The sequence below is a fragment of the Streptomyces sp. R44 genome, from assembly GCF_041053105.1.
GTDB lineage: Bacteria > Actinomycetota > Actinomycetes > Streptomycetales > Streptomycetaceae > Streptomyces.
The window spans coordinates 338224-559125 of record NZ_CP163444.1; the positions used below are offsets into that span (position 1 = coordinate 338224).

General features: G+C 71.3%; 215 protein-coding genes, 14 pseudogenes and 1 riboswitch (2 of these 230 cut by a window edge). Of the genes and pseudogenes, 110 read left to right on the forward strand and 119 right to left on the reverse strand.

The features are described 5' to 3' along the window. From AB5J54_RS01690 to AB5J54_RS01740, 11 genes are all read right to left on the reverse strand, one after another. Positions 1 to 836, reverse strand: the 5' portion of a protein-coding gene (locus tag AB5J54_RS01690) for a 2-oxoacid:ferredoxin oxidoreductase subunit beta (protein ID WP_369142053.1). The gene continues 190 nt to the left of window position 1, outside the view; 836 of the gene's 1026 nt are visible here — the first part of the coding sequence; it begins with the start codon at positions 834 to 836; its stop codon lies off the left edge, out of view. Beyond that, entirely contained in the window at positions 826 to 2691 is a 1866-nt protein-coding gene (locus AB5J54_RS01695; RefSeq protein WP_369142054.1) for a 2-oxoacid:acceptor oxidoreductase subunit alpha, read from the reverse strand. The genes AB5J54_RS01690 and AB5J54_RS01695 overlap by 11 nt, the downstream gene beginning before the upstream one ends. After that, positions 2688 to 3551 carry a VOC family protein gene (locus AB5J54_RS01700; RefSeq protein ID WP_369142055.1) on the reverse strand — a complete coding sequence of 288 codons (864 nt, stop codon included), beginning with the start codon at positions 3549 to 3551 and terminating at the stop codon, positions 2688 to 2690. The genes AB5J54_RS01695 and AB5J54_RS01700 overlap by 4 nt, the downstream gene beginning before the upstream one ends. A gap of 4 nt (positions 3552 to 3555) precedes the next feature. Continuing rightward, complete coding sequence (locus AB5J54_RS01705; RefSeq protein ID WP_369142056.1) at positions 3556 to 4896, reverse strand: hypothetical protein; 1341 nt, start codon at positions 4894 to 4896, stop codon at positions 3556 to 3558. Beyond that, positions 4893 to 5978, reverse strand: a complete 1086-nt coding sequence (locus AB5J54_RS01710) for an NAD(P)/FAD-dependent oxidoreductase (protein WP_369142057.1) — start codon at positions 5976 to 5978, stop codon at positions 4893 to 4895. Before AB5J54_RS01710 ends, AB5J54_RS01705 begins: the two co-directional genes overlap by 4 nt. Then, on the reverse strand, positions 5975 to 7297 hold the full coding sequence (locus AB5J54_RS01715; protein ID WP_369142058.1) for a SidA/IucD/PvdA family monooxygenase: 1323 nt from the start codon (positions 7295 to 7297) through the stop codon (positions 5975 to 5977). The genes AB5J54_RS01710 and AB5J54_RS01715 overlap by 4 nt, the downstream gene beginning before the upstream one ends. A gap of 65 nt (positions 7298 to 7362) precedes the next feature. After that, entirely contained in the window at positions 7363 to 7731 is a 369-nt protein-coding gene (gene panD, locus AB5J54_RS01720; protein WP_030496153.1) for an aspartate 1-decarboxylase, read from the reverse strand. Between the two features lie 70 nt (positions 7732 to 7801). Beyond that, on the reverse strand, positions 7802 to 9397 hold the full coding sequence (locus AB5J54_RS01725) for a class I tRNA ligase family protein (protein WP_369142059.1): 1596 nt from the start codon (positions 9395 to 9397) through the stop codon (positions 7802 to 7804). After that, complete coding sequence (locus AB5J54_RS01730) at positions 9397 to 9750, reverse strand: cupin domain-containing protein (protein WP_369142060.1); 354 nt, start codon at positions 9748 to 9750, stop codon at positions 9397 to 9399. Before AB5J54_RS01730 ends, AB5J54_RS01725 begins: the two co-directional genes overlap by 1 nt. A 41-nt stretch (positions 9751 to 9791) precedes the next feature. Further along, positions 9792 to 11036, reverse strand: coding sequence for an FAD-dependent oxidoreductase (locus tag AB5J54_RS01735; protein ID WP_369142061.1), 1245 nt, complete (start codon positions 11034 to 11036; stop codon positions 9792 to 9794). A 638-nt stretch (positions 11037 to 11674) separates the two neighbouring features. Continuing rightward, the gene (locus AB5J54_RS01740) at positions 11675 to 12292 is read right to left on the reverse strand and encodes a TetR family transcriptional regulator (RefSeq protein WP_369142062.1); all 618 of its coding nucleotides are present in this window, start codon (positions 12290 to 12292) and stop codon (positions 11675 to 11677) included. Positions 12293 to 12728: 436 nt separating this feature from the next. Here AB5J54_RS01740 and AB5J54_RS01745 point away from each other — a divergent pair, with 436 nt between their 5' ends. Continuing rightward, a complete protein-coding gene (locus AB5J54_RS01745) occupies positions 12729 to 13967 on the forward strand; it encodes an IS701 family transposase (protein ID WP_369142064.1) in 1239 nt (412 codons plus the stop codon). Between the two features lie 245 nt (positions 13968 to 14212). Here AB5J54_RS01745 and AB5J54_RS01750 read toward each other — a convergent pair whose 3' ends face one another. Both AB5J54_RS01750 and AB5J54_RS01755 read right to left on the reverse strand, forming a co-directional pair. Beyond that, positions 14213 to 14986, reverse strand: coding sequence for an SDR family NAD(P)-dependent oxidoreductase (locus AB5J54_RS01750; RefSeq protein ID WP_369142065.1), 774 nt, complete (start codon positions 14984 to 14986; stop codon positions 14213 to 14215). Between the two features lie 50 nt (positions 14987 to 15036). After that, positions 15037 to 15681: a ScbR family autoregulator-binding transcription factor gene (locus AB5J54_RS01755; protein WP_369142066.1), complete on the reverse strand. Its 645-nt coding sequence runs from the start codon at positions 15679 to 15681 to the stop codon at positions 15037 to 15039. Between the two features lie 127 nt (positions 15682 to 15808). Between AB5J54_RS01755 and AB5J54_RS01760 the strand changes: the two genes are divergently transcribed. Beyond that, the gene (locus AB5J54_RS01760) at positions 15809 to 16744 is read left to right on the forward strand and encodes a ScbA/BarX family gamma-butyrolactone biosynthesis protein (protein WP_369142067.1); all 936 of its coding nucleotides are present in this window, start codon (positions 15809 to 15811) and stop codon (positions 16742 to 16744) included. Positions 16745 to 16851: 107 nt separating this feature from the next. On the opposite strand, the gene mmsB is transcribed toward AB5J54_RS01760, so the two are convergent. From mmsB to AB5J54_RS01790, 6 genes are all read right to left on the reverse strand, one after another. Continuing rightward, positions 16852 to 18072 carry a multiple monosaccharide ABC transporter permease gene (gene mmsB / locus AB5J54_RS01765; protein WP_369142068.1) on the reverse strand — a complete coding sequence of 407 codons (1221 nt, stop codon included), beginning with the start codon at positions 18070 to 18072 and terminating at the stop codon, positions 16852 to 16854. After that, entirely contained in the window at positions 18062 to 19660 is a 1599-nt protein-coding gene (gene mmsA, locus AB5J54_RS01770; RefSeq protein WP_369142069.1) for a multiple monosaccharide ABC transporter ATP-binding protein, read from the reverse strand. The genes mmsB and mmsA overlap by 11 nt, the downstream gene beginning before the upstream one ends. A gap of 16 nt (positions 19661 to 19676) precedes the next feature. Further along, positions 19677 to 20786, reverse strand: coding sequence for a multiple monosaccharide ABC transporter substrate-binding protein (gene chvE / locus AB5J54_RS01775; RefSeq protein WP_369142070.1), 1110 nt, complete (start codon positions 20784 to 20786; stop codon positions 19677 to 19679). Between the two features lie 5 nt (positions 20787 to 20791). Further along, on the reverse strand, positions 20792 to 21775 hold the full coding sequence (locus AB5J54_RS01780) for a hypothetical protein (RefSeq protein ID WP_369142071.1): 984 nt from the start codon (positions 21773 to 21775) through the stop codon (positions 20792 to 20794). A 305-nt stretch (positions 21776 to 22080) separates the two neighbouring features. Continuing rightward, positions 22081 to 23088 (reverse strand): zinc-binding dehydrogenase, encoded by a 1008-nt coding sequence (locus AB5J54_RS01785; protein ID WP_369142072.1) that lies wholly within the window; start codon positions 23086 to 23088, stop codon positions 22081 to 22083. Continuing rightward, a complete protein-coding gene (locus AB5J54_RS01790; RefSeq protein WP_369142073.1) occupies positions 23085 to 24248 on the reverse strand; it encodes a mandelate racemase/muconate lactonizing enzyme family protein in 1164 nt (387 codons plus the stop codon). Before AB5J54_RS01790 ends, AB5J54_RS01785 begins: the two co-directional genes overlap by 4 nt. A 266-nt stretch (positions 24249 to 24514) precedes the next feature. Between AB5J54_RS01790 and AB5J54_RS01795 the strand changes: the two genes are divergently transcribed. Then, complete coding sequence (locus AB5J54_RS01795) at positions 24515 to 25612, forward strand: hypothetical protein (RefSeq protein ID WP_369142074.1); 1098 nt, start codon at positions 24515 to 24517, stop codon at positions 25610 to 25612. Between the two features lie 98 nt (positions 25613 to 25710). Here AB5J54_RS01795 and AB5J54_RS01800 read toward each other — a convergent pair whose 3' ends face one another. Further along, complete coding sequence (locus AB5J54_RS01800) at positions 25711 to 26163, reverse strand: YbhB/YbcL family Raf kinase inhibitor-like protein (RefSeq protein WP_369142075.1); 453 nt, start codon at positions 26161 to 26163, stop codon at positions 25711 to 25713. Positions 26164 to 26272: 109 nt separating this feature from the next. On the opposite strand from AB5J54_RS01800, the gene AB5J54_RS01805 reads away from it, so the two are divergent. Further along, positions 26273 to 26806: a nucleoside-triphosphatase gene (locus tag AB5J54_RS01805; protein ID WP_369142076.1), complete on the forward strand. Its 534-nt coding sequence runs from the start codon at positions 26273 to 26275 to the stop codon at positions 26804 to 26806. An 81-nt stretch (positions 26807 to 26887) separates the two neighbouring features. On the opposite strand, the gene AB5J54_RS01810 is transcribed toward AB5J54_RS01805, so the two are convergent. Further along, positions 26888 to 27250, reverse strand: coding sequence for a nitroreductase family protein (locus AB5J54_RS01810; RefSeq protein WP_369142077.1), 363 nt, complete (start codon positions 27248 to 27250; stop codon positions 26888 to 26890). A 113-nt stretch (positions 27251 to 27363) separates the two neighbouring features. Here AB5J54_RS01810 and AB5J54_RS01815 point away from each other — a divergent pair, with 113 nt between their 5' ends. The 4 genes from AB5J54_RS01815 (at position 27364) to AB5J54_RS01830 (ending at position 29460) form a co-directional block, all read left to right on the forward strand. After that, positions 27364 to 27753: a helix-turn-helix domain-containing protein gene (locus AB5J54_RS01815; RefSeq protein WP_369142078.1), complete on the forward strand. Its 390-nt coding sequence runs from the start codon at positions 27364 to 27366 to the stop codon at positions 27751 to 27753. After that, entirely contained in the window at positions 27660 to 27902 is a 243-nt protein-coding gene (locus AB5J54_RS01820) for a hypothetical protein (RefSeq protein WP_369142079.1), read from the forward strand. The genes AB5J54_RS01815 and AB5J54_RS01820 overlap by 94 nt, the downstream gene beginning before the upstream one ends. Before the next feature lie 115 nt (positions 27903 to 28017). Beyond that, a complete protein-coding gene (locus AB5J54_RS01825) occupies positions 28018 to 28503 on the forward strand; it encodes an NUDIX domain-containing protein (RefSeq protein WP_369142080.1) in 486 nt (161 codons plus the stop codon). 186 nt (positions 28504 to 28689) lie between these two features. Then, positions 28690 to 29460, forward strand: coding sequence for a hypothetical protein (locus tag AB5J54_RS01830; RefSeq protein WP_369142081.1), 771 nt, complete (start codon positions 28690 to 28692; stop codon positions 29458 to 29460). Positions 29461 to 29671: 211 nt separating this feature from the next. Here AB5J54_RS01830 and AB5J54_RS01835 read toward each other — a convergent pair whose 3' ends face one another. Next, positions 29672 to 30361 (reverse strand): TetR/AcrR family transcriptional regulator, encoded by a 690-nt coding sequence (locus AB5J54_RS01835; protein WP_369142082.1) that lies wholly within the window; start codon positions 30359 to 30361, stop codon positions 29672 to 29674. 109 nt (positions 30362 to 30470) lie between these two features. On the opposite strand from AB5J54_RS01835, the gene AB5J54_RS01840 reads away from it, so the two are divergent. The 3 genes from AB5J54_RS01840 to AB5J54_RS01850 all read left to right on the forward strand — a co-directional run bounded on the left by AB5J54_RS01840 (position 30471) and on the right by AB5J54_RS01850 (position 33521). Continuing rightward, entirely contained in the window at positions 30471 to 31118 is a 648-nt protein-coding gene (locus tag AB5J54_RS01840) for a hypothetical protein (protein ID WP_369142083.1), read from the forward strand. After that, on the forward strand, positions 31115 to 32074 hold the full coding sequence (locus tag AB5J54_RS01845) for an NAD-dependent epimerase/dehydratase family protein (RefSeq protein ID WP_369142084.1): 960 nt from the start codon (positions 31115 to 31117) through the stop codon (positions 32072 to 32074). The genes AB5J54_RS01840 and AB5J54_RS01845 overlap by 4 nt, the downstream gene beginning before the upstream one ends. Positions 32075 to 32150: 76 nt before the next feature. Beyond that, positions 32151 to 33521: a HEAT repeat domain-containing protein gene (locus AB5J54_RS01850; RefSeq protein ID WP_369142085.1), complete on the forward strand. Its 1371-nt coding sequence runs from the start codon at positions 32151 to 32153 to the stop codon at positions 33519 to 33521. A gap of 209 nt (positions 33522 to 33730) precedes the next feature. Here AB5J54_RS01850 and AB5J54_RS01855 read toward each other — a convergent pair whose 3' ends face one another. Continuing rightward, a complete protein-coding gene (locus AB5J54_RS01855) occupies positions 33731 to 34108 on the reverse strand; it encodes a hypothetical protein (RefSeq protein ID WP_369142086.1) in 378 nt (125 codons plus the stop codon). Positions 34109 to 34226: 118 nt separating this feature from the next. On the opposite strand from AB5J54_RS01855, the pseudogene AB5J54_RS01860 reads away from it, so the two are divergent. Continuing rightward, positions 34227 to 34325: pseudogene (locus tag AB5J54_RS01860) on the forward strand (restriction endonuclease); the annotation flags it as partial. A gap of 143 nt (positions 34326 to 34468) precedes the next feature. Here AB5J54_RS01860 and AB5J54_RS01865 read toward each other — a convergent pair. Then, a complete protein-coding gene (locus tag AB5J54_RS01865) occupies positions 34469 to 34672 on the reverse strand; it encodes a cold-shock protein (protein WP_147981444.1) in 204 nt (67 codons plus the stop codon). A gap of 706 nt (positions 34673 to 35378) precedes the next feature. Then, entirely contained in the window at positions 35379 to 35831 is a 453-nt protein-coding gene (locus AB5J54_RS01870; RefSeq protein ID WP_369142087.1) for a hypothetical protein, read from the reverse strand. A gap of 118 nt (positions 35832 to 35949) precedes the next feature. Here AB5J54_RS01870 and AB5J54_RS01875 point away from each other — a divergent pair, with 118 nt between their 5' ends. After that, on the forward strand, positions 35950 to 36426 hold the full coding sequence (locus AB5J54_RS01875; RefSeq protein WP_369142088.1) for a 4-oxalocrotonate tautomerase family protein: 477 nt from the start codon (positions 35950 to 35952) through the stop codon (positions 36424 to 36426). Positions 36427 to 36488: 62 nt separating this feature from the next. On the opposite strand, the gene AB5J54_RS01880 is transcribed toward AB5J54_RS01875, so the two are convergent. Further along, positions 36489 to 37073 carry a TetR/AcrR family transcriptional regulator gene (locus AB5J54_RS01880; RefSeq protein WP_369142089.1) on the reverse strand — a complete coding sequence of 195 codons (585 nt, stop codon included), beginning with the start codon at positions 37071 to 37073 and terminating at the stop codon, positions 36489 to 36491. Positions 37074 to 37152: 79 nt separating this feature from the next. Between AB5J54_RS01880 and AB5J54_RS01885 the strand changes: the two genes are divergently transcribed. From AB5J54_RS01885 to AB5J54_RS01895, 3 genes and pseudogenes are all read left to right on the forward strand, one after another. Then, entirely contained in the window at positions 37153 to 37602 is a 450-nt protein-coding gene (locus AB5J54_RS01885) for a 4-oxalocrotonate tautomerase family protein (RefSeq protein ID WP_369142090.1), read from the forward strand. Further along, positions 37595 to 38623 carry a zinc-binding dehydrogenase gene (locus AB5J54_RS01890; protein WP_369142091.1) on the forward strand — a complete coding sequence of 343 codons (1029 nt, stop codon included), beginning with the start codon at positions 37595 to 37597 and terminating at the stop codon, positions 38621 to 38623. The genes AB5J54_RS01885 and AB5J54_RS01890 overlap by 8 nt, the downstream gene beginning before the upstream one ends. 722 nt (positions 38624 to 39345) lie before the next feature. After that, a pseudogene (locus AB5J54_RS01895) lies at positions 39346 to 40475 on the forward strand (IS630 family transposase). A 7-nt stretch (positions 40476 to 40482) separates the two neighbouring features. On the opposite strand, the gene AB5J54_RS01900 reads toward AB5J54_RS01895, so the two are convergent. Then, positions 40483 to 40995 carry a DinB family protein gene (locus tag AB5J54_RS01900; protein WP_369142092.1) on the reverse strand — a complete coding sequence of 171 codons (513 nt, stop codon included), beginning with the start codon at positions 40993 to 40995 and terminating at the stop codon, positions 40483 to 40485. Positions 40996 to 41150: 155 nt separating this feature from the next. On the opposite strand from AB5J54_RS01900, the gene AB5J54_RS01905 reads away from it, so the two are divergent. Next, positions 41151 to 41591, forward strand: a complete 441-nt coding sequence (locus AB5J54_RS01905; protein ID WP_369142093.1) for a hypothetical protein — start codon at positions 41151 to 41153, stop codon at positions 41589 to 41591. Between the two features lie 125 nt (positions 41592 to 41716). On the opposite strand, the gene AB5J54_RS01910 is transcribed toward AB5J54_RS01905, so the two are convergent. Continuing rightward, the gene (locus tag AB5J54_RS01910) at positions 41717 to 42421 is read right to left on the reverse strand and encodes a restriction endonuclease (RefSeq protein ID WP_369142094.1); all 705 of its coding nucleotides are present in this window, start codon (positions 42419 to 42421) and stop codon (positions 41717 to 41719) included. Positions 42422 to 42545: 124 nt separating this feature from the next. Between AB5J54_RS01910 and AB5J54_RS01915 the strand changes: the two are divergent. Then, positions 42546 to 42641: pseudogene (locus AB5J54_RS01915) on the forward strand (hypothetical protein); the annotation flags it as partial. A gap of 204 nt (positions 42642 to 42845) precedes the next feature. Continuing rightward, positions 42846 to 43904 carry a phosphotransferase gene (locus tag AB5J54_RS01920; protein WP_369142095.1) on the forward strand — a complete coding sequence of 353 codons (1059 nt, stop codon included), beginning with the start codon at positions 42846 to 42848 and terminating at the stop codon, positions 43902 to 43904. 92 nt (positions 43905 to 43996) lie between these two features. On the opposite strand, the gene AB5J54_RS01925 is transcribed toward AB5J54_RS01920, so the two are convergent. From AB5J54_RS01925 to AB5J54_RS01940, 4 genes are all read right to left on the reverse strand, one after another. Beyond that, positions 43997 to 44407 (reverse strand): SRPBCC domain-containing protein, encoded by a 411-nt coding sequence (locus AB5J54_RS01925; RefSeq protein WP_369142096.1) that lies wholly within the window; start codon positions 44405 to 44407, stop codon positions 43997 to 43999. Continuing rightward, a complete protein-coding gene (locus tag AB5J54_RS01930) occupies positions 44379 to 44717 on the reverse strand; it encodes an ArsR/SmtB family transcription factor (protein WP_369142097.1) in 339 nt (112 codons plus the stop codon). The genes AB5J54_RS01925 and AB5J54_RS01930 overlap by 29 nt, the downstream gene beginning before the upstream one ends. A gap of 254 nt (positions 44718 to 44971) precedes the next feature. Continuing rightward, positions 44972 to 45487, reverse strand: a complete 516-nt coding sequence (locus AB5J54_RS01935) for a hypothetical protein (RefSeq protein ID WP_369142099.1) — start codon at positions 45485 to 45487, stop codon at positions 44972 to 44974. Between the two features lie 561 nt (positions 45488 to 46048). Continuing rightward, on the reverse strand, positions 46049 to 46453 hold the full coding sequence (locus tag AB5J54_RS01940) for a hypothetical protein (RefSeq protein ID WP_369142100.1): 405 nt from the start codon (positions 46451 to 46453) through the stop codon (positions 46049 to 46051). An 87-nt stretch (positions 46454 to 46540) separates the two neighbouring features. Here AB5J54_RS01940 and AB5J54_RS01945 point away from each other — a divergent pair, with 87 nt between their 5' ends. Then, a complete protein-coding gene (locus AB5J54_RS01945) occupies positions 46541 to 47170 on the forward strand; it encodes a class I SAM-dependent methyltransferase (RefSeq protein ID WP_369142101.1) in 630 nt (209 codons plus the stop codon). A 391-nt stretch (positions 47171 to 47561) separates the two neighbouring features. Here AB5J54_RS01945 and AB5J54_RS01950 read toward each other — a convergent pair whose 3' ends face one another. From AB5J54_RS01950 to AB5J54_RS01965, 4 genes and pseudogenes are all read right to left on the reverse strand, one after another. After that, the gene (locus AB5J54_RS01950; RefSeq protein ID WP_369142102.1) at positions 47562 to 47855 is read right to left on the reverse strand and encodes a hypothetical protein; all 294 of its coding nucleotides are present in this window, start codon (positions 47853 to 47855) and stop codon (positions 47562 to 47564) included. A gap of 238 nt (positions 47856 to 48093) precedes the next feature. Beyond that, on the reverse strand, positions 48094 to 49212 hold the full coding sequence (locus AB5J54_RS01955) for an NADAR family protein (RefSeq protein WP_369142103.1): 1119 nt from the start codon (positions 49210 to 49212) through the stop codon (positions 48094 to 48096). Positions 49213 to 49226: 14 nt separating this feature from the next. Continuing rightward, positions 49227 to 49496: a cyclophilin-like fold protein gene (locus AB5J54_RS01960; protein WP_369142104.1), complete on the reverse strand. Its 270-nt coding sequence runs from the start codon at positions 49494 to 49496 to the stop codon at positions 49227 to 49229. Between the two features lie 105 nt (positions 49497 to 49601). Then, positions 49602 to 50168 (reverse strand): annotated as a pseudogene (locus tag AB5J54_RS01965) (zinc-binding dehydrogenase); the annotation flags it as partial. Between the two features lie 237 nt (positions 50169 to 50405). Here AB5J54_RS01965 and AB5J54_RS01970 point away from each other — a divergent pair. Both AB5J54_RS01970 and AB5J54_RS01975 read left to right on the forward strand, forming a co-directional pair. After that, entirely contained in the window at positions 50406 to 51527 is a 1122-nt protein-coding gene (locus AB5J54_RS01970; RefSeq protein ID WP_369142105.1) for a hypothetical protein, read from the forward strand. A gap of 112 nt (positions 51528 to 51639) precedes the next feature. Next, positions 51640 to 52407, forward strand: coding sequence for an SDR family NAD(P)-dependent oxidoreductase (locus AB5J54_RS01975; RefSeq protein WP_369142106.1), 768 nt, complete (start codon positions 51640 to 51642; stop codon positions 52405 to 52407). A 94-nt stretch (positions 52408 to 52501) separates the two neighbouring features. Here the strand turns inward: AB5J54_RS01975 and AB5J54_RS01980 are convergent, their stop codons facing one another. Then, a complete protein-coding gene (locus tag AB5J54_RS01980; protein WP_369142107.1) occupies positions 52502 to 53623 on the reverse strand; it encodes an alkene reductase in 1122 nt (373 codons plus the stop codon). A 69-nt stretch (positions 53624 to 53692) separates the two neighbouring features. Here AB5J54_RS01980 and AB5J54_RS01985 point away from each other — a divergent pair, with 69 nt between their 5' ends. Further along, the gene (locus tag AB5J54_RS01985; RefSeq protein ID WP_369149186.1) at positions 53693 to 54055 is read left to right on the forward strand and encodes a MerR family transcriptional regulator; all 363 of its coding nucleotides are present in this window, start codon (positions 53693 to 53695) and stop codon (positions 54053 to 54055) included. 229 nt (positions 54056 to 54284) lie between these two features. Here AB5J54_RS01985 and AB5J54_RS01990 read toward each other — a convergent pair whose 3' ends face one another. After that, positions 54285 to 55301, reverse strand: coding sequence for an alpha/beta hydrolase family protein (locus tag AB5J54_RS01990; RefSeq protein ID WP_369142108.1), 1017 nt, complete (start codon positions 55299 to 55301; stop codon positions 54285 to 54287). Between the two features lie 346 nt (positions 55302 to 55647). Here AB5J54_RS01990 and AB5J54_RS01995 point away from each other — a divergent pair. The 3 genes and pseudogenes from AB5J54_RS01995 to AB5J54_RS02005 all read left to right on the forward strand — a co-directional run. After that, a pseudogene (locus tag AB5J54_RS01995) lies at positions 55648 to 55788 on the forward strand (IS5/IS1182 family transposase); the annotation flags it as partial. A gap of 64 nt (positions 55789 to 55852) precedes the next feature. Further along, the gene (locus tag AB5J54_RS02000; protein ID WP_369142109.1) at positions 55853 to 56125 is read left to right on the forward strand and encodes a DUF6221 family protein; all 273 of its coding nucleotides are present in this window, start codon (positions 55853 to 55855) and stop codon (positions 56123 to 56125) included. A 59-nt stretch (positions 56126 to 56184) separates the two neighbouring features. Continuing rightward, positions 56185 to 56949, forward strand: a complete 765-nt coding sequence (locus AB5J54_RS02005) for a maleylpyruvate isomerase family mycothiol-dependent enzyme (protein ID WP_369142110.1) — start codon at positions 56185 to 56187, stop codon at positions 56947 to 56949. 22 nt (positions 56950 to 56971) lie between these two features. On the opposite strand, the pseudogene AB5J54_RS02010 reads toward AB5J54_RS02005, so the two are convergent. Further along, positions 56972 to 57394 (reverse strand): annotated as a pseudogene (locus AB5J54_RS02010) (IS5/IS1182 family transposase); the annotation flags it as partial. A 151-nt stretch (positions 57395 to 57545) separates the two neighbouring features. Here AB5J54_RS02010 and AB5J54_RS02015 point away from each other — a divergent pair. After that, the gene (locus AB5J54_RS02015) at positions 57546 to 58085 is read left to right on the forward strand and encodes a winged helix-turn-helix domain-containing protein (RefSeq protein WP_369142111.1); all 540 of its coding nucleotides are present in this window, start codon (positions 57546 to 57548) and stop codon (positions 58083 to 58085) included. Then, the gene (locus tag AB5J54_RS02020) at positions 58082 to 58612 is read left to right on the forward strand and encodes a transposase (protein ID WP_369142112.1); all 531 of its coding nucleotides are present in this window, start codon (positions 58082 to 58084) and stop codon (positions 58610 to 58612) included. Before AB5J54_RS02015 ends, AB5J54_RS02020 begins: the two co-directional genes overlap by 4 nt. 62 nt (positions 58613 to 58674) lie before the next feature. Here the strand turns inward: AB5J54_RS02020 and AB5J54_RS02025 are convergent, their stop codons facing one another. After that, positions 58675 to 59124 carry a hypothetical protein gene (locus tag AB5J54_RS02025; protein ID WP_198942295.1) on the reverse strand — a complete coding sequence of 150 codons (450 nt, stop codon included), beginning with the start codon at positions 59122 to 59124 and terminating at the stop codon, positions 58675 to 58677. Positions 59125 to 59260: 136 nt separating this feature from the next. Between AB5J54_RS02025 and AB5J54_RS02030 the strand changes: the two are divergent. Together AB5J54_RS02030 and AB5J54_RS02035 are read left to right on the forward strand one after the other, a co-directional pair. Then, positions 59261 to 59467: pseudogene (locus AB5J54_RS02030) on the forward strand (transposase); the annotation flags it as partial. A gap of 62 nt (positions 59468 to 59529) precedes the next feature. After that, positions 59530 to 60012 (forward strand): annotated as a pseudogene (locus tag AB5J54_RS02035) (IS5 family transposase); the annotation flags it as partial. A gap of 69 nt (positions 60013 to 60081) precedes the next feature. Here AB5J54_RS02035 and AB5J54_RS02040 read toward each other — a convergent pair. Then, the gene (locus AB5J54_RS02040; RefSeq protein WP_369142113.1) at positions 60082 to 60708 is read right to left on the reverse strand and encodes a class I SAM-dependent methyltransferase; all 627 of its coding nucleotides are present in this window, start codon (positions 60706 to 60708) and stop codon (positions 60082 to 60084) included. A gap of 119 nt (positions 60709 to 60827) precedes the next feature. Further along, positions 60828 to 61718: an IS5 family transposase gene (locus tag AB5J54_RS02045; RefSeq protein ID WP_369142114.1), complete on the reverse strand. Its 891-nt coding sequence runs from the start codon at positions 61716 to 61718 to the stop codon at positions 60828 to 60830. A 14-nt stretch (positions 61719 to 61732) separates the two neighbouring features. On the opposite strand from AB5J54_RS02045, the gene AB5J54_RS02050 reads away from it, so the two are divergent. Both AB5J54_RS02050 and AB5J54_RS02055 read left to right on the forward strand, forming a co-directional pair. Next, positions 61733 to 62047, forward strand: coding sequence for a hypothetical protein (locus tag AB5J54_RS02050; RefSeq protein WP_369142115.1), 315 nt, complete (start codon positions 61733 to 61735; stop codon positions 62045 to 62047). A gap of 454 nt (positions 62048 to 62501) precedes the next feature. After that, positions 62502 to 63539 carry a hypothetical protein gene (locus AB5J54_RS02055; RefSeq protein ID WP_369142116.1) on the forward strand — a complete coding sequence of 346 codons (1038 nt, stop codon included), beginning with the start codon at positions 62502 to 62504 and terminating at the stop codon, positions 63537 to 63539. Between the two features lie 178 nt (positions 63540 to 63717). Here AB5J54_RS02055 and AB5J54_RS02060 read toward each other — a convergent pair whose 3' ends face one another. The 3 genes and pseudogenes from AB5J54_RS02060 to AB5J54_RS02070 form a co-directional block, all read right to left on the reverse strand. Further along, positions 63718 to 64314, reverse strand: coding sequence for a GNAT family N-acetyltransferase (locus AB5J54_RS02060; RefSeq protein WP_369142117.1), 597 nt, complete (start codon positions 64312 to 64314; stop codon positions 63718 to 63720). Positions 64315 to 64354: 40 nt separating this feature from the next. Next, positions 64355 to 64739: pseudogene (locus tag AB5J54_RS02065) on the reverse strand (transposase); the annotation flags it as partial. An 86-nt stretch (positions 64740 to 64825) separates the two neighbouring features. Further along, positions 64826 to 65836 carry a hypothetical protein gene (locus tag AB5J54_RS02070; protein WP_369142118.1) on the reverse strand — a complete coding sequence of 337 codons (1011 nt, stop codon included), beginning with the start codon at positions 65834 to 65836 and terminating at the stop codon, positions 64826 to 64828. Positions 65837 to 66354: 518 nt separating this feature from the next. On the opposite strand from AB5J54_RS02070, the gene AB5J54_RS02075 reads away from it, so the two are divergent. The 4 genes and pseudogenes from AB5J54_RS02075 (at position 66355) to AB5J54_RS02090 (ending at position 68944) form a co-directional block, all read left to right on the forward strand. Beyond that, a complete protein-coding gene (locus AB5J54_RS02075) occupies positions 66355 to 66828 on the forward strand; it encodes a transposase (RefSeq protein ID WP_369142119.1) in 474 nt (157 codons plus the stop codon). Continuing rightward, positions 66825 to 67011, forward strand: a pseudogene (locus AB5J54_RS02080) (hypothetical protein); the annotation flags it as partial. The gene AB5J54_RS02075 and the pseudogene AB5J54_RS02080, both read left to right, overlap by 4 nt. A 101-nt stretch (positions 67012 to 67112) precedes the next feature. Further along, positions 67113 to 67547: a hypothetical protein gene (locus tag AB5J54_RS02085; protein WP_369142120.1), complete on the forward strand. Its 435-nt coding sequence runs from the start codon at positions 67113 to 67115 to the stop codon at positions 67545 to 67547. A gap of 284 nt (positions 67548 to 67831) precedes the next feature. Then, on the forward strand, positions 67832 to 68944 hold the full coding sequence (locus AB5J54_RS02090; RefSeq protein WP_369142121.1) for a DUF3103 family protein: 1113 nt from the start codon (positions 67832 to 67834) through the stop codon (positions 68942 to 68944). Between the two features lie 124 nt (positions 68945 to 69068). On the opposite strand, the gene AB5J54_RS02095 is transcribed toward AB5J54_RS02090, so the two are convergent. Further along, positions 69069 to 69692: a hypothetical protein gene (locus AB5J54_RS02095; protein ID WP_369142122.1), complete on the reverse strand. Its 624-nt coding sequence runs from the start codon at positions 69690 to 69692 to the stop codon at positions 69069 to 69071. A gap of 1068 nt (positions 69693 to 70760) precedes the next feature. Here AB5J54_RS02095 and AB5J54_RS02100 point away from each other — a divergent pair. Together AB5J54_RS02100 and AB5J54_RS02105 are read left to right on the forward strand one after the other, a co-directional pair. Continuing rightward, positions 70761 to 71312 (forward strand): hypothetical protein, encoded by a 552-nt coding sequence (locus AB5J54_RS02100; RefSeq protein ID WP_369142123.1) that lies wholly within the window; start codon positions 70761 to 70763, stop codon positions 71310 to 71312. A gap of 25 nt (positions 71313 to 71337) precedes the next feature. After that, on the forward strand, positions 71338 to 72402 hold the full coding sequence (locus AB5J54_RS02105) for a hypothetical protein (RefSeq protein WP_369142124.1): 1065 nt from the start codon (positions 71338 to 71340) through the stop codon (positions 72400 to 72402). A gap of 36 nt (positions 72403 to 72438) precedes the next feature. Here the strand turns inward: AB5J54_RS02105 and AB5J54_RS02110 are convergent, their stop codons facing one another. Genes AB5J54_RS02110 through AB5J54_RS02120 form a run of 3 tightly spaced genes read right to left on the reverse strand, consistent with a single transcriptional unit; the run spans position 72439 to position 73816 of the window. Then, the gene (locus AB5J54_RS02110) at positions 72439 to 72873 is read right to left on the reverse strand and encodes a protein phosphatase (RefSeq protein ID WP_369142125.1); all 435 of its coding nucleotides are present in this window, start codon (positions 72871 to 72873) and stop codon (positions 72439 to 72441) included. 21 nt (positions 72874 to 72894) lie between these two features. Next, the gene (locus tag AB5J54_RS02115; protein ID WP_369142126.1) at positions 72895 to 73326 is read right to left on the reverse strand and encodes a hypothetical protein; all 432 of its coding nucleotides are present in this window, start codon (positions 73324 to 73326) and stop codon (positions 72895 to 72897) included. Then, entirely contained in the window at positions 73316 to 73816 is a 501-nt protein-coding gene (locus AB5J54_RS02120) for a plastocyanin/azurin family copper-binding protein (RefSeq protein WP_369142127.1), read from the reverse strand. Before AB5J54_RS02120 ends, AB5J54_RS02115 begins: the two co-directional genes overlap by 11 nt. Before the next feature lie 259 nt (positions 73817 to 74075). Between AB5J54_RS02120 and AB5J54_RS02125 the strand changes: the two genes are divergently transcribed. Both AB5J54_RS02125 and AB5J54_RS02130 read left to right on the forward strand, forming a co-directional pair. Beyond that, the gene (locus AB5J54_RS02125) at positions 74076 to 74642 is read left to right on the forward strand and encodes a sigma-70 family RNA polymerase sigma factor (RefSeq protein WP_351190790.1); all 567 of its coding nucleotides are present in this window, start codon (positions 74076 to 74078) and stop codon (positions 74640 to 74642) included. A gap of 5 nt (positions 74643 to 74647) precedes the next feature. Further along, on the forward strand, positions 74648 to 75514 hold the full coding sequence (locus AB5J54_RS02130) for an anti-sigma factor (RefSeq protein ID WP_369149187.1): 867 nt from the start codon (positions 74648 to 74650) through the stop codon (positions 75512 to 75514). 41 nt (positions 75515 to 75555) lie between these two features. Here the strand turns inward: AB5J54_RS02130 and AB5J54_RS02135 are convergent, their stop codons facing one another. The 3 genes from AB5J54_RS02135 to AB5J54_RS02145 all read right to left on the reverse strand — a co-directional run bounded on the left by AB5J54_RS02135 (position 75556) and on the right by AB5J54_RS02145 (position 77244). After that, the gene (locus AB5J54_RS02135; protein WP_369142128.1) at positions 75556 to 76107 is read right to left on the reverse strand and encodes an SMI1/KNR4 family protein; all 552 of its coding nucleotides are present in this window, start codon (positions 76105 to 76107) and stop codon (positions 75556 to 75558) included. Positions 76108 to 76193: 86 nt separating this feature from the next. Next, a complete protein-coding gene (locus AB5J54_RS02140) occupies positions 76194 to 76592 on the reverse strand; it encodes a hypothetical protein (RefSeq protein ID WP_369142129.1) in 399 nt (132 codons plus the stop codon). A gap of 145 nt (positions 76593 to 76737) precedes the next feature. Then, positions 76738 to 77244 carry a DinB family protein gene (locus AB5J54_RS02145; RefSeq protein ID WP_369142130.1) on the reverse strand — a complete coding sequence of 169 codons (507 nt, stop codon included), beginning with the start codon at positions 77242 to 77244 and terminating at the stop codon, positions 76738 to 76740. Positions 77245 to 77416: 172 nt separating this feature from the next. Between AB5J54_RS02145 and AB5J54_RS02150 the strand changes: the two genes are divergently transcribed. Beyond that, entirely contained in the window at positions 77417 to 78007 is a 591-nt protein-coding gene (locus AB5J54_RS02150) for a YdcF family protein (protein ID WP_369142131.1), read from the forward strand. Positions 78008 to 78061: 54 nt separating this feature from the next. Here AB5J54_RS02150 and AB5J54_RS02155 read toward each other — a convergent pair whose 3' ends face one another. After that, positions 78062 to 78649, reverse strand: coding sequence for an SMI1/KNR4 family protein (locus AB5J54_RS02155; protein WP_369142132.1), 588 nt, complete (start codon positions 78647 to 78649; stop codon positions 78062 to 78064). 202 nt (positions 78650 to 78851) lie between these two features. Beyond that, positions 78852 to 78993: riboswitch (SAM riboswitch) on the forward strand. A 210-nt stretch (positions 78994 to 79203) separates the two neighbouring features. Here AB5J54_RS02155 and AB5J54_RS02160 point away from each other — a divergent pair. Genes AB5J54_RS02160 through AB5J54_RS02170 form a run of 3 tightly spaced genes read left to right on the forward strand, consistent with a single transcriptional unit; the run spans position 79204 to position 81156 of the window. Beyond that, positions 79204 to 79926 carry an IclR family transcriptional regulator gene (locus tag AB5J54_RS02160; RefSeq protein WP_369142133.1) on the forward strand — a complete coding sequence of 241 codons (723 nt, stop codon included), beginning with the start codon at positions 79204 to 79206 and terminating at the stop codon, positions 79924 to 79926. A 55-nt stretch (positions 79927 to 79981) separates the two neighbouring features. Beyond that, positions 79982 to 80374, forward strand: a complete 393-nt coding sequence (locus AB5J54_RS02165) for a thiol-disulfide oxidoreductase DCC family protein (protein ID WP_369142134.1) — start codon at positions 79982 to 79984, stop codon at positions 80372 to 80374. Between the two features lie 32 nt (positions 80375 to 80406). Next, on the forward strand, positions 80407 to 81156 hold the full coding sequence (locus AB5J54_RS02170) for an IS5 family transposase (RefSeq protein ID WP_369142135.1): 750 nt from the start codon (positions 80407 to 80409) through the stop codon (positions 81154 to 81156). Between the two features lie 28 nt (positions 81157 to 81184). On the opposite strand, the gene AB5J54_RS02175 is transcribed toward AB5J54_RS02170, so the two are convergent. Next, on the reverse strand, positions 81185 to 81643 hold the full coding sequence (locus AB5J54_RS02175) for an SUKH-3 domain-containing protein (protein ID WP_369142136.1): 459 nt from the start codon (positions 81641 to 81643) through the stop codon (positions 81185 to 81187). 331 nt (positions 81644 to 81974) lie between these two features. On the opposite strand from AB5J54_RS02175, the pseudogene AB5J54_RS02180 reads away from it, so the two are divergent. Then, positions 81975 to 83065: pseudogene (locus tag AB5J54_RS02180) on the forward strand (IS630 family transposase). A 6-nt stretch (positions 83066 to 83071) separates the two neighbouring features. Here AB5J54_RS02180 and AB5J54_RS02185 read toward each other — a convergent pair. The 4 genes from AB5J54_RS02185 to AB5J54_RS02200 all read right to left on the reverse strand — a co-directional run bounded on the left by AB5J54_RS02185 (position 83072) and on the right by AB5J54_RS02200 (position 86124). After that, positions 83072 to 83542: an N-acetyltransferase family protein gene (locus AB5J54_RS02185; RefSeq protein ID WP_369142137.1), complete on the reverse strand. Its 471-nt coding sequence runs from the start codon at positions 83540 to 83542 to the stop codon at positions 83072 to 83074. Between the two features lie 169 nt (positions 83543 to 83711). Next, positions 83712 to 84797 carry a LacI family DNA-binding transcriptional regulator gene (locus AB5J54_RS02190; RefSeq protein ID WP_369142138.1) on the reverse strand — a complete coding sequence of 362 codons (1086 nt, stop codon included), beginning with the start codon at positions 84795 to 84797 and terminating at the stop codon, positions 83712 to 83714. Positions 84798 to 84894: 97 nt separating this feature from the next. Continuing rightward, positions 84895 to 85521, reverse strand: coding sequence for a hypothetical protein (locus tag AB5J54_RS02195; RefSeq protein ID WP_369142139.1), 627 nt, complete (start codon positions 85519 to 85521; stop codon positions 84895 to 84897). Between the two features lie 201 nt (positions 85522 to 85722). Then, entirely contained in the window at positions 85723 to 86124 is a 402-nt protein-coding gene (locus AB5J54_RS02200; RefSeq protein ID WP_369142140.1) for a RidA family protein, read from the reverse strand. A 96-nt stretch (positions 86125 to 86220) separates the two neighbouring features. Between AB5J54_RS02200 and AB5J54_RS02205 the strand changes: the two genes are divergently transcribed. After that, positions 86221 to 87207, forward strand: a complete 987-nt coding sequence (locus AB5J54_RS02205; RefSeq protein WP_369142141.1) for a helix-turn-helix transcriptional regulator — start codon at positions 86221 to 86223, stop codon at positions 87205 to 87207. Positions 87208 to 87317: 110 nt separating this feature from the next. On the opposite strand, the gene AB5J54_RS02210 is transcribed toward AB5J54_RS02205, so the two are convergent. Further along, positions 87318 to 87932: a TetR/AcrR family transcriptional regulator gene (locus AB5J54_RS02210; RefSeq protein WP_369142142.1), complete on the reverse strand. Its 615-nt coding sequence runs from the start codon at positions 87930 to 87932 to the stop codon at positions 87318 to 87320. Positions 87933 to 88039: 107 nt separating this feature from the next. Here AB5J54_RS02210 and AB5J54_RS02215 point away from each other — a divergent pair, with 107 nt between their 5' ends. Next, positions 88040 to 88609, forward strand: coding sequence for an ester cyclase (locus tag AB5J54_RS02215; protein ID WP_369142143.1), 570 nt, complete (start codon positions 88040 to 88042; stop codon positions 88607 to 88609). A gap of 196 nt (positions 88610 to 88805) precedes the next feature. Further along, entirely contained in the window at positions 88806 to 89564 is a 759-nt protein-coding gene (locus tag AB5J54_RS02220; protein ID WP_369149188.1) for a hypothetical protein, read from the forward strand. Positions 89565 to 89630: 66 nt separating this feature from the next. On the opposite strand, the gene AB5J54_RS02225 is transcribed toward AB5J54_RS02220, so the two are convergent. Beyond that, entirely contained in the window at positions 89631 to 90110 is a 480-nt protein-coding gene (locus tag AB5J54_RS02225; protein ID WP_369142144.1) for a hypothetical protein, read from the reverse strand. Between the two features lie 119 nt (positions 90111 to 90229). Here AB5J54_RS02225 and AB5J54_RS02230 point away from each other — a divergent pair, with 119 nt between their 5' ends. Then, positions 90230 to 91675: an amidase gene (locus AB5J54_RS02230; protein ID WP_369142145.1), complete on the forward strand. Its 1446-nt coding sequence runs from the start codon at positions 90230 to 90232 to the stop codon at positions 91673 to 91675. A 163-nt stretch (positions 91676 to 91838) separates the two neighbouring features. Here the strand turns inward: AB5J54_RS02230 and AB5J54_RS02235 are convergent, their stop codons facing one another. The 14 genes from AB5J54_RS02235 to AB5J54_RS02300 form a co-directional block, all read right to left on the reverse strand. Beyond that, positions 91839 to 93008, reverse strand: coding sequence for an agmatine/peptidylarginine deiminase (locus AB5J54_RS02235; RefSeq protein WP_369142146.1), 1170 nt, complete (start codon positions 93006 to 93008; stop codon positions 91839 to 91841). A 58-nt stretch (positions 93009 to 93066) separates the two neighbouring features. After that, positions 93067 to 94542 (reverse strand): cytosine permease, encoded by a 1476-nt coding sequence (locus AB5J54_RS02240; protein ID WP_369142147.1) that lies wholly within the window; start codon positions 94540 to 94542, stop codon positions 93067 to 93069. A 146-nt stretch (positions 94543 to 94688) separates the two neighbouring features. Beyond that, positions 94689 to 95828: an agmatine/peptidylarginine deiminase gene (locus AB5J54_RS02245; protein WP_369142148.1), complete on the reverse strand. Its 1140-nt coding sequence runs from the start codon at positions 95826 to 95828 to the stop codon at positions 94689 to 94691. A gap of 42 nt (positions 95829 to 95870) precedes the next feature. After that, positions 95871 to 96668, reverse strand: coding sequence for an ABC transporter ATP-binding protein (locus AB5J54_RS02250; RefSeq protein ID WP_369142149.1), 798 nt, complete (start codon positions 96666 to 96668; stop codon positions 95871 to 95873). Then, positions 96661 to 97647, reverse strand: coding sequence for an ABC transporter ATP-binding protein (locus AB5J54_RS02255; protein WP_369142150.1), 987 nt, complete (start codon positions 97645 to 97647; stop codon positions 96661 to 96663). The genes AB5J54_RS02250 and AB5J54_RS02255 overlap by 8 nt, the downstream gene beginning before the upstream one ends. Further along, positions 97644 to 98498 carry an ABC transporter permease gene (locus AB5J54_RS02260; RefSeq protein ID WP_369142151.1) on the reverse strand — a complete coding sequence of 285 codons (855 nt, stop codon included), beginning with the start codon at positions 98496 to 98498 and terminating at the stop codon, positions 97644 to 97646. The genes AB5J54_RS02255 and AB5J54_RS02260 overlap by 4 nt, the downstream gene beginning before the upstream one ends. Beyond that, entirely contained in the window at positions 98495 to 99454 is a 960-nt protein-coding gene (locus AB5J54_RS02265; protein WP_369142152.1) for an ABC transporter permease, read from the reverse strand. The genes AB5J54_RS02260 and AB5J54_RS02265 overlap by 4 nt, the downstream gene beginning before the upstream one ends. Next, positions 99451 to 101127: an ABC transporter substrate-binding protein gene (locus AB5J54_RS02270; RefSeq protein WP_369142153.1), complete on the reverse strand. Its 1677-nt coding sequence runs from the start codon at positions 101125 to 101127 to the stop codon at positions 99451 to 99453. The genes AB5J54_RS02265 and AB5J54_RS02270 overlap by 4 nt, the downstream gene beginning before the upstream one ends. A 106-nt stretch (positions 101128 to 101233) precedes the next feature. After that, the gene (locus AB5J54_RS02275; RefSeq protein WP_369142154.1) at positions 101234 to 102247 is read right to left on the reverse strand and encodes an agmatine/peptidylarginine deiminase; all 1014 of its coding nucleotides are present in this window, start codon (positions 102245 to 102247) and stop codon (positions 101234 to 101236) included. Positions 102248 to 102460: 213 nt separating this feature from the next. After that, positions 102461 to 104197, reverse strand: coding sequence for an urease subunit alpha (locus AB5J54_RS02280; RefSeq protein WP_369142155.1), 1737 nt, complete (start codon positions 104195 to 104197; stop codon positions 102461 to 102463). After that, positions 104194 to 104889, reverse strand: a complete 696-nt coding sequence (gene ureA, locus AB5J54_RS02285; RefSeq protein WP_369142156.1) for an urease subunit gamma — start codon at positions 104887 to 104889, stop codon at positions 104194 to 104196. The genes AB5J54_RS02280 and ureA overlap by 4 nt, the downstream gene beginning before the upstream one ends. Positions 104890 to 105056: 167 nt before the next feature. Continuing rightward, complete coding sequence (locus AB5J54_RS02290) at positions 105057 to 105812, reverse strand: alpha-ketoglutarate-dependent dioxygenase AlkB (protein WP_369149189.1); 756 nt, start codon at positions 105810 to 105812, stop codon at positions 105057 to 105059. Then, positions 105799 to 107049: a hypothetical protein gene (locus AB5J54_RS02295; protein WP_369142157.1), complete on the reverse strand. Its 1251-nt coding sequence runs from the start codon at positions 107047 to 107049 to the stop codon at positions 105799 to 105801. The genes AB5J54_RS02290 and AB5J54_RS02295 overlap by 14 nt, the downstream gene beginning before the upstream one ends. Then, positions 107046 to 107627 carry a TetR/AcrR family transcriptional regulator gene (locus AB5J54_RS02300; protein WP_369142158.1) on the reverse strand — a complete coding sequence of 194 codons (582 nt, stop codon included), beginning with the start codon at positions 107625 to 107627 and terminating at the stop codon, positions 107046 to 107048. The genes AB5J54_RS02295 and AB5J54_RS02300 overlap by 4 nt, the downstream gene beginning before the upstream one ends. A 154-nt stretch (positions 107628 to 107781) precedes the next feature. Here AB5J54_RS02300 and AB5J54_RS02305 point away from each other — a divergent pair, with 154 nt between their 5' ends. From AB5J54_RS02305 to AB5J54_RS02315, 3 genes are read left to right on the forward strand one after another with little or no spacing between them, the layout of a single operon-like run. Continuing rightward, entirely contained in the window at positions 107782 to 108972 is a 1191-nt protein-coding gene (locus AB5J54_RS02305) for a 7TM domain-containing protein (protein WP_369142159.1), read from the forward strand. Beyond that, the gene (locus AB5J54_RS02310) at positions 108969 to 109832 is read left to right on the forward strand and encodes a sugar-transfer associated ATP-grasp domain-containing protein (protein ID WP_369142160.1); all 864 of its coding nucleotides are present in this window, start codon (positions 108969 to 108971) and stop codon (positions 109830 to 109832) included. The genes AB5J54_RS02305 and AB5J54_RS02310 overlap by 4 nt, the downstream gene beginning before the upstream one ends. Next, a complete protein-coding gene (locus AB5J54_RS02315; RefSeq protein ID WP_369142161.1) occupies positions 109832 to 110053 on the forward strand; it encodes a hypothetical protein in 222 nt (73 codons plus the stop codon). Before AB5J54_RS02310 ends, AB5J54_RS02315 begins: the two co-directional genes overlap by 1 nt. On the opposite strand, the gene AB5J54_RS02320 is transcribed toward AB5J54_RS02315, so the two are convergent. From AB5J54_RS02320 to AB5J54_RS02330, 3 genes are all read right to left on the reverse strand, one after another. Continuing rightward, entirely contained in the window at positions 110038 to 110697 is a 660-nt protein-coding gene (locus AB5J54_RS02320; RefSeq protein ID WP_369142162.1) for a response regulator, read from the reverse strand. The two genes, AB5J54_RS02315 and AB5J54_RS02320, sit on opposite strands and share 16 nt — an antisense overlap. A gap of 10 nt (positions 110698 to 110707) precedes the next feature. Further along, positions 110708 to 112114, reverse strand: coding sequence for a sensor histidine kinase (locus AB5J54_RS02325; protein ID WP_369142163.1), 1407 nt, complete (start codon positions 112112 to 112114; stop codon positions 110708 to 110710). Between the two features lie 79 nt (positions 112115 to 112193). Further along, complete coding sequence (locus tag AB5J54_RS02330; protein ID WP_369142164.1) at positions 112194 to 113360, reverse strand: agmatine deiminase family protein; 1167 nt, start codon at positions 113358 to 113360, stop codon at positions 112194 to 112196. A 263-nt stretch (positions 113361 to 113623) separates the two neighbouring features. Here AB5J54_RS02330 and AB5J54_RS02335 point away from each other — a divergent pair, with 263 nt between their 5' ends. Both AB5J54_RS02335 and AB5J54_RS02340 read left to right on the forward strand, forming a co-directional pair. Next, positions 113624 to 114127 carry a TetR/AcrR family transcriptional regulator gene (locus AB5J54_RS02335; protein ID WP_369149190.1) on the forward strand — a complete coding sequence of 168 codons (504 nt, stop codon included), beginning with the start codon at positions 113624 to 113626 and terminating at the stop codon, positions 114125 to 114127. Positions 114128 to 114301: 174 nt separating this feature from the next. After that, positions 114302 to 115168: a D-alanyl-D-alanine carboxypeptidase family protein gene (locus AB5J54_RS02340; RefSeq protein WP_369149191.1), complete on the forward strand. Its 867-nt coding sequence runs from the start codon at positions 114302 to 114304 to the stop codon at positions 115166 to 115168. A 108-nt stretch (positions 115169 to 115276) separates the two neighbouring features. Here the strand turns inward: AB5J54_RS02340 and AB5J54_RS02345 are convergent, their stop codons facing one another. Further along, on the reverse strand, positions 115277 to 115531 hold the full coding sequence (locus AB5J54_RS02345) for a DUF6332 family protein (RefSeq protein ID WP_369142165.1): 255 nt from the start codon (positions 115529 to 115531) through the stop codon (positions 115277 to 115279). 115 nt (positions 115532 to 115646) lie between these two features. On the opposite strand from AB5J54_RS02345, the gene AB5J54_RS02350 reads away from it, so the two are divergent. The 7 genes from AB5J54_RS02350 to AB5J54_RS02380 all read left to right on the forward strand — a co-directional run bounded on the left by AB5J54_RS02350 (position 115647) and on the right by AB5J54_RS02380 (position 124392). After that, positions 115647 to 116111, forward strand: coding sequence for an N-acetyltransferase family protein (locus tag AB5J54_RS02350; RefSeq protein ID WP_369142166.1), 465 nt, complete (start codon positions 115647 to 115649; stop codon positions 116109 to 116111). A 346-nt stretch (positions 116112 to 116457) separates the two neighbouring features. Beyond that, a complete protein-coding gene (locus AB5J54_RS02355) occupies positions 116458 to 116709 on the forward strand; it encodes a hypothetical protein (RefSeq protein WP_369142167.1) in 252 nt (83 codons plus the stop codon). Between the two features lie 122 nt (positions 116710 to 116831). Next, entirely contained in the window at positions 116832 to 117638 is an 807-nt protein-coding gene (locus AB5J54_RS02360; protein WP_369142168.1) for an HlyD family efflux transporter periplasmic adaptor subunit, read from the forward strand. An 83-nt stretch (positions 117639 to 117721) separates the two neighbouring features. Then, positions 117722 to 119941 (forward strand): NHLP family bacteriocin export ABC transporter peptidase/permease/ATPase subunit, encoded by a 2220-nt coding sequence (locus tag AB5J54_RS02365; RefSeq protein ID WP_369142169.1) that lies wholly within the window; start codon positions 117722 to 117724, stop codon positions 119939 to 119941. 1 nt (position 119942) lies between these two features. Further along, positions 119943 to 122930: an NHLP bacteriocin export ABC transporter permease/ATPase subunit gene (locus AB5J54_RS02370; RefSeq protein WP_369142170.1), complete on the forward strand. Its 2988-nt coding sequence runs from the start codon at positions 119943 to 119945 to the stop codon at positions 122928 to 122930. Positions 122931 to 122992: 62 nt separating this feature from the next. Continuing rightward, positions 122993 to 123937, forward strand: a complete 945-nt coding sequence (gene bla, locus AB5J54_RS02375) for a class A beta-lactamase (RefSeq protein WP_369142171.1) — start codon at positions 122993 to 122995, stop codon at positions 123935 to 123937. Between the two features lie 44 nt (positions 123938 to 123981). Then, a complete protein-coding gene (locus AB5J54_RS02380; RefSeq protein WP_369142172.1) occupies positions 123982 to 124392 on the forward strand; it encodes an SRPBCC family protein in 411 nt (136 codons plus the stop codon). Between the two features lie 40 nt (positions 124393 to 124432). On the opposite strand, the gene AB5J54_RS02385 is transcribed toward AB5J54_RS02380, so the two are convergent. After that, positions 124433 to 124942, reverse strand: a complete 510-nt coding sequence (locus AB5J54_RS02385) for a hypothetical protein (RefSeq protein ID WP_369142173.1) — start codon at positions 124940 to 124942, stop codon at positions 124433 to 124435. Beyond that, positions 124939 to 125853: an arginase family protein gene (locus tag AB5J54_RS02390; protein WP_369142174.1), complete on the reverse strand. Its 915-nt coding sequence runs from the start codon at positions 125851 to 125853 to the stop codon at positions 124939 to 124941. Before AB5J54_RS02390 ends, AB5J54_RS02385 begins: the two co-directional genes overlap by 4 nt. A gap of 106 nt (positions 125854 to 125959) precedes the next feature. On the opposite strand from AB5J54_RS02390, the gene AB5J54_RS02395 reads away from it, so the two are divergent. Beyond that, positions 125960 to 126601, forward strand: coding sequence for a CGNR zinc finger domain-containing protein (locus AB5J54_RS02395; RefSeq protein WP_369142175.1), 642 nt, complete (start codon positions 125960 to 125962; stop codon positions 126599 to 126601). A 22-nt stretch (positions 126602 to 126623) separates the two neighbouring features. On the opposite strand, the gene AB5J54_RS02400 is transcribed toward AB5J54_RS02395, so the two are convergent. Then, positions 126624 to 127229, reverse strand: coding sequence for a TetR/AcrR family transcriptional regulator (locus AB5J54_RS02400; protein WP_369142176.1), 606 nt, complete (start codon positions 127227 to 127229; stop codon positions 126624 to 126626). A gap of 94 nt (positions 127230 to 127323) precedes the next feature. After that, on the reverse strand, positions 127324 to 128646 hold the full coding sequence (locus tag AB5J54_RS02405; RefSeq protein WP_369142177.1) for an amino acid deaminase/aldolase: 1323 nt from the start codon (positions 128644 to 128646) through the stop codon (positions 127324 to 127326). 173 nt (positions 128647 to 128819) lie between these two features. Between AB5J54_RS02405 and AB5J54_RS02410 the strand changes: the two genes are divergently transcribed. After that, the gene (locus AB5J54_RS02410) at positions 128820 to 130181 is read left to right on the forward strand and encodes a D-arabinono-1,4-lactone oxidase (protein ID WP_369142178.1); all 1362 of its coding nucleotides are present in this window, start codon (positions 128820 to 128822) and stop codon (positions 130179 to 130181) included. Positions 130182 to 130353: 172 nt separating this feature from the next. On the opposite strand, the gene AB5J54_RS02415 is transcribed toward AB5J54_RS02410, so the two are convergent. Beyond that, positions 130354 to 131301, reverse strand: coding sequence for a LysR family transcriptional regulator (locus tag AB5J54_RS02415; RefSeq protein WP_369142179.1), 948 nt, complete (start codon positions 131299 to 131301; stop codon positions 130354 to 130356). A gap of 71 nt (positions 131302 to 131372) precedes the next feature. Here AB5J54_RS02415 and AB5J54_RS02420 point away from each other — a divergent pair, with 71 nt between their 5' ends. The 5 genes from AB5J54_RS02420 (at position 131373) to AB5J54_RS02440 (ending at position 138927) form a co-directional block, all read left to right on the forward strand. Beyond that, positions 131373 to 132107, forward strand: a complete 735-nt coding sequence (locus tag AB5J54_RS02420) for an SDR family oxidoreductase (protein ID WP_369142180.1) — start codon at positions 131373 to 131375, stop codon at positions 132105 to 132107. Between the two features lie 263 nt (positions 132108 to 132370). After that, positions 132371 to 133753, forward strand: a complete 1383-nt coding sequence (locus AB5J54_RS02425) for a rhodanese-like domain-containing protein (protein ID WP_369149192.1) — start codon at positions 132371 to 132373, stop codon at positions 133751 to 133753. A 110-nt stretch (positions 133754 to 133863) separates the two neighbouring features. Next, the gene (locus tag AB5J54_RS02430; RefSeq protein WP_369142181.1) at positions 133864 to 134448 is read left to right on the forward strand and encodes a rhodanese-like domain-containing protein; all 585 of its coding nucleotides are present in this window, start codon (positions 133864 to 133866) and stop codon (positions 134446 to 134448) included. Next, complete coding sequence (locus tag AB5J54_RS02435) at positions 134445 to 135293, forward strand: sulfite exporter TauE/SafE family protein (protein WP_369142182.1); 849 nt, start codon at positions 134445 to 134447, stop codon at positions 135291 to 135293. Before AB5J54_RS02430 ends, AB5J54_RS02435 begins: the two co-directional genes overlap by 4 nt. Positions 135294 to 135375: 82 nt before the next feature. Continuing rightward, the gene (locus AB5J54_RS02440) at positions 135376 to 138927 is read left to right on the forward strand and encodes a hypothetical protein (RefSeq protein ID WP_369142183.1); all 3552 of its coding nucleotides are present in this window, start codon (positions 135376 to 135378) and stop codon (positions 138925 to 138927) included. 107 nt (positions 138928 to 139034) lie between these two features. On the opposite strand, the gene AB5J54_RS02445 is transcribed toward AB5J54_RS02440, so the two are convergent. Then, positions 139035 to 139466 carry a hypothetical protein gene (locus AB5J54_RS02445; RefSeq protein WP_369142184.1) on the reverse strand — a complete coding sequence of 144 codons (432 nt, stop codon included), beginning with the start codon at positions 139464 to 139466 and terminating at the stop codon, positions 139035 to 139037. Between the two features lie 82 nt (positions 139467 to 139548). Here AB5J54_RS02445 and AB5J54_RS02450 point away from each other — a divergent pair, with 82 nt between their 5' ends. Next, positions 139549 to 140226 carry a helix-turn-helix transcriptional regulator gene (locus tag AB5J54_RS02450; RefSeq protein ID WP_369149193.1) on the forward strand — a complete coding sequence of 226 codons (678 nt, stop codon included), beginning with the start codon at positions 139549 to 139551 and terminating at the stop codon, positions 140224 to 140226. 66 nt (positions 140227 to 140292) lie between these two features. Here the strand turns inward: AB5J54_RS02450 and AB5J54_RS02455 are convergent, their stop codons facing one another. Then, entirely contained in the window at positions 140293 to 140967 is a 675-nt protein-coding gene (locus AB5J54_RS02455) for a DUF4232 domain-containing protein (RefSeq protein ID WP_369142185.1), read from the reverse strand. Positions 140968 to 141152: 185 nt separating this feature from the next. Between AB5J54_RS02455 and AB5J54_RS02460 the strand changes: the two genes are divergently transcribed. After that, positions 141153 to 141281 (forward strand): hypothetical protein, encoded by a 129-nt coding sequence (locus tag AB5J54_RS02460; protein ID WP_369142186.1) that lies wholly within the window; start codon positions 141153 to 141155, stop codon positions 141279 to 141281. A 1436-nt stretch (positions 141282 to 142717) separates the two neighbouring features. Here the strand turns inward: AB5J54_RS02460 and AB5J54_RS02465 are convergent. Further along, positions 142718 to 144781 (reverse strand): SpoIIE family protein phosphatase, encoded by a 2064-nt coding sequence (locus tag AB5J54_RS02465; RefSeq protein ID WP_369142187.1) that lies wholly within the window; start codon positions 144779 to 144781, stop codon positions 142718 to 142720. A 552-nt stretch (positions 144782 to 145333) separates the two neighbouring features. Here AB5J54_RS02465 and AB5J54_RS02470 point away from each other — a divergent pair. The 4 genes from AB5J54_RS02470 to AB5J54_RS02485 all read left to right on the forward strand — a co-directional run bounded on the left by AB5J54_RS02470 (position 145334) and on the right by AB5J54_RS02485 (position 150424). Next, positions 145334 to 148000 (forward strand): SpoIIE family protein phosphatase, encoded by a 2667-nt coding sequence (locus AB5J54_RS02470; RefSeq protein ID WP_369142188.1) that lies wholly within the window; start codon positions 145334 to 145336, stop codon positions 147998 to 148000. Positions 148001 to 148122: 122 nt separating this feature from the next. Next, positions 148123 to 149265, forward strand: coding sequence for an ABC transporter substrate-binding protein (locus AB5J54_RS02475; protein WP_369142189.1), 1143 nt, complete (start codon positions 148123 to 148125; stop codon positions 149263 to 149265). 56 nt (positions 149266 to 149321) lie between these two features. After that, a complete protein-coding gene (locus AB5J54_RS02480) occupies positions 149322 to 150299 on the forward strand; it encodes an AAA family ATPase (RefSeq protein ID WP_369142190.1) in 978 nt (325 codons plus the stop codon). Continuing rightward, positions 150188 to 150424: a Scr1 family TA system antitoxin-like transcriptional regulator gene (locus tag AB5J54_RS02485; RefSeq protein ID WP_369142191.1), complete on the forward strand. Its 237-nt coding sequence runs from the start codon at positions 150188 to 150190 to the stop codon at positions 150422 to 150424. Before AB5J54_RS02480 ends, AB5J54_RS02485 begins: the two co-directional genes overlap by 112 nt. 192 nt (positions 150425 to 150616) lie before the next feature. On the opposite strand, the gene AB5J54_RS02490 is transcribed toward AB5J54_RS02485, so the two are convergent. From AB5J54_RS02490 to AB5J54_RS02515, 6 genes are all read right to left on the reverse strand, one after another. Then, the gene (locus tag AB5J54_RS02490) at positions 150617 to 150970 is read right to left on the reverse strand and encodes a hypothetical protein (protein WP_369142192.1); all 354 of its coding nucleotides are present in this window, start codon (positions 150968 to 150970) and stop codon (positions 150617 to 150619) included. Then, a complete protein-coding gene (locus AB5J54_RS02495; protein WP_369142193.1) occupies positions 150937 to 151989 on the reverse strand; it encodes an endonuclease domain-containing protein in 1053 nt (350 codons plus the stop codon). Before AB5J54_RS02495 ends, AB5J54_RS02490 begins: the two co-directional genes overlap by 34 nt. A 161-nt stretch (positions 151990 to 152150) precedes the next feature. Continuing rightward, positions 152151 to 153893 (reverse strand): GTPase, encoded by a 1743-nt coding sequence (locus AB5J54_RS02500; RefSeq protein ID WP_369142194.1) that lies wholly within the window; start codon positions 153891 to 153893, stop codon positions 152151 to 152153. Continuing rightward, a complete protein-coding gene (locus tag AB5J54_RS02505; protein WP_369142195.1) occupies positions 153886 to 156849 on the reverse strand; it encodes a GTPase in 2964 nt (987 codons plus the stop codon). Before AB5J54_RS02505 ends, AB5J54_RS02500 begins: the two co-directional genes overlap by 8 nt. Before the next feature lie 2 nt (positions 156850 to 156851). Further along, on the reverse strand, positions 156852 to 157217 hold the full coding sequence (locus AB5J54_RS02510) for a hypothetical protein (RefSeq protein WP_369142196.1): 366 nt from the start codon (positions 157215 to 157217) through the stop codon (positions 156852 to 156854). Between the two features lie 172 nt (positions 157218 to 157389). Then, positions 157390 to 159057 (reverse strand): SWIM zinc finger domain-containing protein, encoded by a 1668-nt coding sequence (locus AB5J54_RS02515; RefSeq protein WP_369142197.1) that lies wholly within the window; start codon positions 159055 to 159057, stop codon positions 157390 to 157392. 174 nt (positions 159058 to 159231) lie between these two features. On the opposite strand from AB5J54_RS02515, the gene AB5J54_RS02520 reads away from it, so the two are divergent. The 10 genes and pseudogenes from AB5J54_RS02520 (at position 159232) to AB5J54_RS02565 (ending at position 167257) form a co-directional block, all read left to right on the forward strand. Beyond that, on the forward strand, positions 159232 to 159903 hold the full coding sequence (locus AB5J54_RS02520) for a hypothetical protein (protein WP_369142198.1): 672 nt from the start codon (positions 159232 to 159234) through the stop codon (positions 159901 to 159903). A gap of 27 nt (positions 159904 to 159930) precedes the next feature. After that, positions 159931 to 160533: pseudogene (locus tag AB5J54_RS02525) on the forward strand (IS5/IS1182 family transposase); the annotation flags it as partial. Beyond that, positions 160533 to 160958, forward strand: a pseudogene (locus AB5J54_RS02530) (ISAzo13 family transposase); the annotation flags it as partial. The pseudogenes AB5J54_RS02525 and AB5J54_RS02530, both read left to right, overlap by 1 nt. A 259-nt stretch (positions 160959 to 161217) precedes the next feature. After that, complete coding sequence (locus AB5J54_RS02535) at positions 161218 to 161658, forward strand: transposase family protein (protein ID WP_369142199.1); 441 nt, start codon at positions 161218 to 161220, stop codon at positions 161656 to 161658. A 376-nt stretch (positions 161659 to 162034) separates the two neighbouring features. Beyond that, complete coding sequence (locus AB5J54_RS02540) at positions 162035 to 163201, forward strand: sensor histidine kinase (protein ID WP_369142200.1); 1167 nt, start codon at positions 162035 to 162037, stop codon at positions 163199 to 163201. Beyond that, entirely contained in the window at positions 163198 to 163599 is a 402-nt protein-coding gene (locus AB5J54_RS02545) for a roadblock/LC7 domain-containing protein (RefSeq protein WP_369142201.1), read from the forward strand. Before AB5J54_RS02540 ends, AB5J54_RS02545 begins: the two co-directional genes overlap by 4 nt. Then, the gene (locus AB5J54_RS02550) at positions 163596 to 163973 is read left to right on the forward strand and encodes a DUF742 domain-containing protein (RefSeq protein WP_369142202.1); all 378 of its coding nucleotides are present in this window, start codon (positions 163596 to 163598) and stop codon (positions 163971 to 163973) included. The genes AB5J54_RS02545 and AB5J54_RS02550 overlap by 4 nt, the downstream gene beginning before the upstream one ends. Then, positions 163948 to 164550: an ATP/GTP-binding protein gene (locus AB5J54_RS02555; RefSeq protein ID WP_369142203.1), complete on the forward strand. Its 603-nt coding sequence runs from the start codon at positions 163948 to 163950 to the stop codon at positions 164548 to 164550. Before AB5J54_RS02550 ends, AB5J54_RS02555 begins: the two co-directional genes overlap by 26 nt. Positions 164551 to 164555: 5 nt before the next feature. Further along, positions 164556 to 165917 carry a cytochrome P450 gene (locus AB5J54_RS02560; protein WP_369142204.1) on the forward strand — a complete coding sequence of 454 codons (1362 nt, stop codon included), beginning with the start codon at positions 164556 to 164558 and terminating at the stop codon, positions 165915 to 165917. Between the two features lie 194 nt (positions 165918 to 166111). Then, on the forward strand, positions 166112 to 167257 hold the full coding sequence (locus AB5J54_RS02565) for a tryptophan dimethylallyltransferase family protein (RefSeq protein WP_369142205.1): 1146 nt from the start codon (positions 166112 to 166114) through the stop codon (positions 167255 to 167257). Between the two features lie 99 nt (positions 167258 to 167356). Here the strand turns inward: AB5J54_RS02565 and AB5J54_RS02570 are convergent, their stop codons facing one another. Together AB5J54_RS02570 and AB5J54_RS02575 are read right to left on the reverse strand one after the other, a co-directional pair. Continuing rightward, a complete protein-coding gene (locus AB5J54_RS02570; RefSeq protein WP_369142206.1) occupies positions 167357 to 168661 on the reverse strand; it encodes a flavin-containing monooxygenase in 1305 nt (434 codons plus the stop codon). 347 nt (positions 168662 to 169008) lie between these two features. After that, entirely contained in the window at positions 169009 to 169794 is a 786-nt protein-coding gene (locus tag AB5J54_RS02575) for an SDR family oxidoreductase (protein ID WP_369142208.1), read from the reverse strand. Between the two features lie 231 nt (positions 169795 to 170025). Between AB5J54_RS02575 and AB5J54_RS02580 the strand changes: the two genes are divergently transcribed. The 6 genes from AB5J54_RS02580 (at position 170026) to AB5J54_RS02605 (ending at position 177246) form a co-directional block, all read left to right on the forward strand. After that, complete coding sequence (locus tag AB5J54_RS02580) at positions 170026 to 170886, forward strand: helix-turn-helix transcriptional regulator (protein WP_369142209.1); 861 nt, start codon at positions 170026 to 170028, stop codon at positions 170884 to 170886. Between the two features lie 182 nt (positions 170887 to 171068). Further along, positions 171069 to 173756 (forward strand): class IV lanthionine synthetase LanL, encoded by a 2688-nt coding sequence (lanL, locus tag AB5J54_RS02585; RefSeq protein ID WP_369142210.1) that lies wholly within the window; start codon positions 171069 to 171071, stop codon positions 173754 to 173756. A gap of 106 nt (positions 173757 to 173862) precedes the next feature. Then, a complete protein-coding gene (locus AB5J54_RS02590; protein WP_167352188.1) occupies positions 173863 to 174018 on the forward strand; it encodes a VenA family class IV lanthipeptide in 156 nt (51 codons plus the stop codon). A gap of 121 nt (positions 174019 to 174139) precedes the next feature. Then, positions 174140 to 175249, forward strand: coding sequence for an ATP-binding cassette domain-containing protein (locus AB5J54_RS02595; protein WP_369142211.1), 1110 nt, complete (start codon positions 174140 to 174142; stop codon positions 175247 to 175249). Beyond that, the gene (locus AB5J54_RS02600; protein WP_369142212.1) at positions 175246 to 176100 is read left to right on the forward strand and encodes an ABC transporter permease; all 855 of its coding nucleotides are present in this window, start codon (positions 175246 to 175248) and stop codon (positions 176098 to 176100) included. Before AB5J54_RS02595 ends, AB5J54_RS02600 begins: the two co-directional genes overlap by 4 nt. A 105-nt stretch (positions 176101 to 176205) precedes the next feature. Beyond that, on the forward strand, positions 176206 to 177246 hold the full coding sequence (locus tag AB5J54_RS02605; protein WP_369142213.1) for a vWA domain-containing protein: 1041 nt from the start codon (positions 176206 to 176208) through the stop codon (positions 177244 to 177246). Positions 177247 to 177270: 24 nt separating this feature from the next. Here AB5J54_RS02605 and AB5J54_RS02610 read toward each other — a convergent pair whose 3' ends face one another. Next, positions 177271 to 177879: an HAD family hydrolase gene (locus AB5J54_RS02610; RefSeq protein WP_369149194.1), complete on the reverse strand. Its 609-nt coding sequence runs from the start codon at positions 177877 to 177879 to the stop codon at positions 177271 to 177273. 130 nt (positions 177880 to 178009) lie between these two features. Here AB5J54_RS02610 and AB5J54_RS02615 point away from each other — a divergent pair, with 130 nt between their 5' ends. Next, positions 178010 to 178912, forward strand: a complete 903-nt coding sequence (locus AB5J54_RS02615) for an NAD-dependent protein deacetylase (RefSeq protein ID WP_369142214.1) — start codon at positions 178010 to 178012, stop codon at positions 178910 to 178912. Between the two features lie 82 nt (positions 178913 to 178994). Here AB5J54_RS02615 and AB5J54_RS02620 read toward each other — a convergent pair whose 3' ends face one another. Further along, positions 178995 to 179138, reverse strand: a complete 144-nt coding sequence (locus tag AB5J54_RS02620) for a hypothetical protein (protein ID WP_369142215.1) — start codon at positions 179136 to 179138, stop codon at positions 178995 to 178997. Between the two features lie 235 nt (positions 179139 to 179373). Between AB5J54_RS02620 and AB5J54_RS02625 the strand changes: the two genes are divergently transcribed. Together AB5J54_RS02625 and AB5J54_RS02630 are read left to right on the forward strand one after the other, a co-directional pair. Continuing rightward, positions 179374 to 181680: a hypothetical protein gene (locus AB5J54_RS02625; protein WP_369142216.1), complete on the forward strand. Its 2307-nt coding sequence runs from the start codon at positions 179374 to 179376 to the stop codon at positions 181678 to 181680. Positions 181681 to 181701: 21 nt separating this feature from the next. After that, positions 181702 to 182250 carry a GNAT family N-acetyltransferase gene (locus AB5J54_RS02630; RefSeq protein WP_369142217.1) on the forward strand — a complete coding sequence of 183 codons (549 nt, stop codon included), beginning with the start codon at positions 181702 to 181704 and terminating at the stop codon, positions 182248 to 182250. 17 nt (positions 182251 to 182267) lie between these two features. Here AB5J54_RS02630 and AB5J54_RS02635 read toward each other — a convergent pair whose 3' ends face one another. Further along, complete coding sequence (locus AB5J54_RS02635) at positions 182268 to 183104, reverse strand: NAD(P)-dependent oxidoreductase (RefSeq protein ID WP_369142218.1); 837 nt, start codon at positions 183102 to 183104, stop codon at positions 182268 to 182270. 149 nt (positions 183105 to 183253) lie between these two features. Beyond that, on the reverse strand, positions 183254 to 184063 hold the full coding sequence (locus tag AB5J54_RS02640; RefSeq protein ID WP_369142219.1) for an alpha/beta fold hydrolase: 810 nt from the start codon (positions 184061 to 184063) through the stop codon (positions 183254 to 183256). Positions 184064 to 184316: 253 nt separating this feature from the next. On the opposite strand from AB5J54_RS02640, the gene AB5J54_RS02645 reads away from it, so the two are divergent. Further along, complete coding sequence (locus AB5J54_RS02645) at positions 184317 to 184796, forward strand: carboxymuconolactone decarboxylase family protein (protein WP_369142220.1); 480 nt, start codon at positions 184317 to 184319, stop codon at positions 184794 to 184796. 65 nt (positions 184797 to 184861) lie between these two features. Here the strand turns inward: AB5J54_RS02645 and AB5J54_RS02650 are convergent, their stop codons facing one another. The 5 genes from AB5J54_RS02650 to AB5J54_RS02670 are packed head-to-tail and all read right to left on the reverse strand — an operon-like array spanning position 184862 to position 189595. Further along, positions 184862 to 185560: an HAD family hydrolase gene (locus AB5J54_RS02650; RefSeq protein ID WP_369142221.1), complete on the reverse strand. Its 699-nt coding sequence runs from the start codon at positions 185558 to 185560 to the stop codon at positions 184862 to 184864. Continuing rightward, positions 185557 to 186642: an ABC transporter ATP-binding protein gene (locus tag AB5J54_RS02655; protein WP_369142222.1), complete on the reverse strand. Its 1086-nt coding sequence runs from the start codon at positions 186640 to 186642 to the stop codon at positions 185557 to 185559. The genes AB5J54_RS02650 and AB5J54_RS02655 overlap by 4 nt, the downstream gene beginning before the upstream one ends. A gap of 3 nt (positions 186643 to 186645) precedes the next feature. Further along, positions 186646 to 187569 carry an ABC transporter permease gene (locus AB5J54_RS02660; RefSeq protein ID WP_369142223.1) on the reverse strand — a complete coding sequence of 308 codons (924 nt, stop codon included), beginning with the start codon at positions 187567 to 187569 and terminating at the stop codon, positions 186646 to 186648. Next, on the reverse strand, positions 187557 to 188450 hold the full coding sequence (locus AB5J54_RS02665; protein WP_369142224.1) for an ABC transporter permease: 894 nt from the start codon (positions 188448 to 188450) through the stop codon (positions 187557 to 187559). The genes AB5J54_RS02660 and AB5J54_RS02665 overlap by 13 nt, the downstream gene beginning before the upstream one ends. Further along, positions 188450 to 189595 carry an ABC transporter substrate-binding protein gene (locus AB5J54_RS02670; RefSeq protein WP_369142225.1) on the reverse strand — a complete coding sequence of 382 codons (1146 nt, stop codon included), beginning with the start codon at positions 189593 to 189595 and terminating at the stop codon, positions 188450 to 188452. The genes AB5J54_RS02665 and AB5J54_RS02670 overlap by 1 nt, the downstream gene beginning before the upstream one ends. Positions 189596 to 189857: 262 nt before the next feature. Between AB5J54_RS02670 and AB5J54_RS02675 the strand changes: the two genes are divergently transcribed. After that, positions 189858 to 190610 (forward strand): GntR family transcriptional regulator, encoded by a 753-nt coding sequence (locus AB5J54_RS02675; protein ID WP_369149195.1) that lies wholly within the window; start codon positions 189858 to 189860, stop codon positions 190608 to 190610. Between the two features lie 230 nt (positions 190611 to 190840). On the opposite strand, the gene AB5J54_RS02680 is transcribed toward AB5J54_RS02675, so the two are convergent. Further along, positions 190841 to 191347, reverse strand: coding sequence for a hypothetical protein (locus AB5J54_RS02680; protein ID WP_369142226.1), 507 nt, complete (start codon positions 191345 to 191347; stop codon positions 190841 to 190843). 103 nt (positions 191348 to 191450) lie between these two features. On the opposite strand from AB5J54_RS02680, the pseudogene AB5J54_RS02685 reads away from it, so the two are divergent. The 5 genes and pseudogenes from AB5J54_RS02685 to AB5J54_RS02705 form a co-directional block, all read left to right on the forward strand. Next, positions 191451 to 191696, forward strand: a pseudogene (locus AB5J54_RS02685) (peptidoglycan-binding protein); the annotation flags it as partial. A 72-nt stretch (positions 191697 to 191768) separates the two neighbouring features. Continuing rightward, positions 191769 to 192152 (forward strand): VOC family protein, encoded by a 384-nt coding sequence (locus AB5J54_RS02690; RefSeq protein ID WP_369142227.1) that lies wholly within the window; start codon positions 191769 to 191771, stop codon positions 192150 to 192152. 111 nt (positions 192153 to 192263) lie between these two features. After that, positions 192264 to 192791, forward strand: a complete 528-nt coding sequence (locus AB5J54_RS02695) for an NUDIX hydrolase family protein (protein ID WP_369149196.1) — start codon at positions 192264 to 192266, stop codon at positions 192789 to 192791. Positions 192792 to 192879: 88 nt separating this feature from the next. Beyond that, a complete protein-coding gene (locus AB5J54_RS02700) occupies positions 192880 to 193548 on the forward strand; it encodes a HEAT repeat domain-containing protein (RefSeq protein WP_369142228.1) in 669 nt (222 codons plus the stop codon). Between the two features lie 6 nt (positions 193549 to 193554). Next, on the forward strand, positions 193555 to 194559 hold the full coding sequence (locus AB5J54_RS02705) for a HEAT repeat domain-containing protein (protein ID WP_369142229.1): 1005 nt from the start codon (positions 193555 to 193557) through the stop codon (positions 194557 to 194559). 25 nt (positions 194560 to 194584) lie between these two features. On the opposite strand, the gene AB5J54_RS02710 is transcribed toward AB5J54_RS02705, so the two are convergent. The 3 genes from AB5J54_RS02710 to AB5J54_RS02720 are packed head-to-tail and all read right to left on the reverse strand — an operon-like array spanning position 194585 to position 196896. Continuing rightward, positions 194585 to 195091: a dihydrofolate reductase gene (locus AB5J54_RS02710; RefSeq protein ID WP_369149197.1), complete on the reverse strand. Its 507-nt coding sequence runs from the start codon at positions 195089 to 195091 to the stop codon at positions 194585 to 194587. Between the two features lie 8 nt (positions 195092 to 195099). Next, positions 195100 to 195897 (reverse strand): thymidylate synthase, encoded by a 798-nt coding sequence (locus AB5J54_RS02715; RefSeq protein WP_369142230.1) that lies wholly within the window; start codon positions 195895 to 195897, stop codon positions 195100 to 195102. 51 nt (positions 195898 to 195948) lie between these two features. Next, positions 195949 to 196896 carry a nitrilase-related carbon-nitrogen hydrolase gene (locus AB5J54_RS02720; protein ID WP_369142231.1) on the reverse strand — a complete coding sequence of 316 codons (948 nt, stop codon included), beginning with the start codon at positions 196894 to 196896 and terminating at the stop codon, positions 195949 to 195951. A 107-nt stretch (positions 196897 to 197003) separates the two neighbouring features. Here AB5J54_RS02720 and AB5J54_RS02725 point away from each other — a divergent pair, with 107 nt between their 5' ends. After that, positions 197004 to 198551 (forward strand): serine hydrolase, encoded by a 1548-nt coding sequence (locus AB5J54_RS02725; RefSeq protein ID WP_369142232.1) that lies wholly within the window; start codon positions 197004 to 197006, stop codon positions 198549 to 198551. 55 nt (positions 198552 to 198606) lie between these two features. After that, positions 198607 to 199065, forward strand: coding sequence for a TIGR03618 family F420-dependent PPOX class oxidoreductase (locus tag AB5J54_RS02730; protein ID WP_369142233.1), 459 nt, complete (start codon positions 198607 to 198609; stop codon positions 199063 to 199065). 10 nt (positions 199066 to 199075) lie between these two features. On the opposite strand, the gene AB5J54_RS02735 is transcribed toward AB5J54_RS02730, so the two are convergent. Together AB5J54_RS02735 and AB5J54_RS02740 are read right to left on the reverse strand one after the other, a co-directional pair. After that, complete coding sequence (locus AB5J54_RS02735) at positions 199076 to 200692, reverse strand: TROVE domain-containing protein (RefSeq protein WP_369149198.1); 1617 nt, start codon at positions 200690 to 200692, stop codon at positions 199076 to 199078. A gap of 239 nt (positions 200693 to 200931) precedes the next feature. After that, positions 200932 to 202473: a hypothetical protein gene (locus tag AB5J54_RS02740; RefSeq protein ID WP_369142234.1), complete on the reverse strand. Its 1542-nt coding sequence runs from the start codon at positions 202471 to 202473 to the stop codon at positions 200932 to 200934. A 118-nt stretch (positions 202474 to 202591) separates the two neighbouring features. Between AB5J54_RS02740 and AB5J54_RS02745 the strand changes: the two genes are divergently transcribed. Both AB5J54_RS02745 and AB5J54_RS02750 read left to right on the forward strand, forming a co-directional pair. Continuing rightward, positions 202592 to 203764, forward strand: a complete 1173-nt coding sequence (locus AB5J54_RS02745) for a sensor histidine kinase (RefSeq protein WP_369142235.1) — start codon at positions 202592 to 202594, stop codon at positions 203762 to 203764. Continuing rightward, positions 203761 to 204438: a response regulator transcription factor gene (locus AB5J54_RS02750; RefSeq protein ID WP_369142236.1), complete on the forward strand. Its 678-nt coding sequence runs from the start codon at positions 203761 to 203763 to the stop codon at positions 204436 to 204438. Before AB5J54_RS02745 ends, AB5J54_RS02750 begins: the two co-directional genes overlap by 4 nt. A 2-nt stretch (positions 204439 to 204440) precedes the next feature. Here AB5J54_RS02750 and AB5J54_RS02755 read toward each other — a convergent pair whose 3' ends face one another. After that, positions 204441 to 204941, reverse strand: a complete 501-nt coding sequence (locus AB5J54_RS02755) for a MarR family winged helix-turn-helix transcriptional regulator (RefSeq protein WP_369142237.1) — start codon at positions 204939 to 204941, stop codon at positions 204441 to 204443. A gap of 39 nt (positions 204942 to 204980) precedes the next feature. Between AB5J54_RS02755 and AB5J54_RS02760 the strand changes: the two genes are divergently transcribed. The 3 genes from AB5J54_RS02760 to AB5J54_RS02770 are packed head-to-tail and all read left to right on the forward strand — an operon-like array spanning position 204981 to position 208528. After that, a complete protein-coding gene (locus AB5J54_RS02760) occupies positions 204981 to 206249 on the forward strand; it encodes an MFS transporter (protein ID WP_369142238.1) in 1269 nt (422 codons plus the stop codon). Between the two features lie 57 nt (positions 206250 to 206306). Continuing rightward, a complete protein-coding gene (locus AB5J54_RS02765; RefSeq protein ID WP_369142239.1) occupies positions 206307 to 207782 on the forward strand; it encodes a hypothetical protein in 1476 nt (491 codons plus the stop codon). Between the two features lie 14 nt (positions 207783 to 207796). Next, positions 207797 to 208528 carry a Type 1 glutamine amidotransferase-like domain-containing protein gene (locus AB5J54_RS02770; protein ID WP_369142240.1) on the forward strand — a complete coding sequence of 244 codons (732 nt, stop codon included), beginning with the start codon at positions 207797 to 207799 and terminating at the stop codon, positions 208526 to 208528. Here the strand turns inward: AB5J54_RS02770 and AB5J54_RS02775 are convergent. From AB5J54_RS02775 to AB5J54_RS02810, 8 genes are all read right to left on the reverse strand, one after another. Beyond that, positions 208509 to 209114, reverse strand: coding sequence for a hypothetical protein (locus AB5J54_RS02775; protein ID WP_369142241.1), 606 nt, complete (start codon positions 209112 to 209114; stop codon positions 208509 to 208511). The two genes, AB5J54_RS02770 and AB5J54_RS02775, sit on opposite strands and share 20 nt — an antisense overlap. Next, the gene (locus tag AB5J54_RS02780) at positions 209111 to 209338 is read right to left on the reverse strand and encodes a hypothetical protein (protein WP_369142242.1); all 228 of its coding nucleotides are present in this window, start codon (positions 209336 to 209338) and stop codon (positions 209111 to 209113) included. The genes AB5J54_RS02775 and AB5J54_RS02780 overlap by 4 nt, the downstream gene beginning before the upstream one ends. Then, on the reverse strand, positions 209335 to 210747 hold the full coding sequence (locus AB5J54_RS02785; RefSeq protein WP_369142243.1) for a serine/threonine-protein kinase: 1413 nt from the start codon (positions 210745 to 210747) through the stop codon (positions 209335 to 209337). Before AB5J54_RS02785 ends, AB5J54_RS02780 begins: the two co-directional genes overlap by 4 nt. Before the next feature lie 176 nt (positions 210748 to 210923). Further along, positions 210924 to 212123 (reverse strand): S8 family serine peptidase, encoded by a 1200-nt coding sequence (locus tag AB5J54_RS02790; RefSeq protein WP_369142244.1) that lies wholly within the window; start codon positions 212121 to 212123, stop codon positions 210924 to 210926. A 220-nt stretch (positions 212124 to 212343) separates the two neighbouring features. Then, on the reverse strand, positions 212344 to 213489 hold the full coding sequence (locus AB5J54_RS02795; protein ID WP_369149199.1) for an RNA polymerase sigma factor: 1146 nt from the start codon (positions 213487 to 213489) through the stop codon (positions 212344 to 212346). Between the two features lie 8 nt (positions 213490 to 213497). Continuing rightward, positions 213498 to 213905, reverse strand: coding sequence for a YciI family protein (locus AB5J54_RS02800; protein ID WP_369142245.1), 408 nt, complete (start codon positions 213903 to 213905; stop codon positions 213498 to 213500). 41 nt (positions 213906 to 213946) lie between these two features. After that, positions 213947 to 214621: an N-acetyltransferase family protein gene (locus AB5J54_RS02805; protein ID WP_369142246.1), complete on the reverse strand. Its 675-nt coding sequence runs from the start codon at positions 214619 to 214621 to the stop codon at positions 213947 to 213949. After that, complete coding sequence (locus tag AB5J54_RS02810) at positions 214618 to 215967, reverse strand: MFS transporter (RefSeq protein WP_369142247.1); 1350 nt, start codon at positions 215965 to 215967, stop codon at positions 214618 to 214620. The genes AB5J54_RS02805 and AB5J54_RS02810 overlap by 4 nt, the downstream gene beginning before the upstream one ends. Positions 215968 to 216059: 92 nt before the next feature. Between AB5J54_RS02810 and AB5J54_RS02815 the strand changes: the two genes are divergently transcribed. Both AB5J54_RS02815 and AB5J54_RS02820 read left to right on the forward strand, forming a co-directional pair. After that, on the forward strand, positions 216060 to 217028 hold the full coding sequence (locus tag AB5J54_RS02815) for a DUF5937 family protein (protein ID WP_369142248.1): 969 nt from the start codon (positions 216060 to 216062) through the stop codon (positions 217026 to 217028). Positions 217029 to 217130: 102 nt separating this feature from the next. Further along, positions 217131 to 217934: a MerR family transcriptional regulator gene (locus AB5J54_RS02820; RefSeq protein WP_369142249.1), complete on the forward strand. Its 804-nt coding sequence runs from the start codon at positions 217131 to 217133 to the stop codon at positions 217932 to 217934. A gap of 99 nt (positions 217935 to 218033) precedes the next feature. Here AB5J54_RS02820 and AB5J54_RS02825 read toward each other — a convergent pair whose 3' ends face one another. After that, positions 218034 to 220097 (reverse strand): AAA family ATPase, encoded by a 2064-nt coding sequence (locus AB5J54_RS02825; protein WP_369142250.1) that lies wholly within the window; start codon positions 220095 to 220097, stop codon positions 218034 to 218036. 454 nt (positions 220098 to 220551) lie between these two features. On the opposite strand from AB5J54_RS02825, the gene AB5J54_RS02830 reads away from it, so the two are divergent. Beyond that, on the forward strand, positions 220552 to 220902 hold the 5' end (the start) of the coding sequence (locus tag AB5J54_RS02830) for a hypothetical protein (RefSeq protein ID WP_369142251.1). The gene runs 603 nt beyond the window's last position; 351 of the gene's 954 nt are visible here — the first part of the coding sequence; it begins with the start codon at positions 220552 to 220554; its stop codon lies off the right edge, out of view.

Genomic DNA, 220902 nt, shown 5'->3' on the forward strand with positions numbered 1-220902 from the left:
GCGGTGGTGGGGGTGGCCGCGTGGGCGTCGTGGACGAGGATCCGGGCCTCGTTGTCGGGGGTGACGGTGACGACCTGGAGGTCGCCGGTGGCCGGGTCGCGGACGACGCCCTTCTCGTTGTCGGCGCCGAAGCGGATCGGCTGCCCGTGTTCGAGGCGGATGACCGCCTCCTTGGCCTGGTCCTTGTCCTTGAGGACCTCGAAGGCGCCGTCGTTGAAGATGTTGCAGTTCTGGTAGATCTCGACGAGAGCGGTGCCGTTGTGCTCGGAGGCCTGGCGGAGCACCTCGGTGAGGTGCTTGCGGTCGGAGTCGACCGTGCGGGCCACGAAGCTCGCCTCGGCGCCGAGTGCGAGGGAGACCGGGTTGAAGGGGGCGTCGAGGGAGCCCATCGGGGTCGACTTGGTGATCTTGCCGAGCTCGGAGGTGGGGCTGTACTGGCCCTTGGTGAGGCCGTAGATCCTGTTGTTGAAGAGCAGGATCTTCAGGTTGACGTTGCGGCGCAGGGCGTGGATGAGGTGGTTGCCGCCGATGGACAGCGCGTCGCCGTCGCCCGTGACCACCCAGACGGACAGGTCGCGCCGCGAGGTGGCGAGACCGGTCGCGATGGCCGGGGCGCGGCCGTGGATGGAGTGCATCCCGTAGGTGTTCATGTAGTACGGGAAGCGGGAGGAGCAGCCGATGCCGGAGACGAAGACGATGTTCTCCTTCGCCAGTCCGAGCTCGGGCATGAAGCCCTGCACGGCGGCGAGGACCGCGTAGTCACCGCAGCCCGGACACCAGCGGACCTCCTGGTCCGACTTGAAGTCCTTCGGAAGCAGACGGAGATCAGTTGCCACGGAGGGCCTCCTCGAGGACGCCGGCGAGCTGCTCGGCCTTGAACGGCATGCCGTTGACCTGGGTGAAGGGCTGGACGTCCACCAGGAACCGGGCGCGGAGCAACAGGGCCAACTGCCCGAGGTTCATCTCGGGGACGACGACCTTGTCGTAGCGCCGGAGGACTTCCCCGAGGTTCTTGGGGAAGGGGTTGAGGTGGCGGAGGTGGGCCTGGGCGATGGGGCCGTTCTCGCGGCGGATGCGGCGGACGGCCGCGGTGATCGGCCCGTAGGTGGAGCCCCAGCCCAGGACCAGGGTGCTCGCGCCGTCCGGGTCGTCGACCTCGATGTCCGGGACCTCGATGCCGTCGATCTTGGCCTGGCGGGTGCGGACCATGAACTCGTGGTTCGCGGGGTCGTACGAGATGTTGCCGGTGCCGTCCTGCTTCTCGATGCCGCCGATGCGGTGCTCCAGGCCGGGCGTGCCGGGCACCGCCCACGGGCGGGCGAGGGTCTCGGGATCGCGCTTGTACGGCCAGAAGACCTCGGTGCCGTCGGCGAGGGTGTGGTTCGGGCCGGTGGCGAACGGGGTCGTGAGGTCGGGCAGGTCCTCGGTCTCCGGGATCCGCCACGGCTCCGAGCCGTTGGCCAGATAGCCGTCGGACAGCAGGAACACCGGCGTGCGGTACGTGAGCGCGATCCGGGCGGCCTCCAGGGCCGCGTCGAAGCAGTCCGCCGGCGTCCTGGGGGCCACGACCGGGACCGGGGCCTCGCCATTGCGGCCGTACATCGCCTGGAGCAGGTCGGCCTGCTCGGTCTTGGTGGGCAGGCCGGTGGACGGGCCGCCGCGCTGGATGTCCACGACGAGGAGCGGCAGCTCCAGGGAGACGGCAAGTCCGATGGTCTCGGACTTCAGCGCCACACCGGGACCGGAGGTGGTCGTGACGGCGAGAGAGCCGCCGAAGGCCGCGCCCAGGGCGGCGCCGATGCCGGCGATCTCGTCCTCGGCCTGGAAGGTCCGCACGCCGAAGTTCTTGTGCTTGCTGAGCTCGTGCAGGATGTCCGAGGCCGGGGTGATCGGGTACGAGCCGAGGTAGAGCGGCAGGTCCGCCTGGCGGGCGGCCGCGATCAGGCCGTAGGACAGGGCCAGGTTCCCGGAGATGTTGCGGTACGTGCCGGTGGGGAAGGCCCGGGTCGCGGGGGCGACCTCGTAGGAGACGGCGAAGTCCTCGGTGGTCTCGCCGAAGTTCCAGCCGGCCCGGAAGGCGGCCACGTTGGCCTCGGCGATCTCCGGCTTCTTCGCGAACTTCTGCCGCAGGAAGGTCTCGGTGCCCTCGGTGGGGCGGTGGTACATCCAGGACAGCAGCCCGAGCGCGAACATGTTCTTGCTCCGCTCGGCCTCCTTGCGGGAGAGCCCGAACTCCTTGAGCGCCTCCAGGGTGAGCGTCGTCAGCGGCACGGGGTGGACCCGGTAGCCGTCGAGCGAGCCGTCCTCCAGGGGCGAGGAGTCGTAGCCGACCTTGGCCATGGCGCGCTTGGCGAACTCGTCGGTGTTGACGATGATCTCGCCGCCGCGCGGCACGTCCCCGATGTTCGCCTTCAGGGCGGCCGGGTTCATCGCGACCAGCACGTTCGGGGCGTCGCCCGGGGTCAGGATGTCGTGGTCGGCGAAGTGGAGCTGGAAGGACGAGACACCCGGCAGGGTCCCGGCAGGCGCCCGGATCTCGGCCGGGAAGTTCGGCAGCGTGGAGAGGTCGTTCCCGAAGGACGCCGTCTCCGAGGTGAAACGATCACCCGTCAGCTGCATGCCGTCACCCGAGTCACCCGCGAAACGGATGACCACCCGGTCGAGCCGGCGGACCTCGTGGTCGACGGTCATGTGGCATCGGTCCCGGCTGTGCCCCGCGCGGGAGCCGAAGGCGTGTCGTGGAACCCGGGGGCGCTCTCCCAGACTTCGGCCACGGAGCCGTCCTCCAGCTGGACGAGCCGGTGGCCGGCGGGGGCTCCCAGCGGCCGGGCACCCGGGATGTCCCGCGGTGCGGAGCTCACCAGGGCCAGCCGGACGTCCGACGCGCGGGTGAACTCCGGGCCGTCCGTGCCGACGACGAGCAGGTTCCCGACGGTGGCCAGCTCGACGCCGTCGGGGGCGTCCTTCTGGAGGCGGGTGTCGCGGTCGAGGCCGAGGGCCGTCTCGTAGAGGCGGACGAGGGAGGCGAACATGCTGCGGCTCACCGCCTTGCGGAGGAGCAGCCGCACCCCCGGGTGTCCTGATCCCCGGAGCTCCGGGGGACGAGGCCGCTCGCCCGGGTTCGGGCGGTGCTCCACGAGCTCGGCGATCGCACCGTCGGGGAAGCGGACGCGGGCGCGGGCGCCCGGCAGAATCCGCTCGGGGGGTTCCAGCACGGTGGCGCCGACCTGGTCCAGCCGGCTCAGCGCGCCGTCGAGCGAGGGCACGATGACGGAGTAGGCGGTCCGGCGCTGGATGTCGGTGAAAGGCCGGGCGCTGGCGATCAGGAGCATGTTCCCGACCGCCGCGAGCTCAAGGCCGCCGAAGTCGGGGATCGGCATCCTCAGATCCGCGGGGGTTCCGGTGAGCCGTTCGTAGGAGCGGATGCGCTCGTCGAGGACCGAGACGTCGATGAGGGAGCGGGCCAGCAGGCGCGGGCCCGGCAGCAGGGCGGAATCGGGCGTGGTGCGGAACCAGCGGTCCGGCAGCGCCGCCGCGGGAACAGTGGGCATCGCGTCAGGACTCCTTCACAAGGTGCGACGTGGGATCGCCCCACCATCGCTGGACGGTGAGTCCCCAGGACTCCAGCTCCTCGTGGACGAGGCGTCGCAGGGACGTGGCGTCGCCGAAACGGTCGGGGATGCCGGTCACGGTCACGGTCAGCCGGTCGCCGGTCCTGAGGAGGCAGAGCGAGGCGCGCAGGCGTGCCCGGTCCGGCAGGACGCCCGGCACGTTCATGGTGCGGACGGCGATGCCTGCGGCCTCCTGCCCGGTGAACCGGGCGATCGCCTCGGGGGTCCGGCCGAAGTTGGAGGCGACGACGGTGGTCTGCTGTGCCCCGGGGTTCTTGAGCAGGTGGGCGTGGCGCTCCGGGAGGAGGTGCCACAGGGGTTCCGGGACGAGGGTGCCGCTGTGCTCGCCCGTGGCGCGGAGCAGCTCCTTCGTCGCCTGTCGGGTCTGCCGGAGGCTCTGGTGCCGGGCGGGGCCGCCGGGCACGGTCAGCGGCATCACGACCAGGGCGTTGGCCCGGGCGTCCTGGTCGGACCGCCGCAGGCTCACGGGGATGCCGACGTCGAACGGTTCGGCCGGGTCGCCCGCCCCCGCCGTCCGGACGAGGTTGGCGGCGATCTCGACGAAGAGGCTGTTGGTGGTCCCGCCGAAGGCGTCCGCCTGGTGCTCCCACCGGGCGGCGTCCGTCTCGAAGATCGCCGAGGTGAAGAAGCGCGGTTCGGCCGGGGGTTCGGTGCGGGCCGGGGCCGGGGGCCGCAGTGCGGTCCTGATCCGGGCGAGCCGGTCCGGGTTCGCCAGCGTCGCCGGGAGCCAGCGCGCGGCGGCCAGGCTGCCGTGGAGCGTCTGCCGTGCCAGGTCGGCCAGGTCGTCGAGCAGCCCGGGGCCGGCGGACGGGCGGTGCGTGTCGTCACCGCCCGAGCCGATGGCGCGGAAGATGCCGAGCCCGTCGCAGCGGAAGTGGGGCACGGTCAGCGAGACGAGTGTGCCTTCACCGTACGGGGCGGCGGCGAGCCGCCACAGGGCGGAGCTTCCGGGCAGGAGCGGCGCCTTGACCTGGGTGTCGATCCAGTCGGTCAGGGTGGCGTCGGTCAGCGGCGTCGACGTGGTGCCGAGGGCTTCCTCGTTCCTGGCGGGCACCCAGCTGCTGCGTGCCACGGGGATGGGCGAGCTCCGGGCGCGGCGGCTGAGCCACCCCCGGTCGAGGCCGTCCCAGGCAGCTTGCAGCGCGGCGACGGGTACGGGATCCCGGAAGGTCCACAGCACCTGCACGATCCTGCTGGAGCCGAGGGTGTCGGCGGCGCGGTGGAGCATCTCGTCGGTGGGGTTGAGGCGGACGGTGGCCGTCATCGGGCGGCCACCTCCTGGAGGCGGGCGGCCGCGAGCTCGCCGATCGCCGGCGCCCGTTTGAATCCGCCGCCGTTCCAGCCGGTCGCGGTGACGAGACCGTCCAGTTCGGTCCGCACGGTGACCTCGCCGTTCCCGGTGGGTGCCATCGCGTCGTACGCGGTGACGCCGCCCGTGAGCGGGGCCGTGGCCAGCTGCGGGTAGCGGTGGCGGACGACCGCACGGACGCGCTCCTCCTCCTGCGCCGACACGCCCGGCCGGACGGTCTCGGGGACGTCGGTCTCCTGCGAGGAGACTCCCGCGAGGACCAGTGAGTCCGATCCCCAGGGGCGCAGCCAGGCGCCCGTGGTGGCGTCCACCACGGTGGGGAGCGTGGTGAGACCCGCCGGTTCGCCGACCCGGAACAGGCAGTAGCCGACGGCCCGGGTGCGCAGGGGCAGGTGGACGCCGACGCTCGCGGCCAGGGAGGTGCTGCCCGTCCCCGCCGCCAGCAGGACGGCCCGGGCGTGCACGGGTCCGGCGGTGGTGTGGACCCCGGTGGCGCGGGAGCCGGATGTGAGCAGGTGGGTGGCGCGGGCCGGGATCAGCCGGAGCCGGGGGCCCGCGTCGCGTGCCATGGCGTGGGCCACCGGTCCGACGGGGAGCCAGCCGGCGTTCGGTTCGTGGACCGCGACCAGGTCGTCGGGCACGTCGAGGGCCGGGAAGCGGGTGGCGAGGTCGTGCGCGGTGAGGATCTCCGCCTTGTGTCCTGCGGTGCCGAGATCCGCGACCGCCGCCGCGGCCTGTGGGAGGTCGCCGCGGGCCACGAGGCTCAGGCTGCCCTGCCGGCGTATCGCGGGCCAGGTTCCCTGGTGGCCCTGGCGCAGGTAGAGGTCGAGGCCGGCGGCGGCCGAACGCCGCCGGGACGCGGACAGGTCGAAGGCGCGGACCAGCCCGCCGGAGGCGCCCGTGGCGCCTCCGGCGATGCCTGCCGTGTCGATGACGGCGACGGCGAGACCCTGGGCGCTCAGCCTTTCGGCCGTGGCGAGCCCGATGATCCCGCCGCCGACGACGGCGACGTCGGCGGTGAGGGCGGACCGGGTCACGGTGCGATCCCGGCGGCCAGCAGCTTCTCGTGGTCGTCGCTCAGGATCGAGTCGACGATGTCGGTCGCCCGTACCGAGAGCATGGCCAGCGCGCCGGCGTCGCCCATGCCGTGGCTCGCCTCGCAGAGCCCGTTGAGATAGACCTTGAGGGGCCGCGGGGTGCCCGCCTCCGTCTTCAGCTCGATCGAGTAGTCCCGCGCGACGACGGGGGTGCCTTCCTCGTCGAGGGGCAGACGGTGGGCGATGCCTTCCAGGAGCGGGTGGTACGGCTCGTCGCCCGGTTCGCCGCCGAAGTCCCTGAAGCCGGTCGCCAGGATGACGACGTCGGTGTCGAGGGTCTCCTCGGTGAGGTGGTTGATGTCGCGCAGGACCATCCGGTGTCCCGGGCCGTGCGGCCTGCTGATGACGGCCTCCCGGAAGGGCTTCATCACGAGCCGCTCGGAGCCCGTCAGGTCGTACTCGCGCTGCACGCCGACGAGGCGGTCGATCACGTCCTGGTCGCAGGCCGCGTAGTTGATGGACCGCAGTTCGTCGCGCAGGCGGCGTTTCTTGGCGCTGGGCAGCGGGTGGAAGTAGTCCACGAACTCGGGGAGGAACACCTGCCTGCTGTAGGGGCTGGTGTCCTTGAGCCGGAACCCGATGCCGCGGTGGACCGCGGTCACCTGCCGCACGTTGGGGCGGCCCAGCAGGTCGAGGATGATCTCGATCGCGCTCTGGCTGGCCCCGACGACGGCGACCCGGATCGCCTTGTCCTTGAAGCGCTCCATGGACGAGAGGTACTGGGTGGAGTGGAAGACGCTCTCCCCCAGGCCCTTCTGGAACGCGTACGGGATCCGGGGCGAGCGCCCGGTGCCCACGGAGACGCTGCGGCCGAGGTAGCGGCCGCCGTCGTCGGTGTCGACGCAGAACAGCTCGCTGCCGTCGTCGCCCTCGACGAGGGAGAGGTTCACGGCCGACCGGCCGTAGTCCACCTGGTCGCGGAAGGCCTCGGCGACCCAGGCGAGGTAGCCCGAGTACTCCCTGCGCAGCGGGAACTTGGCGTTCAGGTGGAGGTAGTCCGTCAGGTCACCGCGCGCGGCGAGGTACTTGACGAAGGTGTGCGGGCTGTCCGGGTTGCGTTGCATGGCCAGGTCGCGGAAGGGGTTGTTCTGGATGTCCGCGCCCGGGAGGAGCTGTTCTTGCTGCCACTGGAACTCGGGGGCCCGTTCGATGAAGTGGGCGAGGCCGGCGCGGCCGCGCTCTTCGAGCGCGACCGCCAGGGAGAGGTTCGCGGGTCCGAACCCCACTCCCAGCACCGGGTGGATCTCATGGGTTGTCACGGTTCACGCATCCTCGACTCGTCGTGCATGCAGGAACGTCGTTGCGGGACGGACGCGTCCGGAGGTCACGCGCCGAGGAGCGCCGTCTCGGTGATCGCGTTGGTGTCGTCGACGTGGACCACGCGGGACTTGTGGTCGGCGACCTCGTCCGGGGTGAGCTGCGCGTAGCTGATGATGATGACCTTGTCACCGGTCTCCACGAGACGGGCGGCGGCGCCGTTGACGATGACCTGGTTGGCGGCCGGCTCGCCGAGGATCGTGTACGTCTCGAAGCGCGCGCCGTTGTTGACGTTGACGACGTGCACCAGCTCGTGGACGCCGATGTCGGCGGCGTCGAGCAGCTCCGGCGAGATGGTGATGGACCCGACGTAGTTCAGGTTGCTGTCGGTGACGGTGGCGCGGTGGATCTTCGCGTTCATGAAGGTGCGCAGCATGGTGGATCTCCTTGGGAGCTGAAGGTGTCGTCCGTGCGGGAGTGGTGTGCGGGGCGGGACGCCCCGCGGGTCACGCGGTCGGGGCGTGCGGGGCGGCCGGGATGACCAGGCCGCGGAAGGGGTTCTCCGGTGTGCTGGAGAGGTCGGCGAGCAGGGGTGCCTTGCCGACGGTGGTGGGGCCCGCGAAGGCGGTGGAGATGTTCTCGGCGAGGTCGGGGGTGATCGGCCAGGCCAGGGTGCGCAGGGCCCAGAGGAACCGCAGCGCGCCGGAGACCTCGCTCGCGTCGTCGGCCTGGATCCGGGCGGAGCGCAGCGCCAGCACCTCCAGGTGGAGGGCGACCGCCTCGGCGGCCTTGCGGACGCTGAAGTTCTCCAGCCGGTAGGCGTCCTCGAAGCGTCGCCGGGACGCCTGGAGGGCCGCGTCCCACCACGGCGAGGGCGTCGCGTCGATGTGGCGGCCGGTCAGGGCGCCGAGCTGGTCGACGATCGCCGTGAGGGGGGCGTCGTAGCGTGCGGCGATGGTGTCGGCCGCGATGGGCTCGCTGAACTCCGCCTGCTGCAGTTCGGGGCTGGTCAGGGCGAGGACGAACCGCGCCCGGTCACGGCCGACGGACTCCAGGTAGTCGCGCGCCCAGCGCACGTCGCCCTTGCTGGTGGAGAACTTGCGGCCCTCCAGCATGTAGTACTGGTTGGTGAGCGTGCGCGTCCTCGGGAGGGGCACCGGCATGCCGTGGCGTGCCGCGAGCAGCGCCAGGGTCACGTAGACGAAGGCGTTGTAGAAGCCGTTGTCGATGCCGATGAACTGGACGAGCTCGTCGGCCTGGGTGTCCAGGCGTGCCTGCTGCAGCCAGTACAGGTGGCCGACGTAGATCTCCGGCCAGGCGTTGATGGCCTGCGGCTGGATGTCGGGACCGTCCCACTCGACCGTGATGCCCCAGGTCGTGGGGTAGGTGACGGGGATGTAGGGGAGCCGTCCGGCGAGCGTGTCGGCGACGACCTTGGCCAGGTCCGGGCGCAGCCGCACCTCGGAGGTCCGGTACCAGTTGGTGATCATGGACCGGTGGCGTTCGAGGTCCAGGACCCAGATCGAGACGGGGCGCTGCGGCAGGGCGGAAGCCGTGTCGCTCACGGGCAGCAGGGCGCCGGGCAGGTTGTAGAGGCCGCAGGCTTCGCAGACGCCGGCCCTGGCGTGGGCGAGGCAGGTGGGGCACCGCCCCGTGACGAAGGCCTCGGCCTTGTACTCACCGGTGTCGGCGTCGAACGGCAGCTCGACCTCGCGCAGGTCGAACGCGCCGTGCTCCCAGAGCCGGGTGAAGAAGGAGCGGACGAACGTGGTGTAGTCCTCGTCCGGCCGTTCGAAGAGGTCGACGTCGACGCCGGCCAGTTCCAGCGACTTCGTCACGCTCTCCAGGGCGTGCTGGATGAGCGCCTCCGGCGTGGTCCCGAGCCGTTCGGCGGTGGTGACGACATAGGTCTGGTTGTCGTCGGTGCTGGTGGCGAAGGCCACGTCGTGCCCGAGGACCTTCTGGGACCGGGCGCACACGTCGCTGTTGAGGACGGGGCCGGCGAGGTGGCCCAGGTGCAGGTCGCCGTTGGGTGTGGGGGGCGAGAAGGTGACGTTGACGCGGCGCGGGGCGGGGGCGTCGGCGCCCGGGGAGTCGGTCATCACGCGTCCTTGCCGTGCTCGGTGGGCTGGAGCCAGTAGATGCTGACGAAGGTCAGCGGGTCGGACTCGCTGGTGTTCGTGACCTTGTGGTCGGTGCCGTGCGGGATGTAGATGACGTCGCCCGGGGTGATCCGGCGCTCCTCGGTGCCGACGCGCAGGTGGCCCTCACCGCTGATGAAGATGAAGGTCTCGTCGGTGGCGTGTCCGTGGGGCGTGCTGGACTCGGTCGGCCGGATGGAGCACAGGGTGCTGTTCCAGGGCGGGACGACGACGCCGTCCCAGGGGTAGAGCTCCCGGATGTCGCAGCCGTTCTTCCGGATCCGGGCGTCGTCGGCGTCGGTCTTCACGTGCATGGTGGAAGTCCCTTCGATGGGTGCGTCGGAGCCAGCCGGGGCTAGCGGAGGGAGAGCAGTCGCTGGATGGTGTCGGGGTGAAACGATTCGGCAGAGACGCCGTAGGCCCCCTTGAACGTGGCGAGCCGGGAGCCGGCCAGCGCCGGGTCGGTGGGCCACGCCTTGGCGTACGCCCTGCGACGGGCGGCGCCTTCGGGGGTGAAGGTCATGTTCATCGCGGTCCGGACGGATCCCGAGATGCGCAGGCGGCGCATCCGCTCCTCGCGCTCGTCGACGTACGGCTTGAGGATCCCCGGCGACCACGTGGTGCTGGACCGCAGCGCCTCCCAGACCAGGCGGGCGTCCCGTAGAGCGATGGACAGGCCCTGGCCGACCACCGGATCGGTCCAGCCGGCCGCGTCGCCGATCAGCACCGCGCCGGGGACGGCGGGACCGTCCGTCCAGGCGTCGTTCATCGGGTAGAAGGCGCAGGACTCCGAGGGGGTGACCGCGGCGAACATCTCGCTGTTGGGGATGCAGTCGAGCTGGAACGCCTTGAGGAAGTCGGCCTGCCGAGTCGGGCCGGAGAAGCGGCCCTTCTGGGCGACGTCGTGCAGCAGGTACAGCCGGGCCTTGGCGCCCGCGCGGGGGAAGACGAAGTAGAGGAGGTCCTTCTCGGTGCCGATCGAGGTGACGTGGGCGGGCCAGTCGTGGAGGTCCTCCACGAGCATGCCGCCGCCCAACGAGTTCGGCGGGGTCTGGGTCAGGGAGATGCCGAGCTGGCGCCGTACGGTCGAGGTGCGGCCGTCCGCTCCGACGACGAGTCGGCAGGACACCTCGTACTCGACGTCGTCGTACTCGTAGCGCACGCCGGGGTGGGTCCCGCCCGTCACCGTGACGTCGCCGATCCCCCGCACGACCGTGGCCCCGGCCTCGGCGGCGGCGGTGGCGAGCGCCTCGCACGCCTCGGGGTGACCGACGTCGAGCACGCCGCGGATGCCGGGCAGCATCTCGTCCAGGTGGAGGGCGTTGGCCCAGGCGGCCTCCGGGTCGGTGATCTCGTCGAATCCGACGAAGCGGTCGATGTAGGTGCCCCCCGCGGCGAGCAGCTGCTTCTCCAGGCCGAGTGCGAGGAGTTCGACCACGCCCCAGCAGTTGATCACCTCGCCGCGCACCTTGTCCCGGTAGACGGTCTGCCGTTCCAGGAGCAGGACGTCGTATCCGTCGCCCGCCAGCGCCGCCGCCAGGGCGGATCCGGCTATTCCGCCGCCGATCACCACTGCGTCCACACGCTCAACTGTCGCCATGGAACCCTCCACAGAAGCCCTTTCAAGGCATTGCCGTATTGACCGCCCCGGAAATGGGCAGCCGGAAGTCCGAGCTGGTCGAATCGATAGAGTTGCCGCGGGACGGGGAATGCGGCAATGCAAGGGGGAGTCACTGTCGGAAGAACCCCGGACCCACGCCCGATGGAGCGGAGCAGGCCCGCTGACGGCCTTGCGTCCGGGGGTTCTTCCGGTCACTAGGGGGGAAGCGCCGCCGCTCCGGATCGCCGCGCGGACACTTTCGGTCGCAGATGGAACAATCCTGAGGACCCGTGAAAGTCGACGGCACCCGCGCACTGATCACACACGCCGGCTCCGCCTCCCTCACTGGTCCGCCCTTGGTACGAGTGTCGGTTGCGGCATCCACGATCCGCGCCGAAGCGGGCAGCGGCAATGCCGACTTGCGAAAATCGCGACCCGATTCGGGCAAAGATGCGAATGTCGCACCTCCCGCAAAGACCGGGAACCGACGGGAGAGCGCTTTCCCCAGAGAGGGAAACTCGGTTGGACGTCGGTCAGGGCGGACGGGAAACTCGCCGACGCTCAGGGGAAGTTCATCGAGGCGTACCTCCCGATACGGCTACGGCTCCTACCCTGAGCGGCCGGCAGAACGGCCCACGTCACGAAGGCGCGAGGCTCGACGGACCACAGATGCCTCGCTGGATGATGTCCCACATCTGCCTGATCTCTTCCACCGCGCCCGGTTCGCGCGGCTCCTCGTCGCCCTGCTCACTCGCGGCGCGCGCCCGGTACTCGGCGCCGAGAATCAGAAACCGCGACAGCATCGCCAGATCCTCCGGACGGACCGCGGCGTGCAGCTGTCCGTCCCGATAGGCCTGGCTGAAGAGGTCCTGCACGGCGGTGACCCAGGACGTCGTCCAGGCGAGGTCTCCGTCCGGCCGCTCGCGGCTGAGCCGTGCCGCGGAGCGCACGGCCGGCTCCTCCTCGAGCAGCCGCGCCAGTTCGAGCGTCACGTCGATGGCCCGGTGCAGCGCGGGGGCCGGGCCCGACGGCAGGGCGTCGAGGGCCGCCCGGGTGACGGTCTGGCCCTTCGCCTGCACGGCGGCAGCCAGTTCGTCCTTGGTCGAGAAGTGGAACGTCAGGGCGCCGATCGTTATCCCGGCGGCCCGGCAGACGCGGTTCAGCGCGGCGCCGGCGTAGCCGCTCCGGTCGAACTCGGTCGCTGCGGCGTTCACCAGGGCCTGCCGGGTGCGTACCGCCCGTAACTGCCTCGTCATGCATGTCTCCGGTCCGCTGGTCGGTGGTCAACAGGACGGCCCCTTCCGGCGCCGGCAGCGAGGACGGCAGATGCGCGCACCACGCGTACGACAGGCGCCGCGAAGGCCGAGTGCACCGCCCTGTCCGTCCCCGGATCGGTCCGAAGGCGGAGCGCCGGACGGCCCTCCACGGGAGCGGAACCTACCTGCGGCCCCCTTTCTGCGGGCGCCGCCGAGGGGCCGACCTCGTTGTCCAGCGGTCGTGGCGGCAAGTGTGACGCCGCAGGTCAGCGTCGACAAGCCCGTCGATCACGGTTGGCCGGTTCACGCAGAGTCAGGCTTCCGGCCCCCAAGGCGCGGACTTCAAGGGTGGGTTGGCTGGTTCGCTCCGACAAAAAAATAGCAGCCCCTATTATTCTTTTGTCGTCGACCTCTGAGCCGCACCCCGGAGCCCCTCATGATCAACTTCGCGTACGGTGCCGACCGACTGCCCATCCAGGAAGACGGGCATCGAGTCGCCGGTTTCGCCGATCAGCTCTTCACTCACTTACCGCGGGCGGACCAGCGCCGCTGGGCCGCCGCGTATCTGCTGGGACTTCTGGCGGTCTCGGGCAGGAAGTCCATGCGCAGCCTGGCTGCCGCCATCACCGACTCCCCCACCGCCTCGCAGTCGCTGCACCGCTTCATCAACGCCAGCCCGTGGGACTGGCAGCCGGTCCGGGGCGAGCTGAGGCGCTGGGTCGAACAGCGGACGCGGCCGAAGGCCTGGACCATCGGCGTCGCCGTGGTGCCCAAGCGGGGTGACCAGTCGTGCGGGGTGCACCGCAGGTTCGTGCCGGCCCTGGGCCGCACCATCAACTGCCAAGTCGGCATCGGGCAGTTCCTGGCCACGAGCCGCGGTCAGATTCCCGTGGACTGGCGTCTGCACCTGCCGAGCGAATGGAGTGAGGAGAAGCTGCGCCACCGCACGCGCATCCCCGAGGCCGTCCACCCCCTGCCGGCCTGGGCGCAGGTGCTCGACCTGGCCGACACGCTGGCCGCCGACGCGTGCCCGGCGCTGCCGCTCGTGGCGGATCTCCGCGAGTACAAGGAGTCCGACCGGCTCCTCCTGGGACTGCGGCAGCGCGCCACCGACTTCGTCGTCGCCGTCCCCGACAGCCTGGCCGTCCAGCCTCCCGCGGCGGTCCGTCCCTCCGGTCCGGCCGCCGACGTTTCCGCTTCGCCGATCAGCGCGCGTCGTTTCCTGGAGACAGAAGGTGAACTGCTCCGCTCGGTCCTGGGGGCGAGCCACCTTCGCCCCTCGGGCCTGACCCGTGTGGTCACCGGACTGGTGCGCCTGCCCCGCGGCCCGCAGCCGCAGCGCTTCTACCGGCTGTTCGCCGAGGTCCCCCGCGAGGGCGAGCAGCCCACCGCACTGTGGCTCACGACCCTCGTCCACCTGTCGATGGAGGAGCTTCTGGAGCTGGCGTCCCTGCCGGCCACCATCCCCCGCACGATGCGCCGTCTGGAGGGCAGCTTCGGACTCCAGGACTTCGAAGGCAGGTCCTATCCCGGCTGGCATCGGCATGTGACGCTGGTGTCCGCGGCCTGCGCCTTCCAGGAACTGTCGGAAGTCGATCCGGCCGGCCTTCCCGGCGTCGTTCCCTCCGCCCGTCTGATCAGGGCCCCCCGACGACCGGCGCGGCTTCCGGTCTGACGCCGCGCGGCCCTGCGCGACAGGTCCCGTGGCACAAGTCCTCCTGTGCCACGGGACGGGGGGTTCGCTCTCACTACCTCTGGCGCCCACCTGACGGGCGCTCCGGTGTCGCGCAGGTCACCGGGGTTCTCCGGCGACGGAGGTCATCGGGGTTCGCCGGCGTCGCGGAGGTCACCGGGGGTTCTCCGACGTCGCGGAGGTCACCGGGGTTCGCCGGCGCGGCGCGAACCGCTGCCCGGCATCGTTCACACCGCGCTCCACCCGCCGTCCACCGCCACCGCTCCGCCGGTGACGAACGACGCCCGGCCGCTGCACAGCCACAGCGCGGCCTGCGCGATCTCCTCCGGGTCCGCCAGTCGCTTCTGCACCGCGCGTCCGGTCAGCCTCTCGACCGTCTCGGGGGTGCCGTCCAGGTACGGCTCCAGCTGAGGGGTGCGGGTGGCTCCCACCGTCAGCGCGTTCACCCGGATTCCAGCGGCCCCGTACTCCGCCGCCGCGGCTCGGGTGAGACCGAGAACCGCGTGCTTGGCCGCGATGTACGGGGCCGTGGCGCCCGTCGCCGAATGCCCGGCGACGCTGGACGTGTTGACGATCGCGCCACCGTGCTCCTGGCGCAGCATGACGGGGATCTGCTGGCGCATGCAGTTCCAGACGCCCCGCACGTTGACGTCCATGACCGTGTCGTAGGCGTCCTCGTCCAGTTCGTGCAGGACGGGGCCGAACGCCCCCGCCCCGGCGTTGTTGAAGGCGGCGTCCAGTGCGCCGAACTCCTCGACCGTCCGGGCGACGGCCTCCCCCACCTCTTCGGGGATCCGTACGTCGCCCGGCACGGCCAGCGCCCTCCCCCCGTCTCCGAGGATCGCCTCGGCCAGTTCGCGCAGGGTGTCCTTGCGCCGGGCCACCAGCACGACGGCCGCGCCCTCCCTGGCGAAGAGCTTCGCAGCAGCGGCCCCGATGCCGCTCGACGCTCCAGTGATCATGACTGTGCGGCCCTGTAACGCTCCCGTTATGTGTGACATAGCCAGATTCAACGCCATGCACAGCGGGCACGGCAGCCCCTATGGGGCGATCAGGTTCGATTCACGCCATCCGGAGGGGAACCGTCCTCGTCGAAGCGCACGGTCTCGATGACCCTGGCCGCGCACTCCTCGGCGGCGACGAGCGGCAGCAGAAGGACCCACATCTGCCGGATGCGGTCCGGCAGGTCCTTTCGACCGCTGTCGAGCTGGGCGTTCATCTGCGCCCCGGTGCAGGCGTTGACCACGAGCTGCGCCAGTGCCCGCACCTCCACGTCGGGCCGCAGCTCGCCGTTCTCGCTGGCCTCGCGCAGGAACGGCTGGAGCACGTCCGCCCACTGCCGGTAGGAGTTGCCCTCCTCGTCGCAGACGAAGTACTCCTGATCCATCACCAATCGGGCACCCGCCAGCAGTAAAGGGTCCTCCCTCAACTGCGTCGCCCACGCCACGGTGATGTCCACGGCACCCTGCAGGCCGGCTGCCGTGGACCTGGTCACCAGCTCCGGCTGGCTCCGGACGATCTCACGGGCGAGCTCCTCCTTGGATTCGAAGTGGAAGTAGAGCGCCCCCAGCGTCAGGTTCGCCCGTCTCGTGATCTTGCTGACGCTCGCCCCGGCGAACCCGAACTCGGCAAAGACCTCGGCGCCCGCCCTCAGGATGGCCGCTCGTGTCCGAGCACTCCGCTCTTGTTGAGCCATGCACCTGCCTCCCCAGTCCCTCGACAATAAACATAGTCATCTCTATGTTACTGCGCAGAGTTCACTTGCACCGTTGTCTGCAGTAGCCGCCTGCACCCAACTCGCATCGTTCCAGGGGGAACTACCGATGAACATCACAACTGGCTTAATCACGCCTCTCGAAGGCATCCAGCACGCCCCCAAGACTCTGACCCGCAAGACCGCGCCCGGTCAGGCGTTCCTGTCGGGATGGCGCAGCCACGACGACGGCGTCTCCCACACCGTCGTCGCCAACTGGCCTGCGCACCACCCCTTCTACACCGCCCACAAAGGGCACTACCACCCCCTCCTCCTCTCCGAGACGATCCGCCAGTCCCTCGCCCTGTTGTCGCACGTCGCCCACGACATACCCCTCGACTACCGCCTGGGCTGGGAGTCCTACGACAGTTCCGTCGTCCCGGCGGCCATGCGGACCCGATCGACCCCGGCCGTCGTGCACGTGACGGTCTCCCACACCGAGGTGACCCGTCACCGTCTCGGATCCGTCCGCCTCGCCACGCAGATCACGGCGACACGCGACGGAGAACCCCTCGGCATCGCCCGTGTCCGCTACACCGCCCACCCTCCCGCGATCTACGACAGACTGCGCGGGGCATACGCGGACGCGCAGGCCAGCACGGCGCGCGCCCTCCCCCTCGGGCCCGCCCTCGACGACGCCACCCGGGGCCGGCAGACCTCGCTGGAAGACGCCGTGCTGAGCCCGATCGGAGAGTCGCATCGCTGGCAGCTGCGCGTGAACACCGACAACCGCTCCTTCTTCGACCACGCGCACGACCACATACCGGGTCTTGTATTCCTCGAAGCCGCCGCCCAGGCCGCACAGGCCCTGTCCGGCGCCGCCCAGACCGTCCCCACGGAGTTCGACGCCCGGTTCCTCCGTTACGTCGAGCTGGACTCGCCCTGTTGGGTCGAGGCGACTCCGCTACGCCGGAGCAGGAGCGGAGTCGTCCGCACGGAGGTCACCGGGACCCAGACCGGCAAGGAGGTCTTCTCCGTGCAGGTCACCGCCCTCGAGCACGCCTGAGACCACGGCCTCGGGGCGGGCCGTGGTCCGTCCTAGGACCGAAAAGCCGAGCGGGACCGGAATTCCGATCCCGCTCGGCAGTCGCTTCGGGCCCGAAGGGCAAGGGGTCAAGCGCCGACCCGGCGCTTGTTCCACACGTCGAAGCCGACCGCGGCGAGCAGCACCAGACCCTTGATGACCTGCTGCCAGTCGGTGCCGATGCCGACGAGGTTCATGCCGTTGTTCAGCACGCCGAGCACCAGTCCACCGATGATGGCTCCGAGGACCGTGCCGACGCCGCCGCTCATCGAAGCGCCTCCGATGAACGAGGCGGCGATGGCCTCCAGTTCGAAGTTGAGCCCGGCCTTCGGGGAGGCCGCGTTGAAGCGGGCCGCGAAGACCAGACCGGCGAGCGCCGCCAGCATGCCCATGTTGAGGAAGACCAGGAAGGTGACCTTCCGGTCCCGGACGCCGGACAGCTTCGCCGCCGGCAGGTTGCCGCCGATGGCGTACACATGGCGGCCGATGACCGCGTTGCGCATCAGGTAGCCGAAGCCGACCAGGAGCACGGCCAGGATCAGCAGCACCACCGGCGCGCCCTTGTAGCTGGCGAGCAGCATCGTGAAGACCAGGATCGAGGCGGTCAGCGCGCCGAGTTTCACCGCGAAGAGGCCGGCCGGCAGCACCTCCAGCGCGTACTCGCTCTGCCGGCGCCGGTCGCGTACCTCCTGGCGGATCACCACGGCGATCAGCACGAGGCCGAGCACCAGGGTCAGGTTGTGGTAGTTCGTGCTGGGCCCGACCTCGGGGAGGAAGCCGTTGGCCAGCTTCTGCAGGCTCTCGGGGAACGGGCCGAGGGTCTGGCCCTTGAGGAAGACCTCGGTCAGGCCCCGGAAGACCAGCATCCCGGCGAGGGTGACGATGAACGACGGCATCCCGGCGTACGCGATGAGCAGCCCCTGAGCTGCGCCCGCGACGGCGCCGATGGCCAGGCAGAGGAGGGCCGCGACCGGCCATGGCAGATCGTGCTGGACCATCAGCACGGCCGCCACGCCGCCCACGAACGCGGTGATCGAGCCGACCGACAGGTCGATGTGCCCGGCCACGATGACGATCATCATGCCGATCGCGAGGATCAGGATGTAGCTGTTCTGCAGCACCAGGTTGGACACGTTGCGCGGCAGCAGCAGGTCGCCGCCGGTCCACACCGCGAACAGCGCCACGATGACGCCGAGGGCGATCAGCATGCCGTACTGGCGCATGTTGCGGCGCATGCCGTCGAGCAGTGGCCGGGCGGTGCTCGCGGCCGGCCGGGTCACCGGCTTCGCGGTCGTGACGTCAGCGCTCATCGTCGTTCTCCCTCGTGTCTTCCTCGGTCATGTGGCGCGTGAGCACGTCCGTGGCTTCCTCGGTCATGTGGCGCATGAGCACGTCCTGCGTCGCCTCCGAGCGGGGCACCTCGCCGGTGAGCCGTCCCGCGGCCATGGTGTAGATCCGGTCGCACATGCCCAGCAGTTCGGGCAGTTCGGAGGAGATGATGACCACCGCCTTGCCCTCGGCGGCCAGCCGGTCGATCACCGTGTAGATCTCGTACTTGGCGCCGACGTCGATGCCCCGGGTCGGCTCGTCGAGGATCAGCACGTCCGGACCGGCGAAGATCCACTTGCTGAGGACGACCTTCTGCTGGTTGCCGCCGGACAGCCGGCCCACCGGCTCGAACACCGTCGGTGCCTTGATGTTCATGGAGGTGCGGAACTCCTCGGCGACCCGCCGTTCCTCGTGGGCGTCGACGACACCCCGCCGGGCGACCTTGGCGAGGGCGCTCAGGGAGATGTTCCGGCCGATGGTGTCCAGGAGGTTGAGCCCGTAGTGCTTGCGGTCCTCGGTGACGTACGCGATGCCGTGCGCGACCGCCTCCGGGACGGTACGGGTACGGATCTCGCGCCCGTCCTTGAGGACCGTGCCGCCCGCGTACCGGCCGTACGAGCGCCCGAAGACGCTCATCGCGAGCTCGGTGCGTCCGGCGCCCATGAGGCCGGCGATCCCGACGATCTCGCCGCGCCGGGCGGACAGGGTGACGCCGTCGACGACCTTGCGCTGCTGGTCGATCGGGTGGCGGACGGTCCAGTCGCGGATCTCCAGGGCCGGGTGCGGGCCGGACTCCCCGGTGTACGGGGTGCGGTCGGGGAACCGGTGGTCGAGGTCCCGGCCGATCATGCCGCTGATGATCCGGTCCTCGTCGGTGGCCGGGTCGGCGACGTCCAGGGTCTCGACGGTCCGGCCGTCGCGCAGGATCGTCACCGAGTCGGCCACCCGCCGGATCTCGCCCAGCTTGTGCGAGATGATGATCGAGGTGACGCCCTGGTCCTTCAGATCCAGGATCAGGTCGAGGAGTTGATTGCTGTCCTCGTCGTTGAGCGCGGCGGTCGGCTCGTCCAGGACGAGCAGCTTCACCTCCTTCGCGAGCGCCTTCGCGATCTCCACGAGCTGCTGCTTGCCGACGCCGATGTCCGCGACGCGGGTCCCCGGGTGCTCGTCGAGGCCGACCCTGCGCATCAGCCGGGCCGCCTCCTTCAGCGTCTCGTTCCAGCTGACGATCCCGCGCGTCGCCCGTTCGTTGCCGAGGAAGATGTTCTCGGCGATGGACAGGTACGGCACGAGCGCCAGTTCCTGGTGGATGATCACGATGCCGTGCCGCTCGCTCGCCCGGATGTCGCGGAAGCGGCAGGCGGCACCCTCGAAGAGGATCTCCCCCTCGTAACTGCCGTGCGGGTGAACGCCGGAGAGGACCTTCATCAGGGTCGACTTGCCGGCGCCGTTCTCGCCGCAGAGGGCGTGGACCTCGCCCCGGCGGACCGTCAGCACGACGTCCGACAGCGCCCGGACTCCGGGGAAGGCCTTGCCGATCGAACGCATCTCCAGGACGGGTCCGTTCATGGTCGCCTCCTCCCGGCTACTTCAGGTCCGCGGCGGTGTAGTAGCCACCGCCGACCAGCACCTGCTCGTAGTTGCTCTTGTCGACGCTCACCGGCTGGAGCAGGTAGGCGGGCACGACCTTGCTGCCGTTGTCGTACGTCTTGTCGTCGTTGACCTCGGGCTTCTTGTCGTGCAGCACCGCGTCCACCATGTTCGCGGCGACCTTCGCGAGCTCCCGGAGGTCCTTGAAGACGGTCTGGGTCTGCTCGCCCGCGGCGATCGACTTCACCGAGGCGAGCTCGGCGTCCTGGCCGGTGACCACCGGCAGCGGCTTGGCCTTCGATCCGTAGTCGTCGGACTTGAGAGCGGAGAGGATGCCGATGGAGATGCCGTCGTACGGCGAGAGCACCGCGTCGACCCGCTCGGTCTTGTACGCGGACGTGAGGATGTCGTCCATGCGCTTCTGCGCGGTGCCACCGTCCCAGCGCAGGGTGGTGACCTGGTTGAGGGCCGTCTGGCCCGAGCCGACCACGAGTTGCTTCTTCTCGATGTAGGGGTTCAGCACGCTCATCGCGCCGCCGAAGAAGTACTTGGTGTTGTTGTCGTCGTTGGAGCCGGCGAACAGCTCGATGCGGAAGGGGCCCTTCTTCGAGCCGTCCTTGAGGCCGAGCTTCTCGACGATGTACGAGGCCTGGAGCTGTCCGACCTTCTCGTTGTCGAAGGAGGCGTAGTAGTCGACGTTCTTCGAGCCGAGGATCAGCCGGTCGTAGGCGATGACCGGGATGTGCGCGTCGGCGGCCTGCTGGAGGACGTTGTTCAGGGACTTGTTGTCGATGGCGGCGATGACGAGGGCCTTCACGCCCTGCGTGATCAGGTTCTCGATCTGGGCGACCTGCTGGTCCGGGTCGTCCTCGCCGAAGACCAGCTTGGTCTTGTACCCCTTCGCCTCCAGGTTCTTGACGACGTTCTTGCCGTCGGCGATCCACCGCTCGGAGGACTGGGTCGGCATCGCGATGCCGATGGTGGCACCCTCGGCACCGGCCGAGGTGTCCTTGCCTCCGCCCTCGGCGCTCTGCCCGCAGGCGGCGAGCACGAGGGAGGCGGTCAGGGCCAGGGCGCCGGTCACGGCGGCTCTGCGGTTGGGCATGGTCATCAGTCCTCGTTCTTCTCGTCGTTGAGATCGAAGCGATTCAGGAGCCCCGGCAGCCGGGAGCCGAGCGGCGCCATCGCGCCGTCCGCGCCGTGCCGGGCGAGCAGGTCGAGAGCGAGGCGGCCGCGCCGCACCCGCTCCCGGGCGGTGTCGAGGGCGAGGGTCCGCAGATGGGTGCCGTACGGATAGATCCCGGGCGCCTTCGAGAGGCCGAACTTCAGATAGATCGGTGCGCCGCGCCTGATCAGCTCGGCGACCTCGTACATCCGCACATAGCCGCCGAGGTCGTCGGGGGCCTCGATGTACATGTCCATGGGGGCGGCGGACACCCGCCGGATACCGGTGAGGTGATCGAGCGTCAGATCGCTCGGCACGTTGATCGAGTCGGCGCCGAGCCGCTCGTACACCGCGTACGAGGCGGGGTTGACCGGACCGATCAGCGCGGAGACCTTGAGCGTGGTATCGGCCGGGATGACACCCAGGCTCCGGGCCCGGTGCAGCGTCCACAGCACGCCCTCGTCGGCGACGAGCAGGCACTTCACGCCCAACTCCGTGGCGCGTACGGCGTCTTCGACGCACCCGGCGACGGCGTCGTGGCCGCGCGCCCGCAGTCCGGCCCCCCGCGAGTCGGTGCGCACGGAGCCACCGATGTCCCAGGTGCCGCGCGGGCCGGTGAACAGGCAGAGCTCGATGGCGCGTTCGTCGGTGACGGCGACCATCTCGGTGATCTCCGCGTCGGTCAGCATCCACACGCCGCTGCCCTGGCTGATCCGGTGCACCGGCACGTCGAGCCGGTCGGCCTCCTCCAGGACCACGGCAAGCGCCTCGGGCCCCTCGCAGGACGGGATCTCGGTGCGCCAGCGGCCCCCGCCGGGGAAGGAATGCGGCGAGGCGTCGGCGGGGTCAGGGGCGGGCGCGCCCAGGCCGAGCGCGGCGAGCGCCTGCTCGGCGGGCCGGCGGGCGGTCGGGGCGGAGGTGTCGGTCACAAGCTGTCCTTCGCGTTCGAAATTTCGGACATGGTTCGGAGCTGAGGGCGTGAGCGGGCCAGGGCGGCGCGCTGCCGGGCCGAGGCCGCTCGGGGCCGTGGTCTACGGCCGGCGGTGTGCGGTGTTGATGCATGGCCTACGGCCTACGGATTCGCGGTCTGCGGGCCGCCGGCTGCGGGTCCGCGGGCTGCGGTCCGCGGGCTGCTGTCCGCGGTGCGGTCCGTCGGGCTGCTGTCTGCGGTGCGGTCCGTCGGGCTGCTGTCTGCGGTCTGCGGTTCACGGCCTTCGTCTCACCCGCCTGCGGTTCACGGCCGCAGCAGCACCTTGCCGACCTTCGGGTCGCCGGCCCCCACGAGCGCCATGGCCTGCCCGAACTCGGACAGCGGCAGCTCGTGCGTGACCAGCGGCAGCGGGTCGAGCAGCCCGGCCGCGAACAGGCGCGTGGCGTGCGCCCAGGCGGCCGGCGGGGCGCCGAACACGGTGTGCACGGTCAGCTGCCGGACGACCAGGCCCGTGGGGTCGAGCCCCTCGGCGCCGGGCGCCGGGATACCGGTCAGGACCAGGCGCCCGCCGCGCCGCAGCAGACCGGCGGCGGTGCGGGCGGCGTCGGCGGAGCCGGCGGCCTCGATCACCACGTCGAGGTCGTCCGGGAGCTCCTGGTCACGGGTGCGGAACTCGGTGGCGCCGAGCCTCCGGGCGAGCTGCTCCCGCTCGGCCCCCACGCCGACGACGAGCAGCCGTGCGGGGGAGGCCGCCGCGAGGAACCGCACCGCGAGCAGGCCGAGGGTGCCGGTACCGACCACCGCGACCCGCTCACCGGGCCGGGCGCCCGCCCCGAGCACCGCCGCCGCCACGCAGGCCGCCGGCTCCAGGAGGGCGGCCGCGGTCAGGTCGGCGTCGTCCGGCAGGACGTGCAGCAGCCGGGCCGGGAGGGTGAGGGTGGGGGCCATGGCGCCGGGCAGGGTGAAGCCGGTCTCCTCGTACCCGGCGGTGCACAGGGTCGTCTCGCCCGCGTGGCAGCGGTCGCAGACCTGACAGTTCCGGAAGCCCTCCCCCACCACCTTGCGTCCGGCCAGTGTCCCGGGCACGCCCGCGCCGACCCGCTCGACGGTCCCGGACCATTCGTGGCCGGGGACCAGCGGGTAGCGGACGTAGCCCTCCGGTCGGCTGCCCTGGTAGACCTCGCGGTCGCTTCCGCACACGCCGACCGCGTGCACGGCCACGAGCGCCTCGCCGGGGCCGGGCTCGCGCGGTACGTGCGGGACGAGCCGGTACGCGCCCGGCGCGTCGACGACGAGGGCCTCGCCGCTCACCGGGTCTCCCGGGGCCGGCGCTGCTCCCAGCCCTCGGACCAGAGATCGAACCGGGCCTGCTGCTGCGGGAACTCGGCGACCGCGTCGACGTCGAGCTCGACGCCCAGGCCGGGCGCCTCGGAGAGGTGGAAGCAGCCCGTCTCCGGGTCCACCTGCGGCGCGCCCTTGACCACCTTCTTGATCTCGGCGTCCGCGAAGTCGTTGAAGTGTTCCAGGACCTTGAAGTTCGGGGTGGTGAAGCCCACTTGGAGGGAGGCGGCGGTGAGGACCGGGCCGCCGACGTTGTGCGGCGCGACCATCATGTAGTGGGTCTCGGCCGTGGCGGCGAGCTTGCGGGTCTCCCAGATGCCGCCGATGTGGCCGACGTCCGGCTGGAGGATGTCCGCGGCCTGGCTCTCGAACAGCTCGCGGAACTCGATCCGGTCGTGGATCCGCTCGCCGGTGGCGATCGGCATGTCCACCTTGTCGGCGACCTTCTTCAGGGCCTTGAGGTTCTCCGGCGGTACCGGCTCCTCCAACCAGGCCGGCCGGAAGGGCGCGAGTTCGTGGGCCAGGCGCACCGCGGTGGCGGGAGAGAAGCGGCCGTGCATCTCCAGCATCAGTTCGGCGTCGGGGCCGATGGCGTCCCGCACCGCCTCGACGAGCGAGACCGCGTACCGGCTCTCGGCGTGGCCGAGCTCGTAGTGGCCGTTGCCGAAGGGGTCGATCTTCAGCGCCCGGTAGCCGCGCTCGACCACTCCGCGGGCGGCCTTGTGGTACGCCTCCGGAGTGCGCTCGGTCGTGTACCAACCGTTCGCGTAGGCCTTCACCCGGTCGGTGACCTTTCCGCCGAGCAGCTGCCAGACCGGGACGCCGAGGGCCTTGCCCTTGATGTCCCAGCAGGCCATCTCCACGACCGCGATGCCGGACATCACGATCTCCCCGGCCCGGCCGTAGTCGCCGTACTTCATGCGCCGTACGAGATCCTCGACGGCGAACGGGTCCGAGCCGCGGACGTGGTTGACCTCGGCCTCGCGCAGATAGCCGAGGAGCGCGTCGGTGTGCCCCAGCATCCGGGTCTCGCCGACGCCGGTGAGTCCCTCGTCGGTGTGGACCTGGACATAGGTCAGATTGCGCCAAGGCGTTCCGACGACGTGTGTGCTGATTCCCGTGATCCGCACGGCGGTTGACTCCCTGCTGTTCGAGATTTCGTCATGCGTTCGAAATTCTGGCGTGACAGTAGGGAGGCCGGACGGGGGCCGTCAAGAGGTCGTACGGGACCGGTGTACGGGCGACCGGCGCAGGCGGGTCCGGGCACCCGAGGCGGTCACCGTCACCCCGTACGGCGCCCCGAGGCAGTCGGCCGCGCTCATCGGGCTCCGTCGCCCTCTCGGGCAGGCATCATCGAAGGTGGGGAGACCATCGGCACCGTCGACGAGGAGTGGCGATGAGGCTGTCGTTCCTTGAGCCCCTCTACGCAGAGCCGGGCCCGTACGTCTCCGTCTACCTGGACACCTCCCGGAACGTCGAGCATCCCGAGCGGGCGATCGCCCTGCGCTGGCGGCGGCTGCGCGAGAGCCTGGCCCGCCAGGGCGCGGACCGGGGGCTGCTGAACGTACTGGAAGAGGCGGTCGGCACCGACACCGAGGTCCCCGGCGTGCACGGGCAGACCCTCTTCGCCGCCCACGGCACGCTGGTCCTGAACGGGGAGCTGCCCTGGCCGCCCGAGCACGATTCCGCGCGCTACAGCACCCTGCCGGACGCGATGCCCCTCGTCACCCAGCACGTTCCGGAGATCCCCTACCTGGCTGTGGTCGTCCACTACGGCGGCCTGCCGACCGCCGAGACCCATGGCTGGGTGACGCTCGAGGCGGAGACCGGCACCTGGCCCGTGTCCACCGTCACCCCGGGTGAGCGCCTGCATCGCAGGGTCGCCGTGGCGACCTGGCACCGCACGGCCCTCCGGCTCGGGCACCGGCTGGACGAGCGGGCGCGGCGCGCCCATGCCGACGCGGTCGTCGTGGGCGGCGACGAGTGGGCGTGCAACGTACTGATCCGCCGTCTGCCGCACACCCTTCGGGAGAAGGTCGTGCGCGTGGGCGGCCGGACTCCCACCGACACCGGACGCGCCCTGCTCGAGCCGCAGCTCGACGGCGTCTTCCGCGGCCACATGGCCGCGCACGACCGGGAGCTCGTCGACATCTTCATCGGCCGCCGCGCCCTGGCCGGACCCATGACGGAAGGGCTGGCCGCCACCGTGGCCGCTCTCCAGCGCGGCCAGGTGTCGGCACTGCTCCTGAACCGCCGGCCCGCGTCCTCGCTGCGGCTCTGGACGGGCTCGCAGCCCACTCAGCTGGCCCTCGGCGAGGCGGAGCTGATCTCCTTCGGCGTGCGGGCCCCGCGTGAGGAACGCGCCGACGAGGCCCTGGTCAGGGCCCTCGTCGGCACTGGTGCCGAACTGGTCGTCGTACCGGAGGGCGAACTGGGACTGGAGGAGGGTGTGGGCGCCCTGCTGCGGTACACCGACCCCGGAACCCCGTCATGACGCCGACGTACGGATGACCTCCCAGGTCCTGGAGGCACCGCGGGAGCCGCTGCCAGTGGATGGGCACCCACGGCCACGACCAGCGATGGGGGGACGAGCTAGCGCTGATAGGTCCCGACCAGAGTGCCCGAGGCGAGCTCCCTGCCCTTCAGGGCACGGTGCACGTCCTCGACGCCCGGGTGTTCGTGCAGCGGCAGCGGCTCGGACAGGGCGTACAGGCGGAAGAAGTAGCGATGCTGCCCGTGTCCCGGTGGCGGCATCGGCCCTCCCCAGCCGGCCCGCCCGAATCCATTGGGCCAGGCCCGCCCGCCCTGGGGCGTCTGCCCCTCGGCCACCCCCGTGGTTCCCGGGTCGATGCCGGTCACGAGCCAGTGCAGGAAGGTCGTCCCCGGCGCGTCCGGGTCCTCGCAGAGGAGCACCAGCTCCGTCGCCTCATGGGGCACCCCCGACCAGGTCAGGGGCGGTGAAAGGTTCTCTCCCTCCCCGCTGTGGCGACGGGGGATCACCGTTCTGTCGTCGAACGCGGTGCTGCTGAGTTCAATTCCGCTCATGCGCGCCGCCATACCCGCGGGCGACGGCGCCGGCACCGATCCGGACCGAAACCCCCCTTTCGGCCGAGCACACCCTGCCCCCTCCCGCAGCAGGGGTGAAAATGACGGTGTGCCGACAAGGATCCTGCTGGAGGGACGCCCCGGCTCGGGCAAGACCACCGCCCTCCGTCGACTGGCCGCGCTGCTGCCCACCCGCCCGGCCACCGGCTTCACCACCGAGGAGATCCGCCAATCCGGAGCCCGGGTCGGCTTCGCCCTGGAGACGCTGGAGGGCCGGCGCGCGGTGCTCGCCCATGTCGACCTTCCCGGTCCGCCGCGGGTCGGGAAGTACGGCGTCGACCTGAGCGTCATGGAACGCCTGGCACTGCCGGCGCTGCGGCCGACGGAGTCGGGGGCGCGGCTGGTGCTCATCGACGAACTGGGGCGGATGGAACTGGCCTGTCCTGCGTTCCGGGACGCGGTCGATGCCCTGTTCGTGGCAGAGGTCGATGTCGTGGCCACGGTCCATGTGCACCGCGATCCCTTCACCGACGCCCTCAGACGACGTGCCGACATCGAGGTCGTCCCTCTCACCGCGGCAAACCGGGACGCCCTGCCCGGGGAGCTGGCGACCCGCCTGCGCCAGCGCCGAGCCGACCGGTGAGACACCCGGCGTGCGTGCTCACGGCTGGCGGCCCACAGTCCGGACCGCCGCCCTGGAGACCGTACGGTCGCCGTGCACCCCTCACCACTGGTCCCAGTGCAGGACCTGGTCGCGCGGAATCCGCCGGGCGGGGCGGAAGTCGGTGCCTACCGTGTACGCGACCGGGATGAAGGCCGCCTGCATGACCTCCGCGTACGGGATGCCGAGCACGTCTGCGAACTCCCGCTCCAACGGCAGGTTCCCGGTCGTCCACACGGTGCCGAGACCGCGCTCACGGGCGGCCGGCATGAAGCTCCACGCGGCGGGCAGGATCGACCCCCAGGTGCCGGCCTGGTGGGTGACGGAGAGGCCCTCGGTGCGACCTTCGACGCAGGGGATCACGTAGGCGGGCACCTCGTGCAGATGCCGGTACAGGTGCTCGACGCCCGTGTACACCCGCTCCATCACACCCGGCGCCGAGACCGAGCTTCATGCGTTGAGCCTCGTACGGCCCGTACGAGACCGGGAAGTCCGGGCTTTCACTGAGTGGAATCCGACAAGGAGACAGGGGCGGGGACTTGGGCGAGAGCGTGGCCGGACGGCTCTTCTCGGCGCTCGACGCTTTCGAGGGCGGCGGCCCGGCTGCCTTGCGCCTCACCGACATCGCGGCCCGCACGGGGCTCCCGGCGCCGACGGCGCTGCGTCTGCTGCGGGAGCTGGTGGCCTGGGGCGGTCTGGAACGCGGCGCTGACGGCACGTACCGGCTGGGGATCCGGCTGCGGGTGCTCGGCGCGGCGGCACCCTGCCCGCGCGGCCTCCTCGACGCGGCGCTCCCGGCGCTGCGGGCCTTGAGCGCCCGGACACCCGGCACACGGTGGTCTCCCCGGGCTTTCTCGCCGGCCGGCTCGCTCGGACCCGGGCAGCCGGTCTCGCGGCCTGTGCGGAGGAGTTCCGGTGGGGTGAGGTGACGGTGGCGGCTCCTGTGCGGGGCCCGGCGGGGACGGTCGCCGCACTGGGCGTGACCGTCCCCACCGGCGTTCCCCTGGAACGGGTGACGGCTGCGGTCCGCGCGGCGGCCGGGCGTGTACGGCCTCCGGAGCCGTCGCCGTCATCATGAGACCTGTTGCGAAGGCCGATCTCGGGGACATGAGGGTTCCCGCGTACCGGCTTTCGTGCAGTGCAGTGCAGAGCAGAGCACTGCCGTGTCGTGCATACGGGAGGGGGAGGGAAGCGTGGACGCTCATGTACGGACCCGCGTCTCGGTCTACGCGATCGCGGTGGAGGACGACCGGCTGCTGTTGATTCGGTTGTCGGAGGCCTCGCCCGTGTTCGCACCAGGGCTCTGGCACCTGCCAGGCGGTGGAATCGACCCGGGCGAACAGCCCGTGGCGGCCCTGGCCCGTGAACTCCTTGAGGAGACAGGACTTGAACTCACCGACGCCCGCCTGCTCGACGCGCGGACCTACGCGGCCCGGCGCCACGGGGTGAGCTGGAGCCTCACGGCCCTGTTCTACGCCGTTTCCCTCAAGGGCGGGCCGCCGGCGGTGACCGAGATCGACGGCTCCACCGACGCGGCGGCGTGGATCCCCCTGGCCGACCTGGGGGACGACGCCCTGCTGTCACCGCCGGCCGCCGACGCCCTCCGCATCCTTGAGAAGGTCGAAGTCCCCGGTCTCATGGGCTGGTTGAGGGATGCGATCCGCACAGCCGACGTGTAACCGACGACCTGCGACGTGAGCGTGGATTCGACCGGCCGCCCCGCGCTCCGGAGGCCCACGGCGCGCTCGTGATCACCGCCCGGCCCGAGCAGGAACCCGCCACCCCGTCCGCTCGTCATGTCCATGGGGGGGTCGCCAAAGACCCACCGCTCTTTCGCTCTTCACCACCCAGGTCCGAGGAGATCCATGGTCGACACCGTCAACTCACTGGCCGCCCGCCTTCACGAAGTGATGGTCGAGTTCCTGACCAAGGGCCCCGCCGCGGCGGGTACCGCGGGTTTCCACGACGTCGTCGCGCGCGCCACGGCGCTCGGACCCGACGGCACGTGGCTCGTCGCCGCGGGCCACGCGAGCCTCGGCAGCCTGGCGGGCGCACACGGACAGACGGAGCAGGCCATCTTCCATCTCGACGCCGCGGTGACAGCCGGCTACAACGACTGCGTGGCGCTCCACGTCGCCCACCTGCGCCCGCTGCATCACGATCGCCGCTTCCAGGCTCTGTACGGGCGGATGCGCATCACCCAGGCGGACCTCGACGAGTTCCGCTGGCTGCACCAGGAGATGCAGATCATGTCGCAGGACGCCCAGCAGGCGGCCGTCGACAACATCGGGCGCCTCGACACCGGGGTGTCGCCGCTCCCCCAGGCCCCCCTGCCGACCCGTGAACCCAACACCGTCGGCGTCCTGATCACCCGCATCGAGCTCGCCGCGGTCCAGACGGGACTCCAACGGGTCGTCATGAAGAACGAGTTCCAGCGCAGCGCCGGCAACACCAGCCTCAGTCTCATCGACGACACGTGGGACTACGCCCGCGCCAGGCGCGACGCATGGGACGCCGACGAACTGGACACCCGGCGCCTGCGGGCCGCCGAAGCCCGGGCTTTCGTCGCACGGCCCGGCGCCGGCACCACGCTCACCGCCTGCCCGCCGCTGGGCTCGATCACGTACCCGAGCTGAGGAAGGCCGCACCGGCGCGGTGGCCTGGTGGGACCACCGACCGAGGAGACGCGTCGTCGTCCCGGTCGGCGACCGCCACCGCGGCCCGAGGCGGTAGGCGGAAGGCGGTGGGCGGAAGACGGTGGGCGGAAGGCGGTAGTCGGCAGGCGGCAGGCGGTGGACCCAGCCGTGCGGACTCGGCACGCTCGTGCCAGTACGCCGGGAAGGAACGTCAGCCTTTCGCCCTCCCCGCGATGCCGTCCAGGACCCGGTCGAGTCCCCACGCGTACTGCTCGTCGGAGACGTACTGGGCGATCGTGTCCGCCGCTTCGGCCGTACGGGGGTAACGGTCGGCGGGGACGGCACGGAGCTGCTCCCGGCGGTTCGCCACCCGCTCGTCGAGGGGCGGGGGCGGCGCGGGTGAGGTGAGTTCGGCGGCTTCCAGGGCGATCGCCCCGAGGACCTGGACGATCAGCAGGTACGAGGCGCGTGCCGCGTCCGCCGGATCGAGGCCGGCGTCCGCGAGGACCATGAGGAGGGCTTCGCCGAGCGCGAGGGCGTGAGGGCCGTCCATCGGGCCGGAGAGCAGCAGGTTGACCGCGCCCGGGTGGGCGAGCAGTCGGTGCCGCAGGTCGGCGGCGAGCGTGTGGATGCGGTCCCGCCAGGGGGTGTCCCGGGCGGTGAGGGCCGCGAGGTCCGTCTCGCCGAGCAGGCGCTCGACGACGGCGCCGACCACTGCGGCGCGGTCCGGGAAGTACGTGTAGACGGCGTTCGGCGCGAGTCCCAGCTCGGCGGCGATGCCCCGGATGCTCACCGCGTCGGCGCCGCGGGCGCCGAGCAGCCGTATGGCCGCCGCGACCACCTCGTCCTCGCCTACCGCCCTCTTCCGGCCCCGCTTCGCCGGCGGCGTGTCCTGTGCCATCCGTACGCCTCCTCGCTCGTCCTGCCTCGTCCTGACTCGAAACCTTGACGAGTCATTTTTGCACGGCGTACATTAATTGCACAGCGTACAGAAATTGGAGGTGTTCCCGATGCGTGCTTTCATGCGGGCTCCCCTGCGTGCCCCCCTGCGTGCCCCTCTGCGTGTCTCGGTACGCGGCCCCAGACGCCCCGCTCTGCTCGTCTGGGGCCGATGGACGGCCGGTTTCCTCGCGTTCCCGATCGGCGGACTCGCCGGCCGCGCGGCGGCCGGTCCGGTCGACGACGCGATGAGCGCCCTGGTGGGCGGGGTCGTGACCGGGGCGGTGATCGGCGCCGGGCAGGCACTTCTCTCCTCCGGCCGACTGAGCCCGCCGCGCTGGGCCGCGGCCACCGCGGCCGGCAGCGGGCTCGGGCTCCTGCTCGGTGCCGCCCTGGTCGGCCATCGGACCGATCTCGGTTCACTGGCGCTCATGGGCGCCGTCGAGGGCGTCCTGCTCGGCGTGGCCCAGGCCTGCGCCCTGCCGCGCACCGCCCGCCTGCCGTGGCTCTGGGCCGTGGCCATGCCGGCCCTGTGGGCGGCGGGCTGGACGGTCACCACGCTCGCCGGTGTCGGCGTGGACGCGCGGTTCACCGTCTTCGGCGCCACCGGCGCGCTCACCTTCTCCGCCCTCTCCGGCATCCTGCTCCACCGACTCCTGCCCGCCACCGCCCCCGGCCGGACCACCGGCTCGGACGCTCTCCGCGAGGTCGACGCATGAAGCACACCACCACCCCCCGTCACGTGATCTTCGGCTCCGGCGCCGTGGGCACGGCCGTCGCCGAGTCCCTGGTACGCCGAGGGGAGTCCGTCCGCGTCGTCAACCGGTCCGGCCGCGCGGACCTCCCGGACGGCGTCGAGGTGGTCGCGGGCGACGCGGCCGACCCCGCGTTCACCACCGCCGTCGCGGCCGGCGCGGCCGTCGTCTACCAGGCGCTCAACCCGCCGTACCACCGCTGGCAGCAGGAGTTCCCGACGCTGCAGGCCGGGGTGCTCGCCGCGGCCGAGGCCGCCGGAGCCCGGATGGTCTCGATGGACAACGTCTACAGCTACGGTGCGCCCGGGGGCCGCCCGTTCACCGAGGAGACCCCCGACGCGGCCACCACCCGCAAGGGCCGGCTCCGGGGGCGGATGGCCCAGGACCTGCTCGCCGCGCACGAGGCCGGGCGCGTGGAGGTCGCGATCGGCCGCGCCTCCGACTACTTCGGGCCGCGCGGCGGCGCCCAGTCCAACCTCGGCGACCTGGTCTTCCCGGCCCTCCTCGCCGGGCGCACCGCGACCGTGCTCGGCGATCCGGACCAGCCCCACACGTACACCTTCATCCCCGACATCGGGGAGGCGCTCGCCCTCCTGGGCCTCCACCCCGACGCCCCGGGCCGCATCTGGCACCTCCCCAACGACCCGCACACCCGCACCACCCGCGAGCTCGTCGACCTGGCCCACCACGCCACCGGCCGCCCCGGCACCGCCCGGCTGCGCCGGATGCCGACGTTCGCGCTGTACGCGATGGGCGCGGTCAACCGCACGGTGCGCGAACTCATCGAGATGCAGTACGAGTTCGCCGAGCCGTTCGTCGTCGACTCCAGCCTCGTCCGGGACCGGCTCGGCGCCGTCGCCACCCCGGTCGAGGAGGCGCTGGAGCGGACGGTGGCGGCCTACCGCGCCCGCGCGAAGTGAGCGAGTCACCGGCGTGGCGCCCGGGGCCGCTGAGCACACAACTTCGCTGTCAGCGCCGCCGTTTAAGGCGCCCGCCATGGATATGGAACTGCTGACCGAGTCCCTCTCAGGGTCCTGGGACTCCACCCGGTCGGCGCGCGATGCGCTCGTGGGGCAGGGGGCCGCTGTCGTCGGAGCGGTACTGGACGTGCTCCGCGACGAGCAGTCCCCCGTCGACTGGACGGTCTCGGCGGACGTGCTCTGCCGGATCGGGGAGCCCGCTCTCCTGCCCCTGGCGCACGCGGTCGCCTCCGCGGACTCGCCCGAGATCGAGAGAAGGGCCGGGTGGGCGCTGGCGCGCCTCAAGGTGGAGGATCCAGCGGCCTACGAACCGCTCCTGGACCATCCGCACCCGCAGGTCCGGAGCGATGCCCTCTTCGCCTTCCAGACCCGCGCCGAGACGGCGGTACGGTTCGTCGATCGGCTGATCCCCTCGCTGGGCGACCCGGAACGCGAGGTCCGGCACCGAGCGGTCCAGGCGTTCAAGGCGATCGGCACCGCGAGTGTGCCCAGCCTGCGCCGCGTTCGCCGGATGCCCGCGTCCGGCCCCAGGGTGCGGGCCGGCGCGCTCGAAGCCCTCGCGGCGATCGCCGGCCCCGAGGGTCTCGACTCCACGGACCAGGACGCCTGGCGTCGGCTGACGGCGATCAAGCTGCGGGACGAGGTCCCGGACGGCATGCACCTCTGCGGGTCCTGGTACGCGGTGCCGACGACGGACCAGGACGCCGTGCTCGAGGCGTTCGATCTCGGCAGCCCGCAGCCGGTCACCCTGCGGACCGGTGCGGCGGCCTGGAACCAGGACCACCACGCCTGGGACCGGACCCATCCCCACGCCGCCTGCGCCCGCGTCTTCGTCAGCCCCGCCCTGCACGGCTGGACGCTGGTCTTCGGCGACGCCTCCCAGGGCACCCACCGCGTCGAGGACGCGGACGAGGAGGGCGAGGCCCTTCCGCTCGTCGTGCGAGAGCGGTGCACCGACCTGAGCCGGCGCTTCGGATCCGCCCAGTGGTACGGGATGAGCTGCGGCGACGGCTGGACCGCCTGGTGCATCGCCGAAGACGGAGAGGTCGTACGCCACTACGACGCGGAGGACGCCGAGGAGAACGGCGACGAGGAACCCTCTCACCCGGCCGAAGCCGGCTACCTCCTGCCGCATGAGGACGGCTTCCCCGAGGACGCGTTCGACGACGTGGACATCTCGGACTCCGAGGCGTTCACCACCCGGTACAACCAGCTGAAGGAAGAGCTCAAGATCCCCGACACCTGCTACGCCAACGACATCGCGGCACGCTTGTCCGTCGACCCCGGAGCACTCGGAGCCCACACCACGACTTCGGGCCGCGGAGTCCTCGCTCTCACCGCCTGCGGCCGCGAGCACGGCCACCCCACCGGGGCACTACCCGTGTGACGCCCCCGCCCCTACCCGCCGCCGACCGGGAAGACCGCGGAACCGTCTCTGCACAGACGGGAAGCGGGTAAAGCGGCCCTCCACGGGCCGGCGCCCCTTGGGACCGCAGGTGCGGGGAGCAGCCGGCCGGAGACCCTGCCCGACGCTCGGGCACTGCCCACGCGGTCGCGGCGGCGCCGTCGTCACCCGTGCCCGGCGACGGACCGCGGTCAGCGATCGACCACCCGGCACACGCCCGCAGGCCAAGATCCCGTACCCACGATGTGCGCCACAAGCCTGAACGCCTCACCGATGGGGACCGTGTCTTCATCGGGGTACTCGTCGTCCTGCCCGTTCGCGAGGACAAATCCGCCGCTCGATCCCTCGGCCCCCGGGTCCACTGCATGCTCGCCGGGATCTCCCTCTTCTTCGAGCAGCATCACCATGGCCCGCTCGGCGTTCGTCACGAAGGCCAGCAAGCGTCCGGAAGAACTCTTCAACCACGTCTCAAGCCGCCCGCTGTCCGTCCTCGACCGAAGGGTCTCCAGAACCGCGTCGGACGACACAGGGACAAGAGTGTCGTCTTTGATCACCCAGGACTCGATCACGACCACGACGACCTCACGGACGGATCTACGAGGCTGGCCTTGGATCCGACTCAGCGCCCGCCCGCTGGTCCTGGACGTTCTGCTCGTGTTCGACAGCGGAGCAGTGACAGTCTGCGCGGGCGACGATTGTGCGGATGTGAAGGCCACGGGCCTCTTGGGGCGGCGGTGGGTCATCCAGTGCAAGCACCGAAGGGCCGGTATGGCCGGAGCGGCCGTACCCCGCCTCGCCGTCCGACGGCACCGCCCTACGGGCCCAGGGGCGCAGTAGGCGCCCGCGGTCGCGCATGACGGAATGGAGCGAACCGCTCGCCGGTCGGCGCCCGCACATGATGCGGGCGCCGACCGAAGCGGGAGCGGGGTTCAGCCGCGGATGATGTTCTCCGCCTGCGGGCCCTTCTGGCCCTGGGTGATGTCGAACGTCACCGTCTCGCCCTCGGTCAGTTCGCGGTATCCGTTTCCGGAAATGTTGGAGTAGTGAGCGAAGACGTCCGGTCCGCCTCCGTCCTGGGCGATGAAGCCGAAGCCCTTCTCGGAGTTGAACCACTTCACGGTGCCGCTGGCCATGCTCGTCCTTCTGGTCAATTCACCGGTGGCCCGGATTCGGGCCGCCCCGGGCGTCCCCTTCGGACGCCCGAACCAGTACTCCCCGGACGCACGCGTGCTTACACCCATTCACCGGATCTTGTTCGGATTCCCTGCCCGCGAGCACCGACTCGAAGGGCTCACCGCCATCCGATTCGGGGCCTGAGCCCTCCCCACCGCTCGGTCCGCGCCGAACTCCCCGAGTGCTGCCGGCACAAGGTGGCAGCTGCTCCGTTTCACGGCATCGCCCCTCTCGGGCACCACCGACGCGGGACTCGTCCGCGGCGTCCTGCTACCGCCGGGACGCCGAGGGGTCAGCCGCGTGGTGCCTTGGGACGGCCACAGCCCCCTCGACCGCGTCACGTTCGAGCTCGGGGACGCCCTCCACGCCGCCGCCTCGATGCTTCAGCCGAAGGACGATCCGGAGGACAGCAGCCACCTGGGACTGGACGGCTTCCTGCTGCGGGAGCACAGCATCACACGCCTGCACGTCAGCACGCCCGACGCCCCCAGCGCTCCCGGCCCTCTCGGCTTACTCGGCCCCCTCGGGATCGACGTCTCCCTCCACGACAAGAGCGGCCGCGGTCGCGTACGTGTCGGCAACACCGCCCTCGTGGCCGCACTGCCCTCACCGGCCCCCGACGAACTCGCGAGCCACCACTCCCCCGCGGTCACGCGTCAAGCTCCGTCAGCAGTCGAATGCGTCGAGGTGCCGACGAAACAAGCCACTGATGTCTTCGCGGCCCCCTCGGACCGGCAGCGGCGAGGGCACCTCCTCGCCGTTCGCCATGGCGAGGCTACTGGCGAAGCGCACGAGGTGGGGCGCCGGGACGAAGGAGTCGCGCAACCACACGGCGAAGACACCGGCGTCGTCTGCGGTCACGTCCGTGAGGGTGATGTAGGCGAAGTCGGGCTCGGTGATGGCGGCGGTACCGTCCACCCACACGCCCGGCGCCGGCTCGATCTCGAAGTCCATCACGGTCATCTCATGGATTCCGGAGGTCCGGTGCCCGATGACGGGATCGGGAAACGCCTCCCTCAGCGCCCCCTCCAGGGCCTGCAGCGTGGCGCGCCAGGCTCCGCCGTCCCCCTCCGGCGGATAGAAGGCGAAGTTCGTCCGGATGTTTCGTTCCGTGGCCATGGCCTTCCTTGCACTCGGGGCGTCGCAGCTGACGCAACTCACACAGCGACGATATGACACTCGTTATAGGCGCGTGTACGGTGACAGGCCTCTATAACGCCTGTCATAGGAGGATGCCGTGACGATCATTACCGTCAACACGCCGACGGGACGCCTGAACCTGGAACAGCGGCGCGCCCTGGCCGAAACGCTGACGGATGCGGTCCTCGTACCGGAGGTCGGGCAGTTCACTCCGCCCGCCCGGGTCGGGTTCCAGGTGCACTTCGTCGAGCGCCGACCGGACATGATGGCGATCGACGGACGGCTGCTCGCGGACATCGGCCCGGATGCCGACGTCATGGCGATCGACGTGGCGGTGATGGACGGGGACTGGCGGCAGGAGGTCAGGACAGCGGTCATCGAGCGCGTCCTGGCGGCGCTGGCCGACGCCTGCGGTCTCGCGGAGCCGGCGCCGTCCTGGTGGGTCAACTTCCGCGTCATCGACGAGGGAAGCTGGGGATCCAGCGGCGGGGTACTGTCCGTCCTCTCACTCCTGGACACCGGGGTGTTCACCGAGGAGAAGGCCAAGGCGATCCGCGCCGCACTCGGAGCCTGACCCCGCCCCGCGTCCGGCCGTCCGCATCTCCTGCCGGGGATGCGCGGACGGCCGGACGCGTGTCACTTCGCGATCGCGGCGGCGATGAGGGCCTGGAGCTGTCCGGCGGTGCGGTCGAGGGGCTGGGTGCTGCGCTGGGCCCGGCACATCGCCACGGTGCCCTCGACGGCCGCGACCGTGAGCGTGGCGAGTTGCGCGGCCTGTTCGGGCTCGGCACCGTACGCCCGGAGCGAGTCGGCCAGGAGCGTCTCCCATTGCTCGAAGACCTCGGCCGCGGCCGTCAGCGCGGGAGGGATCTCGCCGTCCTGGGGTTCCTCGATGGCCACGGCCAGGACCGGGCAGCCGGCATGGAAGTCACTGTCCACGACGATCTTCCGCCACAGGTCGAGGAAGGCCCGGAGGCCCGCGACCGGCCCCGCCTCCAACTCCTTGCGCAGGCTGCGGGCGACCCACTCGCCCGTGTACCGGACGGCCTCGGTGGCCAGCTGCTGCTTGCCCTCGGGGAAGTAGTGGTACGTCGAGCCGAGCGGCGCCTTGGCGTGCTTGGCCATCTCCCGGATGCTCGTGGCGCTCAGCCCACGCCGGCTGATCATGTCCGCGGCGCCGGCCACGATCCGCTCACGCGACGGCGTACTGCTCTTGGTCACCCGTGGACTCCCCTCTGGCTATAACGTCCGTCATAGCCTACCGTGACCAGCTTCTATAACGATCGTCATAGGAGCTGCCATGCCCATGATCCGGCTGACCGTCCCGTCCGGCGCCCTCACCGAGGAGGGCCGCGCCACCGTCCAGCGCGACCTCGCGGCCGTGCTGCTGCGCTGGGAGGGGGCACCCGACACCCCCTTCTTCCGCGCCCAGGCGTGGAGCTACCTCGTCGAGGTGCCCGAAGGCGCCCAGACGACCGCCGAGGACGGCGCGCCCCGCTACGTCGTGGAGGTGACGGTGCCTCAAGGGGCGCTGTCCGAGCGGCGGAAGGCCGGGCTCGTACAGGACGCGACGAAGACCGTCCTCACCGCCGCCGGACTCACTCAGGCCGACGCACTGCGGGTGTGGGTACTCGTACACGAGCAGCCGGACGGAACCTGGGGTGCGGGCGGCTCCGTCGTCCGCTACGCCGACCTGGTCGCACTCGCCCAGCAGGACGAGGAGCAGGACGAGGAGCAGGCCGATGCGTGAGCTCACGTACGTCGCCCGCCGCAGGGTCGAGTGGCGCGATGCCCCGGAACCCCGGGTGCGGGCGGCCGGCGAGGCGATCGTCGCGCCCGTCGCCGCGACCTCCTGCGATGTCGACTCCGCGATCCTGGCCGGGCACGGTTTCGTCGACCCGCCGTTCGCCCTCGGCCACGAGTGCGTCGCCCGCGTCACCGACGTCGGCGACGACGTGACCACCGTGGCGCCCGGCGACCTCGTCGTCGTGCCCTGGTCCATCAGCTGCGGCACCTGCGACCACTGCCGCGCGGGGCTCACCGCCCACTGCACGTCGGTCCCGCACATGGCGATGTACGGGGCGCCGATCGGCGGCAGCTGGGGCGGGCTCTTCTCGGACCTGGTCCGCGTCCCGTACGCCGACGCCATGCTCGTCCCGCTGCCCACCGGCCTCGACCCGGTCGCCATGGCCTCCGCCAGCGACAACTGGTCCCTGTCCTGGCGCCTCGTGGCACCGCACCTCAAGGCCCGGCCGGGCGCCCGGGTCCTGGTCGTCGCGCGCGGCAGCATCGGCCTGTACGTGTGCGACATCGCCCGCGCCCTCGGCGCCTCCGACGTCCTCTACGTCGACCCCGACGCGGAGCACCGCAAGCTCGCCGAGGGCTTCGGCGCCCGCACCGCCGAGACCATCGAACCGATCCGCCACGGCTTCGACCTCGCCGTCGAGGCAACCGGCCGCGTCGACCAACTCACCCTCGCCGTCCAGTCCCTCGCCCCCGAAGGCATCTGCGAGTCGGCCGGCAACCACTTCCGGCCCGGCGAACTGCCCCTGCTCGACATGTACCTCACCGGCGTCACCCTGCGCATCGCCCGCGACAACGTCCGCGCCCACATCCCCGACGCCCTCGCCCTCGCCGCCTCCGGCACCGTCGACCCCGCACGCGTCGTCTCCCACGTCCTCGACTGGGAACAGCTCCCCGACGCCCTGCCCGAGAAACACCTCAAGCCCGTCTTCGTCCGCGACGTCACCCCGGCGGGCCCCGCCCACTGACCACCGCACCGCCACCGCGCCCACGCCCGCACGCACTCGGAGGGAAAGGGCTCACGAGGAGATCAGTCGCCCCTCGGCGGCACGGATGAGCGTCACGCAGCCGCCCGAGTCACCGGTGTCCGGGGTAACCGAGCCGCTTCTCCGTCAACGGACCTGGTGGCGGGGGGCGCGAGGGTCGGCGATGGAGCGCTGGGTGTGTCAGCCGCGGACGACTGGGAGGAGTGGGGACACGCCCCACTCCCGGCGATGTCCGCCGGTCCCGACACCCTGCGCGAGTCCGGCGAGCTGACCGCGGGCGAGGGTGGCAGCGGGATCACGCGCGCTCGGGAAGCGTTCGATCTGGCCCTGCTCCTCGCCCCAGCGAGGCCGAGCGCTTCGATGAATGCGGCGAGGAGATCGGCCGCCATCTCCCCCTGTCGGCGAGCTCGACCACGCGTTCCTCGGCCTGGACGAGAACGGTGAACTGTACGTCGTCTCCGACTGCCCGGCCCGCTTCGGTCTCCTGTTCAGGACTGGAAGTGTGCCAGTACGGTGAAAGGACGTACGTGGGTCTGGGGGCGCGGGCGGGCTCTCGGTCCAGGAGATCACGGAGCTCTTCTCGTACGGAAGGGAGCTCGGGGGCGTGTGCGCGCTAGTGCCGCATCAGGCAACGTTTGCCCTGCCGTGATGTGACGCGCCGCTCAGTCCTGTTCCGAGCGGCGCGTGACCGCCATTCTGTGCGGGTGGCAGAACGAGTACGCGTGCGTGAGATCGACGATGACGAGGGCAATCGCCTGCTGCGGATCGTCCGCAGGGGCACCGGGTCGGTGGTGACCTGGCGGCGGGCCCAGATGGTGCTGCTGTCCGCGCAGGGCATGCCGGCCGGGAAGATCGCCGAGGTCACTTTCACCAGCGACGACCGGGTCCGCGACGTGATCCACAACTTCAACGCCGACGGCTTCGACTCGCTGTACCCGAAGTACAAGGGCGGCCGGCCGAAGACCTTCACTCTCCCTGAACGGCGTGAGATCAAGAAGATCGCCAAGTCCAAGCCCACCGAGCATGACCTGCCGTTCTCGACCTGGAGCCTGACCAAACTGGCGGACTTCCTGGTCGCCGAGGGGGTGGTCGACGACATCAGCCACGAGGGCCTGCGCATCCTGCCGAGGAGGGCGTCTCCTTTCAACGCCTGAAGACCTGGAAACCCTCCCGCGACCCGGACTACGCGGCCAAGAAGGCCCGCGTCGAACATCTCTACGCGATCGCCGACGGCGAGGTCATACCCGAGGACGGCGAACCCGAAATCATCTTCTGCATAGACGAGTTCGGTCCGCTCAACCTGATGCCGCACCCCGGACGGCAATGGGCCGAGCGCGGCGGCAAGCATAAAGACCCCACTCGCGAACCACGCCGACGGCGCCGGGCTACCTACAACCGCTACGGCGGGGTACGGCACCTGTTCGCCGCACTCGACCTGGCCAAGGACAAGCTCTACGGCCACATCAAACCGATCAAGAAGCGCACTCAATTTCTGGAGTTCTGCCGCTACCTGCGCACGCTCTACCCAACGGAGGTGCGGATCGCGATCGTCTGCGACAACTTCTCCCCGCACCTGACCACGAAGAAGTGCCAGCGTGTCGGCACTTGGGCGGCGGCGAACAACGTCGAAGTCGCCTACACCCCGACCAACTCCTCCTGGTTGAACCGCATCGAGGCCCAGTTCACGGCCCTGCGCTACTTCACCCTCGACGGCACGGACCCCGCCGACCACAAGGAACAGGGCAGCATGATCCGCCGCTACATCATCTGGCGAAACCGCCACGCCGACGACTGGCGCCTACGCGCCGTCGTCGACCGGGCCAACACTGCCTGATCCGCCGCTATACGCCGGTGGTGCCATCGACGCGTTCCCGAACCAGGTCGGCGTGGCCGTTGTGGCGGGCGTACTCCTCGATCATGTGGACGTAGATCCAGCGGAGGCTGACGTCCTGCTCCATGAAGCGGCCGGTGTCGGTCAGAGCACGGTCGGCGCAGTGCTCGCGGGCGCGGGCGATCTCCGCGTGCCAGGTGGCCAGAGCGTCGCGCAGGGTGGCGCCCTCGGCCAGCTCGAAGCCGCCGTCGGGGCCATCGGGGTCGGCCTGCGGGTCGTAGATGGGCGGGGCCTGTTCTCCGGCGAACACTCGGCGGAACCAGTTCCGCTCCACCTCCGCCATGTGCTGGACGAGACCAGTCAGGGTGAAGGCGGACGGCGCCACGGACGCGACGGCGGCCTTCTCATCGTCCAGGCCCTCGCACTTCATGGCGAGGGTGGTGCGATGAAAGTCGAGCCAGCTTTCGAGCGTGGTGCGCTCGTCGGCGTTCAGGGGCGGCATGGGACGTTCGAGGGCGCTCATCATTCGATTATCGCCAGCGGCCAAAGCCTGCAGCGGGCAGGACCTCACAACAAGGCGAACGTTGCCTGATGCGGCACTAGGTCCTGTCCGGTCGATCATCCGGTAGAGCGCCTCGGCAATACTTCGACCGGAATCGTGGGAGAGGTGGGCGGACCGTGGACAGTGACCTGCGGCGTGCGGTCGTCGTGACGCTTGGCGAACTCGGGCGAAGCGATGACTGGCGTGACCGGGCGGATGCCGGTCATAGCCTGGCAGGGTTCGCCGAGATGCCGGAGGCCGTAGAGCCGCTGCTGGGGCTTGTGCTCGATTCCGGTGACACCTTCGTCACCCGGCGGACCGCGGAGGCCTTGCTTCGGCGAAAGGACAAGCCCGGACTGGCGATAGTCGCGTCCGCACTGGCAGTCGCCAATGACAACCATGCCGATTGGATCCATACCGCAGTCGTCGATGTCTTCAGCATCTTCTCGGACGACCTGGACGAGGCGCTACGACTCTGCGAGGAGATGTCGGGCGACGCCGACGATCGCGTTGCCCGCGGGGCCCGTCGGCTGCATGGCAGCCTGGCAAAGATCGATCCCGTTCTTCGCCCCGCATAGCGGGGGGCGATCACTGTTGTGAGAGTGTCTTGTCGGCCGCGCCGCCCCGATGATCGCCCGCACAGGTCCTTAGTTCCTCAACCACGTCCCTGAAGCCCCATCGCTCCGCGTCCCGGGACACGCCCTCACTCGTACGTCTCCTTCCAGCGCTCCCGATGCCGCCGATCGCCCTGCCCCAGACCGTTCACCGCGCCGAGCGAGAGCAGCGAGGCCCCGTTGTTCCACAGCCCCAGGTGGTCGCGGTGGACGGCGAGCATGTCGTTCTCCTTGGCGAACCTCTCGGCCGGCCCGCTGAAGTACGTCGTGGCCACGAAGATCGCCACGTCGACCTTGAAGTGCACCTTCGCTCCGAGCAGGTCACGCACCTCCCGGCTGGGGATCTTGCTCTTGGGCGTGTATCGCTTGCACTGGATCACCATGCTGCGCCCATCGGGAAGGTTCCCCAGGACGTCGGCGCCGTTGTCGTGAGAGCCGCCGACCCGGCGCACGTCGGTGCACCCGTCCCGCCGACACAAGTCCACGATGTAGTCCTCGAACTCCGTTCCTGTCATTGCGTCCACTTCGGCGAGCGTCCGGCGTCCGGCCTGCACGGCCTCGTCATACCGCCAGCGCCGGTCCGCGCCCCTCACGGACCGGTCGGTACGCCACAGCCACCATCCACCAATGGCCGCACCACCCACCACCAACGCCCCAATGAGATAAGGCCAGAGCACGCTCCAGAAGACCACCGCAAAGACGCTCACGCCCCCGGCGATCGCGCCGCCGACCTTGAGTCGCTGCCGTCGGCGCTTGCGCGCCGCCGATACCCGCCGCTTCCGTGCCGCCGCCATGGCCCTCCCTCTGGTCCAGCACAGAAGGATCAAGGGCGGGGGGCTGGCCCGTAAGGGCGCCGATCAGCCACTGACCGATAAGTGACAGGTCCCGGGCAGGCCCACGGCGCCCACGGCTCACACATGGGTCCACCGCTGGAGGGCCGAGAGCGATGCCGGCCTGACCGACCGCGGCCGATCCTGTCCACTCCGCAACCAAAGGAGGACCACGGGTGCTTGACTCCGTTCACGGCGAATGGCAGGAGCAGACCGACGAACCACTCCTCCGACAACACCTTCAGGACCCCGACAGCCGACGGTCGTCCCGCGTTTCTGCCTGGCCACCCGGCACCCCACCCCGGCAGCAGTTACAGAACGGCCCGGAAGAGGACTTCGGCTGGGCCAAGGCGCTCGCGCGCGCGAAGTCACGGCTACGCTCGTCGGCATGCTGAACCGTGTTCCGTTCAATGCGGCGCTGCTCTCCACCGTGGGCACCCCCAAGCGGACCGAGCTCCTGGACAGCAGTCCGCGGTCACGGGTGTGGCGGGTGCGGCTGGCCGACCGGCGGCTGGTGATCGTCAAGCAGATCAGGGACGGCGGGGACACGGGCGCAGACGCGCATGCGCGCTTCGCGCGGGAGGTCGCCGGGCTGCGTCTGGCGGGGCGGGCCTCCGGGCCCGCGGTGGCCCCCGCGGTGCTCGCCACGGACGCGTCCTCGCGGGTGATGGTCCTCGAGCACGTGGACGACCTCGGCAGGACGGACGACTGGATGCCCGGGTACGCCGAGTCGCTGGCCCGGCTGCACGCCCTGACGGGGCCCACCGACGCGGGCGCACTACCGGTCTGGTCGGGGCCCACGGCCACCGACGCGGAGTCCTTCCTCGCCCTGGCCAGGGCGCTCGACGTGCCCGTACCGTCCGCAGTTCCGCAGGAACTCGCCGGTCTCCTGGAGCGGTTGGACCCCACCCCGCATCACGCGCTCCTGCACGGTGACCCCTGCCCCGGCAATGATCTGCGCACCGCCGACGGCGTCCGCTTCGTCGACTTCGAGCGGGCCTCGCTCGGCAACGGCCTGATCGAACTCGCCTACTTCCGCATCGGCTTCCCCACCTGCTGGTGCGCCATGTCGGTCACCGCGGCCCCACTCACGGAGGTCGAGGACATCTACCGGACCACCTGGCGCGGCCTCACCGGGAAGGACGTGCCGGGTGACCTCGCCGACGCTTGCGCAGGCTGGCTGATCCAGGGCGACGCGCTCGTGGAGCGCGCCCACCGCGGGACGGTCGACCAGCTCGCCCGGGTGGCCGCCGAGGACTTCGAGTGGGGCTACGTCTCCGCCCGCGAGCGGCTCGTCCACCGCTTGGGCGTGGTCGCCGACATGACCCGCGACCACGATCACCTGCACGCCCTCGGCCGCCTCAGCTCCGCCCTCGCCGACCGCCTGCTCGCACGCTGGCCGAAACTGCGTCCGCTGCCCACACATGACGCCCGCCCTTGGTTCTAGGCGGTCCCTCCCCCGTCCCCACGGCCCAAGGCCCGCGCGCAGTTGACGTGATTCCTCGCGGGCCGGCGGGTCTGCGCGCGGGACGGTCGCAGTCAGGCAGTCTCGCCCAGGGCCGAGTCGAGGCGGTCCAGGACGTGCGGCCAGCCCTTGCCCATGCCGTCGTAGGCCTGGCGACCCATCGGGGAGTCTAGGTCGAAGCCCGCATGCGTGAGGACGAGGCGGGTACCTTCGCCTGCCGGCTGGAGCGTCCAGGTGATGGTGGTGTCGAGCGTGCCCTCCGCGAACCGGTAGGCCAGGAGGCGCTGCTCGTCGACCTCGGTCACCTCGCAGGGCTGGCTGCCGAAGTTGCCCATGTCGAGGGTGAAGCGGTGCCCGACGACGGGCTTGATGTCGCCCGCGGCCCACCAACGGGCGTGGAGGTCGGGATCGGTCAGGGCCTTCCACACCGCCGCCGGCGGGTGGGGCAGGAACTTCTCACAGGTGATCGTGTTGTTCTCGGTCATCTTTCGTTTCCTCGTCCAGGAGATCGGCCAGCGCGTCCAGGCGCTGCCTCCAGTAGTGCTCGAACGGGTGCAGCCACTCACTCACCTCAGCCAGCCTCGCCGGTTGCAGGCGGTAGAAGCGGTGCCGGCCGCGGCGCTCCTCGAGCACCAGCCCGGCGGTACGGAGCACCGCCAGGTGCTCGGAGACCGCGGGCCGCCCGAGCTCGAACATGGCGGCCAGCTCGCCCGTGGAGCGAGGTCCCTCACGCAGATGCTCGAGCAGCCGGCGACGCACCGGGTTCGCCAGCACGCTGAACACGTCGGTAGGCATGCCGAAACAATACGTCGGGATTTTCCGACGCGTCAACAATCTCCGACGAATCAGCCGGGCGCCCGGCCACGGCCGTGTCGGCCACTGCCAGCCGGCGGGGATGAATGATCTTTTCGGCCTCGCACGGAGGCACTCGTTAGCGACCACCGGCTCGCCCGCTGGATCGACCTTGTGGACGTCACGTAATTCACCACCCACACCCCCGCCCTCCCCTCCTCTTCGTTCGACGGAGCAATGGGCTGCCCAAGCGGTGACTACACGGCCCCCGACCTGGACCGCCAAATGGCATGCTCCAGTCCACCCCTGTCGTGACCGAGAAGCGCGGCCGCTTCCTCGTACACTGCGCGCAGTCGCTCGTAGGGGAGATCCGAAACGCCGGCGTCTGCAGCAAAGGCGCGCAGATGTACGTCGACGGCTATCTGCGAACGACCGACAAGGTTCCCGATGTAGTCGACGCTCTTCGGGCCTACGCCCTTCACCGTACGCAGAGCAGCGCGATTGGCTTGCTGGTCGAGCCACGCGTGGAGGTCGTCGCGGGTGTCGACCCCGTGGGCAACCAGGAAGTCGGTAATGGCGTGAGCCGTCGCGACCTTCCGGGCGTGGTTGAACTTCATGGCGACGGCAAGGTCCTCTGTGGCGAGCCGGCTCTGGAACCCGCGGACTGTTCTCGCGTCCGGCCAGATCGCTTGCAGCGTGAGAAGCCGTGGCCGGAGGGTCGTCTCGTAGTTGCACCGGGGCTGGAAACTGACGTCGCAGATGACAGCACCCATGTGGCTCCATCCACCGGGCTGGGGAAACGGGCCATCGCCCAGAAGGTGCTGAATGTGGTGGGCGAGCCGCTGCGCAAGACTGGGCACGGTCATGGCTTCATGATGACGCCCCCGTCTGACCATCGGGACGCACAGCGCGAAACTGTCGAACGGCCTCTGAGGGGGAACCACGTGAGCGTCGACAGGTCTGTAGCGACGAGGGATTCGGCCCGCCGACCGCAATGACGTCACACCGCTCGTCCCACTGCTTCGGGCAGTGCCATCCGTTCGGGACCCGCGTGGCCGGCCCTGCGCCGCCCCGGCGTCGTACTCGGTGGTCGCGGCTAGGACCACGACAAGTACCGCCGCCTCGTCCGCGCGCTCGGTATGCAGCCACTGATCGCGCCACGCACCACGCGGCACCCACGACGTCCCCGGACTCCGCACTCAACGCTGGGTTGCCGAGCGTGCCTTCGCCCAGCCGAACCGGTCCTGCCGCCTGCGGAGCCTCCGGGCGATCCGCGACGACATCCACGAAGCCTTCCTCTCCCTGGGATGCGCGCTCATCTGGTGGCGACGGCCTCACAGCAAGTCCGAGCCCCCACTCTCCTTCAGCAGCCATTCCCTCACCGAAGGGACTTGGGCAAGGAGGTGGCCGACCCGCATGCCTTCTTCGCGCGAGGTCACCCTCTGCAGCGAGATGAAGTCTTCGGGCAGCACGTCCAGCAGGCTGAGCACGCGGTCTCCCGGACGCAGAGTGATCAACAGTTCGCACCGCAGCTGGCGCGGCACGTCCGGGCGGTGGGACAGGCTGTGCCACAGGGCCGGCCGCAGGTAGTGGGTTCCATCGGGCGCCGCAGTCGCTCGCACCCACGCTGGGTCCAGACGCTGACTCAGGCCGAGGTCACACGCCCGATCCTCCAGCCTGAACAGGGAGGCCGAATCGATGACTTTCACCTCGCGAGGCAGCGACTGATCAAAGTGCATCGCCCCATGCTGCCCGACAACACGGTCGCGCCAAGGAGAGCCCCTGCCCCAGGGATCACTTATCGGACCGGCGATAGAGTCCTGCCTGTGGCGAACCATCAGGAAGAGACCAGGGCGGCCTACGACGGAGTCGTCGAGCTGTACGCATCACTGTTCGCAGACCGGCTGGAGACACAGCCGTTCGCCCGGGCCATGATCGGCACCTTCGCCGAACTGGTGCGCGCCACGGGCAACCCGCGGGCAGCGGACGTCGGGTGCGGGCCCGGACATCTGACGGCCATGCTGCACGAACTGGGCCTGGACGCCTTCGGACTCGACCTCTCCCCCGGCATGGTCGACCACGCCCGGCGGGCCCATCCGGCGCTGCGCTTCCAGGAGGCGCGGATGGAGTCCCTGCCGATCGAGGACGGCGCGCTCGGCGGCGTACTGGCCCACTACTCGATGATCCACACCCCTCCGGAGGAACTGCCGGAGCTGCTCGCCGAGCAGGTACGCGTCCTGGCGCCTGGGGGCCTCCTCCTGGTCTCCTTCTTCGGGACCGATGGACCGGAGCCGATCCGGTTCGACCACAAGGTGGCACCTGCCTACAGCTGGCCGGCGGACCGCCTCGCCGAACTGCTGGCCAATGCCGGGCTTGTTCCCTTCGCCCGGCTGCTCCACGATCCGGCCTCCGAACGGGGCTTCCTCGACGCGCACTTGCTGGCCCGCCGTTCGTAGGTCCTGCACCGCGATACCCGGGTGGTCGGCGCACCTCCGAACTGTCTGCGTTTGCTGATCCGACGGGACTTGTCAGACCGTCCCCAGCAGGGCCACGTCACACTTCCGCATCCGTTGCGACCGGGCGGACGTGCCAATCCGAGCAGAAATCCGCCTGCAGGACCACCTCGTCACGGTGGAGGTGGTCGGCGTCATGAAGGACGACTCCGCTCCACGACGAAATGGCTGGCACCCGAGTCGACCGAGTCCCTCATCTCGTCCGACCTCGGACGCAGCGGCACCCCATCAACACGCCCCCGGCGCCGTCGAAAACCCACGGCCCACAGCGCGATGCCCCGGACTTGGCGGGTCCGGGGCGAACAGAGAAAGTCAGGCGTAGCCTCGACTCTCCCTATCGGACGACGACGTTGTGCGCAGGAATGATCGAGGGCTGGATGTCGGCATGGCCGAGGTCCGCCAGGATCGGGCCGAACGTCTTCGCGTGGGTTTCCAGGGCCTCCGCGCTCTCCCAGACCTCGGTCACGCGGAACCCGCCGTCTACCGGCCCCGCCGCGTGGGAAATGAGACCTGTATTCGGCAGGTCCGCGAACCGCGTGAAGCCCTGCCCATCGGTCACACGATCAATGACTGCGTCGTAGAGCTCCTGTCCGGCGTCAGGGAATTCGAAGGTAACGATGATGGCCATTGGGCTGCCCCCTGCCTCTATCCGCCGCGCGACTGCGGCTGCGCCGGCGATTCTAGCCATCCGTAATCGAATCCATTCACAGAGTGACGATGCGGCGTGAGTGTGAGATCGCGGATTCCGGGGCGGCCGCGCTGTCGAGCTTGTCGAAACCCCAGGTCACCTCGTCGCCCAGGACCACGGTATGGGCGAGAAGTTCGAGGGGTGACCGGCGTCCTCGGAGGTCGCCCGCCTGGTTCGATCACAGCCCGGGGATCTCGTTTCGCCGCATGTGCAGTTCGGAGCGCACGAGTTCGAGCAGACGGCCCGTCCAGTTGCGTCCTCGGCCGGCGTTCTCGCCCCAGAAGTCCGAGTCCATGTCGTCGTAGATCAAGGTGGCGTCGTCCGTCGCCAGCAGGACTTCGGCCAGCTCGGGATGCTGCTCGTACTTGGCGCGGAGCAGGCTGGTCATGACGGCGGTGCGCGCATGCTCCCAGCCCTCACGGCGAGGTGCACCGGCCGCGAGCTCGCGTGCCGCAGCGGCGGTGTCCGCTGCCGTGATCTCGGCGCGGACCTCCGGCTGGGCCACCGACAGGGCCCAGTAGGCGTGGGTGACGGAGGGGTAGTCCATCTCCCCGACGGTGAGGGGTGCGGGGTAGTCGTTGCGCAGTCCGAGGTGGCCGGGGTCGGGCAGCGGCTCCCTCGGATACGAGTGGTAGAGCTGGATCGCCGGGGCGTGCGGGGCTGCCGGTCCGTCTGCCGGGACCTGCGCGTCTCGCTTCGCACTCCAGCTGGCACGCTCCTCGAAGTACGCAAGGGCCCGGTCGTGGGCCTCCTGTGAGACCGGCGGATCACTCGGCACGTACGTCCGGCCTCCGGGCCCTGCCACGAGTACACGCAGCGGCCAGTCCTTGTTGTCCATGTCTCCCAGCGCGTAGTGGCGTTGGGAGACCGGGATGGCCAGGAACGCGGCGTGGGCCACGGCCCGGTTCTCCTCCGTCCGATCGGCGAGGAAGGCGTCGACAGCGGCCAGGCAGCGTCCGGTCGAGTCGGGCCTCCCGTTCAACTGGTCGATGCTGTCGCGGACTTCGGCGACCACCAGCTCGGGGGTGAGCCAACTCCGCGGCTCGCTGAACTTCCAGCTCGCCATCTCGTACGCCGATGCCTGGGCACCGTCCGGGAGGGTCGTGGCCACCCAGCCGGTCCGGAGCTTCTCCTCGAACTCCTCGATGGTGACCAGGCCCCAACAGTCGATGAGCCCGTCGGCGTAGATGAACAGGTCGGTGAGGAAGTAGTTGCCGTTGCGGATGAACGCGTGCCGCCAGGTTCCGGGTATGCGGACGCCGTCCGCGATGCGATAGGTGATCCGTCTGCCGATCATCCCGTGATGATGTCTCAGACCGCGCCGATCGGACCCTCATTTTCGACGAGGGCCAGGTTGCCCCAGGGGTGCGGAGTAGGCGTTGTCGCCGACCCTGGCCGGGGTCGGTCGTGCGCGTCGGCGGTGATCAGCTTGCGCGGGTGGTGGTCGGCGATCCGCTCCGTGCCGTGGAAGTCGTTCCGGTTCAGGGTGAGCGGAAGCAGGTCGGCGAGGTCGTACGCGGCGGGGTTGTAGTTCAAGGTGGCGTCGACAGTCCTGCCGTCGAGGGTGACCCGGATGTCCACGGGGGCACTCCGGCCCCGGCGGGTGACCGAAGGGGGCCCCGGAGGCAGCGCACCCCGCCGCCCGACATGCGGCAGCAGGGTGGTGGCAGGTCAGGGCTTGAGGAGGTGCGGAACGCCGACGAAGCCGACGTTCGCGCCGGGCCGGGCCGCGTGCAGCGCCTGCCCCATCGCCTCGGCGGTGCCGACGCACTCCAGCACCGCGTCGGCGCCGATCCCGCCGGTCGGCTCCTTGATCCGGGCGACGCCCTCCTCACCGCGCTCGGCGACGAAGGCGGTCGCGCCGAACTCTCGCGCCGGCTTCTGCCGGGACTCGTGGCGGGACATGGCGGTGATCCGTTCCGCGCCCCTCTCCATTGCCGCGATCAGCGCACACGGGCGCACCGCCCCGTCGCCGACCACCACGGCGGTCGAGCCGGGGGTCACCTCGGCGGCGTCGGCGGCCCACCAGCCGGTTCCCATCACGTCGGATACGGCCAGCAGACCGGGCCAGAGCTCCTCTTCCGGCACCTCGTCAGTGGCGACCAGAGTGCCCTGGGCGTCGGGGATGCGTACGTACTCCGCCTGGCACGTACTCATGAACACGCGGTGCAGGCAGTTCGACTGGAAGCCGTTGGTGCAGTTCGGGCACGTGTTGTCCGAGGTCGCGCACGAGCGGACGACGAACTGCCCGGGGCCTCGGGCCGCCCGCCCGAAAACAGGAGGACGCCCCGCGCCCCGCCGCGCTACGGTCCCGGTGTGGCCGTCGTAGCGATCTCTCGCCGATTTACCGGCCCCCTGGCCCCCGAAGGGCGCCGCAGGGGTCGGACTTCGCCACGTCTCCAGAGCTGAGTCGGACGACCCCGTCGAGCGGCCGAGCCCAGGGGCTGGGGGGTGTGAAGCCCCGTCTCTGCTCTTGGCCAGGAGGCCGACATGCCCGCTCGCCTTTCCGCTGAACAGCTCGCCCGTGACCTGTCCATCCGGGACCTCACCGACCCGGTCGCCGGACCACATGCCCTCCAACTCGTCCTCGATGACGCCGTCGGCGCACTGGCGAACCGTTGGGGCTGCGAAGTCCGCTGGTGCCGCGGTGAGCGGACGGTCACTGTCGAGGACAACTACGACCACCTCGGCTACCGCCTCGACGACATCACCCGCGACACCCGTTACACCCGCTACGTCGACGACCGGACCATGCTGCGCAGCCACTCCAGCGCGCTGGTCCCGGCCGCGCTGCGCGCTCTGGCCGCGGACCCCGCCGACGACGTGCTCCTCGTGTGCCCCGGATTGGTCTACCGTCGCGACAGCATCGACCGCCTGCACACCGGAACCCCTCACCAGCTCGACCTGTGGCGGGTCACCCGCCGCCCGGCCCCCCTGTCCACGGACGACCTCGACGACATGGTCACGACCCTCGTCGAAGACATCCTCCCCGGCGCTGAGCACCGCCAGGAGGACCGCGTCCACCCGTACACCCTCTCCGGCCGGCAGGTGGACGTGCACCGCGACGGCGAGTGGATCGAGGTTGCCGAATGCGGCCTGGCGCACCCTCATGTTCTGGAACGTGCCGGCCTCGACGCCTCCTGGAGCGGCCTCGCGCTCGGCATGGGACTGGACCGGATGCTGATGCTGCTCAAGGGCATCCCGGACATCCGCGTCCTGCGCTCGGCCGACCGGTCCGTGGCCGCGCAGATGACCGACCTCGCTCCGTACCGTCCGGTGTCCCCCATGCCCGCGATCCGCCGCGACCTCTCCGTCGCCGTCGACCCCGACGACCTGGCCGAAGACCTCGGTGACCGGGTCCGCGACGCCCTGGGAGAGGACGCCGACTGTGTGGAGACGGTCGAGATCCTCGCCGAGACGGCATGCACGGAGCTCCCTCCGCAGGCGCTGGCACGGCTCGGGGCCCGGCCCGACCAGAAGAACGTCCTCCTGAAGGTGGTCCTGCGGCACCTGGACCGCACCCTCACCGACGACGCCGCCAACGGACTGCGCGACCGGATCTACGCGGCCGTCCACCAAGGCAGTGCCCACCAGTGGGCGACAAGGGGCTGACGAGCTGCGGCCGACGCCGTCCCGCGGGAGGGCCGCGCCGGTGGCCGCGTGCTCGGCGGGGCGGCCGGGACGCTACGGTCTCCCCGTTCGCTGCTGTTCGAAAGGAATCCTCATGAATCTGCCTTCATCCGGCAGGCGCGTCCTCGTCAGTGGCGCGTCGCGCGGCCTCGGGCGCGCGGTGGCCCAGGCGTTCGCGGCCAACGGCGACCGGGTCGCCGTGCACTTCGGCTCACGCGCCGATGAGGCACGCGTGACGTGGGAGTCCCTCACCGGCACGGGGCATGTACGGGTCGGCGGCGACCTCGCGAACCCGGCGGGAGCGGCTGCCGTCGTCGACAAGGCTGCGGAGGCGCTCGGCGGGATCGACGTACTCGTGAACAACGCGGCGGTGAACATCCGCCACCCTCTGGCGGAGACCTCGTACGAGGAGTGGGCGGCCGTCTGGCAGCAGCATGTCGCGGTGAACCTGCTCGCCACGGCCAACCTGAGCCATCGCGCCGCCCGGCTCATGATCGAGCAGGGCACGGGAGGCCGGATCGTGAACATCGGCTCCCGGGGCGCCTTCCGCGGTGAGCCCGACCATCCGGCGTACGGGGCGACGAAGGCCGCCGTGCACGCGCTGGGTCAGTCGCTCGCGGTCTCGCTCGCCCCTTACGGGATCGCCGTCGCCTCGGTCGCCCCAGGTTTCTTCGCAACCGAGCGCGTGGCGCCGCGCCTGGAGGGGCCCGAGGGCGAGGCGATCCGGGAGCAGAGTCCGTTCGGCCGGGTGGGCTCGGCCGAGGAGATCGCGGGGGCGGTGCTCTGGCTGGCCTCCCCCGCCGCCGAATGGTCCTCGGGCACGATCCTCGACCTCAACGGAGCCTCACATCTGCGGAGTTGACGATCGCAGGCGAGCCTGGCCCCGTGCTGGTGCCACGCACACGCATCCATCCTCAGGGACCTCAGCCTCAGGAACCTCAGGGACCTCAGGGACCTCAGGAGGCCGCCGCGAGTGCGGGCTCGCGCAGCGTCGGGTAGTCGGTGTAGCCCGTCGCCCCGCCCGTGTACATCAGGTACTGGTCCCGTACGGCGTTGAGCGGCGCTCCGACGCGAAGGCGCTCGACCAGATCCGGGTTGGCCAGGAAGCTGCGGCCCAGGGAGATCAGGTCGGCTCCGGCGGCGAGCAGCCGCTCACCGGCCCCGCGGCCGCCGTCGGCGGGCAGCGGTCCTCCCCACCCGAGGACGGGGTTGGCGATCAGCGAGCCCGGCCAGGCCTTGCGGATCTCCTGGAACAGCGGCTGGTCCGGGTCGGCGAACACGACGTGCAGGTAGGCGAGACCCCTTTCGGCCAGAGCGGCGACGAGGGCCGGGTAGATGCTGTCGGTGTCGCCTTCCTCGATGCCGTTGACGCCGACTCCCGGGGAGATCCGTACCCCGACCCGCTCGGGGCCTATCGCGTCCGCGACGGCCTGGATCACCTCGACCGCGAACCGGATCCGGTGCTCGACCGGACCGCCGTACTCGTCGGTGCGCTGGTTGGTGTTCTTCGCGAGGAACTGGTGGATCAGGTAGCCGTTGGCGGCGTGCACCTCGACCCCCTCGAAGCCCGCGTCCACGGCCCGCCGTGCGGCGGCGGCGAAGTCGGCCACGGTCGAGTGGATCTCGTCGACCGTCAGCTCGCGGGGGACGACGGACTGACGGCGCCCGCCGGTGGTGTGGATCTCCTCGGGGAGCGCCACGGGCGAGGGAGCGACGGGGACGTGACCGCTGGTGTCCGGGTGGCCGACCCGCCCGCCGTGCTGGATCTGCACGAACATCCGCCCGCCGGCGTCCCGTACGGCGTCGGTGACCTCGCGCCATCCCGCCACGTGGGCGGAGGTGTGGAGCGCGGGGATGTGGGCGTAGGTCTGACCGACGGCGTTCGGCGTGGTGGCCTCGGCGATGATCAGGCCCGCGGAGGCGCGCTGCGCGTAGTACGTGGCCATGAGCGAGGTCGGCACACCGTCGGCGTCGGCGCGGTTGCGCGTCAGCGGGGCCATGACCAGCCGGTTGGGGAGGGAGAGGGGGCCGAGGTTGGTGGCTTCGAAGAGGCGGGATTCGCTCGCGTTGTTCGTCATGCCGGTACCGTAGATCTTGACACCGGTGTCAGATTCAAGTGGAACGTGGGAAGCGGAGCGGAGCGGACGATGCGGATCGGCGAGCTGTCACGACGCTCGGGAGTGAGCGAGCGCTCCCTGCGGTACTACGAGCAGCAGGGCCTGCTGCAGTCCGAGCGCACCCCCGGCGGCCACCGGGCCTTCGGAGAGTGGGCGGTCGACCGGGTCATCCGCATCCAGGCCCTGTACGCGGCGGGCCTGGGCAGCAAGAAGATCGCGCTGCTGCTCCCGTGCATGCGGGACGTGGACGGCGGCCCGACCGAACTCACCACCGGCGAGCTGGTCGAGGAGCTGGTCGTCGAGCGCGAGCGCATCGACCGCATGATCCTCGACCTCGTCCGCTCCCGTGACGTCCTGGACGAGGTCATCGACGCGGCGACCGCCAGGACGTGAGACGGGGCGGGGCCGGCCCGCAACTGGCCTGGACGGCCCACCTTCTGGGGTTCGTCCCCGTGTTCGTCCAGGGCGCGTTCGCTGTCCTTCGCATGCTCCGGGAAGCACGTTGATCACGCGGGTCCTCTAGGAGGCGGCTGGAGCCCCACCACGGTCGGCTCCTACCCGACGACCCCCCTCATGGACCATGGGCACCGTTGTCCGCCGCCCCTCATCGCCGCGACGACGCTCAACACGGCGGTTCCCACCCATCCCTAACGTATCGAGGTTCAGGCAAGTGCTGCTCGAAGAAGGCGGCGGCTTCTCTGCCCACCTGTACGCGGACGGCCGAGTTGGCAGGTTCCGGCATGAAGAAGTCTTCGTGGCGGACGTCGGGGCCGACTGAGCAGCCACTTGCCCTCGGGATGTGGTCCAGGTACGGCCGGGTGTCGACCTCGTAGGGGTTGACCGTGTCCGCTCCACCCCAGCGGATGCCTACCGGCACCTGCACGGTTTCCAGGCTCTCTCGGGTCACGAGACCGCCCACTCCGGGGGCCACTTGGAAGACCGCCCTGACTCGGGGATCCGAGAGATCTGCCCCGGCGCCGTTGAGTACGTGCCGCAGCGACTCGTCCAGCGGATACTTCTTCCGCAGCTGCTCCAGCGCGCCGGGGAACTCAGGAATCTCCGGCAGGGGAACCGCCCCCGTCATCACCGCCCAGAGAATCTGCGGATCGACACGAACACCGGCGAGAGCCACCGCCGTATATCCGCCCAGGGAGAAGCCCGCGGCACCAACCGGCCCCAGGGGCTGCTCGCGAGCAAGCACGTCGAGGACGAAGGAAACGTCGCGAGGCCGTTCCCACACATACAGAAAGCCTTCCGGCTCGTAGCCGTCGATGAAGTTGTTGCCGTGGTGGTCCAGGGCCACGACGCGGAATCCTGCCTCGCGGAGCGGCCCTGCCAACCACTCCATCCTGCTGCCGGAACCTCCGGTGCCGTGAGAGACGACGACCAGTGGAGCGGGGGGAGCCGGCGGGTGGTCGGGTTCCCACAGGTAGATACGGACGGGTCGCGGACGATCCGGAACCCGCAGGTCACTGCGGGACTCGTCGTACAGGACGCGTATCAGCGGCTGCTGCCCAGAGATCGTCATGGCGACATCGTAGGTTCGGCCCGAACGAGGAGGATCAGGCCACAGCCATTCGTTGATCGCGGCGATTTGGACGGTGGCTTCGAAGCGGACCGCGAGTTTGTCGAACCGCATGACCACCGCACGGTAGCGCTCGAGTCGGTTGATACCGCGTTCGACCGCGTGCCGTGCCTTGTTGGCCTCGCGGTCGAAGGCCAGAGGTCGTCTGCCGGCCTTCCCCTCGGCGCCTGCGGTCGGCGGCCGGGTCGGAAGGCTCCGGAATCGTGCACCGGATCCCGCGGCTCCCGCGGACAGGCCCGGTTGGTGCGGGAGGAGTACGCCCTGTCGCCACGCCGACCTGCGGTGACCAGCAAAGAGAACGGTCGCTGTCCCTGTACGCGGACCAGGTGAATGTGGTGGTGCAGCCTCCCCGGGACCGTCCGAGACCGGGCCCTCGGGCTCGACATGGGCGGCCGGTATCCGTATTCCGCGAAGCGGACCCGAAAGGCCGAGAACCCGGCCGCAGGAGGTCCTCGGCGATCGGGCCTACTCGTCCCGCACGATCCAGAGCCGTCTTCGTCGACGCGGTATCCGCGCAGTCATTCCCCAGCCGTCCGACCAAGTCGGCCGTCGTCGTCGCCGGCGCGGGGCTTCCGGCTGCGCCATCAGCGCGCGAGGATCATCCTATGGACGACCTTCTGAAGTTCCTTCACGCCCGGAACGAGGCGGACAACCATGCCTATGCCGAGGTGGCCTACCGTTTCGGTGGCGAGGCCATCCTCGACAGTCACCTGCCGATGCTCGACCTGATCAGCATGCTTGTACAGAAGTGCGCGGCCATGGACCCCACAGACCCTCGTTTCGCCGGCCTCACCTACACGCTCCGCGTGCTCGCGCAGTCCTATGCAGAGCATCCGGACTACCGCGAGGAATGGCGTCCTCAGAGCGCCCGGCAGTAGGCGTGCTGAGCGGTCTTAATCGAGTGCGAGAGTCCCGGTCCGGGTGATACAAGGTCTGCGTGACTGATCATCTCTACTTCCCCACTCTGCTGCGGATGATTGACGAGCGGTCCGCCGCGTTCCGCGCCACCGTCGCCGCGGCCCCCAGCCTCGACGCCGACGTCCCGTCCTGCCCGGGCTGGACGCTGTACGACCTGGCGAACCACCTCAGTGAGGGGGACCGCTTCTGGGCCCACATCGTGCTGAACACCGCGCCGGGCGACGAGCGGCCGAGCAAGGACGGGCTGGCGGCGCCCAGGGAGCGCAAGGCCCTCATAACCTGGCTGGCCGACTCGACGGAGCAGCTGCTCACTGCTCTGCGCGAGGCCGGCCCGGACCGGGGCTGCTGGGCCTGGTGGGAGCCGCTGGCCTCGCCGCACACGGCGGCCGCCGTGGCCCGCCGCCGCGTCCCGGAGTCGCTGATCCACACCTACGACGCCCAGCTGGCCTCCGGTACGCCGCAGGAGCTGCCGACGACCGAGGCGGTCGACGCCATCGAGGAGTTCCTCGCCACCGTCTGCACCGTCACGGTCCCGTGGCCGGGCGAGCCCGCAACCATGGACTACCACGCAGCCGAGGCCGGCTCCTGGCGCCAGACGGTGGACACCGCCGGTTCCCGCTTCACCCGCCTCACCGCGGCGGAGACCGCCGAGACCAAGCCCACCGCCGCCATCTACGGCACGGCGAGCGAGATGGCCCTGCTCATGTACATGCGCATCCCGGCCGGCTCGCTGCGGATCGAGGGCGACGCCGACCTGCTCCAGCAGCTGCAGGACTGGGGCTGAGACCGACCGTCCGGCAGATGGGTCACTTGAGGCATCGGGTGGTGGGGCGGCCGTCCCAGCGGTAGCGGCTCGTCGAGCGTGGATGAGCATGCGGAGCCTGACGAGAGTCGCGGCGACGTAGAGGTAGAGGTAGAAGTCCACGACGCGGCTGCGCTTCTCGGTACAGCGCCGCAACTTGCCGAAGCCGTTCATCCATGCGTGGCTCCGCTCCACCACCCACCTCTCGCCGGCCTGGATCGGGCGGGGATGCCTTGCGGGCGATCTCGCCAGCAAAGCCCAACTCACCAAGCGCAGGCCGGGTCTTGTCGCTGTCGTAGCCGCGGTCCAGGTTCACGTTGACCCGGTCGGGCAGCTCGCCGACCTGTTCCTCGGCGACCTTCAGGGCGGGTACGAGCAGCGGGGAATCGTGCCGCTTGGCCCCGACCGAGACGATGCCGAGCGGGACCTGGGCTCGTGCCGGCTCGGTATCCGGTGGCGTGCTGGGCGCTCTTAAAGTCCGATCAAAGCGGCAGGCCCTAATAGTGCTGTTACTGAGGTTGAACTCGTGGTGTCGCAGGGGCTGACGGCTGGCGGTTCACTGCGCCATCACCGAGGGCATGCGGTATCCACAAGGGGGCGGGCTGACCGCCGAACGACAGCAGTTCCGCGAGGGGTTACGGCTCCAGGCAGCGGAGCGGTTCGCCCGGGGCGAGGCGAGCTCCGTGATCGCCAAGGACCTGCGGGTCAGCGTCCGCTCGGTGCAGCGATGGCGGCGGACGTGGGATGAGGGCGGTCCGCGTGCCCTGCGGTCACAGGGTCCCGCATCGCTGTCGAGACTGAGCGAGAAGCAGTTCGCCCACCTGGAGGCGGAGCTGGCCAAGGGGCCGACCGCGCACGGCTGGGAAGACCAGCGCTGGACCCTGAGCCGCGTGAAGACGGTGATCGGCCGGCGTTTCCACCTGACCTACACGATCCAGGGCGTGCGCAAGCTGCTGGTACGTAACGGCTGGTCCTGTCAGGTCCCGGCCCGACGCGCGATGGAGCGGGACGACGAGGCGGTGGCCGGGTGGGTCAAGGAGGTGTGGCCCTGCGCGGAAGTCTCGCGGCGGCCCGTGGAGCCTGGCTCGTCTTCGAGGACGAAGCTGGATTCTCCATGACGCCGCCGCACGCGAAGACCTGGTCACAGCTCGGCCGGACCCCGGTGGTGCGAGTCCGCGGCCGGTCCCGCAGGCGAGTGTCGATCGCCGCGCTGACCTGCTATAAACCCGGCCACCGGTCGAGGCTGATCTACCGGCCACGCCGGGACGACGGCCGGCGCGACGGACGCAAGAGCTTCTCCTGGCGCGACTACCGGGACCTGCTGATCGCCGCCCACCAGCAGCTCGGCGGCCCTATCGTGCTCGTCTGTGACAACCTGCACGTCCACAAGGCCGCCGGCCTGCGGGAGTTCGCCGCTTCCCGGGACTGGCTGACGATCTACTACCTGCCGCCCTACGCACCCGACCTCAACCCCGTCGAAGGGATCTGGTCCCTACTGCGACGCGGCTGGCTCTCCAACGTCGCCTTCAGCACCCCCGAACACCTCGTCCAGCGCATTCGACGCGGCTTACGGCACATCCAGTACCGCAGCGACCTCATAGACGGCTGCCTCGCAGAGACGGGCCTGACCATCCGACCCAGATGAGCAACGACACGACGGTCCTGTCCCACTGAACGACCAAGATGGGCCACTGGCCACCCGCCTGATCAGCGCAGGCGCGAAAGCCGCAACAGGGCCTCGTTGCGGACCTCTGGGTCTGAATCCGACGTCAACGTTCGCAGTTGCGTGATCAGCTCGACGCCGCCCTCTCCGGTCGCCCAGCGTGGGTCACAGTCGAGTTCCGCAGCGAGCTGATCAGCCGTCCCTTCGTCAGACGCCACCGCACGGGCCGCGAGCACGGCACGCAGGCCGGCCAGATCCCTCCGAGCCAACAGAGCCGCAGCAGTCTCGGAGGTCACTCCGGTGTCCTGAGCATCCAGGAGGAGACGGTGCAGGACACCGGCGACGCTCTCGATCCGAGGCGCCGCCGCCAGCCGTCGCCCTGCAGCTGCCCTGACGCGCCAGGCCGGAGAGTCGGCTTCAGCAATCGAGTGGCGAAGCTCTTGCTCTGTGAAGTCTTCCACGGCACCAGACTCCCAGCCGGACATCTCGATCAAGCTTCGTTGTGACCGCACCGCAGCAGTCAATCTTCGGCGAGAACGGTCCACCTTCACGCGACAGGGCAACGACACCACGAGTTCAGCCTCAGTAGGTGGTCTTGTCGTGGTGGGTGGGTGGTAGTTCGCTGGCTGTATGGGGGCTGGGGAGCTTGCCGCGGTGCGGGGCCGGTTGGTGGAGTTCGCGGCGGAGGTGTTGGCGCCGTTGGTGCGTCGGGACCAGCGGGGGAAGGGTGCGTTATATCTGCGGGGGCTGCTGCTGGACGGCCGCAGGAAGTCGATGCAGCCGATGGCTGAACGGCTCGGTGTCGATCACCAGCAGTTGCAGCAGTTCATGACGACCTCGACGTGGCAGGTCAGGGACGTGCGGGCCCGGCTGGCGTGGCGGGCGGTGGCCCTCGGGGCGGCTCCAAAACGGGGCCGAGCCCGGTCGACCGCGCCCGACCCTGCTCGAAGCACCACGTGATCACTGACGGCCGCGGAACGCCACTGGCGATTACGCTGACCGGCGGCAACCGCCACGACGTCACCCAACTGCTGCCGCTGGTCGACGCCATTCCTCACATCCGCGGCAAGCGAGGTCGGCCAAGGCATTTCCCGGACCGGCTCTACGCCGACCGGGGCTACGACTACGACAAGTACAGACGCCCGCTGTGGAAGCGCGGGATCAAGCCAGTCATCGCCCGAGGTGGCGTGCCTCATGGGTCCGGGCTCGGCACAATCCGGTGGGTCGTCGAACGGACGAACGCGTGGATCCACGGCTTCCGCCGTCTACGGATCCGCTGGGACATCCGGGACGACATACATGAAGCCTTCCTCAAGCTGGCCTGCTGTGTCATCACCTACCGGCGCGTGCTGAGCATCCAGAGCGGAGGCCCGAACCCCTGATCACCGCCCCGGAGCCTCCCCCGGACGGGGGCCCGGTGTCGCCGCCGCACTTCATTCAGTCTGTCGCTGTCATGCCTCAGAGCGCCGAGCCCAGAACAGGACATGGCCGCTGTCGCCTTCGGGTACGAACTCCTCGCGGACCACGTCGAAGCCGGCTTGCACGAGCCATGCGCGGTTCGTAGCGGCGTCGGCGTGACTCCACCACATTGCGGCCCCGCCCCCGAGCCAGTTCTCATCGGTCCCGGTCCAAGCCCGATGCCCTGTGGTGCTCAAGAACCAGCCTCCCGGCCGGAGCCAGGAAGCGATCCGCTCCAGCAGGGCCGGCTGTTCCTCCACCGGAACATGGATCAGGGCATACAGGCAGACGACGGCGTCGAAACGGGCCTGGGGGAGCTCCAAGGTCGTGGCATCAGCCCGGATGAAGTCGGCGCCCGGCACAAGCTCCGTGGCCCTGTGGATCTGAACCCCACTGATGTCGACGCCCGTCACGCGGTGACCCGCAGCGACCAGGGACCGAGCTACGGGAACCCCGGTGCCGCACCCGATGTCCAGGACAGTGCCTGCCTTAGGGAGCCGACCCAGCAACTCTTTGATCCACGAAGCGTATTTCGTCTCGCTGCCAAATGCCCGCTCGTAGCGCTCCGACAACACGTCATACCCGCGCCGGACCACTTCCTTTGGATCTTCAACGTTCACGCGCGCACGCTACGGCGCACCTGTCGGTAACGCGACCGCTTTTCGCTCAGGTCCTGTGGCCGCCCCCCACCCGAAGGAGCCTGTGCCCGCCTTTGTGTTAGCTCGTCTAAGACGGTGTCTCACGTCGTGATCTTGGCGAGCTTCTTGTAGCAGGCTATGGCTGCGGCAAGCACGAGGAAGGCGAGGAAGTGACTGCCCTTGCGTTCATAGCGGACGGTCAGGCGGCGGCATCCGAAGAGCCAGGAGATCGATCTCTCGATCTTCCACCGGTGTCTTCCGAGGCGTTCGGAGGACTCCACGCCTGGCCGGGCGATCCGTGGAGTGATGTTGCGTTCGCGTAGCCACGCCAGGTTGCCGGCCGAGTGGTACGCCTTGTCCGCCCGGACCTTGTTGGGGTGTCGCCGCCGTGGACCGCGGCGTGAACGAGTGGCCGGGATCCCGAGGATGAGCGGGCGGAGCGCTTGGACGTCGTTGTCGTTCGCGGCGGACGCCCCGACGACAACGGGCAGTCCCTGCCTGTCAGTCAGAACATGCAGTTTGCTGCCCGCTTTGCCTCGGTCGACCGGATTCGGCTCCGTCAGCGAACCCCCCTGTTCGCACGCACCGAGGCGGCATCGGCGATCACGGAGCTCCAGTCGAGTCCACCTCGGGCTCCTGTCTCGTCCAGAACCACGCGAGTGCAGCCGACGCCACACTCCGGATGCGGTCCAGACGGAACACCTACGGTGAGTCGTCGCCGGTGATACTCCGAACGCCGGTGGCAGATACCGCCACGCGCACCCGCTGGTCAGCACGTACACGACGGCCGTGAACACGGCACGTTGGTCAATCGGCGCGGTGCCATCGCCCTGCGGGCGCGAGTGGAAGGACGGCAGTACGGGCTCAACCAGGTCCCACAGATCATCCGGTACAAGCCGCTGCGACAGCCCCCACCCATGAACGATCACGATGCCGCTGCCGGTTGCCCCCGGAGACGGTCGGTGGAGGCGTTGGGCTGATTGCCCCGCCACCTCAGAATGGGCGCATGGCTCCTCATTCCATCGACCCGCGCCCGTTGAACCCCGACGAGCGCGCAGTGCTTGAACACATCCTGTCAGCAGGGTTCGTCGGCGCGTCTCAACTGCGGAGTCAGCTGGACCGCACCGAGGTGATCGCCGTCTGGGGGCCCGACTCCGTGAGCGTCGACCTGCAGGTCCGGGAACCTCGCGAGCATGCAGCACTGCCGAAAGAGCTCGTACCAGTAGACGCGCACGTCCATGACCCGTCCGGCGCCTACGTCGGCGAGATCCTCGTCTGGACGGACCGGGGATCCACGCTCGCAGCCCTAGAGTTCGCCTGAGTCACCGACGAGATGCCCACGTCTCTCCCGGCCATCGTGGACGGCCGCCTCAGCTGGCCGGCCTGACAGGCTGTCCCCCTTGAGCGCCCCCGACCCTGCAGCGGGCAAGACCGCCACGTGAGACACCGTCTCAAGCGTGTTGCAGAGGTCTCCGATTCCGGGCATTTTCCCTGAAGGGGCGGGGTGTTGAGGGCTGAGTCGTTGTGGGAGGGAGTCCCGGACCCGGCCTTCGACGCCAGGCCGGCCCCGATTGAGTACGGCGGCAATGAGCGTCCCGACCGCACGTTCGCCGTGGGGCATCAACCACCCACTGTCGGCGTTCGCGTGAAAGTGCACAGGGCGGTACGCGGAAACGTGCACACCTGTGCTGTGCAATGCAGAGTCCCAGTGGCCGTCCGACAGCGGAGCCATCCGCCTGCGGACGGCTTGCCGGCGGGCCATAGACTCACGCGCCATGGAAGAGACGTTCGAGCTGGGGACCATCATGTGCCCGTCCGGCACCCTGGTGCTCATTGACGGTGGTCACCTGGGGTTGTGGAGCGGGGACCGGTCGCCGGCGGACATCGATCCTGCTTCCTTGGGTATCGAGGACGCTGCCATGGCCGCCGACGTCACGGGCGCCGTTGACTTCATGGTCACCGGGCCGGACGCTTCCGAAGCCGTCCGGACCTTTGGCCGGCAGCCGGGCTCCAGGCTCCATGACATCCCGGCCTCGAAGGCTGCCGAGTTCGAGACGGCGTTCAACAGTCACCGCCGGTCTGCCGGCCTCGACGCCCGGCTGGAGTCCCTGCCGGTTCGGGAGTCCCATGCCCAAAGGGCCCGCCGGACGGGCGCAGAGGGCGGTGGCAGCTTTTTGATGTTCGGGGTTCCCGTCGTTGCGGTAGGCGGCGTACCCCGAGGCCGGCACCTGCCCGTGCTGGCTACACGAGTCGACCACGGCGACGGTGTCGGGGAACGCTGGTCCGAGATCTCGATCCGGATGGGTGAGGGCCGGGTGACGTCATCGGTTTCCCTGGGTGACATCGGCGTGGACTGGGCACGTGTGCTTTTCGGTGATGTCGACGCCTTGAACATCTGGCAGCACGATGAGCCGGTGGACGGCCTGGCCGATGTGGCGTTCTGGGGTGCCGCGGCAGACGAGGCGGCCGCGACGTTTGCCGCACCCGAACTGGGCGAGCCTGGCGAGGATGGTGTTCGCGGGTGGACTGGCCTGCCCGTCTCGGAGGCCATGGACAGGGCACGCGCTCTGTTGAGATGGAAGGACGAGACCGGACGGCGCATGGCGGTGGACTTCCGGCCTCACTCCCATCACTGGCAGATCATGCGCGAGGTACGTGCTTCGCACGTCGAGGCCGGATCCGTGGACCTCGGTGATGCCCGAGTGCTGTGCGCGATGACGACCTGGGGCGACGGATACTTCCCGGTGATCGCCGATCTGGATCCGTCGGGTGACCTCCTCGCAGTGCGCGTGCGCTTCTCCGACGCGCCCTGAAGAGCCAGCCCGGAGTGCGCGGGATGGGTACGTAGCGCCGTACCTCGTTGAGCACTTTCATGTGTACGTCGACACCCACAGACCCAAAGGCATCGGCTATGCCGCCCAACAACGCGAGCCGCCCGCGTCCGAAGCGAGAACGGCATCCACTGACCGCGGCCCAACGACCGTCGCAGGATCAGATGTCACCCTGGACCAGGGCGTGCAGGTGCTCGTCGTGCCATCCGTCTTCGTGCAGCAGGGCGCTGCGCATCGTGCCTTCGAGGGAGTAGCCGGCCTTCGCAGCTACGCGGCACGATGCCGAGTTGGCTACCGCGTGGCACAGCCGAAGCCGGTGCAGCCCAAGGTCGTCAAACGCCCACTGACTGACGCGCTTCGTAGCCTCGACCATGGCGCCCCGCCCGCGTCCTGCCGGCAGGATCCAGTACATGATTTCGGCGCTGCCGCCACTGAGGTCGATATCGCCCCAGCCGATCAGCCCCACCGCCTGGCCACCGCCGGGCCGGGCGATGGCCCATATCGCGCTTTGCTCGTTCACCCAGCGCTCGCGCATGCGTTCGATCCGCTTGCGCGCTTCCTCCTGTGACGTCACGACGAGCCGGTTCCACTGACGGATGGCCGGTTCCTGGGCAGCGGCTACCAGAGCGTCGGCGTCTTCGACATGCCAAGGGCGTAGCTCCAGACCGCTGGGCAGAGCGAGCACTGGTTGTTCCATGGTGGCCATGTGGCCTGCGGGAACAACGGGCGGAATGGGCGGAATGGGCGAGGTGATCATCGCCGCATCGTGCCATAGCCCTACTACGGACAGAACCTTGTCGGAGGCAAGGGCGGGTGACGATGGCTTGGTAATGGGGCGGGGCATTGTCGTAGCGGGTGGCCGGGGCCCGGTTCTGCTTGAGCCGGCTGAAGCAGCGTTCGACCACTTGGCGGCGGCGCCGGCAGACGGCCTTGTCGAGGCGGCAGCGGGTGCAGGCGATGCCGCGTTCGCCGCAGGTAGGCGCGGATCTTGCGGGTGGAGTAGCCCGTGACGGCGACGACGCGGTCGGGCCGGGTCCGGGGCCGGACCAGCCCCGGATGGTCGATCCGGTTCCGCTCCATGACCGCTTCGAACCGGGTGCAGCCGTTCACGTTCCCGCCCGTGAGCGGGAACGCGTGCGGCCGGTCCCGGCCGTCGCAGACGAGGTGGATCTTGCTGGTCAGACGAGGGTTCTTGTGCGCCGCTTCGACCAGGAACCCTCGCGGCCACTCCTTGCCCGCCAGCGGGAAGCCGGCGTTCCGGCTTCCCGCTACTTGGGCCTGTCCGCTGCCGTGGCGTCGGCACAGACGGCGTGGGTGCGGGCGGCATAGGAGCGGGCGGCCACGATGAGGCCGATGCCCAGACCACCGAATGCCAGGCCGCCGAACTCGGCAAACCAGGTGACCCCCGAGCTGGTGGTGAACGGCGGGTCCGGCTTGATCTCGGGCAGCACACCGGCAGCCATGAGCGGGGCCATGACGAGGAGGGCGGCCCCGTACATCGCCAGCGGGACACCAGTCAGCCAGGCTGGGATCAAGGGCAGCAGACGCGGGACCCGTCGTCCGGACAGGAACAGCGTCCAGCGGGGGAACACCTGCCCCCACACGTACAGCAGCCCCAGCAGCAGGAAGATCCCGACCATCGCGGCCAGCACGGTCACGTCGATCCCCGCCGACGCGGTTGCCTTCGACGGCCCCGAGGCGCCGGCGACCGACATCTTCTGCCAGTCATCGCCCGCGACGCCGAGCGCGTCGCCGCCCAGCGTCCAGATGGTCTTGGTTCCCGCCCAGGGCAGGAGTCCGCACATGAGCAGGTAGGCCGCGACGCGGGTCCGCCTCGGGGCCCGGGAGGCGGCTGGGTGGGCAAGCGGGCCGGCGGCCGCGCTGGCGTGCTGCCGCCCGCACCGCGGGCAGTCGCCGCGCAGCCGTCGGCGGTACGACAGACCGACGAGGAGCAGGAGGGCGGCACCGGCCGTGTTCAACAGCACCTGGGCCAGCCCGGTGACGCTCTGGATCCCCGAGAGCGTCACGATGGTCACGAAGTGGATCGGCAGCCCGATCATCCCCACGACGAACACCGGGAGCGCCACGATCAGCGTCGTCGCCACCGCAACCTGGCCGAGCTTGGCGAGAGTTCGGGTGCTGCCCAGGCAGGCGACGCCGGCCAGGAGCGCGAGGGCAGCCAGGAAGAGCTGGACGCCCGGCGCGTACGCGGAGTGCTCCTTCCATGGCACGGTGGTGCCCGTCACGGCCCAGGTGACCTCGACAGCGGCGTACAACACGCCCCAGAATGCGCCCGCCACGGGCGCCCACACAGGCCACCGCCGCCACCACAACATCCGCTCCGGGCTTGCGGTCGGTGGCTCGGGAACGCCACCTATCTCCGAGTTCGCAGGAACAACCATCGTGACCCCCGTACATCCGGACTGGCGACGCTCCACGATTCCGCGTCATCCGCGCTGATCGCATCCAACCCATGGATCATCCGGCTTCCCCCGCGCGGGGGAGGCCGGACCGTGAGTGTCAGCCGGGCCGGAGGGCTACGGTGAGGTGCGTTGCGGTGCGCCGCCTGTTCTCGCAACGATCCGGGCGGCTGCCGATCGGACGGGCATCTCGATCGTGTGATCAGTGCTGAACACGATCCGCTACCTGGTCGGCAACGGAATCAAGTGGCGGGCGCTGTCGGCGGACCTTCCGCCGCCGACGAGACCCTGTCCTGATCAAGGAGTTCCACGAACCGGCAGCGCTCGCGGGTGCGCGAGAGGGCGGGCGGGGCGGGACACCGAGCCGAGGGGCGGGCGTGATCGACTCGCCGTCAGTCGAGGCGGCGGACGTCGTCGCCGGATCCAGCAGCCGCGGCTTCGACGGCGGCAAGCTGGTCAACGACCGTAGGCGGCACGTCGTGGTCGGCACGCTCGGTCGGCACGCTGCTGGCCGTACGGTCGCCGTCGCGGACATCGGCGACCGCACCGCCGCTGAGGGGCTGCTCGCCCAGGTGGCCGCTGCGCACCACCTGCTGGAGCTCGTCTCGGCCGACGGCGGCTACCCCGGCGGCCTACACCCGCACCGGCTCCGTCTGCTGGCGTGCCATGGGAGCTGCGAGAACAAGCAGGTAGCGCTTGTCCGGACGAGGACCCCGGTTCTGCGACCGACCGTCCGCGTCTACAGCCCTGACGAGCGCGTTGTCCTCTACGAGGTCATGCGCTGGTTCATTGGAGCAGGTGGCCGACCAGGTGGAACGGTGCCGCATCGCGTTCGAGCAGGAGGAATCTGAAGCAGTGGAGTGATCCCGCCGGGAATGGTGTGATCACGGCATCGGAGCCGTGCCGGTCACCCTCCCCTTTCCGGGCTGAGCCCGCGTGCCATCCACCTGACCCTGCGGCAGCTCGCACCACGGTTCGGGGTGTCGAGGTCGGAGGCGGACCGCATCATCGGCCGTCTCGGACCGATCTTCGCATCGACGCCGGCACCCACCTGGTCTCCGTGGTCGGCCGGCCGCTCGCCCGAAACCGTAGCGACCAAGGTCTCTGTCCGAGGCCATCAGTAGGGTTCGCAGACATGGGAGCAAGCAGATGGTCGTACTTCACACCCTTCCGGCAGAGCGAGCAGGACGCGCTGGACGATCTCCGCGAGACGGTCTTCGCCCGGGACGCCGAGTACTACCGGGAATTGGGCGTCGAGACGCTGGCCGAGCTGATGGCGAGCGGATGGTTGGTGGAGGAGCCGGCGCATTCGGTGCTGGACGTCGAGCGCGTGGTCCGCTGTGAGGAGGACATGGAGGAGCCCGGCGACGTGAGGGTGATCGAAGCGGCGGAAGTCGTCGAGCTCTTCGGGACGGCGCAGCCGGGGCGGGAGGTTGTCGAGCAGTCCCTGAAACGGGCCGGTGACGGATGGTTCCCGCCGGTCGATCGTGGCTCCGGCTGCTGCACGATCGTCTACGGCACCGAGGGCCGCCCGGCAGGGCTGTGCTTCTGGGGGCTCACCGGCGACTGATCCCGGCATGAGCAGCCAGATCCGTCCCCCTCCACCGACAGGCCGGTGACCGGTAAAGGGCCGGCGCTCTCTCAGAGTCCTTCTTCACTTCCCCCTGTGACGGGGCTTCAGCCAACACCCCGCCCCTGTAGTTCAGTTGGTGCGGTCTATACGCGTAGAGCGCTCATGCCCCATCATGGTCGCGCTCCACCCCGGCACCACCGCGCCGGTCGCGCACCCGCGGCCGGTGTCTGCGGTATGCCCCGACACCCCGGGGCGCCGTCCGATTTCCGATGGAGGATGTCTTGTCCGTCAGAAAGCAGCTCCGCACCGCCCTGTGCGGCGTCGCCCTCGCCGGCATCGTGGTCACCACCGCCCAAGGCTCCGCCGCGGCGACACCCTCGGCGGCCGGCGCGGCGACGATGCCGCAGGTGACCGCCGCCGAGGACGCGGCCGCCCGGTCGCTGGCCCGGTCGCTCGCCGACTCCGCCTGGCGGGCCGAGGTCGGCCGTGCCGTCGCCGGCGGGAAGGAGACCGGGCTGCAGGCCCTGGCCGACAGGTCCCGTACGAGGGCGGGGGCATCGCTCGCCGCCGATGTCGCGGCTGCGGACCGCTCGGTGCTCGCGGTCAAGGGGCTGACCGCCGACACGGGCGGGCTGCTCACCGTGACCCTGACCGGGGCCGCGGACTCCCGCCGCGCACCCCTCGTCGCCGTCGCCCCGTCCGACGACGAGGCCGCCGACGTCACCGCGTACGACACGAACGGCCGGGCTCACACCCTGGACGCGTCCGAGACCCCCGACCTGCCCGTGTACGTCATCGGCATCGACGGGGAGAAGGCGGTCGAGGCCGGGCTGAAGGTCCTGGAGCGTGAGCTCGCCGCCGCCGGTGTCGCCACCTCCGCCGCCCCGGCGGCGACCGCGGACTCCGGCTACTGGACCTCCCGCATCACCTCGGTGCGCCTCAACGACGACAAAGAGACCTGGATCAAGGGTGACGCCGAGATCTTCAGCATCGTCAGCGGCTTCGGGCAGGACGGCAAGGTCCGCGTCGACACGGTGACCCACCCGTATCTGAACGACGCGGGGACCACGTACCACCCGAACCAGATCCTGGTGAACTGGTCGCAGTACAAGTACAACCTGGCCGACGTCGTGATGATGGAGGACGACGGCGACACCAACTACTCGGCTTTGGCCAAGGCCATCGCCACCGCCCTGCTGACCATCACCGATCTCGGCGCGTACATCCCACTCGTCGACCCGGTCGTCGACGCGATCCCGTCCTCTTTCTGGACCGACGACGCCGACTTCGTGGACGCCTGGTACACCCTGGCCCGGGAGACCACCGGCATCCGAGACGGCGCCGGCGGCAACGGCCGGTTCACCTTCGACCGGTACTGGGTGTCCGCCCTCTGAGCTGAACGAGCACCGAACGCCTCGATCCGTGCCCTTAAGGGACCCCGGCATGCGGCGGCCGGTCGCGGCTCGGGATCTGCTGCGCCTTCGGGGAAGGACACCGCGTTCGGTGCGTGTGCGGGCGTCAGCCGCGGATGATCGTCTCGCAGGTGTTCGTGACCTGGTCCAGGGCCACGAGGTCCGCCGTGACGGTGTCGTTGGTGCCGCCCTCGCACTCCACGCGGTCGTAGCCGCCGTTGCGGCTGATGATGACGTCGTTGCCGGCGAGGCCGCGGAAGGTGGCCCGGTCGGGGCGGGCGGGCCAGCCGTCGGGGTCCTCCAGGTGGTCGTCGGCGGTGCCACCGACGAGAACGTCCCGGCCGGGGCCTCCGTTGAAGTCGACGGGGATGTTGAGGTCCGCCCCGGCCGCGAGTCGGTCGTCCCCGTCGCCGCCGTCGGCGTGGATGCCGGTGATCCCGGCGATCGTTCCGCAGGTCGCGGTGCGCGGGCTCGTCTGGGTGCAGCCGGGGCCCGCGGTGATGCCGGCCGGGTCGGACACCCGCAGGAGGGGGGCCGTGGCGACGTAGAAGGTGACCTGGTTGGCCGAGCCCGACACCGGTTCGAACGTGACGGTCCCTCCGGAGCGGCTGACCGTGCCGGTGGACGTGCATGCCGCGGCGGGGGCCGCGGACGCGAGGGGCATGGCGAATGCGGCGGCCAGCGCGGGCACGATGACGCCGAGACGCCCACGGTCGGTACAGAAACGCATTTCTGACTCCCATCCATATGTCTGATATCGCCTGAAAGGCACTCTTGGCTGGCCGCCAGGGGATGTCAAACGCACGCGGTGCGATGGGATGAGTCCTGCGTCGACGACGGCACGACCCGGCGGAGGGCGGCCGGCTCGGCAGCCGACACCGGACCGGTGCGTCGTCGCCCTCGGTCAGGTCGGCCATGGCCACCCCGACCAGCCGTCGGATTGCTCTCGCGACGGCTACGTCGCGGATGCGGCGGCAGTACCGCACTGCCTTGTCGCCCATCCGGCAGTCGTTTCTGGCTCACTGCCTGGGCGGCGGCGGCATCAAGGCCCTACCGGCTCGCTGACCGCCGTCCCCGGCTCGTACGCGCCCTGGTCATCGCCTTCTGGAGTCGGCCCTGCGGCGTCGCTCCGTCTCGAGTGCAGCCCTCGCCGCCGCGGCCTCCCGTTCAAGCCGCTCCCGCAGCAGGCGCATCCGGGCCTCCCTCTCGACGCCGGTCAGGCCCGTCAGACCCAGCCTGGCATCACGCTCCTCCTGAGACACAAGCCCCTCCTTGCCTCGGTCGAGCGCATCGCCCGACTCGATTCCCCTCGCGGCCGGGGACGGCCCCCAAGGGGGGGTCAACTTAGCCAGGATCAGATGGAGTTGCCAGTGGCGGCAGATCAGCGGGCCCATGCCGGGCCCGCTGATCCTTCACCTCACCTGTAGATCGCGATGGGCGTTCCGCAGGACCGCGAACCGGCCCAGGAGCAGGCGGTGATGGAGCCGGACAAGAACGTCCCCGGGAAGGCGTACGTGAGGGTGCCCGGGATCCACTTCACGGGTACAGCCGTCCGGGACAGGGTGCGACACCCTCGGACAGCCGATCGCGGTTCCCTGTCTTCCGCTCCGTACGAGGCCACTGATGGGCCGGTCGACACGCCGAACAAGATCACCCGACATGCACCTGACACTCTGACCTGCTAGTTTTCCGCCGGAGCGGTGATCGGGGGCCCGCTTCTCTCCGGCTTGCCCTGCGCTCCGCCGGTTCCTCAGGCCCCCTCGAAGTACTCGAAAGCCTCGAAGGAGACCTGACGCACATGCGCGACACCTCGGCCACGCCCACCCCCCGGACCCAGCGGACCCGTCGGACACGGATGGCCGCCCTGGTGGGCGTCCTGGCGGCGGCGAGCCTGAGCCTCACCGCGACCCCGGCCTCCGCCGAGGACAACCCGATGTACGACAGCAACTACGACCAGTGGTGGGACGTGGAGCCGGACGGCGCGACCTTCTCCCGGTGTGCCGACCACACCGACAAGTTCCGGTTCCGCTTCTACTACAACTCGAACTACGCCGGTTCGTGGATCAACATCGGCCACCCCCTCTGGGACCTCCTGAACGTCTACAGAGGCGACGGCCCCCACGCCCTGACGTTCTGCGACGGCAAGGGGAACGGCTCCGGACAGGTCGTCGGCAACAACGCCGCGTCCGTCTACAACTGGTACGACGCCTACTGCGGCACCGTCTACTACAACTCCGGCTACAACCGGAAGGGCCCCTACCGGACCTACTCGCCGCGCAGCGGCGGCAACCTCGCCGACGCGGGCCTGAAGAACGAGAACCGCTCCATCGAGTTCGCCAACTGCTGGTGATGTGAAGCCCGGGCGAGGAACAGACATGAGCACACGGCACGGCCGCCGAAGGCGCGTCGCCCCCCTGTCCCTGACCGCGGCGGCGGTCGCGCTGGCCGCGGGCTGCGCGAGCGGCCCGACCCACTCAGCCGCCTCGGCGAAGGCCTCGCCCGGCTTCCCGGCCCCTTCGGCCTCCCCTGTGTCCCCGGTCGCCGGGAGTTCAGGGGACTCAGCCACCACCGGGGCCACCGGGGCCACCGGGGCCACAGCTGCCACCGGGGCCACTGACCCGTCGACCTGGACCCTTCCGCTCCAGGCCTACCAGCCGACGGAGCGGCAGGCCGCCGCCATCGCGGCCGCTGAGGGCACCCTCGTACAGCGCTGCATGCGCTCCTTCGGCAAGGAGTGGCGTCCCGCGCCCGCCCTCCCCCGGATCGGCCCGCGGAACATGATGGACTGGCGTTACGGCATCCACGACGAGGCCCTGTCCTCCCGGCGCGGGTACCAGCCGGACGCCGCCGAACAGGCTCGTTACGACGCCGCCCTGCGCGCCCAGTCCGAACGTCCCGCGCCCTCACCCGACGAGGAGCTCCTCCTCGGCGGCTCGAACCTGCCCGAGAGCGCCCGGGAGCAGGCGGGCCCCGAGGCCCGGCAGGGTTCTTTCGACGGTAGGAAGATTCCCCCCGGGGGCTGCTTCGGCCAGGCCCGCGCCACCCTCGGGAGCCAGTCGCGGGGCGTTTCCCCGCTCGTGGAGCGGCTCAACTTCGCCTCGTACGATGCCTCCCTGCGCGACCCGGCCGTCCGCGAGGTATTCGGCCTCTGGTCCGCGTGCATGCGGGAGGAGGGTTACTCCTACGCCGCACCCCTGGACGCCGACCAGGACCCGCGCTTCCGCCCCGATCCCCGACCACGCGTGTCGGCCGGGCAGATCGCGACCGCCCTCGCGGACCTCTCCTGCCGGCGCCGCCATCGCGTCGCCGAGGTCTGGCACGGCGTCGAAGTCCGCATCCAGGACCGGTACATCCGTGACAACGCCGCGCGACTCGCCGCCGACCGGCGCACCTTGGACACGGTGATCCGCAACTCCGCGACGGTCGGCGGGGGTTCGTGACGCGGGGAGGTCGAGTGCGGAGAGGGATCGGGCCGTTCAGTCGGTGGTGAAAGCGCGCACGTAACGGCGCTGCCAGGGCGTCTCGACGGCGTGACGGTCATAGTGGCGGCGCACATAGGCCACGGCTTCGGCGGGCGGGACGCCGTCGAGGACGGCGAGGCAGGCGAGGGCGGTGCCCGTACGCCCCCGTCCGCCGCCGCAGGCGAACTCGACCCGTTCGTCGGCCGCCCGTTCCCAGGCCTCGCCGAGCACCGTACGGGCCTCGGCGGGGTCGGCCGGCAGCCGGAAGTCGGGCCAGCGGAGCCAGACGGACGCCCACGGGGTCTCGGGCGGGCGGCGGCCGAGCAGGTGGACGGCGAAAGTCGGGGCCGGGCCCTCAGGCAGGGGTCGCCGCAGGGCACGGCCGCGGACCAGCCGACCCGAGGGCAGCTGGAGCACGCCTGACGCGCCCGTCGGCCAGGATTCGGTCATCGCGCCACCGTACAGCGCGTGTCAGCTTCCGTCCTCTCCCCGTGGGTGGTGACGGTGGCGGTGGCTGAGTGCGGACGCCCCCAGGGTGGTCAGGACCAGGACGCCCGCCGTCTCGACCGCGATGCTGGCGCGGACGAGGTCCGCGTCGGCCGATTCGTGGAAGCCGAACAGGCCCGTCGTGAGGCTCAGGAAGAGCGCGCCGAGGGTGCCCGCCGTGAACAGCGCCGTGGCGGCGGCGACCGGTCCGAGCCAGCGGTACGGGGTGAGGAGCAGGACCGCGGCGAGGAGACAGCCCAGGACGCCGTTCAGCAGGAACAGCCAGCCGATGGTGGCCAGGTCGCGGTAGCCGTCGGCCCACAGGGAGAGGTGGATGGCGCCCATCGTCGCCGTCAGGCCCGCGGCGACGAGCCGCAGCACGAGCACGGCGATGCGGCGGGTTCGGTCAGTAGCCATTGCCGGGAGTGTTCGGAGTCGACGGGGTGGTCGGGGTGGTGTCCGGCTTGTTGACGGGGGCGCCGGCCACCGTGATCTCGGTCTTCATGCCCAGGTCCTTGTGTCCGTCGACCGGGCAGTAGATCTCGTACGTGCCGTCCTTCAGGGTGACGGTGAGGGTGGTGGACTCTCCCGGGCCGATGGTGCTGGAGCGGTTCTCGCCGCCCGGCCCCTCGACCTCCAGGGCGTGGTCGTGGTGCCCGGTGTTCGTGGCGACGAAGGCGTACGTGCCGGGCGTGAAGGTCTGCTGCGACAGCGTGATCCTGAAGTCGGTCAGGTCCGCCTTCACCTGGGTCGCGCCGGCCGGGGCCGTGCTCTTCTGCGCGGGGGGCGGTGTGGTCGTGCTGCTGGAACCGTCGCCGTTGCCGCCTCCGCAGGCGGCGAGGAGGCCGGCCAGCGCGGCGGCCGACAGGCCGAGCAGCGCGCGGGTACGTGGTGTCGGTTTCGTCATCGTTCCGTCCTCCGCGTCGGCTCTTCGGACCGGTCCCACGGACCGGTCCTCGGGATCGGCCGCCCGGTTCGGTCCTCGTGATCGGCGGCCCCGTTCGGTCCTCGTGATCGGCCGCCCGGTTCGGTCCTCCGGTTCGGTCCTCCCGTTCGGTCCCCAGAGGGGGTACGGCGCTCGGCCGCGCCCGGATTGCGGTCCGGGCGGACAATGAGCTCGGACCATCCCTTCGGGGACTTCGGACGTATCCACGAGTGTGGGACGCATGGGCCTTCCGCTGGAGCGGGTTCCCGACGAGGCACTGCTCTCCGGTCTCGCCACGGGCGATCCGGAGATCGCGGTGGCCTTCGTGCGCCGTTTCCAGCGCTCCGTCTACGGGGTGGCCGTCGCCGTCGTCGGCGATCCGCGGCTCGCGGAGGACGTGGCCCAGCAGACCTTCGAGCGGGCATGGCGGCATGCCCAGGTGTACGACGGCAGGCGGGGATCCGTACGGACCTGGCTGACGGCCATCGCGCACAACCTGGCGATCGACGCGGTACGGGCGCGGCGCGCGACCCCCGTGGCCCCGGAGGACCTGGAGGCGCTGGTGGGGATCGTGTCGGAGACTCCGGAGCGGCGCGCGCTCGCCGACGACGCGGCCGAGCGGGTCCGGCGGGCGGTGGCGGCGCTGCCCCGGGAACAGGCGCGGGCGCTGGTGATGGCCGGGATCTACGGGATGACGGCGCGGGAGGTCGCCGCCTTCGAGGGCGTACCGCTGGGCACGGCGAAGACCAGGATCCGGACGGGGACGATCAAGGTGCGGGCGCTCCTGGAGAGCGAGGAGACGCGGTGAGCGGCATGGACTGCGAGCGGCTGCGCGAGGAGGGTGCCGAGCTGGCGCTGGGGATCCTTCCGGCGCGCGAGCGGGCCGAGGCGGTGGCCCATCTGGACCGCTGCCCGGACTGCCGGGCGTATGTGGAGCGGCTGACGGTGGTCGGGGACGGGCTGCTCGGGTTGCTGCCGGGGGCGGAGCCACCCGTGGGTTTCGAGAGCCGGGTGGTACGGACGATGACTCCCGCCCGTACGCCGGCCCCTGCCCCGGCAGCCGCGGCTCCCCCGCCGGCGGCGCGACGGCGCGTTCGGGGGCGTCGCTTCCGGATGGCGGCGGCGGGCGTGGCCACGGCGCTGGCCTTCGGGTTCGGCGGCTGGGCGGTCGGTACGGCGGTGGAGGGCGCTCCCCAGGTGGTGGCCCCGGCGCCGCGCGTCCTGGAGGCGGCCCTGGTCTCCTCGGACGGGACCGGAGCCGGGGTCGGAGCCGGCAGGGAGGTGGGGCGGATCTACGCGCACCCGGCGGACGCGGCGGGCGGGAACGGCTGGGTGTACATGTCGGTCGACCTCGGTGAGGTACGGGCGGCCGACGGCCCCGTGCGGTGCCTCCTGGTGCGGGCCGACGGCTCCGCCGTACCGCTCGGCTCGTTCCCGCTCAGGGCGGGTTACGGCTACTGGGGCGCCCCGGCTCCCGTGGCTGCCGACACCCTGAGCGGCGCCCGCCTGGTGGCCCCGGACGGTACGGTCCTGGCGACGGCCCATTTCGCCGGAGCGGGGTCCGGTGGGACTGGCGGGACTGGCGGGACTGGCAAAACCGGCGGGACCAGCGGGACCGGCGGGGCAGTCGGCTCAGGCGCATCCGGGGCCTCGGCGGGTCCGACAGCCGCCGCCCGGTGAGCCGTCACCGGCGCACGAGCCGGAGACACCCTCGTCGACACCTACACGTGGGAGCCGAAGATGTCCGCGTTCGAGTCGAAGCCCCGCTCCGTGTCCTCGAACTCGCCGAGGGTCTCCGAGTGGATGCGCCCGGTGAGCACTCCGGCGACGAACTCGGCGGCGGAGACGGCGTGGTGTTCCCACTCGGGTCCACGGCCTTCGTTGACCAGGACGGTCCATTGCTCGGGCTTCGCCGTCTCGCTGGTGAGCCAGTAGAGGTAGGCGCCGCTGCCCTCGATGTAGGCGAAGGGGAGCACGTCGCTTCCGTCCGCCGCGAGTTCGTCCGGCTTCGGCTCGCCGCGGTCCCAGAGCCTGCCGAGTACCTCGGTGCGCTCGCCCGCGATCGCCACCAGGTCGTAGTCCTGGTCGGTGCAGTCCGGCTCCAGGATCCAGATCGTCCCGTCGAAGACGCCCCCGCCGTAGGTGTCGACGAGGTCCTTGTAGTCCTGGGGCAGCGCGGTACCCAGCAGCTGCTCCGTCCGGGACCAGGTGCGGGGCCCGCCGCCGGCCGGCGGAGGGACGAGGCGGGTGAGTTCCTGGACGGCGGGGTGCATCGGGCGGGTCTTCCTGTCTCGGGGAGCGCTGTGCAGAGGGGCCGTCCTCGCGGGCCCGGGAGTTCGGGGGGTGAGGTCCCGGGGGTTCAGTGGTCGCCCTTGTGCGGGCCTGCCGAGCGGCCTGGCAGTGGCTGGCGCCAGTCCCCCAGCGTGCTGATGAGGAACTGGCGGGCGAGAAGACGGATGTCGTCCCAAGCCGAATCAGAGGCCAGGGCGTCGGCCCAGAGGCCGACGCGATGCCCGGCGTCGATCTCGCCGAGTCGCCGGCCGACGGCCTGAAGGTCGCGCAGTTGCCCGGGTTCGAGGACCCCGCGCTCGGCGAACCCTTCGGACATGCGGCAGAGGAGTTCCACCTCTTCGACGACCGGCTCCGTCTCCAGCTCGCGCTCCCCCAACCAGGACCGTTGGTCCTGGGCGTCGGCTGCGAGGAGGGCCATCCACAGCAGCGTCCCGTAGCGTATGTGCGCGTCGCCGAACTCATTCATGGACGGAGGATCGCACGGAGCCCCCTTCCGCACGCGTTCGGGGGACATACCCGACGGTGCGCCGGAGCCGAAGAACCAGCGGGCCACCCTGCGGGCCCGAGGCAGCAACGGCAGCCGGCCCCCGTGGTCTCCAACGGACAGCGGCTCAGTCGCCGGTCGTGCCGTCGAGCAGCTCGCGCAGGATGTCGAGGTGTCCGTTGTGGCGGGCCGTCTCCTCGGTGAGGTGCAGGAGGATCCAGCGCAGATCGACGTGGAGGCCGTTGCGGATGGCGCGCTTCGCCTTGGTCTCCAGGTCGTTCTCGGCGACCAGTTCGCGGTAGCGGGCGCTCTGTTCGGCGTATTCGTCGAGCAACTGCGTGAGCGGGAAGTCGACGGCGATACGCATCTCGCGGTCGGGGTCCTCATCGGTCCAGGGGCCGATGTCCTCCCCGCCGAGGAGGACCACTTCGAACCAGTAGTACTCGACCCAGCGGAGGTGGTTGATCACTCCGCTCATGGTCATCAGCGGTGACTTCGGCAGGATCGCCTTGCGGGCGTTCTCCGCGGAGACGCCCTCGCACTTGGCGCGGGCCGTGTCACGGGTGTAGTCGAGGAACGTGGTGAGCTGGGTGCGCTCGTCCCACGCGGGCGGCGTGTCGTCAATTCTGGTCATCGCGCGCAGCGTTCCTCATCGAGGCCACCGATGTCGAGGCGTTTTCGACGGACCCGACTCCTACGCCCAGCTCCTGGCCCGCCGCGCCGCGCAGGGACGCGGCGCCGACGGCCCGGCGTGACCCGCCGGGCAGGGCCTAGGATCGTCCGTCATGCGAGCGTGGACGTTGCCGATGCGAGCGTGGACGTTGCCGGCCGCCGGAGTCGCCGTGCTGGCCTGGGGTGAGTGGTTGAACCGGCGTTGGTCGCGGACCCTGGTCGAGGCCGGCGGCCACGGTTCCCGGGCTGTGGTCGTGCTCGGCTACCGCAATCCGTCCGAGTCGATCAACCTCATCAACCGCTGGCGGGTCCGGGCCGGGATCCGTTCCGTCGATGCGGACGCCGGCGGCGACTCCGTGGTCGTCTTCAGCGGAGGGGCGGTCGGTGGTGACACCGCCGAGGCCGAGCTGATGGCCGACTACGCGCGGTCCGTTCTGCGGTACACGGGCCGTGTTCTCGTCGAGGACCGGAGCAGGACCACCTGGGAGAACATCACCCACGTGGTCCCGCTGATCGAGGACGCGGAGCGCATCGCGATCGTGTCCCAGCCCGCACACGCGCTCAAGGCGCGCGCCTACCTGCGCCGTCAGCGGCCTGATCTCGCCGACAGGCTCGTACGCGCCGCCGACTATCGCCTCGGGGAGTGGACGCTGCTCAAGCCGCTTCTTGCCGCGTACGGGCTGTGGACACTGCGCGGTCTCACCGCGGCCGAACGCAGGCGGTAGCTCCCACGCCCCGCCGTTCCCGGGCCAGAGTCAGGGCCCGGGCCCGGGCCGGGGTCAGATCTTCGGCGAGAGTCGGTACTGCTGTGGGTGGACGTGCAGCCGCGGTGAGGTGAGCAGCAGGGCTCGGTTGTCCTGTCCGCCGGCCATGTGGTCGAGCCAGCGCTCGTACCAGGCGAGGAAGTCCGGGGCCGAGGAGACGTTCGGGCCCCAGAAGCCGTCGGTGTTGCCGATGAGGACGCGCCCGGTGAGCGGGCCGGTCACTCCGAGGAGGGCGAGGTCGCTGCAGCCGCGTTCGATGACGTGCAGGAAGAGGTGGCCTTCGCGTGTGGGGCGGTAGGCCCGACGGAATCCTCTCGTCCGCGTGTCGGCGGATGCGCGGTTCATCGTGAAGAGGGCGCAGCGTTCCAGGGGGATCAGTCCGTAGTACGGGGACGCACCCGTGCCGCCCATGTTCGTGAGGAAGTCTCGGTAGGGGCGCGGGAGTTCCACGTCGTTCTCGGCTTCGAAGGCGTCTGCCCGGGCTTCGGGCAAGCGGGGGCCGAGACGGAATGCGTGCCGTTCCTCGCCGAAGGAGTGGCTTCGGTGGGGCGTGTAGGGAATGCGTGCAAGCTTGCGTCGCAGCCGCGGGATGCGGGAGTCCATGCGAGCTCTTTTCTCGTGTCGCCGGCAATCTATCGCGCGGCGGCCGGGGATCATCCTGCGGGTGGGATCCCTACGAGCCGGGACGAGCTCCCCCGGCAGCCGGGCGAGGCGCCGGCGTTCAGCACACGCGGCACGGCCTGTCCGATGGCGTCACCAGGGGCCCCCTGGCAGCTCGCCCCGGGAGTCTTGTATGGTTCTCCGCGAATCATCCAGAGGGGTGGAGGGACCGGCCCTACGAAGCCCCGGCAACTCCCCGATCGTCTCGGCGCTCCCTGTTCGCGCCGTCTCGTCGGGATCAGTGCCAACTCCGGCCTGCGCCAACGTGGCGCGGGAAAAGATGAGGAGACACGGTGCTCTCTACGCTGCCCTTCGCCCCGGCTCTGTCCGTTCCGGGCTTTCCGCGTACCCAGCTCATGATCGTCGCGGCATATCGGCCGACGTCTTCGGCCCTTTCCCGCTGACCATCCCCCTCCCTCACCTTCCTTCCCCTGCCCTCCCCCGGGTGAGGTCGCCGCGAGGCATGCTCGCGCGCCGAGACTGGAGTACCCCTTTCCATGGACATTTCGGATATTTCTAGCGGTGTCGGCGTCCTCGACAAGGCCGCGGTGATCCTCGACGCGCTGGCGTCGGGCCCTGCCCATCTGGCCGGGCTGGTCGCCACCACCGGTCTCGCGCGGCCCACGGTCCACCGGCTCGCCACGGCGCTCGAACGCCACCGGCTGGTCGGCAGGGACATCCAGGGCCGGTTCGTCCTCGGGCCCTGGATCGCCGAGCTCTCGGCCGCCTCGGACGAGGACTGCCTGCTGGCCGCGGCCGGCCCGGTCCTGACCTCCCTCCGGGACGCCACGGGCGAGAGCGCGCAGCTCTACCGGCGCCAGGGTGAGGTGCGCGTCTGCGTCGCCGCCGCCGAGCGGACGTCCGGCCTGCGCGACATCGTGCCGGTGGGGTCCACACTCCCCATGAAGGTCGGCTCCGCCGCCCAGGTCCTGCTGGCCTGGGAGGAGCCGGAGCGGTTCTACCAGGGCCTGCAGGGTGCCCGCTTCACCGCGACCGCCCTGAGCGGCGTACGGCGCCGGGGCTGGGCCCAGTCGATCGGTGAGCGCGAACCCGGCATGGCCTCTGTCTCGGCGCCGGTCCGCGGCCCGTCGCAGCGGGTGGTGGCCGCCGTGACGGTCACGGGCCCGATCCAACGCCTCACCCGGCACCCGGGCGCCCGGCTCGCGAAGGCCGCCGTCGACGCCGCCGACCGCCTGACCGAGGTCGTATGCCGCTCCTGAACGTAAGGACGGAGCCGCGGCAGCCGCTCCGCTCCCCGCGCGGCATGATGGGGTCATGCGAAATCAGCCTGTGCTCGTTTTCGATGGAGACTGCGGATTCTGCTCCACCTCGGTGAGGTTCGCCGAGCGACGCCTGAAGCCCCGGTGCGAGACCACTGCCTGGCAGTTCGCGGACTTGGAGGGTCTCGGCGTCACGTCGACGCGGGCCTCGCACGAAGTGCTGTGGGTCACGCCCGGCGGTGTCGTGTACGGGGGCGCCCAGGCCGTCGCGAAGGTGCTCTTGAGCTCGGGCGGAGGGTGGCCGGCGGCGGGTGCGTTGCTCACGCTTCCTCCCGTGCGGTGGGTGGCCCACGGTGTGTACCGGCTCATCGCGAACAACCGTCACCGCATGCCGGGAGGTACCGCCGCCTGCGCTCTCCCCCACCGCCCGGCCCCGCGACCCGACTAGGCCGTGTATCGAAAGTGGATCTTGGGCTGTGCATGATCTCGGTTCTTCCGTGGCGGGACGTCCCCGTCGAGTACGGACCGTGGAGCCGGGTCTACGACCTATTCCGCCGGTGGCAGCGGAACGGCACCTGGCAGCGAATCCTCACCCAGTTCCAGTCCCTGGCCGACGCGAAGGGCGCGATCGTGTGGGACTTGAACGTCGACTCCACGGTCTGCCGCGCCCATCAGCATGCGGCCGGGGCCCGCAAGCAGGGCGACCGGCAAAAGGAACCGCCGGGCGGCATCTTCACCGAGCCCCGTGATCACGGGCTGGGACGCTCGCGCGGCGGGTTCACCACCAAGCTGCACCTGGCCGTCGAGCAGGGACAGAAGCCCATGTCGATCCTGGTCACGGCAGGGCAGCGCGGAGACTCGCCGCAGTTCGAGCCCGTGCTGGAGAAGGTTCGCGTGCCCCGCCTCGGGCCAGGCCGGCCGCGCGTCCGCCCCCATCGGGTGCGGGCCGACAAGGCGTACGCCTCCCGCAAGAACCGCGCCTACCTGCGCCCCCGCGGGAGCCGCTGCACCATCCCGGACAAGGCCGACCAGGCGCGCAACCGCCAGAAGCTCGGCTCCCGCGGCGGTCGGCCGCCACGCTTCGACCCGGTCGACTACCGCGAGCGTCACGCGGTCGAGTGCGGGATCAACCGCCTCAAGAGGAACCGCGCGGTCGCCACACGCTACAACAAGCTCGCCGCCCGCTACGAGGCCACCGTCCTCATCGCTGCTATCAACGAATGGCTGTGACCAGCACCTGCCGTTAGAGCTCCGGCGACTAGAAGAACGTCATGTCCCAGTCACCCGAGATCAGAGCCCGCACGGCTTCCTCGAACCCTTTGGCGACCCGCTGAACTCCCGCGTCGCCGCCAAGGACGATGTCGCCGTTCTCGGCGAGGAGGACCATCTCCTCGGTCTCGAAGGCAATGCCCACCGGCAGGGCGGACATGCCGAGGCGCTTCTCGAAGTACCGCACGTTCGGCGCGAACGCCTCCGCAGCCTCCTCGACTGAGATCGTCAGCGAGGTCTCGTCCCCGGTGACGTGCGACGGCCAGAAGGCCGTCGTCTCGCCGTACGTCCCGAGGAACGCCATGAGCTCGTCGGTGACGTCGAAACCCGCCTCCTGGTAGGCCAGGCGGGCCGCCTCGATGTCCACGGGACTGCACTCGACGCGCGAGGCACCGGTGAACGCCCTGCCGAGGGATTCCTCCCTCAGCCTGCTCTGCTCATCACTCATCCGGTGTGCACCTTTCTGACCATGCCGGGCACCCATGTCTCGCAGCTCTTACACAAAGGGAATCTATGCGGGACGGATGGGGCCGGACGTCCAGCAACTGTTGCCGAGGCCAGACGGACGCTTGCCCAGCCCTGACACCCTTCGGCAACAACGGTTCCAGCACCGCCCACTGCTCGTCCGTGAGATCTCCCCGCCCCATGGAATGAGATTGTCCACAGCGCAAGATCCACTTTCGATACACGGCCTAGTGCTCTGACCGCGAGGGTTCACCGGGTTGGTGGTCGTGACGGTTGGATGTGCGGTGACGTCCGATCCGACCGCTGGAGGCGCGTTGGGCGAGCCTGTCCGTGTGCGCAGACTGACCGACCAGGAGGGGCCGAAGCTGCAGCGGATCGTGCGCCGGGGCAGCACCAGTTCGGTGCGCTATCGGCGCGATGATGCTGCTGGCCTCGGCAGGCGGGAACCGGGTGCCGGTGATCGCCCAGCTCGTGCTGGCCGATGAGGACACCGTCCGGGACGTGATCCACCGGTTCAACGATGTCGGCCTGGCCTGCCTGGACCCTCAGTGGGCGGGAGGCCGTCCCCGCCTGCTCAAGCCTGACGACGAGGACTTCGTCATCCAGACGGCCACCACCCGCCCCACCAAACTTGGTCAGCCCTTCACCTGCTGGTCCATCCGCAAACTCGCCGCCTACCTGCGGAAAGTCCGGGGGCGCGTCATCCGGATCGGCCGTGAGGCCTTACGTTGCCTGCTCGCCCGCCGCGGCGTGACCTTCCAGCGCACCAAGACGTGGAAGGAATCCCCGGACCCCGACCGCGAGGCGAAGCTGGACCGGATCGAGGAGGTCCTCGACCGCTTCCCGGACCGGGTCTTCGCCTTCGACGAGTTCGGCCCTCGGGATTCGTCCCACCGCGGGCTCGGGCTGGGCCGAGCAAGGCCGGCCCGAGCGGCATCCCGCGACCTACCACCGCACCCACGGGGTGCGCTACTTCCACGGCTGCTACTCGATCGGCGACGACACCCTGTGGGGCGTCAACCGCCGCCGAAAGGGTGCCGCCAACACCTTGGCCGCGCTGACGTCCCGATCTACGTGATCATGGACAACCTGTCCGCCCACAAGGGCGCCGACATCCGCTGCTGGGCGAAGAAGAACAAGGCCGAGCTGTGCTTCACCCCGACCTGCGCGTCCTGGGCGAACCCGATCGAAGCCCACTTCGGCCCGCTGCGCCAGCTCACTATCGCCAACTCGAACCACCCCAACCACACCGTGCAGACGCGGGGCCCTGCACGCCTATCTGCGGTGGCGAAACGCCAACGCCCGCCACTGCGACGTCCTGGCCGCCGAAGGCCGTGAACGCGCCCGCATCCGCAGCGAGAAGGGCATCTGCTGGGGTGGACGACCACTCGCCCAGGCGGCGTGAGCATCCTCAGGGCTCTTGCTCCCCGGGGTGCCATACGTATCGAATGTCCGGCTCGCGTTCCTCGTTGCGGTGCCCATCGGTGGACTCGGCAGCGATGAAGCCGTGCCGCTCGTAGAAGCGGCGTGCCGACGCGTTGACCTGGAATGTCCACAGTGCCAACCCGGCCGGGCGACGCTGCTTCGCAAGGTCGACGAGTCGGCCGCCGATGCCCTGGCCCTGCCAGGCGGGATCGAGATAGAGCTGATCCAGGTCTTCGCCGTCCAGCACCATCATCCCGACCACCGAGCCGTCGACCGTCGCCACCCACGTATCCTGGCCCGGCACGACCACCTCCCGGAACCAGGACCGGACCTGGTCGTCCGTATGCGCACGGCGCACGCCCGGAAGCGCCGCCGCGAAGGCACGCAGCCACACATCGGCCACCGCAGCAGCATCGGAGGCGACCGCGCGTCGGACGACAGAGTTGTTGATCTCCACAGCGACGCATGCTCGCAGACGCGCGATGCGGCTGCATCCGACTTCTCCGCCGTCGAACCAGAACGGAACCCGGTGAACCTATGCGGTCAGAGCACTAGCGCACCGGCGGAGAGCCGACCCGGGAGCCGGCGGGAGCAGCATCACCGGATGGGGTGAACACGGCGGTCCTTCACGGGCGCAGCGGCTGCATGTGGATCGATCGGGCCGGGCCCCTCGACCGTGGGACGAGAGCGCGGCCGCTGGACGCGCGGATGATCAACTCGTACGGCATCACGATCGAGTCCGGGTTGTACTCCCCCACCCCTTCGATGGCGTCGATGAGGAGCTGGACGACGGCGGTGCCGATGCGGCGGGGTTTGAGGGAGAGGGTCGTGATGGGTGGTTCGGTGGTGGCGTAGACGGTGGATTCGCTGCAGCAGACGATCAGGAGGTCGTCGGGGACGCGCAGTCCGTAGCGGCGGGCGGCGGCGAGGAGGTCGGTTCCGTTGGGGTCGAAGAGGCCGTAGACGGCGTCGGGGCGGTCGGGGCGGGCGAGCAGCCGGTCGGCCGCGACGGCGCCCGCGCACGGGTCGTGCGCCGGGTAGGCCTCGTAGACGGGGTCCTGTCCGACGCGTTCGCACCAGTTGAGGTACGCGGTGGTGGACAGGCGGGTGTAGGTGTCGGTGGTGGTTCCGGTGAGGAGGCCGATGCGGCGGGCGCCGGCGTCGGCGAGGTGGTCGAGCAGGTCGAGGACGGCGGCTTCGTGGTCGTTGTCGACCCAGGCGGTGACCGGGAGGGTGCCGGCGGGGCGTCCGTCGGAGACGACGGGCAGGCCCTGGCGGACCAGTTCGGTGACGACGGGGTCGTGGTCGGAGGGGTCGATGACGACGGTGCCGTCGAGGGCGACGTTGGACCAGACGTCATGGCGGGAGGTGGCGGGGAGGATGACCAGGGCGTAGCCCCGGGCGAGTGCGGCCGAGGTGGCTGCTCTGGCCATCTCCGCGAAGTATGCGAATTCGGTGAAGGTGAAAGGTTCATCCCCGTACGTGGTCACGGTCAGGCCGATGAGTCCCGATTTGCCGGTACGGAGCGTGCGGGCCGCCGCGGATGGGCGGTAGCCCAGCCGGTCGGCGACCTCGCGGACGTGGCGGCGGGTGGCGTCCGGGAGCCGGCCCTTGCCGTTGAGCGCGTCGGAGACAGTCGTGATGGAGACCCCGGCGGCGGCGGCCACGTCCCGGATTCCCGCCCGGCCAGAACGGTGATCAGCGTGGTTCATAGAGCGTCGAAGGATAGGGGCAAGATCCACCCGCCCGGTTCTCCACACCTTCGCCACACGCGGAGTTGACGGAACGTCCGCCGGGGTTCCGCTCGGGTCAGGCGGGCGGCTGCCTGTCGGGCAGTGCGTGTGCCAGGAGGAACTCGGTCGCTCCCGCGATGGCCTCGGCGTACGTGCCGTGGACGGGCTCGGACTCCTCGCCCTGCTGGTCCGCGCCGGTGGCGGTGTACCACCAGGCGTCGGCATCGGCGTCGTGGTGCACGACGGCCGCACCACCTGCGTAGTGGAGCGGGATGGACTCCTTGGCGGACTTCCGCACCACGGCGTGGGGCCACTTGAGACGGGCCGACTGACGCTTGATCCCGCCCCAGGCGGCACCGAGCTGGGCGTAGTTCGCCCCGCTGCGGCCGGCCACGGTGGCGGCGCTCTCCGCCAGCCGGTCGACGGACAGTTTGGCTTCGTACAGGGCCCGCAGAAGGGCCAGTTGCACATCGGGCGCCGCCATGAGCACGGGATCGAAGGGCTTGCCGGCGGCGTCGTAGGCCAGCGCGCGGGTCGAGATGCGTGCGGCCAGGGCACGGACCGCGTCGAGGACCCTGTCGTCCATCGTGCCGGCGTCGTCCGGGGTGGGCTCGTTCCAGGGCGGCTCCACCAGGGTCGAGACGGTGTTCCAGAAGTTGTCGTCGCTCTTCTCGGGAGTCGGGATCCCGTCCAGATCGGTCATGCGACAAGCTTACCTGTCGCTACCCATTTTGCGACAGGAATATATGTCGAGCGAAGATGTGGCGCGGCGGCGAGGACGGCACGGCGCTGCGGGCGGGCTGGCGGGCTGGCGGGCCGGCGATCGACTTCCGGTCACGACGCCTCGTGGGCGAGCCGCGTGCGCTCGCCCACGAGGCGCTCCCTCACCGGAGCGACCTGTCGGTCACGGTCGGGCGGCGAGGGCCTCGACCTCGAACAGCACGTCAGGTGCGGCCAGGCTCGCCACCCCGATCAGGGTCTGCGTGGGCGGGTTCGCGCCCCAGCCCTCCCGCACGGCCTCCGCGATGGGCCCGAGCTTGCTGACGTCATGGTTCACGACGTACGTCCTGAGCTGGACGACATGGCCGAGATCGAGCCCATGGGCGGCGAGCGCGACTCCGACGTTGAAGAAGGCCTGTTTCACCTGCTCGGTGAAATCGGTCGAGACGACCGCGCCGTCGGGGCCCGATCCGTACTGACCGGCGATCAGCACCAGTTCCGTACCCGCGGGAACGACGGCGGTGTGGCTGTAGCCGAACGGGACCGGGTCGTGCAGACCGTCGGGATTGATGAGGGCGTGTGTCATGCGGAGGACCTCTCGTGCGGGACGTGCTTGTGTCGTCCTGAAGCCTCCCAACGCATACACGACATCCTCTGTCATGTATTTCTGTAGAGTCTTCGGATGCGCGCCGATCGACTGGTCTCGCTGGTACTGCTGCTGCGGCAGCACGATCGGCTGTCCGCCGCCGCGTTGGCCCGCGAGCTGGAGGTGTCCACCCGTACGGTGCTGCGCGACATCGAGGCGCTGTCGGCGGCGGGGGTCCCGGTCTACGCCGAACGCGGCCGGCACGGCGGTTTCGCGCTGCTGCCCGGTTTTCAGACCGAGCTCACAGGGCTGAACCACGACGAGGCCCTCGCGCTGCTGGTCGCCGGATCACGGCGCGGCGCGCAGGCGTTCGGGCTCGGGACGGCGCTCGCTTCGGCCATGCGCAAGGTCGTCGACGCGCTGCCCGAGAGCCATCGGGCCACGGCCGCCGGAGCGGCTCGGCGACTGCTCATCGACCCGGAGACCGATCTGCTGTCGCGTCGGCAGGAGGCCGAGGAACTGCCGGACGCCGTCGTGGGAGAGGTGCGGCGCGCGGTGTTCGCCGGGCACAAGCTGCGCATCCGCTACGCGGCGGTGGAGCAGACTCCCAAGTGGCGCACGGTCGACCCCATCGGCCTGGTCACCGTGCGCGGCCAGGGCTACCTGCTGGCCACGCGCTCCGGCGCGGACCGGACCTACCGGCTGTCGCGCATCCTCTCGGCCGAGGAGCTCGCCGAGCCGGCGCAGCGACCGGAACGCGTCGATCTGGACCGGGCCTGGCAGGAACGCGGCGCGCGGTTCCGGACGAGCGGTGACCAGGTCGCCGTGCTCGTACGGATGCGGCCGGCGCGACGGGAGGACCTGGTGGGCACCGCGCTGACCGTTCTCTCGGAGGACGGCGAGGAGGACGGCGAGGAGGACGGCCGACTGCGGCTGGAGGTGACCTTCCAGGACGCGAGGCACGCGGAATGGGCCCTGTGGAACCTCGGGGCGGATGCGGAGGTCCTGGCACCGCAGTGGTTGCGCGACACCCTCGGCGAACGTGCCGCCGCGATCGTCGGCCGCTATGGGACGCCCTCCTGAGGGTCGTCGTCCGCGGACGAACCGCACTCGGCGGCGTCCTGACCGCCCGTCACCGCGCAGGCCGAGCGGGCTCCCGGCCGTGCACCGCCCGTCCGCCCATCCGCCCGGGCTCACGACCTCCGCAGCGTCGCGAGCGCCGTGTGGAGGAGGAAGGCTTCGGCGCGGTCCCAGGGCCAGCCGTTCTCGGCGACCAGGGTGCGCCAGCCGCTCGGGCCGAACCAGAACCACAGGAGGTCCGCGGTCTCCTCCTCCCCGCAAGCGGGCGCCGCCACGGCGTGCAGGTGCCGGGCGGCCGTACGGAGAGCGGCGCGGTAGTCCGCGGTGGCGCGCTCCCACAGGGCCTCGCCGTCCTCGTGCGAGGGCAGCGCCTTGTGGATCGCCTCATGCACGGTGAACAGGTCCTCGTTCCCTCTCCGGGTGCCGTGGGCCAGCGCCTTGAGTGCGGACTCCAGCTCCCGCTCGGCGAGCACCGCACGCATCGTCCGCTCGTCGCCGGAGGCTCGTACGGCCGTGTCGACGATCTCGTTGAGGATGTCTCCCTTGCTGCCCGCGCTCGCGAAGACGGCCTTCGAGGAGACGCCCGCCTCGGCCGCGATGTCCGCGACCGTCACGCGCCCGTAGCCGCGTTCGGCGAACAGCCGGGTCGCCGACCGGAGGATCTGCGCACGCGTCTGGGCTGCGGCTTCCTCACGCCGGGGTGAGACGTACTTGCGTTTGGTCGGCATGGGGTCACCCTAACCGTGGAAACGCTCGACCTATTCAATAGGCGATGTGTAACCTGAATATCGGTCAGGGCGGCCAACCGCCCCGTGCGCGAGAGGAACCGAACCCGATGGGAATGTCACCCGAGGACGCGGCCCGCGGACTCTTCACCGTCCTGGCGACCGGCGAGGTGGCGCTGGCCGCGGACGTCGTCCACCAGGACTTCACCAACCGCGAGGCGGTCGTCTCCCCGGCCGCCTGCTCCCTGCCCGGGCCCGCAGGCGCGCTCGCGTCGGGCGCGTGGCTGCGCTCCGCCTTCACCGACCTGAGCTTCCCCGTCACCGATCTCGTCCACGAAGGCGATCAGGTGTGGATACGGCTGCGCATGCGGGGCCGGCACACCGGCCCCTTCGTCCACTACCGCGACGGCGCCCTCCTCCAGGCGATCCCGCCCACCGGGGCCGAGATCGACTCCGAACAGGTCCATGTCCTGCACCTGCGGGACGGGAAGGTCCTCCGGCACGAGGCGGTCCGCGATGACCTCTCCCTGCTCGGGCAGCTCGGCATCTTTCCTCCCGGCCCCACCGTCCGGCTCATCGACGACTGGCACGCCGACGGACGTGCCGCCCGCGCCGCCGCCGTCATCGCCGAGGCGGCCGAGCGGGCGGCGGCCACCGCCCGCCGGCCCACACGCGGCTGAGACGGGGGCTCTGCGTCGCCTGTCACGTGCTGGACGCCGCTGCCGTTCTCCACGCCTCCCGCCCTCGGGCAACGAAGCGCGGGAGAACGGCCGCCGGTCTCCGCCCCTGAGGTGGCGGCCCCGCATGCCGACCGGTAAGTTGGCGATCTTCGGCCCGTGCCACGGGGGCCGGAGTCCCCAAAGGCGAACGCCCGTGATGCATCCCGATCAGTCCCACGCCCGACTCCGCCTCGACGCAGCCCTGGACCGCGTCGCCGTCACCTTCCGCGGTATGACCGCCCGGCCCGACGAGACCAACTGCGCATGCCACTGGGGCAGCGCGGAAGAGCTCGCGCGGCTCAAGGTGGCGGACGTGGAGCTGGACCTCGATCTCCTGCAGCGCACTTGGCAGGCCACCGACTGGACGGACCACGCATCCATGCTGCGGCGGATCCTGCCCCAGCTCGCCACGACCCTCGTCGACGGACTCGTCGAACCCCTCTTCGGTGCGGAACGGGTCGGGCTCGCCTTCGCTCTCGGCAACTGGCAGGAGTGGCCCACCGAACAGGCCGCCGCGGTGGAGGAATTCCTCCAGGCCTGGTGGGCGTACACGCTCACCGATCCGGATCCCACCAGGCCCGCGCATGACCTCCTCGTCCTGGCCGCCGAGGCCACGGGCACGGTGAGCCCGTGGCTCGACTCCTGGGAAGGGCTTCGCCACCCCGTCACGGACGGACACCTCGCCGAGGCAGCGGACCGCTGGGAGTACGACCTGCTCGGCGACCGACTTCCGTGGAGCGCTTGGGAGAACGAGGAAGAGATGCGCATCGAGCTGACGGCCTGGCTCGTCCGCCACGCACCCGCGCGGCTTCGCGTCCATGGCGCGTCCGAGGATCTGCTGCACCGGATACGGCTGCTCGGTGTCACCGGCCCCGACCGCTGGGACGACCCCCACTGGCCCGGCCACCGCTACTGAGCCGGTGCGACAGGGGCCGATGCGACGCCGGCCGATGCGACGCCGTCGTGGAGCCCCGTACCTTCGTCACCGCGCCCGATAGTTCTCGTCGGCCACGAGTACCGAGGTGAAGTGCACGGGCAGGCCCTGCCCGTCACGCGCCACCTCCTGGGACGTGTCCCGGGTGAAGGCCACCGTGACTCCGGGGAGGTAAGGGGCCCGCGGGTTCTCGTTGTTGACGCGTCGGCCCTTCCCCGCGGCGTGCGCGAGGAGTTCGTCGGCGGGGGTACGGAACACGTCGAGGCCGTCGAGCAGGACCTGGACGTCCGGGTCCTCGCCCTCGTCGGGGCCCCAGACGGTGACGGCGGTGACCCGGTGGTCGCGTTCCAGGGCCGCCTGGAAGCCGATGCCGCCGTACTCGGCGGATACCAGGTCGAAGTCACGTACCGCGTCGGCCGGATACACCCGCGGCCGGCCCCATGCCGACACCGCGGCGACCGTCTCGTCGAGCGTCATTCCCAGCCGGACGGGAGCCACGCCGTGGGGCGGATCGAGGACGAACTGCATGAGGAGCTCTCTTCCGGTCGGTTGCGATCGTTGCAGTATCGCCGCCCGGGCCGCATCCGTGATCACGGCCTTACGTCAACACCGTTGACGCCCTGAGTCGGCGGCTGTTCGATGCCCCCATGAGCGACCTCACCCACCTCACCGATCTCGCCTACATGCCGGCCACCGAGGCCCTGCGCCACTTCCGCGACCGCTCCCTGTCACCGGTCGAGTTGATGACCGCCGTCATCGCGCGCGCCGAAGCCGTCGAGCCCCGGGTCAACGCCCTCGCCGAGCAGACCTTCGAGCACGCGCTCGCCACCGCGCGCGAGGCCGAGGCCCGGTACGGGGGCAAGGGGGAGGCGCCCGGCGTGCTGGAAGGGCTCCCCGTCGCGACGAAGGAGGAGCAGCCCCTCGCGGGCCGCCGCAGCACGGACGGTTCGCTGGCCTTCCGGGACGAGATCGCCGACGTGACGCACCCGGTCGTCGAGCGGGTCCAGGCCGCGGGCGGCATCGTGCACGCGCGGACCACCACCCCGGAGTTCAGCTGCGCGGCCTTCACGCAGTCGCGGCTGTGGGGTGTGACGCGCAACCCGTGGAACCCGGAGTTCAGTCCGGGTGGTTCGTCGGGCGGCTCCGGCGCCGCGCTCGCGGCCGGGGAGGCGACGCTCGCGACCGGCTCCGACATCGGGGGCTCCATCCGCATCCCGGCCTCGTTCACGGGCACGGTCGGGTACAAGCCGCCGTACGGGCGCGTGCCGGCGATGGCGCCGTTCAATCTGGACACGTACTGCCACGACGGCCCGATGGCGCGGACCGTCGCCGACTGCGCCCTCCTGCAGAACGTCATCGCGGGGCCCCATCCGCTCGACGCGGTCTCCCTGCGCCCCAAGTTCACGCTGCCCGAACACTTCGAGGGCGTTGCGGGCATGAGGGTCGCGCTGTCGGTCGGCCTCGGGGACTGGCCGGTGGATCCCGAGGTCGAGGCCAACACGCGCGCGGTGGCGGAGGCCCTGCGCGCGGCCGGAGCCGTCGTGGAGGAGGTGGAGGTCCCGATCCGGCGGGCGGACGTGATGGAGGCGGCGATGATCCACTTCGGGTCCGTCTTCGGCCCGTACGTCGTGTCGGTCGCCGCGGAGCACGGCGATCTGCTCACCCCGTACGCCCTCGACTTCGCCGAGCGGACCGCCGAAGCCGTGCGCGAGCCGGGGAGCATCATGCGGGGTCTGGAGCTGGAGGCCGCGGTGCAGACGACGCTCGGCGTCCTGTTCGAACGCTATGACGTGCTGCTGTGCCCGACGACCGCCGTTCCGGCGCTGAGGGCGGACGACGACTACCTCTCGACCAAGGTGGTGATCGGCGGTGTCGAGCTGGATTCCTATCTGGAGGCCGCGATGACGACGGTGTTCAACATCGCCAGTCGCTGCCCGGTGCTGAGCGTGCCGTCCGGGCTCGCGTCGACCGGTGTACCGACAGGAGTCCAGGTCGTCGGACGCACCTACGACGATGCCACCGTGTTCCGCGTCGCCTCCGCGATCGAGGCCGTTCGTCCGTGGAACAGCCGCCGACCGGCCCTCTGCGGGTGAGAGGGTGAAGACGTTGTACGCGCCCCAGCGGCGGCCTTCCCTCTTCGTCGGGGCCAGGTCGTGGATGTACAGGACGGAGCCGGTTGCTCCGTCGGTCGCCGTCTCGGGGGCAGATACGCGACGGGCCCGGGTCTCGTGAGAGAGACCCGGGCCCGTCGTTCGATCAGCGGTTGGGCTCCTGCATCGTGACGCAGTGGGCGCCACCGCCGCCGTTGCCGTAGAGGTTGTCGAGGTTCAGCTGGACGACCGGGCGGCCGTAGGCGGCGGCGATGGCCGACTTGGCCGCCGCGTCCTTGGCGGTGTCGCCGAACTGGGTGGTGATGATCGCCTGGTTGGTCACCGTCCAGTTCATGTAGGAGCTGAGGAAGTCGGCCCGCTTGCCCACCTGGATGCGGGGCAGGGTGTCGGGGCCTTCGATGGTGAGGACCTGGAGCCTGCGGCCCCTGGCGTCGGTCGCGTTGACCAGGGTGTCGCGGATGGCCTGGGCGTTGGCGGTCCAGACGTCGGGCCGTACGGCTCCGGCCAGCTGCACCATGACCACGCCGGGCCGGATGTAGCGGGCGGTTCCGTCGATGTGGCCGTCGGTGACGTCCTGTCCGGTGACGCCGGGCAACCAGATCATCTTGGACGCGCCGAAGCGGGACAGCAGCTCCGCCTCGATCTGGCTGCGGGACTTGCCGGGGTTGCGGTTGCTGTTCAGCCAACAGCTCTCGGTGGCCATCACGGTGCCGTCGCCGTCGTACTCGATGCCGCCGCCCTCGCCGACGACGGACGCCTTCGCGAAGGGCGCGCCGGAGTAGGCGGCGACCTTCTGCGCGACCGTGCGGTCCTTGTCGTAGGCGGAGGCGGGGAGGCCGTAGAAGGTCGTGGCGTTCTCGCCCCAGGCGTTGAAGTTCAGGCCGAAGGCGTCGAGGCCGCCGGCGCCGTCCACGCGGAACAGCGGGCCGGTGTCCCGCATCCAGCAGTCCGAGACCGGGATGGAGCTGATGACCGTGACGGTGGAACCGCAGGCGGTCCTGGCCTGCGAGGCGGCCGAGGAGCCGTCCGCGCACATGATGACCGGCTCGTACTTGGCGACTTCCCTGGCGAGCTTGGCGATGTCGCTCTGGATCTTGGACAGCAGGTTGCCCCAGATCGTGTAGCTGGACGGCCAGGCCATCCAGGTCCGCTTGTGCGACTCGTCCTCGCCGGGGACGCGCCAGGACGCGGCCATGGCGGGCTGGATGCCGCCGAGGACGGGGCCGACCGCCAGGGCGGCCGCGGCCGCTCCGGTACGGGCCAGGAGGGTTCTGCGGCTGAGGCCGGGGCGTTCGCCGTCGTGCTCTGTCTTCACGTGGTGCTCCTTCTCTCAAAGGTTCTGTACGTGCAGGCCGGGTCGTTCAGCGGGTTGCTCAGTGGAGTCGATCCAGCAGTCCCTCCTCCCGGACCATCCGGCGTTCGGTGGCCAGATCGAGGCTTCGGGCGAAGGCCCAGTAGAGGCCTCCGGCCACGGGCAGGCCGACGAGGACCGAGCAGTCGACGCCGCCGAGGCGCTCCGCGACGGGCCCGACGAAGAGGCCGGTGATCACCATGAACGGGGCCATGCAGGCCAGGCCGATCACATAGGCGAGGTTTCCGCGCCAGCCCCATCGGCCGTAGATCCCGTTCGGGTTGAAGATCTCCTTGACGACGTACTGGCCGCGCCGGACGAAGAAGAAGTCGACCAGGTTGATGGCGGTCCATGGGATGAACAGGTACGTGAGGACCACCACCACGTTGGCGAAGAACCAGTTGAACTGGTCGATGCCGACGAGGGTGGAGACCGTCCCGACGGCGGCCAGCATGATCGCGATCGTGGCGACCCGGATGCTCCGGGTCGGCTTGACCGGCCGGAACGAGTCGACGATCGAGATCATGGTGAGGCTGCCGCCGTACTGGTTGATCGCCATGATGGAGAGCAGCCCGACCAGCAGGACGACGACCGCGACCGTGCCGAACCCGCCGAACAGCCGGTCGGCCGACAGCTTCAGTGCCGTGACCGGGTCCGTGCCCTCCGGCGCCGCGGCGGAGACGACGGCGCCGAGGACGAAGACCCAGATCCCGGAGACCGCGCTGGGCAGATAGGTCCACCAGAAGGTGCTGCGCACGGGGACGTCGGGTCTGAGGTAGCGCGAGTAGTCCGAGACGTACGGTGCCCAGCCCAGCTGGAAGCCGGCCACGAAGACGAACACGAGCATGAACGGCGCGAGCTCGAACGGGCCCGCGTTCCAGGCGTCGTCGGGAAGCCCGCCGCCGAACAGGGCGGACGCGGTGACGGCCGCGGTGATCACGACGAAGGGCCAGGTGAGCCACTTGTTGAGCTTGTGGATCCACTCGTATCCGAAGAGGGCGATCACGGTCGCCACCGCGGCGGCGAGGAGATAGCCGAGGGTGTTGGGCATCCCGGTGAGCAGGTTCATGGCCTGGCCGGACAGCAGGGCGTCCGAGGTGTTGAAGGCCACGTAGTTGACCAGGGCGAACACCCACACGGTGAGCGCGGCCCCCAGGTAGCCGAACTGGGGCCGGGACTGCACGAGCTGGGGCAGTCCCAGCTGGGGTCCCTGGGCCGAGTGGAACGCCATGAAGAACGTGCCGAAGAGCGAGCCGAGCACGGTGGCGATCACCGTCCACACGAGCGAGGCCCCCATGGACAGCGTCACGACACCGGTCGCGAGGCCGGTGAGATTGAGGCTGCCGACGAACCAGATGGCTCCGACGTTCGACGGTGTGCCGTGCCGTTCCGACAAGGGCACCCAGTCGATCGAGTGCTGTTCGATGCCCGCGTGCGCTGCGGAGTCATGGCCCGCGCGTGCCGAGGAATCACGCGTGGACGAGTCAACTGGCCCCATGTGGGCTCCTTCAGGGATGCGTTCATGAAGCCGTACAGCGCTGCGTGACCGCCGGCGCTGTACGGTGCGCTCACCCTAGGGACTGACTCAAATTTCAGTCAATGGCTGGGACACAGCTCTCTGACGAAAATTTCAGTCATCTGGTCTCACGCCACCGGCTGCTGCTGGGTGACGCAGTGGATGCCTCCGCCGCCCGTGCCGAGGCGGTCGATGTTCAGCTGCTCGATGTAACGGTCGGGGTAGAGGCGTTGCAGCGTCGCCCGGGCCGCCTCGTCCGCCCTCCGGTCGCCGAACTGAGCCGAGATGACGGCGTCGTTGCAGAGGTAGAAGTTGGCGTACGAGGCGAGGAAGTCCCGGTTGGTGGAGCGGATCCTGTTGTAGTCGGGGCCCTGGAGGCGCATCACGTCCATGGCCCGGCCCTTCGCCGTGGTCGAGGCCGACAGGGTGCTGTACTGCCGGCGGGCGTCTCGGGCGAAGGCGTCGTCGTCGGCGGCGACGGGCATCTGGACCAGGGCCTCGCCGGGGGCGAGGAAGCGGGAGGTCGCGTCGACGTGGTCGTCGGTGATGTCCTGCCCGTAGACCCCGTCGAACCAGATGACCTTGGACGCGCCGTACGCCTCGCACATCGCCGTCTCCAGCTGCCGCTCCGACATCCCGGGGTTCCGGTTCCGGTTCACCAGGCTGCTGCGGGTCGCCATCAGGGTGCCGGCGCCGTCCTGCTCGATGGCGCCGCCCTCGCCGATGAGGTCGGCCCGGGTGAACTGCACGCCCACGTGGGCGGCGATCCGCTCGGCGACGAGGGCGTCCCTGTCATGGGTCTGCTTGTTGCCCCAGCCGTTGAAGTTGAGGCCCACCGTGTCCAGGCCCCCGTAGCCGTCCGTACGGAAGACCGGTCCGGTGTCACGCATCCAGCAGTCGTCGACGGGGATGGAGCTGATGACGGTGACGGTGGAGCCGCACAGGGAGCGGGCCCTGGCGGCGCTCCCCGGATTGGCGCACATCACGACGGGCTCGTACGTGGCGATCGTGCGGGCGATGAGGGCGATGTCCGCCTGGACGCCGCTCAGCTTGCCGGACCAGATCGCGGTGCTGTCCGGCCAGGCCATCCACGTACGGGTGTGCCGGACGTCCTCGACCGGGACCCTGAACGTGCCGGCGACGGCGCGCGCCTTCTCGGGGAGGGTCGTCGCGAGCGCCGCGCCCGCCGCGGCCGCACCGGTGGCGACGAGGAACCCTCGCCGGTTCAGACCCCTGCTCGCGTGTCGGCCGGCGGTGTGTTCGTTCATGGTTGACCTCCTGTGTCAACGACAGTGGGGGGTGAGAAGCGGTCAGAGCGCCCGTCGGGCCTCGGCGATCGCCTCGGGGTCCCAGCCGGGACGGGGCACCGACTCCAGAAGGAGCCGCGTGTACGGGTGCCGGGGCGCGGCGAGCACCTCGGCCGTGGGGCCGGCCTCGACGACACGGCCCTGGCGCATGACGATGACGTCGTCGGTGACGCAGCGGACCACGCCGAGGTCGTGGGTGATGAACAGGTAGCCGATCCGGGTCTCCTCGCGGATGTCGGCGAGCAGGTTGAGGATCTGCGCCTGTACGGAGACGTCGAGCGCGGCGACCGCCTCGTCCAGGACGAGGACGGCCGGTTCGACGGCGAGGGCGCGGGCGATGGCGACGCGCTGGCGCTGGCCGCCGGAGAGCTGCCGGGGCCGTGCGTCGGCGGCACGGGTGCCGAGGCCGACCTGGTCGAGGAGCTCCCGGACGCGCCGGTCGTGGTCGGTGCCGGGGAAGTGCAGGCGCAGGGTCTCCCGCAGGACCTGTTCGACGCTGGTGCGCGGGTCGAGGGAGAGGTACGGGTCCTGGAAGACCATCTGGACCTCGCGCGCCCGGGCCAGCCGCCGGGCCCGGCCGCGCTGTCGGGCGCCGCGGGCCTCTCCTCGTACGAGCACGTCGCCGGCATCGGCCTGTTCGAGACCGACGACGATCCGGGCGGTGGTGGTCTTTCCGGAGCCGGATTCGCCGACGATGCCCAGGGATCCGCCCTCGGGGAGGGCGAAGGAGACGTCGTCGACGGCGCGGACGCTCCCGAAGGTGCGATGGAGGCCGACGGCCTCCAGGACGTGCTCAGGCATCGACGGGGCTCCCTTCGAGACGGTCGCTGTGGTGACAGGCGGCCCGGTGGTGCGACAGACCGGGTGCGGGCCGCGGTTCGGGCGCCTCCTGGTCGCAGATCTCGGTGGCGAGGGGGCAGCGGGCGGCGAACGGGCAGCCGCGCAGCTCCTGCCGGAGGTCCGGCGGCTGGCCGTCGATCGCGTCGAGCCTGCCCCGGGGTGCTTCCAGGCGGGGCGTGGAGGCGAGCAGGGCCGAGGTGTACGGGTGCCGGGGCCGGGCGAAGAGGGCTTCGGCGGGGCCGCTCTCCGCGATCCGGCCCGCGTACATGACGTAGACGCGGTCGCTGATGGCGGCGGCGAGATCGAGGTCGTGGGTGACGAAGAGCAGGCCGGTGCCGAAGCGTTCGCGGAGCCGGGCAAGCAGGGCGATGACCTCGGCCTGGGTGGTGACGTCGAGCGCGGTCGTGGGCTCGTCGGCGAGGACGAGGGCGGGGTCGCCCATCAGGGCGGCCGCGATCATGACGCGTTGCAGCATGCCGCCGGAGACCTGCCCGGGGTACTTGCGCAGGGCGGAGTCGTCGAGCCCGACCGCCCGCAGGAGCTCACCGGCGCGGGCGGTGGCGTCCGCCCGGCTCATGCTCCCGGTCAGGGTCACGCTCTCGATGAGGAAGTCGCCGATGCGGCGCAGCGGGTTCAGGGCGGCGCGCGGGTCCTGGAAGATCATGGACACCGTGCCGGTGCGCAGCGCGCGCAACTGGTCGGCGTCCATGGTGAGGACGTCCTCGCCGCGCACCCGGACGGCGCCTTCGACGACGGCTCCGGGCGGCAGCAGGTTGAGGGCGCTGCGTGAGGTGAGGGTCTTCCCTGACCCGGACTCTCCGACGAGGGCGACGGTCTCGCCCGCGCCGACGTGGAGGTCGACGCCGTCGAGGACGGGCCGGGCCGTGCCGGGCAGGGTGATGCGGAGCCCTTGGACGTCGAGCGTGTACGTATCGGTCATCGGTCCCTCCTGGCGACGCGGTCGGCCCAGCGCTCTCCGACCACGTTGAAGGCGACGACGGTGAGCACGATGAACGCGCAGGGCAGGATCGCGGACAGCGGGTAGCCGTGCTGGATGGCGGTCTGGCCGTCGAAGACCATGCGGCCCCAGTCGGGGGTGAGCGCGGGGACGCCCAGGCCGAGGAAGGACAGGCCGGCGAGGTCCATCAGTGCGTAGCCGAAGTTGATGGTGGACTGGGCGAGGACGACGGGGGCGATGTTGGGCAGGATGTGGCGCAGGCTGATCTGGAGCGCGGAGTGCCCTTGGACCTGGTAGGCGCTGACGTAGGGGCGTTTGCGTTCGGCCAGGACGAGGGAGCGGGTCAGCCGGCTGACGTACGGCAGGTAGGCGATGGAGAGGGCGATGACGGGGGCGAGCAGTCCTTCGCCGTAGATCGAGATGATCAGGATGGCGAGGAGCATGCCGGGGAACGCGAAGACCAGTTCGGTGCTGCGTGACAGGACGGAGTCGAGCCAGCCGCCCCGCCAGCCCGCGGCCATGCCGACCGCGACTCCGGCGAGGGTGGAGAAGACCACGACCCCGAGGGGCCCGAGGAGCGAGGTGCGGGCGCCGAGGAGCAGCCGGGAGAGGGTGTCGCGTCCGGCGGCGTCGACGCCGAGCAGGTGCTCGGCGGAAGGTCCGGCCAGTGCGTTGCCGAGGTCGACGGCGTTGGGGTCGTACGGCACGAGCCAGGGCGCGAGGAGCGCGGCGGCGGTGACGAGGGCGACGAGGCCGAGGCAGACCAGGTGGAGCGGGGACCGGGCGGTGCGGATCTTCGCGAGGCCGGGCCGGCGGGTGAGGACGGCGGTCATACGGAGGAGCTCCTCGATCCGAGGGTGATCCGCGGGTCGACCAGGGGCAGCAGCAGGTCGACGACCAGGTTCACGGTCATGAAGAGGGCGACGATGATCAAGGAGATGGCCTGGACGGTCGGGAAGTCCTTGGTCGTGGTGGAGAGTTCGAGGAGCTGGCCGACGCCGCCGATGCTGAAGGCGGTCTCCACGAGGATCGTGCAGACCAGGAGGGTGGAGACGATCAGTCCGCCGGTGGTGAGGACGGTGCCCAGCGAGTTGCGGAACACATGGCGGCGGATGACCTGGCTCTCGGGGACGCCCCGGCTGCGGGCGACCGTGACGTGCTCGCTGTCGAGGGCTTCGACCATGGCGGAGCGGGTGACCCGGGCGAGCATGCCGATCAGATAGAGCGCGAGGGCGATCGCCGGGAGGGTGAGGTGCCAGACCTGGTCGAGGAAGCCCTCGCCGGAACCGCTGCTGGGGAACCAGCCGAGGTTGACGGCGAAGAGCCCCTGGAGCAGGACGGCCGCGACGAAGGAGGGGGTGCCGACGGCGAGCGCGGTGCCGACGAGGACGGCCGAGTCGGTGGCGCCGCCGCGCACTGCGGCGACCCATCCCAGGACGAGGCCGATCACGACGACCACGGCCAGCGCCATCACGACGAGCAGCAGCGTGGTGGGGAGGCGGTCGGCCAGGAGCCGGGAGACGTCGGTGCGGTAGGTGATGGACCGCCCGAAGTCGCCCTGGACGACGTCGCCGAGCCAGCGCAGGTAGCGGACGAAGAAGGGGTCGTCCAGGTGGTACTGGGCGTTGATCGCGGCGAGGGCCTCGGGCGAGGCGGAGCGGCCGGAGAGCAGGAAGCTGGCCGGGTTGCCCGGCGCCAGGTACATGGCGCCGAAGACCACGAACGACGCACCGAGCAGGGTGGCGGCCATCTCCGCCACCCGGCGTGCGGCGAATCTCAGGAAGTTCACGGGGTGGCCCCCGCGGCCGGTGCGCCGACGTCAGCGGCCCACGGGTAGTACATGTACGCGATGGTGGTGGGGGCGCCGGTGATCCTCTTGTTGAGGAAGACGGCGGTGGGCCACTCCGCGACGGGGATCCACGGCAGCTGCTCGGCGGCCCGCTTCTGCAGCTCGGCCTCGATCTTCAGGCGCTGATCCGGCTCGTACGAGGCGGTGGCCTGGTCGACGAGGGCGTCGTAGCCCTTGTCGGTGTAGCCGGCGAAGTTCATGTACGCGCCGGTCTTGAAGTTCTGCAGCAGGTCCAGCGGGTCGGTGATCGAGTCGTAGTAGGTGAGCGGGAACATGTCGATGCCCTCGCGCGCCTGGGGGTCGGTGAAGAGCGCCGTGAAGGCGTTGGGGGCGATCGTCTTGAGGTTGATCTTGAGGCCGATCTGGGTGCCGGCGGCCTGGATCGCGGTGGCGAGGAGGGAGACGTCCTGGCCTATGGAGCTGGTGGCGACGGTCAGGGTCTTGCCGGTGGCGCCGGCCTCCTTGATCAGCGCCTTGGCCTTCTCGATGTCCTGGGCGGCGGGCGGCAGCGCGCCGAAGGCGGCCTGCCGGGTCTTCTCCGAGGCTCCGGCCCAGGCGGCGCGGGTGGTGAGCGAGCTGGTGACGGTGCCGGCTCCGCCGAGTCCGGCCTTGACGAAACCGGACCGGTCGAGGGCCAGGGAGAGCGCCTTGCGCACCCGGAGGTCGCCGAGCGGGCCCGTCATGTTGGTGATGTTGACGTTGACGGTGCTCAGGCCCTCGCCGAAGTACAGGGCGCCGACGCCGCTGTCGCGCAGTCGGCCGTAGCTCTCGGTGGGGATCAGATAGCCGCCGTCGATCTCGCCGCTGAGCATGGCGTTGGTGCGGGCCGAGGGGTCGGTCAGGACCCGGAAGACGGCCTTCTTCGCCTTGGCCTTCGTACCCCAGTAGCCGTCGAAGCGCTCCAGCTCGATCGACTGGCCCTTGGTCCACGTGCCGAGCTTGAACGGTCCGGTACAGGCGAGGTCACCGGTGGTGCCGTAGTCCTTGCCCGCCGCCTCGACGCCGGCCTTGGAGGCGACGACGCCCGCGGCGGTCGCCATGTACTGGGGGAACTGGGAGTCCGACTTCTTGAGCTTGACGGTGACCTGGAGCGGGCCGGTCTTCGTGATGGAGGCGACGTTCTGGAAGGTCTGCGCCCAGGCGGCGGCGTTCTTCGGGTCCCGCTGCCGGTCGAGGCTGTAGACCACGTCGTCGGCGGTCATCACCTTGCCGTCGTGGAAGCGCACGCCCGTGCGCAGGTCGTAGACCCAGGTGTTGGGGTCCGGGTTCGACGCCTTCCGCGCCAGGCCGGGCTGCACGGTGAGCCCCGGGGTCCAGCGCATCAGGCTCTCGCACACGTTGGACAGGATCGTGTTCTGCGGGTAGTCGAACGCGACCGTGTAGTCGAGGGTGGGCGGCTCGGCGTAGACGGCCCAGGTGAACGAGTCGATCTCGCCGCGGGCCGGAGGCGTGGAGGCGGAGAGCTTGACCCCGGAGCCACCGGCACCGGTGTCCTTCGGCGGGCCGGCGCAGGCCGCGAGAGCCGCGAGGGAGGTCAGGGCGGCCGTCGTCACCGCGATCCGTCCGCGCCTGCCGCGGGGACGTCTGCTGCCGGAGGGCAGGGAAGGGGTCATCGTCGCGCTCTCATTCCGTGATGTCCGTGTTTCCGTGGGTTCCGTGCGGGGTGTGGGGGCCGGAGGGTCGCTGGTACGGCCCTCCGGGAGCGGTCCGTCCCGCGGCTCAGGCGGTGGCGGGGACGGCGGGGATCTGCTGCGTGATGCAGTGGACCCCGCCGCCGCCGTACGCGATCGCGGGCGCCCGCACTCCGACGACCTTGCGGCCCGGGTACGCGGCGGCGATGACCGCGAGCGCGTCGTCGTCCTGGGGCACGCCGGCCACCGGGACGACGACGCCGCCGTTGGCCACGTAGAAGTTCAGGTACGACACCTCGACCTCGCCGCCGGCGATGCCGACGACTGCCGTCTGCGGGACGTCGATGATCTCGAACGGCCGCCCCTGGGCGTCGGTCGTGGCTTCGAGCACGGCGCGGTTGGCACGCATCCGGGCGTGGTCGGGGTGCGCGGGGTCGTCGGGCAGCGCGACCACGACCTTACCGGGAGCGGCGAAGGCGCAGACGCCGTCGACGTGCCCGTCGGTCTCCGTGTCCAGCAGGCCGCCGTACGGAAGCCACACAACCTTGTCCACGCCGAGCTGGGATTTCAGTTCCGTCTCGATCTCGTCCCGGTTCATGCCGGGGTTCCGGTTGGGGTGGAGGAGACACTGCTCGGTCGTGATCAGGGTGCCTTCGCCGTCGACGGTGATCGCTCCGCCCTCCAGGATCATGTCGGAGGGGATGCGCTCGACGCCCAGGTGCTCCAGGAGGAGGCCGCTGATCCGGTCGTCGGAGTCGTACGGGCTGTGCTTGCGGCCCCAGGCGTTGAAGCGGAAGTCCACTCCGGCGCGGTTGCCGGCGCCGTCGAGGACGAAGAGCGGGGCCGAGTCCCGGAACCAGGAGTCGTCCTGGGCCAGCTCCACCACGGTGATCGCCTCGCCGCACCGGGTGCGGGCCTCCTCGCCGTGGCCGGGCGGCGCGACCATGGTCACGGGCTCGAACGCGGCGATGGCGCGGGCCACGTTCGCGTACTCCTCCTTGACGTCGTCGAGGACGCCGCCCCACAGGTCCTGCCGGACGGGCCAGGCCATCAGACACCCCTCGTGCGCGGACCACTCGGCAGGCATACGGAATGCAGTCATCACGGGTCTCTCTTCGTTTCGCCAGAAGTACCCGTCGGCGGTGGCCGGCTCAGCCTGGCGGAGGCGCGGGACGGGTACGCGGTGTGAACAGCATCCTCCTCTCGACTGAAAATTCAGTCAAGAGAAGAGACAGGGTTTTGAAAAGTCGGTCAGACAGACGTCGGTCGGTCGGCGTGGATCAGAGGCCGACGTGGGTCAGAGGGCTGATGTGGATCAGAGGAAGTACAGCCGGCTCAGCGAGACCTGCTGCGCCGGCGCGGAGCGCATCGGATCGCCGTCGAGGGTCACGAGCCCGCTGGTGGGGTCGACGTCCACCTGCCCCAGGCGGGCGTTGTGCAGCATGTCGGCCGGGCCGATGCCGCGGGTGCCCCGTACGGCCACCCGCCGGCGGCGGGTCGGCATCGCGTCGGCGCCGAGACCGGCGGCGGCACGGCTGACGAAGGCGACGGAGAGCTCCGCCGGAGCGGCGCCGTGGGCGCCGAACAGCGGACCCAGGACCAGGGGCTCACAGGTGTCGGTGGCGGCGTTCGGATCGCCCGTGACGCCGTAGGCGGGGAAGCCGGCCTTGAGGACCATCTGTGGTTTGGCCCCGAAGAACGGCGGGCGCCAGAGCACGATGTCGGCGAGTTTGCCGATCTCGATGGAGCCGACCTCATGGGCGAGGCCGTGGGCGATCGCCGGGTTGATGGTCAGCTTGGCGATGTAGCGCAGCACGCGCGCGTTGTCGTCGTGCGCGCCGTCGCCCTCCAGCGGGCCCAGCTCGGCCTTCATCTTCCCGGCCATCGCGAACGTGCGCCGGACGGTCTCCCCCGCGCGTCCCATGCCCTGCGCGTCGGAGGAGGTGATCCCGATCGCGCCGAGGTCGTGCAGGACGTCCTCCGCGCCCATCGTCCCGGCCCGGATCCGGTCGCGCGCCATGGCGGCGTCGCCCGGGAGGTCCGTCTTGAGCGCATGGACCGAGACGATCATCCCGTAGTGCTCGGCGATGGCGTCCCGCCCGAAGGGCAGGGTGGGGTTGGTGGAGGAGCCGATGACGTTCGGCACGCCCGCCATCTTCAGGACGTTGGGGACGTGTCCGCCGCCGCAGCCCTCGATGTGGAAGGCGTGGATCGTACGGCCTTCCAGGACACGGAGGGTGTCCTCGACGGACAGGCACTCGTTCAGGCCGTCCGAGTGCAGCGCGACCTGCACGTCGTGCTCCTCGGCCACCCGCAGCGCGGTGTCCAGGGCCCGGGTGTGGGCCCCCATGTCCTCGTGGACCTTGAACCCGCAGGCGCCGCCCTCGGCCAGGGCCTCCACGAGGGGCGCCTCGTCGGAGGCGGAGCCCCGGGCGAGGAAGCCGATGTTGACCGGCCAGGCGTCGAAGGCGTCGAACCCGAGCTTCAGAGCCCACGGGGAGTTCACGCCGACGCCCCAGCTCGGCCCGATCTCCTGGCCGATGATCGTGGTGACACCGGAGGCGAGGGACGCCTCCATGATCCGCGGGGAGAGCAGGTGGACGTGGGTGTCGATCGCACCGGCGGTGGCGATCAGGCCCTCGCCCGGGACCATCGTGGTGCCGGTACCGACGACGACGTCGACGCCGTCGAGGGTGTCGGGGTTGCCGGCCCGCCCGATCGCGTGGATCCGGCCCTCTCGGATGCCGATGGACACCTTGCGGATGCCGAGCACCGCGTCGATCACCAGGACGTTGGTGATCACGACGTCACAGGTCTCGCGGACGGCCGCGGCCTTGAGGTGCATCCCGTCCCGGGCGGTCTTGCCGAATCCGGCCAGGAACTCGTCACCGTACGCCTGCGAGTCGGACTCCACCCGTACGACGAGCCCGGAGTCGCCGAGCCGGACCCTGTCCCCCGCGCGGGGCCCGTGCACGGTGGCGTACTCGTGCGGATCGATGTGCCGGCTGGTGCCGGGCGCACAGTGGTCGCTGTGTCTGGTGGGCCTGCTCATCGCTCCACCCCTTCCGCTCCGAGGTAGCCGCAGGCGGCGGCGCGCTTCAGGGCCTCGGCCTTGGCGCCGGGCGCGTCGAGCGGGCCGTCGACCAGGCCCGCGAAGCCGATGGCGATCCGGTCGCCGCCCATCGGTACGAGTCCGACCTCGACGACGGCGCCGGGGTCGAACCGGGTGGACGACCCGGCCGGGGCGGCGAGCCGCATGCCGTAGGCGGCGGCCCGGTCGAAGTCGAGGCGCGGGTTCGCCTCGAAGAAGTGGAAGTGCGAGGTCACGCTGACCGGGACGGCTGCCGCGTTGCGTACCCACAGGGTGACCAGCGGTTCCGGCTCCGGCAGGGTGTCCGTGTGGGGCAGTACGGCCCCGGGGGCGCCGTCGCCGTGCTCCACGTCGCCGAAGGGCGCGCTGACGACGGCCAGTCGGGTGCCGTCGTCGAACACGGCCTCGACCTGGATCTCCGTCACGACGTCGGTGACGCCGGGGAGGACGTCGTCCGGGCCGAGGACACCGCGGCCGCGGTCGAGGGCCTCGGCCAGGTGGAGGCCGTCACGCGCGGCCTCGCAGACCGTGTCGGCGATCAGCGCGGTCGCCTCGGGCACATTGAGCCGCAGCCCGCGTTCCAGGCGGGTCCGGGCGAGCTGGGCGGCGGTGAAGAGCAGCAGCCGGTCCCGTTCGGTGGGAGTCAGAGGCATGTCGCCTCCCGGCTGAAGGGCCTGGTCGAACGCAAGGTGTCCCTGTCCTTTCCACGAAGTGTCAGAGGTGGTCAGGGCACTCACTGTCGCACTGACTGAAATATCAGTCAAGGTTCCGGACGGTACGGAGCCAGGTGCGTGGCCGTGGGCGGTGAGGGTGCCTCAGGTCAGGCGGGCCGCATCAGATCGCTCTCGCTGACGGTGTACGTCAGCGGCGGGTAGACGAAGTCCGTCTCGTTGTTCTCGCGGCGTCGCAGTCGGTAGAGCTCGCGGCTCTGCTCCTCGTCGGCCGACGTGAGCCGCACACCCTGCGGGAGGTACGCGTGGCCGTCGCGAAACCGGAGGATTGTCTTCGCCGTTCGAAGGGTGAGGCCCAACCATTGGTTGTCCGCAGCCTGCGCGGGTGCGTCCAAGACGATTCTGTGCCTGAGGCGCCGATTCGAGTCGACGGAGAACGCGACGACGCTGTTGTGGGCGAGGGGGATCTCGAACCTCTCGCCGCCGGACTCCTTCGACTCGAAGACGAGCTTCCTCGGCGGGCCGGCGTCGGGATGCTCGTAGCAGGAGAAGACGGCGATGAACGAATCGTCGGCCAGATCGAGGGCCTGGTCGGAATGACTGCCCATCTTGGTGTAGGCGTTCGTGTAGCTCTCGATGAGAGCGTTGTTGAAGCCGACCGAAAGCGCCGCACGTTCTTGGATGCGCTGCGCCAGCCGTTCGTGCGCCGCCCGGAAGCGCTGCGTCGGGCTGCCGTACCGGGTGGTGGTACGGACGAGAGGCACACCGCCCGTCTCGTCGATCCTGGTGAGGACGGCGCCTCGCCGGCCTTTCCCCACGTCTTCCAGGCAAGCCGACGCGGACAGCTCCGCGAAGAGATCCTCCTCGGTCGGCAGAGCGAACGAGAGGATCTCATCCGAGATCATGGACTCGCGGGGCACGGTAGTCTCCTGTGTTCATGCTGAACAGGAACCTGTCGCCGTAGTCGATGAAGGACGAGGTCCTGTTCTCCTCGGCGTACAGCCCGCGCAGCTCGTCCATGCCGGCCTCTGTGGGCGGCTCCAGCCTCACGAGACCGCCGGCCGCTCTGAGGAACGTGTGGCCGTTCTTGTGCACGGCTTCGGCGCCCGAACAGCGCACCACGTAGCCCAGGCGGGTCGGGAGCAGCTCGGCGTCCAACGCCGAGGGCCGGATCTCGTGCGTGTACAGGCGGTTGGTGGACAGCGGCATGAGGAACACCGAGCCGGGATGGAGGGTCACGGTGAACTGCTCGGGGAGCGTGACGCCGTCGCGTTCCCCGATCGGCTCCTTGAGCCGGAAACGGAGTCTGGTCAGCCCGCTGACGCCCCTCACACCGAGATCGAAGGCGTCGTCGGCGAGGGGCTGGAGGCGGTCGAGCCCGTCGTAGAAGGTGCAGAAGGCCATGATGCCGTTGACGGGCATGTCCTTGGTCTTGTCGGCATGGGCGGAGATCTTGGCCTTGGACTGCTTGCGCTCCGCCGTGGCAAGGGTGTTGTGGTAGATCTGCGCGAGCACGTGATTGAGCGGTGCCGCGTTCCGGAAGACGGCGGAGGCCTCGCGGTTCAGGGCCTCGACGATGCCGGTGTCGGTCGGGCGGAAGCCCTCGGTCGGCCCCGAGAGGTTCGTGGAGCACCGGAGCAGACGGAAGTGCAGTTCGTCACCGTCCTGCGTGACGGGGGTGAGATAGATGCCGCTGCGATGGGCGGTTCCGGGCTTGGTGGACTCCGTCAGGGACTGGAACGCGTGCTCCGCGCTGATCCGTCCGAAGTGATCGGTGCCGAGATCGAAGAAACGCGGGTAATACACTCCGGCGCCGTGCACGCGGAGGGGAACGCGTCCGAGGTCGACGAGGGTCCAGGGCCCGCCGAGGTCGTCGTGGTGACCGTGCGACAGCTCCCGGACGACGAACACCCGGTCAGCCGCGCGCAGTCGGCGGCTGTCGAGCCCGGACAGGTCGCCGCAGAGATAGACGGTCTTCCGGGCGAGGTCGGGCGCACCGGACGCGAGCTCCTCCGGTGTGATCACGGACCCGAAGAAGTTCTTGGTCAGGTCATGGTCCCGCAGCGCCGAAGGCACGACCAGGATGGTGCTCGCGTCCTCGATGCGGGCTTCACGTGGGTCCGCCGGCGGGTACCCGGTCACGGGCGGCCCAGCCCTTCGATCTCGGCGTCGATGGCTGCGCTCATCAGGGTCCGGGCGTGGGCGATCTGGAGCGTGCCGCTGAGCCAGCGCATGCTCAGGCCCTCCAGGAGGGCGGTGAGCCGCTCGGCCGAGGCCGTTAGGGCGACGGCCGAGGCCATCGGCCTGACGTGGCCGAGCAGGGCCGCCACCTCCTGGACCCAGGTGAGGGTGGCCCGCGCCAGGTCCTCACGCAGGAGGTCGTCGAAGACGGCGCTCGCCCTCAACTCGCCCCAGGCGCTGCTGTTCTCCCTGACCTCGGTCGTGTCCTGGAGTTCGAGGAGGAGCGTCTGGTCGAGTTCCTCGCGCGGGCTGAGCGGTTCGGCGTCGGGATCGCGGTGGGTCGTGTAGCGCTCGGCGCGGTCGTTGATGAACTCCAGCGTCTTGCTCAGGATCCCGGCGCGGTCCTTGAAGTGGTAGTAGATGAGCGCGGTGGACACGCCCGCCTCGGCCGCGAGCTCCTCCACGCGCAGGCCGCGGACGCCGCGCCGGGCGATCACCCGGGCGGCGGCTTCCAGGATCTGAGTGCTGCGAGACGCCATGGCCCGAACCTTACCGGGCGCCTCCCGCGCCGGGAATCTCGAAGCCGATCTTGCCCGAGGGGGCGGACCGGGCCGCCGAGCACGCAACTTTCGTTGCCCCGGTCTGGCCGATCGGCACTACCGGGCGCCCGGCGCCCCCTCGAAGGCTGGTCCCATGCAAGACCTGCTGAAGTACGAAGAGAGCGCCGCCGGCGAGGAACGGCCGTCCGGCGCCCACCGCGCAAGGCGCCTGAGGGTGCCCGTGTTCGTGAAGGTCCTCGGGGCCGTGGCCTGTCTGAGCTTCCTGCTCCTCGCGGTGCTCGGCTCCCCCGACCGGCCCCTGAGCCGGTCGGGGGAGGTCATCGGCGAACGGGAGATGGTGCGCATCAGCGGGCCGACGGGACGCAGCACCGAGGTCCTCGCGCTGATCGACACCGGTGCGTCGGCGTCGTCGGTGGACACCTCGCTGGCGAAGGAGCTCGGTTTCGACCTCGACGCGGCGCCCAGGATCACCGTGGGTTCGGCGCTCGGCCGGGAGAAGCGCCCGGTGGTCGACAGCACCGTGCGGCTGGCCGGCCGGTCGTTCGTCGCCAAGCTCAGCGTCAACAACCGCTCCAAGCGCGAGACCCCCGTCCTGCTCGGCCGGCAGGAGGTGCAGGGTCTTCAGGTGGCGGTGGGCAAGCGGCTGCTCACGCAGCCCGATTCGATCGCCGCGCCGTCGGCCCTGCGGATCCTGTTCGCCAAGGCCCCGGCGATCGACCCCGTGTCCATGATGGCGCTGCTGCCTCTGGCGGCCCTGCTGATCGTGGTGCTCCGGGTGGTCGTCGGGCTGAACACGCTGGGCACGTTCAGCCCGGTGCTGCTGGCCCTCGCGTACGCGCAGGCCGGCCTGCCCCTGGGCGTACCCCTGACGCTCGTGATGTTCGCACTCGGATTCGCCCTCCAGCCCCTGCTGCGCCGACTGCACCTGCCGCGGGTCGCCCGGCTCGGCGTGCTGATCGCGGTGGTCACCTCGGGCCTGATCGCCGCGCAGCTCGGTCTGGGCAGTCTCGGGCTCTCCGACTCGTGGGGGATGTCGCTGCCGGTCGTGGTCACGGCGATCGTCACCGAACGTCTGTGGGAGGCATGGGACCTCGACGGTTTCCGGGCCGCGGCTTCGGGGGCCGCCCTGACCATGGGCACGGCCGTGCTGGTGGCGCTGCTCCTCCTGACGCCGTACGTGCGCGAGGTCGCGGAGGCCGTACCTCTCCAGCTCGCGATCGTGTGCGCCGTATGGACGTCGATCGTGGGAACGTACCGCGGACTTCGTCTGAGCGAGCTCTTCCGGTTCGCTCCCGCGGCCAAGCGGCAGGAGGCGAGGGCGTGATACGCCTTCGCGGCTGGGACCCGGTCATGGGCATGAACCTGCGCAACGCCCGGATCGCCCGGCACAACTCGTCGGCCGCCATCCGGCTCGTCAACGACAAGTACGCCACGAAGGAGGCGCTCGCCGAGGTCGGCGCCCCCACCTCCCCCACCCTGGCCCTGCTGCGCTCACGCCGGGAGATCGCCTCCCTGGACTGGGACGGCCTGCCCGACTGCTGGGCACTGAAGCCGAACCAGAGCCTGGGCGGCAACGGCATCCTGCTGGCCTTCGGCCGGCGTCGCCGGAACTGGACGTCCTCCTCCGGCAGACGGATCTCCAGGGACGTGGTCGCCGACCAGCTGCGCCGCATCCTGGACGGGGACTTCTCTCCGCGCCCCACCGACTGGGCCCTGTTCGAACCCCTGATCCACGCGCACCCCGATCTGGCCCGGCTGTCCCACCAGGGGTTGCCGGACATCCGGGTGATCTGCGACCGGGACCGGCCCCGCCTTGCGATGCTGCGGCTGCCCACCCGCTTCAGCGGCGGGCGGGCCAATCTGCACCAGAAGGCCATCGGCGCCGCCGTCGACCTGTCCACCGGCCGGATCACCCACGCCCTGGTCGGGAAGGAGCCGACCGAGACCCATCCGGACACCGGCGCGCGCCTGATCGGCGCGACCGTTCCGCACTGGGCGGAGGTACTCGACGCGGCGAGCCGGTGCGCGTCGGCGACCGGCCTGCACTATCTGGGCGCGGACATCGTCGTCGACGCCGACCGGGGGCCGCTGATCCTGGAGGTCAACGCGCGGCCCGGCCTGCAGATCCAGAACGTCACCGGTCACGGCCTGATGACCGCGACCGCCCACCCTTGGAGTCCCTGATGCGCTGGACCGCGCTCGTCGCCAAGTCCGTCGTCGCCGGTGCGGCCGGAGCCTTCCTCGCGGTCAGCGCCGCGGGCGTACAGCCGCCACGCCAGGCTTCCGAGGCGGACCCGGGCAGGGAGGTGCCCGCGGACGAGCGGACCTACGCACCCGGTCCGGGGTCCGGGGCGACCGGCCCCGTCCCGAGTCCTTCGCCGACGGTGAGTCACCGCTCCCCCTGAAGGAGCCGGGCGTCGTGGGCCAGGATGGCGGCCTGGACGCGGTTGGCGCAGCGCAGCTTCGTCAGCATGCGGCTCACGTACGCCTTGACCGTGCCCTCCCCCAGGTGCAGCCGCTTGCCGATCTCGGCGTTGGAGGCGCCGGTGCCGACCATCGCGAGGACCTCGCGCTCCCTGCTGGTGAGGTCGGCGATGCGGCGTACTCGGGGATCGGCAGGCTCCTCGCCGCCGTCGAGGTACCGGTCGATGAGGTGCCGGGTGATCTGGGGGGACACGACGGGGACTCCGGACGCGACCCGACGGACGGCCTGGATGAGTTCCTGCGGGGTGCTGTCCTTGAGGAGGAATCCCGCCACGCCCGCTCGCAACGCGCGTTCGACGTAGGCGTGTTCGCCGAAGGTGGTGAGCATGAGCACCCGGATCGACGGGGCCCGGGCGGCGAGCCGTTCCGCCGCGCAGAGCCCGTCCGTGCCCTGCATCTGGATGTCGAGCATCGCGACGTCCACCTCGTGCCGGACGGCGAGCGCCTCCGCCTCGCGGCCGTCCGACGCCTCGGCCACCACGTCGATGTCGTCGGCGTGCTTGAGCACCAGCCTGATGCCGGCGCGGACCAGCTCCTGATCGTCGGCGAGCAGTACACGTATCACAGCGGAAGCCTCAAGAAGTGGGAGGGAGGACGGTCGACGAGACGGCGGTCCCCTCGACGCCGGACGGTTCGTCCGCCTCCGGGTACGGGACGAAGGCGAGGGTGACGAACTGCAGGGCGACGACACCCAGCACGCCGAGCGCCATGGCGGCGGCGTTCACGAAGCGGTGCCACCAGGAGCGGGCCGCCGACACGGTCTGCGGGCCGGCCGGGGCGGGCGTGGTCGCCGTGGCGGGGCCGGCGTCCAGGGGGATGCGGGCGTCGACCGCGTACCCGCCGCCGTCGGCGGGTCCGGCGCGCAGGGTGCCGCCGAGCAGACGGATCCTTTCGTGGAGACCGACGAGGCCGAGGTCGCCGCCCGGCAGCCTGACCGCCCGTGCGGTGACGCTCTCGGGTCCGTTGCGGACGTCGACGCGTACCTGCCGGGACTCCCTGCGGACGGCGACCCGTACCTCCGACGCGGCCGCGTGCTTGTGCACGTTGGTCAGGGCCTCGCGGATCACCCTGTCCACGGCGCGCCGGGCGGTGGGGCTCTCCCCCGTCAGGTCGTCGCCGGACCAGTCGAGGTGCACGGCGATGCCGGCCGTACGGGACTGGGCCACGAGCGCGGCGACGTCGGCGCGGGTTCCGGTACGTGCGGTCAGCGGCTCCGCGGCACCCGACAGCGGATCCTCCGCGCGCAGGACCCCGAGGACGTCCCGTAGCTCGGCCATCGCCTGGCGGACCGTGCTGTGCACCAGCCGGGCGCTGCGACGGACCTCGGGATCACCGGCCTCGCCGGCCATCTCCAGGCCGCCGGAGTGCAGGGCGACGAGGCTGAGCCGGTGGCCGAGCAGGTCGTGCATCTCGCCCGCGATCCGGGACCGTTCGCGCGATCTGGCCTGCTCCTCGGCCGAGCGGTGGGCCCGCTCCAGGAAGGCGTTGCGCTCCTCCAGGGCCTGGAGGAGCCGCTCGCGCTGACCGGTCAGCGCCCCGGCGAGACCGGGCAGGATCCCGCACACGATGCCCGTGACGAGGACGACCATCACGTCGTACTCGAGGATCGGCGCGGGCTCCGCCGCCGAGTGGGCGAGGGTGACGGCCAGTGGCACCGTCAGGGACGCGGTCAGGGTGACGACGCGGTGGTGGAGCCGGGTCCAGTTCAGGCCCGCCGTGTAGGCGACGGCCGTCAGCGCTCCGCCGGTCAGCGGCTCGAACGCGATGAGCGCGGCCGCGGCGACCAGCGCCGTCGCGGGCCACCGTCGGCGGACGAGTACCGCCGTCACCGCCCCCGCGGCCGTGGTGAGCTGTCCCGCCGTGCCGCACAGCGCGCCCTGCTCGGAGCTCCAGCTGTCCCAGTCCAGCAGGGCCACGACGGTCGCCGCGGTCACGGCGATCAGCGCGAGGTCGGCCGTCAGCGGAAACAACCGGCGCCGCATATCACTCTCCTGAAAAAGGCCGGCCGCCGCCGAAGGGCGACGACCGGCGCGTGGAACCGTCTCGTCCGGGGTCGTCGGGTCAGACGGCCGGGGGCACGACGGGCTGCGACTGGGTGGCGCAGTGGATGCCGCCACCGCCGGTCGCGATGTTGTCGATGTCGAGCTGGACGATGGTCCGGCCGGGATAGGCGGCCGCGAGGATGTTGTAGGCCACGCCGTCGGCGTAGCTGTCACCGAACTGGGGGACGAGGACGGCGCCGTTGGCGGTGTAGTAGTTGGTGTAGCTGGACAGGAAGGCGCTGCCCCGGTCCTTGCCGCGGATGCGCTTGCGGTCCGGGCCGGGGAGTTCGGTGACGGTCAGGCGGCGGCCCTGGGCGTCGGTCGCGCCGAGCAGGATCTGCTTGGTCTCGTTGTAGACGGCGACCCACTTGGGGTCGGTGCCGGGACCGGGCTGGTCGAGGATGACCTGTCCCGGTGCGACGAAGCGGGCCAGGCAGTCGATGTGGCAGTCGGTGATGTCCTGGCCGGCGAGTCCCGGCACCCAGATCACCTTGTCGATGCCGAGCGCCGACTTCATCGCCTGCTCGACCTGGTCCTGGCTCATGCCGGGGTTGCGGTTGCTGTTGACGAGCGAGCTGACGGTGGCGAGCAGGGTGCCCTGGCCGTCGGTCTCCAGCGAGCCGCCCTCCCCGACGAATCCGGCCTGCACGCGCGGGACGCCGTACTGGCCGAGCAGGGTCGCGGCCGCGGCTGCGTCGTTCGCGTACGGCTGGGCGTACGTCGTGCCGGTCTTGCCCCAGCCGTTGAAGTTGGTGTCCACGCCCGCGACGGCGCCGGGCGCGACGACGAAGGTGGGGCCGAAGTCCCGGATCCACAGGTCGTCGTTGGGTATCTCGACGACCTCGATGCCGTAGTAGGCGCCGGCTCCGCACTGGTACCGCGCGTCGGCCGCCTGCTCGGGGCGGGCGAGCACCACGACGGGCTCGTAGCGGGAGATCGCGTCGGCCACGCGCGCGATGTCACGGCGCACGCCGGTGAGGTACGGGGACCAGATCGAGGACAGCGCGGGCCAGGCCATGAAGGTCCGCACATGGCGGTCGTGCTCGGCGGGCATGCGCAGCGTGGCGCCGGAGGGGCTGGTGGCGGCGCGGGCGACGGTGGGCAGGGCCGATCCGAGGGCCGCGAGGGGCAGAGCGGCCGCGCCGAGCTGGAGCAGTCGGCGCCGGGACGTCGTGGACGTGTCCATGGAACTCCTACCTGAAGGGAGGGGGGCGGATGTTCCCCCGCATCGTGCCGCAGACTGAAAATTCAGTCAATGATCTCGAGATCATGACTAAAGATTCAGTCAATGTGTGAGACTGATGGTTCAGACCACTCAGACCACAAGGCCGCGACCACAGGGCCGCACAGACCACTCACGAGGGGGATCACGTGGCGAGGGACCGCCGAAGGGCCATCTTGGAAGCCGCCGCCCGCGTCATCGCGCGGCGAGGGGTCCGCGGACTGCGCATGGAGGAGCTCGCGACGGAAGCCGGGGTGTCGACCGCGCTGATCTACTACCACTTCAAGGACCGCGCCGGCGTGCTGCGCCACACCCTCGAGTTCATCAGCGAACGGGCCGATCGCTACACGTCCGACGGGGGTGCCGGCGCCGGACCGTACGACGCCCGGGAGGAGCTGACGCAGACCCTCCTCCTGGAGTTCCAGGACGTTCCCGAAGTACGGGAGAACAGCACGGCGTGGGGCGAGCTGCGCGCCAGCGCGGTCTTCGAGCCCGAGCTGCGCGGAGATCTGGCCCGCGCCACGCTGGCGTGGATCCACGATGTCGCGGACCTCCTCAGCGGCATCCTGCCGTCAGCCCCCGCACCGGCCCTGACGGCATCCGCGGAACGGCTCACCGGCCTCCTGGAGGGACTCAGCACGCGGTGGCTCAGCGGCGCACTGCCCCTGAGCCACGCACGCGAGCTGGTGCGGGAGGCGGTCTCCCTCGAGGTCGAGCGACTGGGTCGCTGAGCGGGGGGCGGACGGCGTCACCTGAAAAAGAAGAAAGATCACCGTCCCGGCGCGCATCCTCGGAGCCCTCTCGATCGTCTTGTAGGCGCCGGGTCCGCGCGGACGCCGTCCTTGGACCCGGATGACATCGATTCCTACCTAGGGCAGAAGACTTTGCTGACTCCCCCACTCGGCCTGCGCAGCGCCGTGACCGTCTCGCTCACGGCCTCGGCCGTACTGGCCGGCGGCCTCTTCGCCGGCCAGGCGCACGCCGCGACGCCCACCCCGTCGATCACCGCCCCCGGCGGCTTCGTCATGAACGACGGAACGGGCGCGATCCTGTACGGAAAGGCCGCGGACACCCGTCGGTCGACCGGCTCCACCACGAAGATCATGACCGCGAAGGTGGTGCTGGCCCAGCCGAACCTCAACCTCGACGCCAAGGTCACGATCCAGAAGGCCTACAGCGACTACATCGTCGCCAAGAACGCCTCCTCGGCCCGGCTCATCGTCGGGGACAAGGTGACCGTCCGGCAGCTCGTCTACGGCCTGATGCTGCCGTCGGGTTGTGACGCCGCCTACGCGCTGGCCGACAAGTTCGGAACGGGCTCCACGCGGGACGCCCGCGTGAAGTCGTTCATCGGGAAGATGAACGACGAGGCCCGGCGGCTCGGCCTGCGGAACACCCACTTCGACTCGTTCGACGGGATAGGGGGTCCGCAGAACTACTCGACGCCGCGTGATCTGACGAAGATCGCCAGCAGCGCGATGAAGAACTCGACGTTCCGCAACGTCGTCAAGACGCAGTCGACGAAGCAGAAGGTCACCACGAAGAGCGGTGGTTACCGGTACATGTCGTGGACCAACACGAACAAGCTCCTGAGCACGTACAGCGGCGCGATCGGCGTGAAGACCGGTTCGGGTCCGCAGGCCAAGTACTGCCTCGTCTTCGCGGCCACCCGCGGCAACAAGACGGTCATCGGCACGGTGCTCGCCGCTCCGTCCGAGGCGAACCGGGCGGCCGACGTGAAGAAGCTGCTGGACTACGGCTTCGCTAGGTAGTAACAGCGGCAACCGGCTGCCTCCCGTCGAACGGGAGGCAGCGCGGGTCGGCTCCGGGTCCGGCCATCTCGTGGGGCCTGGCGCCACCAGCCCGGGTCCCACACCCCGTCAGCGCCCCTGTCTGCGCGCTCTGTCGAATCGGACCAGCACCCGCACCACCCGCCACACCGCGGCAAGTCCCGCCAGTACCGCCCCCGCCGTCAGCAGGGCCTTCCCCGCCGGCTCGTTCACTCCGACGAGCAGGGCCGGCACCAAGAGGACGCCGAAGACGAGCGCGGCCAGGACGGCAGCCGTCACCAGGGCGAAGCCGATCTCCACCGTCATCGCGTCCTTCTCCCACCGCGACTCTCGTCCCATGTCCATGGCGGGAGTCTCACACAGTTCCTCGGCACCTACTGAAGCTGGGGTCAGTGGCGGCATCGCGGCGTGATCCACTTGATCGGCACCGCAGGGAGCGGTGCGTGAGGAGTGTGACGCCATGTCCGACACCGCCGCCGTCGTGGTCCGCCCGGTCCGGGAGGGCGACTTCGACCAGTGGCGTGCCCTGTACCGGGGGTACGCCGACTTCTACCGGGTCGAGCAGACCGAGGAGGCCGCGCGGCTCGTCTGGTCCTGGATCCACGACCCCGGCCACGAGGTGGAGGGCCTGGTGGCCGAAGACGCCGACGGGCGGCTCCTCGGGCTCGCCCACTTCCGGGCGTTCGCGCGCCCGCTGTCCGCCACCGTCGGCGGCTGGCTCGACGACCTGTTCGTGGATCCGGCGAGCCGTGGCTCCGGTGTGGTGGACCTGCTGCTCGGCGCTCTGCGCGGGATCGGGGCCGAGCGCGGCTGGAGCGTCGTCCGCTGGATCACGGCCGACGACAACCACCGCGCCCGGTCCAAGTACGACCAGGTGGCCACCCGCACGATGTGGATCACGTACGACATGGTCCCTGAGGCCTGACGGGCCGTCCGGCGCCGCGTGCCTGCCGCAAATCTGCACAACGTGTGCGAGTGGAGGGGCGGCCCCTTCACCTTTCCCCGACACCACGGGGTCCGGGGCCGCCCGGACGGCACCCTTCTGTCCGTTTAAGTTCCCTGCGCGGGGCGGGTCGGCGGAATCTGTTACTCGGATCCGAGGAGAAGCTGTCGGCATTCGGTGAAATTGAATGCACGGCCGCTTCCCGAGGTGCAGAAGAACCCCTGCCGGAGCGTCAACCGAATTTCTCCGGTCAGTCGTTCACGTGATTTGATCAATCCCGCTGCGGCCGCAGAAGACGGATTCCCCCCATGAACGAAGGGTGCGCATCATGCGTCACGACCTTGAGACCGCTGAGATCTCCGACGCCGACCTCGACGCCGTTTCCGGCGGTCTCGTCACCGTCTCCGGCGGCCTCGCCGGCGCCCTGACCAACGACGTCACCAACGTGCTCGGCACCGTCGGCTCGCTGCAGACGGTCCAGGGCGTCGAGGGCCTCGTCTCCGGTGTTCCCGGCCTGGCCGCCGGCATCACCGGTGTCTCGGTGAACACCGCGGGCATCACCGGCATCGCCGGTCTCTGAGCCCCATAAGGGCCGTGAACCCCGGAACCGTCCCGGTTCCGGGGTTCACGGACACCTCCGAGCCCGACCGCGGAAAACCCGACCGCGGGAATTGCGAGAGAATGCAGCCGAAGGAATAGTCCGTGCAGTTCCGCCGCAATGCGCTTTCCAAGCTGCAATCCCCCGAAGAACTCGACGTGCCCGTGCGTTTCGCACGCCCGCAGGGCCGTCTCGTCCTCGCCGTCACCGTCGTCGTCATGGCGGCCGCGTGCGTCTGGGCCCTCACCGGCACGGTCACGTCCAAGGTGAACGCCCCCGGTCTCCTCACCCATGCCGAGGGCACCTATCTCCTCCAGAGCCCCGTCGCCGGCCAGGTCACGGAGGTCCTCGTCGAAGAGGGCCGGTCCGTCTCCCCCGGCGCGCCCCTGCTGACCGTCCGTACGGACCGGGGCGACCGGCCGGTACGCGCCGTCGCCGGCGGTCGCGTCACCACACTGCACGCCAGGCTCGGTTCGGTCGTCACCGCGGGCGCCGACGTGGCGACCGTCGAGCGCGTGACCGACCCGGACGCCCCTCTGGTGGCCGTCCTGTACCTGCCGGGCGACACCGCCGCCACGATCCGCGTGGGCGCCCCCGTCGACCTCGGCGTCCAGTCCGCCCCGCGCGACCGGTTCGGCGTGCTCCGGGGCCGGGTCACCGCCGTCGGCAGCACTCCGCAGACACAGGCGCGACTCGTCTCCTTCCTCGGCGACGCCGGTCTCGCCGCGCGGTTCTCCCGCCAGGGCGATCCGGTCGCGGTCCTCGTGGCCCTGGACCGCTCCCCCACCGGCGCCTCCGGATACGCCTGGTCCTCCTCGGACGGCCCCCCGCAGGTGCCCGTGTCCGGCACGCCCGTCAGCGGCGCCGTCCACCTCGCCGCGCAGCGGCCCGTCGACTGGCTGCTGCCGTGAGCGCGGCACGAGGAGCCACCCCGGCAGGGTCCCGGTCCCGTGGCAGGGCGCGGACGACGGCTCGCAGGCTCCCGCCCGCCGCCGTGCCCGAACCCCGTACCCCCGCCGCCGGCCGTCCCCGGCGCCGTACGCCCGTCGCGAAGGGCCGACGGCCCCGGACCGTCCGCACCCCCACCGTGCTGCAGATGGAGGCGGTCGAGTGCGGTGCCGCCGCGCTCGCGATGGTGCTCGGCCACCACGGCCGCTTCGTCCCGCTGGAGGAGCTCCGGATCGCCTGCGGCGTCTCCCGCGACGGGTCCCGGGCCGGGAACCTCCTCAAGGCCGCCCGTGGTTACGGACTCCAGGCCAAGGGCATGCAGATGGACCTGGCCGCGCTCGCCGAGGTGCGCGCCCCGGCCGTCCTCTTCTGGGAGTTCAACCACTACGTCGTCTACGAGGGCACCGGCCGCCGTTTCGGCCGCCCCGGCGTGTACATCAACGACCCCGGCAGCGGCCGCCGTTTCGTCCCCATGGACCAGTTCGACACCAGCTTCACCGGAATCGTGCTCACCTTCGAACCCGGCCCCGCCTTCCGCCGCGGCGGGAGCCGGCCCGGTGTGCTCGCCGCGCTGCCCGCCCGGCTGCGCGGCACGTCGGGCACCATGGCCGCCGCGGTCGTCGCGAGCCTCCTCCTGGTGGCCGTCGGCGCGTGGGTGCCGGCACTGAGCCGTACGTACATCGACATGTTCCTCATCGGGAACCAGACGTCCCTGCTCGGCGTGGTCTTCGCGGCGATGGCGACCGCCCTCGTCCTCACCGCGACGCTCACCGGCCTCCAGCAGGCCAATCTGCTGCGCGGGCGCATCATCGCGTCCACCCTGGGCAGCGCCCGCTTCCTGCGGCATCTGCTCCGGCTCCCGCTCGCCTTCTACGCCCAGCGCAACCCCGCCGACCTGGTCCAGCGCCTCCAGTCCAACGACGCCGTCGCCGAGACCCTCGCCCGCGACCTCGCCGCGGCGGCCGTCGACGCCGTCGTGGTCCTGCTCTACGCGGTGCTGCTCTGGACGTACGACCCGCAGCTCACCGTCGTCGGCGTGCTGATCGCCCTGCTCAACGTCGTGGCCCTGCGCGTCGTCGTCCACGTGCGGGCCACCGGCACGCAGAAGCTGCGCGCGGAGAGCGCCCGGCTGACCAACACCGCGTACAGCGGACTGCAGCTCATCGAGACGATGAAGGCCACCGGCGGCGAGGACGGCTTCTTCCGCCGCTGGGCCGGGCAGCACGCCACGACCCTCGACGTGCAGCAGCGGCTCGGCGTGCCCAGCGCCTGGCTGGCGGTCGTCGCGCCCACCCTCGCCGCGCTCAACAGCGCGCTGATCCTGACGATCGGCGGCCTGCGGGCCGTGGAGGGGCACCTCACCGTCGGGCTGCTCGTCGCCTTCCAGGCCCTCGTGACCGGTTTCACCGCACCGATCAGCCGGCTCAACGGAGTGGCGGGCCGCATCCAGGACTTCGCGGCCGACGTCGCCCGCCTGAGGGACGTCGAGGACTTCCCCGTCGACCCGGTCCACACCCGGCGCGCCCCGCACGCCCCCACCCGCCGTCTCACCGGCCACGTCGAGCTGGACGGCGTCACCTTCGGCTACAGCCCCCTCGACGCCCCGCTGCTCAAGGAGTTCTCGCTGACCGTCGGACCCGGTCGGCAGGTCGCCCTGGTCGGCGGCTCCGGCAGCGGCAAGTCCACCGTCTCGCGGCTGATGTCCGGCCTCTACACCCCCTGGGAGGGCGCGATCCGCATCGACGGCATGCGCCTGGAGGACATCCCGCGCAGCGCCCTCGCCGCCTCCGTCTCCTTCGTCGACCAGGACGTCTTCCTCTTCGAGGGCACCGTCCGCGACAACGTGGCGCTCTGGGACCCCTCGATCACGGACGAGGCGGTCGTCAGCGCCCTCCAGGACGCCGCCGTGTACGACGAGGTCGCCCGCCGCCCCGGCGGCATCCGCAGCCGGGTCGAGCAGGACGGCCGCAACTTCTCCGGCGGCCAGCGCCAGCGCCTGGAGATCGCCCGTGCGCTGGTGCGCCGCCCCAGCGTCCTGATCCTCGACGAGGTGACGAGCGCCCTCGACGCGGCCACCGAACAGATCGTGATCGACAACCTGCGGCGGCGCGGCTGCGCCTGCGTGGTCATCGCCCACCGGCTGAGCACCGTGCGCGACAGCGACGAGATCGTCGTGCTCGACCGGGGCACGGTCGTGGAACGCGGTCGCCACGAACAGCTCGTCGCGGCGCGCGGCGCGTACGCCGGCCTGGTCAAGGAGCACTGACGTGACCTTCCCCCACCCGCCCGCCGACCTCGCCGGCGTACGGCACGGCGGCGGCGTCCCGGACCCGGTCGTCGCCGCCCTGGGCGCGCTGGGCAGCGCGGTCGACTGCGCCGGGCTGCGCAGCGTCGGCCTCGAAGGCCCGCACGTCCTCTGGCTCGTCGCCGACGGCGCGATGGACCTGTTCGCCGTCGACACGGCGCGGCTCGGCCCCTGGCACTCCCTGGGCCGCGTCGAGACGGGCACGCTGCTGCTCGGCCCGGTCGACGGCCCCGCGCACACCCTGATAGGCCGCCCCGTGCAGGGCTGCGTGCTGCGCCGCATCGAGCTGCGCGAACTGCCGTACGGGGCAGGTCAGACGTACGGGGAGCAGGCATACGGAGCCGGGCAGGCCTACGGGGAGCAGGGGTTCGGCGGCCAGTGGCACGAAGGGCACTCGTACGAGGGGCGGTGGAACCAGGGGCAGTGGCACGCGGACGGCTGGTACGAGAACCGGAGCGCGTACGGCATGCCGGCCGAGGCCCCGCCCAGCCCCCTGGAACACGCCTTCGCGCTCGGCATCGGGCGCGGCCTTCGCGTCCTGTACCAGGCGGCCCTGGACGACGCCTCCGGCGCGGCCGACGGCGACGTCCTCTGGATGCAGGTCAGCCCCGGCAGCATCGCGTACGGAGCGGCGTACGAGAGCCACCAGGGCCAGGGCCACGGGTCCGGCACGCTCCTGATCGAGTCCGCGACCTGGCAGGGCATGGTCGACCAGCAGTACCGGCTGCTGTACGCCCTGGACGACTGGATCGAGCAGCTCGAACGCGACCACGAGGACCGCGCCGCCGCGGGGATCGAGGCGGGGAAGGCGGCCCGCACGCGCGCGGACCGGGCGCTGCTCGCCTCCATCGGCCGCTCCGGCGGCACTTCGCCGGCGGATCGTGCGGGCGACGACGCGACCTACGCCGTGTGCCGGGCCGTCGCCGACGAGGCGCGCATCACCCTCGCGGAGCCGGCCGCCGTCGGCACGGAGACCGGACGCCTCGACCCCGTCGAACGCATCGCGGTCGCCTCCCGGATCCGGACCCGGGGCGTCCGGCTCGGTGAGCGCTGGTGGCGCGAGGACAGCGGCCCGCTTGTGGGCCACCGCGCGGCGGACGGGACACCGGTCGCCCTGTTGTGGCGGCGCGGCCGGTACGTGGCCTTCGACCCGGCCACCGGTGAGCGGGAGCGCGTCGGCCGGAGCTCCGCCGAGGAGTTCGCGCCGCGGGCCGTCATGTTCTACCGGCCGCTGCCCGACCGGCCGCTCGGCGTGCTGCGCCTGCTCCGGTTCAGCGTCCGGGGCACCCGGGCCGAGCTCCGCGACCTGCTCCTCGGCGGGCTCGTCGCGGTCGCGCTCGGCGCCCTCGTCCCCGTCGCCACCGGCAAGGTGCTCGGGACGTACGTACCGGCGGCCGAGACCGGACTCATCGTCCAGGCCGGCGTCGCGATCATCGCGACCAGCCTCGTGTCGGCCGTCTTCATGCTGCTCCAGAACACCGCGATCCTCCGCATGGAGGGCCGGATCGAGGCCACGCTCCAGCCGGCCGTCTGGGACCGTCTGCTGCGCCTTCCGACGACGTTCTTCGCCGGCCGCTCGACCGGTGAACTGGCGGGGGCGGCCATGGGCATCAGCGCCATCCGGCGGGTGCTGTCCGGCATCGGCCCGGTGGTCGTCCAGGCCGGCACCGTGGGGACGGTGAACCTGGTGCTGCTCCTCGTCTACAGCGTGCCCCTGGCCTTCGTCGCGCTCGCCCTGCTGCTCGCCACGGCCGCCGTCTTCCTGGGCCTCGGCCTCTGGCAGCTGCGCTACCAGAGGCAGCTGATCCGGCTCGGCCACCAGCTCGACAACCAGGCCTTCCAGACGCTGCGCGGTCTGCCGAAGCTGCGTGTGGCGGCGGCCGAGAGCTTCGCGTACGCCGCCTGGGCGGGGCGCTTCGCCCGCACCCGTGAGCTGCACCGGCGCGTCGGGCGGATCAAGAACGTCCTCGCGGTCCTCGGCGCGGTCTGTCTGCCGCTGTGCACGCTCGTGATGTTCGCGCTCCTGGCCGGCCCGGCCCGCGGCACCCTGTCCGCGAGCGAGTTCCTCACGTTCAGCACCGCCGTCACGATGATGCTGTCCTCGGTCACGCAGCTGACCGGCGCGCTCCTGTCGGCCGCCGCCGTACAGCCCATGTTCGAACAGATCAGGCCGGTGTTCCGGGAGACGCCCGAGGTCCGCGGCTCCAGCGCCCCGCCCGGCGAACTCACCGGGGCGATCGAGGCCGAGAACCTCTCCTACCGCTACACCGAGGACGGTCCGCTGGTCCTCGACGGAGTCGATCTGCGGGTGCGGCCGGGCGAGTTCGTCGCGATCGTCGGGGCCAGCGGCTGCGGCAAGTCCACGCTCCTGCGGCTGCTCATCGGCTTCGACCGGCCGGCCTCGGGCACCGTGCGGTACGACGGGCAGGACCTCGCGGCCCTCGACCAGGCGGCCGTGCGCCGCCAGTGCGGTGTCGTCCTGCAGAACGCCCAGCCGTTCTCCGGTTCCGTCCTCGACTGCATCCGCGGCGCCGGAGCGTACCCCCTGGAGGACGCGTGGGCCGCCGCCGCGATGGCGGGCCTGGCCGAGGACATCAAGGCCATGCCGATGGGCATGCACACGATGCTGACCGACGGCGGCGGCACCGTATCGGGCGGGCAGCGCCAGCGGCTGATGATCGCCCAGGCGCTCATCCGCAGGCCCCGGATCCTCTTCTTCGACGAGGCGACGAGCGCCCTGGACAACGAGGCGCAGCGGACCGTCATCGAGTCGACCCGCGCGCTGAACGCGACACGCGTGGTGATCGCCCACCGACTGTCCACGATCATGGACGCGGACCGGGTGATCGCCCTGGCGGACGGGCGTGTCGTCCAGGAGGGGACTCCCGCCGAGCTCCTCGCCGATACGAGTGGTCTCTTCCACGAACTGGTGCGGCGTCAGCTGGGATGAAACCGGATCGGCCGTCGGGGGCGTGTACACGTAGGACAGTGATCATCGCGGAAGGAGACCCCTTGCACACCCACGGACCCGGCCCGTCCCGCCGTACCGCGCTCACCCTGGGCGTCGGAGCGGCGCTCACGGCCGCTCTCGCCCTGAACGGCGGAGCGGCGCAGGCCTTACCGGAACCGGGCGGCATCGTCGCGCGGCTGAGGCGCCTGGAGCAGGAGCACACCGCACGGCTCGGCGTGTTCGCCCGTGACATGCGCACGGGCAGGACGGTGACCTACCGGGGGCACGAGCGCTTCCCGATGGCCTCCGTGTTCAAGACCCTCGCCGCCGCGGCCGTCCTGCGCGACCTCGACCACGACGGCGAGTTCCTCGCCCGCCGCGTCCACTACACGCAGGCGTACGTCGCGAGGTCCGGCATCTCGCCGGTCGCGGGGCTCGCCGAGAACATCAAGGGCGGCATGACGATCGCCGAACTCTGCGACGCCACCATCCGCTTCAGCGACAACACCGCCGGCAACCTGCTCCTCCAGGAGCTGGGCGGTCCCACCGCCGTCACCCGCTTCTGCCGCTCGATCGGCGACCGGGTCACGCGGCTCGACCGCTGGGAGCCCGAGCTCAACTCGGCGGAGCCCTGGCGGGTCACCGACACCACCACCCCGCACGCCATCGGCCTCTCGTACGCCCGTCTCGTACTCGGCGACGTGCTGGAACCCCGGGACCGCGAGCGGCTCACCGACTGGCTGCTCCGCAACACCACCAGTACCGAGAAGTTCGGCCGCGGCCTGCCCCCCGAGTGGCGCCTCGGGGACAAGACGGGTTCCCCGCGCTACGGCGGGGCCAACGACGTGGGCATCGCCTGGCGGCCGGACGGCACGCCGATCGTCCTCGCCGTCCTCAGCACCCAGCCGGAGGAGGACGCCCCGACCGACAACCCGCTCGTGGCATCGACCGCCGCGCTGCTGGCCGAGGAGTTCGGCGCGGGGGCGGATGCGGACCACCGTGTCTGATTCGTTCAAGAGGAAGACGACCCCGGCCCGCTAACGTCGGTGCCATGACCATCACGGGCAAGGAATCGCGCCACCTCGGCGTCTGGATCGACCGCACCGCCGCCGATGTCTACGCCTACGCGTCGGACCCGGCCAACCTGCCCGCGTGGGCGCACGGCCTGGGGAAGTCCATCGAGAGGGTCGGGGACCAGTGGGTGGCGGACTCCTCTCCCCTGGGCCGCGTCGTGGTCGCCGTCGTTCCGCGCAACGAGCTGGGCGTGCTCGACCACGACGTCACCCTCCCCTCGGGGGAGACCGTCCACAACCCGGTCCGTGTGCTCGCCGACGGCGCCGCGAGCGAGGTGGTGTTCACTCTCCGCCGTCAGCCGGGGACGAGCGACGCCGACTTCGAGCGCGACGCCGCCACGGTCACGGCCGACCTGGCCCGGCTGAAGGAGCTGTTGGAGTCCGCTTGAGCCCTCCTCGGCGGAGGCCAACGCCTTGGTACCGGACGCGTCAGCGCAGGCGGCGGGCGTCGACCTCCTGGTCGAGGCGCCAGGTGCGGCCGCCGTCGGTGGACCGTTCGTTGCGCCAGTGGAACGAGTCGGCGGTGATGTCGGCGAAGGTCCACCGGACGAGGTCGCCGCCGGCGGCGCGTTCCATGACGATCTCGTCGTCGATCCGGCGGGCGTACATGTGCACCTGGTCGCCGTGGGCGGTGCCGTGGAAGGTGAACCGCCAGAGCTGGAGGCGGGGATCCCAGATGCGTACGCACAGACCGCACTCCTGGTCCGGGTCTCGGCCTTCGGCGGTGAGTTCCTCGCGTCCGGGCCGACGCCAGACGTCCAGGACCGCCCGGCCCTCCAGGGCGTAGCCGAACTCCCAGTCGCCGCTGACGCCGTGGGCCGGGGAGCCGTCGGCCGGGTGGTACGTGATCCTGGTGGCCCAGTGTCCGGTCAGGCGTCCGAACTGCTCCATCTCGGTCGGGTACAGCGGGCTGGGGCCGTCGGCGAGCAGCGTCTTCATGCGGGTGTCTCCGCGGACGTGAGCGGGGTCAGGGCGTGGGCGAGGCAGTCGACGATGGGGGCGGCGTACGCACCGTCCGGGTCGAGTTCGGGGTCGTAGACGGCCATGTCGAGCCCCACCACGCGACCGGTGCCGGCCAGGGTCGAGACGAGCTCGGCCAGCTGGGGGAAGTCCAGGCCCGGGCGGCCCGGGGTGTCCACGGCGGGCAGGACGCGTTCGTCGAGCACGTCGAGGTCGATGTGGAGCCAGACGCGGTCGAGCGCGCGCCGCTCCAGGTGGCGGACGACCCGATGCCCCAGTGCGGTGACGCCGATCCGATGGATCTCCTGTGCGGTGATCCGGGTGACCGGGGGCCCCTCCTCGTCCTCCTCGCGGTCGCCGATCTGGACCACGTCCTCGTCGGCGACGAGAGGTCGGCCCACCGCCGGCCAGTGGGTGAGCAGCAGTTCGCCGCGGCCGGTGGCCAGGGCCAGGTCCATCCCGGCCGCCGAACCGAGGGCCGTACCGGCGTCGTGGTTTCCGGGGTGCCGGAAGTCGCTGTGCCCGTCGAGGTGGACCAGGCCGCAGCGACCGTGGCGCCGGGCCCCGAGCAGGCACCCGAGGAGGATGCTGCAGTCGCCGCCGAGGACGACCGGGAACCGGGAGGCGGCGAGCGCGCTGTGGACCGCTTCTCCGAGGCGGAGTGTGTGCTCGCGGAGGGTCACGCCGTTGCGGACGCGGGTCGCGGGCTGCGGGTCGGCCGCGTAGGGCGGGCGGTCGAGCTCCACCAGCCTGTCCGGTTTCAGGCGTGCTTCGAGGCCTGCCGACAGCAGGGCCCGCGGGGCGCGCCAGGTTCCTGGCTCGCGCCCCGGCGCGGGCGGTCGCAGGCCGAGGTTCCAGGGGGCCGCGATGAGCTCGACGGCTGCGGTCACGGGCGTCTCCTCACATCCGAGCATCCGAACATCCACGAGGGATCCAACCGGATAACATCAGTACACTGGTTGGAACGACGGAGGCAAGCACAGGAAAGGCGGTCGCGTGGCGGGCAGCATCCGGCCTCACACCTTCACGGCCCGGGATCTGGTCGGCGGGCATCTCGTCATCGACCTGGTGAACACGGTCACGGCGCGCGACGCCGAGCCCGTCGACTGGCTCGACGGGTACCCGCGCCTCCTTGAGTGGGCCGCACTCACCGGGCACTTCTCCCCCGCCGACCTCACCGCCCTGCGGCAGCTCGCCGACGCCGACCCGGGCGCGGCCGGTTCGGCCCTGGACCGGATCCGCGAGCTGCGCGAGGCCCTGCACGAGCTGCTCACGGCGCTGATCCACCAGGACGCTCCGGCTCCGGCGGAAGCGCTCGCCCAGGTGGAGAAGGACTGGAAGAGCGCGGTCGCCCGGGCGCGTCTCACGCTGCACGGAACCTCGCCGCAGCCCCGGGTCGACGTCGGGACGTCGGGGCTCGACCACCTCCGCCACGAGCTCGCCCTGCGGGCCTTCGACCTGCTGCGGGCACTGCCGCCGGAACGCGCCCGCGTCTGCCCCGGCGGGCGCTGCGGCTGGCTCTTCCTGGACAGCTCCCGTGGCGGCCGGCGCCGCTGGTGCTCCATGGCCACCTGCGGCAACGCCGCCAAGGGCCGCACCCACTACCAGCGGAACCGGGCCGCCGCGCCCCAGGAGTGACCGGGGTACGCGGTCGGCTCGCCTACCGGGCGGGGGTCCGGGGCGCGGCCACGGTGCTGAGGTGTTCGGCGTACTCGTCCAGGGCCGCCTGGGCCTGGACGTCGTCGCGGTCGATCAGCCAGTTCAGGGTCAGCCCGTCCATGACGCTCAGGCCGTAGCGCGCCAGGGCCGGGAGCGGCACGGTCCAGCCGAAGCCCGCGAGGTCGGCGATGGCTTCGAGGTGGTCGCTGTAGACCTTGAGGTAGTGCTGGTACTGGCGGCGGGCGACGTCGGCCAGGCCGGGCTGGCGCAGGGCGTACTGGGTGAGCTCGTAGGTGACCATGTGCTCGGCGGGCCGCTCGCGGACCTGGTCCCAGTAGGTGTGCAGGGTGTGGAAGATGATGTCGCGCGTCGAGCCTTCCGCCGGCGACGCGGTGGCGGGGGCGACGCTCCTCAGGGTGATGCGTTCGATCACGCTGTGGAGGAGCTCCTCCTTGGAGCGGAAGCAGTAGTGGAAGGCTCCGAGGGGAAGTCCCGCCTCGCTGACGACGGCGCGGGTCGTGGTCTTGGCGACCCCGTCGCGGATCATCACGCGGATGGCCGCCTCGACCAGCTGCTCACGGCGCTCGTCGGCTGAGCGGCGGGTCATGGCGTCTCCATCGACGGGGTGGGGCGGTGAACCGGATCAACGTATCCCAGCGGCTCCGCCGGGCCGCGATCAGGGCGGCCCCGCGAGCGGCCGGTCACAGGAAGGCCCGGCCCTCGCCCCGGTAGGTCGGTACGACGTCGACGATCCGGTCGCCGTCGACGAGATGGAGCTCGTTGACGCGTTCGCACAGTTCGCCCGCTTTGGCGTGCCGGAACCAGACGCGGTCGCCCGTCCGCAGGCCCGCCACTCCGTCGCCGGTGAGGGGCGTCTGGACTTCGCCCGCGCCCTCCTGGGAGAGGAGTCGCAGGCCGGTCGGCCACACGGGCACGGGCAGTCGGTCGGCGCCGGGGGCGCCGGAGGCGATCCACCCGCCGCCGAGGACGGTGACGTGGCGCGGGCCGGGACGGCGTACGACGGACAGGACGAAGTGGGCGGCGGGGTGCGGGCGGAAGCCGCGGTAGTGGTCGAAGAGGGTCGGGGCGTAGAGGCCGGACCCGGCGCCGAGTTCGGTGACGGCCGGTTCGGCGGAGGTGTTCTCCAGGCTGCCGGTGCCTCCGCCGTTGACGAACTCCAGAGGGGTCACGGACTGGACGGCGCGGATGGCGGCGGCGCGTCGTTCGCGCAGTTCGCGGGTGGAGAGCTTCTGCATGAACCGGATGGCGGTGCGGCCGGCCCGCGAGCCGGGCTGGTTGTCGCCGATACCGGCGATCTGCCCTTCGTACGACATGAGGCCGACGAGCCGGAGACGCGGTCGGGCGGCGACGGCCAGGGCCAGCTCCCGGGCCTGGCGCGGTGTGTGCAGGGGCGAGCGGCGCATACCGAGGTGGAGGCGTCCGCCGGCCAGGCGCAGCGAGGCGTCGAGGTCGAGGCAGACGCGGACCGGGGGGCCGGTCGGGCCGATGGCGTCGGCCACGAGGTCGAGGTGCTCGACGGAGTCGATCATGACGGTGACGCGGGCGGCGAGCTGCTCGTCGCCTCCCAGGCGGCCGAGCGCGTCCGTGTCGGCGGAGGGGTAGCCGACGAGGACGTCGTGGTGGTCCTCGGCGAGCCAGAGCGCCTCGGGGAGCGTGAAGGCGAGGATGCCGGAGAAACCGGGGAGGCGGAGGGTGTCGCCGATGAGGGCGCGGCAGCGGAGGGACTTGCTGGCGAGCCGGATCGGCTTGCCGCCGGCGCGCCGGGTCATCTGCGTGGCGTTGGCCCGCAGGGCACCGAGGTCGACGACGGCGAACGGCGGCTGGAGGGCAGCGGTCGCTTCCTGGAGGCTCGGGAGCCCGGCGAGGCCCGAGAGCCCGGCCGAGCCCGGGGAACCGGAGGGACTCAGGGAGCCGGAAGGGCTCGGGGAGCCGGCTGGTGGCGGCGGACTCCCGAGGCGGTGCGGAGCGGGCGTCGTTCCGGTGACGTACGGCTGCTGTGCCATGACCCTGTGGCCTTTCTCCAGACCTGCTCGGCCCCGCAACCGTCCCTTGGTCAACCGTCCAAGTCAAGCGTCCCCGACTCTTGACTTGGACGGTTGACCAAGTCCACTCTTCCGGGAACCGCCGCCCGGACCGGGCGCGGCCGCTGTCGATCCACCCCGAGAGGACTCCGGTCATGACCAGCGTGTGGCGCAACTGGGCGGGCAACGAGCAGGCGCGTCCCGTGCGCGTCCTGCATCCGGCGGACGCCACCGAGGTGGCCGACGCCGTCCGGCGCGCGGCCGCGGACGGCCATCGGGTGAAGGCGATCGGCGCGGGTCACTCCTTCAGCCCGGTCGCCGTCGCCCCGGGCGTCCAGCTGCGCCTGGACCGTATGGCGGGGCTCCGGTCGGTGGACCGGGACACCGGCCTCGTCACGGTCGACGCCGGGATGCCGCTGTGGCGGCTGAATCCGCTGCTCGCCGAGCACGGCCTGGCCATGGAGATCCTCGGCGACATCGACCGCCAGACGGTGTCCGGGGCCATCTCGACCGGCACGCACGGCTCCGGAACCCGCTTCGGAGGCATCGCCACCCAGGTGCGCGCGCTCGAACTCGTCCTCGCCGACGGGTCCTTGGTCACCTGTTCGCCCGACGAGCGGCCGGAGCTCTTCGCCGCCGCCCGGGTCGGTCTCGGCGCGCTCGGTGTCATCACCGCGGTGACCTTGCGCTGCGTGCCGCTGTTCGCCCTGCACGCCCACGACGCCGCCCTGCCCGTCGCGGAGACCCTCGACCGGATCCACGAACTCGCCGACACCAACGACCACTTCGAGTTCTTCTGGTTCCCGCACAGCACGACGACCCTCACCCGCCGCTTCCGGCGGCAGCCGGCCGACGTCCCGCTCAAGCCCATCGGCGCCGTCGCGCGCCGACTGGACGAGACCGTCAGCGGTCTCGGCTTCGAGGGACTCAACCGGCTCGGCACCCGCTACCCCGGGCTCATCCCCCCGATCACCCGGTTCGCGGCGCGCGCGATGTCCACCCGCGAGTGGTCGGACCTCTCGTACCGGATCTTCGCCTCACCGCGGGACGTGCGCTTTCATGAGGGAGAGTTCGCCATCCCCCGGGAGCACGCCGTCGACGCGCTGCGGGAGATCAAGCGGTGGATCGACACGCACGACGCGAAGGTGTCGTTCCCGCTGGAGGTCCGCTTCGCCGCCCGCGACGACATCTGGCTCTCCACGGCGAACGGCCGCGACACCTGCTACATCGCCTTCCACCAGTACCACCGCATGCCCTACGCCCCGTACTTCGAGGCGTGCGAGTCGATCCTCGGCGCGTACGGGGGACGCCCGCACTGGGGCAAGATGCACGGCCTCGACGCGGAGCGCCTGCGCCCGCGGTACCCGCACTTCGACGACTTCACCGCCCTGCGCGACACCCTCGACCCCACCGGCGTCTTCGCCAATCCCTACCTCGACCGCGTCCTGGGCGTGGGCCCCGGGGCGAAGCCGGTCCAGTCGGCCTCCGGGGAGGATCCCTCCGGGTTCCGGCGGTAGCGGTCGGTCTGCGCCGCGCCGGTCGGGACCGCGGTCGGTGGGCCAGTGCGGTCGTGTGGTCGGGGTGGCCCGGACCCCGGTCAGCGGGCCAGTGCGGTCCTGTGGTCGGGGTGGCCCGGACCCCGGTCAGCGGGCCAGTGCGGTCCTGTGGTCGGGGTGGCCCGGACCCCGGTCAGTGGGCCAGTGCTGTCATGTGGTCGGGGTGGTGGGCGGCGACGTCGTGGGCGGCTCGGACGAAGGCGGCGACGGCTGCGGATCGCGAGGTCTCCGGCCAGGCGACCACGACCTCGCTGGGGCTGAGTCCGGTGACCGGCCGGTAGGCGATGTCCGGACGCTGGTGCCGCTCGGTGGTGGAGAGTGCCAGGAACGCCACCGCCTGGCCCAGCGCGACCACCTCCAGGAGTTGCTCCACACTGGCCACGATCGGCCCCTCGGGAGCGTCGGCCGGCACCAAGTCCGTGTGGCCGTCGTCGGCTTCCGCTCCGTCGCATCCTGTGTAGTAGGCGGTGTGGGAGGGGGCCGCACCTTTCCAGCGTGGGATCGGCTCGCCCTTGAGGTCGGCCGGCCGCAGGCGCCGACGACCGGCCAGGGGGTGCGACGCGGGGAGAACGGCCAGGCGCGGCTCGACCACGAGCGTCTGGGAATCCAGCCCCTGACCGTCGAACGGGCTGCGCAGCAGCGCCACATCGGCACGGCCGTCCCGCAGCATGGCGATCGGCTCTCCGCTGCCGCCGACGACGACTTCGGGCGGCGGCAGATGCGGCCCCGTTCCCCGGTAGGCGGCGAGGATCTCCCGCAGCAGCCCGGCATCGCCTCCCGGCTTCACCGCCACGACGAGCTGGGGTGTCGGCTGCCCGGCCCGGCGTGCGCGCCGGGCCGCCGCGTGCACCGCGTCGACCGCGATCCGGGCCTGGTCGAGCAGCACCTGACCGGAGTCGGTCAGCCTCACCTGCCGGGTGGTGCGCTCAAGGAGGCGCACCCCGAGCCGGGACTCCATCTGAGCGATCGCCTTCGACAGCGGGGGCTGCGCCATCCCCAGGCGTAGCGCGGCCCGGCTGAAGTTCAGTTCCTCGGCGACCGCGATGAAGTACCGCAGCTCCCGCACCTCTAGCTCACTCATACCCGTGGACTATAGATCCAGAGTCATCCGGTCTTTCCCTGCCACCCGCGGGTGAGGGGAGGCTGAACGCCATGACCACTTCACAGAAGACCGCTCTGATCACCGGCGCGAACAAGGGCATCGGCAAGGAAACGGCGCGCAGGCTCGCGGCCCTCGGCATCACCGTGCTGATCGGCGCACGCGACGCCGAGCGCGGCGAGGCCGCGGCTGAGGAGCTTCGCGCCGACGGCGCCGACGTACGGTTCCTCCCGCTGGACGTCACGGACGAGATGTCGGTCCAGGCCGCCGCCAAGCACATCGACGCCACGTTCGGCCGCCTCGACATCCTCGTCAACAACGCCGCGATCGCCGCCGCACCGCAGAAGCCGAGTGAGACCCCCGCCGCCACCGTCCGGCAGGTCTACGAGACCAACGTGTTCGGCGTCGTCGCGGTGACCCACGCCATGCTCCCCCTGCTGCGCCGCTCCGCCGCCGCGCGCATCGTCAACATGTCCAGCGAACTCGGCTCCGTCACCCACCAGGCCGACCCGGCCAGCCCCTGGTCCGCCTACACCTCGATACTCCTCCCCTACTGCACCTCGAAGAGCGCGCTGAACGCGATCACCGTGCTCTACGCCAATGAACTGCGCGCCGAAGGGATCCTGGTCAACGCGGTGAGTCCCGGCTACTGCGCGACCGACCTCAACCGCCACAGCGGGGTACGCACGCCGGAGGAGGGCGCGGCCGTCGCGGTCGACCTGGCGACCGTGGGCGAGGACGGCCCGACGGGCGCCCTTCTGGCCGAGGACGGGCCGATTCCCTGGTGAGACGACGGCCCGCCGTCTCCGCCCGAAGCCCGACGGGGGTGTTTTCCACCGGTGCGCGGCCGGCTCCGCCTCCCCGCCGGCCGGCCGCCTCGCGCGCGGGTCGCCCCACCAGGACATACACCCCCCTGGGTATCCATGGACATCGCCATGAATACCCAGGGGGGTATTTGACTTCGCTGCGGCACCTTGTTTACGGTCGAGTACGAAAATACCCATGGGGGTATCGCCCAGCGCGGGATCCCCCGATGCGTGAAGGGGCTGCCGTGTTCTTCGCCCAGTACTACCTCGACTGTCTCTCCCAGGCGTCGTACATGATCGCCGACGAGCGCTCCGGGCAGGCGGTGGTCGTCGACCCCCGCCGGGACGTCTCGGAATACCTCGCCGACGCCGCCGCCCACGGATTCACGGTCGTCGGCGTGATCAACACCCACTTCCACGCGGACTTCGTCGCCGGCCATCTGGAGATGGCCGACGAGACGGGCGCCTGGATCGGTTACGGCCGGCGCGCCGAGACCGAGTACCCGATCCGCACCCTCGCCGAGGGCGAGCGGATCTCCCTCGGCGACGTGGCACTGGAGATCCTGGAGACCCCCGGCCACACACCGGAGTCGATCAGCGTCCTCGTGTACGAGCGGGCCGAGGACGAGGTGCCGTACGGCGTCCTGACCGGCGACGCGCTGTTCATCGGCGACGTCGGCCGACCCGATCTGCTCGCCTCGGTGGGCGTGACCGCCGAGGAACTCGGGGCGATGCTCCACGACAGCGTGCAGAACAAGCTCATGGGGCTGCCGGACGAGGTGCGGGTCTTCCCCGCGCACGGTGCCGGATCGGCCTGTGGCAAGAACCTGTCGACGGAGAAGCAGTCGACGATCGGCGAGCAGCGGGCCACCAACTACGCCTGCGCCCCGATGGGCCGCGACGAGTTCGTCGCACTCGTCACCGCGGGCCAGCCGGCCGCGCCCGGCTACTTCGCGTACGACGCCGAACTCAACCGCAAGGACCGGGCCCGCTACGACGCCTCCGCCCCGCGTCCGCTGACGCTCGCCGAGTTCACCGAGCTGCGGGCCGGTGACGCGATCGTGGTGGACGCCCGCGACCCGCAGGAGTTCGCGGCGGGGCATCTGCGCGGCGCGGTGAACGTGCCCGCCGACGGCCGCTTCGCCGAGCAGGCCGGCACGGTCCTCCACCCGGCCGCCGAACTGGTCGTCATGGCACCGCAGAACCGGGAGGAGGAGGTCGTCACCCGCCTCGCCCGGATCGGCTTCGACCGGGTCGCCGGCTACCTGCGCAACCCCGAGGACGCCCTGGAGGAGCTGGCCGGCGAGGTCTCCCCCGCGAGCCGGGTCACCGCCGCCCACCTGCGCACCGCCCTCGCGGCCGAGCGGCCGCCGGTCGTCGTGGACGTGCGCACCTGCGGCGAGCGCCGCGCGAACGGCTTCATCGAGTCCGCCCTGCACATACCGCTCAGCGAACTCCCCGACCGAGCCCACGAGTTGCCCGCCGACCGGCCCCTGGTCGTGCACTGCGCCGGCGGCCACCGTTCGTCCATCGCCGCGAGCCTGCTGCGACAGCGCGGCTTCGAGGACGTCTCCGACATCCTCGGCGGATACGCCGCCTGGGCGCTGACGGAATCGGCCACGGCCTAGCCGAGAGCCCCTCTCCCCCAGAAAAGAAATCCGGACCTGGGTCCCTGACACCCCTTTTCATACCCCCCTGGGTATATCCGGCACGCCCGACCGACTCGAAGTGGAATCCCATGAGCACCACCCCCGCCCCCGCCCCCTCCCTCACTCCCGCCGTGCTGCACCGGCTCGTCCAGGAAGGGCAAGCCCCGCGTCTCCTCGACGTGCGCACGCCGGGTGAGTTCCGTACGGCGCACATCCCCGGCTCGTACAACGTGCCGCTCGACACCCTCCGCGAGCACCGCGCCGAGCTCCTGAGCCACCTCGACGAGGACGTCGTCCTCGTCTGCCGCTCCGGGCAGCGCGCCACGCAGGCCGAGAAGGCCCTCGCCGAGGCCGGCCTGCCGAACCTCCGCGTCCTGGAGGGCGGCATCGTCGCCTGGGAGACCGCCGGCGCGCCCGTCGAACGCGGTCCCGAGCGGTGGGACATGGAGCGCCAGGTCCGGCTGGTGGCCGGCTCGATCGTCCTGACCACCGGACTCCTCGGGGTGTTCGTTCCGGGCGCCCACCTGATCGGCACCGCCGTCGGGGCCGGCCTGACGTACGCGGCTCTCAGCAACTCCTGCGCGATGGGCGTGCTGCTGTCCAAGCTGCCGTACAACCGGGGGCCGCGCCCCGACATCCGCACGGTGATCGCGGAGCTGCGGAGCACGTCGTGACCGCCCTGGTCGTCGCCGCCTCCCTGCTCGTGGGCGTCAGCCTCGGCGCCCTCGGGGGCGGCGGCTCGATCCTGACGGTGCCGATCCTGGTCTACCTGGCCGGCCTCGACGCCAAGGAGGCGATCGCGACCTCGTTGTTCGTGGTCGGCGTCACCAGCCTCGCCGCGCTGGTCCCCCACGCGCGCGCCGGTCGGGTCCGATGGCGGACCGGGCTGCTCTTCGGCGGGTTCAGCATGGCCGGCGCGTACGGCGGCGGGCGGCTCGCCGAGCACCTCCCCAGCACGGCCCTGCTCGTCGCCTTCGCCCTGATGATGCTGGCCACGGCGGTCGCGATGCTCCGCAAGCCCCGGCGCGACCCGGAGAAGGCGCGCGGGCCGCTCCCCCTGAAGCGCATCGCGGTGGACGGTCTGGCCGTCGGCGCGGTGACGGGCCTGGTCGGCTCGGGCGGCGGTTTCCTCGTCGTCCCGGCGCTCGCTCTGCTCGCCGGGCTCCCGATGGGCGTCGCGGTCGGCACCTCGCTCCTCGTCATCGCGATGAACTCCTTCGCAGGGCTCGCGGGGCACCTCTCGGGCGTCGGGATCGAGTGGGGTCTGGCCCTCACCGTGACCGCGGCGGCCGTGGTCGGCAGTCTCGTGGGCGGACGGCTCGCGGGGCGCATCCCGCAGGACGCGCTGCGCACGGCGTTCGGCTGGTTGGTCATCGTCATGGGTGTCCTCGTCCTCGCGCGGCAACTGGACACCGCCGTGTGGGCCCACCCGGTCACGTGGGCGGTCCTCGGGACCTCGCTGGCCGTCGCGGTCGCCGTCCGGGTGCGACGGACATCGACGGCGAGGAGCACCCCCTGAGTTCCCGTACTCGGCCTTCCTCCGCGCGGTCGATCCGATAATCGGTGGAGGCGGGATCGCGCCCTCGCGCACAATGCCCGCGATGATCTCCACTGCCGACCAGCTGCTCGCCGCCCTCGAACCCCTGCCGCACGCCGCCCGGCTCCGGTTCACCGCCGTCACCGCACACCGGCTCGCCTCCCGGGGCGGCCTGCGTCCTCTGCTCACCGCCCTGGACGCCCGGGGCCCCTACGAGCGCCGCCTCGCCGCGCTCGCGGCCCTGGCCGCCGGGGACGCGGAGCACCTGATCGCCCGGCTCGGCGATCCCGACCCCGTGGTCCGTCGGTACGCGCTGCGCGGGGCGCGGCGGCTGCCCGTCGCGGACTCCGCCGTCAAAGCCGCGTACGACGACGCACCCGCCGTGGTCCGCGCCGACCTCGCGCGACTGCTGCGTGACGGGAGCCGGTCCGGCCTCGCCGAGCGGCTGGTGCTCCGGGTGCGCACCGAGTACGGCGACCGGGACGCGGCCCTTCTGCTGCCAGGGTGCTCGACGGAGTTCACCGCTCGGCTGCTGCCCGAAGTCGCCGGGGCCCTCGCGTTCGAGGACTGGAGCACGCTGGCCGTCCGGCATCCCGTCGCCGTCCTCGACCACGCCGAGCGTGAACTCGCCGGCATCCCTGAGCGGTTGCGCGGTCTCTGGTGGAAGCGGCACGCCGCCGGGATCGCCGCCGCCCTGCCGGCCGCGCCGGAGCGGGTGCTCGGCCTCCTTGAGCGGTACGGCCCCGACAACCTGCCCGGTCCGGTGTCCGACAGGCTCGGCGAGCTCGTCGCGGTCGACGCCGAGCGCGTCGCGCGCTGGTTCGCCGATCCCCGCCGGATGGCCGAGCGGTGGGAACGGACGCCCGGGCGTGCGGTCATGCGGCGCCTGGTGGCGGCAGATCCGCCGTCCCTGCCCAGGCTGGGGGCCCGGTGGTTCCACCGGGAAGCCTTCCGTGTCCTGCTGCGGTCGGTGCCACCGGCGCGCCGGGCCGGATTCGTGGACGCCGTCGTCGAGGCCGGGGATCCGCACAAGAACGTGCGCGCCCACCAAGGGGTGCTGGCCCTGCTGCCGACCACCGAGCGGCACGCCCGGGCCCGGGCCGCGATCGAGGAGATCCGCGGCGAACGCCATGCGTGCTGGGACGTCTGGGGTCTCCTGGCCCTGCTCCCGCCTTCCGAGGCCCGTCCCCGACTGCTGGCGGGCCTCCGTACCGATGACGCCGAGGAGCGCGGTGTCCTCTGGTACCAGCTCGTCGTCAACGCCGGCCACGCCGGTGATCCGGAGCAGGTCGCGGAGGTGCTCGCACTGGCCGCCGGGCGGCTCGCCCACGAGCGCGACCCCGTACGCGAGGAAGCCCTGTCCGCCTGCGCCGAACTGTCGGCACCCCTGCTCGCGGCAGCCCTCGGGGCCGGGACGCCCGCCGGCGGCACCGGGGCCGACGCCCTGGAGCGGCTGTGTCGGGACGCCCTGGGCGCCCGCGACTGCTCGTACGGGACCCGTGACACGATCCGGACGCTGGCGGTGAACCTGCTCGCCGCCGCCACGGAGGCGCCTGCCGACGACACCGGTACCGCCGCGGGGGAAGCGGCTGTCGGCGCCTCCGGTTCCGCCGCCACAGACGCGCCCGCAGACGCCCCCGGTACCGCCGCCACAGACGCGCCCGCCGACGCCCCCGCGACCGCCGCCGCGCGGACTGCCGTACGCCTCGTGGAAGCGCTCACCGCCCACACCGGAACGCTGGAACTCGGTCGCCTGGGTCCCCTCATGCGCGGCAGCGGGGCCGGGATCCTGCTCGGCGTACTCGGGCCATGGCTGGACCGCGCCGCCGCCCGTGGCGACGTCACGCCCCTGCTCACCCTGGTCGCATCCGCCGGACGCCGCGCGCACCGGATCCCGGAACTCCAGGACCGACTCGCACAGGCCCTGCGCATCTGCCCGGACGGGGTGTTCGGCGAGGTCGCGGCGGCCTGGCTGACCGATCGGGCGACCCGGGGGGACCGCGCGGCCGAGTTGCTGGCCCGGGAGCCGTCCGCCGCGTTCGTGCCCCAGGTGCTCGCCGTACTCGCCGCGGAACGCACCGACCTGCTGGATCGCGCCCTGCCCGAGACCCCGCTCCCGGACGGGCGGTTCCCCGCGGCCGGCGCTCCCCGGCCACTGCCGCCCTTCCGGTACGCCGACCGGTGGCTGCCCCGGCAGCAGGAGGCCGCGGTCCGGCTGGCGGCGGCCGTGGTCGCCGATGACGGCCGGGGTCTCGACGAACGGGCCGCGCTGCTCCGTACGGTGGCCCCGGTGCCGACCTACGGAAGGTCTCTGCTCCGGCAGTACACAGCCATGGAGCCGACCGCGGCCGCGCGTGTCGAGCCTCCTCTGCTGGCGGCGGCCCTGGACGCGGCCGCCCACACCGACGACCCGGCCGCGGCCCTCGGCGCCCTGCTCGACCACGCGGGCGACGAGCAGGCCGGGGCGGCCTGGTCCGCCGCCACGCGCGCCGCCGCCCATGCCCGGCCCAGCCGGGTCGCCGCCCTGCTCCGTGACGTCCTGACCCGCGAGACCGGGGTGAAGGTCACGGTGCGGAAGGCGGCCGCCCGGCTCGCCGCCCGCCATCTGCCCAGGGGCGCCGCCACCGCACTGCTGTCCACCGTGGCCCGTACCCCGGGCATCCACCCGGACGTGCAAGCCACCGTCGTCGGCCTGGCGCCGACGCTGCTGCCGGACCGGGAGATGTGGGCCCTGCTGGAGGCGACGGCCGCCGACGGGCCCGCGGACGCCCGGCGCGTACTCCTGGAGGTGAATCCGGCGGACCTGGCCCCGCCGCACCGGTCGCGGTACGGGGAACTCGTCGCCCGGATCGCCTCCGTACCCGAGGAACAGGCGGCGGAGGGTGCCCTGTTCGCCCTCCGTGACTGGGCGCGGTACACCCCGGCGGCCGGCGCGGCGCTCGCGGATGTCTGCACGGACCTCGCCTCGCCGTGGAACGCCGATCGGGCGGGCTACGGACTGACGGAACTCGCCCGGTCCGAACTGCCCCACCCGATCGGCGGCGCGGCGCCCGGCAGCCTTCTGCACGGGGTCGTGGACCGGCTTCTGGCGCTCGTCGCGGCCGGGGAGCCCGAGGGCGGCGGACGCGGCCGGGACCTGCCGGCCCGCCGTCGTCTGCACTCCCTGCTCGGCTCGTCGATCCACGACCACCGGATGTGCGCGGCCCTGGCCCGGCAGCTGGCGGCCGAGCCGGCCGTCGCCGCCACCCGCACCGCCCTCCTCGTACGGGCCATCGACCTGGAGGCGAGCGAGCGGGACCTGCTGCTCTCGCTGCGCGCGCTGGCCGCCGCGATCGAGGAACGCCCGGTCCTCGCGGCCCGGGTGGCCGAGGACGTGGAGGAGACGCACCGGTACGGCACGCCGCTTCCCGGCCCCGGCGCCGTACTGGCCGCGGTGCGTGTCCTGGGTGACGCCGGCGGTCTCGTGGAAGGCCTCCTCGCCGTCGCGCTCGCCTCGGTCCTCGGCACCCGCCTGGACTGGCCGGAGCCCTGCCGCGCCGCCGTCCTCGCGCTGCGGGGGCACCCGGACCGGGAGGTCAGGGAGACGGCGTACGCCACGGTCCTGGGCGGACGCTGAGCCGGCGGTTCCGCGTACCGCCGGCGCGGACGTCCGCCGCCGTTGACGATCGGTTCCGGCGGAACGGCGGCAGGGCGGACGGGGGTGGCGCCACCGGACCGGACGGGTCAGTGCCGCTGGACGTGGTAGCGCTGGGCGAGCCGGGCGAGGGCGACCGCTCCGAGGAGAAGCCCGAAGTCGCGCAGTGCGACGTCGTAGTACCCGGGAATGGTCAGCAGGTTGACGATGATGCCGGCCAGCCAGCCGGCCACGAGCCAGCCCCCGAAGCGGGGAGCCAGCGCCACGGCGAGGCCGGCGACGATCTCGATCACGCCGACCGCGTACATGGCCTGCTGGGCGCTGCCGGGGACGATGTCGTCGATCCACGGCGCGAGGTAGGCGGGCCAGTCCGTCAGCCGGTTGGCGAACTTGTCCAGCCCGAAGAGGATCGGCGCCACCGTGAATCCGGTACGGAGGATCACGAACGCCTGGTAGCCGGGGTCTGCGAGCGCCGCCCGCCGTCGTGCGGCAGGGCTGGTGCTTGTGGTGACGGAGAACATGACTTCTCCTTCTATCGGCAAGGTTCATTTCCTATAGAAGCCCTCTTCCGCTCTATAGTCAATGACCGTGGGTTTTACACTGGTGTTCGTGGACACCCCGGAGGAAGTACGCGACGCCGACGTCTCTGCCATCGCCTCACTCGACGAGCCGACCCGCAGGAGGCTGTACGACCACGTGGTGCGACAGTCGGCCCCCGTGAGCCGGGACGAGGCCGCCGCCGCGATCGGGCTGGCCCGCAAGACCGCGGCGTTCCACCTGGACCGGCTGGCCGACGAGTCACTCCTCGACGTCGTCTACGAACGTCGCAGCGGACGCTCCGGGCCGGGTGCGGGGAGGCCGGCGAAGCTGTACCGACGCTCCGCGAAGGAGGTCGCCGTCAGTCTGCCGGACCGCCGCTACGAGCTCGCCGGACGGCTCCTCGCCCAGGCGGTGGAGGAATCCGACGCGACCGGTGAGCCGGTGCGGGCGGTGTTGCACCGCAAGGCCGAAGAGCTCGGCACACAGCTGGGCGAACAGAACAGAACGGATCTCTTCGAGCTCCTCGAACGGTACGGGTTCGAGCCGCGCCACGAGGACGATGCCATCGTCCTGGGCAACTGCCCCTTCCACGCGCTGGCCCGGGAGCACACCCAGACGGTGTGCGGCATGAACCTCCACCTGCTGCGCGGTGTCCTCGGAGGCATCGACGAGACCGGGACCGAGGCGCGCCCGGCGCCCGGACCCGGGCACTGCTGCGTCCGCCTGCAGCCGACCGCGTGACCGTCCCGGGCGAACAGTGAGCCCCCACCGTGCGGTGGGGGCTCAGGAGGAGGATCTGGCTGCCGACTACAGGCTGAGCGCATCCTCGGCGTTGTCCATCCAGGCGGTGACGGAGTTGGTCCCGGAGACGTTGAAGCCGGGCGTCGAGGCCTTGAGCGGCACCTGCTCCAGGTCGGACTCGGTGTCCATGGTCATCGCGATCGACGAGACGGTCTTGCTCTTGGCGTCCTTCGGGCCGCCCATGAGCCCCGCGTAGGCGGATGCGCCGGGTTCGAGGCGGATCGCGTCCTCGATGCCGGGGGCGGTGCCGCGCTGCGTCGCCTGCCCGTCGAGGTCGCCGAAGGTCACGATCGGGTGCCCGAGGACCCGACACGGCTTGCCGGTCTTGTTGGTGACCTTCAGCAGGTAGCTGCTGGTCGTGGGCTCGGCCAGGCTCGCGGTGAACTTCACGTCGAAGGTGCTGCAGGGGAACACGTCGTAGTCCGGATCGGTGGACGGGGAGCCCGGCTCGGACGGCTTGGCGGGCGTCGACGGCTTGCCCGACTTCGAGGGCTTGGCGGGCGCCGAAGGCTTGGCCGGTGCCGACGGCTTGCCGGGCGTGGACGGGGACGCGGAGGCGGGAGGAGTCGTCGCCGGCGCAGCGGGGCCGCCCGCGGCACCGTCCTCGGACGGCCCGCAGGCGGTCAGGGCCAGCGCGGACACGGCGACGAGGACGAAAGCGGCTCTGCGAACGGAACTCATGGCGGTACTCCCCCCGATGACAGCGCACGTACTGCGCTGAGGTGGATCCCATCCTCGCGCGCGTGCTTCACGATTCTGTGACGGTGTCTTACCGGAATCACCACGGTTCGCCCCAGAGGCACCGGAGTCCGGCAGGTAGGAAAATCATTCGATCCCGGGTGGCCATCCGGCCTAAGGCCGGCGACGTGGCAACGAAACTGAACCGCGCGGTCGCCACGCGTTACGACAAGCTCACGGTCCACTACGAGGCGACTGTGCTGGTCGCAGCCTCGCGCGTCATCACGTACGTGTTCCCGATGTCGGGATCGCCGTAGAAGAAGCACAGCTTCAACTCGTCGCGCTGATCGCGGTCCACGTAGAAGGACCACGAGTATGTCGATGGGGGTTCGGGAGTCGAGGCATCAGTGGCCGTCGCGGGGGAATGGCTCTCCAGTCGGGTCCGGGCTGTCAGCGTGAGTCGGACGACCTGTCCGCCGTCGTCGTCGGCCAGTTGCCAGGCTCCCGTCCCGGAGAGGCACCGGGACACAGGCTCCGGGCCTCACCGAGGAAGACCTGCGCCGGTTCGCCAGGGCGCGCTCCTTCGAGCGGGGCTCGGCTGCCTGTCCGCGGTGTCCCGGCTGGAGATCGGGGACGTGGCGACCAACGCGACCCGGACGGAAGCGACGCCTACGAGGTCGAGCTGACCGAGGACGACGGCGGGTTCGCAGGCTGGTGCAACTGCCCGTACGGGCGGGAGGGCAATTTCTGCAAGCAGGGGGTGGCGGTGGGCCTGGCTGTCCTGGGGCAGGCCGAATCCGTGCCTCGACAGCGGTCGGCAGCCGCGTCGCGTACCCGGCTGCTGGATGCCCGGCTGGAGTTCCGTACCCGCGAGGAAGTTCGCAGGCGACTGTGACCTACGCCGGCACCTCGAGCTGCGTGCGGCCCCCGCCGGGGAGGACACCGGCATTGCCCGGGAGCGCATCATGAGCCTCCTCGACACCCGTCCCTTCGCCCGCTCGGCTACGTCGAGTACGCCGACGCCCGCGCATACGGGCAGCAGGCGGCGGAGGCGGTCGCCACCCTGCGGGCGCTGACGGCGAGCGGCCGGGCCGCCTACGCGGTGGAGGTGGCCCGCGAGGCCCTGCGGGCCTTGGAGCGGACGTACGGGGAGATCGACGACTCGGACGGACTGATCGGGGACGTCGCGAACGGACCGGCCGAGGCCCACCCGGAGGGCCTGCCTGACCGCCCGGCCCGATCCGGTGGAGACCGCCGGATGGCTCTTGAGCCACCCGCTGGTCGACGCCAACGACGCCACAGACACGGACCTGTTCGACTACCGGTAGGTGTTGGGTGAGCCGGGTATGGCTCGGGCCCACCCCTTGGTGGTGGCCGCCTGGCGGGCCAACCCCAGGGGGTGGGCGGAGAAGTCACTCATGGAACGTCTCCTGAAGGCGGACGGCGGCAGCGTGGACGCGCTGGTCACGATCCACGCTGCGGGCCTCGCCCGGAACGGCCACGCCCACCTCTTGATCGCCAGGGGGCTGGAGGCGGCGGGCCGCACGATCGAGGCCGTGGAGTGGGCCGAACGCGGCCTGCGGGGGCCGAGTCCGCCTGGGGACCGGACGAGGAACTGGCCACCTTCCTCTGCGAACGGTACGAGCGGGCCGGCCACCCGGCTGACGTGGCCACCATCCGCCATGACCTGCGGCGGGCCGCCTCCCGCCGGCCGCGTACCAGCAGCTGCCGAGACAGCAGGCTCGACGCCTCCTCATCGGGCGCGGCGGACGCGGGCGAGGACCAGAACCGCGTCGTCGGCCGGCTGGGCGGGCAGCAGGCTCGCGAGGATGCGGTCCGCCGTTGCTTCCAACGGGCCTGGGGGCCCGCCCAGTTCGGCGCGCAATGCCTTCAGACCGACCTCGAGGTCCGCGCCTCGTGTCTCGATGAGGCCGTCGGTATACAGGGCGAGACTCGCGTTCCCGGGGAGTTCGATCTCGATCGTCCGGAAAGGACAGCCGCCGACGCCGAGAGGGATTCCCAGGACGTCGTCGATGGTCTCCACTGTGCCGTCCGGCCGGAGTACCAGGGGCGGGGGGTGGCCGGCGCTGGCGATGCGGGCTCCTCCGCTTTTCGGGTCGTAGACGATGTACAGGCACGTCGCCAGCTCGATGCCGGCCTCCTGGGCGCATGCGTCGAGCTCGGTGAGGAGGTCGTCGGGCTCGCTGTCGTGCCTGGCCAGAGCCTTGGCGGTGATACGAAGGCGGCCCATGGCTGCGGCGGCCGACACACCGTGCCCCATCACGTCGCCCACCACTAGAGCGACTCGGCCGTCGGACAGGCTGATCACGTCGTACCAGTCTCCGCCGACCTCGGTGATCCGACTGCCGGGTACGTACCGGTGGGCCACGTCCACGTACGGGCTGGTCGCCAACGCATTGGGCAACAACGCCCGCTGCAGGGTGAGGGCGATGTCCTGGACGCGGCTGTACAGACGGGCGTTGTCCAGGCAGATCGCAGCCCGTGAGGCGAGCTCACCGGCGAGGCTGACATCGTCCCGGGTGAAGGCCGGCCGGCCCGCGGACCGGCCGAACATGGCGATTCCCTGGACCGTACCCCTGGCGATGAGCGGGGCAACGAGGACGCAGGCCAACCCGCTCTCGGCGAAGAGCCGTGAGCGTGACTCTATGAGGACGGTCCGGGCCAGGAGCTCCTCGTTCACCACGGCGGAGATGGCGCGACCGGTCCTCAGCATGTCGTGGATGACGGAGCCGGGCGGATACCGCACCGTCTCCACCCCGCTCACGAGTTCGGTGGCCGGAGGGGGCAGGATCGTCCCGGAGGCGATCCTGCGGGTGAACAGCGGTCGCGCCGGGTCAAAGTCCTCTGCCTCGTCCATCCACTCCACGACTTCGACCACGGCGCCGTCGCAGAAGTCCGGCATTGAAGCGTCGACCAGCTCCTGGGCGGTGACGTTGACGTCCAGGGTGGTCCCGATGCGAGTGGAGGCCCCATCCAGCAGAGCCAGCCGTCGACGGCTGGCGGTGGCTTCCAGGATGGCCTGTTCCCGGTCGGTCACGTCCAGCATCAGCCCGCCCACTCCGGGGCGCGAGCCGACCGCCTGACTCAGGGGGAAGAAACTCACCGACCGCACCTGATCACGGTCCGGATGCCCCCGCGGACGCATGCCCACCAGGGTCCCCACGACCGGTGCTCCGCCCAGGGCGACGCCGCGGAGCATGCGCTGGTACTCGCCACCGTCGGACATGATCATGATTTCGTCCATGCGCCGCCCGAGGTGGGCCTCGATCGGCAGACCGTCCATGTCGGCGAGCGCCTGGTTGAGGTGGACGTACCGGAGGTCCTGGTCGAGCATGACCAGACCGATGGGGCAAGTCTCGAAGAGGGCGTCGAGGAAGGCGAGGTTGGTCTTGACCCGATCGAGCTCGTCACTACGGCTCGCCAGGACCATCACCACCGAAGGTCCGCCGGATCCGGTCACGGCGAAGGCCCGGAAGCCGCAGTCGAAGACGGTGCGGTCACGATGCCGGGCCGGCAGCCGCCCCCTCCAGTAACCCTGGGTCCGGCCGCGCTCGGTCATCCGGGAGCACGGATCGGGGGCGCCCGGGGGCCCGTCGGCGAAGAGAACGGCGCCGGGCTTCGACAGGACGGCGGTGGCGTCGTATCCGAAGAGGTCCCGCGCGCCGGGCCCCCAGTAACAGACGAGGTCCCCGTCATCGAGGCCGAAGACGGCCACGGGCACGTGCTCGAGCAGCGTCCCCGGCTCGGACCAGAACGGGCCGTGGGTCTCCTCGCCCCCCGGCCGAGCCGATGGCACGAGATGTCCCCTTCCACTCGCCGTTCCATCCATTATCCGGACACCACGGGCATTCCGCGGCGCGAAGTGTGCCGTGGCGAGGACTGAGCCGAGAGAAACGCCCCCGGCCGCCGGTGGCAGGCTCAGCGCAGCAGGGCGGAAACGGCGGCCGGCACGTCGTAGCGCTCGTCCCGTCCACCCCTCCACTTCCCTGAACCAGCATGACTTCCTGCACGGCGTATGGGCATGGGGGATCCACATCAGCGCGGCGGCGGCCCGGATCCCGCCCGCGCCCCCACGCGCCGCGCCTCGCCACACCCTCGCTCTGCGGAGGGGACCCGGATCGCCGGCTCGGCGACCGTCGCTCCCCGCTGCCGACGGCCCATGGAGGTCAGAAAATGAAGTATGAGCGACCTACTTGGACACGTCCGGCGTCGGCTGCTCGGCTCGACCACGAGATCTCCCTCTCCCCGTCGGCGTCCCCGCTCAGGAAGCCACCAGGAGCGTCATGAGCACGCCCAGCCCCCCGAGGGAAGGGCGCGGCGGCAGCAGCGTCTGTCCTCCCTTCTGAGCATGCGCAGCGTGGCCGGCGAGGTGTTCCTCCTGCAGCTGGCCGTCGTGGTGCTGCTCGTCGCCGCCGCGGTGGTGGCGCTCGTGGTGCAAGCCCGGAGCGCCGGCATGGAGGACGCCCGGCACCGTACGCTCGCCGCCGCCGGAACGTTCGCGGAATCTCCGGGAATCGTCGCGGCCCTGCGCAGCCCCCATCCGACCGCAGTGCTACAGCCGAGCGCCGAGGCGGCCCGGAAGATCGCCGGGGTCGACGGCATCAACGTGTACACGCTCTCCGGGGTCACCCTCGCCCACAGCGACCCGCGGCAGATCGGGAAGCACGTCGTCGGCCCCTTCTCCAAGGCGGCGGCCGGCCAGTCCTTCACCGAGACCTTCGAAGGGTCCCTGGGGCAGTCCGTGGTATCGGTGGTCCCCGTCAAGGACTCCGACGGCCGCGTCATCGCCATCGTCTCCTCCCCGGTCACGGTCCAGAACGTGCAGAGCATGGTGAACCGGCAGCTGCCGGTCGTCCTCGGCAGTGCAGCCGCGGTGCTCGCCCTGTCCGCGGGCGGAACCGCTCTGGTGAGCCGTCGGCTGCTGCGCCGGACCCATGGCCTGGGACCGGCCGAGATGACGAGGATGTACGAGCACCACGACGCGGTGCTGCACGCGGTGCGAGAGGGCGTGCTGATCGTCGGCGGCGGCGGACGGCTGCTGCTGGCCAATGACGAGGCGCGGCGGCTGCTGCGGCTGCCCGTGGACGCGGAAGGCCTCCCCGTCACGGACCTGGGTCTGGAGGAGGGGATCGCCGAGCCGATCGCATCGGGCCGTTCCGCGACCGACGAGCTGCACATGGCAGCCGATCGGCTGCTGTCGGTGAACATCCGGCCCACCGCCCCGTACGGGCAGGCCGGGACCGTCGTCACGCTGCGGGACACCACCGAGCTGCGGGCACTCTCCGGCAGGGCAGAGGTGGCCCGCGAACGGCTGAAGCTGCTCTACGACGCGGGGGTGCGGGTGGGAACGACGCTGAACGTCGAGCGCACTGCGGAGGAACTGGCGGAGGTGGCGGTCCCGCGGTTCGCCGACGTGGTCACGGTCGACCTGCTGGATCCGGTGCTGCGCGGCGAGGAGCCGGCCGAAGCGAGCACCGAGATGCGCCGCACCGCCGCCGTCGGCCTTCAGGGCGACCACCCGCTCTACCCCGTCGGCGAGCTGATCCGATTCGTTCCCACCAGCCCCATGGCGGCCGGGCTGGCCGCCGGCCGTGCGGTCCTGGAGGCGGACCTGCGCACCACCCACGGCTGGCGGATCCAGGACCCGGCCAACGCCCTGCGGATCCTGGACCGCGGCATCCACTCCTTGATCGCCGTGCCCCTGCGGGCCCGGGGCGTGGTGCTGGGGATGGCCGGCTACTGGCGGGGGCAGGACTCCCCGCCGTTCGACGAGGAGGACGTGTCCTTCGCCGAGGAGCTGACCGCCCGGGCGGCACTGGCCGTCGACAATGCCCGCCGCTACACCCGCGAGCACACCATGGCCGTGACCCTGCAGCGCAGCCTGCTGCCCCGGGGCGTACCGGAGCAGTCCGCCGTCGAGGTCGCGCACCGCTATCTGGCTGCCCAGGCCGGTGTGGGTGGTGACTGGTTCGATGTCATCCCGCTGCCCGGCACCCGGGTGGCCCTGGTGGTCGGCGACGTCGTCGGCCACGGTCTCCACGCAGCCGCCACCATGGGCCGTCTGCGCACCGCCGTGTACAACTTCTCCACCCTCGACCTGCCTCCGGACGAACTCCTGAGCCACCTGGACGAGCTGGTCGCCCACATCGACACCGACGAGCAGGAGTGGCAGGGGATCACCGGAGCCACCTGCCTGTGCGCCATCTACGATCCCGTCTCGGGGCAGGTGACGGCCGCCACCGCCGGGCATCCGGGCCCCGCTCTGGTCCACCCCGACGGAACCGTGTCCTTCCCCGAGGTGCCCGTCTCCCCTCCGCTGGGCCTGGGCGAGGGCCTGCCCATGGAAACCATGACGGTCACCCTGCCCGAAGGCTCCCGGCTGGCACTCTTCACCGACGGGCTGATCGAGAGCCGCGACCGCGATCCGGACGCGGGCCTGGCAGCGCTGCGCGCCGCCCTGGCCGGGCCCGCCCGCACCCCGGAGGAAACCTGCACCGCGGTGATCGACGCGATGCTGCCCACCAGGCCCAGCGACGACATCGCACTACTGGTGGCCCGCACCCGCCGACTGGACCCCGCGCGGATCGCCGAGTGGGACGTGCGGCCCGACCCTGCGGCGGTGTCCCCGGTGCGCAACGCCTGCGCCCGCCGACTGGCGGAGTGGGGCCTGGAGGAGATCGCCTTTACGACGGAACTCATCCTCAGCGAGCTGATAACCAACGCCATCCGCTACGGCACCGAGCCCATCCGGGTGAGGCTGCTGTACGACCGCAGCCTGATCTGCGAGGTCTCCGACGGGTCCAGCACCTCCCCGCACCTGCGCCGGGCCGAGGCCACCGACGAGGGCGGTCGCGGCCTGTTCCTCGTCGCGCAGTTCGCCGAGCGCTGGGGCACCCGCTACACCGCCCGCGGCAAGATCATCTGGAGCGAGCAGGGCCTCCTCGACGGGGCCGCACCGCCAGCGATGGATCTCGGGGAGGCGCTCCTGGCCGGGTGGGACGACGAGGGGTTCTGAGAACGCGCCGGTACGGCAGGCGCAGGGAAGACAGCGGACACCACCGTCTGGGACTGCGCTGCCGAGGCCGCCGAACGTACGCTGGCCTCGATCAGTACGCGACCGCCCGTTATGGAGCCTTTGTGCCCGCACCTCGTCTCCGGACAGCCTTCGTCGCCGCCTGCCTGGTCCTCACGGCGCCCCTCGGCGCCTGCGGAGGCAAGCCCGCCACCGCGCCCAGGGCACCCGCAGTGGCCACCTCCGCCGCGGACGCCGGCGGCATGGCAGCACTGACCACAGCGGCGAAGAAAGAGGGCTCGCTCCACACGATCGCGCTCCCGAGCGACTGGGCCAACTACGGCGCAGTGATCGACGGATTCGAGAAGAAGTACGGGATCAGGGTCACGGTGGAGAACCCGGAAGGTACCAGCCAGGACGAGATCAACGCCCTGAAGGAGCACAGGGGTGGAGGCCGCGCCCCCGATGTGATCGACGTGGGGGGCTCGTTCGCGCAGTCCGCGGCACGTCAGGGCCTGCTCGCTCCGTACAAGGTCGCCGCCTACGACGAGATCCCCAAGGAACAGAAGGACGACCGGGCCCGCTGGTACAACAGCTACGGCGGTTACATCTCGATCGGCTGTGACGCCAAACGCGTCACGACCTGCCCCGCGACCTTCGCCGACCTGCGCAAGCCCGAGTACAAGGGCAAGGTCGCGCTCAACGGCGACCCCACCAAGTCCGGCTCCGCCTTCGCCGGGGTCTACGCGGCGGCCCTGGCGAACGGGGGTTCCTTCGACGACGTCCAGCCCGGCATCGACTTCTTCGCCGAGCTCAGCAAGAACGGCAACTTCATCCCGGTCGAATCCACCCCGGCCACGATCGCGAAGGGCCAGACCCCGATCAGCATCGACTGGGACTTCCTCAACCTCGGATACGCCGACGAATTCCGCGAGAAGGGCACGGACGTCGACTGGCAGACCGCCATCCCCTTCGACGGCAGCTTCGCTCAGTACTACGCGAACGGGGTGAACAAAGACGCTCCGCACCCCGCGGCGGCACGTCTGTGGCAGGAGTACGTCTTCAGCCCGGAGGGCCAGAACCTCCGGCTCGGCGCCTACGCACGCCCCGTCCTCATGGACGCCATGGAGAAGGACGGCACCCTCGACAAGGCCGCCGCCGAGAAGCTGCCGACGGTCGAGGGCACGCCGACGTTTCCGACGGAGGCACAGACGGAGAAGGCAAGAGAGACCGTCAACAGCGGCTGGGCCGAGGCCGTCTCGAGCTGAGGGCCAAGGGCGCTCCTGACCAGGCGTGTACCTCGGCCACGGGACGGGGCATCGTGGTGGACTCACCGCCCGGCGCCGGGAAGTCCACCCTGGTCAAGCGCGCCACCGGCCGTCTGACCGGGGCAGGCCACCAGGTCGTGATCGTCGCGCAGACTGACGAACAGGTCGACGACCTGGTCGACAACATCGCCCGGGAATACCCGGACCTCCCCGTCGGCCGCCTGCACAAGAAGGACTTCGTCCTGCCCGAACGGGTGTGCCGGCACGCCAACGTGCGGGGCAGCAACGAGGCACCCGCCCTCCGCGACCTGCCGGTCGTCGTCTTCACCGCCAAGAAGTGGTCGCACGTCCCCCGCGAGAAGTGCGCGCCGTGGCGCTGGGCCATCGTCGACACGGCCTACCAGATGCGCTCGGACGCCCTGCCGGCCACGGCGCCCCTGTTCTCCGAGGACGACTCGCAGGTGCTCATCGTCGGCGACGCCGGGCAGCTGGACCCCTTCGCCACGGTCGAGACCGACCGCTGGTCCGGCCTGACCTGGGACCCGCTCCGCAACGCCGTCGACGTCACCCTCGCGCACAACCCCACCCTGCTGCGCCGCGGACTCCCCGTCTCCTGGCGCCTGCCCGAGACGGCGGCCCCCCCTGGTACAGACGGCCTTCTACCCCTTCGTCTCCGGCACCACGGCAGCCGACCGCGTCCTCGCCTACGGCACCGCGCCCCACCCAGCGACCGCGACCGCGACCGACGACGTCCTGGCCCGCGCCGCCGAGACCGGCTGGGGCCTGCTGGAACTCCCCGCACGGCACACCCTCGACGACGACCCCGAGGTGGCCGGGGCCCTCGCCGAGACCACCGCCCGGCTCCTCGGACGCGGAGCACTCGTGAACGGCGAACCACTGCGGGAGTCCCGCATCGGAGAGGATGCTTCACGAGCGGCCCACCGTCCCGTTCGGCTTCATCGTGGAGGAGCATGTCTTCCGCCGCAGGCTGGGCGGGGCGGAGATGCAGCGGAGCAAGCTGGACCTGGTGCTGAGTGGACCGCGCAACGTGACCTTGCAAGTGGTGCCGATGGAAGCCGAATTCCACGGCTGCCTGGACAGGCCGGTGCGACTCCTGGAGGCTCCGGACGGGCGACGACTGGGGTACTCCGAGAGGTAGCAGAACGGTCGGCTGATCTCCGACCCGAAAAAGGTGCGCCTCCTCTGTCAGCACGCGGAGCGCCAGCCTTTCACCATCGGCCGCGAGGGCTGGGAGCGGTTCGTGTCGTTCGCGATGGAGGAATGAGCGGCACTCCCACTCGGCGTCACGCGGGAGCCGCCCGCCGCAGTACGGCGGCGGGCGACGCTTGTCTCAGAACAGTGCCAAGCCCTCGCCGCCGGTGTCCGCGACGACCGGCCGGGGCTGGGCGGGGAGGCCGTCCAGGCGGTCGGGGCCGGCCGCGGCGGCCACAGCGGGGGCCGTATCGGCCAGCCAGCCGCGGAACCGCTCGGCGGCCTCACGGTAGGGGACCTGTGCCAGGACACGGTGCTCGCCGTCAGGGCAGAAGTCGACCGTGACGGTGAACAGGCAGGAACGGGGCGCGTTCTGGCTGCCCGTCCAGGACACGCGCAGGACGCCGCAGGGCTCGCGCCCGCGCGGGGTCCGATGGGTCGGGCGCAGTGACCGGCAGGCTATGAGGGCGGTCCACGCGGCGAGGTGCGGCAACGGCGGACGGTGCGCGCGCGACAGCCAGTGCAGCGGTGCCAGTGGCGAAGCCAGTCGTCGGCGTCGGTGCGGAAGAGGCGGGTGTAACGGTTCGCCACGCGGACGTCGTTGGCGTAGAGATGGTCGGGACGTTCCCGCGTGTTGCAGGACTGGCAGACGGGGGCGCGGACGTAGCCGTGCTCGTGGCAGTGGTCGAGGACCACGGCGGGCGCGGCGCGGCAGACGGCGCACACCCAGCCGGTCACCTCTCTGGCGATGCCGGGCTTCCTGCTGAGCACCGAGTACAGCCGGCCTTCAAGCTCCTTGTCGTACGGGCGCGGTGAGGCGGCGGGGTCCTCGGGGCCTGTCGCCCGCCGGTCCTCAAGGCTCGTCGCCCGTCGGCCGTCGGCGTCCCCGGCCCGCCGGGGGCGGGAGGGCGGCTCGGCCACGGCCACGCCCGTCTCACGGGGCCCCGCGGCTCGCAGCCACCGCGTCTCGGCGTGCTCGGCCGCATCGAGCAGCCTCACCACCGCGCGCGGCAGCCACCACGTCCGCCGGGTCCCGTCACGGGTGTGCTCCACGAGTACCTGTCGCCAGTCGAGCCCCGCCAGATGGCACGGCCGGCCGTCCCCGTGCCGTGCCCCGCGTCCGGGACCGCCCGGCAACCGGAGTTCCCCCGCGACGCGCCGCCGCCAGCGCAGCCGCGTCTCCCCGTCGTACTCCGGCTCCGGCTCCGACGCCCCGCGGAACGGACCGACGCGGACCAGGTCCCGCCGGTCCATCCCCACCGCGTTCAGCTCCGCGGCCGCGCGGCGTACCTCGCGCTCCGCGACGCCCCACCGACCGCCGCCCGCCTCGACCGTCGCCACCACACGGCTGCCGAGCAGGACGTATCCCGTCCGGGCACGGGCCGACGAGCGGGTGAACGCCCCGGAAGCCGTCGGCACGGCGCCGCCGGCCGTCAGACCGACCCACAGCGCGTCCGCGGCGTCCAGGGTGATCAGGCCGTCCGCGCGGCCGGGCACGACACGCTCCGTCATACCGACAGGCTAACGGCGCCGACACGCCGATGGGTTCGAGCTCCCCGGGCGGGACGCCTGGTCTCGGTCGGCGGAGTTCGCGTCGGGGGCCTGAGCCGCGCCTGTCCCGGCGGTCGCGTGGTCACGGGGCGCGTTCACCGCCGGGACCTCGGACCGTCAGGTCAGCGGGTCGGCCCGACAAGCTTCTCGGCCTCGTCTCGGAGGCCCTTGATCGCTGTCAGGGCCGCTTCGCGCTCGGCCTTGATCTTCAAACCCCGCTCCATGAGGCCGCTGAGCGATCGTTCCACTTCGGCGATCCACTCGTTCAGGTACCGCTCGCCGGCGTCGGTGAGAGCGGTCCGCTGTTCGCGTGCCTCCTCGTCGAAGTGATTCCTTATCTGCTTCCGCAGCTTGTTGACCGCCATCCACCTGCTCTGGTCCTGCGCGACGCTCGCCAGGTCCATCAACGGCCCCATGACCGCCAGCACCCACTGCACCTTGCCGGCCGCACCGGCCACCTTGCCGGCCGCCTTGGTCTTGCCCCACGGTTTGAACTTCCCCACACCGTCGGAGACTTTCCCGCCGGCGTCGAGGACCTTCTGGCCCACCCGGTTCTTGCTGAGCTTTTCCACGACGGCGGAGGCCGCGCTTCCCGGCCCGCTGCCACCGTCCGCGACCTTCCCGATCCACTCGTGGGCCTTCGCGGCGCCCGCCTTCGCGGCCTTCTTCGCCGCTTCCTTGGCCCCCTGCGCCAGCGGTGACGCGTCGCCCGGGGACGCATCGATCGTCGGATCGGGTGCTTCGATGCCGTTCACCCAGGATTCGGGCTCGGGCACACCCGTTCCGTACTCGGCGACCAGCGCGTCGAACGCCGTCCTCACCGACGTGGAGAATCTCGCGTCGAACTCGGTGCTCGCACACTCCAGTTCCTCTTGAACCGCACGAGCGACGTGGCCGGGGACAATGCCGTCCTTCTCCGAGACGCCGGCAGCGGCCCTGTCTCCGGCTGTCGTGATCCTGGAGGCGACGACTTCGCTCTCCCTCTTCAGGGCGCTCAGCACACGCTCCTTCGCCCGGGAGATCGACTCCTCGGCCTGCTTCGCGGTCTCCGCGGCACCGCGTTCCTCACCGTTCAGCACCCACTGGCGCTCTGCGTCCGTCAGCACTCGAAGGAGTTCGAAGGCCTGCGCCTTGGGCCGGACACCGCTGACACCGGGCGCGATGATTCTCCGCAACTCGGCCGTCAGAGCGTCGATACCGCTCTCCGCGACAAGCGACTCACGCTGAGCGGCCGAGAGAGCCGGGTCATTGACCGCGTCGACGTAGTCGCGTGCGTCGGCCGGGACGATCGGGACACGGTCGGCGAAGGGCCCCAGTCGCCCGCGAACCTCGTCGAGGATGACGTCGCGATCACTGTTCTCGGCGTTCATCTTGTTGACGACGACCACACTCCGGTCGGCGAACCCGTCGGCGTCGAGCGTCCGCAGAATCGCCCTGGTCTCCGCCTCGCCCGGCAGTTCGCTCGTCGTCACGATCACCAGCGCGTCCGCACCACGCACGCCGCGCCGTGCCGCGTCGGAGTGCTCATCGATACCCGACAGCGTCCCTGGCAGGTCGACGAGCGTCACGCCGTTCCACTCGTACGGCGTCGGCTCGTGCGTCTTGGGTGCCGCGTCGACGAGTTCGCCGACAGCGGCCGAGGGGAGCCGGAGCAGTGCCGCGATGAGCGTGGACTTCCCCGCGCTGTACGGACCCGTGAGCGCGATCCGCAGCGGGCTCGTGTCGGCGCGAGGCAGGCTCGCGGTCAGGCCGCGAGTGCGAGAGTGAGCGTTCAGGACTTCTTCGGCCCGTGCGGTCAGCGCGAGTACGGGGGCGTTCAGGCCCCCGTCGTTCTTGGGCGCGTCAACCGAATCACCGTCAGTCATCTGTGTTCCCTTCGCTCCCGTCGGAGGTGCCGAGGCATCCGGAATCCGTGCGGATCTCGATCCGTTCGAGGAGGACATCCACGAGCTGGTCCCTCAGACACGCCCGCACGTCCGCGACGCGGGACACGTCGGTCCAGACACGAAGCTCGACTCCCGGAGTCCGACGTGCCAGTCGGATCGCCGCCGGGTCCCCGCCCGCGAGAGCCATGAGCCGACGCGCCAGGACTAGGTCGATCGCGTCGAGGGCGGACCGCACGGCCGGTCGCAGTCGGCACAGCCGCTCGAATCGCTCCCGCGTGCCACTGATGTCCGAGGACCGCGCCTCGGACAGGGCGTCGACCTGAGCCACCGCGTCATCGGTGATGCGAGCCGACCACGCCGCAAGCCCGTCGAACAGTTCATCGAGGCATGCCCCGGCCTCGGTCGTGGTCGCACTGGTCCACCAGTCCTTCGCCCGCCGGGCGCGGTCGACCTCGCCACTCCACGCTTTCGCCGCTCCGGCCAGGGCCTCCACCGCGTAGACCACCGTCGCCGCGGGAGGGGGGACGGCGAGCTTCTTGGGGATCCCCTTGACGGCGACGGAGCTCAGAAAAGCTGTCGCCGCCCCCTTGGCAGCCGCCGTACCCAGGCTCACGGCCTTCTCCTTCAGGTCGGGACGCGGTCGTACACGCGGCTGCGCGTCGCCCCGGCGCTCCGGGGTGCTCACCGGTGCGCGCAGAACCATCCCCCGTTTCCGCGCCTCCAGCTCGAACTCGTTCTCCAGACCGGAGAGAAGTCCTTCCAGCTCCAGACCGGTGACGAAGTCGCTCCACCGCCGCGCATCATCCACGCCACCCAGGTCCCGGACCACATCCGGCGACCGCTCCTTGGCACGGTGACGCTCGGCTTCGAGCCGGTCGCGCGTGTCCTGGCCCGCTGTCCGGAAAGCCTCGAGCAACGCGGCCCGGTCACTCGACGTAGAGCGTTCGAGCTCGCCAAGCGCGAGATCGATCCCGAGGAGTTCCTCGGTCAGTCGGTCGTGGAACGCCGCCACCGGCGCCCGTACCCCATCGGCCAGCCGGACCGCACGAAGCGGAATCGCGCGCTCGGCCAGGAGTCGGGTGAGGGACCGCTCCAGCTCGGGCAATCTGCTCGCCCGAAGGGCCCTGTCTCCCAGCGCGCGATCCTCTGTGGACAACGCTTCGTGCGCGGCACCGGAGTGGACCGGGAGGACAACGGGCGGTGCGACGTCGACCGCTCCGGAGACCTGCTCGATCCGGGCGGTGTGACCCGCCGCCGACGTGAACTCCCGTTCCGGATTCTCGACGAAGCGCTGAAGGCGGTGCGGTTCGACGACCCGTCCCTTCACATTGACCACGACGAGCAGAGGTTTCCCCGCGAGGAGAAGTCGCTGGAGCTCGGCGGACTCCTCCTCGCGCAGCGTGTCGGCGTAGTTCCATATCACCGCGTCGGCGCTGTCGCACGCGGCCCGAGCGCGCGTGGCGTCGAGGTCGTCGTCCTTCGCGGCGAAGCCGGGCGTGTCGAGGTACGTCACGGAGCCGACGTGGAAAGCAGAGGTCTCCCGCGTGGTGCGGTGCGCCCCTCGCCCGATCCCGGTCCGGTCCGCGTCGCGGGTCAGCGCCTTGCTGAGCGTGGTCTTCCCGGACTTGGTCCTTCCGGCGATGGCCACCCGCAGCCTGCCTCTCGCCGCGGGCATGACTCGTACGGCATCGCGCAGTTCACGTTCAAGCGCCCCGATGCGGCTGACGACCTCGACGAGGTCCTTGTTCTCGATCGCGTGCGCGGAGTACGACGTTCGCGGAAGACGAGCCTCGGCCTCCTCCCCGAGAGCGGTCTGGATGTCGCGGTAGGCCGATCGGCTCGTGTCCACCACCCCGGACGCGAACCGGCTGGCCAGGGCCCCCAGGGCCTCGCGGAGATCCGGTTCGGTTCGCCATAGATCCATGGCCGCTGCCACGTGGTCGAACAACTCGACGTTCTTCCTGTACCAGGACTCGAACGCCCGCAGCTCGTTGATGTCGGTCCGGGAGGCGACCGCCAGCAGCCCCGCCGTGAGCCGCGTGGCCGAGCTCGTGGCGGGCGCGGCCGGAGCGGCCGGAGCCACGGGCGCCGTCGCGAGCCCGTGCTCGATCACCGCCCGCACGCTGTCCTCCGCGAGCATGTCCACCGTGCTTCCGGAAACGGCACCGGTGTCACGGGCCTCGATCGCCCAGAGCAGGGCGTCACGCCGATCCGATCTGAACCCGGACCGCGCGTCCGGCGCGAACCAGCGCCACCACTGTGGCCACTCGGACAGGACCGCCTCGTACGACTCCTCCGCGGCAACGAAGTCCCGCACCCTCTCCAGCAGCGGCACCAGCTCCCCGTTCCGCAGATCCCGGGCCGCCGCGGCACTGTGCCTGAGCACAAGCTCGCGCGCCTCCGCCGCCTTCCGGCCTCCTCGTCGACGGCTCAGGTCGGCCAGCGCGGTTTCCATGTCGACCTCACGGATCGAGCGCCAGATCTCCTCGGGCCATTCCTGGTCCGCACGCCGACACGGCTCAAGGACTTCGGACAGCAGTCGTTCCGCGGCCGCCACCGCCACGGCGTCCGCCCGAAGCGCTTCCACCGGCACGCCTTCCAGTGCCCGGAGGTGTGTCCGCAGCCCTTCGAGCCGCTTCAGTTCCCGGAGGGATCTGCCCCCGTCCGACGCCGGAGTCCGGCCCCCAGCCGTTGCCAGCCGGACCAGTTCGTGTTCCTCGACGCACGCCGCCACCGCGTCGGACACCCATGGAAGAGTGCTTCCCGAAGGCGGCAGGCCGACACACCCGCATGCCTGGGCGACCGCTTCCACGTCCTTGGCGAATCTCTGGAGTGCGGCCGGCCCGGCCATGGCGTCCATCCCCAACGGTTCGAGCAGGAGGGCCATCATCTCGGCTCTGAGGCTCGTCCTCTCGTTCCCCGCCCTGTCACGCATCACTACTCCTCGTGGGGGCGGTGGTACCTGAACTCGGGCAGTGGATGTGGGCTCGGAGGAATCAGGGCCCGGGACTGCTGCGACGCCTCCGCTCGCACGCCCCCGGCGATCGTGCGCGGGAGGTCGGAGTGCCGGCCGAAGGTCTGCATGATCTGCACCTCACGGGCGAACCGCTCCACGGTCCTGGTGTCACCGTGCATGTCGATCTGCAGGCCTGACCAGTGCTGGAGGATGGAGTTGACCGCCACGACGCGGTCGGCATCGTCCGGGGCGGTGTCCAGATCCTCGGCTCTGTGGCCCTCGCCCATGTCGCCCGAGTCAACAGCACCCGGGAGCCGGGACCGCCCCGCGATCATCTCCGTCGCCACAGCCCATTCCCTTGCGTCTTCGCGTACCCCTGCGAGCACACGACTCCGCACGGAAGAATGCCCCTATCGCACGACGCGGGCAGCCCCCAGCCCCGCAGAAAGCGTACACGTGAGTTCAATCATAAATAACAGTTAAGCCTTTTGACGACGTCAACAAGACAGGCCTGACGAGTCATAGCCCGTATTCATCCATCAGCCGCATCAGGTTCCGCTTGCGCTTCTGGGCGGCGCGCAGGTCGGTGATGTACGCGGTGAAGTCGTCCGGTGTGCCGAGGCGGCGGTGGCAGTCGCGGATGCCCAGGAGCAGGCTGACGAGCTGTTGGTAGGCGCGGTTGCCCGTCTCGTGGGTGAGGCGGGTGGCCAGGCGGAGGTAGACGGCGAGGGCATCCGCAGGGCGGGTCGGGCGGGAATGGTCGGCAAGGGTGAGCCACTGGCCGTCGTGGGCGCCGTACTCGCCGGCTGTCCGCCAGGCGGCTTCGACGTCCCCATCGTCCAGCAGGATGTCGACGAGAACCCGGCCACCGCGCGTGTCCGCCGGCTCGGCATCGGCGCGGAGAAGCGCCAGTGCCTTCTCGCGCTCGGTCGGCCAGCACGCGGCGGCGATGGCCGCGGCACGCAGCTGCTGGTAAGCGAGCAGGGTGCGGCGGGCTGCGAAGCGGTCCCGGCGCAGGGTGAGAGCATCGGCGGGCCGGCCGATCCGGGTGTAGCGGTCGGCGAGGTGGTCGATCAGGGCGGTGTCGACGGTGGCGAGGTCCGCGGTCTCCCGGATGCCGCGCTCGGCCCATTCCAGGGCTTCGGCGGTACGGCCGGCGGTGTCGAGCTCGCGGGCGATGAGCAGATGGGTATGACCGTTCGGCGCGAGGTCGGCGGCGTGCACGGCGATCACCATGTCGATGTCCCGCCCCGACTTCGCGAGGCGCTGCATCAGATGCTTCTCGGCCCAGCCGGTACGGTTCGCCTGCCATGCCGCGATCGCGTACCGGCGCAGGGCGGCCATCCCCCGCTCGCCGAGCAGATCCGCGTAGTCGAGCGGATCGATGTCCGTCAGGTCGGCCGCGTCGTCCAGAGCGCGCGTCACCAGCCAGTGCGCGAGTTCCTCCGGGTCGGGGCCGGCCGCGCAGCAGGCCTCGTGGTGGGCGTCGGCCAGGCCGGCACCGATCTCCCCGAGCCGGCCGTCGGAGTCATCGACGCTTTCGACCACAGCTGCCAGCAGACCGATCGCCTCCCGGGCCAGAGTCATCGCGTCGGCCGCCCGGCCGGAAGCCGTGAGTGACCGGATCGTGTCGACCGCCTGCCGGGCCTGGTCGGCGTAGGCACGAGCGTCGGCGTACTCGACGTAGCCGTACTGGGCAAAAGGGCCGCTGTCGAGCAACTCGCGGATACGGGAACGGATCCCGGCCACGTCGCCGCGGGCGCTCGCCGCCCGCAGTTCCAGACGCCTCCGCAGGTTCCGGTCCTCGGCCACCTCCTCCCGCACAAGAGCAAGGAGGTCGCCCCGCGACAGGCCGGTCAGCCAGGCGTCGAGGCCACGGGTCCGGTCCCGGGCTGCCTTCCGCCGGCGGGCCAGGTCGGCCTCCTGAGCGATCAATGTCAGGCCGAGCGCGACCAGATGCTTGCAGAAGTTGCCCTCCCGTCCGTACGGGCAATCGCACGTGCCCGCCGGCTTCCTGCGCCCGCCCAGGAGCAGCTCCACCTCGTACCGCTCCGTGCCGCGTACCCACGCCCTGATCCAGCCGTCGCCGAACTCGACCCCGGATACTTCGTCGACATAAGGAAGTCCACGCTCGAACGAACGCTCCCCGGCCAGCGCCCTCAGCTTCGCTTCCGTAAGACCGCCCACGACTCACCGCGCTCCGCTCCGGCTCGGACTCCCCAACGGCCCTCACACTAACGGCCGCCCGGGGGCTCCTCCTCGCGTCAAGCCGTCAACAACCGATCCTCTGCGGTGCCTCACACCCCGCCTGTATGGTCGTCGACCACCCCGACTCCCCGGACCTTCCTCGAAAGGTGCCACATGACCGAGCCCGCCACTGTGAACCTGACGAAGTACTCGCCCACGGTCTCCCTGGACAAGCACGGCGTGACCTCGGGACTGATCAAGGTCAACCTCAACTGGACCTCGCCGCAGGCCGCCGCGCAGCGGGCGGACGGCGAGGCACGTGGCCTGTTCGGCCGGATCCGGGCGTCGCTGCGGTCGGCCACGGCCAGGACGGTGGATCTCGACCTCGGCTGCATGATCCGCTGCACCGACGGCTCCAAGACCGTGGTCCAGGCCCTGGGCAACGCCTTCGGCGCGCTGGACCGCTTCCCGTACGTCGCCCTTGACGCGGACGACCGGACCGGGGCCCGGGAGACTGGAGAGAACCTGGTCATCAACCTGGACCACCAGGCCGAGTTCCAGAAACTCCTGCTCTTCGTCTACATCTACGAAGGGTCCGGCGACTTCCGCGGCCTCGACGCGGTGGTGACCCTGACATCCGACCGCGGCGACCGCTTCCGGGTGGTTCTGGACGAGTGCCCTCCGCAGGCACACGCGTGCGCCATCGCCCTCATCAAACGACAGAAGGGCGAACTCGTCATCGGACGCGAGGTGCGGTGGTTCACCCCGGCGGACGGTCCCGGGGTCCAAGACGTGATCTCCCGCGCATACCGACTCGGCATGAAATGGACCCCCGGCCGGAAATGACACCCCACGGTCACGTACGCCCTCGGGCGCATCAGCGATCGGATCGTGTTCGACAAGCTGCTGCGACTGCTTCGGTTCGGTTGCTCCTACCAGGCCGTCGCCGACACGACCTGCTCGGCGACCACCATCCGCACCCGCCGTGACGGGTGGATCGCCCTCGGCGTCTTCACCCAGCTCAAGCAGATCGCGATCCAGTCCTACGACCGGATCACCGGGCTCGTGCTCGACCAGGTCGCGCCATCGACGGCTCCCTCACCAAAGCCCCCGGCGGCGGCGGCGAGGCAGCCGGACGCTCACCGGTCGACCGCGGCGAGCAAGGCCCGAAACGCTCAGGCACGACCGACGGTTTCGGCATCCCGCTCGGCCGGGTCCTGGCCGGAGCGAAGGGCCACGGCTCCCCGTTGCTCGCCACGCCCCTGAACCCGCTGGACGATCTCGGGCCGCTGCCCGACGACATCGCTGTCCGCCTCGACGCCGGCTACGACTCGGACAAGACCCGCACCGGACCCACCGTCCGAAACCTGCACGGCAGCATCGCGCAGAAGGGCGAGAAGGCACCGATCCAGGCCGAGCCAGTGGCGGCACGTCGGGTGCACCGGCGCCTGGCAGAACGCCTTCTGCCGCCTCGCGCCCAGTTCCGCTTTCTCAACGAGCAGGCGCGCGAGCACCGGGATGCCGGCCAGCCGGTGGTCAGCGCGGACACCAAGAAGAAGGAACTCGTCGGAGAGTTCAAGAACAACGGCTGCTCGCGGCGGCCCGCCGGTGACCCGGTGCCGGTGCACATGCACGATTTCGCCGACCCGCAGCTGGGCAAGGCCATCCCGTACGGGGTCTACGACCTGGCGGCGAACACCGGCTGGGTAAACGTCGGCACCGACCACGACACAGCCGCGTTCGCGGTGGAATCGATCCGCCGCTGGTGGCACGGCCAGGGCCACACCTCCTACCCGCAGACGACACGGCTGCTGATCACTGCCGACGCGGGCGGCTCCAACGGCTACCGCACGCGGGCCTGGAAACTCGAACTCGCCCGGCTCGCCGCCGAGACGGGACTCACGCGATTCTCGAACGTTTCCGAACGGTCACGTTGCGCTCTGGAACACAGACGCCTGCCGCACCCCTGCCTGGAGCTCCGTCGCGGGCTCCCAGTCACCCTCTCTATCCGGTATCTCGATCATCTCAGTCACGACGCACAGAGCTGATGCCAACCTGTCGGCGCTGTCCGTCAGTTGGGCGGCTCCGCAACGCGACGAAGCTCCTGGCAGGAGGTGTCACGACCAAGATCCACCGTGCCCCACCAGGAGCTTCGCGCGCTTGTCCACCCGTCGTCGGTTGATCTATCCAGCCGCGCCCTGGGTTCCGCATCGGCATCGCGACCGTCTATCGCTACATACGCGAGGCCGTCGAGGTCTCTTCGGGCGGCTGCTGTGGGTCTCGCACGCGCCGCCTGGATCCACCCACGACCTGACCGCCGCCCGCGCCCACGGCATCGTCGAAGCACTCACCGAGGTCGGCCTCAAGTGCTGCGCCGACAAGGCGTATCAGGGTGCCGGACGCCCCGTTCGGGTGCCCTTCCGAGGTTGTCGTCCCAAGCGGTGGCAGCGCCGGCACAACAGCACGCACGCCAAGATCCGCTGCCTGGGCGAGCAGACCATGGCACACCTAAGGGATGGCGCCCCTTGCGAAAGCTCCAGCACCAACCGCATCACCGCCATCGGCCAGGCCGTCCTCGTCCTTCATCACACGTCAGCGTGAGGTTGGAGGAGGCTCATGATGCATCCCCTCCAAAGCCGTTCGAGAATGGCTGGATGCCGCCGGAAGAGTCCGGCCGTGCCCGTGACCTGGGACGACGCACCTCCGCCGGTGGGTTTCAGGCCGACCGGCCCGGCTCCATGGACCGGGAGCCCGTCCCGCGCCGCCCGACTTGTCTGGTCAGCCTGTCTATTGACGAGTCGTCACTTAATCGCACGGTGGTACGATCGCGGCGCAAGCGGGGCGGGCGGATGAGCGCGGAACGGCACCTCCGACTTCAGGGGGTGTTCTGCGCAGGCGTCCCGATGCGGGCGATTCGCCAGTGCACCGCATTGACGGGAATCCAGCCACTGGCCGTCGGCCGCCTGAAGAGAGTCTTATGACGGAATACATACAGAACCCGATGCTCTGGGCTCTGTTGGTCCTCGTTCTTGCCGCCATCGCCGTCATCGTCCGCCAGCGTAAGGCGGCCCGGACTTTGAGGCAGCAGATCGACGGGCTCCGGAGCCATTACTCCGACCTGGAGAACCACTACACGCAGTCTGTCGAGGCGGCGCAGGAACAGGCCGAGGAGGCGACGAAAACAGTCCTGAAGTCCGCGATGCGGACACTTCAGGGTCTCGCCGCCGAACAGCAGCTGGTCGTCTCACGGCTGCAGAGCAAGTACGGCGAGTCGGCCATGCTCCAGGACCTGCTCGAGATCGACCACACCAACTCGCAGTTCGGCCGGCGCGCGCAGTCCATCGCCGTGCTGTGTGACGGCTGGCTCGGTCGCCACCGTGACGTGGCGTCCGTGTACGACGTGGTCCGCAGTGCCCAGGGCCGGATCCGGCACTTCCGTCGCGTGGAGATCCTCTCGCGCGTCGACTTCGGCCTCACCAGCCGGGTCGTCGAACCGGTGGCGCTGGCGCTCGCCGAGCTCCTCGACAACGCCACCAGCTACTCCAGCCCGGACACCGTCGTCGAGATCAACACCCGCACCGTGCCCAAGGGCGTGTGCATCGTCGTCGACGACGCGGGCGTCGGCATGAGCGACGAGGAAAGGGTTCGCGCCGAGCGGCTGCTCTCCAGCAACCGCGTCACCGGCGTCTCCGGACTCGGCAACCCGCCGCAGTTCGGCTTCGCGGTGATCGGCGTGCTGTCCGAGCGCTTCGGCTTCGAGGTGTCCGTGGACTCGTCCTCGCCCTACGGCGGCGTCCGTGCGGTCGTCCTGCTGCCGCACGAGCTGCTCACCAGCATGCCGGTGCAGAAGTCCACGGCGCCGCCCGTGATCACTCCCGGCGTACCCAGCCCGGGTGGGCCCGAAGCAGTGCTCACGACGTCCTCGACCGCCGACGGCCTGCCCAAGCGGCGCCGCAAGCGGCCGATGGCCATCGTGCCCAGCAGTACGCCCGAGCGGGCTCCGAGCCGCTCCGACGCCGAAGCAGCGGCGATCATGGGTGCCTTCCAGCGAGGCACGGAGTCCGGCCGGGCCACCTTCCCGGAGGAGCCGGACCGCACGAGCGGTACATCTCGTGCAAGCAGCGAAGGACATGAGGTCTCGTGAACGACGATCTGTCATGGATGCTCGACAGCGCCCTGGAGATTCCCGGCGCGTTGCATGCGGTCCTGATATCCGCCGACGGCCTGTTGATGGCCAGGTCGAACGGCTACGGCAAGGACAACGCCGACCGTGTCGCGGCCGCGATGAGCGGTGTGCAGTCGCTGAGCCGCTCGCTCGGTTTCTTCTGCGAGGACCCGAGTGCGCGGTGGCGGCAGACCCTGGTCGAGTTCGACGGCGGCTGGGTCTTCCTGATCTCCGCCGGTGAGGGTGCCTACCTCGGCGTCTCCGCGTCCCCGGACGTCGACATGGCGGACATCACCTTCCGGATGCAGCAGCTCGTGGGCCAGCTCGGCAAGGTGCTCATGACGCCGCCGCGCGAGAACCTCGGCACGCACTCATGACGGGACGCGAGGAGTGGGAGCCGGAGGCCGCCGAGCTGGTTCGACCGTACGTCATCACCAAGGGACGCGGCCTGCCCGACGAGGAGCAGCTCTCCCTGATCACGCTGGTGACGGTGGCACCGGAGGAGGGCCAGCGGCCCACCCGGCTCTCCCCCGAGGAGCAGCGGCTGATCGACATGTGTTCCGCCGGATACCTGTCGGTCGCCGAGATCGCCGGCCACACCCGGCTGCCGCTCGGCGTGGTGAAGATCCTCCTCGCCGCCCTGACCGAGGGCGGCTACCTCGTCACCCGTTCGCCGGTACGCCGGGCGGCCCTCGCCGACCGGGAGATCCTGGAGGAGGTGCTGAATGGTCTCCGCGCCAAGTTTGGGTGAGCAGGACTACGTGCGCGACGGCGCTTCGCAGATCCCGGTGAAGATCCTCGTCGTCGGGCACTTCGCGGTGGGCAAGACCACGTTCATCGGCTCGATCTCGGAGATCGAGCCGCTGACCACCGAGGAGCGGATGACGCAGGCCGCCGAGCACGTCGACGACCTCAAAGGCGTCCGGAGCAAGACCACCACCACGGTGGCCATGGACTTCGGTCGGCTGACCATCAGCGACCGCATCGTGCTGTACCTGTTCGGCACCCCCGGCCAACAGCGGTTCGTGCAGATGTGGGAGGACCTCGCGCGCGGGGCCCTCGGCGCACTGGTCCTCGTCGACCCCGAGCGGCTCGCGGACTCCTTCGGGGTCATCGACCTGATCGAGCAGTACGGGCTGGAATACGCCATCGCCGTCAACCACTTCGACGGCACGCCCTTGCGGGACGAAGCGGCGCTGCGCGAGGCGCTGGACCTGCTCGACGACACCCCCGTCGTCACCTGCGACGCGCGCGACGAGAAGTCGTCCGCCGGCGCACTCACCACCCTGGTCCGCTTCTTGCTGGACCGCACCCGACAGGAGCAGTAGCCGCCATGGACACCCAGACCCCCGCCCCGGTGCCCCCACCCGGCTGCCCCGCCCACGCCTCGGGAGCCCGGATCCCGCTGCACGGACCGGAGTTCGCCGCGGACCCGCAGGCGTACTACGCGTACATGCGCCACTACGGGCCCACCGCGCCCGTGGAGCTCGCCCCCGGAGTGGACGCCACCCTCGTCACCGACTACACCACAGCGCTCCAGCTGCTCCAGGACTCCGCGTCCTTCCGCAAGGACGCGCGTCTGTGGCGGGACTTCAACGAGGGCCGGGTCCCGCGGGACAGCCCCGTCGTGCCCCTCCTCGCCTACCGGCAGAACTGCATGTTCAGCGACGGCGGCGAGCACCTGCGGCTGCGCCAGGCGATCACGGACAGCATGGCCCGGATCGACTCGCAGCGGCTGGCCCGGAATACCGAGCGGATCTCGGACTACCTGATCTCCCAGTTCGGTTCCCGCGGGTCGGCCGACCTGCTCGGCGACTACGCCAAGCAGCTCCCGCTGTTCGTCTTCAACGAACTCTTCGGCTGCCCGGCCGGCATCGGCGACCGGGTGCTCTTCGGCATCACGGGGATGTTCGACGGGGTGAACGCCGAGAAGGCGACCGCCGTGCTGTTCGGGGCCGTGCAGGAACTGGTCACGCTCAAGCGGAGCCGACCGGGCGACGACGTCACGTCCTGGCTGATGCAGCACCACGCCAAGCTGAGCGACGAGGAGATGGTCCACCAGCTGGCCCTGCTCCTCGGCGCGGGCGCCGAACCGCTGCGCAACCTCCTCGGCAACACCCTGCACCGGCTGCTCACCGACGACCGCTACGCCGACGGCGGCGGTCTGATCGACGAGGCGCTCGACGACACGCTGTGGGACAACCCACCGATATCGAACTACGCGCCCCACTACCCGGCCAGGGACATGGAGTTCGCGGGCGAGAAGGTACAGGCCGGGGACCTGATGCTGGTGAGCTTCGCCGCCGCCAACTCAAGCCCCGCCCTGGCTGCCGCCCGTACCGCCGGCAGCAACCGGTCCCACCTGGCGTGGAGCGCGGGCCTGCACGGCTGCCCTTCCAAGGAGCCGGCCCGGCACATCACCGTCACGGCCATCGAGCACCTGCTCAACCGGCTGCCGGACGTCGAACTCGCCGTACCGGAGGACAGCCTGATCTGGCGTCCCGGCCCCTTCAACCGGGCTCTGGCCGCGCTGCCGGCCAAGTTCACCCCCGTCCCGTCATCGGGACACGGCGGCACACGGCCCGGCGCGGGTGTCACCGCGTCCGGTGCGCAGTTCGGCGACCGGCCCGTCGGGGAGGACAGGGGAGAACGGAAGGGCCGCTGGAGCCAGTTCCTGGCCTGGCTCACCAGCTGATCCACACGTCTTCCATAGTCTCCATATCTCCGCATGACTATTCGATCTCAGGGGTAGTGATCGACGCGGCACCAATGTTGCGTATGAGGTAGAGGAGATGTCGTGGACCACATATCCACCGACACCGCTATGGCAGAGCCACCGCCCTGGGTCGGTGCGCACCGGGATACCCGCCCTCGTCGGCGGGTATCTTCATGCGTACCCGGATTTCTGGTGGGGTGCCGGTGACCGGCTCGCCGCCCGACATCCTCCCGGATCTGCGGTCCGGCACGCTCGGCGCCCTCACCCGGGCCCAGTTGGTGGGCCTCTGCGACGTCTCGGGGCTGTCTCCGGCCGACACGGAGACGTATGCGCACACCCTGGTCGAGGCGCTGGGCCCGGCCGCCGAGCGGTCGCTGGCCCTGCCGCCCCCGACGCGGACCTTCCTCTCGGACGACCACACCCCCGTCGAGTACTCGCTCTCCTTCAGCCCCGGCCGGGCCCCGGCGCTGCGTGTGCTGGTGGAGCCGGGCTGCGGTGCGGACACCCGGGCGGAGAACGGCCGGATCGGTCTGGACGTCGTCCGCGCGATGGGCCGGCGCTGGGACTTCTCCACCGAGCGGCTCGATGAGATCGAGGACTTGTTCTTCCCGGACCGGCCGAAGGGTCCGCTGGCGCTGTGGATCGCTCTGGAACTGCTGCCCGGCGGCGTGCCCAAGGTCAAGGTGTACCTGAATCCGGCCGCATCAGGGGCGAAACGTTCCGCCAAGACCGTACGCAAGGCCCTGCGCCGACTCGGGCACAAAAAGGCCTACGCGGCGCTGCCGAAGGCCGACGGCCATCCCTTCCTCGCCTTGGACCTGGGCCACTGGGAGACGCCGCGGGTGAAGGTCTACACCCGGCACCTCGACCTGTCGGCCACTGAGGCGGGCAACCTGTCCCGTACGGGCTCCGGCCCGGGACCGGCGGAGATCCAGGAGTTCTTCCGGGCCGCCGCCGCCACCGACGATCTGGACCGGCGGCCCGGCCTGTCCTGCCACTCCTTCACCGAGAGGGAGACCGGCCGCCCCAGCGGCTTCACCCTCCACATCCCGGTTCGCGACTACGCCCGCGACGACAAAGAGGTCCTCGACCGGGCGGTGGACATCCTGCGGAGCCACGGGATGGATCCTGCCCCGCTGGTCCGGTCACTGCCCGCCCTCACCACGAGGCGACCGAAGGACGGAGTGGGCCTCATCGCCTACCTCGCGCTCGTCCACCAGCAGGGCCACCCGCCCCGGGTGACCGCATACCTCTCGTCGGAGGCCTACGCCGTCAGACCACCGACGAAACTGCGGCACCGCTCAGCGGCGGAGGTCTGACGAGCTCGTGCATGGTTGGCGGTCCCCGACGACGGAGCTCTCGGCAAAGAACCACCGGAGCTTCATCGTCGGGGCAGGTCACGGAGCTTGGCCGGGCCTTCAGACGGTCTGGAGTCCTCGCATCTCCTCGAGGTAGGGACCGACGTCGACCTGGATGGAGGAGCCGCCCTCCGCCGTGCCGTAACGCTCGGCGATGCCCCTCAGGTACGCGTCGATCTCCTCGCGCATCGCATCCGCGTCCGGCAGGACGACCTCGCCGCCGATGATGCGCGCGACCCAGTGCGTCTGGCCCTCCACGAGCCGCGTGATCGCGCCCATCGGACGGACCAGGCCGACGAAGTACAGCCCGGGCCAGCCGGGAGCGACGACCCGCCGGTACAGCTCGACCGAACCACCCGGCCCGGCCGGACACCCCTCGGGCAGGAACGGGAAGTCCATCCCGTAGCCGGTGCAGTAGACGATCGCGTCGGCCTCCTCCGAAGTCCCGTCGGTGAAGACCACCCGCCTGCCGTCGAGGTGGGCGATCCCGGGCCTGGGATGCACCGCGCCGTGGCGTATGCGGCTGAGGATCTCGTCCGAGATGGTCACGGGGGAGGAGAAGAGCGGGTGGTCCGGCTCGGGCAGGCCGTAGTCGGACAGTCTGCCCCGCGCGATCCGCAGGGCGTTCTCGGCGAAGTCGACCTGCTCGGGCAGGGACATGGCGGTGAACCACGGCACCTCGGCCATCTCGTCGACCGACATTCCGTAGAGCTGTTTGGGGACGATGTGCAGTCCCCGACGCACCGAGAGCACGGTGCGGGCGGCATGCCGGGAGAGGTCCGTGGCGATGTCCACCGCCGAAGCGCCGAGGCCCACGACGACGACGCGCTGCCCGGCGAAGTCGGATCCGTCCTGGTAGTCGACGGAATGCAGAATCCTGCCGGCGAACCCGTCGGAACCGGGCGGCGCGGGCTTCGGCAGCGTCGGCACCGTGTTGTGCCCCGAGGCGACGACGACATGAGCGAACCGCCGCGACTCCAGCGTCCCGTCCGCCCCTCGGCTGACGACCGTCCACGACGCGTCGTCGCCCTCCTGCCGCACCGACACGACCTCGACGCCGAATTCGATGCGGTCCACCACCCCCGCCCATTCGGCGAAGGACCGCAGATAGGCCGCGACCTCGCTGTGCCGCGGATAGAGGGGGTACGCGTCGGGCATCGGGAACTCGGTGTACCCCGTGAGCTGCTTCGCGGTGTTCAGATGCAGCGACTTGTACCCGGGCCCGGCCTCACCGGCCCCCGGTTGCCGCCAGATCCCGCCGACATCGACCGCCCGCTCGAGACAGACGAAGTCGATCTTCTTGACCGCCAGAGCGTGTGCGGCCGCCAGCCCCGACAGCCCCGCACCGATCACGCACACGCTCAAGGCTTCCCCCACAGAACGAACACTGCCCACTAGAACGATCATTCAATGCCCACCCGCCCCACACCTCACACCCGCAACACCCCGAGGAACCCGTCACACCCACCGCACCACGCCGAGAGCTCCAGACTCAGCATGCGCCGCTCATCGCCGGATCGGCCGGGCCCTGGTGCGTCGAAATGCCAGTTCGAATCTCGTCCGCCGAGCTCGATCGGCGGTGGTCCAAAGGCAGGACGCGACGCAATGACGAATGACCCGGGTCCTCAAGCGTGCCGGCGTGTGATGTGAGCGGCATCCACAGGGTCCGGGGGCAGGCTACGCCCCCGGACCCGCTCCTTCTCCCGTGCGTGTCAGCCGGCCTGGGCCGTGGGCATGATGGTGACCTGCTGGAGGTTGGCCCGAGCCGGGAGGCTCGCGACGAAGCCGACGGTCTGCGCGACGTCCTCGGGTGTGAGCCACTCCATGGTCGCCTTGGAGTCCTCCAGCCAGGCGAGGGCGCCCTCGTCGGTGACGTGGCTCTGCAGCTCGGTGCCGACGATGCCCGGCTCGATCGCCGAGACCCGGACGTTCTTCGCGCCCAGCTCGGCCCTCAGGTGCCGGGAGAGGTGGGTGACGTACGCCTTCGTCGCGGAGTAGACCGCGAAGTTCGGGAAGATGTTCTGCGCCGCGATCGACGAGGTGTTGACCAGATCCGCGACGCCCCGCTCCGCGGCCGCCGCGACCAGCTGCGGGGTGAACGCGCCGATCACGTTCATCAGGCCGGTGATGTTGAGGTCGATCTGGCGCTGCCACTGCTCGGTGGCCAGTTCCTCGACGGGGGCCGGCAGCATCACGCCCGCGTTGTTGAACAGCAGGTCGGCGCCGCCGCATGCGGACGCCACCCGCTCCGCGGCCGCGCGCACGGCCGCGGCGTCGGTCACATCGACCGCCAGAGCCGTGGCGTGGCCGCCGTCCTTCTCGATCCGGGCGACGAGCTCTTCCAGTCGGTCCGCGCGTCGCGCCAGGACGACGACCCGGGCTCCCAGCGCGGCGAGGTGCTCGGCCGTCGCCTCACCGATGCCGCTGGAGGCGCCGGTGACGACCGCGACGCGGCCGGAGAGGGGGCGGACGAAGGTGTGCGGGGTACGCGTGGTCATGGGACACGCCTTTCGGGGTGGGTGAGGTGAAGGGGTTCGGGGCCTCGGCCTCTCGCCGTCGGCCCCCGGACAAGAACACCACCCCGAGGCACCCTCCGGGACGCCGGAAGATGCCCTGACCAGGCAGGTATCCCCGAGACAGGTACCGGCAGTACCACCCGCCGGAGGCAGGTACCGGCAGTACCACCCGCCACCGGCGTGCGGCCCGCGCGCGCCCGTCACACTGGGGGCATGGATGACCGTGGCCGCGAACTCGCCGATTTCCTCCGCACCCGCCGTTCCCGGCTGACCCCCGACCGGGCCGGCCTGCCCGAGGACCACCGGGTACGCCGCGTGCCCGGCCTGCGCCGCGACGAGGTCGCCCGACTCGCCGGAGTCAGTACGGAGTACTACACGCGCCTCGAACAGGGGCGGGCCCAGAACCCCTCCCCCGAAGTCGTCGAGGCCCTCGCCGGCGCCCTGCGTCTCGACCCGTCCGAGCGGGAGCACCTCACCGATCTCCTGTCCCGGCCCGCACCGGTCCGGCGCGCCCCGGCCGGGCCCCAGCGGGTGCGGCCCGGCCTGTATCTGATGCTGCAGACGCTCGACCACGTGCCCGCGTTCATCCTGGGCCGGCGGACGGACGTCCTGGCCTCCAACCGGCTCGCCCGCGAGGTCCTCACCGACTTCGACGCGCTGCCCGCGCCCCACCGCAACCTCGCCCGCTACTACCTGCTCGACCCCGAGGCCCGGGCACGCGTCGGCGACTGGGAGCGCATCGCCGCCGAGACCGTCGCCATGCTCCGTCTAGAAGCGGGCCGCAACGCTCAGGACCGTCGGCTCGCCGACCTGATCGGCGAGCTCACCGTGAAGTCCTCGGAGTTCACGAGGTGGTGGAACGACCACCGGGTGCTGCGCCGCACCCACGGCGCCAAGCACTACCACCACCCGACCGCCGGTGAGCTGCACTTCTCCTACGAGTCCTTCCAGGTCCCCGGTGACACCGAACAGACCCTGTGCGTCTACAACGTCGAACCGGGCTCCGGCACGGCCCGGGCTCTGCGGAGCCTCTCGGGTCTCGCCGCCGGTGCGGACGAGCTGGTGGAGACGTAGCTGGTCACCGCCGCCCACGGCGTCGCAAACGTGCGCCGCTCGCTGCGCCGGGCGCGCCTCTTGGCGGGGCTACCACGTCGCGCGCTCGCTGGATGAAGTGAATCCAGGTACCTGCGTGTTGGTCCGTTCATGCCGTCGGGCACCTTCCCGTCAGCGGTTCTCACCGTTGAGAGGGACACGCAATGACGAGCCACGCTACCGAAGTCGAGCTGGAAGACCTCCTCCGCCGAGCACTGGACGCCACGGGTACGGGTGCGCGCTGGGCGGTCGAGGCGGACGAGATGTGGTGCCGGGTCGCGCCCGTCGCCGGGACGCGGCGCGCACAGGGGTGGAAGCTGCACCTCTCGGCCACGGCCGCCTCCGCGCCGGCGGTCCTCACCAGGGCCCTGGGCGTGCTGCTGCGGGAGAGGTCGGGGTTCAAGTTCGCCCGGTCCCTGGAGCAGGTCAGTGCCCTCAACTCCCGTGCGACGCCCCGCGGAAGCTCGGGCAAGTTCATCACCGTCTACCCGCGGTCGGACGCGGAGGCGGCCTCGCTCGCCCAGGAGCTGCACGGCGCGACGGCGGGCCTTGCCGGCCCCCGGATCCTGTCCGACCAGCCGTACGCCGTGCGCAGCCTGGTGCACTACCGCTACGGGTCGTTCGTCGGCCGGCGGCGTCTCTCCGACGACGGTCTGCTGGTGTGGTTCATCGAGGACCCCGACGGCAATCCCGTGGAGGACCGGCGCACCGGCCAGTACTCCGCACCGCCCTGGGCCGAGTGTCCGTTCCCCGCCGTGGTGCCGGTGGCGCCGCGTAGCGGGGACGCGAAGAACCGTCCGGTGGTGCTCGGTGGCCGCTTCGCGGTGCGGGAGGCGATCCGGCAGACGAACAAGGGCGGTGTGTACCGGGGCAGCGATGCCCGTACGGGCGCGGGCGTGGTGATCAAGGAGGCCCGGCCGCACGTGGAGGGCGATGCCTCCGGCAGTGATGTACGGGACTGGCTGCGCGCCGAGGCCAGGACGCTGGAGAAGCTCAGGGGCACGGGGCTCGCCCCGGAGGCCGTGGCGTTGTTCGAGCACGGCGGGCATCTGTTCCTGGCCCAGGACGAGGTGCCGGGCGTGACCCTGCGCACCTGGGTGGCCGAGCACTTCCGCGACGTGGGAGGCGAGGGCTACCGCGCCGACGCGCTCGCGCAGGTCGCGCGGCTCGTGGACCTGGTGGCGGAGGCGCACGCCCGTGGACTGGTCCTGCGGGACTTCACACCGGGCAATGTCATGGTGCGACCGGACGGCGAACTGCGCCTCATCGACCTGGAGCTCGCCGTCCTGGAGGACGAGACGGCGCTGCCGACCCGTGTGGGGACGCCCGGGTTCAGCGCCCCCGAGCGGCTGGCCGACGCGCCCGTCTCCCCGACGGCCGACTACTACAGTCTCGGGGCCACCGTCTGCTTCGTCCTGGCCGGGAAGGTTCCCCATCTCCTGCCCGAGGAGCCCGGCGACAGGTCTCCGGAGGAGAGGCTCGCCGCCTGGCTGACGGCCTGCACCGGTCCGCTTCAACTCCCGGACCGGGTCGTGGAGATGATCCTCCGGCTGATGCGTGACGATCCCGCCCAGCGATGGGATCCGGCCACGGCCCGCGAGGCCCTGAGGCCGGCGGACACGGCGCCGCAAGGCGGTGTCGTACGGTCGGCGCCCCGTGTCGGCGCGGGCGGCGAGGCGCGAGGCGGCACGGTGCACGAGGACGTGGTCGCCGGGCTCGTGAACCACCTCGTCGACTCGATGACGCCCGAGGACGAGCGGCGGCTGTGGCCCGTGTCGACCCTGGCCGGGGAGAGCGACCCCTGCACCGTGCAGCAGGGCGCCGCCGGTGTCCTGGCCGTACTGACCCGGTACTTCGAACTCACCGGCGACCCGCGCCTGCCGGAGCTGCTCTCCACCGCGGGCCACTGGATCGCGGATCGCACCGACCTCCGTTCCCTCCGCCCCGGCCTGCACTTCGGCGGCCGCGGCACGGCCTGGGCGCTGTACGACGCCGGGCACGCCGTCGACGACCGCCGCCTCATCGACCACGCACTGGCCCTGGCGCTCGCACCGCAACAGGTGACGCCCCATCACGACATCACGCACGGCACCGCGGGCAGCGGACTCGCCGCCCTCCACCTGTGGCAGCGCACCGGGGACACGCGGTTCGCCGAACTGGCCGTCGACGCGGCCGACCGGCTGGCCGCCGCCGTCACGCGCGAGGCGACGGGGGTGGGCTGGGCGGTGCCCGGAGAGGCCGATTTCCCGGAGGGCGGCAAACGCTACCTGGGCTTCGCGCACGGGACGGCCGGCATCGGCTGCTTCCTCCTCGCCGCCGCGGACCTGTCCCGGCGCCCCGCTCACCGCGAACTGGCCGTGGAGATCGGCGAGGACCTGCTGGCCACCGCCGTATCCATCGGGGAGGCGGCCCAGTGGCCCGCTCAGACCGGTGACTTGCCCACGGCCCCGTACTGGTGCCACGGCGCGGCCGGCATCGGGACCTTCCTCGTCCGGCTGTGGCGGGCCACCGGGGACGAGAGGTTCGGCGAGCTCGCCCGCCGCGGCACCCGTGCCGTCACGGAACGCGCCTCGCGTGCCGCGCTCACGCAGTGCCACGGGCTCGCGGGCAACGGCGACTTCCTCCTCGACGTGGCGGACGCCACGGGAGAGTCGGTCTACCAGGACATGGCCGAGGACCTGGCCGGACTCCTGCTGGCCGAAAGAGCACACCGTCGGGAACAGGTGGTGTTCCCCAACGAATACGGGGACGTCTCGACCAGCTGGAGCGACGGGTCTGCCGGGATCCTCGCCTTCCTCCTGCGGGTCCGCCGTACGAGCCCCCGCCACTGGATGGTCGAGCCGGCGGGTTGAGCACCACCCCTCCCCCTCCCCCAGACTCCCGGCGCCGGCTCGACCGGACGCCGGGTCGAGCGGCAGAGCAGTGCTGCCGCCATCACAGAGAAAGAAGGACAATCCCATGGAGAACCAGGACCTCGAACTGCTGGCCCGTCTGCACGCCCTTCCGGAGACCGACCCCGTCGGTGTCGACGGAGCGCCGTTCGCCGCGACGTGTGAGTGCGTCGGCCTGCTGACCCTCCTCAACACGGTCTGCATCGGAGTCAGCTGCGCGTAGGACAGCCGGCACCATCCGGCCGGCGGCTGTCCCGGGCACCCGCCGGCCGGAGCACCAAGGGAAGAGCGGCACGCACCTGCGGCCGCCGATGCGGCGAACGCGGAGACGAGGACCAGACCCCATGCAGCGACACGCCGGTGATGACGGGCTCGCCCCGGCGGCCCTCAGGACGGCCGCGCCCCCGCGTCCGCACATCCCACCGCCCCCGCCCGGGCCCCCGTACGCCATCAGCACGCGCGGTCTGGTCAAGAGCTATCCGGGACCGGAGGGTACGCCCACGCACGCGGTACGCGGCCTGGACCTGGACGTGACGCAAGGCGAGACGTTCGCCTTCCTCGGCCCCAACGGCGCCGGGAAGTCCACCACCATCGCCATGCTGTGCGCGCTCGCCCGTCCCACCTCCGGTCACGCCACGGTGGCCGGCGCCGACGTCCTCACCCAGCCTCAGGAGGTACGGCGCCGGGTCGGCATGCTCTTCCAGCACAGCGCCGTGGACCCGGACCTGACGGCCGAACAGAACCTCCACATCCACGCGCGCCTCTACGGTCTGTCTCGCCGCGACGCCCGCGGCCGTACCGCCGAGGTACTCGAGACCGCGGGTCTCGCCGACCGGCGCCGCTCCCCCGTACGGACCCTGTCCGGAGGCATGCGGCGCCGCCTGGAGATCGCCCGCCAGCTGCTGCACACCCCCGCAGTGCTGTTCCTGGACGAGCCGACCACCGGGCTCGACCCGCACGCCCGGACCCAGGTCTGGGAGCACCTGTCTGCCCTGCGCGAAAGGCACGGCAGCACCCTCTTCGTCACCACCCACTACCTGGAGGAGGCGGAGAACTGCGATCGCCTCGCCATCATCGACCGCGGCCGGCTGGTGGCACAGGGCGCTCCTCACGCGCTCAAGTCCGCGATCGGGGACGACCGGGTCGTCCTGCGCACGGGCGACGACCGGGCGGCGCGGCGGGTCGTGCACCGGATCGCGCCGCCCGACCGTGCCGTCACCGTGGACGCCGACGGCGTCCGCCTGCGGCTTCCGGGCGGCAGCGGCTGGATCCCCCGCCTGTGCGCTGCCCTTGAGGCCGACGGCATCGCGGTGCACGCCGCTTCGGCGACGCCGCCCACGCTCGACGACGTCTTCTTCCACCACACCGGGCGCAGCATGGACGCCACCCGACCCGTTCGGCCGGCCGCCACCCCCGTGGCCGAGGCCACGGCGGAGACCGGAGGCGGCCGATGACCACCCTCACCCGGACGTCTCCGGTGACGCCTGCCGCCGAGCGGGGCACCCGCCTGCGGCACGAACTGCGCGCGGTGCACGCCCTGATCCACCGCGATCTGCTGCGTCTTGCCGGCCAGCGCGCCCACACGGCGCTGATGCTGCTCCACCCCGTGCTCTACCTCTTCCTCCTCGGAGGCGGACTGGCCGCCCTCATCCCCCGGTCCTCCCTGGGCGTCGGCTACCAGACGTACCTCTTCCCCGGCATGCTGATGATGACCGTGCAGACGCCCGCGATCATGGTCGGGATCCGTCTGATCACCGACCGGGAGAGCGGCTACCTGCGGGAGCTCCTGATGGCGCCGGTGCACCGCTCCACCCTGCTCCTGGGAAGCTGCGCCGGCGGCACTCTGACGGCCACCGTGCAGGGTGCCGTCCTGCTGGGCCTGGCGGGCGTGGCAGGCCTGCCGTACGACCCCGTGCTCCTGGTGCTGCTGCTCGCCGGGATGATCCTGGCGTCGTTCACCATCACCGCGCTGGCACTCGCGCTGGCCGTGGGCCTGCGCAGGGCCGAGACGTTCCACACGCTGCTCGGCCTGGTGATGATGCCGCTGCTGTTCCTCTCGGGCGGCTTCTTCCCGCTCACGGCGCTGCCCGGGTGGGTGCGCGCGCTGTCCGACGCCAACCCCCTCGCGTACGCGGTCGACCTCCTCCGCCGCACGATCGCCCTCCGGGTGCCGGACCGGGCGGCCGCCGCCGGCGTCGAGTGGGCCGGCGGGCCACCGCCCCTCCTCCTCGAAGCGGTCCTCCTCCTGGCGGGCGGCATCCTCGCCCTGTCGTGGGCCGCGCACCGCTTCAGCCGTCCCGAATGACCGACGGCACCTGCGGCTCCATTCCCCCGCCTCGGCGCCCGAGGTCGATTGTCAGTGGTGGATGAGAAGGTAGAACCATCACGACGGAATGAGGGGGAACCTGTCTTGTCCGGAAAGCAGAACTACATCAATCACGTCGCCCTTGTGCTGGACGCCAGTTCGTCCATGTCGCATCTGAGTGGCAAGGTCGTGGAAGTCGCCGATCAGCAGATCGCCTATCTGGCCCGCCGCTCCAGGGAACTCGACCAGGAAACGCGCGTCACGGTGTACGTCTTCGCGGACAAGGTGGAGTGCGTCATCTACGACAAGGACGTGCTGCGGATGCCGTCGCTGAAGCAGCTGTACCGGGTCGGTGGAATGACGGCCCTTCTCGCGGCCGCGCTGAAATCGCAGCGGGAACTGGCGCAGACGGCGCAGCTGTACGGCGACCACAGCTTCCTGACGTTCCTTCTGACGGACGGCCAGGAGAACGCCAGTCACCGCTGCCCCGACGCCCCCGTCCGGAATGCGCGTCAACTGGTGGACGCCGTCGCCGAGATGATCCAGGGCCAGGAGGACAACTGGACCCTCGCCGTCCTCGTACCGGACCAGATGAGCAAGCGCGAGGCCATGAACTGCGGCTTCCCGAAGGAGAACATCGCCGTCTGGGACGCGACGAGCACACAGGGTCTGGAGGAGGCCGGTCAGGTCATCCAGGAGGCCACCGAGAAGTTCATGGTGGGACGTACCAAGGGAATCCGCGGATCGCGGGCCGTGTTCTCCACGGGTGCGGACGCGGTCAACAAGGACACCATCGAGGCGGCCGGTCTCACCCCGGCGGATCCGTCGGCGTACGAGCTGATTCCGGTGGCCCGTGACGCGGCGATCCGGGAATGGGTCGTCGAATCCGGGCACACCTATCGCACGGGTTGTGCCTATTACCAGCTGAGCAAGCCGGAGAAGATTCAGGCGCGGAAGCAGATCGCGGTACTGGAGAAGAAGACGGACCGGGTGTACACGGGGCCTCAGGCCCGCGCTCTGCTCGGCCTTCCGGACGTGGAGACGCGCGTCAAGCCGGACCAGAACGACGAATTCACCATCTTCGTACAGAGCACTAGCGTGAATCGGAAGCTGGTCTCCCGGACGCGGCTTCTCCTCATGGTCTGAGGAATGCTGTTCGGCGAGGATTCGTCATTCGGCGCCGAGATGCGCTGCGATGCGTGAGATGGTCCGGGCGTTGTCCTCGAACAGATGGGCCTGCATGCCCGCCGCCCGGGCCGCCTCCACGTTGACCGCGACATCGTCGATGAAGAGACAGTTCTCCGGCCGCACGTCCAGGCTGGTGCACGCTGCCTCGAAGGCGCGCCGGTCGGGCTTCTCGATGCCGATCTCGTGCGAGTAGACGATCCGCTCGACCAGTTCGTCGAAGCGGTACAGCGCCGTCTCCCGCTCACGGGCGCCGACGAAACTGTTGCTCAGGATGCCCAGCCGGCAGCGACCGCGGAGTTCTCGCACATGGTCGATGAGCTCGGTGTTCGGGGTCCCGAGGTACTCCGTCCAGAGATCGGCCATGAATTCCTCGACCTGGGGACCGTCGAGCGCCAGACGCGCCGCCACCTGTTCGTGCACATGGCGTTCGCCGATGCTCCCGACGCTGCCGGCCAGCCAGACGTCACGCATCCGCTGGTGCACGGTGCCACCGGGCAGCGCCAGCCGCTCCTCCCACCGTTGCACCCATCCCGTCTCCGGCGTGAGCTCCAGCACGCCACCGATATCGAAGATCACGCAGGTCTCGGACACCAGCACTTCCCCCTCGTCGTTCCGGCCCCCACCTTCCCCACTCCCCCCAGGCCGTGGTCAAGCGATCTACGCAGCCTGTGACGCCGCTGTCGCAATCGCGGACCGGGTGGCTGTTCCGTACCCTGGCGGCATGCGCATGCGCCCCACTCTGAGCTGGATCCCCGACGAGGACCTGCCACCGGGTACGACGGACCTGGGGCCGGTCGCCGAGGCGCTGGGCGCCGGTGGTGTGCTGGTGCTCAGCGGCGCGGGGATCTCCACGGAGTCCGGTATCCCCGACTACCGGGGCGAGGGCGGAAGCCTCAGCCGGCACACCCCGATGACCTACCAGGACTTCACCGGCAGCGCCCAGGCCCGCCGCCGGTACTGGGCGCGCAGCCACCTCGGCTGGCGCACCTTCGGGCGCGCCCGGCCGAATGCCGGGCACCGAGCCGTCGCCGCCTTCGCGCGCCGCGGCCTGCTCTCCGGTGTGATCACGCAGAACGTCGACGGCCTGCACCAGGCCGCCGGCAGCGGAGAGGTCGTGGAGCTGCACGGCAGTCTGGCCCGGGTCGTCTGCCTGTCCTGCGGCACGTACAGTCCGCGCCGCGAGCTCGCCCGGCGGCTGGAAGAGGCCAACGCGGGCTTCGAGCCGGTGGCGGCCGGAATCAATCCGGACGGTGACGCCGACCTCACCGACGAACAGGTCGCGGACTTCCGCGTCCTGCCCTGCGTGAACTGCGGCGGCATCCTCAAGCCCGACGTGGTGTTCTTCGGCGAGGCCGTCCCGCCGCAGCGGGTCGAGCACTGCCGCACGCTGGTCGGCGAGGCCGCGTCGCTGCTGGTCCTCGGGTCCTCACTCACGGTGATGTCGGGCCTGCGGTTCGTCCGTCAGGCGGCGCAGGCCGGGACCCCGGTGCTGATCATCAACCGGGACCCGACCCGCGGCGACCGGCACGCCCTCACCCGTATCGCGCTCCCCCTCGGGGCGGCCCTCACCACGCTCGCGGAGCGGCTGGGCGCCCACGTCGGCGAGCAGGCCGGGCTCGGCTGAGGCCCCGCGGTCCCGGGAGGGCGGTGCTGCCGGCCAGGGCCTGCCAGGCGTCGCGGCCCAGGCGGGACTTTCCGGACAGGCCCTAGCGGTGCTGGAGCCAGTACACGAACCAGGTCACGGCCGCGGAGCCGGCGGCGCCTGCCGCTCCGATCGCGGCTTGCAGGAGCAGACGGCGCCACACGGGTGTACGGGGCTGCTCGCGTGTGACGTCATCGGTGCCGCTCATGGGTCGTCCTCCTGGGTCCGCCGGGTCGCCGTCCACCGACGGTCCCGGCCCGTGGTGTGTCGCGATCAACGGTGCCCGGCCGAGAGGCGGAACGGGGAGCTGCGGTGTTGCCGCTTGGAGGTGGCATCGGAAGCGCGGCCGTCGGCGAAGTCCGGCCGCCGAGCGTCGTGTTGACGCTTCAGGTGGCAACACCCGCAACAGGACGCGCCCTTGGCGCACGGCGGATACTGCGGGCATGCCTGACAGCACCTTCGAGACGACCGACGCGAGGCCCGGCCGGCAGCGCAAGCCCGCGCAGCTGGCGGCGCTCAAGGACAGCGTGCCCGCCGAGAGACGGGCGCTGGCCGAGGATCTCCGCGCGCTGTTCGGTGCTCTGGGCATCAGCGTGCGGCGTTATGCCGCGCGCCGGCACCTCGACGCGAGTTCCGTGACGCGCTACCTCAACGGCGAGCGGGTCCCGCCGTGGGAGTTCGTCGCCGACCTGATCGGCACCGTCGGGGAACTGTCCGCCCCGTTGACGCCGCAGGCCGAGGCCGCGCTCCGGGAGACCCACCGGACGGCCCTGAAGGCGAACCGCCGCAGCGGCAAGATGCAGGAGCTCCAGGACGAACTCGCCGACGTCGACGAGGAGAGCCGCCGGATCAGGACCCGGCAGCGCGCCCTGGAGGAGGCCCTGCTCGACCGGGAGCGCAGCCTCTCCGATTCGCTGAGGCGCTGCGCGAGCCTGGAGCTGAAGCTGGACGAGCAGCAGTCGGCCCATCGCGCGGATGTGGCGCTGTGGGAGGGCGAGTACGAGCAGCTGCGGAGCGAATGCGGCGACCTGCGCCAGGAGGTGCTGTTCCTTCAGGAGGCGCTCGCCGTCACCAGGGCCGAGCTGATCGCCGCGGAGGACCAGTGCCATCGCCTGGAGGTCGAACTCGACGCGCTGGCCGAGCTGGAGCCCCGGGGCGAGGGCGCGTCGTCGTTGATGGCGGCGCTGGAGGCGGCGGACCGTACCGCTTCCGTCGCGGAACTGGTCGCGGTCGTCGGCGATCTGGAGGCCCGTACGCAGCAGGCGATCGCGCGTGAGCTCGTCTCGTCGGCCAGTCGTTCCCGTCGGGTCGAGGAGGTCGCGGCGCTCCTTTCGGGCTTACGGCAGGCGGGCCTGCACGCCCATGCGGAGACGGCGGTTCCGGCGCTGGTGATGACGCGGCCCGTGGCCGAGACGGCGGCGCTCGCCGCCGAGCTGCACCGCGCGGGCTTCGAGGACGGCGTGGCGACGCTGCTGCGCTCGTCGGTGGAGCTGCACGCGCCGTGCGACATCGTCGGTCTCGGCCTCGGTCTGCACCGGGATCGGCTGGGGGAACTGGCGGAGAGCCTTCTCGCGGCCGCCTTCGCCGTCCGCACGGTCACCGATGTGGTCGCGATCGTGGTGTGGGCCGCCGGCACCGAGGTCGAGGGGGCGACCGCCTCGGCCCTGGGGCTTGCCGCGGCCCACCGGAACGCCCAGGAGCTGGCGGAGCTCACCATCGCCCTGCGCAACGCGGGCCGCGACCGGCACGCGCTCGCGCTGCACGACGCGGTGGCCGACCGCGGGACGGCCAGGGACGTCGTCCACACCGTCGAGTGCTTCGGGGCGCGGGGGTTGGGCGCGGACGCCGACCGGATCCTGACCGCGACGCAGGAGCGGGGCGTGTCGCATGTGCTCCCCCTGGTGAGGTGCCTGGTGCAGGCCGGGTACAGCGAGGCCGCCTCGACGGTCGTGGACCGTGCGGTGGAGCGCTGGCAGGCCGCCGACGTCGCCACCATGATCGCCGCGCTCTACAGCACGGACTTCTTCCCTCAGGCCTCGCAGGCGTTGATGGCTGCCATGGGTCGGTCGGCCGAGTCGACGAGGGTCCTCTTCCACTCCCTGGACGAGGCGTACCCGGGCGCCGAGGCGGTGGTGGAGATGGTGTCCGCGTCGGGAAGCCCCGAGCGGGCCGCCTATCTGCTGACGTCCCTGGACCGCGGTGGGCTGCCGTCGCTGGCCGAGGTGGTGTTCCAGCAGACCCTGTCGCAGCGGCCCACGGGCTACGCGGGGCTGTTCCTGCGGGTCCTTGACGTGTCCGACGCGGCGGTGATGCGGGAATCCGCCCTGTACGACCGGGCCTGCGCCGCCGCCGGGCCGGAGATGGCGCCGCTCCTGCTCGCGCTGGCCGCCGCCCGGCTCTTCTCGGCGGTCGACGCGGTGGGCCGCGGTTGCGTCGACGGGCGCGACACGGGCGCGCTCGTCCTGCTGTTCAAGCAGCTCCACCACCTGGACCACCCCACGCAGCCGCGCGCCGCGAGCGTCATCGCACGGATCGGCGACGCGGTGACGGGCTCCTGGACGGTGCGGGAGCAGGTGTCGCTGGCGATCGCCCTCGCCCACGCCGAACTGACCGAGGACGCCGAGCTGTTCACACGTCGGGGCGGCGTCCGGCCGGGGTTCAGGAGCACCTTGAGGCAGGAGCAGAACAAGCACGCGCAGAAGGTCTTCTCCCGCACCTTCTGGAAGAAGGGCGGCCACGGCGCCGAGTAGCACAGGCTCTAACGTGGGCGCATGCTCACGACGACGCCACGGGTCGAACTCCACCCGCTCACCCTCTCCGACCAGGACGAGTTCTGCGCGCTCGTGCGGGCCAGCGCGGAGCTGCACCATCCGTGGATGCAGCTGCCCGCGACGGCGGAGGACTTCCGGGCCTGGATGCACCGCTTCGACGACGGCAGCAACCTGGGCTTCCTGATCCGTGTCCGGGAGACCGGCGCGGTGGCCGGTACGGTCAACATCAACTCGATCATCCGGGGGCGCTACCAGGGCGCTTCGATCGGCTACGCCGCGTTCGCCCCGTCCGCGGGGTCCGGCTACATGACCGAGGGGATCGCCCTCACCCTCCAGTACGCCTTCACCGAACTGCGACTCCACCGGGTGGAGGCCTGCATCCAGCCGGGCAACAAGGCGTCCCTGGCGCTGGTCCAGCGCCTCGGCTTCCGCTTCGAAGGGGTGTCGCCGGCCTACCTCTACATCGACGGCGACTGGCGGGACCACGAACGCTGGTCCCTCACCGCCCCCACCCCGTGGACACCGGACCCGTCCCTGCCGGAGGTCTGACGGGACGTCCGGTCGATTCACCCGTCGGCGGCCCGGGGCTGGAGGAACTCCCGGACTCCCCGGAGCCGGGTGGCCAGACGGCTCTGGGTCGCGCGGCTGTCGAGCACGATCCGGAGCCCTCCGGGCAGGTCGGTGTCGGCGCGCCGTCCGGTGGCGAGCCGGGAGGCGTCGAGGCCGTCCCGCCGCGCGATGAGCATGCCGAGTTCGTGGCGGGTGACGGCGTCCGGGCCGGCGAGGTGGAAGACGCCGGTTCTGTCGGAGGTGGTGATCTCCCAGAGCGCGGCGGCCAGGTCGCGTACGTGGACGGGGCAGCGGACGTCGTCGGTGAACAGGGCCCCGCGCCACCGGCCTGCCACCAGGTCGTGCACCAGGCGCTCGTGATCGGAGCGGCCGTCACCGACGATCAGCGAGGTCCGCGCGACGACCGCATCCGTACCCAGGAGCCGTACGGCGGTCTCGGCCGTCGCCTTCGCCGCTCCGTACGGGGTGGCGGGGTCCGGCAGGCACGTCTCGTCGTACAGGTCGCGCCGACCTGAGAACACGGCGTCGCTGGAGACGTGGACCAGCCGGATGCCCCGTCGCGCCGCGACCCGGGCCAGGTGCATGCCGCCCTCGGCAGTGACCGCCCAGTCGGCCCCGCCGCTGCTCGCGTTGACGACCGCACGGGGTTTCACCGCGTCCAGGACCGAGTGCAGGCTGGTGGGGTCGCGCAGATCCAGGCGATGCCAGGACACCCCTGGCGCCTCACCCGGGCGTGAGTGGAAGGTGGCGGCCGTGTCCCGGCCGGCGGAACTCCCCTGGCGGGCGATTTCGGCGCCGAGGTATCCGCTGCCGCCCACGATCAGTACTGTCATGCCGTCCCACGCTAGCCGGGAACCGCCGCCCACGAACGGGTGCCGTGCGGTGTCACCCGTGAGGGGCGTCATTCGGGATTCGCCGGAACCCAGCCGGGTCGGCGGTCGGGCGTCCAACGCCCGGGCCGGCGCGGACCAGTGCCCCGTCCTCACAGGCGGTCGGCCATGAACTCGGTCAGGTCGCGGAGTACGCGGTCCGGGTCCTCCCAGTACGCGACGTGGCCCACGCCCTCGTAGACGAGGAGCCGGGAGTCGGGGATCGTGTCGAGGATGGTCTGCTGGTCCTCGCGGGTCAGGATGGGGTCCTTGTCGCCCCAGACGACCAGGGTGGGGACGAGGATGCCCGACAGGGTGGCCCGGAGGTCGGTCTCGAGCAGGCCGCGCAGGGTCTCGCGCCAGACGTGGGCCGGGGCCTTCAGGGTCTCGTCGGCGAGGGTCTGCAGGAAGCCGCGTCCCAGGGGGGTTGCCGTCAGGCCGTCCACGAAGGATGCCGCGAGCTCCGGATCCACGGGGTCCTTCAACTCGCTGACGGCTTCCCAGAATTCGTCGGCCTTCGGCTTGTCCGCGAGGGTGGCCGGCACGCCCAGCAGGACGAGGCCCGCCACCCGGTCCGGCCGACGGCCCGCGACGATCCGGGCGTACACCCCGCCGCTCGATCCGCCCACCAGTACCGCGCGTTCGATGCCCACGCCGTCCATGAACGCGACCAGGTCCTCGGCGAAGTCCTCCGGCAGGTAGCCCTCGGCCGGTTTGTCGGCGTCGCCGTGGCCGCGCTGGGTGGGAGCGTAGGCGTGCAGCCCGGCCGGCATGCGGCGCAGCATCGGTTCGAACGTCCACCAGGAGTCCAGGTAGCCGTGCACCAGGACGAGCGGTACGCCCCCCGAACGGCCGGCCTCCGCGTACGGAAGCGTGGGGCGCCCCTCCCCCAGGACGGCGCTGTGCACGGCGACGGCGGCCATCGCGGCCCTCCTCACCTCTCCTTCCTCCAGCATAGGAAGGAGACGGGCGGGGGGACAGTCGGGGCGTTTCGGGGCCGTACCTCAGCGGGTCGGCGTGGTCTCCCGGCGCTCGACGCCGGCCGCCGTCGTTCTGTGACATCCGCCGCCGGTGACTCAGACCACACGGCGGGGCCGTCACACGGATCGGGGGCGTCGGCGTCTTGTGTTCGCCCTGTGCGGCACGGCCATCGACACCACGAGTGAGGACGACGTCATGGAACCCCGTTTCCACCTGTTCGACAGCCCGACCGCGGCCAAGGTCGCCAAGCGCTTCGCCACCACCTCGCTGGCCCTGGAGGAGTCGACGCTGTCGGCGTCCCTGCGGGAGCTGGTGCAGCTGCGGGTCGGCCAGATCAACGGCTGCGGTTTCTGCGTGGACGCCCACGCCAAGGAGGCCGCGGCCGCCGGTGAGTCCGCGGTCCGGCTCAGCCTGGTCGCGACCTGGCGGCACAGCACGGTGTTCACCGAGGCGGAGCGGGCCGCGCTGGCGCTCGCCGAGGAGGGCACCCGTCTGGGCGACCACGGTGTGTCCGACGGGACCTGGGCCGCGGTGCGCAAGCACTACGACGACGATCAGATCGGCGCCCTGGTCTGCCTGGTCTCCCTGATCAACGCGGCCACCCGCATGAACGTGATCGTGCACAACCCGGGCGGCTCGTACGAGCCCGGGATGTTCGCGCGTGTCGCCGGCTGACCTGGGGGGAAGGAGCGCGGGCCCGTCCCTTGAGGGGACGGGCCCGTGCCGTGCGCGGAAGCTGTTCAGCTCCGGGCGGCCGCTCTGTCGCGGACGTGGCGGCGCAGGCCGTCGAGGGACACCTGCTGCAGGCTGTCCGCGAAGACCCGGTCCGGGCCCGGAGGCACCGGCAGCATCGAGGGGACCACGAGGACCGTGCAGCCGGCGGCGTCGGCCGAGGCGGCTCCGTCCGGGGAGTCCTCGACGGCCACGCAGGCCGCCGTCGGCACGCCGAGCCGCTGGGCGGCCGTGCGGTACGGGTCGGGGTGCGGCTTGGTGCGTGCGGTGTCGTCGGCGGAGAGGGTGAGGGCGAAGGGGACGTGCGCGAGCGCGCCGCCGACGACCGAGTCGACCACCGAGCGGGGTGAGGCGCTGACCAGCGCGAACGGCAGTCCTGCCTGTTCCAGTTCGGCGAGGAGCCGGTCCGCTCCGGGGCGCATGGGCGCGCCCTCGTCGATGCGCTTCTGGAAGGCGGTGGTCAGGGCCGTCGCGACGCCGTCCGGGTCGGGCGCGCCGGTGGCTCGTACGAGGTGGGCCGCGGTGTCCTCGACGGCGCGGCCGACGACCTCGGGCGCGTCGGTGTCCGTGAGCCGGTGTCCGAGGCGGGCGGCGACCTCCTCCGTCGCCTGCCACCAGAGGACCTCGGTGTCGACGAGGGTGCCGTCCATGTCGAAGAGGACCGCGGCGAGTCCGTTCACCGCTTCCTCACCGGTACCGCGCGTCACCGCTCCGTCCTCGGTACGACGAGGGCGGGGTGCGGGGCGAGGCCGACGGTGGCACGGGTCCCCGGGGTCAGGTCGGCCGCGTCGCGTGACGGGAGGTCCGCCTTGACCGTCGTACCGCGGTGGTCGAGGTGGACGCGGGTGACGGAGCCGAAGAAGGAGGTGGAGACGATGACGGCCTCGCCGTCGGTGTCGGCGGTCACGGTGACGTTCTCGGGGCGGACGAGCACCTCGACGTCGCGGGTGCCGGGGACGTCTCCGTCGACGGGGAGTCTGCTGCCCGCGGCCTCCACGAGGCCGGAGTCCGTGAGGCGGCCCGGCAGGCGGTTCATGGTGCCGACGAACTCGGCGACGAAGGCGGTCGCGGGGCGGCGGTACAGCTCGGCCGGGGCCGCGCACTGCTCCAGTCGGCCCGCGTTGAGGACGGCGACGCGGTCCGCCATGGACAGCGCCTCCTCCTGGTCGTGGGTGACGAACACCGTGGTGATGCCGAGGGAGAGCTGGAGCCGGCGGATCTCCTCGCGCAGGCTGAGCCGGACCTTGGCGTCGAGGGCGGAGAGGGGCTCGTCCAGGAGCAGGACGCGCGGGCGCAGGGCGAGGGCCCGTGCGAGGGCCACGCGCTGCTGCTGGCCGCCGGACATCTGGTGCGGGTAGCGGTCGCCGTGTTCCGGCAGGCCGACGAGGTCGAGGAGTTCGGCGGCGCGGGCGTGGCGCTCGGCGGCGCCGGTCTTGCGGACGCGGAGGCCGAAGGCGACGTTGTCGCGGGCGGTGAGGTTGGGGAAGAGGCTGTACGACTGGAAGACCATGCCGGCGTCGCGGCGGTTGGCCGGGACGTGGGTGATGTCGGCGCCGTCCACGAGGACTTCGCCGGAGTCGGGGCGTTCGAAGCCGGCGAGGACCCGCAGGGCGGTGGTCTTGCCGCAGCCCGACGGGCCGAGGAGCGCGAGGAGTTCGCCCGGTTCGACGGTCAGGTCGAGGCCGTCGAGGGCGACGGTCGTGCCGAACGCGCGGCGCAGGCCGCGGAATTCGACGCGGGCCCCGGTGGCGGCGGTGGACTCCGTCCGTTCCGCTGTGGCAGAGGTCATGGGTCAGGACTCCTTGCGGGAGGTGCGGGGGGCTCCGGGCGTGCCGGCCGGTGCCGTTCCGGCCCGGGACAGGACGAGGAGCAGCGCCCAGGTGATGAGGAGGCTCAGGAGGGAGACGGCCACCGACATGCGGGCCTGGGCGCCGGAGATGGAGACGATCCACACGGCGAAGGGCCGGAAGCCGAGGATCGAGGCGATGGTGAACTCGCCGAGGACCAGGGCCAGGGTGAGGAAGGCGGCTCCGGCGAGCGAGGAGCGCAGGTTGGGCAGGATCACCCGGAGCATGACGTACGGCCAGGAGGCCCCGCAGTTGCGGGCGGCCTCGACGAGGGTCGGGACGTCGACGGCGCGCAGTCCGGCGTCGAGGGAGCGGTACACGAACGGCAGGGCCATGACGGTGTACGCGAGGACCAGGACGAAGGGGAAGTCCTCGTTCTGGACGGCGAGGAACGTCTGGTAGAGCGGGGTCCGCGACAGGTGGTCCGGGCCCCAGCGCAGTACGGTGCTGATCCCGGTGACGAGCGCGATCGGCGGCACCACGAGCGGCAGCATGCACATCACCTCGACGACCGGCCGCAGGCGCGGCGCGCCGAGCCGGACCGCCACCAGGGCGGGCACGGCGAGCAGCAGGGCGAGCGCGATGGTGGCGGCGGCGAGGCCGAGGGAGAGCAGCAGGCTCTCGGTGAATCCGTCGGCGGAGAGCAGCGCGGTGTAGGCCTCGAAGGAGACGCCCTGGCCGGGGGTGTGCACGGTGAAGACGAACGAGGCGATCAGCGGGACGAGGAAGTACGCGCCGCCCAGGCCGAGGACGAGGCCGCGCCATACGCGGGGGCGGCGACGGGTCCGTACGGGGGTGGTGGGCCGGGCCGCCGCCCGCGCCGCGGACTCCGGGGTGACGTCCGGGGCGGTGGAGGTCATCGCAGCCATCGGGCGCTCCTGCGCTGGAGGGGGAGGTAGACCGCCATGACCAGGCCGGCGATCAGGATCATGTCGAGGCCGAGGGCGAGGGCGACGTTCTCCTGGCCGACGAGGACGTTCCCGGAGAGGGCGTCCGCGATCTTCAGGGTGACCAGGGGTACGGAGCCGCCGACGAGGGCCGCGGCGGTCGCGTGGGCGGCGAAGGCGCTGCCGAAGAGCAGCACGAACCCGCCGAGCAGCGAGGGCGCGAGGACCGGGATGCCGACGTGGCGCCAGTACTGCCGACCGCCGGCGCCCGCGTTCTGCGCGGCCTCCCGCCATTGGGGGCGCAGGCCGTCGAGGGCGGGCAGGATCACCAGGACCATGAGGGGGATGAGGAAGTACAGGTAGACGACGGCGAGGCCGCCGAAGGAGTACAGGTTCCAGCCGAGGCTGGTGAGGTCGGCGAGCTGGGTGACGACGCCGGAGATGCCGACGGTCGCGATGAACGCGAACGCGAGGGGGACGCCGCCGAAGTTGGCGAGGACTCCGGAGGCGGTGAGGACGGCGCTGCGCAGGGCCTGGGACCGGGAGGTGACGACGGCCTGGGCGATGAGGACGCCGAGGACGGAGCCGATCAGGGCGGTGAGCGCGGAGAGTTGCAGGCTGCCGAGGAGCGAGCCGAGGTAGGGGCCCTGGAGCGAGCGGCTCAGGTGCTCGCCGGTCAGGGCGGTCGCGCCGGTGGCCGGATCGGTGCGGGTGACGGCGCCGTACAGGAGGGCGCCGAGGGGCAGTCCGAAGGCCAGGGCCGTGAAGGCGATCAGGGGGAGGGCGGCGAGCCAGGTGCGGGGGCCGCGCCGCCGGCGGCTGGGGCCGCCGGCGGTTCCCGTGGTGGGGGTGGCTGAGGACATCAGGAGAGGGCCTTGTCCCACTTCTCGGCGAGGGTGGCCTTGGCCTTGTCGAGCTCGGCGGAGGCCGGGAAGGCGGGGGTGCCGTCGACCTTGGGGAGCTTGGCCACGAAGGTCTTGTCGGCGGTGCCGTCGGCGGTCATGGCCGGGAGCAGGACGGGGCGGGCGTAGCCCTTGAGCCAGAGGTTCTGGCCCTCGGTGCTGTAGAGGAACTCCATCCACAGGCGGGCGGCGGCGGGGTGCGGGGCGTCCTTGCTGACGGCCTGCGAGTAGAACTGCGCGTAGACGCCGTCGGTGGGGACGGCGACCTGCCAGTCGACGCCCTTGCTCTTGAACTGGTCGGCGTAGCCGGCGTTGAGGTAGTCCCAGTCGATGCTGATGGGCGTCTCGCCCTTCTCGACGGTGGCCGGGGTGGACTCGACGGGGATGAAGTTGCCGCTCTTCTTCAGCGTGCCGAAGAAGTCGATGCCGGGCTGGATGTCGGCGAAGGAGCCCTTGTTGGCGAGGGCGGCCGCGTACACGCCGCCGAAGGCGGAGCCGGACTTGGTCGGGTTGCCGTTGAGGGCGACCTTGCCCTTGTACTCGGGCTTGAGGAGGTCGGCGAAGGTCTTCGGGCAGTTCGGGATGCGCTTGGCGTCGCAGCCGATGGAGACGTAGCCGCCGTAGTCGTTGTACCAGCGGCCGTCCGCGTCCTTCTGGGCCGCGGGGATCTTCTCCCAGGCCTCGACCTTGTACGGGGCGAACAGGCCTTCCTCGGCGCCGCTGCGGGCGAAGGCGATGCCCAGGTCGAGGACGTCGGGGGCGCGCTTCTGGCCCTTGCGGGACTTGACGGCGGCGATCTCGTCGGCGCTGGAGGCGTCCGGGTTCTCGCTCTCGACCTTGATGCCGTACTTCGTCTCGAACGCCTTGATCAGCTCGCCGTAGTTGGCCCAGTCCGGCGGCAGGGCGATGACGTGCAGCGCGCCCTCCTGCTTGGCCGCCTTGGCGAGGGCGTCCATGCCGCCGAAGTCCTTGGCCGAGGCGGCGGTGGCCGCCTTCGCACCCTTGCCGTCCGTGCCGACCGCGCCCTCGGGAGCGGCACCGCAGGCGGTGAGGGTGGTCAGGGCGACGGCGCCGAGCAGGGCTGCAACGACGGGGGTTCTGCGCACGGGTTCTCCCAGAAGCAAGTGACGGAACTTGTCTGAACAAGACGCCCCTAGTTCGCCCGCGCCCCCTGTCCGGAAAGTGAACGGGACATGGCCAGATCCAGACGCCTCCCGGAAGAGCCGGTTGTGATGAACCACAGCTGAACCACGTGGACTTCAGATGAATCGACAGATCCTTCCGGCGTCAGCTCGGCGGGTTAGGGTGGCCGTCGGGACAGCACACCCCGTGACCGGGTGCGCACAGTGAAGTACGAGATGGGGGCCGATTGTGACGGCGCTGTACGTGGAGATCGCGGAGGGACTCCGCCGCTCGATCCTCAACGGCGAGTACGCCGTCGGCGCCCGCCTGCCCTCCGAGAGCGACCTCGCCGACCGCTGGTCCGCGTCACGCGGCACGGTGCGCCAGGCCGTCGCCCTGCTCACCTCGGAAGGCATCATCGGCTCGCGCCAGGGCGCCCGTCGCATCGTGCTCCGCAGGGAGCGCCGGCACAGCTTCGCCGAGCTCCACAGCTTCGCCCAGTGGGCGCGGACGATGGGCTACCGCTCGGCGAGCCGCTTCCTCCACCGCGAGCGGCGCCGGGCCACTCCGGAGGAGGCACGCCGTCTCGCCCTCCCGGAGGGGGCCGGGGTCCTCGACGTCCTGCGCCTGCGCTGCCTGGACGACGAACCGGTGATGGTCGAACGCACGGCGTACGCGGAGTGGGTCGCGCCCACCGTCGAGTCCCTGCCCGTCGACTGCGCCTCGATCATGGACAGCATGGCCGAGGACGCGGGGATCGTCGCCCACTACGGCGAGCACCTCATCGACGCGGTGCCCGCCGGGAGCGACGACGCGCGTCTGCTCCGCGTGCGCCGCGGCAGCCCGCTCCTGCGGCAGCGGCACCTCACGAGCAATCAGGACGGCCGCCCCATCGAGTGGACCGAGGACCGCTACCGCGCGGGGAGCGTCACGTTCAACGTGAGCAACTCGGTGGGCACGGCGCCTCTGGTGCGGGACCCCGGCTCACTGCTGATGTGAGGACCTTGCCGCGGCAGTGACCTGCGTCACTTGTTAAGGGTTGTTTAAGAATCAACGTCGCGAACGTTCCCTTTTCGTATGCCTTGGGCGCAGTTGACGCTTGCCTTGACTGACAGTCACATTCTCCTCGGCTTCGCCGCACCTTCCCTGGCTTCACCACATCTGGAGCATCGATGCGCCACAGGACTGCCCTGACCACAGCAGTCACGACCGACGCCGCCGGACCGGCGTCACGTCCCGCGCAGGACGACGGCATCTTCGGGAAGGTCGCCGCGCCCGGCGGCGGGCCGGGGGCACGCGCGCAGGACGTCGAGTTGTTCGACGTCACCCGGACCCTGCCGCCCGTTCGGGGAGAGGACGGGCCGCGCGGACGCCACGGAGCGGGGAAGCCCCGGCCCGTACGGAAGGCGTCGCGGTCGCGGCGGGCCGCGAAGGCGCCCGAGCGCGAAAGCCGGAGCGGCCTCTCGCTCCCGCTGCTGATCACCGGCGCGCTCGCCGCGGGGATCGGCCTCGCGGTCGGCCTCACGTCCGAGCCGGACCGGACGTCCACGGACGGTCTGTCCCTCGTGATGCCCGACCTGCCGACACCCCACGCGACCCCGGACGCCGAGCCGTCGGCCGCCGGCCGCCGGCCGGACCTCCACGCCGACGGCAGCGGCGGCGGCCGTCGAGACGGCCGCCGCTCCGCCGTCGTCGGCGCCCGCTCCCCCGCCGTCGACGGCCGCTGCCCCGCCCACGACGGCACACCGGCCGACACCCACCCCCACGCCGACCCAAGGTTCCCCCCGGCCCGATCGGCCCGACGCGTCCACGCTCGCGCTCGGCAGCACCGGGCCCGAGGTCGTGGACCTCCAGCGACGCCTCCAGCAGCTGTACTTGTACCTCGGCTCGGCCGACGGAGTCTTCAGCGAGTCCGTGGAGGCGGCGCTGAGCCGCTTCCAGGTGGCCCGCGCCATCCCTGAGGAGCCGGGCGTCTACGGACCGATGACCCGCACGGCCCTGTACGCCGAGACCGACCGGCCCGGCCGGAAGGGCCGGAACGGCTCGGACGACCGGGGCGACCGGAGGAGCGGCTGGGACGACTGAGCCGATCAACCAGCACACGGGAGCCGCCATATGACGGCACGTCACGACGGGTCGGCACGTACACTCGCCGGTATGGCATCCCGCATCAGTGAGCTGGTCCTCGACTGCGCCGACCCCGAGCGTCTTGCCGCGTTCTGGAGCGAGGTCCTCGGCTACGTCGAGGTCGGCCGCGAGGAGGACGGAAGCATCGAGATCGGGCCGGCCGGCATCGGGTTCGGCGGTGCGCAGCCGACGCTCGTCCTGAGCCCCAGCAGCGAGCCGCGGACCGGGAAGCTGCGTCTGCACATCGATGTCAACGCCACCGACCGCGACCAGGACGCCGAGCTGGAGCGGCTGCTCGCACTCGGCGCCGAGCCCGTCGACATCGGCCAGACCGGCGCCGAGAACTGGCACGTCCTGGCCGATCCGGAGGGCAACGAGTTCTGTCTCCTGCACCGGAGGCTCAAGCCCCTCTGACCGCCGCACGGCAGCGGCAGACCACACTCCCGCCCGAACTCCCACCCGGCCGGCGGACACGCGGCCTGGGCCGAAGCCCCGCCCGGAAAGTATGATCAAGCGATGTCCGACATGACTGAGACCACGCCCGGCTGGCTGACCACGGACGAACTGGACACGGCCAGGTCCCGGATGCCGATCCTGTACGTCGAGGCCGTCCCCGTGCGCGTGGACGACAGCGGCGAAGTCACCAGCATCGGGCTGCTCCTGCGGATCGGCTCCGAGGGAACGATCAGCCGCACCCTGGTGTCCGGCCGCGTCATGCACCACGAGCGGGTCCGTGACGCGCTGCTGCGGCACCTGGAGAAGGACCTCGGGCCCGTGGCCCTGCCGCGCGTCCCCGCCTCCCTGCAGCCCTTCACCGTCGCCGAGTACTTCCCCACCGCCGGCATCACGCCCTTCCACGACCCGCGCCAGCACGCCGTCTCCCTCGCGTACATCGTCCCGGTCACCGGCGACTGCCGCCCGCGGCAGGACGCCCTCGACCTGGTGTGGTTCAGCCCCCAGGAAGCGGGCTCCACGGCCGTGCAGAACGAGATGCCCGGCGGCCAGGGACACCTCCTCAAGCAGGCCCTCGCCCACGTCGGACACACCTACTGAACCCCGCTCCCCCGCAGGGCCTCCCGCGGGGCACCGCTTGACCTTGACACGGTGACAAGGTCTTCAGTGGGGCCCAGGAGGTGGTCCCATGACCATGGCGAACGAGGCCACGAACACGATGCGGGCTCTGCGGGGGCTCGGGAGCGAGAGCGCGTCGGTGCGGCTGCGCGCCGCACTCGCGGTGGGCTCGGCACCGGACCCGCGGTGGGTCGACGAGCTCGTCGGCCGCTGCGCGATCGAGCCGGACTTCCAGGTACGCGAAATGCTCACGTGGGCGCTCACCCGCCACTCGCCGGCGCTGACGCTCCCCCGGCTCCTGGGCGAACTCCGCTCGGAGCCGGCCCAGGCGCGCAGCCAGGCCCTGCACACCCTGTCCAAGATCGGGGACCGTCAGGCCTGGCCCGCGATCACCCGCGAGCTCATGACCGACCCGGACGACGAGGTGGCGCGGAGTGCCTGGCGGGCGGCGGTCGTCCTCGTGCCCGCGGGCGCGGAGTCCGAGCTCGCCGGAGTGCTCGCGACCCAGCTCGGGCGGGGTGGGCGCGAGACGCAGCTGAGCCTCAGCCGGGCGCTGATCGCGCTCGGCGAGGCGATGACGCCGGTCCTGCGCGCCGCGCAGTCGGATCCCCGCCCCGATGTCCGCCGGCACGCGATCGCCACGGAGAAGCTGTCGCGCGACCCGGACGCCGGGTTCGACTTCGCGATCGAGGAGGCCAGGCGGGTCTTGGTGCTCGGCCCGTCCGGCCAGGAGGAGTGACCGTCGGTGTTGATCGGTGACGTGGCGAAGCACTCCGGGGTCAGCGCCCGCATGCTCAGGCACTACGAGGCGCTCGGCCTCGTGCGGCCGACGGGCCGCACGGGCGGCGGCTACCGGGAGTACGCGGAAGCGGACATCCGGCGCATCTTCCACATCGAGAGCCTGCGGTCCCTGGGGCTTTCGCTGCGCGAGGTCGGGCGGGCGCTGGACGATCCCGGCTTCGCGCCCTCGGAGCTCGTCGACGACCTGATCCGGCAGACACGCGAACGCATCGCGGCGGAGACGGAGCTGCTCACGCGGCTGCGCCGGATCGGTTCCGCGGAGCCCGCAGGCTGGCAGGACGTCCTCCAGGTCGTCGCCCTCCTCCAGGCGCTCGGCTCGAAGAGCCCGGAGACGCGCCAGCGCGCCGCGCTGTCCTCGGCGGAGGACGCGCCGGTGCCCGTGGAGGCGCTGGTCGAGGCGGTGCTGAGCGAGGCGGACCCGATCGTCGCGGGAGCCCTCCGCTGGGCCCTCGCACGCTCGGACGACGGCGGGCTGCCGCTCCTCGCCCGCGGCCTCGGGTCACCGGTGGCCGAGGTCAGGAAGCGCGCCGTGCGGTCCGTCGCCGAGATCCCCGGCGAGGAGGCGACCGCCCTGCTGCGGGAGGCCCTCGCGGACCCCGAGGTCGCGGTGCGGAGGTGCGCCGCCCTGGAGCTGGGGGCACGCGGCGTGGCCGACGCGGTACCGACGCTCGTCGACATGATCGTCGAGGAGGCGAACGACGTCGACGCCGCCGACGCGCTGAGCGGGCTGGCGAGCCGTCCCGCGCTCGCGGACCGGATCACCGGCCTGCTGGTCGAGCGCCTCGCCCACGGCACGACGGGGGCGTCCGAGCGCCGGCGCCTCGCGCAGGCCCTCGCGGACATCGCCGGCGACGCGGCCTCACGGGCGCTGGCGGAGCTGTCCGAGGACGAGGACCGCGCGGTCGCGCTGACCGCGACGTACATCCTCGGGATGCGCGAAGCGCGCTGAGGTTCCTACCGGTGGGCCCGTCGGCTCACGGGCGGGTGTACCGGCGGATGCGGTAGCGCAGGCCGGTCGTGGAGTCCCGCCAGCCGGTGTCCTCCGCGGCCTGCCAGTCGGCCTCGACGGTCGGGGCGTAGGTGTCGCCGTCGACCGCGGTGTCGATTTCCGTCACCGAGAGTGTCCGGGCGTGGGGCAGGGCGGCGCGGTAGACCTCGCCGCCTCCCATGACCCAGGCGACGGCCTCGTCGGCCGGCTGCGCCACCCCGGCCGCCAGGTCGAGGGCCGCCTCGATGGATCCGGCGCGCTCCGCGCCCTCGGCCGTCCACTGCGCGTCCCGGGTCACCACGATGTTGCGGCGGCCCACCAGGGGACGGAAGCGGGCGGGCAGCGAGTCCCAGGTCTTACGGCCCATGATCACGGGGTGGCCGAGGGTGGTCGCCTTGAAGTGCGCCATGTCCTCGGGGAGCCGCCACGGGATCGTGTTGTCGGCGCCGATCACGCCGTCGGTGGTCTGCGCCCAGATGAGCCCGATGTTCACACCCGTACTCACACCGCCACCGGAGCCTTGATGCCGGGGTGGTGCTGGTAGCCCACGATCTCGACGTCGGAGAAGGCGTAGTCGAACAGCGAGTCTGCCTTGTGCAGCTTCAGCTCGGGGAACGCGTACGGAGTACGGCTGAGCTGCTCGGTCACCTGCGCCACGTGGTTGTCGTAGATGTGGCAGTCGCCGCCGGTCCAGATGAAGTCGCCCGGCTCCAGACCGGTCTGCTGCGCCACCATGTGGGTGAGCAGGGCGTAGCTGGCGATGTTGAACGGGACGCCGAGGAACAGGTCCGCGCTGCGCTGGTACAGCTGGCAGGAGAGCTTGCCGTCGGCGACGTAGAACTGGAAGAAGGCGTGGCAGGGAGCCAGCGCCATCCGGTCGAGTTCGGCGACGTTCCAGGCGGACACGATCATGCGGCGCGAGTCCGGGTCGCGGCGCAGCGTGTCGAGGACCTGGCCGATCTGGTCGATGTGCCGGCCGTCGGGCGTGGGCCAGGAACGCCACTGCACGCCGTAGACGGGCCCCAGCTCGCCCTTGTCGTCGGCCCACTCGTCCCAGATGGAGACGCCGTTCTCCTGGAGCCAGCCGACGTTGGAGTCGCCGCGGAGGAACCACAGCAGCTCGTACACGATCGATTTGAGGTGCACCTTCTTGGTGGTGACCAGCGGGAATCCCTGCGAGAGGTCGTAGCGGAGCTGGTGCCCGAAGATGCTCCGGGTGCCTGTGCCCGTCCGGTCGGCCTTCGCCGTTCCCGAGGTGAGCACCGTCTTCAACAGGTCTTCATACTGGGTATCCGCCACGGTCGCCGAGTCTACCGCCGGCGACCTCGCACCCTCGACAGGCGGGTGGGCCTATCCCCTGGTCACGGTCGTGCGGGCGGTTTCGTCGACGTGGAGGGTGAAGACGTCGGGGCGGGCGTAGTGGCCGGTGGTGTCGAGGTCGAAGCGGGCGCCCGCGAGCGCGTCGAGGTCGAGCTCGGCGGTCAGGATGCCCTCGCCGTCGCGCAGCGGCCCGGCGAGGACCTCGCCCAGCGGGGAGACGATGACGGAGCCGCCGCCGATCAGTACGGTGTCGGGCTCCTCGCCCTGGACGGGGTGGAGGTCGTCCGGCAGGCCGTCGCGGCGCAGGTACTGGCAGGCGGCGAGGACGAAGCAGCGGCCCTCCAGGGCGATGTGCCGCATGGTGGCCTGCCAGGCGTCGCGGTCGTCGACGGTCGGCGCGCACCACAGGTCCACGCCCTTGGCGTACATCGCGGTGCGCAGCAGCGGCATGTAGTTCTCCCAGCAGATCGCCGCGCCGAGGCGGGCAGTGCCGGTGTCGACGACTGTCAGGGTGGAGCCGTCTCCCTGGCCCCAGAGGTAGCGCTCGGCGGCGGTGGGCATGAGCTTGCGGTGCAGGCCGAGGTAGCCGTCGGGGCCGAAGAAGAGCGCGACGCAGTACAGGGTGCCGCCCTGGCGTTCGACCGCGCCGATCACGGCGTGGACGCCGAGCTCCCGGGTGACGGCGGCGAGCGTCTCGGTCTCCGGGCCCGGGACCTCGACGGCGGCGGCGTGGTAGCGGCGGAAGAGGTCACGGCCCTCGGGGCTGCGGCTGCCGACCGTGATGCCGAAGTCCAGTCCCTTGGGGTAGCCGCCGATGAACGCCTCGGGGAGGACGACGACCTCCGCGCCCCGGTCGGCGGCCTCGCGGACGAGTTCCTCGGCCCGGGCCACCGCGGCCGGGGTGTCGAGGAGCGGGGCGGCCGCCTGGGCGACGGCGACGGTCACGGTGCGGCGGGACTCCGCGGAGATCGGGCTCATGCCCCGACGCTAGGAACACCGCGGCTGATCGGCAAGCACACCGTGACGAGGGCGGGGCCGGCCGGGTAGCGCGCGACAGACACCGGCGCAGGCCTTTGAATGGAGAAGTGAGCACCGTTCGATGGCTTGCCGCTGCAGGACTCACCGCGCTCCTCGGCGCTACGGCCCCGGGGCCGTCACCGCCCCCGGATCAGCCCCCGCCCCGACTCGACGACGCGGACGTGAAACGTGCCGTCGACCGGCTCGACGGAGTCGTCCGGGACGCCATGAAGCGGACCGGGGTGCCGGGCGTCGCCGTCGCCGTCGTCCACGACGGCAAGGTGATCCACCTGAAGGGGTACGGCGTGCGCAAGGCCGGCGAGAGTGCGGCCGTCGACGCCGACACCGTCTTCCAACTGGCCTCCGTCTCCAAGCCGATCGCGTCCACCGTCGTCTCCGGAGCGGTGGGCACGGAGGGCTGGACGCGGCCGGTGGCCCCCGATGTGCCGGGCTTCGCCCTCAAGGACCCGTGGGTCACCTCCCACGTGACGGTCGCCGATCTGTTCTCGCACCGCAGCGGCCTGCCCGATCACGCCGGGGACCTGCTCGAAGACCTCGGCTACGACCGCTCGTACATCCTGTCGCATCTGCGGTACGAGCCCCTGGCCCCGTTCCGCGCGAGCTACGCCTACACCAACTTCGGGCTCACGGCCGCCGCCCAGGCGGTCGCCGACGAGAAGGGCGTGCCGTGGGAGAAGCTCGCCGCCGACACGCTCTACAAGCCGGCCGGCATGAACTCCACCAGCTCGCGCTTCGAGGACTTCGAGCAGGCGTCCGACCGGGCCTGGGGCCATGTGAAGGTCGACGGCGCCTGGAAGGCGGAGTTCGTACGGGACCCGGACGCGCAGTCGCCCGCCGGTGGCGTCAGTTCCAGTGCCCGTGACATGGCGACCTGGCTGAAGCTCCAGCTCGCCAACGGCAAGCTCGACGGCCGGCAGATCGTCGACGCCGCCGCCCTGGAGCGCACCCACTGGCCCGAATCGGTCGCCAGTCCGCCCCGGGCCCCGGCCGGCCGGACCGGGTTCTACGGCCTCGGCTGGAACGTGAGTTACGACGACGAGGGCCGGCTCAGGCTCTCGCACACGGGGGCGTTCGCCCAGGGCGCGCACACCAACGTGACGATGCTGCCCGGCGAGCAGCTCGGCATCGTCGTCCTCACCAACACCTCACCGGTCGGCGTCGCCGACGCCGTCGCCCTCGACTTCTTCGACATCGCGCAGACCGGCGAGATCAGCCGCGACTGGATTCCGCTCGTGGACGCGCTGTACCAGCAACAGGCGGACGAGGGCCGGTCGAAGACCGACTACGCCCACCCGCCGTCCGGTGCCGCGCCGGCCCAGGCCGCCGACACGTACGCGGGCACGTACGTGAGCCCGTACTACGGGCGCGCAGAGGTCGTCGCGGGTCCGGACGGCACCCTGTCGCTCGACCTGGGCCCGAAGCCGCAGAGGTACCGGCTCACGCACTACGACGGCGACACGTTCAGCTTCCCGACGGCCGGCGAGAACGCCGTGGGCCTGACCGGGGTCACCTTCACCCCGAACGGAAAGTCGTTCACCGTCGAGTACTTGGACACGGAGGGCCTGGGCACGTTCACCCGCACCGGCGGCTCATGAGGGAGGATTTCGGGTGGCGTGGAATGCCCGGGCACGCACGTGAGTTGATCACGTCATGACTCAAGGTCCCGCACCCCGGCCCCTGTCCGACGACGCACTCTCCGCGCTGCTGAGCACGCAACGGTTCGGCACCCTCGCCACCAACAAGCGCAGTGGCCATCCTCATCTGACCACCATGCTCTACAGCTGGGACCCCGAGGCGCGCATCGTGCGGTTCTCCACCACCGCCGACCGCGTCAAGGTGAAGCAGCTCCGGCGTGATCCGCGGGCGGCCGTCCACGTGCCGGGCGGCGACGTGTGGTCGTTCGCCGTGGCCGAGGGCGAGGCCGAGGTCTCGGAGATCACGACCACGCCCGGGGACGCGACCGGGCGGGAGCTGCTCGCGATGATTCCGGAGGACGCGAGGCCGGGGGACGAGAGCGCGTTCCTGGAGCAACAGGTCGCCGAGCGCCGGGTGGTCATCCGGCTGAAGGTCTCGCGTCTGTACGGGACGGCGCTCGACATCGAGGGCTGAGGCGTACGGATCAGGTCGGGGCGTTCTTCTCCGACGCCCACGGCCAGACGGCCTGCCCGCCCGCCTCGATGAGCCCGACCATGCGGAACGCGGCGTCCGTGAGGCCGCCGAAGGTGTGCCGGTGGCGGCCCGTGGGGCCGTGGGCGGGCTGATACCCCGCCAGGTTCCAGGTGTAGACCGGGATGCCGGACGGGACCGTCTCGGCGGGCACGGCAGGCGCGTACGGGGCGGTCTGTTCGTCGGTGACGATCAGGATCCGGTCGTGGGCCCGGTAGTGCTTCCGTACCGCGTTCGCGGTGTACGTGCCTCCCATACTGCGGAAGCGTTTCAGCACCTCAAGGACCGGCTCGCCGGGTTCGTACGGCACCTTTGCGCTGCCCCAGCCGAACTCCACCAGGTCTCCCTGCTCCGCGCGCATGGCCAGCGCGGTGCCGAACACGGCGGCCGCGTCCGCACGGGTCAGCTTCGACCGCTCGGAGACGGTGTCCCAGAACATGGAGTCGGACCGGTCCACGAGGATCAGGGTCCGGCCGGGCAGGGCCGGTACGTTGGCCAGGGAGTGGCCGAGTGCCCGTTCCAACGGGGCCGCCCAGCGCGGCGAGGGCGCGTGCTGATGGGCGGCCAGGTAGCGGAAGGGGAACTGGCGGGACCGGGCGACCTCGGAGGCGTCCGAGAGACGTCCGGCGACCAGGGCCGCGACCTCGTCCGAGATTCCGGCCTCGTCGAAGTTCCGCAGGTTCCGCAGGAGCGCCATCGGCCCCATCGTGGGGATCAGGGCCTCCCAGACAGCCGCGTCCATCGGTCCGTGCAGCCAGCCCGCCACGGCCTCCCACGTCATGCCCGCCGCGGCGAGCCGCTCGGAGCCGCCCGGTCCGGTCACCAGGGCACGCCGCTCCTCCGGCGCCGATTCCATCAGCGCCCGGTGGGCGGTCAGCAGCTGGTCGGAGGCCGGCGGGACCGCCCGCTCGGGGTGGTGACGGCGGTCCAGCGCGTACCGGAAGAGCGCGCCCTGCCACGGCTTGTCCGGGTCGGGGGTGGCGTGCACGAGGTTGAGCACGTCGCCGAAGCGGAAGGCCTTGGACGCGGTGTCGTACTTGAGCAGGGACCGGGACGTGTACAGCCGGCGCACGCCGTCGGCGATGCCCCGCTTCACGGGCTGCGGCACGTTCCGCCCGTGGGCCGAGATCCAGTGGGCGAGCAGTTCGCCGGGCTCGTCGGCGCGCTGGAGCACGGAGTCGATCACGGACCGGTTGGACGGACCGTCGGTGGCCCCGGCCTTGAGCCGGGCCCGTACGTACGCGGCGGCGCCCACCAGGGACGCCGTGCGCATGTTGCCCTCGCCGCGCAGCCAGCGCAGCAGGCCGGCCGTCCACTCGGGGTCCTCGACGGCGAGTCGGCCGACGAGCCGGGTGTAGCGCGCGTCCCGCTCCTCCCCGCCCTCGTAGAACGTCCCCTGGGAGACGAAGTTGCCGACGGCGAGGAGGAAGAGTTCGTCACGGGGCTCCCGGACGAAGGCCGGACCGCCCGAATAGGTGCGGAGCACCTGCCCGACGGGCGGGTGGTAAAGCCGTGGTGGTGACGAGGGCATGGCGCGGGCGGCCGCCAGGATGTGCGGGGCGACGAGCATGTCGGACCACATCTTGGAGACACGTCGGGCGTGACGAGGCAGTGAATCCCCCCGGATTCAGACGATCGGACGGCCCCGGGGCACGAGGTCCGGCGGGGCTGAGGCGCCCGCGCCTGCCGAGATCGGAAAAGGGCGGCGGCGTCACTTTGATTCGGAAGGAAGTAGCCGCAGCCGGGCGCATCGGGAGGCGCGGTCGCGAAGCCAACGTACAAGACCCACCGGACCGCGCACCAACCGATTTAACGCGGGTCGGAGATCGGCGGGGCGCTCTCCGGCAGGCGCCGCAGGGCCAGGCCCAGAAGAACCGCGGCGTACGCGATCAGGACGCCGAGCCCGGCCCACCACGGCAGGGGGAAGTAACCGGTGGAGGGCGCGTAGTGGGCGAGCACCTGCGGATACACGACGAGGGACTGCTGGGTGGCGAAGCCGGCGGCCGGGGTGACCCGTAGGAGCCACTCCGCCAGTCCGTCGGCGAGCAGCGGGAAGGAAGTCGCCACGTACGGGACCGCGATCGCCAGGACGGCGACCGGAGTCGCGAACCGGGCGCGGCGCAGCAGGGCTCCGACCGCGAAGGCGAGCACGGCGGCGAGGGCGAGGGCGGCTGCCGTGCCGACGACGACCCGCGCTCCGGTGAGCGCGGACACTACGGGAACGGGGATGCCGTTGCCCTTCAGGATCGTCACGCCGCCGGGCATCACGATGCCGATGGCGAGGAGACAGGTCACGAACGTGACGGCCCCCACGACGATCGCCTTCGCCCCGAGTTCCGCGCGGGTGACCGGCGCGCCGCCCGCGGCCTCGCGGCGGTACGCGGAGGTGGCGAACCGCGCGGCGACCACGAGGACGATGAGCAGCGCGAGGGCCAGGCCGCCGAGGGTGCGCTCGACCGGGCGTGCGCCGTCCTCCGAGCCCGTGGGACCGATGTCGCCGGTGCCGTAGACCGTGATCGTGCCGTTCTTCTCCACCCCGCCGGCGGCCTGGAAGTACTTCTCCCAGTCGGTCCGGTTCGCCTCGCCGACGGTCTCGCTCCTCCAGCGTGCCTGCGCGACGGCGCCCTTGAGGCCGACGTGGTCGAAGACGCCGCCCGCCTGGGTGAAGCGCACCTGTTCCGTGGCGGCGCCGAGGCCGGCGCGCTGGAGGGTCAGGTCGCCGGGAGAGGTGGCGAACAGGCCGACCTGTACGGTCTCGGGCAGCCCCGGCAGACGTGCCGTACCGACCTCCGTCCAGTGCTCTCCGTCGGCGGACTCGTGGCCGGTGACGGTGTCGCCCGACCGGGTCAGCCGCAGCCAGCGGGGGGCCTGCGCGGACACGTCGCCGCCGTTGCCGGCGCTGCCCGCGATGTCGTGGCGGTAGTCGTACTGCATGCGTACGCCGTGGCTTCCGGTGACCATGAGCGCCGCGTACGAGGATCCCTGACGGGTCCCGTCCTTGATGATGATCCCGGCCTTCGCCCAGGGCACGAGCCCGGGGACGAGCTTGTCGTGGTGCGGCGGCGGGTAGGTGATCGTGCCCTTCATGGACGTCATCCGGACGGTGATGCCGCCGTTCTCACCGAGGTCCTGGTGCATGAGGGAGAACTGGTCGTTGACGAGGGAGCCGTCCGGTGCGGTCGGGTCGGCCGGGCACAGGCCGTCGCAGGACGCGTGGTTGCCGAAGGCGTAGAGCAGGCCGAGGACGATGACGGCCAGTGCGGCGGTCGCCATGGCGATCAGCCGGCCGGGACGCCGGAAGGCGGTCCACTCGCGGTGGACCGCGTGGAGTGTCGTGTGGGTCGAAGACATGACCACGGTTGTACGGAGGTCGCCGTGACGGGGTCCGAACCGCGTCTGTCACCTCGTTGTTAGGTGCGGCGGGGCATGCTGATGTCCGCCGGACACGGGCGGGAGAAGGGGCGAGGGCATGCTGCGGGGCGGGACTGTCGGACGGCGCTTCACGATTTTGTACGCGGCGGGGTTCCTCGGCTCCGGAATCGTGCTGCTCGTCCTGACCTACGTCATGTCCGGCGTCCGGCTCTCCGCACCCGCGCCCGGAAACGTCCCCGCATCCCCGGCGAACCTCTCCGACGCACAGCAGCAGATCCGGGGCCTGCAGAACCAGCTCGCGGAGGTGCACGCCCGGCAGGAGCACCGGATGGTCGTCGCCTGGCTCCTCGCGCTGGTGGTGATGGCGGCCCTCTCCCTCCTGCTCGGTCGTCTCCTGGCCCGCCGGGTTCTGCGTCCGCTGCGGCTCATCACGGCCGCGACGCGGCGGATCTCCGCGGAGAACCTGCACGAGCGGCTCGCGGTGACCGGCCCCGCCGACGAGGTGAAGGAGCTCGCCGACACCGTCGACGGTCTGCTCGAACGTCTTGAGGCCTCGTTCGTCGCGCAGCGCCGCTTCGTCGGCAACGCCTCGCACGAACTGCGTACCCCGCTGGCAACGATCCGGGCATCGCTGGACGTGGCCGTCGCCAAACCGGAGCCCGCGGCCCAGACCCTCGCGCTCGCCGGCCGGGTACGGACCGAGCTGGACCGTGTGGACCATCTGCTCGACGGCTTCCTCCTCCTCGCCCGCGCGCAGCACGGCGCCTTCTCCGACCGGACCCTCGTGTCGCTGGGCGAGCTGGCGCGGGGGGCGCTGGGCGGCCGGGCTCCCGACATCGCCGCGAAGGGCCTGGGCGTGGACGCCGAGGCAGGAGAGGCGGCGTGGACGCGGGGCAGCGCGGTGCTGCTGTCCCGGATGGTGCAGAACGTCGTCGACAACGCGATCGCCCACAACGAGGAGAGCGGCTGGATCCGGGTCGCCACCGACAGCGACGGCTCCGGCGTGCGTCTGGTCGTCGAGAGCGGCGGACCGGTCCTGGAGCAGGGCCGGGTGGACCGCTTGGGGCAGCCGTTCGAGAGACTCGGCGCAGCCCGTACGGGATCGGAGGGCGGTTCGGGCCTGGGCTTGTCGATCGTGGCGGCGATCGTCGCCGCGCACGGCGGCGGTCTCGTCCTGCTGGCGCGTCCGGAGGGTGGTCTGCGGGTCATGGTGACGCTTCCGTCCGCCGCCCCGGAGAATGACGCGGTGCGGGCGGGGGTGCGGGCATGAGGGTTCTGGTCGTGGAGGACGCGCGGTCGCTCGCCGAGGTCGTCGCCGAGGGGCTGCGGGATCAGGGGATGGCCGTCGACCTGGCGCACGACGGCCTCGCGGCCGCCGCCAAGCTCGATGTGAACGCGTACGAGGTGGTGGTCCTCGACCGGGATCTGCCGGGCATCCACGGTGATGTGCTCTGCCAGATGGTCACCGGGCGGGACGACCGTCCGATGGTGCTGATGCTGACCGCGGCCGGGGCGCCCGGCGACCGGGTCAGCGGGCTCACCCTCGGCGCCGACGACTACCTCGCCAAGCCGTTCCACTTCCCCGAACTGGTCCTGCGCATCCGGGCCCTGGCCCGCCGCAGGCCGACCGCCCGCCCCCGTACGCTGCGTGCCGCCGGTCTCGAACTCGACCCGGTGCGCCGCACCGCCGTCCGGGACGGCAGGCCGCTCGCCCTGTCGGTCAAGGAGTTCGCCGTCCTGGAGGCGCTCCTGCGCGCCAGCCCGGGTTTCCTGAGCGCGGAGGACCTCCTGGAGCAGGTGTGGGACGAGAACGCCGATCCGTTCACCAACACGGTGACGGTCACCGTCGGCCGCTTGCGCCGGAAGCTGGGCAGCCCGCCGGTCATCACGACGACGACCGGTGTGGGCTACCGCATCGCCGACGACGCCCCCGCGGCCGGCTGAGCTCAGTCCTCGCTCGTCGGCTGCGTGACGGTGAGCCGCTCCAGCAGGTCCGCGAGGTGTGCCTGTTCCTCCTCGCCGAGTCCGGCGAGGAGCCGGCGCTGGTTGTCGAGGTGGACCGCGATGAGTGTGTCGGTCAGGGCGACGCCCTCGGGGGTGAGGGTGATGAGGCGTCCGCGCGAGTCGGCCTCGTCGACGGTCCTGGCGACCAGACCGCGGGCTTCGAGCCGGTCGACGCGCTTGGTGATGGCGCCGGTGGTGACGAGGACGGTGCGGCTGAGTTCGCCCGCGGAGAGGGCGTAGGGCTCGCCGGTCCGCCGGAGCGCGGCGAGCAGGTCGAAGTCGCCGCTGCCCAGGCCGGCGTCGGCGAAGGGCGGGCGCAGCTGCTGGTCGAGCGTGTGGGTGAGGCGGAAGAGCCGGCCGATGACGAGCATCGGGGACGCGTCCAGATCGGGGCGCTCCCTTCTCCACTGGTCGACGATGGCTGCGATGGCGTCGGGCTGCATCTCTTCACCTTATCTTCCACGGATGATAAATTATCTTCCGTGGAAGATACTCGCGTTCACGAGGCCGCCGCACCCACCGTCCACCGCACCGACGCCCCCTCCCCCGCCCGCCGCAGGCTCATCGCCTCCAGCCTGGCCACCTCCCTCGGCGACGGCATCTACGTGCCGCTGACCATGCTGTTCATCCACGGCCTCACCGGTCTGTCCCTCACGTCGATCGGCACGGGCCTCACGATCGCCGGGCTCAGCGCACTGGCCTTCATGCCCGCCGCGGGCATCCTCATCGACCGCTTCGGCGGCCGCCGCGTGCTCATCGGAGTGCTCGCGCTGCGCGCGATCGGCTTCGCCGCGTACCCGTTCGCCGACTCCTACCCCGCCTTCCTGACGATCGCCCTGGTGGTGGCCGTCGGCATGTGGGCGTCCTCGCCGAGCCAGCAGTCGCTCATCGGCGACCTCGCCCAGGGCGCCGAGCGCGACCGGCTCCTGGCGTGGGACCGCAGCCTGCGCAACGCCGGGATGGGCTGCGGCAGCCTGGCGGCGGCGGGCATGCTCGCGTGGAACGGCACCACGGGCTTCATCGTCGCCGCCGAGGTCCTGGCCGCGGTCTTCGCCGTCGCGGCCGTACTGGTCGCCCGGATCCCCCAGGTCCGCGGCACCACCGAGCACCGGGAGACGCACGGCGGTTACCGCCAGGTCCTCGCCGACCGCCCCTATCTCCTCCTGACCACGGCCAACTTCCTCATCGCCTTCGGCTACACCGCCCAGGCCATGGCCCTGCCCGTCTTCCTCACCCGCGACGTCGCCCTGCCGGACGCCCTGGCGGGGGCGGTCTTCGCGGTCAACACCGTTCTGGTCGCGGCACTCGGCGTGCCGGCCGCCCGGCTGACCGCACGCGGCCGACGCACCCGCACGGCCGCTCTCGGCGCGCTCACCTTCGCGCTCTCGTTCGCCGCCTTCGCCGCCCTCCCCCGGCTGGTCCACGGCGCGGACGCCCTGGTCGCGGTCCTGGCGGTCGCCGCGCTCTACACCGCCGGCGAACTCGTCCACTCCGCCCCCGCCCAGAGCCTCTCCGTCCAGGCCGCGCCCGACCACCTGCGCGGCCGCTACCTGTCGGTCCACCAGCTGTCCTGGTCGGTCTGCCGCACGGTGGCACCCATGCTCCTGGGCTTCCTGCTCGACACGGGCCCGTGGCACCTGGGGGCGGTGCTCGCCGCCCTCGTCCTGACCGGCGCGGCCATCCTCCTGTGCGCGGAACGCTCGCTGCCGGCCCACACGAACATCCCCGGAGCCCGCACGTCGCCGATATGAGATGGACGCGGCGACCGCCCGTGCTGTTGCATCGGGAGGCGACGGGGGAGGTTCGTCGTGCGAGACGCGCTGCTGCTGGGACTGGCCGGGAACCCGACTCTGCCCGCCGACCTGTTCGCCCGGCTGGCGGCGGCGGGCGACGAGGACGTCCTGTACGCCCTGGCCGCGCGCGAACAGTTGACCACGGCTCAGGCCAGAACGCTGCCGGCCGCCGGCGACCCGGCGCTCACCAGCCAACTGGTACGGAGCGGGCGGGTGCCGTGGTCCGAGATTCCCGAAAGCCATCCCCGGCGGGCAGTGGACGCGGTGGTCGGCGGAGTGGCGCCGCTGGCCCTCTGGTGGGACGCCGCCACCGATCCCGACGCCGAGGTGCGGCAGGAGGTCGCCCACGAGCTCGACGCGCCGACCGAGGTCGTCGCCGCCCTCGCCCACGACCCGGACCCCAGGGTCGTGGCGACCGCCGCCGGACACCCGCACCTCCCGCAGGAGCTGCTGCCGGGTCTCGCCCGCCACCCCAGCACGGTGGTACGCGAGGCCGTCGCCGACAACGAGAACGCGCCCGCGCCGGTGCTCGCCGCCCTTCTCGCCGACGGCGGTCACCCGGCCCCGACCCGCTGCGGCGCCTGCCATCGGCGGGAGGCGGCCTGCCTCGACCACGCTGCGGGGGTCCGGCGCGTCCGGCTGGCGGCGGCAGCGCATCCGGCCGTGCCGACGGCGGGACTTGCCGCCTTCCTGGACGCGCCCGAGGTCTGGACGGTCACGGCGTTCGCGGCCCGCACCGACCTGCCGGACGGCTACCTCGAACGACTCGCCGAGCACCCCGCCGCCGATGTCCGGGCCGTGGTCGCCGCCAACCCGGCCGTCCCCGAGCCCCTCCTGCGGACGCTCGCCACCGACCCGGCTGCGGACGTCCGCCGCGCCGTCGCCGAGAACCCGGCCGTCCCGCTCGACCTGCTGATCACGGTCGCGAGGCACGAGCGACTGCCCGACGAACCGGCGCCCCGCGTCGCATCCGCCACGGAGACCGAGCTCCACGCCCTCGTCACGAGTCGTGTGGCGCAGGTCAGAGCACTCGTCGCCGACCGCGCCGAGCTGCCGGCTGCCCTCGTCGAACAACTCGTCACCGACCCGGACCCCGGGGTCGCCCGGCGGATCGCGGCGCACCCCGCGCTCACCCCCGAGCAGCTCGCCGAACTGGTGGAGCGCCACGGGCCGCCCGTCTTCAGCGCCGCCGTCCACCACCCCGGCTGCCCCGCCGCCCTGCTCCACCACATCGCGGCCTCCCCCGCCGCCGGCCGTCGCGTACTGCGGGACACAGCCCGTCACCCCGCGGCTCCCCCGGAAGCGCTGCTCCTCTGCCTGGCCGCCGAGTCCGCGGACGTACGGGAGTACGCGGCCACCCACCCGGCCCTCCCGGTAGCCGTCCTGGAGTCACTGATCGACGGCCCGGACGAGGCGCTGGCCCGTGCGGCCGCGGAGAACCCCTCGCTGCCGGAACGCCTGATGGAACGGATCACCCGGGAGTGCCTGTGAAAAGTGAGCCTCCGATGTCGCCTCTCCCCCCGCGTCGACTGGCTCTCCTCGGGGGCGGCTTCTCCACCGAGGACGACGGGCTGCTCGACGACTGGGTGCTCGGTCATGTGCGCGCCGCTCGTCCCAAGGTCTGCTTCGTCCCCACCGCCAGTGGTGACGCACCGGGTTACGTCGAGCGGTTTCTCGACGCGTACCGGTCGCGCAGCTGCGTACCCAGCGTCCTCCCGCTGTTCCGGCGCGAGCTCGACGACGACGGGTTGCGCACGTTCCTGCTGTCCCAGGACGTCGTGTACGTGGGTGGGGGCAACACCGCGAACCTGCTCGCGGTGTGGCGGGCGCATGGAGTGGACCGGCTGCTGCGCGAGGCGTACGACCGGGGGACTCTGCTGTGCGGGATCAGCGCCGGCGCCAACTGCTGGGCCGACGGCTCGCACACCGACTCCTTCGGGCCGCTGAGGCATCTGTCCGACGGACTGGGTCTGCTGCCCGGCTCGGTCTGTCCCCACTACGACAGTGAGCCGGGTCGGCGCGCGTCCTACCGGGCCGCCGTGGCGAGCGGGGTGCTGGCCGGTGGCTGGGCGGTGGAGGACGGTGTCGGTGCGCTCTTCACGGAGGGCCGGCTGACGGACGCCGTGAGCCGGGTGCCGCATGCGCGGCTGTACCGGGTGGAGCCGGACGAGGACGGTGGGGTGAGGGAATCGTCCCCCTCCGGTCGGCTCCTGGGAGTCACTCGCAGCGGTACGTGAAGGTGCCCTCGGCCGTGTGGGTGGTGGGGGACGTGATCACCAGGCGGGCCACGGCCTGGTGGGTGCCTCGGCCCTCGAAGGTCCACAGGAGGTGGAGTCGCGCCTCGGACCGGCCGCGGGGCACGGTCTCGCGCAGCGGTGCGGAGCGGGTGCCGTCGCTGCGTTCCCAGTGGTACGTGAGGGTGCCCGGGCGGCCGTCGGTACGGACGAGGGCCTGCACGTTCGCCGTGGCGCCGCAGTCGAGCGGTTCCGCGGGGGCGGTGACCTCGACGGCCCGGACCGCGACCCGGGGGCCGTACTCGCGCCACGCGAGCAGAGCCAGGACGGCGAGCAGGATCGCGGCCGCCGGCGCGTACCGCAGGGGCCACCGGGAGCGGGGGCGGCGGGGTGGTGGGGTGCCGGGCAGGGTGCCGTGCCAGATCTGGGCCGCCGTGGGCGTGTTCTCGGCGCGTCGGGCCGCGGCCGCGGTCACCCCCGGGCCGAAGCGGAGGACTTCGCCCTCCACGCGGTCGGGCGTCGGGTCCGGTGTGGGGCCCTGGAACCAGTGGCTGCCCAGTTCGGTGGCGCTGTAGTCGTCGTCGTTCATGTGATCACACACCGCCTGATGAAGATCTGCTGGAAGGAGCCGCCGTTCGCGGCGGCGGGATCCGTGCTCGCGCGCACGCCCCAGTAGCAACCGGCGCCCCGGACCTCGTGCTGGAGCGTCAGGGTGTAGCGGTCCGCTCCTTCGCGCCGGATGGTCTCGGAGCCGTCCGATGTGCCCGGCACGCCCTTCTCGTCGCTGGTGGACCACTCGACGAGGAGGGTCACCGGGCCCGTTCCGTCCGTCGTGATCTCGACGGTGGTCTCGGCCGTCGTCGGCCCGGTCTGGCGCAGGCTGGTGACGGAGACGGACGTGACCGAGACCGGCGGCTGCGTCGGGGGGGCGTCGTCGGTGGGGTGGTGGGGGGGAGTCGTCGGGGGGCTTGTCGGTGGAGTCGTGGGCGGCGTGGTGGGCGGGGGGGCGTCGGTTCCGTGGTGGTGGGGGTGGGCGGTGGTGTGGAGGTCTCCGGCGGTGATGTCGTCGGGGTTTCCGGCGTGGCAGAGGGCTCCTCGGTCGTCGGAGACGGACTCGGGGCCGATGGACTCGGGCTCGGGCTCGGTGACGTGTTCGTCGTGGCGAAGGCCTGCGCGGCCTCGTCGCCGTCCGACTCCTCTCCCCCCGCCTGCGCCGCGAGGGCGAGCAGCAGCGCCAGGGCGAGGGCGGCCGCGCCCGCGGGCAGCCCGTGCGGGAGCCACCGGCGCAGGCCCCGCGCCGGGGGCGCGGGCAGGGTCGTCGTGGCGAGCGCGGTGGTGCCCTGGGCCGGACCGCCGGAGGAGGGGAAGAGCAGCGGCAGGAGCGCGGCGAGGGCCGCGAGGCGTCCCCGGCCCCGCTCCTCCCAGTCCGGTCCGTACGCGGCGGTGGCCACCGACTCCAGTTCGCTGACGAACGCGTCGGCGTTCTCGGGCCGTTCGTGCGGGGCCTTGGCGAGGCCCCGGCGAATGAGCGGGCGCAGCGGCTCCGGGGCCTGTCCGTCGGGTACGGGTGCCTCCAGGTGCTGGAGGGCGAGTTCGGCGAAGTTGTCCCCGGCGAAGGGCTTGCGGCCGGTCAGGCACTCGAAGAAGGTCGCGGTCGCCGCGTAGACGTCGGCCGCGGGCGAGGCGGGGGCGCCGTTCCACTGCTCGGGTGCCATGTAGGCGGGCGTCCCGGCGATGCCGGGGCGGCTGTCCCGGCCGGCCGCGATCCCGAAGTCGACGAGTTTGGAGGACCCGTCGGCGGCGACGAGGACGTTCTCGGGTTTGTAGTCCCGGTGGACGACGCCCGCCCGGTGCGCGGCGGCGAGGCCGAGGAGCGAGCCCTTGAGGACCGCGAGGGCGGCCTCGGGGCCGGTCGCGCCCTCGCGGGCGAGGAGGGCGCGCAGCGCGACGCCGTCCACCAGCTCCATGACGATGGCCGCTCCGCGCGGCGCTTCGACGTACTCGTAGAGCCCCACGACGTGCGGTGTGTCGAGGGCGCCGAGGAGCCGGGCCTCGGAGCGGAAGCCGTGGACGAAGGCCTGGTCGGAACGGAGGCGTTCGCTCAGGTACTTGACGGCCACGGGTGTGCCGGTCGCGTCATGGGTGGCCAGCGCCACCCGTCCGCTGCCGCCCGCGCCCAGCTCCCGGGACTCCGTGTAGCCCGGGACCACCCATGCGCTCATCCCCGCACCCCCTCGGACGCCGTGGCGGGCTCTGGCGAAGCCGCCCAGCCTTCCTCCACAGGGACAGATTCTCGCCACGGCCGGTTCCCGGCGAAAGGAGGCAGACGGGGTGGAAAGGGGGAACGGCCCCCCACGATCGTGGAGGGCCGTCCGATGTGCCGTGTGGTGCGGTGCCGTTACGGGGTCACCTTGAGGAGCTTGTTCGCCGTGCCGGCCGAGGGGTTCTTGATGGCGTCCGGTGTCGCCGCCCCGGTCAGCGCGGCGGCCGTGTCGGCGGGCGTCGCCGACGGGTGGGCCGCCAGGTAGAGGGCCGCGGCACCCGTCACGTGGGGCGTGGCCATGGACGTTCCGGAGATCGTCTTGGTGCCGGTGTCGCTGTCGTTCCAGTCCGACGTGATGTCGGAGCCGGGGGCGTACAGGTCCACCACCGCGCCGAAGTTGGAGAAGTCCGACTGCTCGTCGTCCTTGGTGCTGGAGGCCACGGTGATGGCCTCGGGCACCCGGGCCGGCGAGCCCTGGCCGGCGTCGGAGGACTCGTTGCCGGCCGCGACCGCGAAGGTCACGCCGGACGCGATGGCGCGCTGGACCGCGGCGTCGAGCGCCTCGTCGGCGCCGCCGCCGAGGCTCATGTTGGCGACGGAGGGCCCGGAGTGGTTCTTCGTCACCCAGTCGATGCCCGCCACGACCTGCTCGGTGGTGCCGGACCCGTTGTCGTCGAGCACGCGCACGGCGACGATCTTCGCCTTCTTGGCGACACCGTGGGAGGTGCCGGCGATGGTGCCCGCGACGTGGGTGCCGTGGCCGTTGCCGTCGTCGGCCGAGTCGTCGTTGTCCACGGCGTCGAAGCCGTGGGTGGCCCGGCCGCCGAAGTCCTGGTGGGTGATCCGGACGCCGGTGTCGATGACGTACGTGGTGACGCCCTCGCCTCCGCCGTCGGGGTAGGTGTACTTGTCGTCGCCGGCCGTCTCGGCCTGGTCGATCCTGTCCAGGCCCCAGGACGGGGGCTTCTCCTGCGTCTCCTTGATGGTGAAGCGCTTGTTCTGGACGACCGTCTCGACGGCGGGGTCGGCGGCGAGGCGCTTGGCCTCCTCGACGGACAGGCCCGATGCGGAGAAGCCGTTGACCTCCGAGCCGTAGGAGCGCTGGAGGGTGCCGCCGTACTTCTTCGCGAGGTCCGCCTTGTTCGCGGATGCGTCGAGGATGACGACGAAGCTGCCGGAGATGGCGCCCGGGGCGCCGAGTCCGTGCACGGTGCCCTCTGCCGGAGCGGCCGCGCCGGCGAGGTTGCCCGCGAGCAGCACCGCGGTGGCGGCGCCTGCTACTCCTGCGGCTATGGCCGCGTTGCGAAGTCCGCGGGATCGCTTGTGAGTTGCCATGAAAGGGGTCTCTCCTCGTGTTGACGTGTGGGGCGTCAAACGTTCGAGGGAAACCCTGTGCGAGTTGGCAGGAGCAAATCAAGTGCGAACCAGGGGTAAGGGGTTCTTCAACAAGGTTTCTTAATAAGCTCTCCTCATCGCCTCCACCTCGCACACGCCGTACCGCGAACTCCTCCGTGAAATGGGCACGTTCGGCGCGGCCCCCGGGCCGGACGGGGAGTCAGTGACGCAAGCGGGTGTTGAGGCGGGCGGCCTGACGGGTCAGATGGTCGCGCTCCCGGAGGTCGGTCGCCTTCTTCGCCGCCTCGGCGTACAGCCGCGCCGCCGTCGCGAGATCGCCGGAGCGTTCCTGGAGGTACGCCGCCACGGCCGCGTACCGGGGCAGGGCGGCGTCCAGCTCGGCGAGCTCCGCCAGACCGGCGCGCGGCCCGTCGGCCTCGCCGACGGCGACCGCGCGGTTGAGCCGGACGACCGGGCTGTCGGTGAGGCCCGTGAGCTCGTCGTACCACTCGACGATCTGCACCCAGTCGGTCTCCTCCGCCGTGAGCGCGTCGGCGTGGAGCGCGGCGATGGCGGCCTGCGCCTGGAACTCGCCGAGGCGGTCGCGGGCGAGCGCCGCCTGAAGGATCTCGATGCCCTCGGCGATCGCCCCCGTGTCCCACCGGCCGCGGTCCTGCTCGGCGAGCGGCACGAGGCTGCCGTCGGGCGCGGTCCGCGCGGCGCGGCGGGCGTGGTGGAGCAGCATGAGGGCGAGGAGCCCCGCGGCCTCGGGGTGGTCGATCGCGGCCGCGAGCTGCCGGGTGAGGCGGATGGCCTCTGCGGCGAGGTCGACGTCGCCGGAGTAGCCCTCGTTGAAGACCAGATAAAGGACGCGCAGCACGGTGGCGACGTCGCCGGGGCGGTCGAGCGGCACTCCGGAGACGGTGCGCTTCGCACGGCTGATGCGTTGGGCCATGGTCGCCTCGGGCACCAGGTAGGCCTGGGCGATCTGGCGGGTGGTCAGGCCGCCGACGGCCCGCAGCGTGAGCGCGACCGCCGACGAGGGCGTCAGGGAGGGGTGGGCGCAGAGGAAGTACAGCTGGAGCGTGTCGTCCACCGAGGGCACGGGACCGGGCGCGGGCTCCTCGTCGACGAGGTCCTCGCGCCGGCGCCGGGCGGTGTCCGCGCGGGTCGCGTCCAGGAACTTGCGCCAGGCGACGGTGACCAGCCAGCCCTTCGCGTCGCGGGGAGGATCGTCCGGCCAGACGCGGACCGCCTCCACGAGGGCGTCCTGGACGGCGTCCTCGGCCGCCGCGAAGTCGGCTCCGCGGCGGACGAGGACGGCGAGGACGCCCGGCGTGAGGCTCCGGAGCAGGGCCTCGTCCATCGGTGACGTCACTCCGTGATGGTGGGCGGAGCGGCCATGAACGGACGGAGCTCCAGCCACTCGTGGATCGGCTTCCCGCCGGCCCCGGGGGCCGCCGAGAGCTCCCCGGCGAGCTCGACGGCGCGCTCGTAGCTGTCGACGTCGATGACCATCCAGCCGGCGATGAGGTCCTTGGTCTCGGCGAACGGACCGTCGGTGACCGGCGGCCGGCCCTCTCCGTCGTACCGGACCCACGTCCCCTCGGGGGCGAGCCCCTGGGCGTCGATGAACTCGCCGGTCTTCTCCAGCCGGGCCGCGAAGTCGTGCATGTACTGGATGTGCGCCGAGATCTCCTCCGGCGTCCACTGGTCCATGGGCACGAAGCCGTCCGGGCACGGGGCGCCGCGGTAGTGCTTCAGGAGCAGGTACTTGGCCATGGTGCTCTCCTCGGTGCGGATGCGACCCATTCTGGTCGCTCTCACACCGGGGACGGAGCAGCCCACGGGTTCTCGACATCGCCGCCGGAATTTTCTTCCGGCTTCGTCGGCCTGCCCAGGTACCAGACGGGGCCGGGGTCGTCCACGGGCAGCAGCCGGAAGCCGAGCCGGTCGTAGAACGCCCGGGCCGGGGTGTTCGCCCGCGCCATGCAGAGGTGCACGGCCCGGACGCCGTGCCGGTGCAGGGCCTCCAGGAGGGTGGACATGAGGGCGCGGCCGTACCCCCGGCCCTGCCATGCGGGCAGCAGGTCGATGTGGAGGTGGGCGGGGAAGTCCGTGAGTTCGTCGCGGACCATCCGCTCCGGCGTGTGCAGCAGTCCGGTCATCTCCTCGGCCGGAGTGCCGGCCGCCCCCGTGAGCGGCGGGTACCGGTCCGTCACCCTGGGCAGCCACTCGGCGCGGAACCTTCCGGCGAACGCGGTCGTGTCCGGCACCCCCAGGACGTAGCCGACGGCGCTCCCGGCACCGTCGTCCAGGACGAAGGCGAAGTCGGGTGCGAAGTCCACGTACGGGTAGGCGAAGATCGTCGGGAGCAGCTCGGGGTCGGGGTACAGGTGCGACGCGTCGCCCCCCTCGTGCGCCGTCCTGACGCAGATGTCGCCGAGCGCGGCGCGGTCCGCGGGCCGGTACGGGCGGATGAACGGTTCGGTCGTCACCCGGTGCACCCTGCCACCTTGGGAGCGCTCCCGCAGGCTTTTTCCTCGACCGGGAGGTCACGGCGTCCTCGCAGCGGGGACAGGAGCGTCGGCAGGAAGCTCAGCGCGAGGAGAACGCCGCCCGCCCAGAGGGCCGCGCGCGGCGAGGAGTACGCGCCGATGGCACCGGCGAGCGCGGCGGCGAGGGCCATCGTCCCGGTGAGCAGGAACCGGAAGGTGGCGTTCATGCGGCCGAGCAGGGCGGACGGGGTCAGACGCTGACGGAGGCTCACGCCCAGGACGTTGGCCGTCCCCGTCCGTACGGCGAAGGCGAACCATCCCGCGCCCGCCACCCACAGCCAGCCGCCCCGGTCCATCAGGGGCACCAGAAGACCCGCCGGGCCAAGGTACAGGCCGGCCACGACCAGCCCCCGACCGTGGCCGAACCGGTCGGCGAGCGGACGGGCGCAGCGGGCCCCGACGAACAGCCCGGCGCCTCCGACCGCCCAGAACAGACCGAGCGCGCCCGCCGACAGACCGAGGTCACGGGTGAACATCACGGGGAGCATCGTGTTGACCATGACCGCTCCGAGGTTGCCCACCGCGCCGCTGAGCGCGAGGGCGCGCAGTTCCGCGTGGCGCAGGACATGACGCAGGCCCTCGGCGATCTGGGCGCGCAGGTTCGGACCCGGGCCGGTGGCCTGAGCGACAGGGGTCGCGGGCGCGGCCTTGCGTGCCATCCACATCAGCTGGAGTCCCGACCCGAGGTGGCCCACCGCGGAGCACACCACGGCGAGCGGTGCGCCCAGGAGCTGCACCAGCGCGCCGCCCGCTCCCCGCCCCGCCACGTTGCCCGCGGCCATCAGACTCACCAGCGCCGAGTTCGCCGGAACGAGGGCGGCGGGCCCGACGAGCCGGGGCAGGGCGCTCTGCCCGGCGACGTCGAAGAGCACCGTGGCCACGCCGTTCAGGAACACCACCGCGCACAGGCTCCAGAAGGTCAGGAGCTCGCACCACCACGCCACCGGGATCCACGCGAGGAGCGCGGCGCGCACCAGGTCCGCCGCGATCAGGACCGTGCGGTGGCGCATCCGGTCGACCCACGCGCCCGCGGGAAGGCCGATGAGCAGGAACGCCGCCGTGCTGAGGGAGCCGAGGAGGCCGACCTGGCCGGGCCCGGCATCCAGGGCGAGGACGGCGATCAGCGGGACGGCGACGTACGAGACGTTCGTCCCGAGGGTGCTCAGTACGGAGGCGGAGAACAGGACGCGGAAGTCCCTCGTACGCCAGGGGGACCGGGCGGCACGAGGATGCTGCGCGCGCCGGGGAGACCGCAGGCGCCGCGAGGCGAGGAGGAAGGTCGGCATGCCCGGTACGGTGGCCGGTCGTCACAGCCCGGGGCCAATGTTTTAGCCTCACGTGAATCCAGGGAACACCGGCCCGGCAGAAGGGGGCACCCGTGCTGGAGATCGAGTTCTCGGCCGAGGACGTCGCGCGCACGCGCTTCGCCATCTCACCGCTCTGGGAGGTCGTGGCCGGCGCCCGGGTGCTCCTGGGGTCCGACGAGCAGGCCCTGCACCGGCGCTGGGCCGCGCAGGTACGCGCCCGGATCGCGGCCGCGCGGCTCGATCTGACGCCGCTGACCTCGCTGGTGCCGGTGCCTGCGCCGTCCATCCCCGGCTTCCTCTGCCCGCCGCCCAGCACGTCCGGCCCGACGCTCTCCGTGGAGCTGGCCGCGCTGCGCGCAACCCCGCCCGAGCGGCTCCGGGCCTCCGCGGCCGAGGCGGGGCCCGGCGTCGACGCGCTGCGGGCCGATCCGGAGCGCGGGCTCGGGCGGCTCGCCGATGTCATCGCCGCCTTCTGGGAGCTCGCGATGGCCCCGTACTGGCCCCGGATCCAGACGCATCTGGAGGCCGACATCCAGTACCGGGCGCGCCGCTTCGCCGAGGGCGGGACGCGCACTCTCTTCGAGGACCTCGAACCCCGACTCGCCTGGAACGCGGGCACGTTGAGCGTCCAGCACCGCTTCGTGCACGGCGTGCGGAAGCTGGACGGGCGCGGGCTGCTCCTCGTGCCCTCGGCGTTCGTCTGGCCCCGGATCTTCTCGACGACGGACCCGCTGTACCAGCCGACCCTGCGCTATCCCCCGCGCGGCATCGGCACCCTGTGGGAAGCCCCGCCCGAATCGGCCTCTCAGGCCCTGTCCGGAGTCCTCGGCCGGTCGCGGGCACAGCTGCTCGCGGAGCTCACGGCCCCGGCGTCGACGACCGAACTGGCCGGGCGCACGGGCCTCACCCCCGGTGGGGTGTCCCAGCACCTCGGCGCCCTGCGCGCGGCCGGTCTCGTATCGGCCCACCGGGCCGGACGGGCCGTGCTGTACGCACGCACGCGCGTGGCGGAGGAACTCGTCGCGGGGGCGGGTCGGTGAGGTCCCGGGTCGAAGGGTTGAAGTTACCGTTGCGGCAGCTTCTACCGTCCTGACCAGGGCCGGAGAGACCGGCCCCATGACGCACTCGTATGGGAGGCGGCAATGGACTGGCCGATCGCGGAGGTCGCCCGGATGTCGGGCGTGACCGCCCGGACCCTGCGGCACTACGACGAGATCGGCCTGCTGCCGCCGGCCCGGATCGGCGCCAGTGGCCACCGCCACTACGGGGAGCAGCAGCTCCTGCGCCTGCAGCAGATCCTCGTGCTGCGGGCGCTGGGCGTGGGACTGCCCGAGATCGGCCGGATCCTCGCCGCGCAGGTCGACGAGGTGGAGGCCCTGCGCGGCCACCACCGGCGGCTGCTCGCCGAGCGGGACCGGCTCGACGCCCTGGCCGCCACCGTCTCCCGCACGATCGGCGAACTGGAGCAGTCCAGGAAGGACGGCACATCCATGACCGCGATCAACCGGCCCGAGAACCTTTTCGAGGGCGTGCAGCCTGCCCAGTACGAGGAGAGCCTGCGCAACTTTCCCGAGCACCGCGAGGCGGTCGCCCGCCGGGTCACCGAGATGACTCCGCGGGCGATCGAGGCGGGGCAGCGCGAGCGCACGGCGCGGATGGTGCGGCTCGCCGAGCTGATGGCCGCCGGTCTGGCGGCCGACGCCGAACCCGTACAGGCCGAGACGGACGCCCAGTACCGGGCCCTGACGGAACTGCGGGCCGACTCCCGATCTGTCTCCGGCTCCGGCTCCGTCTCCGTCTCCGTCTCCGTCGAGGAGTTCCGCGCCATCGGGCGCTCCTGCGTGGAGAACGAGCAGTGGCGTGCGGCGTACGAGGCGATCGCGCCGGGCCTCGCCGTGTACCAGCGCGACGCCATCGAGGCGTACGCGGAGTCCAGGCTGGGCTGAACCGGACGGTGTTGCCGGAGGCAGTGCGCTGTCGTCCGCGGCGCACTGCCTCCGGGGCCGGCTGTCCCCCCACAACTCGCTGTCACCCATGGCTCACTGTCACCGCTGGGCCAGGCGCGCCGTCGCCGGCGGGGTCTGCGCCCCGCCCCGGGGCCCGGGGAGGCGCGGGCGCTGGTGCGGCTTCGGACCGCCGGTCGCCGTCGCGGACAGGTCGAGGGCGGTGAGGAGGAGGAGCAGGGCGCGGCGTGCCTGGGGGGCGTCGAGGCGGGCTTCGAGGTCGGCGAGCGCGCGCCGGGCCCGGTGCCGGGCGCGGCCCGTGCGTCCGGCACGGTGGTCGGCGAAGGCGCGGGCGTAGTGGGCAAGGGCCGCGGCCCAGGCGTCGTTCGCGCAGCTCGCCTGTGCGAGGGCCCGGCGCGCGGTGCGGGCCGCCGCCGCGGGGGCGCGGTGGGCCTGGACCACGGCGAGGGCGGCCAGGCTCACGGTGGGCGGCGGGCCTCCGGGGACACCGCTCGGCGTGGTGTCCGCCGCCTGCCGGTAGAACTCCGCGGCCGACTCCCGGTCCTGCCGCTGCCACGCGAGCGTCCCGTGCACGTGGGCGATCCGGCCGAGGAGGGCGTCGTCACCGGCGAGCACGGCCGTCGGCCAGGCGAGGGACAGCAATCGGTGCGCCGTGCGCGGGTCACGGGCGGCGCCGAGCCAGGCGGCGAGCCATCGGCCCCGCGCCACGAGCGGGGTGTCGGCGGGCAGCCGGGTCAGCAGGACGCGCAGGTGGTCGCCGCCTTCGCGGGCGTGGTCATGGACGGCCCACCAGAACCACAGGTGCAGCATGGTCTCCAGGGCCGCCTCGGCGTGACCGGTCCCGTCCCCCGCACGGTGCACGAGGGCCATCAGGTCGTCGTGTTCGTCCCGGACGGTCTGGAGCGCCTGGCGCTGGAGGCCCGTGTTCCACAGGGTCTCGGCGACGGCCGCCACGCCGCGGAAGTGGATCGCGTGCCGGTCCCGTGTCGCCGGCCCTTCGCCGGCCGCCGAGAGCCGTTCCGTGCCGAAGTCCCGGGCGGCCCTGGCCATCCGGTAGCGGGGCGGGCGCACCGCGCCGGCGTCCCCGAGCGCCTGGAGCACACCCGTGGCGCTCAGCATCGCCAGGGCGGAAGGCACTTCGTGCGGCGCGAGGCCGGAGCCCGAGCACACGAACGCCGCCGCCGCCTCGGTGAAGGGCCCGGCGAACACGCTCAGCCGGCGCCAGACGCTGCGCTGCGCCGGTTCGCACAGGGCGTGGACGGCCCCGATGGAGGTGCGCAGCGTGCGGTGCCGCAGGAGGAGTGGGGCGGGGTCGGCCAGTCGGCACTGGCCGGATTCGAGGTGGGCGACCAGCTCGTCCATCGTCCACTCCCCCAGCCGGCCGGCGGCCAGTTCGAGGGCCAGGGGAACGCCCTCCAGCAGCCGGCAGACCCGGGTCACGGCCGCCGGATCGGCCTCCTCGCGCCAGCCGCGCTCCCGCGCACGGGAGACCAGGAGTTCCGCGGCCGGGGACGTACCCGTCCGGCCCGGTGCCGTCTCCACCGGCAGTGGCGCCAGTCTGATCACCTTCTCGTCGCCGAGCCCGAGCGGTCGCCGCGCGGTCACCAGGACCCGTACCCCGGGCTGGTCCATCAGCAGCGTCTGGACCAGGCCGACGCCCTCCGTGTGCACGGGATCGACGTCGTCCAGGAGGAGCAGCACGCCACCGACCGAGACGCCGACGTCCGGCACGGCGATGTCCGTGACGGCAGGATCCGGCACGACGACGTCCGACCCGGCAGGTTCAGGCACGGCGACATCCGACCCGGCAGGATCCGGCACGGCGCCGTCCGAGACGCCAAGGCCCGGCACGGCGTGGTCCGTTCGCGTCGGATCCCAGGCCGGCCGGGCACCGCCGAGAGCCCGGGCGACCCGCGCCGTCAGCGCCCGGCGTCCCACGGGGATCCCGTCGTGCCACCGCACCCGGACCACCGTCCGCCAGGGGCCGTCGAGAGGTGACGCGACGGCGGCCAGCGCCAGACGGCTCTTCCCCGTCCCGGCGGCACCGGTCACGGTGACCAGCCGGTGCCCGGACAGGGCGCCCCGGAGCGCGGCGAGCTCCTCGTCGCGTCCGACCAGGGCGGGACCGTCCCGGAGGCAGTCCACGAACTGGGCATCGCGTCCCTCGCCCCGAGTCCACATCTCCGGCACCGCGCACCATCCAGATCTTCGCTGTCGCCGCCGACCCGCCACGATCGGGAGTCGGCACAGAACCCGCAGGTCCCGGATGCAGAACCGTCACTGCACCGGTCGTCACGGCATTCCCAACGCGCTCCCCCGGCCACGGGTGGCGCGCCCACGGGACGAACCACCCGCCGCAACGAACGAGAGAACGCGTGACCGACAAGAAGAACCACGCGATGTCCCGAGCGCGGAGCCACGCGAGGACCGACGAAGACCCACGCGCCGCGACGCCCTCACCGACCCATCCGGACCCCCCTCTTCCGTTGGCTTGAAAGCGATCTGCTTGACGTTCCTGGCAGTTGATGATCAATTCAAGTACTCTTCGAACGCGCCGGGGGCGTCTTGGGATCACCCGGGATCAGAACCTGGGGGGCCAGTGACCAACGCCACCACGCTCGACCTGCCGTTTCCGCCGCGCGCGAATCCGAACCAGGCATCCGTCGCACCCCGCCACCGGGACTGGCTCCTCCATCACGAGGGCCTCGCGGCGTCCATAGCCCTGCCGTCGTACGAGAAGTGGGACGTACCGCGACTCGCCGCTTTCACCAGCCCTGATTCCGCCGCCGACGACCTCGTCCTCGCCGCGGACCTGCTGGGCTTCTATTTCCTCTTCGACGACGGCTTCGACTCGGACCTCGGTCGGGCGCCGGCGCAAGTGGCCGAGATATGCACCCGCCTGACGGCCCTTCTGTACGGGGACGGCCCCGCCCCCGAGGTCCGCACGCCC

What these genes read in the sequence shown, in the direction of transcription:
- AB5J54_RS01695 (WP_369142054.1), bottom strand. Translation starts at nt 2,691, where the DNA reads ATGACCGTCGACCACGAGGTCCGCCGGCTCGACCGGGTGGTCATCCGT.
- AB5J54_RS01700 (WP_369142055.1), bottom strand. Translation starts at nt 3,551, where the DNA reads ATGCCCACTGTTCCCGCGGCGGCGCTGCCGGACCGCTGGTTCCGCACC.
- AB5J54_RS01705 (WP_369142056.1), bottom strand. Translation starts at nt 4,896, where the DNA reads ATGACGGCCACCGTCCGCCTCAACCCCACCGACGAGATGCTCCACCGC.
- panD (WP_030496153.1), bottom strand. Translation starts at nt 7,731, where the DNA reads ATGCTGCGCACCTTCATGAACGCGAAGATCCACCGCGCCACCGTCACC.
- AB5J54_RS01725 (WP_369142059.1), bottom strand. Translation starts at nt 9,397, where the DNA reads ATGACCGACTCCCCGGGCGCCGACGCCCCCGCCCCGCGCCGCGTCAAC.
- AB5J54_RS01730 (WP_369142060.1), bottom strand. Translation starts at nt 9,750, where the DNA reads ATGCACGTGAAGACCGACGCCGACGACGCCCGGATCCGGAAGAACGGC.
- AB5J54_RS01735 (WP_369142061.1), bottom strand. Translation starts at nt 11,036, where the DNA reads ATGGCGACAGTTGAGCGTGTGGACGCAGTGGTGATCGGCGGCGGAATA.
- AB5J54_RS01740 (WP_369142062.1), bottom strand. Translation starts at nt 12,292, where the DNA reads ATGACGAGGCAGTTACGGGCGGTACGCACCCGGCAGGCCCTGGTGAAC.
- AB5J54_RS01745 (WP_369142064.1), top strand. Translation starts at nt 12,729, where the DNA reads ATGATCAACTTCGCGTACGGTGCCGACCGACTGCCCATCCAGGAAGAC.
- AB5J54_RS01750 (WP_369142065.1), bottom strand. Translation starts at nt 14,986, where the DNA reads ATGTCACACATAACGGGAGCGTTACAGGGCCGCACAGTCATGATCACT.
- AB5J54_RS01755 (WP_369142066.1), bottom strand. Translation starts at nt 15,681, where the DNA reads ATGGCTCAACAAGAGCGGAGTGCTCGGACACGAGCGGCCATCCTGAGG.
- AB5J54_RS01760 (WP_369142067.1), top strand. Translation starts at nt 15,809, where the DNA reads ATGAACATCACAACTGGCTTAATCACGCCTCTCGAAGGCATCCAGCAC.
- mmsB (WP_369142068.1), bottom strand. Translation starts at nt 18,072, where the DNA reads ATGAGCGCTGACGTCACGACCGCGAAGCCGGTGACCCGGCCGGCCGCG.
- mmsA (WP_369142069.1), bottom strand. Translation starts at nt 19,660, where the DNA reads ATGAACGGACCCGTCCTGGAGATGCGTTCGATCGGCAAGGCCTTCCCC.
- chvE (WP_369142070.1), bottom strand. Translation starts at nt 20,786, where the DNA reads ATGCCCAACCGCAGAGCCGCCGTGACCGGCGCCCTGGCCCTGACCGCC.
- AB5J54_RS01795 (WP_369142074.1), top strand. Translation starts at nt 24,515, where the DNA reads ATGAGGCTGTCGTTCCTTGAGCCCCTCTACGCAGAGCCGGGCCCGTAC.
- AB5J54_RS01800 (WP_369142075.1), bottom strand. Translation starts at nt 26,163, where the DNA reads ATGAGCGGAATTGAACTCAGCAGCACCGCGTTCGACGACAGAACGGTG.
- AB5J54_RS01810 (WP_369142077.1), bottom strand. Translation starts at nt 27,250, where the DNA reads ATGGAGCGGGTGTACACGGGCGTCGAGCACCTGTACCGGCATCTGCAC.
- AB5J54_RS01830 (WP_369142081.1), top strand. Translation starts at nt 28,690, where the DNA reads ATGGTCGACACCGTCAACTCACTGGCCGCCCGCCTTCACGAAGTGATG.
- AB5J54_RS01835 (WP_369142082.1), bottom strand. Translation starts at nt 30,361, where the DNA reads ATGGCACAGGACACGCCGCCGGCGAAGCGGGGCCGGAAGAGGGCGGTA.
- AB5J54_RS01840 (WP_369142083.1), top strand. Translation starts at nt 30,471, where the DNA reads ATGCGTGCTTTCATGCGGGCTCCCCTGCGTGCCCCCCTGCGTGCCCCT.
- AB5J54_RS01845 (WP_369142084.1), top strand. Translation starts at nt 31,115, where the DNA reads ATGAAGCACACCACCACCCCCCGTCACGTGATCTTCGGCTCCGGCGCC.
- AB5J54_RS01850 (WP_369142085.1), top strand. Translation starts at nt 32,151, where the DNA reads ATGGATATGGAACTGCTGACCGAGTCCCTCTCAGGGTCCTGGGACTCC.
- AB5J54_RS01865 (WP_147981444.1), bottom strand. Translation starts at nt 34,672, where the DNA reads ATGGCCAGCGGCACCGTGAAGTGGTTCAACTCCGAGAAGGGCTTCGGC.
- AB5J54_RS01870 (WP_369142087.1), bottom strand. Translation starts at nt 35,831, where the DNA reads ATGGCCACGGAACGAAACATCCGGACGAACTTCGCCTTCTATCCGCCG.
- AB5J54_RS01885 (WP_369142090.1), top strand. Translation starts at nt 37,153, where the DNA reads ATGCCCATGATCCGGCTGACCGTCCCGTCCGGCGCCCTCACCGAGGAG.
- AB5J54_RS01890 (WP_369142091.1), top strand. Translation starts at nt 37,595, where the DNA reads ATGCGTGAGCTCACGTACGTCGCCCGCCGCAGGGTCGAGTGGCGCGAT.
- AB5J54_RS01900 (WP_369142092.1), bottom strand. Translation starts at nt 40,995, where the DNA reads ATGAGCGCCCTCGAACGTCCCATGCCGCCCCTGAACGCCGACGAGCGC.
- AB5J54_RS01910 (WP_369142094.1), bottom strand. Translation starts at nt 42,421, where the DNA reads ATGGCGGCGGCACGGAAGCGGCGGGTATCGGCGGCGCGCAAGCGCCGA.
- AB5J54_RS01920 (WP_369142095.1), top strand. Translation starts at nt 42,846, where the DNA reads ATGCTGAACCGTGTTCCGTTCAATGCGGCGCTGCTCTCCACCGTGGGC.
- AB5J54_RS01925 (WP_369142096.1), bottom strand. Translation starts at nt 44,407, where the DNA reads ATGACCGAGAACAACACGATCACCTGTGAGAAGTTCCTGCCCCACCCG.
- AB5J54_RS01930 (WP_369142097.1), bottom strand. Translation starts at nt 44,717, where the DNA reads ATGCCTACCGACGTGTTCAGCGTGCTGGCGAACCCGGTGCGTCGCCGG.
- AB5J54_RS01935 (WP_369142099.1), bottom strand. Translation starts at nt 45,487, where the DNA reads ATGGGTGCTGTCATCTGCGACGTCAGTTTCCAGCCCCGGTGCAACTAC.
- AB5J54_RS01940 (WP_369142100.1), bottom strand. Translation starts at nt 46,453, where the DNA reads ATGCACTTTGATCAGTCGCTGCCTCGCGAGGTGAAAGTCATCGATTCG.
- AB5J54_RS01950 (WP_369142102.1), bottom strand. Translation starts at nt 47,855, where the DNA reads ATGGCCATCATCGTTACCTTCGAATTCCCTGACGCCGGACAGGAGCTC.
- AB5J54_RS01955 (WP_369142103.1), bottom strand. Translation starts at nt 49,212, where the DNA reads ATGATCGGCAGACGGATCACCTATCGCATCGCGGACGGCGTCCGCATA.
- AB5J54_RS01970 (WP_369142105.1), top strand. Translation starts at nt 50,406, where the DNA reads ATGCCCGCTCGCCTTTCCGCTGAACAGCTCGCCCGTGACCTGTCCATC.
- AB5J54_RS01975 (WP_369142106.1), top strand. Translation starts at nt 51,640, where the DNA reads ATGAATCTGCCTTCATCCGGCAGGCGCGTCCTCGTCAGTGGCGCGTCG.
- AB5J54_RS01980 (WP_369142107.1), bottom strand. Translation starts at nt 53,623, where the DNA reads ATGACGAACAACGCGAGCGAATCCCGCCTCTTCGAAGCCACCAACCTC.
- AB5J54_RS01985 (WP_369149186.1), top strand. Translation starts at nt 53,693, where the DNA reads ATGCGGATCGGCGAGCTGTCACGACGCTCGGGAGTGAGCGAGCGCTCC.
- AB5J54_RS01990 (WP_369142108.1), bottom strand. Translation starts at nt 55,301, where the DNA reads ATGCGGTTCGACAAACTCGCGGTCCGCTTCGAAGCCACCGTCCAAATC.
- AB5J54_RS02000 (WP_369142109.1), top strand. Translation starts at nt 55,853, where the DNA reads ATGGACGACCTTCTGAAGTTCCTTCACGCCCGGAACGAGGCGGACAAC.
- AB5J54_RS02015 (WP_369142111.1), top strand. Translation starts at nt 57,546, where the DNA reads ATGCGGTATCCACAAGGGGGCGGGCTGACCGCCGAACGACAGCAGTTC.
- AB5J54_RS02020 (WP_369142112.1), top strand. Translation starts at nt 58,082, where the DNA reads ATGACGCCGCCGCACGCGAAGACCTGGTCACAGCTCGGCCGGACCCCG.
- AB5J54_RS02050 (WP_369142115.1), top strand. Translation starts at nt 61,733, where the DNA reads ATGGCTCCTCATTCCATCGACCCGCGCCCGTTGAACCCCGACGAGCGC.
- AB5J54_RS02055 (WP_369142116.1), top strand. Translation starts at nt 62,502, where the DNA reads ATGGAAGAGACGTTCGAGCTGGGGACCATCATGTGCCCGTCCGGCACC.
- AB5J54_RS02060 (WP_369142117.1), bottom strand. Translation starts at nt 64,314, where the DNA reads ATGATCACCTCGCCCATTCCGCCCATTCCGCCCGTTGTTCCCGCAGGC.
- AB5J54_RS02085 (WP_369142120.1), top strand. Translation starts at nt 67,113, where the DNA reads ATGGGAGCAAGCAGATGGTCGTACTTCACACCCTTCCGGCAGAGCGAG.
- AB5J54_RS02095 (WP_369142122.1), bottom strand. Translation starts at nt 69,692, where the DNA reads ATGCGTTTCTGTACCGACCGTGGGCGTCTCGGCGTCATCGTGCCCGCG.
- AB5J54_RS02100 (WP_369142123.1), top strand. Translation starts at nt 70,761, where the DNA reads ATGCGCGACACCTCGGCCACGCCCACCCCCCGGACCCAGCGGACCCGT.
- AB5J54_RS02105 (WP_369142124.1), top strand. Translation starts at nt 71,338, where the DNA reads ATGAGCACACGGCACGGCCGCCGAAGGCGCGTCGCCCCCCTGTCCCTG.
- AB5J54_RS02110 (WP_369142125.1), bottom strand. Translation starts at nt 72,873, where the DNA reads ATGACCGAATCCTGGCCGACGGGCGCGTCAGGCGTGCTCCAGCTGCCC.
- AB5J54_RS02115 (WP_369142126.1), bottom strand. Translation starts at nt 73,326, where the DNA reads ATGGCTACTGACCGAACCCGCCGCATCGCCGTGCTCGTGCTGCGGCTC.
- AB5J54_RS02120 (WP_369142127.1), bottom strand. Translation starts at nt 73,816, where the DNA reads ATGACGAAACCGACACCACGTACCCGCGCGCTGCTCGGCCTGTCGGCC.
- AB5J54_RS02125 (WP_351190790.1), top strand. Translation starts at nt 74,076, where the DNA reads ATGGGCCTTCCGCTGGAGCGGGTTCCCGACGAGGCACTGCTCTCCGGT.
- AB5J54_RS02130 (WP_369149187.1), top strand. Translation starts at nt 74,648, where the DNA reads ATGGACTGCGAGCGGCTGCGCGAGGAGGGTGCCGAGCTGGCGCTGGGG.
- AB5J54_RS02135 (WP_369142128.1), bottom strand. Translation starts at nt 76,107, where the DNA reads ATGCACCCCGCCGTCCAGGAACTCACCCGCCTCGTCCCTCCGCCGGCC.
- AB5J54_RS02140 (WP_369142129.1), bottom strand. Translation starts at nt 76,592, where the DNA reads ATGAATGAGTTCGGCGACGCGCACATACGCTACGGGACGCTGCTGTGG.
- AB5J54_RS02145 (WP_369142130.1), bottom strand. Translation starts at nt 77,244, where the DNA reads ATGACCAGAATTGACGACACGCCGCCCGCGTGGGACGAGCGCACCCAG.
- AB5J54_RS02150 (WP_369142131.1), top strand. Translation starts at nt 77,417, where the DNA reads ATGCGAGCGTGGACGTTGCCGGCCGCCGGAGTCGCCGTGCTGGCCTGG.
- AB5J54_RS02155 (WP_369142132.1), bottom strand. Translation starts at nt 78,649, where the DNA reads ATGGACTCCCGCATCCCGCGGCTGCGACGCAAGCTTGCACGCATTCCC.
- AB5J54_RS02160 (WP_369142133.1), top strand. Translation starts at nt 79,204, where the DNA reads ATGGACATTTCGGATATTTCTAGCGGTGTCGGCGTCCTCGACAAGGCC.
- AB5J54_RS02165 (WP_369142134.1), top strand. Translation starts at nt 79,982, where the DNA reads ATGCGAAATCAGCCTGTGCTCGTTTTCGATGGAGACTGCGGATTCTGC.
- AB5J54_RS02170 (WP_369142135.1), top strand. Translation starts at nt 80,407, where the DNA reads ATGATCTCGGTTCTTCCGTGGCGGGACGTCCCCGTCGAGTACGGACCG.
- AB5J54_RS02175 (WP_369142136.1), bottom strand. Translation starts at nt 81,643, where the DNA reads ATGAGTGATGAGCAGAGCAGGCTGAGGGAGGAATCCCTCGGCAGGGCG.
- AB5J54_RS02190 (WP_369142138.1), bottom strand. Translation starts at nt 84,797, where the DNA reads ATGAACCACGCTGATCACCGTTCTGGCCGGGCGGGAATCCGGGACGTG.
- AB5J54_RS02195 (WP_369142139.1), bottom strand. Translation starts at nt 85,521, where the DNA reads ATGACCGATCTGGACGGGATCCCGACTCCCGAGAAGAGCGACGACAAC.
- AB5J54_RS02200 (WP_369142140.1), bottom strand. Translation starts at nt 86,124, where the DNA reads ATGACACACGCCCTCATCAATCCCGACGGTCTGCACGACCCGGTCCCG.
- AB5J54_RS02205 (WP_369142141.1), top strand. Translation starts at nt 86,221, where the DNA reads ATGCGCGCCGATCGACTGGTCTCGCTGGTACTGCTGCTGCGGCAGCAC.
- AB5J54_RS02210 (WP_369142142.1), bottom strand. Translation starts at nt 87,932, where the DNA reads ATGCCGACCAAACGCAAGTACGTCTCACCCCGGCGTGAGGAAGCCGCA.
- AB5J54_RS02215 (WP_369142143.1), top strand. Translation starts at nt 88,040, where the DNA reads ATGGGAATGTCACCCGAGGACGCGGCCCGCGGACTCTTCACCGTCCTG.
- AB5J54_RS02220 (WP_369149188.1), top strand. Translation starts at nt 88,806, where the DNA reads ATGCATCCCGATCAGTCCCACGCCCGACTCCGCCTCGACGCAGCCCTG.
- AB5J54_RS02225 (WP_369142144.1), bottom strand. Translation starts at nt 90,110, where the DNA reads ATGCAGTTCGTCCTCGATCCGCCCCACGGCGTGGCTCCCGTCCGGCTG.
- AB5J54_RS02230 (WP_369142145.1), top strand. Translation starts at nt 90,230, where the DNA reads ATGAGCGACCTCACCCACCTCACCGATCTCGCCTACATGCCGGCCACC.
- AB5J54_RS02240 (WP_369142147.1), bottom strand. Translation starts at nt 94,542, where the DNA reads ATGGGGCCAGTTGACTCGTCCACGCGTGATTCCTCGGCACGCGCGGGC.
- AB5J54_RS02245 (WP_369142148.1), bottom strand. Translation starts at nt 95,828, where the DNA reads ATGAACGAACACACCGCCGGCCGACACGCGAGCAGGGGTCTGAACCGG.
- AB5J54_RS02250 (WP_369142149.1), bottom strand. Translation starts at nt 96,668, where the DNA reads ATGCCTGAGCACGTCCTGGAGGCCGTCGGCCTCCATCGCACCTTCGGG.
- AB5J54_RS02255 (WP_369142150.1), bottom strand. Translation starts at nt 97,647, where the DNA reads ATGACCGATACGTACACGCTCGACGTCCAAGGGCTCCGCATCACCCTG.
- AB5J54_RS02260 (WP_369142151.1), bottom strand. Translation starts at nt 98,498, where the DNA reads ATGACCGCCGTCCTCACCCGCCGGCCCGGCCTCGCGAAGATCCGCACC.
- AB5J54_RS02270 (WP_369142153.1), bottom strand. Translation starts at nt 101,127, where the DNA reads ATGACCCCTTCCCTGCCCTCCGGCAGCAGACGTCCCCGCGGCAGGCGC.
- AB5J54_RS02275 (WP_369142154.1), bottom strand. Translation starts at nt 102,247, where the DNA reads ATGACTGCATTCCGTATGCCTGCCGAGTGGTCCGCGCACGAGGGGTGT.
- AB5J54_RS02280 (WP_369142155.1), bottom strand. Translation starts at nt 104,197, where the DNA reads ATGAGCAGGCCCACCAGACACAGCGACCACTGTGCGCCCGGCACCAGC.
- ureA (WP_369142156.1), bottom strand. Translation starts at nt 104,889, where the DNA reads ATGCCTCTGACTCCCACCGAACGGGACCGGCTGCTGCTCTTCACCGCC.
- AB5J54_RS02290 (WP_369149189.1), bottom strand. Translation starts at nt 105,812, where the DNA reads ATGATCTCGGATGAGATCCTCTCGTTCGCTCTGCCGACCGAGGAGGAT.
- AB5J54_RS02300 (WP_369142158.1), bottom strand. Translation starts at nt 107,627, where the DNA reads ATGGCGTCTCGCAGCACTCAGATCCTGGAAGCCGCCGCCCGGGTGATC.
- AB5J54_RS02305 (WP_369142159.1), top strand. Translation starts at nt 107,782, where the DNA reads ATGCAAGACCTGCTGAAGTACGAAGAGAGCGCCGCCGGCGAGGAACGG.
- AB5J54_RS02315 (WP_369142161.1), top strand. Translation starts at nt 109,832, where the DNA reads ATGCGCTGGACCGCGCTCGTCGCCAAGTCCGTCGTCGCCGGTGCGGCC.
- AB5J54_RS02325 (WP_369142163.1), bottom strand. Translation starts at nt 112,114, where the DNA reads ATGCGGCGCCGGTTGTTTCCGCTGACGGCCGACCTCGCGCTGATCGCC.
- AB5J54_RS02330 (WP_369142164.1), bottom strand. Translation starts at nt 113,360, where the DNA reads ATGGACACGTCCACGACGTCCCGGCGCCGACTGCTCCAGCTCGGCGCG.
- AB5J54_RS02335 (WP_369149190.1), top strand. Translation starts at nt 113,624, where the DNA reads ATGGAGGAGCTCGCGACGGAAGCCGGGGTGTCGACCGCGCTGATCTAC.
- AB5J54_RS02345 (WP_369142165.1), bottom strand. Translation starts at nt 115,531, where the DNA reads ATGGACATGGGACGAGAGTCGCGGTGGGAGAAGGACGCGATGACGGTG.
- AB5J54_RS02350 (WP_369142166.1), top strand. Translation starts at nt 115,647, where the DNA reads ATGTCCGACACCGCCGCCGTCGTGGTCCGCCCGGTCCGGGAGGGCGAC.
- AB5J54_RS02355 (WP_369142167.1), top strand. Translation starts at nt 116,458, where the DNA reads ATGCGTCACGACCTTGAGACCGCTGAGATCTCCGACGCCGACCTCGAC.
- AB5J54_RS02380 (WP_369142172.1), top strand. Translation starts at nt 123,982, where the DNA reads ATGACCATCACGGGCAAGGAATCGCGCCACCTCGGCGTCTGGATCGAC.
- AB5J54_RS02385 (WP_369142173.1), bottom strand. Translation starts at nt 124,942, where the DNA reads ATGAAGACGCTGCTCGCCGACGGCCCCAGCCCGCTGTACCCGACCGAG.
- AB5J54_RS02400 (WP_369142176.1), bottom strand. Translation starts at nt 127,229, where the DNA reads ATGACCCGCCGCTCAGCCGACGAGCGCCGTGAGCAGCTGGTCGAGGCG.
- AB5J54_RS02405 (WP_369142177.1), bottom strand. Translation starts at nt 128,646, where the DNA reads ATGGCACAGCAGCCGTACGTCACCGGAACGACGCCCGCTCCGCACCGC.
- AB5J54_RS02410 (WP_369142178.1), top strand. Translation starts at nt 128,820, where the DNA reads ATGACCAGCGTGTGGCGCAACTGGGCGGGCAACGAGCAGGCGCGTCCC.
- AB5J54_RS02415 (WP_369142179.1), bottom strand. Translation starts at nt 131,301, where the DNA reads ATGAGTGAGCTAGAGGTGCGGGAGCTGCGGTACTTCATCGCGGTCGCC.
- AB5J54_RS02420 (WP_369142180.1), top strand. Translation starts at nt 131,373, where the DNA reads ATGACCACTTCACAGAAGACCGCTCTGATCACCGGCGCGAACAAGGGC.
- AB5J54_RS02430 (WP_369142181.1), top strand. Translation starts at nt 133,864, where the DNA reads ATGAGCACCACCCCCGCCCCCGCCCCCTCCCTCACTCCCGCCGTGCTG.
- AB5J54_RS02440 (WP_369142183.1), top strand. Translation starts at nt 135,376, where the DNA reads ATGATCTCCACTGCCGACCAGCTGCTCGCCGCCCTCGAACCCCTGCCG.
- AB5J54_RS02445 (WP_369142184.1), bottom strand. Translation starts at nt 139,466, where the DNA reads ATGTTCTCCGTCACCACAAGCACCAGCCCTGCCGCACGACGGCGGGCG.
- AB5J54_RS02455 (WP_369142185.1), bottom strand. Translation starts at nt 140,967, where the DNA reads ATGAGTTCCGTTCGCAGAGCCGCTTTCGTCCTCGTCGCCGTGTCCGCG.
- AB5J54_RS02470 (WP_369142188.1), top strand. Translation starts at nt 145,334, where the DNA reads ATGCGCAGCGTGGCCGGCGAGGTGTTCCTCCTGCAGCTGGCCGTCGTG.
- AB5J54_RS02485 (WP_369142191.1), top strand. Translation starts at nt 150,188, where the DNA reads ATGCTTCACGAGCGGCCCACCGTCCCGTTCGGCTTCATCGTGGAGGAG.
- AB5J54_RS02495 (WP_369142193.1), bottom strand. Translation starts at nt 151,989, where the DNA reads ATGACGGAGCGTGTCGTGCCCGGCCGCGCGGACGGCCTGATCACCCTG.
- AB5J54_RS02500 (WP_369142194.1), bottom strand. Translation starts at nt 153,893, where the DNA reads ATGACTGACGGTGATTCGGTTGACGCGCCCAAGAACGACGGGGGCCTG.
- AB5J54_RS02505 (WP_369142195.1), bottom strand. Translation starts at nt 156,849, where the DNA reads ATGCGTGACAGGGCGGGGAACGAGAGGACGAGCCTCAGAGCCGAGATG.
- AB5J54_RS02520 (WP_369142198.1), top strand. Translation starts at nt 159,232, where the DNA reads ATGACCGAGCCCGCCACTGTGAACCTGACGAAGTACTCGCCCACGGTC.
- AB5J54_RS02540 (WP_369142200.1), top strand. Translation starts at nt 162,035, where the DNA reads ATGACGGAATACATACAGAACCCGATGCTCTGGGCTCTGTTGGTCCTC.
- AB5J54_RS02550 (WP_369142202.1), top strand. Translation starts at nt 163,596, where the DNA reads ATGACGGGACGCGAGGAGTGGGAGCCGGAGGCCGCCGAGCTGGTTCGA.
- AB5J54_RS02555 (WP_369142203.1), top strand. Translation starts at nt 163,948, where the DNA reads ATGGTCTCCGCGCCAAGTTTGGGTGAGCAGGACTACGTGCGCGACGGC.
- AB5J54_RS02560 (WP_369142204.1), top strand. Translation starts at nt 164,556, where the DNA reads ATGGACACCCAGACCCCCGCCCCGGTGCCCCCACCCGGCTGCCCCGCC.
- AB5J54_RS02565 (WP_369142205.1), top strand. Translation starts at nt 166,112, where the DNA reads ATGCGTACCCGGATTTCTGGTGGGGTGCCGGTGACCGGCTCGCCGCCC.
- AB5J54_RS02575 (WP_369142208.1), bottom strand. Translation starts at nt 169,794, where the DNA reads ATGACCACGCGTACCCCGCACACCTTCGTCCGCCCCCTCTCCGGCCGC.
- AB5J54_RS02580 (WP_369142209.1), top strand. Translation starts at nt 170,026, where the DNA reads ATGGATGACCGTGGCCGCGAACTCGCCGATTTCCTCCGCACCCGCCGT.
- lanL (WP_369142210.1), top strand. Translation starts at nt 171,069, where the DNA reads ATGACGAGCCACGCTACCGAAGTCGAGCTGGAAGACCTCCTCCGCCGA.
- AB5J54_RS02590 (WP_167352188.1), top strand. Translation starts at nt 173,863, where the DNA reads ATGGAGAACCAGGACCTCGAACTGCTGGCCCGTCTGCACGCCCTTCCG.
- AB5J54_RS02595 (WP_369142211.1), top strand. Translation starts at nt 174,140, where the DNA reads ATGCAGCGACACGCCGGTGATGACGGGCTCGCCCCGGCGGCCCTCAGG.
- AB5J54_RS02600 (WP_369142212.1), top strand. Translation starts at nt 175,246, where the DNA reads ATGACCACCCTCACCCGGACGTCTCCGGTGACGCCTGCCGCCGAGCGG.
- AB5J54_RS02615 (WP_369142214.1), top strand. Translation starts at nt 178,010, where the DNA reads ATGCGCATGCGCCCCACTCTGAGCTGGATCCCCGACGAGGACCTGCCA.
- AB5J54_RS02620 (WP_369142215.1), bottom strand. Translation starts at nt 179,138, where the DNA reads ATGAGCGGCACCGATGACGTCACACGCGAGCAGCCCCGTACACCCGTG.
- AB5J54_RS02625 (WP_369142216.1), top strand. Translation starts at nt 179,374, where the DNA reads ATGCCTGACAGCACCTTCGAGACGACCGACGCGAGGCCCGGCCGGCAG.
- AB5J54_RS02630 (WP_369142217.1), top strand. Translation starts at nt 181,702, where the DNA reads ATGCTCACGACGACGCCACGGGTCGAACTCCACCCGCTCACCCTCTCC.
- AB5J54_RS02635 (WP_369142218.1), bottom strand. Translation starts at nt 183,104, where the DNA reads ATGACAGTACTGATCGTGGGCGGCAGCGGATACCTCGGCGCCGAAATC.
- AB5J54_RS02640 (WP_369142219.1), bottom strand. Translation starts at nt 184,063, where the DNA reads ATGGCCGCCGTCGCCGTGCACAGCGCCGTCCTGGGGGAGGGGCGCCCC.
- AB5J54_RS02645 (WP_369142220.1), top strand. Translation starts at nt 184,317, where the DNA reads ATGGAACCCCGTTTCCACCTGTTCGACAGCCCGACCGCGGCCAAGGTC.
- AB5J54_RS02655 (WP_369142222.1), bottom strand. Translation starts at nt 186,642, where the DNA reads ATGACCTCTGCCACAGCGGAACGGACGGAGTCCACCGCCGCCACCGGG.
- AB5J54_RS02660 (WP_369142223.1), bottom strand. Translation starts at nt 187,569, where the DNA reads ATGGCTGCGATGACCTCCACCGCCCCGGACGTCACCCCGGAGTCCGCG.
- AB5J54_RS02665 (WP_369142224.1), bottom strand. Translation starts at nt 188,450, where the DNA reads ATGTCCTCAGCCACCCCCACCACGGGAACCGCCGGCGGCCCCAGCCGC.
- AB5J54_RS02690 (WP_369142227.1), top strand. Translation starts at nt 191,769, where the DNA reads ATGGCATCCCGCATCAGTGAGCTGGTCCTCGACTGCGCCGACCCCGAG.
- AB5J54_RS02695 (WP_369149196.1), top strand. Translation starts at nt 192,264, where the DNA reads ATGACTGAGACCACGCCCGGCTGGCTGACCACGGACGAACTGGACACG.
- AB5J54_RS02700 (WP_369142228.1), top strand. Translation starts at nt 192,880, where the DNA reads ATGACCATGGCGAACGAGGCCACGAACACGATGCGGGCTCTGCGGGGG.
- AB5J54_RS02720 (WP_369142231.1), bottom strand. Translation starts at nt 196,896, where the DNA reads ATGAGCCCGATCTCCGCGGAGTCCCGCCGCACCGTGACCGTCGCCGTC.
- AB5J54_RS02730 (WP_369142233.1), top strand. Translation starts at nt 198,607, where the DNA reads ATGACTCAAGGTCCCGCACCCCGGCCCCTGTCCGACGACGCACTCTCC.
- AB5J54_RS02735 (WP_369149198.1), bottom strand. Translation starts at nt 200,692, where the DNA reads ATGCTCGTCGCCCCGCACATCCTGGCGGCCGCCCGCGCCATGCCCTCG.
- AB5J54_RS02740 (WP_369142234.1), bottom strand. Translation starts at nt 202,473, where the DNA reads ATGTCTTCGACCCACACGACACTCCACGCGGTCCACCGCGAGTGGACC.
- AB5J54_RS02745 (WP_369142235.1), top strand. Translation starts at nt 202,592, where the DNA reads ATGCTGCGGGGCGGGACTGTCGGACGGCGCTTCACGATTTTGTACGCG.
- AB5J54_RS02750 (WP_369142236.1), top strand. Translation starts at nt 203,761, where the DNA reads ATGAGGGTTCTGGTCGTGGAGGACGCGCGGTCGCTCGCCGAGGTCGTC.
- AB5J54_RS02755 (WP_369142237.1), bottom strand. Translation starts at nt 204,941, where the DNA reads ATGCAGCCCGACGCCATCGCAGCCATCGTCGACCAGTGGAGAAGGGAG.
- AB5J54_RS02770 (WP_369142240.1), top strand. Translation starts at nt 207,797, where the DNA reads ATGTCGCCTCTCCCCCCGCGTCGACTGGCTCTCCTCGGGGGCGGCTTC.
- AB5J54_RS02775 (WP_369142241.1), bottom strand. Translation starts at nt 209,114, where the DNA reads ATGAACGACGACGACTACAGCGCCACCGAACTGGGCAGCCACTGGTTC.
- AB5J54_RS02785 (WP_369142243.1), bottom strand. Translation starts at nt 210,747, where the DNA reads ATGAGCGCATGGGTGGTCCCGGGCTACACGGAGTCCCGGGAGCTGGGC.
- AB5J54_RS02790 (WP_369142244.1), bottom strand. Translation starts at nt 212,123, where the DNA reads ATGGCAACTCACAAGCGATCCCGCGGACTTCGCAACGCGGCCATAGCC.
- AB5J54_RS02795 (WP_369149199.1), bottom strand. Translation starts at nt 213,489, where the DNA reads ATGGACGAGGCCCTGCTCCGGAGCCTCACGCCGGGCGTCCTCGCCGTC.
- AB5J54_RS02800 (WP_369142245.1), bottom strand. Translation starts at nt 213,905, where the DNA reads ATGGCCAAGTACCTGCTCCTGAAGCACTACCGCGGCGCCCCGTGCCCG.
- AB5J54_RS02810 (WP_369142247.1), bottom strand. Translation starts at nt 215,967, where the DNA reads ATGCCGACCTTCCTCCTCGCCTCGCGGCGCCTGCGGTCTCCCCGGCGC.
- AB5J54_RS02820 (WP_369142249.1), top strand. Translation starts at nt 217,131, where the DNA reads ATGGACTGGCCGATCGCGGAGGTCGCCCGGATGTCGGGCGTGACCGCC.